212 protein-coding genes and 1 tRNA gene (1 of these 213 running past the window's edge) are annotated in these 227,564 nt (G+C 74.3%); 125 read left to right on the plus strand and 88 right to left on the minus strand.

The genetic code is table 11. The features are described 5' to 3' along the window. Window positions 1-125: 125 nt before the first annotated feature. On the minus strand, window positions 126-377 hold the full coding sequence (locus FJQ57_RS17940) for a hypothetical protein (RefSeq protein ID WP_139982992.1): 252 nt from the start codon (window positions 375-377) through the stop codon (window positions 126-128). Between the two features lie 257 nt (window positions 378-634). Between FJQ57_RS17940 and FJQ57_RS17945 the strand changes: the two genes are divergently transcribed. After that, entirely contained in the window at window positions 635-1,282 is a 648-nt protein-coding gene (locus FJQ57_RS17945) for a sulfotransferase family protein (RefSeq protein WP_139982994.1), read from the plus strand. Here the strand turns inward: FJQ57_RS17945 and FJQ57_RS17950 are convergent. Further along, window positions 1,275-1,625, minus strand: coding sequence for a hypothetical protein (locus FJQ57_RS17950; protein WP_139982996.1), 351 nt, complete (start codon window positions 1,623-1,625; stop codon window positions 1,275-1,277). The genes FJQ57_RS17945 and FJQ57_RS17950 overlap by 8 nt on opposite strands. An 86-nt stretch (window positions 1,626-1,711) precedes the next feature. Here FJQ57_RS17950 and FJQ57_RS17955 point away from each other — a divergent pair, with 86 nt between their 5' ends. Continuing rightward, complete coding sequence (locus FJQ57_RS17955) at window positions 1,712-1,897, plus strand: hypothetical protein (RefSeq protein WP_139982998.1); 186 nt, start codon at window positions 1,712-1,714, stop codon at window positions 1,895-1,897. 6 nt (window positions 1,898-1,903) lie between these two features. Here FJQ57_RS17955 and FJQ57_RS17960 read toward each other — a convergent pair whose 3' ends face one another. Continuing rightward, complete coding sequence (locus FJQ57_RS17960) at window positions 1,904-2,821, minus strand: SDR family NAD(P)-dependent oxidoreductase (protein ID WP_211349108.1); 918 nt, start codon at window positions 2,819-2,821, stop codon at window positions 1,904-1,906. 94 nt (window positions 2,822-2,915) lie between these two features. Between FJQ57_RS17960 and FJQ57_RS17965 the strand changes: the two genes are divergently transcribed. From FJQ57_RS17965 to FJQ57_RS17975, 3 genes are all read left to right on the plus strand, one after another. Then, window positions 2,916-3,656 carry a class I SAM-dependent methyltransferase gene (locus tag FJQ57_RS17965; RefSeq protein WP_211349110.1) on the plus strand — a complete coding sequence of 247 codons (741 nt, stop codon included), beginning with the start codon at window positions 2,916-2,918 and terminating at the stop codon, window positions 3,654-3,656. A gap of 168 nt (window positions 3,657-3,824) precedes the next feature. Then, window positions 3,825-4,298, plus strand: coding sequence for a P-loop nucleotide/nucleoside kinase family protein (locus FJQ57_RS17970; protein WP_211349112.1), 474 nt, complete (start codon window positions 3,825-3,827; stop codon window positions 4,296-4,298). A gap of 40 nt (window positions 4,299-4,338) precedes the next feature. Then, on the plus strand, window positions 4,339-5,325 hold the full coding sequence (locus FJQ57_RS17975) for a GNAT family N-acetyltransferase (protein WP_139983000.1): 987 nt from the start codon (window positions 4,339-4,341) through the stop codon (window positions 5,323-5,325). Here the strand turns inward: FJQ57_RS17975 and FJQ57_RS17980 are convergent. Genes FJQ57_RS17980 through FJQ57_RS17995 form a run of 4 tightly spaced genes read right to left on the minus strand, consistent with a single transcriptional unit; the run spans window position 5,322 to window position 8,825 of the window. Then, on the minus strand, window positions 5,322-6,407 hold the full coding sequence (locus FJQ57_RS17980; protein WP_139983002.1) for an NAD(P)H-dependent flavin oxidoreductase: 1,086 nt from the start codon (window positions 6,405-6,407) through the stop codon (window positions 5,322-5,324). The two genes, FJQ57_RS17975 and FJQ57_RS17980, sit on opposite strands and share 4 nt — an antisense overlap. Further along, the gene (locus FJQ57_RS17985; protein ID WP_139983004.1) at window positions 6,404-7,159 is read right to left on the minus strand and encodes a CoA-transferase subunit beta; all 756 of its coding nucleotides are present in this window, start codon (window positions 7,157-7,159) and stop codon (window positions 6,404-6,406) included. Before FJQ57_RS17985 ends, FJQ57_RS17980 begins: the two co-directional genes overlap by 4 nt. Further along, entirely contained in the window at window positions 7,159-8,046 is an 888-nt protein-coding gene (locus FJQ57_RS17990) for a CoA transferase subunit A (RefSeq protein ID WP_139983006.1), read from the minus strand. The genes FJQ57_RS17985 and FJQ57_RS17990 overlap by 1 nt, the downstream gene beginning before the upstream one ends. Beyond that, a complete protein-coding gene (locus FJQ57_RS17995) occupies window positions 8,043-8,825 on the minus strand; it encodes an enoyl-CoA hydratase family protein (RefSeq protein ID WP_139983008.1) in 783 nt (260 codons plus the stop codon). The genes FJQ57_RS17990 and FJQ57_RS17995 overlap by 4 nt, the downstream gene beginning before the upstream one ends. Window positions 8,826-8,881: 56 nt before the next feature. Between FJQ57_RS17995 and FJQ57_RS18000 the strand changes: the two genes are divergently transcribed. The 3 genes from FJQ57_RS18000 (at window position 8,882) to FJQ57_RS18010 (ending at window position 11,176) form a co-directional block, all read left to right on the plus strand. Further along, window positions 8,882-9,640 (plus strand): SDR family oxidoreductase, encoded by a 759-nt coding sequence (locus tag FJQ57_RS18000; RefSeq protein ID WP_139983011.1) that lies wholly within the window; start codon window positions 8,882-8,884, stop codon window positions 9,638-9,640. An 11-nt stretch (window positions 9,641-9,651) separates the two neighbouring features. Further along, window positions 9,652-10,533, plus strand: coding sequence for an SDR family oxidoreductase (locus tag FJQ57_RS18005; RefSeq protein ID WP_139983013.1), 882 nt, complete (start codon window positions 9,652-9,654; stop codon window positions 10,531-10,533). A gap of 460 nt (window positions 10,534-10,993) precedes the next feature. Next, window positions 10,994-11,176 carry a hypothetical protein gene (locus FJQ57_RS18010; RefSeq protein ID WP_139983015.1) on the plus strand — a complete coding sequence of 61 codons (183 nt, stop codon included), beginning with the start codon at window positions 10,994-10,996 and terminating at the stop codon, window positions 11,174-11,176. On the opposite strand, the gene FJQ57_RS18015 is transcribed toward FJQ57_RS18010, so the two are convergent. Further along, the gene (locus FJQ57_RS18015) at window positions 11,173-11,499 is read right to left on the minus strand and encodes a hypothetical protein (RefSeq protein ID WP_139983017.1); all 327 of its coding nucleotides are present in this window, start codon (window positions 11,497-11,499) and stop codon (window positions 11,173-11,175) included. The genes FJQ57_RS18010 and FJQ57_RS18015 overlap by 4 nt on opposite strands. 17 nt (window positions 11,500-11,516) lie before the next feature. After that, window positions 11,517-12,680, minus strand: coding sequence for a steroid 3-ketoacyl-CoA thiolase (locus FJQ57_RS18020; protein WP_139983019.1), 1,164 nt, complete (start codon window positions 12,678-12,680; stop codon window positions 11,517-11,519). Between the two features lie 120 nt (window positions 12,681-12,800). On the opposite strand from FJQ57_RS18020, the gene FJQ57_RS18025 reads away from it, so the two are divergent. The 3 genes from FJQ57_RS18025 (at window position 12,801) to FJQ57_RS23815 (ending at window position 16,191) form a co-directional block, all read left to right on the plus strand. Beyond that, window positions 12,801-14,045, plus strand: a complete 1,245-nt coding sequence (locus FJQ57_RS18025) for a cytochrome P450 (protein ID WP_139983021.1) — start codon at window positions 12,801-12,803, stop codon at window positions 14,043-14,045. 12 nt (window positions 14,046-14,057) lie between these two features. Next, window positions 14,058-15,314 carry a cytochrome P450 gene (locus tag FJQ57_RS18030; RefSeq protein ID WP_246081890.1) on the plus strand — a complete coding sequence of 419 codons (1,257 nt, stop codon included), beginning with the start codon at window positions 14,058-14,060 and terminating at the stop codon, window positions 15,312-15,314. Between the two features lie 535 nt (window positions 15,315-15,849). After that, window positions 15,850-16,191, plus strand: coding sequence for an HNH endonuclease (locus FJQ57_RS23815; RefSeq protein WP_425465433.1), 342 nt, complete (start codon window positions 15,850-15,852; stop codon window positions 16,189-16,191). Here FJQ57_RS23815 and map read toward each other — a convergent pair. Continuing rightward, window positions 16,151-16,918 (minus strand): type I methionyl aminopeptidase, encoded by a 768-nt coding sequence (gene map / locus FJQ57_RS18040; RefSeq protein WP_139983025.1) that lies wholly within the window; start codon window positions 16,916-16,918, stop codon window positions 16,151-16,153. The two genes, FJQ57_RS23815 and map, sit on opposite strands and share 41 nt — an antisense overlap. An 86-nt stretch (window positions 16,919-17,004) precedes the next feature. Here map and FJQ57_RS18045 point away from each other — a divergent pair, with 86 nt between their 5' ends. Together FJQ57_RS18045 and FJQ57_RS18050 are read left to right on the plus strand one after the other, a co-directional pair. Next, the gene (locus FJQ57_RS18045) at window positions 17,005-17,607 is read left to right on the plus strand and encodes an ATP-dependent Clp protease proteolytic subunit (protein ID WP_139983027.1); all 603 of its coding nucleotides are present in this window, start codon (window positions 17,005-17,007) and stop codon (window positions 17,605-17,607) included. Continuing rightward, complete coding sequence (locus FJQ57_RS18050) at window positions 17,604-18,200, plus strand: ClpP family protease (protein WP_139983029.1); 597 nt, start codon at window positions 17,604-17,606, stop codon at window positions 18,198-18,200. Before FJQ57_RS18045 ends, FJQ57_RS18050 begins: the two co-directional genes overlap by 4 nt. A gap of 10 nt (window positions 18,201-18,210) precedes the next feature. Here the strand turns inward: FJQ57_RS18050 and FJQ57_RS18055 are convergent, their stop codons facing one another. After that, window positions 18,211-18,486 (minus strand): hypothetical protein, encoded by a 276-nt coding sequence (locus tag FJQ57_RS18055; protein WP_139983031.1) that lies wholly within the window; start codon window positions 18,484-18,486, stop codon window positions 18,211-18,213. On the opposite strand from FJQ57_RS18055, the gene FJQ57_RS18060 reads away from it, so the two are divergent. Continuing rightward, window positions 18,485-19,264 carry a maleylpyruvate isomerase family mycothiol-dependent enzyme gene (locus tag FJQ57_RS18060; RefSeq protein ID WP_139983033.1) on the plus strand — a complete coding sequence of 260 codons (780 nt, stop codon included), beginning with the start codon at window positions 18,485-18,487 and terminating at the stop codon, window positions 19,262-19,264. The genes FJQ57_RS18055 and FJQ57_RS18060 overlap by 2 nt on opposite strands. Before the next feature lie 17 nt (window positions 19,265-19,281). On the opposite strand, the gene FJQ57_RS18065 is transcribed toward FJQ57_RS18060, so the two are convergent. Next, complete coding sequence (locus tag FJQ57_RS18065; protein WP_139983035.1) at window positions 19,282-19,584, minus strand: helix-turn-helix domain-containing protein; 303 nt, start codon at window positions 19,582-19,584, stop codon at window positions 19,282-19,284. A 66-nt stretch (window positions 19,585-19,650) separates the two neighbouring features. After that, entirely contained in the window at window positions 19,651-20,415 is a 765-nt protein-coding gene (locus FJQ57_RS18070; RefSeq protein ID WP_139983037.1) for a hypothetical protein, read from the minus strand. A 79-nt stretch (window positions 20,416-20,494) separates the two neighbouring features. On the opposite strand from FJQ57_RS18070, the gene FJQ57_RS18075 reads away from it, so the two are divergent. Next, entirely contained in the window at window positions 20,495-20,881 is a 387-nt protein-coding gene (locus FJQ57_RS18075) for a VOC family protein (protein WP_139983039.1), read from the plus strand. Here FJQ57_RS18075 and FJQ57_RS18080 read toward each other — a convergent pair. After that, entirely contained in the window at window positions 20,872-21,810 is a 939-nt protein-coding gene (locus FJQ57_RS18080; RefSeq protein ID WP_139983041.1) for an SDR family oxidoreductase, read from the minus strand. The genes FJQ57_RS18075 and FJQ57_RS18080 overlap by 10 nt on opposite strands. A gap of 162 nt (window positions 21,811-21,972) precedes the next feature. Here FJQ57_RS18080 and FJQ57_RS18085 point away from each other — a divergent pair, with 162 nt between their 5' ends. After that, window positions 21,973-22,677, plus strand: a complete 705-nt coding sequence (locus tag FJQ57_RS18085) for a LysR family transcriptional regulator (RefSeq protein ID WP_211349114.1) — start codon at window positions 21,973-21,975, stop codon at window positions 22,675-22,677. After that, window positions 22,674-22,841, plus strand: a complete 168-nt coding sequence (locus FJQ57_RS23075; RefSeq protein ID WP_211349116.1) for a hypothetical protein — start codon at window positions 22,674-22,676, stop codon at window positions 22,839-22,841. The genes FJQ57_RS18085 and FJQ57_RS23075 overlap by 4 nt, the downstream gene beginning before the upstream one ends. Before the next feature lie 13 nt (window positions 22,842-22,854). Here FJQ57_RS23075 and FJQ57_RS18090 read toward each other — a convergent pair whose 3' ends face one another. Genes FJQ57_RS18090 through FJQ57_RS18100 form a run of 3 tightly spaced genes read right to left on the minus strand, consistent with a single transcriptional unit; the run spans window position 22,855 to window position 26,071 of the window. Further along, on the minus strand, window positions 22,855-24,018 hold the full coding sequence (locus FJQ57_RS18090) for a thiolase domain-containing protein (protein WP_139983043.1): 1,164 nt from the start codon (window positions 24,016-24,018) through the stop codon (window positions 22,855-22,857). Next, on the minus strand, window positions 24,018-25,082 hold the full coding sequence (locus FJQ57_RS18095; RefSeq protein WP_139983045.1) for a thiolase domain-containing protein: 1,065 nt from the start codon (window positions 25,080-25,082) through the stop codon (window positions 24,018-24,020). Before FJQ57_RS18095 ends, FJQ57_RS18090 begins: the two co-directional genes overlap by 1 nt. Beyond that, window positions 25,082-26,071 (minus strand): Zn-ribbon domain-containing OB-fold protein, encoded by a 990-nt coding sequence (locus tag FJQ57_RS18100; protein WP_139983047.1) that lies wholly within the window; start codon window positions 26,069-26,071, stop codon window positions 25,082-25,084. Before FJQ57_RS18100 ends, FJQ57_RS18095 begins: the two co-directional genes overlap by 1 nt. Before the next feature lie 57 nt (window positions 26,072-26,128). Between FJQ57_RS18100 and FJQ57_RS18105 the strand changes: the two genes are divergently transcribed. Then, entirely contained in the window at window positions 26,129-27,172 is a 1,044-nt protein-coding gene (locus tag FJQ57_RS18105) for an LLM class F420-dependent oxidoreductase (RefSeq protein WP_139983049.1), read from the plus strand. A gap of 85 nt (window positions 27,173-27,257) precedes the next feature. Further along, a complete protein-coding gene (locus FJQ57_RS18110) occupies window positions 27,258-27,623 on the plus strand; it encodes a YciI family protein (RefSeq protein ID WP_211349118.1) in 366 nt (121 codons plus the stop codon). 69 nt (window positions 27,624-27,692) lie between these two features. Here FJQ57_RS18110 and budC read toward each other — a convergent pair whose 3' ends face one another. The 4 genes from budC to FJQ57_RS18130 all read right to left on the minus strand — a co-directional run bounded on the left by budC (window position 27,693) and on the right by FJQ57_RS18130 (window position 30,894). Further along, window positions 27,693-28,463: a meso-2,3-butanediol dehydrogenase gene (gene budC, locus FJQ57_RS18115; protein ID WP_139983051.1), complete on the minus strand. Its 771-nt coding sequence runs from the start codon at window positions 28,461-28,463 to the stop codon at window positions 27,693-27,695. A 51-nt stretch (window positions 28,464-28,514) separates the two neighbouring features. Continuing rightward, window positions 28,515-29,675 (minus strand): hypothetical protein, encoded by a 1,161-nt coding sequence (locus FJQ57_RS18120; protein ID WP_139983053.1) that lies wholly within the window; start codon window positions 29,673-29,675, stop codon window positions 28,515-28,517. A gap of 25 nt (window positions 29,676-29,700) precedes the next feature. Continuing rightward, a complete protein-coding gene (yidC, locus tag FJQ57_RS18125; protein ID WP_139983055.1) occupies window positions 29,701-30,504 on the minus strand; it encodes a membrane protein insertase YidC in 804 nt (267 codons plus the stop codon). An 87-nt stretch (window positions 30,505-30,591) separates the two neighbouring features. After that, entirely contained in the window at window positions 30,592-30,894 is a 303-nt protein-coding gene (locus FJQ57_RS18130) for a hypothetical protein (RefSeq protein ID WP_139983057.1), read from the minus strand. Window positions 30,895-30,968: 74 nt separating this feature from the next. Here FJQ57_RS18130 and fadD8 point away from each other — a divergent pair, with 74 nt between their 5' ends. Beyond that, window positions 30,969-32,582, plus strand: a complete 1,614-nt coding sequence (gene fadD8 / locus FJQ57_RS18135; protein WP_139983059.1) for a fatty-acid--CoA ligase FadD8 — start codon at window positions 30,969-30,971, stop codon at window positions 32,580-32,582. Between the two features lie 15 nt (window positions 32,583-32,597). On the opposite strand, the gene FJQ57_RS18140 is transcribed toward fadD8, so the two are convergent. The 3 genes from FJQ57_RS18140 to FJQ57_RS18150 are packed head-to-tail and all read right to left on the minus strand — an operon-like array spanning window position 32,598 to window position 34,795. Next, window positions 32,598-33,308, minus strand: coding sequence for a hypothetical protein (locus FJQ57_RS18140; RefSeq protein ID WP_139983061.1), 711 nt, complete (start codon window positions 33,306-33,308; stop codon window positions 32,598-32,600). A 29-nt stretch (window positions 33,309-33,337) separates the two neighbouring features. Beyond that, window positions 33,338-33,937 carry a hypothetical protein gene (locus tag FJQ57_RS18145; protein WP_139983063.1) on the minus strand — a complete coding sequence of 200 codons (600 nt, stop codon included), beginning with the start codon at window positions 33,935-33,937 and terminating at the stop codon, window positions 33,338-33,340. A gap of 36 nt (window positions 33,938-33,973) precedes the next feature. Continuing rightward, entirely contained in the window at window positions 33,974-34,795 is an 822-nt protein-coding gene (locus FJQ57_RS18150) for a crotonase/enoyl-CoA hydratase family protein (RefSeq protein ID WP_139983065.1), read from the minus strand. 46 nt (window positions 34,796-34,841) lie between these two features. Here FJQ57_RS18150 and FJQ57_RS18155 point away from each other — a divergent pair, with 46 nt between their 5' ends. From FJQ57_RS18155 to FJQ57_RS18165, 3 genes are all read left to right on the plus strand, one after another. Continuing rightward, window positions 34,842-36,500, plus strand: a complete 1,659-nt coding sequence (locus FJQ57_RS18155; protein ID WP_139983067.1) for an acyl-CoA synthetase — start codon at window positions 34,842-34,844, stop codon at window positions 36,498-36,500. Next, window positions 36,500-37,606, plus strand: coding sequence for an NAD(P)H-dependent flavin oxidoreductase (locus tag FJQ57_RS18160; RefSeq protein WP_139983069.1), 1,107 nt, complete (start codon window positions 36,500-36,502; stop codon window positions 37,604-37,606). The genes FJQ57_RS18155 and FJQ57_RS18160 overlap by 1 nt, the downstream gene beginning before the upstream one ends. 145 nt (window positions 37,607-37,751) lie before the next feature. Further along, a complete protein-coding gene (locus FJQ57_RS18165; RefSeq protein ID WP_139983071.1) occupies window positions 37,752-41,063 on the plus strand; it encodes an Ig-like domain repeat protein in 3,312 nt (1,103 codons plus the stop codon). 78 nt (window positions 41,064-41,141) lie between these two features. Here the strand turns inward: FJQ57_RS18165 and FJQ57_RS18170 are convergent, their stop codons facing one another. Further along, on the minus strand, window positions 41,142-43,445 hold the full coding sequence (locus tag FJQ57_RS18170; RefSeq protein WP_281284287.1) for a catalase: 2,304 nt from the start codon (window positions 43,443-43,445) through the stop codon (window positions 41,142-41,144). A 173-nt stretch (window positions 43,446-43,618) separates the two neighbouring features. Between FJQ57_RS18170 and FJQ57_RS23660 the strand changes: the two genes are divergently transcribed. The 4 genes from FJQ57_RS23660 to FJQ57_RS18190 all read left to right on the plus strand — a co-directional run bounded on the left by FJQ57_RS23660 (window position 43,619) and on the right by FJQ57_RS18190 (window position 48,470). After that, window positions 43,619-44,557, plus strand: a complete 939-nt coding sequence (locus tag FJQ57_RS23660; RefSeq protein WP_139983075.1) for a helix-turn-helix domain-containing protein — start codon at window positions 43,619-43,621, stop codon at window positions 44,555-44,557. Window positions 44,558-44,704: 147 nt separating this feature from the next. Further along, window positions 44,705-46,504 carry an FAD-dependent oxidoreductase gene (locus FJQ57_RS18180; RefSeq protein WP_139983077.1) on the plus strand — a complete coding sequence of 600 codons (1,800 nt, stop codon included), beginning with the start codon at window positions 44,705-44,707 and terminating at the stop codon, window positions 46,502-46,504. Then, window positions 46,501-47,562 (plus strand): maleylacetate reductase, encoded by a 1,062-nt coding sequence (locus FJQ57_RS18185; protein WP_139983079.1) that lies wholly within the window; start codon window positions 46,501-46,503, stop codon window positions 47,560-47,562. The genes FJQ57_RS18180 and FJQ57_RS18185 overlap by 4 nt, the downstream gene beginning before the upstream one ends. Next, on the plus strand, window positions 47,559-48,470 hold the full coding sequence (locus tag FJQ57_RS18190; RefSeq protein WP_139983081.1) for a dioxygenase family protein: 912 nt from the start codon (window positions 47,559-47,561) through the stop codon (window positions 48,468-48,470). Before FJQ57_RS18185 ends, FJQ57_RS18190 begins: the two co-directional genes overlap by 4 nt. On the opposite strand, the gene FJQ57_RS18195 is transcribed toward FJQ57_RS18190, so the two are convergent. The 4 genes from FJQ57_RS18195 to FJQ57_RS18210 form a co-directional block, all read right to left on the minus strand. Next, the gene (locus FJQ57_RS18195) at window positions 48,467-48,655 is read right to left on the minus strand and encodes a hypothetical protein (protein ID WP_139983083.1); all 189 of its coding nucleotides are present in this window, start codon (window positions 48,653-48,655) and stop codon (window positions 48,467-48,469) included. The genes FJQ57_RS18190 and FJQ57_RS18195 overlap by 4 nt on opposite strands. Window positions 48,656-48,695: 40 nt before the next feature. Next, window positions 48,696-49,016, minus strand: a complete 321-nt coding sequence (locus FJQ57_RS18200) for a hypothetical protein (RefSeq protein WP_139983085.1) — start codon at window positions 49,014-49,016, stop codon at window positions 48,696-48,698. A gap of 94 nt (window positions 49,017-49,110) precedes the next feature. After that, on the minus strand, window positions 49,111-49,458 hold the full coding sequence (locus FJQ57_RS18205; protein WP_139983087.1) for a DUF2200 domain-containing protein: 348 nt from the start codon (window positions 49,456-49,458) through the stop codon (window positions 49,111-49,113). A 4-nt stretch (window positions 49,459-49,462) separates the two neighbouring features. Then, complete coding sequence (locus tag FJQ57_RS18210; protein WP_139983089.1) at window positions 49,463-50,290, minus strand: alpha/beta fold hydrolase; 828 nt, start codon at window positions 50,288-50,290, stop codon at window positions 49,463-49,465. Window positions 50,291-50,324: 34 nt separating this feature from the next. On the opposite strand from FJQ57_RS18210, the gene FJQ57_RS18215 reads away from it, so the two are divergent. Together FJQ57_RS18215 and FJQ57_RS18220 are read left to right on the plus strand one after the other, a co-directional pair. After that, on the plus strand, window positions 50,325-50,990 hold the full coding sequence (locus FJQ57_RS18215) for an SDR family oxidoreductase (protein WP_139983091.1): 666 nt from the start codon (window positions 50,325-50,327) through the stop codon (window positions 50,988-50,990). Between the two features lie 44 nt (window positions 50,991-51,034). Beyond that, window positions 51,035-52,063 carry a hypothetical protein gene (locus tag FJQ57_RS18220; RefSeq protein ID WP_139983093.1) on the plus strand — a complete coding sequence of 343 codons (1,029 nt, stop codon included), beginning with the start codon at window positions 51,035-51,037 and terminating at the stop codon, window positions 52,061-52,063. A 10-nt stretch (window positions 52,064-52,073) separates the two neighbouring features. Here the strand turns inward: FJQ57_RS18220 and FJQ57_RS18225 are convergent, their stop codons facing one another. Next, window positions 52,074-53,150: an acyl-CoA dehydrogenase family protein gene (locus tag FJQ57_RS18225; protein ID WP_139983095.1), complete on the minus strand. Its 1,077-nt coding sequence runs from the start codon at window positions 53,148-53,150 to the stop codon at window positions 52,074-52,076. Between the two features lie 11 nt (window positions 53,151-53,161). Next, on the minus strand, window positions 53,162-54,358 hold the full coding sequence (locus FJQ57_RS18230) for an acyl-CoA dehydrogenase family protein (RefSeq protein ID WP_139983097.1): 1,197 nt from the start codon (window positions 54,356-54,358) through the stop codon (window positions 53,162-53,164). Window positions 54,359-54,403: 45 nt separating this feature from the next. On the opposite strand from FJQ57_RS18230, the gene FJQ57_RS18235 reads away from it, so the two are divergent. Genes FJQ57_RS18235 through FJQ57_RS18245 form a run of 3 tightly spaced genes read left to right on the plus strand, consistent with a single transcriptional unit; the run spans window position 54,404 to window position 56,984 of the window. After that, complete coding sequence (locus FJQ57_RS18235) at window positions 54,404-55,600, plus strand: 3-ketosteroid-9-alpha-monooxygenase, oxygenase component (RefSeq protein ID WP_139983099.1); 1,197 nt, start codon at window positions 54,404-54,406, stop codon at window positions 55,598-55,600. Then, window positions 55,600-55,899: a hypothetical protein gene (locus FJQ57_RS18240; protein WP_139983101.1), complete on the plus strand. Its 300-nt coding sequence runs from the start codon at window positions 55,600-55,602 to the stop codon at window positions 55,897-55,899. Before FJQ57_RS18235 ends, FJQ57_RS18240 begins: the two co-directional genes overlap by 1 nt. Window positions 55,900-55,904: 5 nt before the next feature. Further along, entirely contained in the window at window positions 55,905-56,984 is a 1,080-nt protein-coding gene (locus FJQ57_RS18245) for a ferredoxin--NADP reductase (protein WP_139983102.1), read from the plus strand. Between the two features lie 28 nt (window positions 56,985-57,012). Here FJQ57_RS18245 and FJQ57_RS18250 read toward each other — a convergent pair whose 3' ends face one another. Further along, a complete protein-coding gene (locus FJQ57_RS18250; protein WP_246081891.1) occupies window positions 57,013-57,723 on the minus strand; it encodes an MBL fold metallo-hydrolase in 711 nt (236 codons plus the stop codon). Beyond that, complete coding sequence (locus FJQ57_RS18255; protein WP_139983104.1) at window positions 57,717-58,418, minus strand: maleylpyruvate isomerase family mycothiol-dependent enzyme; 702 nt, start codon at window positions 58,416-58,418, stop codon at window positions 57,717-57,719. Before FJQ57_RS18255 ends, FJQ57_RS18250 begins: the two co-directional genes overlap by 7 nt. 92 nt (window positions 58,419-58,510) lie before the next feature. Here FJQ57_RS18255 and uvrA point away from each other — a divergent pair, with 92 nt between their 5' ends. From uvrA to FJQ57_RS18270, 3 genes are all read left to right on the plus strand, one after another. Next, window positions 58,511-61,522: an excinuclease ABC subunit UvrA gene (uvrA, locus tag FJQ57_RS18260; protein WP_139983106.1), complete on the plus strand. Its 3,012-nt coding sequence runs from the start codon at window positions 58,511-58,513 to the stop codon at window positions 61,520-61,522. Between the two features lie 127 nt (window positions 61,523-61,649). Next, the gene (locus FJQ57_RS18265) at window positions 61,650-62,147 is read left to right on the plus strand and encodes a Rieske (2Fe-2S) protein (RefSeq protein WP_139983108.1); all 498 of its coding nucleotides are present in this window, start codon (window positions 61,650-61,652) and stop codon (window positions 62,145-62,147) included. Beyond that, on the plus strand, window positions 62,144-62,557 hold the full coding sequence (locus tag FJQ57_RS18270; RefSeq protein ID WP_139983110.1) for a Rieske (2Fe-2S) protein: 414 nt from the start codon (window positions 62,144-62,146) through the stop codon (window positions 62,555-62,557). Before FJQ57_RS18265 ends, FJQ57_RS18270 begins: the two co-directional genes overlap by 4 nt. 10 nt (window positions 62,558-62,567) lie before the next feature. Here the strand turns inward: FJQ57_RS18270 and FJQ57_RS18275 are convergent, their stop codons facing one another. Together FJQ57_RS18275 and FJQ57_RS18280 are read right to left on the minus strand one after the other, a co-directional pair. After that, complete coding sequence (locus tag FJQ57_RS18275) at window positions 62,568-63,920, minus strand: metallophosphoesterase family protein (protein ID WP_139983112.1); 1,353 nt, start codon at window positions 63,918-63,920, stop codon at window positions 62,568-62,570. 39 nt (window positions 63,921-63,959) lie between these two features. Next, on the minus strand, window positions 63,960-65,291 hold the full coding sequence (locus tag FJQ57_RS18280; protein WP_211349120.1) for a tetratricopeptide repeat protein: 1,332 nt from the start codon (window positions 65,289-65,291) through the stop codon (window positions 63,960-63,962). Window positions 65,292-65,373: 82 nt separating this feature from the next. Here FJQ57_RS18280 and uvrC point away from each other — a divergent pair, with 82 nt between their 5' ends. The 11 genes from uvrC to FJQ57_RS22675 all read left to right on the plus strand — a co-directional run bounded on the left by uvrC (window position 65,374) and on the right by FJQ57_RS22675 (window position 74,787). Beyond that, window positions 65,374-67,365: an excinuclease ABC subunit UvrC gene (uvrC, locus tag FJQ57_RS18285; protein ID WP_139983114.1), complete on the plus strand. Its 1,992-nt coding sequence runs from the start codon at window positions 65,374-65,376 to the stop codon at window positions 67,363-67,365. After that, on the plus strand, window positions 67,362-68,252 hold the full coding sequence (rapZ, locus tag FJQ57_RS18290) for an RNase adapter RapZ (protein WP_139983116.1): 891 nt from the start codon (window positions 67,362-67,364) through the stop codon (window positions 68,250-68,252). The genes uvrC and rapZ overlap by 4 nt, the downstream gene beginning before the upstream one ends. Further along, on the plus strand, window positions 68,249-69,226 hold the full coding sequence (locus FJQ57_RS18295) for a gluconeogenesis factor YvcK family protein (protein WP_139983118.1): 978 nt from the start codon (window positions 68,249-68,251) through the stop codon (window positions 69,224-69,226). Before rapZ ends, FJQ57_RS18295 begins: the two co-directional genes overlap by 4 nt. Window positions 69,227-69,257: 31 nt before the next feature. Continuing rightward, a complete protein-coding gene (whiA, locus tag FJQ57_RS18300) occupies window positions 69,258-70,244 on the plus strand; it encodes a DNA-binding protein WhiA (RefSeq protein ID WP_139983120.1) in 987 nt (328 codons plus the stop codon). 152 nt (window positions 70,245-70,396) lie between these two features. After that, window positions 70,397-70,633, plus strand: a complete 237-nt coding sequence (locus tag FJQ57_RS18305; protein ID WP_139983122.1) for a hypothetical protein — start codon at window positions 70,397-70,399, stop codon at window positions 70,631-70,633. A 115-nt stretch (window positions 70,634-70,748) separates the two neighbouring features. Next, on the plus strand, window positions 70,749-71,744 hold the full coding sequence (gene gap / locus FJQ57_RS18310; protein ID WP_139983124.1) for a type I glyceraldehyde-3-phosphate dehydrogenase: 996 nt from the start codon (window positions 70,749-70,751) through the stop codon (window positions 71,742-71,744). A 1-nt stretch (window position 71,745) separates the two neighbouring features. Continuing rightward, complete coding sequence (locus tag FJQ57_RS18315) at window positions 71,746-72,945, plus strand: phosphoglycerate kinase (protein WP_139983126.1); 1,200 nt, start codon at window positions 71,746-71,748, stop codon at window positions 72,943-72,945. 3 nt (window positions 72,946-72,948) lie between these two features. Further along, window positions 72,949-73,761, plus strand: coding sequence for a triose-phosphate isomerase (gene tpiA / locus FJQ57_RS18320; protein WP_246081892.1), 813 nt, complete (start codon window positions 72,949-72,951; stop codon window positions 73,759-73,761). 82 nt (window positions 73,762-73,843) lie between these two features. Further along, a complete protein-coding gene (gene secG, locus FJQ57_RS18325) occupies window positions 73,844-74,080 on the plus strand; it encodes a preprotein translocase subunit SecG (protein WP_281284288.1) in 237 nt (78 codons plus the stop codon). A gap of 60 nt (window positions 74,081-74,140) precedes the next feature. Further along, the gene (locus tag FJQ57_RS18330) at window positions 74,141-74,500 is read left to right on the plus strand and encodes an RNA polymerase-binding protein RbpA (protein WP_139983128.1); all 360 of its coding nucleotides are present in this window, start codon (window positions 74,141-74,143) and stop codon (window positions 74,498-74,500) included. Between the two features lie 125 nt (window positions 74,501-74,625). Then, on the plus strand, window positions 74,626-74,787 hold the full coding sequence (locus FJQ57_RS22675) for a hypothetical protein (RefSeq protein ID WP_170219496.1): 162 nt from the start codon (window positions 74,626-74,628) through the stop codon (window positions 74,785-74,787). Between the two features lie 22 nt (window positions 74,788-74,809). Here FJQ57_RS22675 and pgl read toward each other — a convergent pair whose 3' ends face one another. Genes pgl through tkt form a run of 4 tightly spaced genes read right to left on the minus strand, consistent with a single transcriptional unit; the run spans window position 74,810 to window position 80,467 of the window. After that, entirely contained in the window at window positions 74,810-75,535 is a 726-nt protein-coding gene (pgl, locus tag FJQ57_RS18335; RefSeq protein WP_139983130.1) for a 6-phosphogluconolactonase, read from the minus strand. Continuing rightward, window positions 75,532-77,208 (minus strand): glucose-6-phosphate isomerase, encoded by a 1,677-nt coding sequence (gene pgi / locus FJQ57_RS18340; protein ID WP_139983132.1) that lies wholly within the window; start codon window positions 77,206-77,208, stop codon window positions 75,532-75,534. The genes pgl and pgi overlap by 4 nt, the downstream gene beginning before the upstream one ends. Continuing rightward, window positions 77,205-78,311 carry a transaldolase gene (tal, locus tag FJQ57_RS18345; RefSeq protein WP_139983134.1) on the minus strand — a complete coding sequence of 369 codons (1,107 nt, stop codon included), beginning with the start codon at window positions 78,309-78,311 and terminating at the stop codon, window positions 77,205-77,207. Before tal ends, pgi begins: the two co-directional genes overlap by 4 nt. Before the next feature lie 53 nt (window positions 78,312-78,364). Beyond that, window positions 78,365-80,467 (minus strand): transketolase, encoded by a 2,103-nt coding sequence (gene tkt / locus FJQ57_RS18350; protein WP_211349122.1) that lies wholly within the window; start codon window positions 80,465-80,467, stop codon window positions 78,365-78,367. 127 nt (window positions 80,468-80,594) lie between these two features. On the opposite strand from tkt, the gene FJQ57_RS18355 reads away from it, so the two are divergent. Then, window positions 80,595-81,542 carry a heme o synthase gene (locus FJQ57_RS18355; RefSeq protein ID WP_139983137.1) on the plus strand — a complete coding sequence of 316 codons (948 nt, stop codon included), beginning with the start codon at window positions 80,595-80,597 and terminating at the stop codon, window positions 81,540-81,542. Window positions 81,543-81,896: 354 nt separating this feature from the next. Here the strand turns inward: FJQ57_RS18355 and FJQ57_RS18360 are convergent, their stop codons facing one another. From FJQ57_RS18360 to FJQ57_RS18375, 4 genes are all read right to left on the minus strand, one after another. After that, on the minus strand, window positions 81,897-83,510 hold the full coding sequence (locus FJQ57_RS18360) for a cation:proton antiporter domain-containing protein (RefSeq protein ID WP_139983139.1): 1,614 nt from the start codon (window positions 83,508-83,510) through the stop codon (window positions 81,897-81,899). 36 nt (window positions 83,511-83,546) lie between these two features. Beyond that, window positions 83,547-84,467 carry a COX15/CtaA family protein gene (locus FJQ57_RS18365; protein WP_246081893.1) on the minus strand — a complete coding sequence of 307 codons (921 nt, stop codon included), beginning with the start codon at window positions 84,465-84,467 and terminating at the stop codon, window positions 83,547-83,549. A gap of 666 nt (window positions 84,468-85,133) precedes the next feature. Continuing rightward, a complete protein-coding gene (locus tag FJQ57_RS18370) occupies window positions 85,134-85,886 on the minus strand; it encodes an ABC transporter permease (RefSeq protein WP_139983141.1) in 753 nt (250 codons plus the stop codon). Further along, on the minus strand, window positions 85,883-86,842 hold the full coding sequence (locus FJQ57_RS18375) for an ABC transporter ATP-binding protein (RefSeq protein ID WP_246081894.1): 960 nt from the start codon (window positions 86,840-86,842) through the stop codon (window positions 85,883-85,885). The genes FJQ57_RS18370 and FJQ57_RS18375 overlap by 4 nt, the downstream gene beginning before the upstream one ends. An 85-nt stretch (window positions 86,843-86,927) precedes the next feature. Here FJQ57_RS18375 and FJQ57_RS18380 point away from each other — a divergent pair, with 85 nt between their 5' ends. The 15 genes from FJQ57_RS18380 (at window position 86,928) to FJQ57_RS18450 (ending at window position 99,090) form a co-directional block, all read left to right on the plus strand. Beyond that, a complete protein-coding gene (locus FJQ57_RS18380; RefSeq protein WP_211349124.1) occupies window positions 86,928-87,290 on the plus strand; it encodes a hypothetical protein in 363 nt (120 codons plus the stop codon). Further along, the gene (locus tag FJQ57_RS18385; protein ID WP_246081895.1) at window positions 87,287-87,721 is read left to right on the plus strand and encodes a hypothetical protein; all 435 of its coding nucleotides are present in this window, start codon (window positions 87,287-87,289) and stop codon (window positions 87,719-87,721) included. Before FJQ57_RS18380 ends, FJQ57_RS18385 begins: the two co-directional genes overlap by 4 nt. A 78-nt stretch (window positions 87,722-87,799) precedes the next feature. Continuing rightward, window positions 87,800-88,474: a helix-turn-helix transcriptional regulator gene (locus tag FJQ57_RS18390; protein ID WP_246081896.1), complete on the plus strand. Its 675-nt coding sequence runs from the start codon at window positions 87,800-87,802 to the stop codon at window positions 88,472-88,474. Beyond that, a complete protein-coding gene (gene sufB / locus FJQ57_RS18395) occupies window positions 88,471-89,889 on the plus strand; it encodes a Fe-S cluster assembly protein SufB (RefSeq protein ID WP_139983147.1) in 1,419 nt (472 codons plus the stop codon). The genes FJQ57_RS18390 and sufB overlap by 4 nt, the downstream gene beginning before the upstream one ends. A 100-nt stretch (window positions 89,890-89,989) precedes the next feature. Beyond that, entirely contained in the window at window positions 89,990-91,213 is a 1,224-nt protein-coding gene (gene sufD / locus FJQ57_RS18400; RefSeq protein WP_139983149.1) for a Fe-S cluster assembly protein SufD, read from the plus strand. Between the two features lies 1 nt (window position 91,214). Further along, window positions 91,215-91,550, plus strand: coding sequence for a non-heme iron oxygenase ferredoxin subunit (locus FJQ57_RS18405; protein ID WP_139983152.1), 336 nt, complete (start codon window positions 91,215-91,217; stop codon window positions 91,548-91,550). Continuing rightward, a complete protein-coding gene (gene sufC, locus FJQ57_RS18410) occupies window positions 91,547-92,311 on the plus strand; it encodes a Fe-S cluster assembly ATPase SufC (protein WP_139983153.1) in 765 nt (254 codons plus the stop codon). The genes FJQ57_RS18405 and sufC overlap by 4 nt, the downstream gene beginning before the upstream one ends. Before the next feature lies 1 nt (window position 92,312). Further along, on the plus strand, window positions 92,313-93,602 hold the full coding sequence (locus FJQ57_RS18415) for a cysteine desulfurase (RefSeq protein WP_139983155.1): 1,290 nt from the start codon (window positions 92,313-92,315) through the stop codon (window positions 93,600-93,602). Window positions 93,603-93,606: 4 nt separating this feature from the next. Beyond that, window positions 93,607-94,053, plus strand: coding sequence for a Fe-S cluster assembly sulfur transfer protein SufU (gene sufU / locus FJQ57_RS18420; RefSeq protein WP_139983157.1), 447 nt, complete (start codon window positions 93,607-93,609; stop codon window positions 94,051-94,053). Continuing rightward, window positions 94,050-94,436 (plus strand): metal-sulfur cluster assembly factor, encoded by a 387-nt coding sequence (locus tag FJQ57_RS18425; RefSeq protein WP_139983159.1) that lies wholly within the window; start codon window positions 94,050-94,052, stop codon window positions 94,434-94,436. The genes sufU and FJQ57_RS18425 overlap by 4 nt, the downstream gene beginning before the upstream one ends. Before the next feature lie 186 nt (window positions 94,437-94,622). After that, the gene (locus tag FJQ57_RS18430) at window positions 94,623-96,383 is read left to right on the plus strand and encodes a sulfatase-like hydrolase/transferase (RefSeq protein WP_139983161.1); all 1,761 of its coding nucleotides are present in this window, start codon (window positions 94,623-94,625) and stop codon (window positions 96,381-96,383) included. A gap of 28 nt (window positions 96,384-96,411) precedes the next feature. Next, window positions 96,412-97,449 carry a GNAT family N-acetyltransferase gene (locus tag FJQ57_RS18435; RefSeq protein WP_139983163.1) on the plus strand — a complete coding sequence of 346 codons (1,038 nt, stop codon included), beginning with the start codon at window positions 96,412-96,414 and terminating at the stop codon, window positions 97,447-97,449. Next, window positions 97,446-98,054, plus strand: a complete 609-nt coding sequence (locus tag FJQ57_RS18440) for an acVLRF1 family peptidyl-tRNA hydrolase (RefSeq protein ID WP_139983165.1) — start codon at window positions 97,446-97,448, stop codon at window positions 98,052-98,054. Before FJQ57_RS18435 ends, FJQ57_RS18440 begins: the two co-directional genes overlap by 4 nt. Beyond that, window positions 98,051-98,587 carry a GNAT family N-acetyltransferase gene (locus tag FJQ57_RS18445; protein WP_139983167.1) on the plus strand — a complete coding sequence of 179 codons (537 nt, stop codon included), beginning with the start codon at window positions 98,051-98,053 and terminating at the stop codon, window positions 98,585-98,587. Before FJQ57_RS18440 ends, FJQ57_RS18445 begins: the two co-directional genes overlap by 4 nt. Continuing rightward, on the plus strand, window positions 98,584-99,090 hold the full coding sequence (locus FJQ57_RS18450; RefSeq protein ID WP_139983169.1) for a metallophosphoesterase family protein: 507 nt from the start codon (window positions 98,584-98,586) through the stop codon (window positions 99,088-99,090). The genes FJQ57_RS18445 and FJQ57_RS18450 overlap by 4 nt, the downstream gene beginning before the upstream one ends. 38 nt (window positions 99,091-99,128) lie before the next feature. Here FJQ57_RS18450 and FJQ57_RS18455 read toward each other — a convergent pair whose 3' ends face one another. The 6 genes from FJQ57_RS18455 to FJQ57_RS18480 all read right to left on the minus strand — a co-directional run bounded on the left by FJQ57_RS18455 (window position 99,129) and on the right by FJQ57_RS18480 (window position 120,150). Beyond that, on the minus strand, window positions 99,129-105,323 hold the full coding sequence (locus FJQ57_RS18455) for a hypothetical protein (protein WP_139983171.1): 6,195 nt from the start codon (window positions 105,321-105,323) through the stop codon (window positions 99,129-99,131). Next, on the minus strand, window positions 105,320-111,529 hold the full coding sequence (locus tag FJQ57_RS18460) for a carboxypeptidase regulatory-like domain-containing protein (RefSeq protein ID WP_139983173.1): 6,210 nt from the start codon (window positions 111,527-111,529) through the stop codon (window positions 105,320-105,322). Before FJQ57_RS18460 ends, FJQ57_RS18455 begins: the two co-directional genes overlap by 4 nt. Further along, window positions 111,522-114,242 (minus strand): carboxypeptidase regulatory-like domain-containing protein, encoded by a 2,721-nt coding sequence (locus FJQ57_RS18465; protein WP_139983175.1) that lies wholly within the window; start codon window positions 114,240-114,242, stop codon window positions 111,522-111,524. Before FJQ57_RS18465 ends, FJQ57_RS18460 begins: the two co-directional genes overlap by 8 nt. A 1-nt stretch (window position 114,243) precedes the next feature. Beyond that, on the minus strand, window positions 114,244-116,577 hold the full coding sequence (locus FJQ57_RS23665; RefSeq protein WP_139983177.1) for a carboxypeptidase regulatory-like domain-containing protein: 2,334 nt from the start codon (window positions 116,575-116,577) through the stop codon (window positions 114,244-114,246). A 182-nt stretch (window positions 116,578-116,759) separates the two neighbouring features. Continuing rightward, entirely contained in the window at window positions 116,760-118,454 is a 1,695-nt protein-coding gene (locus FJQ57_RS18475; protein ID WP_139983179.1) for an ATP-binding protein, read from the minus strand. A 4-nt stretch (window positions 118,455-118,458) separates the two neighbouring features. Continuing rightward, window positions 118,459-120,150, minus strand: coding sequence for an eCIS core domain-containing protein (locus tag FJQ57_RS18480; protein WP_139983181.1), 1,692 nt, complete (start codon window positions 120,148-120,150; stop codon window positions 118,459-118,461). 49 nt (window positions 120,151-120,199) lie between these two features. On the opposite strand from FJQ57_RS18480, the gene FJQ57_RS18485 reads away from it, so the two are divergent. From FJQ57_RS18485 to FJQ57_RS18495, 3 genes are read left to right on the plus strand one after another with little or no spacing between them, the layout of a single operon-like run. After that, window positions 120,200-120,820, plus strand: a complete 621-nt coding sequence (locus FJQ57_RS18485) for a Pvc16 family protein (protein WP_139983184.1) — start codon at window positions 120,200-120,202, stop codon at window positions 120,818-120,820. A 5-nt stretch (window positions 120,821-120,825) separates the two neighbouring features. Continuing rightward, window positions 120,826-121,323: a septum formation family protein gene (locus FJQ57_RS18490; RefSeq protein WP_170219498.1), complete on the plus strand. Its 498-nt coding sequence runs from the start codon at window positions 120,826-120,828 to the stop codon at window positions 121,321-121,323. 48 nt (window positions 121,324-121,371) lie between these two features. Next, window positions 121,372-121,761, plus strand: coding sequence for a DUF4280 domain-containing protein (locus tag FJQ57_RS18495; RefSeq protein ID WP_139983188.1), 390 nt, complete (start codon window positions 121,372-121,374; stop codon window positions 121,759-121,761). Between the two features lie 13 nt (window positions 121,762-121,774). Here FJQ57_RS18495 and FJQ57_RS18500 read toward each other — a convergent pair whose 3' ends face one another. Continuing rightward, a complete protein-coding gene (locus FJQ57_RS18500; protein ID WP_170219499.1) occupies window positions 121,775-122,872 on the minus strand; it encodes a helix-turn-helix domain-containing protein in 1,098 nt (365 codons plus the stop codon). 205 nt (window positions 122,873-123,077) lie between these two features. On the opposite strand from FJQ57_RS18500, the gene FJQ57_RS18505 reads away from it, so the two are divergent. The 12 genes from FJQ57_RS18505 to FJQ57_RS18555 are packed head-to-tail and all read left to right on the plus strand — an operon-like array spanning window position 123,078 to window position 136,245. Then, a complete protein-coding gene (locus tag FJQ57_RS18505; RefSeq protein WP_139983192.1) occupies window positions 123,078-124,652 on the plus strand; it encodes a phage tail sheath family protein in 1,575 nt (524 codons plus the stop codon). Window positions 124,653-124,708: 56 nt separating this feature from the next. Beyond that, window positions 124,709-125,188: a phage tail protein gene (locus tag FJQ57_RS18510; RefSeq protein ID WP_139983195.1), complete on the plus strand. Its 480-nt coding sequence runs from the start codon at window positions 124,709-124,711 to the stop codon at window positions 125,186-125,188. Continuing rightward, the gene (locus FJQ57_RS18515; protein ID WP_139983197.1) at window positions 125,185-125,700 is read left to right on the plus strand and encodes a hypothetical protein; all 516 of its coding nucleotides are present in this window, start codon (window positions 125,185-125,187) and stop codon (window positions 125,698-125,700) included. Before FJQ57_RS18510 ends, FJQ57_RS18515 begins: the two co-directional genes overlap by 4 nt. A gap of 5 nt (window positions 125,701-125,705) precedes the next feature. After that, a complete protein-coding gene (locus FJQ57_RS22680; RefSeq protein WP_170219495.1) occupies window positions 125,706-125,882 on the plus strand; it encodes a DUF6760 family protein in 177 nt (58 codons plus the stop codon). Then, complete coding sequence (locus FJQ57_RS18520) at window positions 125,872-126,366, plus strand: phage tail protein (RefSeq protein WP_139983199.1); 495 nt, start codon at window positions 125,872-125,874, stop codon at window positions 126,364-126,366. Before FJQ57_RS22680 ends, FJQ57_RS18520 begins: the two co-directional genes overlap by 11 nt. A gap of 19 nt (window positions 126,367-126,385) precedes the next feature. After that, a complete protein-coding gene (locus FJQ57_RS18525) occupies window positions 126,386-130,198 on the plus strand; it encodes a hypothetical protein (protein ID WP_139983201.1) in 3,813 nt (1,270 codons plus the stop codon). Window position 130,199: 1 nt separating this feature from the next. Further along, entirely contained in the window at window positions 130,200-130,856 is a 657-nt protein-coding gene (locus FJQ57_RS18530) for a CIS tube protein (RefSeq protein ID WP_139983203.1), read from the plus strand. Further along, window positions 130,856-132,616, plus strand: a complete 1,761-nt coding sequence (locus FJQ57_RS18535) for a phage baseplate assembly protein V (RefSeq protein ID WP_139983205.1) — start codon at window positions 130,856-130,858, stop codon at window positions 132,614-132,616. Before FJQ57_RS18530 ends, FJQ57_RS18535 begins: the two co-directional genes overlap by 1 nt. Beyond that, complete coding sequence (locus tag FJQ57_RS18540; RefSeq protein WP_139983207.1) at window positions 132,616-133,041, plus strand: GPW/gp25 family protein; 426 nt, start codon at window positions 132,616-132,618, stop codon at window positions 133,039-133,041. Before FJQ57_RS18535 ends, FJQ57_RS18540 begins: the two co-directional genes overlap by 1 nt. A 10-nt stretch (window positions 133,042-133,051) precedes the next feature. After that, window positions 133,052-135,007, plus strand: coding sequence for a putative baseplate assembly protein (locus FJQ57_RS18545; RefSeq protein ID WP_139983209.1), 1,956 nt, complete (start codon window positions 133,052-133,054; stop codon window positions 135,005-135,007). Further along, window positions 135,004-135,588, plus strand: a complete 585-nt coding sequence (locus tag FJQ57_RS18550; RefSeq protein ID WP_139983211.1) for a phage tail protein — start codon at window positions 135,004-135,006, stop codon at window positions 135,586-135,588. The genes FJQ57_RS18545 and FJQ57_RS18550 overlap by 4 nt, the downstream gene beginning before the upstream one ends. A 30-nt stretch (window positions 135,589-135,618) precedes the next feature. Next, window positions 135,619-136,245 (plus strand): hypothetical protein, encoded by a 627-nt coding sequence (locus tag FJQ57_RS18555; protein ID WP_139983213.1) that lies wholly within the window; start codon window positions 135,619-135,621, stop codon window positions 136,243-136,245. Between the two features lie 21 nt (window positions 136,246-136,266). Here FJQ57_RS18555 and FJQ57_RS23670 read toward each other — a convergent pair whose 3' ends face one another. Then, window positions 136,267-137,595, minus strand: coding sequence for a lytic transglycosylase domain-containing protein (locus FJQ57_RS23670; protein WP_425465432.1), 1,329 nt, complete (start codon window positions 137,593-137,595; stop codon window positions 136,267-136,269). Between the two features lie 187 nt (window positions 137,596-137,782). Here FJQ57_RS23670 and FJQ57_RS18565 point away from each other — a divergent pair, with 187 nt between their 5' ends. After that, entirely contained in the window at window positions 137,783-138,709 is a 927-nt protein-coding gene (locus FJQ57_RS18565; RefSeq protein ID WP_139983217.1) for a phosphotransferase, read from the plus strand. A gap of 16 nt (window positions 138,710-138,725) precedes the next feature. Here FJQ57_RS18565 and ypfJ read toward each other — a convergent pair whose 3' ends face one another. Further along, window positions 138,726-139,685 (minus strand): KPN_02809 family neutral zinc metallopeptidase, encoded by a 960-nt coding sequence (ypfJ, locus tag FJQ57_RS18570; RefSeq protein WP_139983219.1) that lies wholly within the window; start codon window positions 139,683-139,685, stop codon window positions 138,726-138,728. Window positions 139,686-139,706: 21 nt separating this feature from the next. On the opposite strand from ypfJ, the gene FJQ57_RS18575 reads away from it, so the two are divergent. Next, window positions 139,707-141,305 carry an ABC-F family ATP-binding cassette domain-containing protein gene (locus FJQ57_RS18575; protein WP_139983221.1) on the plus strand — a complete coding sequence of 533 codons (1,599 nt, stop codon included), beginning with the start codon at window positions 139,707-139,709 and terminating at the stop codon, window positions 141,303-141,305. A gap of 3 nt (window positions 141,306-141,308) precedes the next feature. Here the strand turns inward: FJQ57_RS18575 and FJQ57_RS18580 are convergent, their stop codons facing one another. Genes FJQ57_RS18580 through FJQ57_RS18595 form a run of 4 tightly spaced genes read right to left on the minus strand, consistent with a single transcriptional unit; the run spans window position 141,309 to window position 147,639 of the window. Then, window positions 141,309-142,241 carry a hypothetical protein gene (locus FJQ57_RS18580; protein ID WP_139983223.1) on the minus strand — a complete coding sequence of 311 codons (933 nt, stop codon included), beginning with the start codon at window positions 142,239-142,241 and terminating at the stop codon, window positions 141,309-141,311. Between the two features lies 1 nt (window position 142,242). After that, entirely contained in the window at window positions 142,243-144,690 is a 2,448-nt protein-coding gene (locus FJQ57_RS18585) for an AAA family ATPase (protein ID WP_139983225.1), read from the minus strand. Window position 144,691: 1 nt separating this feature from the next. Further along, window positions 144,692-145,852: an exonuclease SbcCD subunit D gene (locus FJQ57_RS18590; protein ID WP_139983227.1), complete on the minus strand. Its 1,161-nt coding sequence runs from the start codon at window positions 145,850-145,852 to the stop codon at window positions 144,692-144,694. Window positions 145,853-145,884: 32 nt separating this feature from the next. Beyond that, on the minus strand, window positions 145,885-147,639 hold the full coding sequence (locus tag FJQ57_RS18595) for an ATP-binding protein (RefSeq protein ID WP_139983229.1): 1,755 nt from the start codon (window positions 147,637-147,639) through the stop codon (window positions 145,885-145,887). 95 nt (window positions 147,640-147,734) lie between these two features. Between FJQ57_RS18595 and FJQ57_RS18600 the strand changes: the two genes are divergently transcribed. Together FJQ57_RS18600 and FJQ57_RS18605 are read left to right on the plus strand one after the other, a co-directional pair. After that, on the plus strand, window positions 147,735-148,535 hold the full coding sequence (locus FJQ57_RS18600; protein WP_139983231.1) for an enoyl-CoA hydratase/isomerase family protein: 801 nt from the start codon (window positions 147,735-147,737) through the stop codon (window positions 148,533-148,535). Between the two features lie 26 nt (window positions 148,536-148,561). Continuing rightward, window positions 148,562-150,439 (plus strand): ABC transporter ATP-binding protein, encoded by a 1,878-nt coding sequence (locus tag FJQ57_RS18605; RefSeq protein ID WP_139983233.1) that lies wholly within the window; start codon window positions 148,562-148,564, stop codon window positions 150,437-150,439. Between the two features lie 60 nt (window positions 150,440-150,499). Here the strand turns inward: FJQ57_RS18605 and FJQ57_RS18610 are convergent, their stop codons facing one another. Next, window positions 150,500-151,348 (minus strand): SURF1 family cytochrome oxidase biogenesis protein, encoded by an 849-nt coding sequence (locus FJQ57_RS18610; RefSeq protein WP_139983235.1) that lies wholly within the window; start codon window positions 151,346-151,348, stop codon window positions 150,500-150,502. A gap of 248 nt (window positions 151,349-151,596) precedes the next feature. On the opposite strand from FJQ57_RS18610, the gene FJQ57_RS18615 reads away from it, so the two are divergent. Both FJQ57_RS18615 and moaA read left to right on the plus strand, forming a co-directional pair. Beyond that, the gene (locus tag FJQ57_RS18615; RefSeq protein WP_139983237.1) at window positions 151,597-153,528 is read left to right on the plus strand and encodes an alkaline phosphatase family protein; all 1,932 of its coding nucleotides are present in this window, start codon (window positions 151,597-151,599) and stop codon (window positions 153,526-153,528) included. Window positions 153,529-153,608: 80 nt separating this feature from the next. Next, on the plus strand, window positions 153,609-154,601 hold the full coding sequence (gene moaA / locus FJQ57_RS18620; protein ID WP_139983239.1) for a GTP 3',8-cyclase MoaA: 993 nt from the start codon (window positions 153,609-153,611) through the stop codon (window positions 154,599-154,601). Window positions 154,602-154,616: 15 nt separating this feature from the next. Here moaA and FJQ57_RS18625 read toward each other — a convergent pair whose 3' ends face one another. Then, on the minus strand, window positions 154,617-154,859 hold the full coding sequence (locus FJQ57_RS18625) for an acetone carboxylase (RefSeq protein ID WP_139983241.1): 243 nt from the start codon (window positions 154,857-154,859) through the stop codon (window positions 154,617-154,619). Continuing rightward, a complete protein-coding gene (locus FJQ57_RS18630) occupies window positions 154,856-155,182 on the minus strand; it encodes a DUF3099 domain-containing protein (RefSeq protein WP_139983243.1) in 327 nt (108 codons plus the stop codon). The genes FJQ57_RS18625 and FJQ57_RS18630 overlap by 4 nt, the downstream gene beginning before the upstream one ends. 130 nt (window positions 155,183-155,312) lie before the next feature. Here FJQ57_RS18630 and FJQ57_RS18635 point away from each other — a divergent pair, with 130 nt between their 5' ends. From FJQ57_RS18635 to FJQ57_RS18660, 6 genes are all read left to right on the plus strand, one after another. After that, on the plus strand, window positions 155,313-155,528 hold the full coding sequence (locus tag FJQ57_RS18635) for a dodecin (RefSeq protein WP_139983245.1): 216 nt from the start codon (window positions 155,313-155,315) through the stop codon (window positions 155,526-155,528). 34 nt (window positions 155,529-155,562) lie between these two features. After that, window positions 155,563-156,303: a beta-ketoacyl-ACP reductase gene (locus FJQ57_RS18640; RefSeq protein ID WP_139983247.1), complete on the plus strand. Its 741-nt coding sequence runs from the start codon at window positions 155,563-155,565 to the stop codon at window positions 156,301-156,303. A gap of 50 nt (window positions 156,304-156,353) precedes the next feature. Continuing rightward, window positions 156,354-157,133: an enoyl-ACP reductase FabI gene (gene fabI, locus FJQ57_RS18645; protein ID WP_139983249.1), complete on the plus strand. Its 780-nt coding sequence runs from the start codon at window positions 156,354-156,356 to the stop codon at window positions 157,131-157,133. Between the two features lie 70 nt (window positions 157,134-157,203). Beyond that, window positions 157,204-158,922, plus strand: a complete 1,719-nt coding sequence (locus tag FJQ57_RS18650; RefSeq protein ID WP_139983251.1) for a Mur ligase family protein — start codon at window positions 157,204-157,206, stop codon at window positions 158,920-158,922. A 16-nt stretch (window positions 158,923-158,938) separates the two neighbouring features. Beyond that, window positions 158,939-159,892 (plus strand): SDR family NAD(P)-dependent oxidoreductase, encoded by a 954-nt coding sequence (locus tag FJQ57_RS18655; protein WP_139983253.1) that lies wholly within the window; start codon window positions 158,939-158,941, stop codon window positions 159,890-159,892. Between the two features lie 66 nt (window positions 159,893-159,958). Continuing rightward, window positions 159,959-161,569: an alkaline phosphatase D family protein gene (locus FJQ57_RS18660; RefSeq protein ID WP_170219500.1), complete on the plus strand. Its 1,611-nt coding sequence runs from the start codon at window positions 159,959-159,961 to the stop codon at window positions 161,567-161,569. Here the strand turns inward: FJQ57_RS18660 and FJQ57_RS18665 are convergent. From FJQ57_RS18665 to FJQ57_RS18680, 4 genes are all read right to left on the minus strand, one after another. Next, window positions 161,550-162,272: a YwaF family protein gene (locus FJQ57_RS18665; protein ID WP_139983255.1), complete on the minus strand. Its 723-nt coding sequence runs from the start codon at window positions 162,270-162,272 to the stop codon at window positions 161,550-161,552. The two genes, FJQ57_RS18660 and FJQ57_RS18665, sit on opposite strands and share 20 nt — an antisense overlap. 67 nt (window positions 162,273-162,339) lie before the next feature. Then, window positions 162,340-162,705, minus strand: coding sequence for a cupin domain-containing protein (locus FJQ57_RS18670; protein ID WP_139983257.1), 366 nt, complete (start codon window positions 162,703-162,705; stop codon window positions 162,340-162,342). Further along, window positions 162,702-165,488, minus strand: a complete 2,787-nt coding sequence (gene cphA / locus FJQ57_RS18675) for a cyanophycin synthetase (RefSeq protein WP_139983259.1) — start codon at window positions 165,486-165,488, stop codon at window positions 162,702-162,704. Before cphA ends, FJQ57_RS18670 begins: the two co-directional genes overlap by 4 nt. After that, window positions 165,485-166,456 carry a cyanophycinase gene (locus tag FJQ57_RS18680; protein WP_139983261.1) on the minus strand — a complete coding sequence of 324 codons (972 nt, stop codon included), beginning with the start codon at window positions 166,454-166,456 and terminating at the stop codon, window positions 165,485-165,487. The genes cphA and FJQ57_RS18680 overlap by 4 nt, the downstream gene beginning before the upstream one ends. Window positions 166,457-166,532: 76 nt before the next feature. On the opposite strand from FJQ57_RS18680, the gene FJQ57_RS18685 reads away from it, so the two are divergent. Genes FJQ57_RS18685 through FJQ57_RS18700 form a run of 4 tightly spaced genes read left to right on the plus strand, consistent with a single transcriptional unit; the run spans window position 166,533 to window position 170,649 of the window. Beyond that, the gene (locus FJQ57_RS18685) at window positions 166,533-167,060 is read left to right on the plus strand and encodes a SixA phosphatase family protein (protein ID WP_139983263.1); all 528 of its coding nucleotides are present in this window, start codon (window positions 166,533-166,535) and stop codon (window positions 167,058-167,060) included. A gap of 42 nt (window positions 167,061-167,102) precedes the next feature. Next, the gene (locus FJQ57_RS18690) at window positions 167,103-169,211 is read left to right on the plus strand and encodes an alkaline phosphatase family protein (protein WP_139983265.1); all 2,109 of its coding nucleotides are present in this window, start codon (window positions 167,103-167,105) and stop codon (window positions 169,209-169,211) included. Beyond that, entirely contained in the window at window positions 169,208-170,053 is an 846-nt protein-coding gene (locus FJQ57_RS18695; protein ID WP_139983267.1) for an MBL fold metallo-hydrolase, read from the plus strand. The genes FJQ57_RS18690 and FJQ57_RS18695 overlap by 4 nt, the downstream gene beginning before the upstream one ends. Then, on the plus strand, window positions 170,050-170,649 hold the full coding sequence (locus tag FJQ57_RS18700; protein WP_139983269.1) for a DedA family protein: 600 nt from the start codon (window positions 170,050-170,052) through the stop codon (window positions 170,647-170,649). The genes FJQ57_RS18695 and FJQ57_RS18700 overlap by 4 nt, the downstream gene beginning before the upstream one ends. On the opposite strand, the gene serB is transcribed toward FJQ57_RS18700, so the two are convergent. Together serB and FJQ57_RS22690 are read right to left on the minus strand one after the other, a co-directional pair. Beyond that, complete coding sequence (gene serB / locus FJQ57_RS18705) at window positions 170,618-171,844, minus strand: phosphoserine phosphatase SerB (RefSeq protein ID WP_139983271.1); 1,227 nt, start codon at window positions 171,842-171,844, stop codon at window positions 170,618-170,620. The genes FJQ57_RS18700 and serB overlap by 32 nt on opposite strands. 30 nt (window positions 171,845-171,874) lie before the next feature. Next, the gene (locus FJQ57_RS22690) at window positions 171,875-172,027 is read right to left on the minus strand and encodes a hypothetical protein (RefSeq protein ID WP_170219501.1); all 153 of its coding nucleotides are present in this window, start codon (window positions 172,025-172,027) and stop codon (window positions 171,875-171,877) included. A 74-nt stretch (window positions 172,028-172,101) separates the two neighbouring features. Here FJQ57_RS22690 and lon point away from each other — a divergent pair, with 74 nt between their 5' ends. After that, window positions 172,102-174,423, plus strand: a complete 2,322-nt coding sequence (gene lon, locus FJQ57_RS18710; RefSeq protein WP_139983273.1) for an endopeptidase La — start codon at window positions 172,102-172,104, stop codon at window positions 174,421-174,423. Between the two features lie 11 nt (window positions 174,424-174,434). On the opposite strand, the gene FJQ57_RS18715 is transcribed toward lon, so the two are convergent. Further along, complete coding sequence (locus FJQ57_RS18715) at window positions 174,435-174,995, minus strand: AMIN-like domain-containing (lipo)protein (protein ID WP_139983275.1); 561 nt, start codon at window positions 174,993-174,995, stop codon at window positions 174,435-174,437. 52 nt (window positions 174,996-175,047) lie between these two features. On the opposite strand from FJQ57_RS18715, the gene FJQ57_RS18720 reads away from it, so the two are divergent. Continuing rightward, on the plus strand, window positions 175,048-175,644 hold the full coding sequence (locus FJQ57_RS18720) for a hypothetical protein (RefSeq protein ID WP_139983277.1): 597 nt from the start codon (window positions 175,048-175,050) through the stop codon (window positions 175,642-175,644). A gap of 142 nt (window positions 175,645-175,786) precedes the next feature. On the opposite strand, the gene FJQ57_RS18725 is transcribed toward FJQ57_RS18720, so the two are convergent. After that, a complete protein-coding gene (locus tag FJQ57_RS18725) occupies window positions 175,787-176,515 on the minus strand; it encodes a hypothetical protein (RefSeq protein WP_139983279.1) in 729 nt (242 codons plus the stop codon). A gap of 69 nt (window positions 176,516-176,584) precedes the next feature. Here FJQ57_RS18725 and FJQ57_RS18730 point away from each other — a divergent pair, with 69 nt between their 5' ends. The 4 genes from FJQ57_RS18730 to FJQ57_RS18745 are packed head-to-tail and all read left to right on the plus strand — an operon-like array spanning window position 176,585 to window position 179,864. After that, window positions 176,585-177,382, plus strand: coding sequence for an ABC transporter ATP-binding protein (locus tag FJQ57_RS18730; RefSeq protein WP_139983281.1), 798 nt, complete (start codon window positions 176,585-176,587; stop codon window positions 177,380-177,382). A 50-nt stretch (window positions 177,383-177,432) separates the two neighbouring features. Next, the gene (locus FJQ57_RS18735) at window positions 177,433-177,921 is read left to right on the plus strand and encodes an NfeD family protein (RefSeq protein WP_139983283.1); all 489 of its coding nucleotides are present in this window, start codon (window positions 177,433-177,435) and stop codon (window positions 177,919-177,921) included. 27 nt (window positions 177,922-177,948) lie between these two features. Continuing rightward, window positions 177,949-179,106, plus strand: a complete 1,158-nt coding sequence (locus tag FJQ57_RS18740; RefSeq protein ID WP_139983285.1) for an SPFH domain-containing protein — start codon at window positions 177,949-177,951, stop codon at window positions 179,104-179,106. Further along, a complete protein-coding gene (locus FJQ57_RS18745; RefSeq protein WP_139983287.1) occupies window positions 179,103-179,864 on the plus strand; it encodes a sulfite exporter TauE/SafE family protein in 762 nt (253 codons plus the stop codon). The genes FJQ57_RS18740 and FJQ57_RS18745 overlap by 4 nt, the downstream gene beginning before the upstream one ends. A gap of 46 nt (window positions 179,865-179,910) precedes the next feature. On the opposite strand, the gene FJQ57_RS18750 is transcribed toward FJQ57_RS18745, so the two are convergent. The 3 genes from FJQ57_RS18750 to FJQ57_RS18760 are packed head-to-tail and all read right to left on the minus strand — an operon-like array spanning window position 179,911 to window position 181,667. Further along, on the minus strand, window positions 179,911-180,282 hold the full coding sequence (locus FJQ57_RS18750) for a hypothetical protein (RefSeq protein WP_139983289.1): 372 nt from the start codon (window positions 180,280-180,282) through the stop codon (window positions 179,911-179,913). Window positions 180,283-180,292: 10 nt separating this feature from the next. After that, the gene (locus FJQ57_RS18755) at window positions 180,293-180,973 is read right to left on the minus strand and encodes a hypothetical protein (RefSeq protein WP_139983291.1); all 681 of its coding nucleotides are present in this window, start codon (window positions 180,971-180,973) and stop codon (window positions 180,293-180,295) included. A gap of 46 nt (window positions 180,974-181,019) precedes the next feature. Continuing rightward, window positions 181,020-181,667: a hypothetical protein gene (locus FJQ57_RS18760; RefSeq protein WP_139983293.1), complete on the minus strand. Its 648-nt coding sequence runs from the start codon at window positions 181,665-181,667 to the stop codon at window positions 181,020-181,022. Window positions 181,668-181,729: 62 nt separating this feature from the next. On the opposite strand from FJQ57_RS18760, the gene FJQ57_RS18765 reads away from it, so the two are divergent. Then, on the plus strand, window positions 181,730-182,389 hold the full coding sequence (locus FJQ57_RS18765; protein WP_139983295.1) for a nitroreductase family protein: 660 nt from the start codon (window positions 181,730-181,732) through the stop codon (window positions 182,387-182,389). Between the two features lie 167 nt (window positions 182,390-182,556). After that, window positions 182,557-183,234, plus strand: coding sequence for a phosphotransferase (locus FJQ57_RS23675; RefSeq protein ID WP_211349128.1), 678 nt, complete (start codon window positions 182,557-182,559; stop codon window positions 183,232-183,234). On the opposite strand, the gene FJQ57_RS18775 is transcribed toward FJQ57_RS23675, so the two are convergent. Then, window positions 183,221-184,207, minus strand: coding sequence for an alpha/beta hydrolase (locus FJQ57_RS18775; protein ID WP_139983298.1), 987 nt, complete (start codon window positions 184,205-184,207; stop codon window positions 183,221-183,223). The two genes, FJQ57_RS23675 and FJQ57_RS18775, sit on opposite strands and share 14 nt — an antisense overlap. Before the next feature lie 55 nt (window positions 184,208-184,262). Here FJQ57_RS18775 and FJQ57_RS18780 point away from each other — a divergent pair, with 55 nt between their 5' ends. Both FJQ57_RS18780 and FJQ57_RS18785 read left to right on the plus strand, forming a co-directional pair. Further along, a complete protein-coding gene (locus FJQ57_RS18780; RefSeq protein ID WP_170219502.1) occupies window positions 184,263-185,363 on the plus strand; it encodes a PP2C family protein-serine/threonine phosphatase in 1,101 nt (366 codons plus the stop codon). Between the two features lie 40 nt (window positions 185,364-185,403). Beyond that, window positions 185,404-186,186, plus strand: coding sequence for a carbonic anhydrase family protein (locus tag FJQ57_RS18785; RefSeq protein ID WP_170219503.1), 783 nt, complete (start codon window positions 185,404-185,406; stop codon window positions 186,184-186,186). A gap of 34 nt (window positions 186,187-186,220) precedes the next feature. On the opposite strand, the gene FJQ57_RS18790 is transcribed toward FJQ57_RS18785, so the two are convergent. After that, complete coding sequence (locus FJQ57_RS18790; protein WP_170219504.1) at window positions 186,221-187,549, minus strand: bifunctional PIG-L family deacetylase/class I SAM-dependent methyltransferase; 1,329 nt, start codon at window positions 187,547-187,549, stop codon at window positions 186,221-186,223. Next, the gene (locus FJQ57_RS18795; protein ID WP_211349130.1) at window positions 187,546-188,649 is read right to left on the minus strand and encodes an acyl-CoA dehydrogenase family protein; all 1,104 of its coding nucleotides are present in this window, start codon (window positions 188,647-188,649) and stop codon (window positions 187,546-187,548) included. The genes FJQ57_RS18790 and FJQ57_RS18795 overlap by 4 nt, the downstream gene beginning before the upstream one ends. A 92-nt stretch (window positions 188,650-188,741) precedes the next feature. Between FJQ57_RS18795 and FJQ57_RS18800 the strand changes: the two genes are divergently transcribed. Then, the gene (locus tag FJQ57_RS18800) at window positions 188,742-189,464 is read left to right on the plus strand and encodes a glycosyltransferase family 2 protein (protein ID WP_170219505.1); all 723 of its coding nucleotides are present in this window, start codon (window positions 188,742-188,744) and stop codon (window positions 189,462-189,464) included. Here the strand turns inward: FJQ57_RS18800 and FJQ57_RS18805 are convergent. After that, window positions 189,416-190,123 (minus strand): DUF2238 domain-containing protein, encoded by a 708-nt coding sequence (locus tag FJQ57_RS18805; protein ID WP_211349132.1) that lies wholly within the window; start codon window positions 190,121-190,123, stop codon window positions 189,416-189,418. The genes FJQ57_RS18800 and FJQ57_RS18805 overlap by 49 nt on opposite strands. Before the next feature lie 100 nt (window positions 190,124-190,223). Further along, a complete protein-coding gene (locus FJQ57_RS18810) occupies window positions 190,224-190,748 on the minus strand; it encodes a YbhB/YbcL family Raf kinase inhibitor-like protein (protein ID WP_139983308.1) in 525 nt (174 codons plus the stop codon). Window positions 190,749-190,775: 27 nt separating this feature from the next. On the opposite strand from FJQ57_RS18810, the gene cobA reads away from it, so the two are divergent. Next, on the plus strand, window positions 190,776-192,038 hold the full coding sequence (gene cobA / locus FJQ57_RS18815) for a uroporphyrinogen-III C-methyltransferase (RefSeq protein ID WP_246081898.1): 1,263 nt from the start codon (window positions 190,776-190,778) through the stop codon (window positions 192,036-192,038). Continuing rightward, on the plus strand, window positions 192,031-192,867 hold the full coding sequence (locus tag FJQ57_RS18820; RefSeq protein ID WP_139983310.1) for a TrmH family RNA methyltransferase: 837 nt from the start codon (window positions 192,031-192,033) through the stop codon (window positions 192,865-192,867). Before cobA ends, FJQ57_RS18820 begins: the two co-directional genes overlap by 8 nt. 357 nt (window positions 192,868-193,224) lie before the next feature. Here FJQ57_RS18820 and def read toward each other — a convergent pair whose 3' ends face one another. Continuing rightward, a complete protein-coding gene (def, locus tag FJQ57_RS18825) occupies window positions 193,225-193,830 on the minus strand; it encodes a peptide deformylase (RefSeq protein WP_170219506.1) in 606 nt (201 codons plus the stop codon). 94 nt (window positions 193,831-193,924) lie between these two features. On the opposite strand from def, the gene FJQ57_RS18830 reads away from it, so the two are divergent. Further along, window positions 193,925-195,289 carry an acyl-CoA dehydrogenase family protein gene (locus tag FJQ57_RS18830; protein WP_139983313.1) on the plus strand — a complete coding sequence of 455 codons (1,365 nt, stop codon included), beginning with the start codon at window positions 193,925-193,927 and terminating at the stop codon, window positions 195,287-195,289. Beyond that, on the plus strand, window positions 195,289-196,509 hold the full coding sequence (locus FJQ57_RS18835; RefSeq protein WP_139983315.1) for an acyl-CoA dehydrogenase family protein: 1,221 nt from the start codon (window positions 195,289-195,291) through the stop codon (window positions 196,507-196,509). The genes FJQ57_RS18830 and FJQ57_RS18835 overlap by 1 nt, the downstream gene beginning before the upstream one ends. Before the next feature lie 46 nt (window positions 196,510-196,555). Here FJQ57_RS18835 and FJQ57_RS18840 read toward each other — a convergent pair whose 3' ends face one another. Together FJQ57_RS18840 and FJQ57_RS23080 are read right to left on the minus strand one after the other, a co-directional pair. Further along, a complete protein-coding gene (locus tag FJQ57_RS18840) occupies window positions 196,556-197,374 on the minus strand; it encodes an SCO6745 family protein (RefSeq protein WP_139983317.1) in 819 nt (272 codons plus the stop codon). Window positions 197,375-197,462: 88 nt separating this feature from the next. Continuing rightward, on the minus strand, window positions 197,463-198,254 hold the full coding sequence (locus FJQ57_RS23080; RefSeq protein ID WP_211349134.1) for a hypothetical protein: 792 nt from the start codon (window positions 198,252-198,254) through the stop codon (window positions 197,463-197,465). Between the two features lie 115 nt (window positions 198,255-198,369). On the opposite strand from FJQ57_RS23080, the gene FJQ57_RS18850 reads away from it, so the two are divergent. Then, the gene (locus FJQ57_RS18850; protein WP_246081899.1) at window positions 198,370-199,686 is read left to right on the plus strand and encodes a DUF2252 domain-containing protein; all 1,317 of its coding nucleotides are present in this window, start codon (window positions 198,370-198,372) and stop codon (window positions 199,684-199,686) included. Here the strand turns inward: FJQ57_RS18850 and galK are convergent. Further along, entirely contained in the window at window positions 199,676-200,770 is a 1,095-nt protein-coding gene (gene galK / locus FJQ57_RS18855; protein ID WP_139983319.1) for a galactokinase, read from the minus strand. The genes FJQ57_RS18850 and galK overlap by 11 nt on opposite strands. 24 nt (window positions 200,771-200,794) lie before the next feature. Between galK and FJQ57_RS18860 the strand changes: the two genes are divergently transcribed. Next, window positions 200,795-202,228: a GuaB1 family IMP dehydrogenase-related protein gene (locus FJQ57_RS18860; RefSeq protein WP_139983623.1), complete on the plus strand. Its 1,434-nt coding sequence runs from the start codon at window positions 200,795-200,797 to the stop codon at window positions 202,226-202,228. Window positions 202,229-202,238: 10 nt separating this feature from the next. Here FJQ57_RS18860 and FJQ57_RS18865 read toward each other — a convergent pair whose 3' ends face one another. Beyond that, complete coding sequence (locus FJQ57_RS18865; RefSeq protein WP_139983321.1) at window positions 202,239-202,826, minus strand: LysR substrate-binding domain-containing protein; 588 nt, start codon at window positions 202,824-202,826, stop codon at window positions 202,239-202,241. Between the two features lie 34 nt (window positions 202,827-202,860). Here FJQ57_RS18865 and FJQ57_RS18870 point away from each other — a divergent pair, with 34 nt between their 5' ends. Next, on the plus strand, window positions 202,861-203,838 hold the full coding sequence (locus FJQ57_RS18870) for an NAD(P)H-binding protein (RefSeq protein WP_139983323.1): 978 nt from the start codon (window positions 202,861-202,863) through the stop codon (window positions 203,836-203,838). Window positions 203,839-203,956: 118 nt separating this feature from the next. Then, complete coding sequence (locus FJQ57_RS18875; protein WP_170219507.1) at window positions 203,957-205,348, plus strand: helix-turn-helix domain-containing protein; 1,392 nt, start codon at window positions 203,957-203,959, stop codon at window positions 205,346-205,348. Window positions 205,349-205,352: 4 nt separating this feature from the next. Here FJQ57_RS18875 and FJQ57_RS23680 read toward each other — a convergent pair whose 3' ends face one another. The 4 genes from FJQ57_RS23680 to FJQ57_RS18890 form a co-directional block, all read right to left on the minus strand. Beyond that, a complete protein-coding gene (locus FJQ57_RS23680; RefSeq protein WP_281284292.1) occupies window positions 205,353-205,484 on the minus strand; it encodes a hypothetical protein in 132 nt (43 codons plus the stop codon). A 417-nt stretch (window positions 205,485-205,901) separates the two neighbouring features. Continuing rightward, on the minus strand, window positions 205,902-208,103 hold the full coding sequence (gene katG, locus FJQ57_RS18880; RefSeq protein ID WP_139983625.1) for a catalase/peroxidase HPI: 2,202 nt from the start codon (window positions 208,101-208,103) through the stop codon (window positions 205,902-205,904). 114 nt (window positions 208,104-208,217) lie between these two features. Then, window positions 208,218-208,643, minus strand: a complete 426-nt coding sequence (locus FJQ57_RS18885) for a Fur family transcriptional regulator (RefSeq protein WP_139983327.1) — start codon at window positions 208,641-208,643, stop codon at window positions 208,218-208,220. Between the two features lie 117 nt (window positions 208,644-208,760). Continuing rightward, a tRNA-Leu gene (locus FJQ57_RS18890) sits at window positions 208,761-208,846 on the minus strand. A gap of 80 nt (window positions 208,847-208,926) precedes the next feature. Between FJQ57_RS18890 and FJQ57_RS18895 the strand changes: the two genes are divergently transcribed. Then, the gene (locus tag FJQ57_RS18895) at window positions 208,927-210,270 is read left to right on the plus strand and encodes a M20/M25/M40 family metallo-hydrolase (RefSeq protein WP_139983329.1); all 1,344 of its coding nucleotides are present in this window, start codon (window positions 208,927-208,929) and stop codon (window positions 210,268-210,270) included. 21 nt (window positions 210,271-210,291) lie between these two features. Here the strand turns inward: FJQ57_RS18895 and FJQ57_RS18900 are convergent, their stop codons facing one another. Continuing rightward, a complete protein-coding gene (locus FJQ57_RS18900; RefSeq protein WP_246081900.1) occupies window positions 210,292-210,510 on the minus strand; it encodes a DUF5703 family protein in 219 nt (72 codons plus the stop codon). Next, window positions 210,511-211,461 carry an aldo/keto reductase gene (locus tag FJQ57_RS18905; protein WP_139983331.1) on the minus strand — a complete coding sequence of 317 codons (951 nt, stop codon included), beginning with the start codon at window positions 211,459-211,461 and terminating at the stop codon, window positions 210,511-210,513. Window positions 211,462-211,534: 73 nt separating this feature from the next. On the opposite strand from FJQ57_RS18905, the gene FJQ57_RS18910 reads away from it, so the two are divergent. Next, a complete protein-coding gene (locus FJQ57_RS18910) occupies window positions 211,535-212,359 on the plus strand; it encodes an undecaprenyl-diphosphate phosphatase (protein WP_139983333.1) in 825 nt (274 codons plus the stop codon). 16 nt (window positions 212,360-212,375) lie between these two features. On the opposite strand, the gene corA is transcribed toward FJQ57_RS18910, so the two are convergent. Then, on the minus strand, window positions 212,376-213,356 hold the full coding sequence (corA, locus tag FJQ57_RS18915) for a magnesium/cobalt transporter CorA (RefSeq protein WP_139983335.1): 981 nt from the start codon (window positions 213,354-213,356) through the stop codon (window positions 212,376-212,378). Window positions 213,357-213,410: 54 nt separating this feature from the next. Here corA and FJQ57_RS18920 point away from each other — a divergent pair, with 54 nt between their 5' ends. The 6 genes from FJQ57_RS18920 (at window position 213,411) to FJQ57_RS18945 (ending at window position 218,531) form a co-directional block, all read left to right on the plus strand. Then, a complete protein-coding gene (locus FJQ57_RS18920; protein ID WP_139983337.1) occupies window positions 213,411-214,160 on the plus strand; it encodes a histidine phosphatase family protein in 750 nt (249 codons plus the stop codon). A gap of 10 nt (window positions 214,161-214,170) precedes the next feature. Continuing rightward, window positions 214,171-214,752, plus strand: a complete 582-nt coding sequence (locus tag FJQ57_RS18925; RefSeq protein WP_139983339.1) for a DUF3090 domain-containing protein — start codon at window positions 214,171-214,173, stop codon at window positions 214,750-214,752. A 10-nt stretch (window positions 214,753-214,762) separates the two neighbouring features. Continuing rightward, entirely contained in the window at window positions 214,763-215,539 is a 777-nt protein-coding gene (locus FJQ57_RS18930) for an SCO1664 family protein (protein ID WP_281284294.1), read from the plus strand. 761 nt (window positions 215,540-216,300) lie between these two features. Continuing rightward, window positions 216,301-217,542 carry a cysteine--1-D-myo-inosityl 2-amino-2-deoxy-alpha-D-glucopyranoside ligase gene (gene mshC / locus FJQ57_RS18935; protein WP_139983341.1) on the plus strand — a complete coding sequence of 414 codons (1,242 nt, stop codon included), beginning with the start codon at window positions 216,301-216,303 and terminating at the stop codon, window positions 217,540-217,542. A 128-nt stretch (window positions 217,543-217,670) separates the two neighbouring features. Next, complete coding sequence (locus tag FJQ57_RS18940) at window positions 217,671-218,087, plus strand: hypothetical protein (protein WP_170219509.1); 417 nt, start codon at window positions 217,671-217,673, stop codon at window positions 218,085-218,087. A 33-nt stretch (window positions 218,088-218,120) separates the two neighbouring features. Beyond that, the gene (locus tag FJQ57_RS18945; RefSeq protein ID WP_170219510.1) at window positions 218,121-218,531 is read left to right on the plus strand and encodes a VOC family protein; all 411 of its coding nucleotides are present in this window, start codon (window positions 218,121-218,123) and stop codon (window positions 218,529-218,531) included. A gap of 21 nt (window positions 218,532-218,552) precedes the next feature. Here FJQ57_RS18945 and FJQ57_RS18950 read toward each other — a convergent pair whose 3' ends face one another. Next, window positions 218,553-219,458 carry a PAC2 family protein gene (locus FJQ57_RS18950; RefSeq protein ID WP_139983346.1) on the minus strand — a complete coding sequence of 302 codons (906 nt, stop codon included), beginning with the start codon at window positions 219,456-219,458 and terminating at the stop codon, window positions 218,553-218,555. Between the two features lie 147 nt (window positions 219,459-219,605). Here FJQ57_RS18950 and metH point away from each other — a divergent pair, with 147 nt between their 5' ends. The 5 genes from metH to FJQ57_RS18975 form a co-directional block, all read left to right on the plus strand. Next, entirely contained in the window at window positions 219,606-223,331 is a 3,726-nt protein-coding gene (metH, locus tag FJQ57_RS18955) for a methionine synthase (protein WP_211349137.1), read from the plus strand. Window positions 223,332-223,333: 2 nt separating this feature from the next. After that, the gene (locus tag FJQ57_RS18960) at window positions 223,334-224,104 is read left to right on the plus strand and encodes an HAD family hydrolase (protein WP_246081901.1); all 771 of its coding nucleotides are present in this window, start codon (window positions 223,334-223,336) and stop codon (window positions 224,102-224,104) included. A gap of 216 nt (window positions 224,105-224,320) precedes the next feature. Next, window positions 224,321-225,955: an ABC transporter substrate-binding protein gene (locus tag FJQ57_RS18965; RefSeq protein ID WP_246081902.1), complete on the plus strand. Its 1,635-nt coding sequence runs from the start codon at window positions 224,321-224,323 to the stop codon at window positions 225,953-225,955. A gap of 46 nt (window positions 225,956-226,001) precedes the next feature. Beyond that, entirely contained in the window at window positions 226,002-227,012 is a 1,011-nt protein-coding gene (locus tag FJQ57_RS18970) for an ABC transporter permease (protein WP_139983350.1), read from the plus strand. After that, window positions 227,009-227,564, plus strand: the 5' portion of a protein-coding gene (locus FJQ57_RS18975) for an ABC transporter permease (protein ID WP_139983352.1). It continues 407 nt past the right edge of the window; only the first 556 of its 963 coding nucleotides appear in the window; its start codon is at window positions 227,009-227,011; its stop codon lies beyond the right edge, outside the window. The genes FJQ57_RS18970 and FJQ57_RS18975 overlap by 4 nt, the downstream gene beginning before the upstream one ends.

The following is a 227,564-nucleotide window of genomic DNA, read 5'->3' on the forward strand; positions in this document are numbered from 1 at the left end:
CAGCCAAGGCAAGAACCCCCGCGAGATCCGACGCTGCCTCAAGCGCTACATCGCCCGAGACCTCTACCGAACCCTCGAAGCCGGCGACACCCAAACACCCCTTGACCAGACATAGGAGCGTCCACCTAGCCGGGCGCGGCCAGCCAGACCGGGCTGGTGCAGGGCGACGCCGCGTGCGGGTGGCGGATCGCGGTTGACCGTCCGTCCCGGTCGGCCGCGTCGGCCAGCCGGCCGGTGCGGGCGAAGTCACCCGGCGTGGTGCCCGCGACCTGCTGGTACGCCGGCGGCAGCAGCCCGGCCAGCACCTCGCCCAGCACGCTGTCGGACAGCGTCGCGTGGTCGGTCAGCGCGGCGGCGTCGAGCCCGGCGCTGCGCATCGAGGCGAACACCAGCGCGGGGGCGGCGTGGTGGCGCGGTGAACCGTACCGGGGACGATCGCGCCCGCCGACGGGCCGAGGCCGCCGGCCAGCAGCAGGCCCGGCCCGGCGGCGGCGACCGCGCGCCGCGAGAGCCCCGGCGGCGGCTCCGGGTGGGTGTGGCCGCTCGTGTGGTCATGGCGTGGACGTGGACGTCGCACACGCCTCCCGTCGCACCACGTCCGGGCGACGCGTGGTGGGCTCCTAGGCTGTCGGCCGTGATCATCGCGCCGACGCACGGGTTCGTGCTGCTCGCGGTGCCGAAGGTCGCGAGCACCTCCCTCGACGCCGCCCTCGGCCACCTGCACGAGCCGCCGCCGGGCCGACCGCCGCACAAGCACCAGAACCTGCTCGGCTTCCACCGCCACACCGCCCCGCGGATCGAGGCGGCCGGGCACCCGCGGTCGTCGTACGAGGTGGTGGCGCTGTTCCGCGACCCGGTCGCCTGGCTGGAGTCGTGGTGGCGCTACCGGCAGCGCCCGCTCGTGCGCGAGGAGCGCAGCACGGGTGACCTGGCGTTCGCCGAGTTCGTGCGGCTCTTCCTCGACGACAAGGACGCGACCGGGATCAAGGGCCGGCCGGCTCGGTTCATCGCCGGCGAAGCCGCGTCGGGGGCGCGGCTCGACCGGCTCTTCGCGGTCGACCGGCCCGAGGTGTGGACCGCGTGGTTCTCCGAGCGGGTCGGGGCGCCGGTCGAGGTGCCGCGCCGCAACGCCTCCACCGCGCGCCGCGCCGAGCCGCTGCCCGACGACCTGGCCGTGGAGCTGCGGGCGTGGTTCGCGCCCGAGTACGCCGTGCTGGCCGAGCTGGAGCCCACGGGCGAGTGGCAGCCGCCGGTCGGCTACCGCCCGCCCGGCCTCAGCTGAGCAGGAAGTACAGGCCGACCACCGTCGGCGTGAACCCCGCCAGCAGCCACGGGCTGGCCATCGACCGCCGGTGGATGGCGAACGCGGCTGCGATGGCGACGACGCCGAACGCGCCGCCGAGGACGCTCAGGCCGATCTGCGAGACCCGCTCGGAGTCGTCGATGAAGAACGACGCCAGCACGAGGCCGATCGAGAGGTGGAAGATCGTGGTGCCGACCAGGACCGACAGCACGGTGCGCTGCACGCGCTCCAGGCGGGCGATGTCCTCCGGCGACGCCGCCGTGCGGGGCCGGTCGGGGTCGATGAGGTGCTTGGCGCGTCGGGGGGTCGGCTCGGGGGCCATGCCCCCAGCCTAGGAGCCGCCCCCTCGACACCTGGCCGCCACCCGAGGGCCGCTGCCGGTCCACCTGGGACGGGCAGGCTGTCGGGGTGCACGAGACCCTGACCTACCTGCGCCTGACGCGGATGCTCGACGAGGTCGAGCGGAGCCACCCCGAGGTGTCGGGCCCGCTGCGCCTGACCCTGCTGCGCGCCCACCGCGAGGGCGAGGTCGCCTGGCTCGACGAGGCGCGGTTCGTCGAGGTGCTCGACGACCTGGTGCGCCACAGCGCCTGAGCGACCTCAGCCGAGGTCGAAGCGGACGCCCGTCCATTCCTCGGTGCGCTCCCACAGCGCCGCGGCCAGCCGCTCGTCGCGGGCGTGGGGGCTCAACCGGGCGTGCCCGAGCCGGCCCCTCACCTCCCGCAGCTGCGTCGGCCCGACGTACGACGCCGCCTCGGCCCACGTGGCCGCCCAGAGCGTCGGGTTGGCGCCGGCCGCGGCCGACTGCGTGAGCAGGCGGGTCACCAGCGGGGCGACCTGGCGCACGAGCGGGAGCCCGCCGAGCCCGTCGCGGGAGGTGACCAGCCCGGTCGAGGCGACCCCGGGGTGGCAGGCGGTGACGGTCAGCGGCAGGCCCGCGGCGGTGGCTCGACGGTGCAGCTCGCGGGCGAGGAGCAGGTTGGCCAGCTTGGAGTTGCCGTAGGCCTGGGAAGGGCTGTAGCCGGCCCTCGGGTTGCCCTCGAGGACGGTGGCGTCGCCCTGGTGGTGGGCGATGGAGGAGACGACCACGACGCGCGGCGCGTCCGCCTCGAGGAGCCGGGGGAGCAGCTGGGCGGTCAGGGCGGCGTGCCCGAGGTGGTTGGTGCCGAGCTGCAGCTCGAACCCGTCGGCGGTCTCGCGGTAGCGCGGTGGGGTCATGACACCGGCGTTGGCCACGAGCGTGTCCAGCGGCCCGGACCAGTCCTCGGCGAACGCGCGCACCGAGGCCAGCGAGGCCAGGTCGAGCTCGGCGACCTCGACCCCGCCGGGCAGCTTCGCCTGTGCCTGGCGGGCCTTGTCGAGGTCGCGACAGGCGATGGTCACCGCGGCACCGTGGTCGGCGAACGCCTTCGCGGCGTGGAAGCCGATGCCGGAGTTGCCGCCCGTGACGACGATGCGTCGGCCGGAGAGGTCGGGCAGGTCGGAGGGGCCGAAGCCGGCGAGGTCAGGTGTGCTCACCGCGCCATCCTGGCCGCCCGCCGGCGAGGCGGGCCCACCCGTCCGGGCTCGCTCCCGGCTCGCTCTGTGGCCGGTCACCCGCCAGGATCCTCCCGTGAGCGAGATCGACGTGACCGAGGTGTTCCGCCGCGCCCACCAGGGCCTCCCGCGCGAAGCCCCCGGTTCCCGCGGCACGACCGAGCTCCTGCTGCGCTTGGCCGGCGACCTCCCCGGTGAGCCCGACGTGCTCGACCTGGGCTGCGGCACCGGGCCGGCGGCCGTCCCCCTGGCCGAGCTGACGGGCGGGCGGGTCACGGGCGTCGACCTCCACGCCGGCTTCCTCGACGACCTGCGCCGCCGCGCCGAGGCCGCCGGGGTCGGCGACCGCGTCACCGCCCTGCCCGCGTCGATCGACGACCTCCCCCTGCCCGACGCCTGCGCCGACCTGGTGTGGGCCGAGGGGTCGGCGTACGTGGTCGGGTTCGACGCCGCCCTCACCGGCTGGCGCCGCCTGCTCCGACCCGGCGGGGTGCTCGTGCTGACCGAGGCGGAGTGGCTCGTGCCCGACCCGTCGCCCGGGGCGCGGGCGTTCTGGGACCCGGGCTACCCGGCGATGCGCACCACCGCCGGCAACATCGCGGCCGCCGAGCGGCTCGGATGGACGGTTCGCGCCACCTACGTCCTGCCCGACTCCGACTGGGCGGAGTACTACGACCCGCTCCGGGCTCGCCTCGAGGAGCTGCGGGCCGCCGGCGTGCCGGACGGCCTCGTCGACCAGGTGGGCGAGGAGATCGGGGTGCGGGAGTGGCACGGCGCCGAGTACGGCTACACCGGCTACGTCCTGCGGCCCCGCTGAGGCGCATCGCGACGGAGAGCGACGTACGACGACGTGCAGGATCGGCCGCGGCAGGCCCGGCCCCCCGTCGTGGCGCGGGTGTCGCGACTGCGACCGGCGAACCTGTACGTCCTTGTCCGGGGCCGGTCTACCGTGCCCCATGCTCGTGCGCATGGGATGGAACGCCGCGTGAGCCGGGTGGTCTTCATGTGCGGTCCCTCGGGGGCCGGCAAGTCGACGTACGCCAAGCGCCTGGAGGAGGCCGGGATGGTCCGCCTGACCTTCGACGCCGAGCTGTGGCGTCGCGGGGTGACCGAGGTGCCGCCGCCGGCCGAGGTGCGGGCCGAGGTCGACGCCGAGCTGCGCGAGCAGCTGCTGGCGCACGTCGCGGCCGGTCGCGACGTCGTGCTCGACTTCTCGTTCTGGTCGCGGGCCATGCGTGACGACTGGCGCGCCCTGCTCCGCCCCACCGGTGTGGTGCCCGAGACGATCTACCTCGCGACCCACCGCGAGACCGTGCTCCGCCGGCTGCGCGACCGCCGCGGCGCCCACGCCGACGACGCGGTGGTCGACGAGGCGCTCGCCGAGGGCTACGTCGACCACTTCGAGCCGCCGACGGAGGACGAGGGGCCGCTGGCCGTCGTCAGGCCCGACGAGCGATAACCGGTGGCGCGGGCGCGCGACGCCGCAGCATCCTCGGCACGTGGACATCAGGCCCTTCTCGCCCGACGAGGTCGACGACCTCCGCGCCTTCGTCGAGCTGACCAACGCCTCCGAGGCCTCGGTGGCGCCGTGGGCCCGGACGGTGACCCTGCGCGAGGCGGCGGGCCGCTACCGCCACGGCTGGGACGGCGAGCCGGCGACGCCGTACCTCGCGGTGCTGGACGGTGAGGTCGTGGCCGCGGGCACCGTGTCGACGAGCGAGCGCGACAACCTCCACCTGGCCTGGCTGGGTGTCGACGTACGACCTGACCTGCGCCGCCGCGGCCTCGGGTCCGAGGTGCTGGCCCGGCTCGAGGCCGACGCCCGCGCGCTCGGTCGCACCTCGCTCGGGCTGGGGTGCTGGGACGTGCCGGGGCTGGAGGACTTCGCCCTGGCCCACGGCTACGAGCGGAGGTCCACCGACGTCAACCGCCGCCAGCTCCTGCCCGAGGTCGACCCCACCGTGGTCGACGCGCTTCACGATGATGCGCTGCTCGACGCGGCCGACTACGAGCTCGTGCGCCGACGGGGCCGCACCCCCGAGGCCGAGCTCGACGCCCTCGCGGTGATGACCGCGGCCATCAACGACGCCCCGACCGGCGACCTCGACATCGAGGACGAGGTCTTCGACGCCGACCGCGTGCGCGCCTACGAGCACGCCCACGAGCAGCGCGGCATCGACCTCTACCGCGTCGTCGCCCGCCTCCGGCGCACCGGCGAGCTGGCCGGGCAGACGGTCGTCGGCGTCGACCGCGAGCGCCCGCACCTGGGCGACCAGCACGACACCTCGGTCGTCGCCGCCCACCGCGGCCACCGCCTGGGCACGCTGCTCAAGACCGACATGCTCCGCTGGCTGCGCGGCGCCGAGCCGCAGCTGGCCGAGATCGACACCTGGAACGCCGAGTCCAACGGCTTCATGATCGGCGTCAACGAGCAGCTCGGCTATCGCGTCATGGGCCGCAGCATGGATCTGCAGAAGTCCGTCTAGCCCACGACGTACGACGACCCGCGCCGCAGCTCGTCGGCGGCGACGGTCACCACCCGGTCGAGCAGCTCCTCGCACGTCGGCAGGTCGTCGATGACGCCGACGACCTGGCCGGAGGCGAGCACGCCGGTCGACGCGTCGCCGTCGACCAGGCCGGCCTTGAGCATGACCGGGGTGTTGGCGGCCAGCGCCATCTGCGACAGCGAGCGGCCCTGCGCCTTGCGCATGCTGCGGCCGTCCTTGGCCAGCTGGACCCACGACATCCCCGAGCCACGCTTGAAGTCGACCGTACGACGCACGGTCGGCCCCAGCCGGCGCGCGGCCGAGGTGCCCTCGAGGGACTCGACGAGGTCGGTGCGCAGCATCCGGTGCGGCATGCCGTCGACCTTGGCCGTGACCACGGTGCCGGTCAGGTCGGTGGCCAGGTAGCGCTCCTTGACCGCCTGCGGCACCGCGGAGTCCTGGGTGAGGAGGAAGCGGGTGCCCATGCCGATGCCGGCGGCGCCGTACGACAGGGCGGCGGCGAGCCCGCGCCCGTCGAAGAACCCGCCCGCAGCGATCACCGGGATGTCGCTGCCCGCGTCGCGCAGGGCGTCGAGCACCGACGGCAGGAGCAGGGTGGTCGGCACGGGGCCGGTGTGGCCGCCGCCCTCGCCGCCCTGCACCATCACCGCGTCAGCGCCCCACGAGGCGACCTTGACCGCGTGCTTGCCGGCGCCGATCGACGGCATGACGACGATGCCGGCCTCCTTGAGCACCGCGATCAGCTCGGGCTTGGGGGCGAGGGCGAACGAGGCGACCTTGACGTCGTGGTCGACCAGCAGCCGGCAGCGGTCGGCGGCGTCGCCGGCGTCGGCGCGCATGTTGACGCCGAACGGCCGGTCGGTGCGGCTCTTGACCTCGACGATCGCCCGCTCGAGCTCGGCGAAGGACATCGTGGCCGAGGCCAGGATGCCGAGCCCGCCGGCCTCGGCGGTGCCGGAGACCAGGCGCGGCCCGGAGACCCAGCCCATGCCGGTCTGCACGACCGGGTGGCGGACGCCGACCAGGTCGGTGAACGGGGTGCGGATCAGCTGCTCGATCACGACGGCGGGACCTCCTTGAAGCGGATGCCCCTCGGATCGAGCACCTCGGTGATGACGACCAGCTCCTCGGTCGTCGGCTCACGTGTCGTCGGCACGTCGGCGAGGTCGCCCAGGTCGAACCCTGTCGCCTCCTGCACCTCGGCCACGGTGGTGCCGGGGTGCACCGAGCGCAGCCGCACCGTCCGGTCCGGACCACCGACGTCGAGGACGGCCAGGTCGGTGACGATCCGGTGGATGTCGTTGAACCGCGCCGCCGCGGGCCCGGCCTCGGCCGCCCGCCGTGGGCCGACACCGGAGACGATGTCGACCGCCTCGACGAACACGCGGGGGGAGTGGCGCGGCACCCAGTAGGACGTGCGGTTGTTGACCGTGTTGCCGGGGGCGCCCCGCGAGCCGAGCAGCTGCAGCCTCGGACGGTCGAAGGGCCCGATGGCGGAGATGTTCTGGTTGCCGTGGCGGTCGACCTGGGTCGCGCCCATCATCACGTGGCGGGTGCCGTGCGCGACGACGTCGAAGACCCGGCGGAAGGGGATCCACCCCTCGACCACGTCCCCCTGCGCGAACAGCGGCGGCACGCCGGCCAGGAACACCGACTCCCCGTCGCTGATCACCAGGTCGGGGTTGGAGGTCAGCTTGGCCAGCCGCACCCCGAGCATCGGCATCGTGCCCATGGGGCTGGCGAAGACCTCACCGTCGTCCGCGAAGGCGTCGGCCACCGCCGCCGCGCACACGTCGGCCCGTGTCGGCTCCATCAGGACTCCTCCCCGTACGCCGCCACCGCGGCCTGGTAGGCCGCCTCGTCGCCGGCGAGGAACCGGTCGTGGAAGGCCTGCCACTCCTCGTCGCTGCCGCCGGCCGCAGCGGCGTAGGCCTTCTGGAACCTCTCGTCGCGGGCGTAGTCGGGCCGGCAGTCGGTGAAGTGCGCCCCGTGCGGCGTCTCGACGACCCCGGTGACCAGCATCCGGCTCAGCAGCAGCCGCTGCACCGGGGTGTCGACGGTCAGGCCGGCGGTGTCGACGACCTGCTCGACCGAGAGGTAGGTGCGCTCGGCGGCCATCGCGAAGAGGTCGTCGAAGTACGGGTCGGGCCCGAGGTAGGTCGCGTTGCCGTGCGCATCAGCACGGTTGAGGTGGACCAGGGCCACGTCGAGCCTGAGGGCCGGCACGGCGACGAGCTCCTCGTGCCCGAACCCCTCGTCGTACGGCGAGGTGACGGTCTCGATCCAGGGCTGGTTGACCAGCACGTCGGAGCCCAGCCCGGCCCGCACCGGCAGGAACGGCAGCCGCTGGGCCGCCGCCCGCAGCCCGGTCTGGAACATGCCCTCGTCGAGCTCCACGACCTCGGGGATCGTGCCCTGCTGCCGGGCCCGCTGGAAGTTGGGCTCCAGCGGCACCGTGTCGAGGGAGACGAAGGCGTAGACCAGCCGGCGGATCTTGCCGGCCCGGGCCAGCAGGCCGACGTCGGCGCCGCCCCAGGACACGATGGTCAGGTCCGTCAGGTCCGAGCGGTAGATCGCGCGGACCAGGGCCATCGGCTTGCGCCGCGGGCCCCAGCCGCCGATGCCGATGGTCATGCCGTCCTCGAGGGAGGCCACGACGTCCTCGATGGTCGTCTGCTTGTCGCGGGGCCCCTTGCTCACGTGCTCGCCTTCCCGCCGGACTCGGCCGTCCCCGCGCTCTGCTTGCCCACGAACCGGTCACGCAGCTCGTCGCTCACGCCCATGAGGTTGAGCTCCATCGTGAAGCCCTGCTCGAAGCGGTAGCTCTTGTTGACGTCGACCGGGTCGATGCCGTTGAGGCACTCCTTGGCCGCGCGGATGACCCGGGTGTCCTGGGCCGCGATGTCGGTCGCGACCCGCAGCGCCGCGGCGTCGAGCTCGTCCCGCGGCACCACCTCGAGCACCGAGCCGAACTGCACCAGGTCGGCCGCCTGGATGGTGCGGGAGGTGAAGTACAGGGTGCGCATCATGTGCTGCGGCACCAGCCGCGCCATGTGGGTGGCGGCGCCGAGCGCGCCCTGCTTGACCTCCGGCACGCCGAAGTAGGCGTCGTCGCTGGCCACCACGCAGTCGGCGTTGCCGGCCAGGCCGACGCCGCCACCGACGCAGAAGCCGTGGACCGCCGCCACCACCGGCACGGCGCACTCGTAGACCGCCTTGAACGCCGCGAAGCACCCGCGGTTGGCGCCGAGCAGCGCATCGAACCCGGTGGTGTGCTGCATCTCCTTGATGTCGACGCCCGCGTTGAAGCCGCGCCCCTCGGCCCGCAGCACCACCACGTGGGTGTCGCGGTCGGCCGAGGCCTCGTCGAGGGCCGCCGCGACGTCGTACCAGCCCTGGACGGTGAGGGCGTTGACCGGCGGCGCGTCCATCGTGACCACGCGGACGTGGTCGTCGCGCAGCTGTGAGGTGATCGTCATCGGGCTCCTGTCGGCGCGGTCTCGGAACCAAGCAAGTGCTTGGTAGGGTAGCAGCCATGCCCCTCGCCCTCGACCTGTCCGGTCGCGTCGTCCTGGTCACCGGGGGCGCCAAGGGCATCGGTCGGGGCGTCACCGAGGCCTTCCTCGCGGCCGGCGCGACCGTGGTGACCTGCGCCCGGTCCGACGCCCCGACGGTCGACGGCGCGGAGCACCGGGTCTGCGACGTGCGCGACCCAGCGGCGGTCGCCGCGCTCGTCGACGGCGTGGTCGCCGCGCACGGCCGGCTCGACGTGCTGGTCAACAACGCCGGGGGAGCACCCGCGGTCGAGGCGGCCACCGCCTCGCCCCGGCTGCACGAGAAGGTCGTCGGCCTCAACCTCCTCGCGCCCCTCGCCCTGTCCCAGGCCGCCAACGCGGTCATGCAGGGCCAGGACGGCGGCGGCGCGATCGTCAACGTCTCCTCCATCGCCGCCCACCGACCCGCCCCCACCATCGCCGCGTACGCCGCCGCCAAGGCCGGCCTCGACTCCCTGACCCGCTCGCTGGCCATGGAGTGGGGCCCGCGGGTGCGGGTCAACGCGATCGACGTCGGGCTGTGTCGGACGGAGCACACCGACGACCACTACGGCGGCGACGACCGGGTCGCGGCCATCGAGCGCACCATCCCGCTCGGCCGGATGGCCCGGCCGGTCGAGGTCGGCAACGTCGCGGTCTTCCTGGCCAGCGACCTGGCGTCGTACGTCTCGGGGGCGCGGGTCTCCTGCGACGGCGGCGGCGAGCCGCCCGTCTTCCTGCACATCGACCGAACCGACTGAGAGGTGTCCCCGTGTCTCGACTTCTGGAGGGTCGCGTCGCGATCGTCACCGGCGCGGGCCGCGGCATCGGCCGCGCGCACGCGCTCGAGCTCGCCCGCCACGGCGCCCAGGTCGTGGTCAACGACTTCGGCGTCTCGCTGGCCGGCGAGGGCACGGGGGAGAGCCCGGCCGAGGAGGTCGTGGCCGAGATCGTCGCCGCGGGCGGCGAGGCCGTGGCCAACGGCGCCGACGTGGCCGACTTCGCCGACGCCGAGGCGATGGTGCGCCAGGCCATCGAGACGTTCGGCGGCCTCGACGTGCTGGTCAACAACGCCGGCTTCGTGCGCGACCGGATGCTCGTCAACACCAGCGAGGAGGAGTGGGACGCCGTCGTGCGCGTGCACCTCAAGGGACACTTCGCCCCGCTGCGGCACGCCGGCGCCTGGTGGCGCGGGGAGGCCAAGGCCGGCCGCCAGCGCGCCGCCCGCGTGGTCAACACCTCCTCCGGCGCCGGCCTGCAGGGCTCGGTCGGCCAGGCGACGTACTCCGCGGCCAAGGCCGGCATCGCGGGCCTCACCCTGGTCGCGGCGCAGGAGATGGGTCGGTACGGCGTCACGGTCAACGCCATCGCCCCGGTCGCCCGCACCCGGATGACCGAGGGCGCGTTCGACACCTCCGCCATGGCCGTGCCCGAGGACAACTCACCGGTCGTGGCCTGGCTGGCCTCGGAGGAGTCGGGCGACGTCACCGGCCGCGTCATCGAGGTCGACGGCAGCACCATCACCGTCGAGAACGGCTGGACCCACGGCCCCTCGCGCGACGCCGGCGCCCGCTGGGAGGCCGCCGCGGTCGGTCCCGCGCTGCGCCAGCTGCTGGCCGAGGCGCCGACGCCGGAGCCCGTGTACGGCGCCTGAGGTGCGCACGCGGGCAGGAAGCCTGGCGTCGCCGCACTGCCGCTGGGGAGACTGCGCGCCGTGACCGAGCAGCCCGCCCTCCGCACACCCGCGCCGGACGACCACCCCACCTGGTGGGAACGGCCCTTCGTGTGGGCCGCTGCGGCCTGGATGGCCGTGGTGGAGGTCGTGCGTGCCGTCGGGCGGGGGCTGGGCCGCGTGCTCGGTCCCGCCGGCGCGGTGGCTCGGTCGGGTGCTGGGTGCGCCCGTCCGGTGGTGCGGCGGGCCCCCGAGGCCGCCGGCCGCGTCGCCCGCCGGGTCGTCCTGCGTCCGCTCGCCTGTCCTGGCGGGTCGTCTTGGCGCCGTTCCGCTGGGTCGGTCGCGGCTTGGTCGCGCTGCTGGAGCGGGCCGGGTCCGCGCTGGCCCGCGTGGTCACGGCGCCGTTCCGGGTGCTGGGTCGGGGCTGGCCCGGATCGGCAGGTTGGCCGTCGACCTGCTCCGCCGCTGGACGCGGTGGCTCACGACCCAGGTGCGGCGCGCCGGTGCCGCCGTACGCCGGGCGGGCGAGCGGCTGACCGCGCCGGTGCGCCGCGCACGGGAGCGGTGGCGCGGCCGGATGGCCCGGGTCCGCTGGCCCGGACGCCGTCGGTCCGGTGACCGCTAGGACGCCTGCTGGACCAGCACAGCGGCCAGCAGGGTGCCGCAGACCAGGGTGGTGACCACGATGGCGGTCCACTGGGTGCGCCGGACGGCGCGGGCGATGACGACGCCGAGCACCAGCACGAAGCCCCCGGCGCCGGACGCAGCGGCGAGCGAGCGCAGGCCCGGGTCGGCGTCGGTGGTGGCGCCGGCCAGGATGCACAGGGCGGACAGCACGACCGCGACCCGGATCGCCACGTGGCGACCGAGGTCCTCCCCGACGTACCGGGCCAGGTCGCGCCCGTCGGCGTCGTCGGGGATCTGGTCGGGGTCCAGGCGGCCGGTCACGCGCCCAGGCTAGGTCGTCACAGCCTCTCGATGACGGTGCCGGTGGCCATGGCGCCGCCGGCGCACATCGAGATGAGCGCGGTGGAGGCGTCGCGGCGCTCGAGCTCGTGCAGGGCGGTGGTGATGAGCCGGACGCCGGTGGCGCCGACGGGGTGGCCCAAGGCGATGGCGCCGCCGTTGACGTTGACCTTGTCGAGGTCGACGCGGTGCTCGCCGGCCCACGACAGCACGACGCTGGCGAAGGCCTCGTTGACCTCGAAGAGGTCGAAGTCGGAGATGGCCATGCCGGTGCGGTCGAGGATGCGCTGGGTGGCCTGGACGGGGCCGTCGAGGTGGAACCAGGGATCGGAGCCGACCAGGCACTGGTTGACGATGCGGGCCTTCGGGGTCAGGCCGAGGGCGCGGGCTTTGTCCGCGTCCATGATGAGCACCGCGGCGGCGCCGTCGGAGATCTGCGACGACGTGCCGGCGGTGTGCAATCCGTCGGGGAGGACGCTGCGCAGCTGGGCCAGGCCCTCCAGCGTGGTCTCGCGCAGGCCCTGGTCGGTGTCGACCGCCCTGACCTCGGTGCCCACGGTGCCGTCGGCGTCGCGCTGGGGCGCCTCGACGGTGAAGACCTCGCGCTTGAAGCGTCCCTCGTCGACCGCCACCCGGGCCTTGTGCTGCGAGGCCAGCCCGAACGCCTCGAGGTCGGCACGGGAGAACCCGCGGTGCCGGGCGATCCGGTCGGCCGCCTCGAACTGGTTTGGCATGTCGATGGTCCAGTCGTCCGGCCGCGGGTCGCCGAGGCCCGCGGGGACGTTGCCGCCCAGCGGCACGCGCGACATCGACTCCACGCCGCAGGCCACGCCGACGTCGATGGTGCCGGCGGCGACCATGTCGTGCACGAGGTGGGCCGACTGCTGGCCCGAGCCGCACTGGGCGTCGACGACGGTCCCCCCGGTGTGCTGGGGGAGCCCGGCGTGGAGCCAGGCGCGGCGCACGGTGCCGTTGGACTGCTCGCCGGCCTGGGTCACGATGCCGCCGACGACCTGCTCGACCAGCTCGGGGTCGATGCCGGAGCGGGTCAGCACCTCGCGCTGGGCCAGGCCGAGGAGCACGGCGGGGTGGAGGCCGGAGAGCCAGCCGCCGCGCTTGCCCAGGGGCGTGCGGACGGCCTCGACGATGACGGGGGAGCCCATGACAACAAACTAGAACGTGTTCTCGTCGAGCGGCAAGGCGCGCTCACGAAACCCTTTCGTGAAAGTTGGACACTGTGTAGCCTCGGCCGGACCTAGAACGCGTTCCACCCGGAGGACCCTGTGACGACGACCGCCCTGCCCGCCGGGTTCGACCCGACCGACCCCGACGTGATGCGCGTGCGCTTCCCGCACGAGCAGATGCGCGAGCTGCGCCGGTCCAGCCCGGTCTCCTTCGTCGAGCAGCCGGAGGACGCGCGCGCCGGGTTCCCCGACCACGCCGGCTACTGGGCGGTGTCCCGGCACGCCGACGTCGCCGCCATTTCCAAGAACCAGACCGACTTCTCCACCAACGAGAGCGGCGTCATCATCCGCTTCGCGCCCGGGATGACCAAGGAGGAGCGCGAGCAGACCGGGTTCCTGCTCATCAACCACGACGCGCCCGACCACACCGCGCTGCGCCAGATCGTCTCCCGCGCCTTCACCCCGCGTGCCATCGGCCGCCTGCACGAGAGCCTCGAGGCCCGCGCCCGGAGCATCGTGGCCGAGGTGGTGGAGAAGTCGCGCGCCGACGGCCAGGTCGACTTCGTCGAGCACGTGGCGGCCGAGCTGCCGCTGCAGGCCATCGCCGACCTGCTCGGCGTACCGCAGGCCGACCGCGGCAAGCTCTTCGACTGGTCCAACCAGATGATGAGCTACGACGACCCCGAGGTCGAGGGCGACCAGATGACTGCCTTCATGGAGATCCTCGCCTACTCGATGGCCCTCGCCGACGAGCGCCGTCGGGAGCCGCAGGACGACATCATCACCAAGCTCGTCACCGCCGACGTCGACGGGCGGGGCCTGACCGACGACGAGTTCGGGTTCTTCATGATCCTGCTCGCCGTGGCCGGCAACGAGACCACGCGCAACGCCATCACCTGGGGCATGCACGCCTTCACCCAGAACCCCGACCAGTGGGAGCTGTTCAAGCGCGACCGCCCCGCCACCGCGGCCGACGAGATCATCCGCTGGGCCACCCCGGTCACCGTCTTCCAGCGCACCGCCCGGCGCGACGTCGTCGTCGGCGGCACGCCGGTCGCCGCGGGGGAGCGCGTCGGGCTGTTCTACGCCAGCGCCAACTTCGACGAGCACGTCTTCGCCGACCCCTACACCTTCGACGTCACCCGCAGCCCCAACCCGCACCAGGCCTTCGGCGGCCGCGGCGCGCACTACTGCATCGGGGCCAACCTGGCCCGCCTCGAGGTCGACCTCGTGTTCAAGGCACTGGCCGACCTCGCCCCCGACGTCGCCCTGCGCTCCGAGCCGCGCCGCCTGCGCAGTGGCTGGCTCAACGGCGTCCGCGACATGCACGTGACCCTGCACTGACGAGGAGCCCCCGTGACCAGCACCCTGCCCGACGGCCAGACCGTCCTCCCCGAGGGCTTCGACCTGACCGACCCGTTCCTCATCGAGGAGCGCATCCCGCACGACGAGCTCGCCGCGCTGCGTCGAGCGGCGCCGGTGCACTGGGTGCCCCAGGCGCCCGGCACGTACGACGGCATGGCGGCCGAGTCCGGCGCCGGCTACTGGGCGGTGACGCGGCACGAGGACGTCCTGGCCATCTCGAAGAACAGCCGCGACTGGTCGACCGAGGTCAACGGGGCGATCATCCGCTTCTCCGAGGGCATGACTCGCGAGCAGGTCGAGCTGCAGCGCACGATCCTCATCAACCAGGACCCGCCCCACCACACCGCGCACCGCGCGATCATCAGCCGCGGCTTCACCCCGCGCGCGATCCACGCCCTCGAGGAGGTCATGCAGCTGCGGGCGCGCACGATCGTGGCCGAGGCGGTGGCCAAGGGGGAGGGCGACTTCGTCGGCGACATCGCCGCCGAGCTGCCGCTGCAGGCCATCGCCGAGCTCATCGGCATCCCGCAGGAGGACCGCCTGCGGATCTTCGACTGGTCCAACCAGATGCTGGCCTCCGACGACCCCGAGATCGTCGGGACCCCGGAGATCGCGGCGGCGGAGATCCTCGGGTACGCCATGGAGCTCGCCGCCGACCGCAAGGCCAACCCGCGCGACGACATCGTCACCAAGCTGGTCAACGCCGACCGCGACGGCCGCGGGCTCACCGACGACGAGTTCGGGTTCTTCGTCATCCTGCTGGCGGTGGCCGGCAACGAGACCACCCGCAACGCCATCACCCACGGCATGGATGCGTTCTTCGACAACCCCGACCAGTGGGACCTGTGGGTGCGCGAGCGTCCCGCCGAGATGGTCGACGAGGTCGTCCGCTGGGCCACCCCGGTGACGGTCTTCCAGCGCACCGCGCTGCGCGACGTCGAGGTCGGCGGGGTGACGGTGCGGCAGGGGCAGCGGGTCGCGCTGTTCTACGCCTCGGCCAACCACGACGACGCCGTGTTCACCGAGCCCTTCCGCTTCGACGTCACCCGCTCGCCCAACCCCCAGGTCGGCTTCGGCGGCAACGGCGCCCACTACTGCGTCGGCGCCAACCTGGCCCGCCAGGAGATCCGGCTCATCTTCACCGAGCTCGCCGAGCAGTGCCCCGGCATCACCAAGCTCGCCCCGCCCCGCCGGCTCCGGCACGCGTGGGTCAACGGCATCAAGGAGCTCCGGGTCCGCTACGCCTGAGGCAGGTGCGCCAGGTCTCGACCTGCTCGTCGGCGTGAGGGTGGCGCGGCGCCGCCGGCGTCAGCGCGCCCTCCCGGCGCCCTCGGCGCGTGCGCTGCCGCGGTGTCACCGGCGTGGCGGGGCACGCCGGACAGCGCCAAGGATCCGTGCCGGGATCCGGCACGAACCCTCGGCACTGTCGCTGGCGCAGCAACGGGGTCGATCGGTTGACCATGCATCAACGGATGGACCCCGCTGTCGTGCCTCTAGTCGACCGCATGCGGGGCCGACACCTGGGTGTGCACCTTCTCGGCGACGTTGATCTGGCAGCGCGCGAGCCGCGTCCGAGCAGACCACGGGCGCGATCGAGGTCGACGTGGGGGCCATCCTGAGCGACATGGCCGGAGCGGTCGCGGCAAGCCCCCTCCTGCCCTGGCTGGTCACCGGTCTGGCCGTGATCACGGTCCTCCGGGCGCCGATGCTGGGCCGCGGCGCCGGTCTCCTCCCACGCCGCGACCCCTGGCGCCTCTTCCGTGGCCAGGCTCGTCAACTGGTCATGGATCGCGCCGGAGGCCGGTGCGAGGAGTCGCTCCTCCTGGCCTGGGGCCGTTGCTCGCGACCGGCGCAGGAGGCCGACCACGTCTGTCCGTGGTCACGCGGGGGCGCCACGATGCCGAGCAACGGCCAAGCCCTGTGCCGCCGGTGCAACCGCACGAAGTCGGACACCCGGCCCGCCTGGTGGTGTGTCATCGGGCTGGAGCGCCGGCGCCGGCACTACTTCCCGGCCGGCTCGGACGTGCGTGTCCGGGGCGCGCTCGATCCGGTGGACCGGGCGGTCCACCGGGCAGCTGTCGGCGTCAGTCGCGGGCGGTCAGCACCAACGGCCCGTCGGCCGTGATGGCGACGGTGTGCTCCATGTGGGCGCCGCGGGAGCCGTCCTTGCTGCGCAGGGTCCAGCCGTCGTCGTCGGTGTAGATCTCGTCGGTGGTGTGCATGAACCACGGCTCGATCGCGATCACGAGGCCGGCCTTGAGCTTGAACCCGCGGCCGGGGCGGCCGTCGTTGGAGACGTGGGGGTCGCCGTGCATGGTGCGGCCGACGCCGTGGCCACCGAACTGCAGGTTGACACCGAGGCCGGCGGCGCGGGCGACGGAGCCGATGGCGTGGGAGATGTCGCCCATGCGGTTGCCGGGGCGGGCCTCGGCGATGCCGGCCTCGAGGGCACGTCCGGTGGTCTCGATGAGGTCGAGGTCCTCCTGGCGGGCGTTGCCGACGACGACCGAGAGGGCGGAGTCGCTGACCCAGCCGTCGACGGAGGCCGCGAAGTCGACCGAGAGCAGGTCGCCGTCCTGCAGCACGTAGTCGAAGGGCAGGCCGTGGAGCACCGCGTCGTTGACCGAGGTGCACAGCACCTTGCCGAACGGGGAGGCTCCGAAGGAGGGGTGGTAGTCGATGTAGCAGGACTCGGCGCCCTGGTCGCGGATCATCTGGTGGGCGAGCTCGTCGAGCTCGAGCAGGTTGACGCCGACGTCGGCCTTCTCGGCCAGCGCCGAGATCACCGAGCCCACGAAGCGTCCGGCGGGGCGCATCTGCTCGATCTGCGCGGGAGTCCTGAGCTCGATCACCTCCTCAGGCTATCCATCCGCTCGCAGCGGATCCGCCTCGGGCGGAATCGCTCGCCCCGGCGCGCGACGGCGCGCAGGCTCGAGGCATGACGGGCAACAGCGATCCCACCGCCAGCGCGGCCGACCGGCTGCTCCACCAGCGCATCATCGTCCTCGGCCAGCAGGTCGACGACGAGGTCGCCCACCGCATCTGCGCCGAGCTGCTGCTGCTCTCGGCCGAGGACCCGCACCGCGACATCAGCCTCTACATCAACAGTCCCGGCGGCTCGGTCAGCGCCGGGCTCGCGATCTACGACACGATGCGGCTCGTCCCCAACGACGTCGCGACCCTGGCCATGGGGCTCGCGGCGAGCATGGGGCAGTTCCTGCTCACCGCCGGCACGCCCGGCAAGCGCCACGCCCTGCCCCACAGCCGGGTCCTGCTGCACCAGGGCTCGGCCGGCATCGGTGGCACCGCGGTCGACATCGAGATCCAGGCCGAGAACCTGGCGCACATGAAGGACGTGATGATGCGCATCACGGCCGAGCACACCGGTCAGCCGGTCGAGAAGGTCGAGCGGGACGCGCTGCGCGACCGGTGGTTCACCGCGGAGGAGGCGCGCGACTACGGGTTCGTCGACCACGTGCTCACCGAGGTCGCCTCGGTCGCGCCGTCGCGCCAGGGCTTCGCCTTCGGGGCGACCGCATGAGCCAGTACACGATCCCCAGCGTCGTCGAGCGCACCTCGCGCGGCGAGCGGGCGGTCGACGTCTTCAGCCGCCTGCTCACCGACCGCATCGTCTACCTCGGCACCCCCGTCGACGACGGCGTCGCCAACGTCGTGATCGCCCAGCTGCTCCACCTCGAGTCCGACGCCCCGGACATCCCGATCAGCCTCTACCTCAACTCACCCGGCGGCGACGTCACCGCGGTGCTGGCCGTCTACGACACGCTGCAGTTCGTCCGCTGCGAGGTCGCGACCACGTGCGTCGGCCAGGTGGGCTCGTCGGCCGCCCTCCTCCTCGCCGCCGGTACGCCGGGCCGCCGGACGCTGCTGCCGCACGCGCGGGTGGTCCTCGACCAGCCGGCGGGTGGGGGACAGGGCACGCTGCCCGACCTCGCGCTGCAGGCCAAGGAGATCGTGCGCCAGCGCGCCGAGATGGAGTCCCTGCTCAGCCGGCACACCGGGGTGCCGGTCGAGCGGCTGCGGGCCGACACCGACCGCGACCTGGTGCTGACGGCCCCGGCCGCCGTCGCCTACGGCCTCGCCGACGCCGTCCTGGGGAGCCGCAAGCCGTCGTGACCGGCCGGCCCTAGCGGCAGGGAGCGCCCCCGGCCGCGACCACCGCGAGCCGGTCGCCGCCGGCCGGGCAGGTGCGGCCGGGGACGTCCCCCTCGCCTGTCGCCGGCCGCGCGGCCACCAGCAGCCCCGCGACGACGACCGCGACGAACGCCGCCACCACCACCGCGGCGAGCGCGACGGACGGGACCGGTCGCGTCGACAGCACGAGGGGGGACACGGTCGTCACGACGGGGTCATCGGCGTGCTCGCGGGGCGACTTGAGGGCCACGTGCCAGGATCGGGCCATGACCCTCCTCGACCGTGTCATCGGCTCGCTGCGGCACCACCACGACCTGCTGGCCGAGCTCGTCGGCACCCTCGACGAGCAGGCGCTCGCCGCGCCCAGCGGCTCGACGGAGTGGCAGGTCCACGACGTGCTCAGCCACCTCGGCAGCGGCGCGGAGATCATGCTGGGGCCGGTCGCCGCCGCGGCCGCGCACACCGAGCCGGAGCCTGCGGCCAACGAGGCGGTCTGGGAGCGGTGGAACGCCACCGATCCCGCCGGCCAGGCCACGGCGTTCGTCGAGCACGACGCCCGGCTGGTCGAGGCGTTGGAGGGCCTCGACGGCGAGCAGCGGGAGACGCTGCCGGTCGACCTCGGGTCCCTGCCCGCCCCCGTGCCGCTCGTGGTCGCGGCGGGCATGCGGCTCAACGAGGTCGCCCTGCACACCTGGGACGTCCTGGTCGCCTTCGAGCCCGGCGCGCCGCTCGACGCCGACGCCGCCGAGGTGCTGCTCGAGCTCTACACCGGGCCGCTGTCGATGCTGCTGCACTGGGGCGGCAAGGCCGACCGGCTCGAGGAGCGCACCGTGGTCGCCCTCGAGGGCCACGGGCTCGCCATCGACGAGGACGTCAGCCTCGTGGCCGAGCCGCCGGTCGCTCCCACGGCGACGTTCACCGGTCCGGTCGAGGCCGCGGTGCGGCTCTTCGGCGGGCGGCTGCCGGCGGCGTACACGCCCGAGGAGGTCGCGGTGCACGGCAACGTGACGCTCGAGCAGCTGCGCGACGTCTTCCCGGGTTACTAGCCCCCGCCTCGACCGGCTCAGGCGGCGAGCGCGAGCGGACCGGCCGGGCGGCCCGCCAGGCGTCGCGTCGCGCGTGCGGTGAGGTCGACGAGCCGCAGCCCGAGCGCCCCGTGCACCGCACCGAGCACCTCCGAGCTGGGCTCCTTGAGACCCCGCTCGACCTCGGAGAGGTACTGCACCGAGACACCCGCCTCCCCGGCCACGTCGGCCAGGGTGCGCTCCTGGCGGGTGCGCTCCTCGCGCAGCTCGCGCCCGACGACCTCGCGCCACAGCGGCTCCGGCTCGGGCTGCCGGCCCGGGAACGCGACGACCTCACCCATGCCCGGACCGTACGCCGCCCGGCCCGGTCGCGCCCAGGGTCGTTCGCGACCGGCGAACGGGCGGTCTCAGCGCACCGAGACGACGGTGCTGCTGCTCGACTCGGCGCGGGTCGCGTCGAAGGCCACCGCGTCGAGGGCCTGGCGCGGGAAGAGCCCGACCTCGACCACGACCGTGGCGATCCGGTCGGGCTCCACCTCGACGGGCAGGTCAGCGTCGTCGGCCAACGGTCCGGCGTACTCGCCGTCGACCACCGCGGCGACCATGTCGTCGTCGACGGTGGCCAGCCCGTCGCCATCGTTGCGGAAGGACAGGCGGACCGTGCAGCGCCGGTCGTACGGGTCGTCGTCGGCGGCGGAGCAGGTGACGTCCTCGACCCGGAAGGCGAGGTCGGCATCCTCGTCGGTGACCCACTCCCGCACCGAGCCGCTCGGCTCCGGCGGTTCGGCGTTGCCGGTGGCGTCCTCGAGGAACGACAGCAGGCCGCGGCCGGCGGCGACGGTGATGACGAGGGCGAGGACCACGGCGACCAGCCCGGCCGCGACGCCGAGGCCGAGGGCCACCGCGCCCGTCCCGTACCGGCTCCGGTGGCCCAGGGCGACCAGGCCGAGGACCACGGCCACCAGGCCGAGCACCATCGAGAGCACGTTGACGAAGGGGATCCAGCACAGCAGCAGCGCCAGCACCCCGAGCCCGAGCGAGACCCAGGCCAGGGCGTTGGTCGGCGCACCGGTCGGCGCGCCGGTCGGGTGGCCGGTCGGGTAGCCGGTCGGGCCGGGAGGTCGGGGCGGGCCCGGCGGGGAGGGCGGGTAGGACGGGCCGGGTGCGCTCACCGGGGTGTCCTGCCCGGTGCGGTCGCCGCCCAACCCCGACCGGTGACCGACCCGGGGCAAACGGACTAGCGTCGCCCCGGTGAGGGAGAGCGACCGCTGGCGGCGCCGCGACTGGTGGGGCGTGGTGGTCGAGGCGCCCGACCACCGTGCGGTCGGCCGGTTCTACGCGGCCCTGCGCGGGTGGTCGGTGTGGCGCGAGACCGAGGAGGAGTGCGTGCTCGACCTCGGCGAGGGCGTGGCCTACCTGTCGGTGCACCGGGCCGACGCGTCGTACGAGCCCCCGGTGTGGCCGGCCGAGCCGGGGCGGCCGCGGATGATGCTGCACCTCGACCTCGAGGTCGACGACCTCGAGGCCGAGGTGGCCCGGGCGGTCGGGCTCGGCGCCCGGCTGGCCGAGCACCAGCCGCAGGACGACGTCCGGGTGCTGCTCGACCCGGCCGGCCACCCGTTCTGCCTCTACACCTGACCGGCGACCTGACCGGCGACAGCGGCCTCGGTGTAGACGCCCGCGGCGATGTCCTCCAGCAGCGTCGGGCCGCTGGGCGACCAGCCCAGCAGCTCCCGGGTCCGCTCGGAGGAGGCGGGGTTGTCCACGACCGCGAACCCGCCGAGCCAGCCGAAGTGGTCCATCGCGTCGGCGGGGTCGATCGACGTCGTCGGCAGGCCGAGGGCCTCGCCGATCGCGGCCGCGATGTCCCCGGTCGCGACGCCGCCCTCGGCCACGCCGTGCCACCGGGTGCCGGCCGGCGCCGACTCCAGCGCCAGCCGGTAGAGGCGGGCGGCGTCGAGGCGGTGCACGGCCGGCCAGACGTTGCGGCCGTCGCCGACGTGTGCCGACACGCCGCGCTCGCGCGCGACCCGCACCAGGGTGGGCACGAACCCGTGGCCGTCGCCCCGGCCGTGCACCGACGGCGAGAGCCGGACCAGCGCGGAGCGAACGCCCCGGTCGGCCAGGGCCAGGGTGAGCTCCTCGGAGGGGCCGCGGGCGGCGCCGGCGAAGGTCGAGGTGTCGACCGCGTGGTCCTCGGTGAGGGGACCGGGGGCGCCAGCGCCGACCGCGGTGCCCGAGGTGGTGACCAGGCCCCGGCCGCTGCCGGCCAGGGCGTCGCCGAGGGCCTGCACGACGGCCAGGTCGGCACGGCCGTTGTCGTGGATGCTGCTCATGTCGTCGTGGTTGAAGGCGAGGTGGGCCACGGCGTCGGCGTCGCCGATGCCGTCGACCACGGACGCGGGGTCGGCGAGGTCGCCGCGGTGGACGGTCGCCCCGGCCCGCTCCAGCGCGGCCGCTGCGGCGTCGGACCGGGCCAGGCCGGTGACGGAGTGGCCCGCCTCGAGCAGCTCGCGGACGAGGGCGGAACCGATGAACCCGGATGCTCCGGTGATGTAGGTCTTCATGTCCTCGACGCTAGGTGGAGATGCCCTCCGGTTTCCAAGACCTGTTCTGCGTCGGTCCATGCCGTCCAGGCATCAGGCCAGGTCAGAGGTCAGGTCAGGCCAGGTCAGGCCAGGTCAGGTCAGGCCAAGGTCAGTCGGGTGCGGGCGGACTACGGTGGTGGGGTGCCCGACCTCGACCTGCGCCTCGTCCGCTACTTCGTCGCGGTCGCCGAGCACGGCCACTTCGGCCGGGCGGCGGAGGCGCTGCACGTCGCGCAGCCCTCGCTCAGCCGCCAGGTGCGGCGCCTGGAGGAGCTCGTGGGGGCCCGGCTGCTCGAGCGCACGCCCCACGGCAGCGACCTCACCCCCGCCGGGCGGGTCATGCTCGACCGCGCCCGGGTCGTGCTGGCCGCGGCCGACGCGGCCGTGGCCGAGACCCGTGCCGCCGCCGCGCCCCACCGCGTGGTGGTCGGCTGGGCCGGCGACCTCACGGTGACCGACGTGGTGCGCCGGCTGCGGCTCGCCCGGCCCGAGGCCGAGGTCGCCACCCACCACGTGCGCTGGGACGAGGTCCGCGAGGCGCTGCTCGACCGCCGCGCCGACGTCGTGGTCGGCCGCGGGCCGGTCGAGGCCGACGGCCTCGACGTCACCGTGCTCGGCCACCAGGGCCGGGTGCTCGTCGTGCGCCGCGACCACCGGCTGGCCGGCCGTGCCCAGGTCGCCCTGGCCGACCTCGCCGACGAGCCGCTGGTGCGCACGCCGCACCCGCTGCGCGACGCCTTCTGGCGGGTCGACCCCCGACCCGACGGCCGCCGGGCGCGGGCCCGCTGGCCGAGCTGCCCGAGGACAAGTTCGAGTTCGTCGCCTCCGGTGAGGCGGTCACGATGATGCCCGACCCGGGCCCCGGCGCGCGGGTGCCGCGCGACCTCGTGGCGGTGCCGGTCACCGACGTCGAGCCCGTGCCGATCGTCGTGGTGACCCGGGCGGGGGAGACGAGCCCGCTCGTCGCGGTCTTCGTGGCCCTCGCCCAGGACGTCCTCGCCGCGGCCTGAGCCACGCCGGTCCTCAGCCGGTCGGCTTCTCCGACCCGACGACCCACATCGCGAAGAACTGCGACCCGCCGCCGTAGGCGTGGCCCAGTGCCCGTCGCGCCCCGTCGACCTGGTGCTCCCCGGCCCGGCCGCGCACCTGCAGCGCGGCCTCGCCGAAGCGGAGCATGCCGGAGGCGCCGATCGGGTTGGACGAGAGCACGCCGCCGGAGCAGTTGACCGGGATGCGGCCGTCCATCGCGGTCTCACCGGCCTCGGTGAGCTTCCAGCCCTCTCCCTCGGCGGCGAAGCCGAGCGACTCCAGCCACATCGGCTCGAACCACGAGAACGGCACGTAGATCTCCGCCGCGTCGATCTCGTCGATGGGCGAGGTGATGCCCGCCTGCTTCCACAGGTACGCCGCCGCGTCGCGCGAGGCCTGCGGGTTGACCTGGTCGCGCTCGGCGGCCGTGGTGGCCTCCGAGCGCATCACGGTGCCGTGGATCCAGGCCGGGTCGGCCGAGCGGGCGGCGACGTCCTCGGCCGCGATGACCAGGGCGCAGGCGCCGTCGGAGGAGGGGCAGGTCTCGTCGTACCGGATGGGGTCCCACAGCATCTGCGAGGCCAGCACCGACTCCACGGTGGTGCCCTCGTTGTGCAGGTGGGCGTAGGGGTTCTTCAGGGCGTTGGTGCGGTCCTTGGCGGCCACGACCGCCCCGATGTGGGTCGGGGCGCCGGAGCGGCGGATGTAGGAGCGCACGTGCGGGGCGAAGTAGCCGCCGGCGCCGGCGTGCACCGGCATGTTGAACGGCACGGGCACCGAGAGCGCCCACATCGCATTGGACTCCGACTGCTTCTCGTAGGCCACCGTGAGCACGGTCTGGTGCACCCCGGCCTGCACGAGCGAGGAGGCCACGATCGCGGTCGACCCGCCCACCGAGCCCGCGGTGTGCACCCGCAGCAGCGGCTTGCCGGCCGCGCCGAGCGCCTCGGCGAGGAACAGCTCGGGCATCATCACGCCCTCGAACAGGTCCGGCGCCTTGCCCACGACGATCGCGTCGACCTCGTCGAGCGTCAGCCCGGCGTCCTCGAGCGCGCGGTCCATCGCCTCGCGGCACAACCCGGCCATCGAGACGTCGTCGCGCCTGGCGCGGTGGTGGGTCTGGCCGACGCCGATCACCGCGGCGGGTGTCTTGGCCATCAGTTGCCGCCTTCCGGGGTGGACGAGAGCGTGCAGACGAGGTTCTGCTGCAGGGCCGGGCCCGAGGTCGCGTGGGCGAGCGTCTTCGCCGCCTCGCCCGACCAGATCCGCGACGCGGCCTCGCCGACCCGGATGCCACCGGCGGAGAACATCGGGTTGGACACCAGTGCCCCGCCCGAGGGGTTGACCCGTACGTCGTCGGCCAGGCCGAGCTCGCGGCGCAGCACGAGCTCCTGGTGGCTGAAGGGGGCGTGCAGCTCGGCCACCTCGACGCCGCCGAGGTCGAGCGCGGCGCCCGAGCGCTGGGTGCTGGGGGAGCGGGTCAGGTCGCGCACGCCCAGGCCGATCGGGTCGACGTGGTGGCTGAGGCCGGTCAGCCAGGCCGGGGTCTCGCGCACCTCGCGGGCGCGGTCGCCGGCGGCCAGCACGAGTGCGGCCGCCCCGTCGGTGACGGGCGCGCAGTCGTGCTTGCGCAGGGGGTCGGCGTACACCGGTCGGTCGAGGAGCGCCTCGACCGACGAGCCGCCCTGCCGCACGGCGTACTCGTTCTTCTCGGCGTCGGTCAGCGAGCGGTGCGCGACCTCGGCCATGGCGCGCTCGTCCCACAGGCCGGCGTCGATGCCGGCCCGGGCCTGCAGGCCGGCGAGCGACACGGTGTCGGGCCAGATCGGCGTCATCGTGTAGGGCTCGAGCTGCAGCGCGAGCGTGCGGCGCAGCACGCCGGCCGAGCTCTTGCCGAAGGCGTAGACCAGCGCGGTGTCGACCTCGCCGGTCTGGATCTTCACCCAGGCCTCGTACATCGCCCAGGCCAGGTCCATCTCGACGTGTGACTCGTTGACCGGCGGGATGACGCCGATCGCGTCGACGGCCTGGACGAACGAGAACGACCGCCCGGCGAGGTAGTCGCTCGACCCCGAGCACCAGAAGCCGACGTCGCGCCGGGTCCACCCGGTCTGCTCGTAGCACTCGGCGAACAACGGCACGAGCAGCTCGACGCAGGTCGGAGACCCGTCGAAGTCCTTCATCTGTCGCTGGGCGAAGCCCACGACGGCGACGTCGCGCATCAGAGGTGGTTCCTGTAGGTCTCGTAGTCGGCGTCGGGCTCGCCCGTGGGCGCGAAGTGGCTGATGTTCTCGATGGTCGTGCCCCACTCCTCGCGGGGCTTCCAGACCGCCTTGACCCGCATGCCCATGTGCACGTCCTCGGCCGGGCAGTCGAGGATCAGGTGCAGGAAGGCGATGTCGGCGCCGTCGAGCAGCACGTACGCCGAGACGTACGGCGGCGTGATGCGCTGGCCGAGGAACGGCACGTTGACGATGCAGAACGTCGTCACGGTGCCGGTCTCCGACAGCTCGACCTCGTCGGTCGTCGGCGTCCCGTCGGCCGGGCAGGCGCTGCGCGGCGGCACGTAGACCTTGCCGCAGTGCGGGCACCGCTGGCCGACGATCCGCCCCTCGGCGATCGCGCGGTAGAACGCCGACTCCTCCGGGCTGGCGGCGTACACGTAGTCGAGCGAGACGGGCGTGACGACCCCCGTCACCGGCCCGTCGACCGTGGTCGCGGAAGGCGCGCCGGCGCCTGTTGCGAGACCACCCGAACCGGCCTCGACCGGCTCGAAGCACGCGATGTCGGTGATGGCCCCGACCCGCTCGGCGGCCCAGCGCACCCGCACCCGCATGCCGGTGCTGGCCTCGTCGGGCGAGGCGACGTCGAGCGCGTGCAGCAGCGGCACGTCGGCGCCGTCGAGGGTGACCAGCGCCCAGGCGAACGGTCGGTCCAGCGGTTGCGCCTTGACCGGCTCGGGCACCCACACCCACGACGTGACGGTGCCCTCGGGCCCGACCTCGACGTACGGGTCGCCACCGTCGCCACCCGTGGCCCGGTGGGTCACGGGGTCGAACTCGGGCGGCGGCACCACGACGCGGCCGTCGGAGGTGCGGGCGCCGACGACGACGCCGTCGCGCAGGCCGGTCAGGAACCGGCCGATGACCGGGCCCGTGGACCGCGTGTAGTCGAAGGCGACGGTGACCGGCGCCGAGAGCGTGCGGGACATGCGCCCGAAACTAGAACACGTTCTATCTTCGGGGCAAGGACTCCCTAGGGTGTCGCCATGAAACTAGGACTGCAGCTGGGGTACTGGGGCGCACAGCCGCCCGCCAACGCCGAGGAGCTCGTCACCGCGGCGGAGGAGTCGGGCTTCGACGCCGTCTTCACCGCCGAGGCGTGGGGCTCCGACGCCTTCACGCCGCTGGCCTGGTGGGGCCGCTCCACCTCGCGGGTGCGCCTGGGCACCTCGATCGTGCAGATGTCGGGACGCACCCCCACCTCGATCGCCATGCACGTGCTGACCCTCGACCACCTCAGCGGCGGCCGGTTCGTGCTCGGCATGGGCGTCTCCGGCCCGCAGGTCGTCGAGGGCTGGTACGGCCAGCCCTTCGCCAAGCCGCTCGCCCGCACCCGCGAGGTCGTCGACGTCGTGCGGCAGGTGCTGGCCCGGGAGGCGCCGGTGACCAACGACGGCCCCCACTACCCCCTCCCGTACGCCGGCCCCGGCTCGGTCGGCCTCGGCAAGCCCCTCAAGCCGATCGTCCACCCGCTGCGCGCGGACGTGCCGATCTGGCTCGGCGCCGAGGGCCCCAAGAACGTCGCCCAGACCGCCGAGATCGCCGACGGCTGGATCCCGATCTTCTACACGCCCAAGTCGGCCGACATGTACCAGCCGTGGCTCGACGAGGGCTTCGCGCGGCCGGGCGCCCGGCGTGCCCGGGACGACTTCGAGATCGCCGCCACCTGCCACCTGCAGGTCTGCGAGACCCCCGAGGTCAAGCGGATGGTCCTCGACGCCCTCAAGCCGTCGGTCTCGCTCTACATGGGCGGCATGGGCGCCAAGGAGGCCAACTTCCACAACCAGGTCTTCGTGCGGATGGGCTACGAGGAGCTGGCGGCGAAGGTGCAGGAGCTCTACCTCGACGGTCGCAAGGACGAGGCCACCGCGCTCGTGCCCGACGAGCTCGTCGAGGACCTCCACATCGTCGGCGACGCCGCCGAGGTCACCGACAAGGTCGCGGCCTGGGAGGAGACCGGCGTCACCACGCTGCTGCTGTCCTTCCGCGACGGCGACGAGCTGAGGCGCGTCGCCGAGCTGCTGGCCTGAGCGACCCGGACCGGGCTGTCGATCCGGCGGCTCCTCGCGCGTCATCGCGTCGAGGTGCCCGCCGGGGCCCAGCAGAGGAGACGAGATGAGCGACCAGCGCGAGTGGATGGTGCTGTTCCCGGCCGACCGCGAGGACGCCTGGGCTGCGGCGAGCGAGGACGAGCGGCAGGTGACCCACGACGCCGACGGCGAGTTCGTGCGCCTGCTCGGCGAGCGCGGCGGCCGGGTGGTCGGCGGGGCGGAGCTCGCCCCCGCCGACCAGGCGCGCGTCGTACGACGGGGTGGGGGTGGGCCGCTGGTCACCCAGGGGCCGTACGCCGAGTCGGTCGAGCAGCTCTCGGGCTTCTACCTCGTGCGCATCGACGACGAGTCCGCCCTGCTGGAGGCCGTGGTCGCACTGCTGGCCGGCCACCCGGCGGTGGAGGTGCGTCCGGTGGTCTCCGACGACTGACTCGACGCCTGACCCGACGACTGACCCGACGACTGACCCGGCGACCGACCGACGCCGGGCCCGGGCGCCTCAGTGCGCCTGGCCGGTGCTGGCCGAGGTGCCGCCGTCGACGGCCAGGAACGCCCCGGTCACGTACGCCGCGTCGGGGCTGGCCAGCCACAGCACGGCCGGGGCGATGTCCTCGGGCTGGCCGATCCGGCCCAGGGCCACCCGGTCGACCGCCTTGGCCAGCGTCTCGGGGTCGGCGGCGGCGTCGGCGGTCACGGGCGTCTCGGTCATCGCCGGCACCACCGCGTTGAGGCGCACGCCGCGGGCGCCGTAGTCGAGGGCGAGCGACTGGACGAAGTTCATGATCGCGGCCTTGGTGGCGTTGTAGGCGGACTGCTGCCAGTCGCCGCGCAGGCCGGAGACCGACCCGACGACGACCAGGTTGCCGCCGCTGCGCTCGAGCTCGGGCAGGGTGTGCCGGGCGACGTGCACGAACCCGTCGATGTTCACCGAGCGGATCGAGCGCCACCCGTCGAGGTCGAGCTCGTCGAACTCCCCGGAGGTGTAGGCCGCGGCGTTGTTGACCACGATGTCGAGCCCGCCGAAGCGCTCGAGGGTGGCGCGCACCAGGTCGCGCACCTGGTCGTCGTCGCTCACGTCGGTCTCGACCGCGAGGCCCTGCTCGGTGGGGTGGCCGGCCAGGGTCTCGTCGAGCGCGTCGCGCCGTCGTCCGGCGACGACGACCCGGGCGCCGTTGTCGAGGAAGGCCCGGGCGATGGCGCGCCCGATGCCCGACCCGCCCCCGGTCACGAGCACGGTGCGGTCGGCGACGTCGTAGGTGTTGGCAGTCATGCCTCGACCCTGCCCGCTCCTGGTGCAGGACCGTCCCGACCGAAGGGGTGGTCAGTGCTGCCCGGAGCGCCAGAACCACCAGGTGGACACGGCGTTGAACGCCGCGAACGCGGCCATCGCCCACAGCAGCCACTCGGGCACGAACCGGAGGTCGACCGACAGCACCAGGGCCACGATGGCCGCGGCGAGCAGGAGGTTGGTCGCCACCTGCCGGACGATCGTGCGACGGGGCTGGGCCCGCAGGCGGCGCTCCGCCTCGGTCTCGGGCGCGGGCGTGCGCACGTGCTCCCACGCCAGCCGGTGAGCGGTGCCGTCCCCGATCCGTACCGGCAGGCTCGGCCCGCCGCGCACGCCCGTCCCACCGTGCTCGGCGAGGCCGGCGACCACCGGCGGGAGCCACAGGAGGCGCGCGACGGTGGCCAGGAAGTCGTCGCCGGACCCCCGCTGTGCCTCCTGCAACCGAGGGCGTAGGCCGGGCTCGAAGCCCGCGGGCCAGTCGTCGGGATCGTCGTGCGCCACGGTCCCCTCGAGGGCACCGAGGACGGCGTCCGCGGCGGAGCCCGGCGGCACGTCGAGGACGCGCGTCAGGGGTGGCGCCCAGGTGACCTCCAGGACGTCGGCGCCCGGGGCGGGCGCGACCTGCACCGAGCGCAGGTCGCCGGCCCGGCCCACGCTGGCCACGGGGTGCTGGCGGGCCGGGAACGCCAGCGGGGCGTCCGGTGCCGAGGCGCCGTCGTCCCAGGCGACGACGGCCCAGCCGTCCACCAGCCAGGCGCTGGCGTGCGCGCCCAGCTCGGCCGCCGTCATCCGCGCGAGGAGCAGGTCGTCGTCGCGCCACGCGGAGACCACGGTCGACCGGGGGGAGCGAGCGACGCCGGCGAGGACACGTTCCTCGTCGAGGAGGTCGCCGTGCTGGTCGACCACGACGTCGGCGACCTGGACGACCGCGCCCACCCGGTGGGCCAGGCCGAGGACCACCTCGCCGAGCTGTGGACCCGGGTGGACGGTGCCGTCGGGATCCACGGCCAGGACCTGCGCATCGTGCAGGGCGAGGCGCACGACCACGGCGCCGAGCACGCCGATGCGCTCACCGCCGAGCGTCGCGCCGCACAGGCGGCGCGAGCCCAAGTGCTCGACCACGGCGTCGCGGCGCAGCGGCTCGTCCCGGTCGGCGTCGGGCAGCGGCAGCAGCACCAGGTCGACGTCGTCCACCGCGCCATCGTCGCTCAACCGGACCTCAGACCGGTGTCGGCACCCCGCGTCGGGCCGCGGCGGGGGTGCCGGGCGTGGGGAAGAAGCGCCAGATGACCCAGGTCTGTCCGAAGGTCCACAGCGCGCCGCACACCCAGTACCAGAGCAGCGCGACCGGGACGACGCCGCCGGCGAGGAGCATGCCGCCGGCGGAGACGAAGGGGACGAGCCGCTGCGCCTGTGCCATCTGCTCGGGCACGTCGGTCGAGGTGTTGTCGGCGACGAGGAGCCGCTGGGTGGTGAAGCCCAGCAGCGCCGCGGCGCCGGCCAGCCCGACGACGACGAGCAGGTGGGTGGTGCCGGCGCCGAGGTAGCCGTGGTCGGTGAGCCCGACCCCGGCGAACGTCGCCCGCGCGAGGTCCGCCACCTGGGCGCCGTCCAGCGCGCCGGTGGCCTTCCCGGCGGCTGCGTCGCGCAGCAGGTGGTAGAGCCCGATCCAGATCGGCAGCTGCAGCAGGAGCGGGAGGCAGCCGAGGCGGGAGACGCCGTGCTCGGCGGAGATCTCGCGCCGGGCCTCCATCTGCGCCCTGATGGCCTCGGCGTCGGTGCGGCCCTTGTACTTCTCCGAGAGGGCCTTGAGGTGGGGCCGCGCGCGAGCGGCGGCGTGGGCGTTGCGGACGGTGTGGGCGGTGATCGGCAGCAGCGCGCCGCGCACCACGACGGTGACGGCGGCGATGGACAGGCACCAGGTCAGGCCAGAAGCGGGGTCGGCGCCCAGGGCCTCCAGGCCGGAGTGGACGCCGGCGACGACACCGGCGAGCGCGAGACGGACGGGTTCGAGCAGGGACATGCGGGGGCTCCAGGGCTCCGGTTGTGGGAGGGACGGCTTCTGCCACCGGTCGACCGTGGACCCCGGGGGGGCGCGGTCGCGGCGGCGTCAGGCGCGTCCGGGAGCCCGCGGGCGCAGCGGGTGGTGGACCGGGTCGGTCGCACGGGTCGTGAGCACCAGCGGCACCGGGCGCCGGGCGGCGACCCCGCCGGCGGGACCGCGGACCGCGAGCAGGACCCGCTCGTGGGTCGAGGCGACGAGCGCGGCCACGGCGACCGCGAGCAGGGTGCCCGCGATGGTGGTGGTGCCGTCGACGCCGGCCGACAGCGTGGGCAGCAGGAAGGACAGCGCCCCGGCGAGGAGGCCGAGCAGCGTCGTGCGCACGCGCGCGACGGCCGGCTCCTCGATCACACCGAGATGGTACGACGTGGCCGCGCGGGACACCGCCCGTGACAAGAACTGAAACACGTTCTAGTCTCGCCGCCATGCCCGACCAGCCCGGCCAGCCCGTCGCGTCCGACCTGCGCACCCCGGTCCACAACGGCAACCTGATGGTCGCCGCCCTCAAGCGCCACCGCGACAAGCCGGTCATGCACCTCGGCGACGTCACGCTGACCGGACGCGAGACCGAGCAGCGCATCAGCCAGTACGTCCAGGCCTTCGAGTCCCTCGGCGCCGGCGCCGGCACGGCGGGCGCGCTGCTCGCGCTCAACCGGCCGGAGGTGCTCTTCGTCATCGGGGCCGGCCAGACCCAGGGCTACCGGCGCACCTCCCTGCACCCGCTGGGCAGCGCCGACGACCACGCCTACGTCATCAACGACGCCGGCATCACCACCTTGACCATCGACCCCTACTTCGTCGACCGGGCCCTCGCGCTGCTGGACAAGTGCCCGGGCCTGACCGACGTGCTCACCATCGGCCCCGTCCCGCCCGAGCTCGAGGGTCGGGCCACCGACCTGGTCGCGACGGCCGCCGGGTTCGAGCCGCGGCCGCTGACCGCCGCGACCCTGCCGCCCGACCACGTCGTCTCGATCACCTACACCGGCGGCACGACCGGCAGGCCCAAGGGCGTCATCGGCACCGCCCAGGCGATGTCCACGATGACCCAGGTGATGCTGAGCGAGTGGGAGTGGCCCGAGGAGCCGCGGTTCCTCATGTGCACGCCGCTCTCGCACGCCGGCGCCGCCTTCTTCACCCCGACCGTCATCAAGGGCGGCTCCCTCGTCGTCCTCGCCCGCTTCGACCCCGCCGAGGTGCTGCGCACCATCGAGGAGCAGCGCATCACCGCCACGATGCTGGTGCCGTCGATGCTCTACGCCCTGATGGACCACCCCGACAGCCACACCCGCGACCTGTCGAGCCTGCAGACCGTGTACTACGGCGCCTCGGCCATCAACCCGGTGCGGCTCAAGGAGGCCCTCGACCGCTTCGGGCCGATCTTCGCCCAGTACTACGGGCAGTCCGAGGCCCCCATGGCCATCACCTACCTGTCGACCAAGGACCACGTCGGCGGTGGCGACGCCCGGCTGGCCTCGTGCGGCCGGCCCTCGGCGTTCATCCGGACCGCGCTGCTCGGCGAGGACGGTCGGCCGGTTCCGGTGGGGGAGCCCGGCGAGATCTGCGTGTCCGGCCCGCTGCTCTCCGGCGGCTACTGGCAGCTGCCCGAGGAGACCGCCGAGACCTACCGTGCCGACGGCTGGATGCACACCGGCGACGTGGCCCGCGAGGACGAGGACGGGTTCTGGTACATCGTCGACCGGACCAAGGACATGATCGTCACCGGCGGGTTCAACGTCTTCCCGCGCGAGGTCGAGGACGTCGTCGCCGAGCACCCGGCGATCGCCCAGGTCGGCGTCATCGGCACCCCGCACGAGAAGTTCGGCGAGGCCGTCACCGCGGTCGTCGTGCTGCGCGAGGGCCACGAGCTCACCGAGACCGTCGTGGCCGAGATCCAGGACATGGTCAAGGAGCGCAAGGGGTCGGTCCAGGCGCCCAAGCAGGTCATCGCCACGCCGGCGCTCCCGCTCACCGGCCTCGGCAAGCCCGACAAGAAGGCGCTGCGGGCGCAGTACTGGACCGGCGAGCGCGCCGTCGGCTGATCCGCCGCCAGCCCGTCAGGTCACGGGGCGCCGACCGAGCCGGGTCCAGGCGTGCTCGGGCACCCGGTCGAGGATCGCGCCCATGAAGCCGAGCACGGCGTCGATCTCGCCCGGGCCGTGGGACCCCGCCCGGAAGGTCACCAGCGAGTCGCCTTCCAGCCGCCAGGCCCGTCCCTGGTAGGCCGCCAACATCATCCGCATGTCGAGGTGGAGCAGGTCGTGGGCCAGCTCCGGGCTGTGGGTGCGCACGTGGAAGCGCTGGTCGAACACCGGGTCGCCGGTGCGGAACGGGTTGCCGAAGGCGCCGCGGAAGAACCGCCCGAGCGCGCCCTGCGGCGCCACCTGCACCATCGGCACCGGGGGCAGGTCACCGAGGTGCACGCACAGGACCGAGAAGTCGTGCCGGTCGTCGCCGCTGTCCTGGCCGCCGCTGGTCCAGTAGCGGTAGTCGAACGCCACGAACGCCCGCCCGGCGTGCCAGCCCTCGACCACGTTGCTCGCCGAGCGGCGGTGGCCGCGGCCGAACGGGTCGCCGCGGAAGCGGCTCTCCAGCCCGGTGCCGACGGGCGACCAGCGCCACTCCCGCTTGGCGGCGTACGACGCCAGCGACTCCTGGCGCTCCCGGGCCCGGCGCTGCTGGTGGACCACCAGCCACACGGCGAGCCCGATGAAGGCCGCCGGGACGGCCAGGAACAGCAGGACCAGCACCACGGGGACGACGTCCATGCCCGCAACCTGCCCGGTCGGGGCCGAGGTCAGTCCAGGTCGTCCCACACGTCGTCGACGACGTCCTCGACCCGGTCGCGGTCGCCGAAGGTGGCCTGGGCGCGGACCGTGAGCGTGCCGGAGCGGCGCTGGCACTGCACGGTGTCGGGCGCGGCCTGGTCGGGCTGGTAGTCGGTGCCGGCCCGCGGCGGGTTGTTGCGCTGCAGCAGGCACTCGACGCCGTCGTCGGCGACCCGCTCGACCGGGGGCAGGGCGAGCCCCGCCCGATCGGGGTCGACGAAGCCGCCCGGCGGCAGCAGCGGCCCGGCGTCGGCCGCCACCGCGAAGACCGTCACGCTCTCGGCGGACTCGCGGTCGACGTACACCCGGGTCACCGCCGCAGCGCCGTCGAAGGCCTCGGAGAGGCTCTCGCCCACGGTGCGGGCCTCGGCGCGTCGGGTCGCGAGGAGGTCCTCCTGCCCGCTGGTGCCGAGGAAGGCCTCGGAGTCGACCGCGAGGAGGTCGTCGACCTGCGGCGGCAGGGACAGCTCGTCCTCGCCGACCGTGCGCACGAGCTGCAGCAGACCGATCGCGGCGGCGACGACCACGACGGAGGCGATGATGCCGATCCAGGCGTTGCGGGAGAGCACGGGCGACAATCTCTCACGCCCTGCGGTGGGGCCGGCTCAGCGACCCTGGAAGTGCGGGGCACGCTTCTCGGCGAAGGCGCGCGGGCCCTCCTTGGCGTCCTCGGAGGCGAAGACCGCCGCGCCGACGCGGGCGTCGTCGCGCCAGCAGTCGTCCTCGTGCCTGCCCTCGGAGTCGCGGATGGTGCGCAGGATGGCCTGGACGGCCAGCGGGCCGTTGCGGGCGATCATCGAGGCCAGCTCGTGCGCCTTGGCCAGCGCCTGGCCGTCGGGGACGACGTGCCCGACGAGCCCGATCTCCTTGGCCTCGGGCGCCAGCACGTGACGTCCGGTGAGGAGCAGGTCGGCGGCGACGGTGTAGGGGATCTGGCGGGGGAGCCGGACCGCGGAGCCGCCCATCGGGTAGAGCGACCAGCGGGCCTCGGAGATGCCGAACTTCGCCGACTCGCCCGCGACGCGGACGTCGGTGCCCTGGAGGATCTCGGTGCCGCCGGCGATGGCCGGGCCCTCGACGGCGGCGACCAGTGGCTTGGTCAGCCGGAACCCCTTGAGCAGGCCCTTGATGACCGACGGGTCGTACTCGCCGGACTCGAAGCTCGCCGACGGAGGCCGCCTCGCCATCGACTTGAGGTCGGCGCCGGCGCAGAAGTAGCCCCCGGCGCCGGTGAGGATGCAGGCGCGGACGTCGTCGTCGCCGTTCACCCGGTCCCAGGCGTCGGACATGATCTCGAGCATCTCGCCGGACAGCGCGTTGCGGGCGTGGGGGCGGTTCATGGTGACCACCAGCGTGTGGTCGACGAGCTCGACGAGGGCGTGGGGAGCGTCGGTGACGGCACCGTCGGGGGCGGCCTGCTGGGTCATGTACGCGACGCTAGCGAAAAACTGGAACGTGTTCTAGTCTCGCGCCGTGGCCCTGAACCTCGCAGACCTCTTCGAGCACGCCGTGGACGCCGTGCCGGACAACCCGGCCGTCAAGGTCGGGTCGCGCACGGCGACGTACGCCGACCTGGAGCGCGACGCCAACCGCCTGGCCCACCACCTGCAGCAGCAGGGCATCGGGGCCGGCGACCACGTCGCGGTCTACGCCAAGAACAGCATCGAGCACGTCGTCGCCGTGCTGGCCGTGCTGAAGATCCGTGCGGTGAGCATCAACGTCAACTACCGCTACGTCGAGGGCGAGCTCGACTACCTCTTCGACAACGCCGACGTCGTCGGCCTGGTCTTCGAGCGCACCTACGCCCCGCTGGTCGCCGCCACCGCGCCCAAGCACGCCCGGCTCCAGACGTTCGTGGCCATCCCCGACGCCACCGCGCCCGACGACGCCTCCGACATCTCCGCCTTCGGCGGGGTGCCCTACGACGAGGCGGTCGCCGAGCAGAGCGACGCCCGTGACTTCGGCGAGCGCAGCCCCGACGACCTCCACATCATCTACACCGGCGGCACGACCGGCTTCCCCAAGGGCGTCATGTGGCGCCACGAGGACTTCTGGCGGGTGCTCGGTGGCGGCATCGACTTCTACACCGGCGTCGAGCTGGAGGAGCTCGACCAGTCGCGCCAGGCCCTCGAGCCGCGCCTGGTCACCTTCCCGATGAGCCCGCTCATGCACGGCGGCGCCCAGGCCAGCCTGCTCATGCACCTCTTCGCCGGCCACCTGACGATCCTCGAGCCCAAGTTCGACCCGGCCACGGTCTGGCAGGTCGTCGAGCGCGAGAAGGTGCAGCTCCTCTTCATGACCGGCGACGCCATGGCCCGCCCCCTCATCGAGGAGTACGAGTCCCGGCTCGGCACCGACGCGGCGTACGACGCCTCGAGCCTGTTCGTCATCAGCAGCAGCGCCGCGATCTTCAGCCCGCCGGTCAAGGAGCGCTGGATGGCGGCCTTCCCCCACGGGATCTTCTCCGACTCCGTGGGTGCCTCGGAGACCGGCTTCCAGGGCATGGGCATGCAGGACCCCGCCCACATCTCGACCGACGGGCCGGTCGTCGGCCTCGGCCCCAGCAGCGTCGTGCTCGGCGACGACGACCGGCCGCTCGACCTGGCGACCAACGTGGGCGCCGTCGGCCGGCTCGGCCGCGGCGGCTCGGTGCCGGTCGGCTACTACAAGGACCCCGAGAAGTCGGCCCGCACGTTCCTCGAGGTGGACGGCACGCGCTACTCCGTGCCCGGGGACTTCGCCCGCATCGAGGAGGACGGCAAGGTCACCCTCCTCGGCCGCGGCTCCAACTGCGTCAACACCGGCGGGGAGAAGGTCTTCCCGGAGGAGGTCGAGATGGCCATCAAGGCCCACCCGGCCGTCTACGACTGCCTCGTCGTCGGCCTGCCCGACGAGAAGTACGGCCAGTCCGTCGCCGCCGTGGTCCAGCCCCGTGAGGGCCAGGCCGTCGAGCTGGAGGAGCTGCGCGCCTTCCTGCGCACCTCGCTGTCCGGCTACAAGCTGCCCCGGCACCTGACCCTGGTGCCGGAGATCCCGCGCAACGCCACCGGCAAGGCGCAGTACCCCAAGGCCAAGGAGATGGCGCTGTCCTCCTGGGCGCCCGCCGCGGCGACCGCGGGGGTGACCGCCTGATGCGCACCCCGATCTGCGACGAGCTCGGCATCGAGCACCCCGTCTTCGCCTTCACGCCCTCCGAGCACGTCGCCGCCGCGGTCTCGCGGGCCGGCGGCCTCGGCGTGCTCGGCTGCGTCCGCTTCAACGACCCCGACGAGCTCGAGCGGGTCCTGACCTGGCTCGACGACAACACCGACGGCAAGCCGTACGGCGTCGACATCGTCATGCCGATGAAGGTGCCGACCGAGGGCACCTCGACCGACCTGTCGGCGTACATCCCCGACGGGCACCGGCACTTCGTCGACGAGACGCTGCTCAAGCTCGGCGTGCCGCCGCTGCCCGAGGGCGAGGGCCGCGACGGCGTGCTCGGCTGGCTGCACTCGGTGGCTCGCTCCCACCTCGACGTCGCGCTGCAGCACCGTCCGGTCTTCATCGCCAACGCGCTCGGCTCGCCGCCGGTCGACGTCATCGAGAAGTGCCACGAGCACGGCATCAAGGTCGGCGCACTCGCCGGCGCGGCCAAGCACGCCCTGAGCCACGTGGCCAACGGCGTCGACGTGATCATCGCCCAGGGCTACGAGGCCGGCGGGCACACCGGTGAGGTCGCCTCGATGGTGCTCACCCCCGACGTCGTCGACGCCGTCGGTCCCGACGTGCCCGTGCTCGGCGCGGGCGGCATCGGCTCGGGCCGGCAGGTCGCCGCCTCGCTGGCCCTCGGCGCGGCCGGGGTGTGGACCGGGTCGATCTGGCTCGGCACCGAGGAGTACCGCCAGATGGGCGCCACCAACAGCGACGCCTGGGAGACCGCCTTCACCCGCGCCACCTCCTCCGACACCGTGCGCACGCGGGTCTACACCGGCAAGCCCGCGCGCCTGCTCAAGACGAGGTGGACCGAGGCCTGGGCCGAGGACGGCGCCCCGGCCCCGCTGCCCATGCCGCTGCAGAACCTCCTCGTCGCCGACGCCCACAACCGCATCTCCGCCGCCAACGACCCCGACGTCATCTCGATGCCCGTCGGCCAGGTCGTCGGCCGCATGAACGAGGTCCGCCCCGTCGCGGAGGTGATGGCCTCGCTCGTCTCGGAGCTCGAGGAGACCGTCCGCCGCCTGGAGAAGCTCGTCTGACCGGTCGGCCGTGACCGGGGTGCGCTGCCGGGGCTAGACCACTGGGCGCAGTTTCGACGACTGTGGCGCAAAAGTCCGTCGACCGGACGCCGGATGCCCCACTCTTCTGCGTGACCACCGTCACTCACGCGAAGGGGCGTCCGACGTGTCTCCAGCTCTCCTCCTGTCCACCCCGACCCTGAGCCGCGGGCGACGCCTCGTCGCCGGCGTGCTCGCGGTCGCCCTCGGCGCGGGCGCCTCGGCTGCGGCCGCGGCGCCGTCGTACGCCGGCGAGCCGACCGCAGCGGTGGGCCAGCGCGCCGCCGCCGGCTCGGTCATCGAGGCCGAGGACGGCGTCCTGACCGGCGTCACCCGCCAGACCGAGCACGCGGGCTACACCGGCACCGGGTTCGTCGGTGGCTTCGGCGCGACCGGCCAGGGCGTCGCGGTGACGGCCGCGGTGCCCGCCGCCGGGACCTACGACCTGTTCGTCCGCTACGCCAACGGCGGCCCCAACCGGACGCTGACCCTCACGGTCAACGGCGCGCCCCGCCAGGTGACCCTCCCGGGCTCGGGCGCGTGGAACAGCTACGGCGTGGTCTGGGCCTCCGTCGACCTCGCGGCCGGCGCCAACACGCTCGACCTGACCCGGACCGCGGCCGACAGCGGACAGCTCAACGTCGACAGCTTCCGCGTGGCGCCGCGGGTCGGCACCCGGTACGAGGCCGAGGACGCGGCACTGAGCGGCGGTGCGGCGCTGGCCTCCGACCACGCCGGCTTCACCGGCACCGGGTTCGTCGGCGGCATCCAGGCCGCCGGCGCGACCGCCGCCTTCACCGTGACCGCGACCGAGGCCGGCAACCATCCGGCGACGCTGCGCTACGGCGCCGGGCCCAACCCGTTCAACGGCCCGAAGCGGGTCACCATCGACGTCAACGGTGCTCAGCAGTCGGTCTTCCTGCCGGGCTTCTCCTCGTGGAAGACCTGGGGCGACTACGCGCTCGACCTGCCGCTCGTCGCCGGGACCAACCAGGTCTCCGTCCGCTACCAGCCCGGCGACGACGGCAACGTCAACCTCGACCACCTCGACGTCGGGCAGCCCGCACCCCCGGTCTGCGACAACGTCGTCGAGCCGGACGACACCTTCGCGGGCACCTCGCTCGACCGGTGCCGCTGGACCACCGTCCTGAACGACGACCCCGCCGCCCGCCGCGTCGCCGACGGCGTCCTCGCGATCGACGCCCTGCCCGGTGACCTGAGCGGGGGCGTGACCAACGCCCGCAACGTCGTCCTCCAGCCCGCGCCCGCGGGTGGCCGCTGGATGGCCGAGACCGACGTCTCCCTCGACGGGACCGACGACTACCTCCAGGGCGGCCTCGTCCTGTGGGGCAACGCCGCCAACTTCGGCAAGGTGACGGTGATCCGCACCCCGGCCGACGGCTGGAAGGTCGAGCTCGGCCGCGTCACCGCCGGCACCCTCGCCTACACCGGCTCGGCCACCCTGCCCGCGGGCGCCCAGACCGACGTGCGGCTGCGGCTGTGGGTCGCCGACGGCCGGCTGCGCGCGGCGTACTCCCTCGACCAGGGCACCAGCTGGACCGTCGTCGGAGCCGGGTACGCCGTCGACGGCATCTCCGACCCGCTCGTCGGTGTCGCGGCGTTCAACGGCACCGGCGGCGAGACGGCCCGGTTCGGCTCCTTCGCCCTCGGCGAGCCGGTGCTGGTGGCTCCCGCCGTCGACGTCACGCCCGCCTCGGCGGCCACCGGGCAGACGACGACCGTGACGGTCGCGGTCACCGGCCCCGGGGCCACGCCCACGGGCGAGGTGACCCTGCGCGACGGGTCCGATGTCGTCGGCACCGCGGCCCTGGCCGACGGGGCCACGACCTTCACCGTCGGCCCGTACGCCGCCGCCGGGGAGCGCACCCTGACGGCGTCGTACGCCGGGGACACCGCGTTCGCCGCCGCCTCCGGCACCGGCGCCCTGACCGTCACCGCGGCCCCCGTCGCCTCGACCACCACGGTCGTCGCCGACCCCGGCTCGATCGAGACCGGTCGCACCTCGACGGTCCGCGTGACGGTGGCGGCCGCGGGCAGCACGCCCACCGGTGAGGTCACCCTGCGCGACGGCGACCAGGTCGTCGGCTCGAGCTCGCTGTCCGGCGGGGTGGCGACCTTCCAGGTCGGCCCGTACGCCACCGTGGGCACGCGCACGCTGACCGCGACGTACGCCGGCAGCGGCGCGGTCACCGGCAGCACGGGCACCGGCTCGCTCGTCGTGACCCCGGCCCCGGTCGCCTCGACCACGACGGTCGCGGCCTCGCCGGGCTCGGTCCGGACGGGCCAGGCCTCGACGGTCACGGTCACCGTGTCCGCCCAGGGCACGACGCCCGCTGGTGAGGTCACGCTGCGCGACGGCGACCAGCTCGTCGGCACGGCCCCGCTGACCGCGGGCACCGCCACCTTCCAGGTCGGCCCGTACGCCGCCGCCGGCACCCGCACCCTCACCGCGACCTACGCGGGCAGCGGCTCGGTGACCGGCAGCACCGGCAGCGGCACCCTGACCGTGACCCCGGCGCCGCTGGCCTCGACCACCACGGTGACGGTGGACCCCGGTTCGGTCACCGTCGGCCAGGGCGCGACCCTCGCGATCACCGTCGCCGCCCCGGGGACCACGCCCGGCGGCCGCGTCACCGTGCGCGAGGGCGAGCGCGAGCTCGGCACCGTCGACCTGGTCGACGGGGCCGCGACCCTCGAGGTCGGCGTGTCGACGGCCGAGGGCACGCGCACCTTCACCGCGACCTACCTCGGCAGTGCCACGGTCGACGGGAGCAGCGGCACCGTCGTCCTGACCGTCACGCCCGCGCCGGTCGCACCGGTCGCCTCGACCGTCGCGGTGGCCGGGCCGGCCAGCGTCGAGACGGGCCGGACGGCCTCGATGAGGGTCACCGTCACCGCCGACGGCGCGACGCCCTCGGGCCGGGTCGACCTCACCGACGGCGTCACCACCTGGGCCGGTGACCTCGTCGACGGCACGGCCGTCGTCCCGGTCGGCCCCTGGGCCACGGCCGGCACGCGCACCCTCACCGCGTCGTACGCCGGGGACGCCCGCGTCCTGGCGGGCACGGGCAGCACCACGCTCGCCGTCCGCGCGGTCGTCGTCCCGCCCGCGCCGAAGCCGGCCGTCCGGGTCGTCGGCGGCAAGGTCGACGCCGCTGCCAAGCGCCGCACGGGCACGGTCCGGATGGCCTGCACCCCGGCCGGCGCGGTGTGCCGCGGCACGGTCGTCCTGCGGGCAGGCGGCACGGTGCTCGGCCGTGGCACCTTCGCCGTCGCCGGTGGTCGGACCGTCGCGGTCCGCGTGACCCTCAACGGCCGGGCCCGGCGGGCCCTGGCCGCCCAGCCGCGGACCCGGGCCCGGCTGACCGTCGTCATGGCCGGCCGCGGTTCGGTCGCCCGGGTCACCCTGGTGCGCTGAGACCCGGCGGCCTCGGCCGCACCCGCGCACCTGCGCACCCGCCACCGGCCGCCCACGATCGGGGGCGGCCGGTGGTGGTCAGGCGCCGGCGACGGCGGGGGAGGGAGTGAACCGGTCCCACACGCGGTGGGCGCCGAGCAGCCCCTGGACCGCGGTGAAGACCTCGGCCGGGTCGTCCCCGGTGACGACCCCAGCGGCGCCGACGTCGACGCCCGAGGCGACCACGGCGTCGGTGCCGGCACCCCAGGCCCCGATCGCCTTGCCGTGCCGGAAGGCCTCCTGCACCAGCAGCGCCACCCGGGGGTCCAGGCCCGGTGCGCCGGTGCCACCGGCCTTGGCCTCGCGCGCGACGAGGGCGTCGGGCGCGGGTGCGGGGCTGCCGGCCAGCAGCACGGCGTCGAGCTCGACCGAGCGTCCGGCGGCGAAGGTGCGCTGGACCGGCTGCCCGTCGACCTCGCCCCCGCGGGCCGCGACGACGACGGGGACCATCCCCGCGGCATCGACGGTGCGTCGCAGGGACCGCAGGCCCTCGAGGCTCGCGGGGTCGTCGACGTCGACGACGATCCCGACCATGCGGCCGTCGGCGGGCCAGGTGCCGCCGACCTGCGACAGGGCGGGGCTGGGCACGGCGTCGACCAGCTCCACGGTCGGCCCCGGCGCCGGCAGGCCGAGCCCGGTCGCCACCTCCTGGCACAGGACCGGGTCGATGTTGGCCAGCGCGCGCAGCTGGCGCTCCTTGACCGCCTGCTCCCACACCTTGCTCAGCTCGAAGGTGTAGGCCGCCACGATGTGCTCGCGCTCGACCGGGGTCATGCTCAGCCAGAACAGGCGCGCCTGGCTGAAGTGGTCGTCGTACGACGCCGGGTTGGCGCGCACCTTCGTCGCCGCGGTGACCGTGACCGGCGCGTCGACGAACGCCCCCTGGTCGGCGCCGGCGAAGAACGGGCACCCGCCGTCGAGCGTGTTGGGCTTGTAGGGCGCGACGCCGCCGTGCACCGCCTGCTGGCCGTAGCCGTCGCGGAGCATGTCGTTGACCGGGGCGTGCGGGCGGTTGATGGGCAGCTGGTTCCAGTTGGGCCCGCCGAGGCGCGTGATCTGGGTGTCGGTGTAGGAGAAGTGACGGGCCGCCAGCAACGGGTCGTCGGTGACGTCGATGCCGGGCACGAGGTGGGCGGTGTGGAAGGCGACCTGCTCGGTCTCGGCGAAGTAGTTGGTGACGTTGCGGTCCAGGGTCATCCGGCCGACGGGCTGCACCGGCGCCAGCTCCTCCGGCACCAGCTTGGTGGGGTCCAGCAGGTCGATGCCCTCGAAGACCTGCTCGGCGTTGTCCTCGAAGACCTGGATGCCGAGCTCCCACTCGGGGAACGCGCCGGCCTCGATCGCGTCGGCGAGGTCGCGTCGGTGGAAGTCGGGGTCGATCCCGTTCAGCAGCTGCGCCTCCTCCCACACCAGCGAGTGCACTCCCAGCACGGGCTTCCAGTGGAACTTGACCAGCGACGTGCCACCGTCGGCGTCGATGAGGCGCCACGTGTGGACGCCGAAGCCCTCCATCATCCGGTAGGAGCGCGCGATGCCGCGGTCGCTCATGTTCCACATGGTGTGGTGCTGGGCCTCGGTGTGCAGCGACACGAAGTCCCAGAACGTGTCGTGGGCGCTCTGGGCCTGCGGGATCTCGCGGTCGGGGTGGGGCTTGCCGGCGTGGATGACGTCGGGGAACTTGATGCCGTCCTGGATGAAGAAGACCGGGATGTTGTTGCCCACGAGGTCCCAGTTGCCCTCGTCGGTGTAGAACTTCACCGCGAAGCCGCGGGTGTCGCGCACGGTGTCGGCCGAGCCCCGCGAGCCCAGCACGGTGGAGAAGCGCACGAAGACCGGCGTCTCCTGGCCCTCGGCGAACACCCCGGCCCGGCAGACCGAGGACGCGGTCCCGTAGGACACGAAGCGGCCGTGGGCCGCGGCACCGCGCGCGTGCACGACCCGCTCCGGGATCCGCTCGTGGTCGAAGTGGCTGACCTTCTCCCGCAGGTGGTGGTCGGCGAGCAGCGTCGGTCCGCGGGGCCCGGCCTTCAGCGAGTGGTCGGTGTCGGCCAGCCGGACGCCGCCCGCGGTCGTCAGGTGCGCGCCGCGCTGGGCGAAGTCCGTCGGCTCCGCGGCCAGTGGCTCCCCGGTCGGGGTCAGCGGCGTGGGGGTGCCCTGGTCGGGCTTGGGCGGCAGCGGCTCGCGCGGCTCGGTCGGCTCCTCCAGCGGCGTGGGCTCCGGCCCGGGGACGCCCGGCGGTTGCGGGTCGAGGAGCTCCTGCGCCTTGTCGACGGTGCGGTCCACGACGTCCTCGACGGAGTCCTTGATGCTCCGGGCGACGTCGGTGGGCTTGGGTGGGGTCACGTGCTTCTCCCTGGTCGGGGAACGGATGGCCACTCTTCCGGTGCCCACGCCCCTGTGCGTCGCCCTCATCACTACGGGCGAGGCGCGGGCTAGGCTCCGGTCATGACCGCACCGTCGACCGCCGGTCGCGCTCCGGCGCGGTGGCGCGGCGCCGCTGCGACCCGGTCGACGAGATGACGCCGGTCTCCTTCTCGACGGTCGGGCTGCCCGACGACCGCCGCGTCGAGCTGTGGGAGACGCACAACGCCGACGCCCTCATCGGCCTGCGCTGCCGCACCCTCGACGGCAGCGCGCTGGAGGCGACCGAGCTCAACGTGCAGCTGCGGCAGGTCCACCTGGCCCGCGTCACGGGCACCTCCCACGCCGTCGAGCGCGACCGGGCGATGGCCCTGCGCCGCCCGACCGAGTCGGTGGCGCTGTTCTTCAGCCTGGCCGGCGAGGCGTTCTTCTACCACGACGACGGCGTCCGGGTGCTCCAGCCGGGCCAGCTGCTCGTCTGCGACGCCGACCGGCCGTTCATGCGCGGCTTCTCGCGCGGCCTGGAGGAGCTGGTGCTCAAGGTCCCGCGCGAGGTGTACGCCGCCCGCACCGGCACGCAGGTCCCCGACCGGCCCCAGGTGGTCGACTTCTCCGCGCGCGCCAACACCCACGCGCACACGCTGGCCCGCGAGGTCGACCGCGCAGTCCGGGCCGAGGCACCGGTGCCGGTGGACGAGGAGACGGTGCTCGAGCTGGTCGCCGCCCTGGCCGGCCCGGCCGGGCGCGCCGACCTGGCGGCCGCCCACCGCAGCGCCGCCCAGGCCTACGTCGACCGCCACCTCGCCGACCCGCGCCTCTCCGCCGCCCAGGTCGCCGCGGCCGTCGGGCTGAGCACCCGCCACCTCTCCCGGGTCCTCGCCGAGGGCGGCACGACGTTCCCGCAGCACGTGCTGGCCCGTCGGCTCGAGGCCGCCCACGCGCTGCTCCAGCAGCCCACCGCCGCCCGGCTCACGGTCGCCGAGGTCGCCCACCGCTGCGGCTTCGCCTCGGCCGCCCACTTCTCCGGCGCGTTCGCCGCCCGCTACGGCGAGCGCGCGAGCGACGTACGACGACGGGCGGCGGCGACCCGGTAGCCGACCGCAGGAGCCGGGCCGTGCTGCGTCGGTCGGCCATCGCTGCTCGTTCCGGCCGAGACCGCCGTCACACCGTCGACGCAGTCGCCCGCCCGATCGAGACTGGCGGCGAGCGCCGGCGCCGGGCCGGCGGAGGAGGGGGACCCGATGCCCGCGTTCGACGACGGCCAGCAGGAGACCGAGCTCCCGACGACGGCGACCATCGAGACCGACGTGCTCGTGGTCGGCTCCGGGCCGGCGGGCTCCGCGGCGGCGCTGCTCCTGTCGACCCTCGGGATCGACAACGTGATGATCACCAAGTACCGCTGGACCGCCAACACCCCGCGCGCCCACATCACCAACCAGCGAGCCATGGAGGTCTTCCGCGACCTGGGCATCGAGGAGCAGGTGCTGGCCGACGCGACGCCGCACGAGCTGGTCGGCGACACCGTGTTCTGCACCTCGATCGCCGGGGAGGAGATCGGGCGCATCCGCACCTGGGGCACCCGGCCCGACCGCGAGGGTGACTACCGGCTGGCCTCGCCGTGCCTGGTCGTCGACATCCCGCAGACCTACCTCGAGCCGATCCTGGTCCGCAACGCCACCGCCCGGGGCACCCAGGCGCGATTCTCCACCGAGTACCTCTCGCACGTCCAGGACGCCGACGGCGTCGACGTGCGGGTGCTCGACCGGCTGACCGGCCAGGAGCACACGATCCGCGCGAAGTACCTCATCGGCGCCGACGGGGCGCGCTCGAAGGTCGCGGCCGACATCGGGCTGCCCTACGAAGGCCGGATGGACATCGCCGGATCGATGAACATCACGTTCAAGGCCGACATCAGTGCCTGGTGCGACCACCGGCCCTCGGTCCTCTACTGGGTCGTGCAGCCGGGCTCCGACGTCGGCGGCATCGGCGCCGGCCTGGTGCGGATGATCCGGCCCTGGGACGAGTGGCTCATCGTGTGGGGCTACGACCTCGAGGACGAGCCGCCGGTGGTCGACGAGGCCGCCGCGACGCAGATCGTGCGCAACCTGCTCGGCATGCCCCACCTCGACGTCGAGATCACGGGCACCTCGCTGTGGGGCAACAACGAGATGTACGCGACCCACCTGCAGCAGGGCCGCGTCTTCTGCGCCGGCGACGCCGTGCACCGCCACCCGCCCAGCAACGGCCTGGGCTCCAACACCTCGGTCCAGGACTCCTACAACCTGGCCTGGAAGCTGGCCGCCGTGCTGCGGGGCCAGGCCGACCCGTCGCTGCTGGAGACCTACTCCGAGGAGCGCGCCCCGGTCGCCCGCCAGGTCGTCACGCGGGCCAACAAGTCCAGCCGCGAGTTCGTCGACCTCTTCGTCGCCCTCGGGGTCACGGAGGCCCGGACCGAGGCCGAGATGGTCGAGCGGATCGAGGAGCGCAAGGCCAGCACGCCGGAGGGCGCGGCCAAGCGCGCGGCGCTGGTGAAGGCGATGGAGCTGAAGAACTACGAGTTCAACGCCCACGGCGTCGAGCTCGGCCAGTTCTACGAGTCGGCCGCCGTCGTCCCCGACAGCACCGGCGCGGGCCGGCCGGAGCCCACCCGCGACCCCGAGCTGTACTACACGCCGTCCACCGTGCCGGGCTCCCACCTGCCCCACGCGTGGGTCGGCGACCACACGAAGCGGCTCGCGATGATGGACCTGGCGCCGTACGACCGGTTCACGGTCATCACCGGGATCACCGGCGAGGCGTGGGCCGCGGCCGCGGAGGAGGTGGGCGCCGAGCTCGGCGTGCCGGTCGAGACCGTCGTCATCGGCCCCGGGCGCGAGGTCACCGACCTCTACTACGACTGGGCCAAGCTGCGTGAGGTCGACGAGAGCGGGGCGCTGCTGGTCCGCCCCGACAAGCACGTCGCCTGGCGCGCCCCCACGCTGGCCGAGGACCCCCGGACCGCGCTGCGCGACGCGCTCACCCAGGTGCTGGGCCGCGCATGAGCCTGCGCTTCGTCCACGAGACCCTGCCGCAGCGCGTCCGCTTCGCGAGCGGCGCCGCGGCGGAGGCGCTGGCCGCCGAGGTGGCCGGGACGGGCGCGCAGCGGGTGATGGTCGTCGCCGCCGGGGCCGAGTCCGACCTGGCCGGCCGCATCACCGACGGGCTGCCGGTCGCGCTCCGCCACGACGAGGTCGTCATGCACGTCCCGGTCGCGGTGGCCGAGCGGGCCCGGGCCGCCGCCCGCGAGCACGACGTCGACCTCGTGGTCAGCGTCGGCGGCGGCTCGACGACCGGGCTGGCCAAGGCCGTCGCCCTCGAGACCGGCCTGCCCATCGTCGCCGTGCCCACGACGTACGCCGGCTCGGAGGCGACCGACGTGTGGGGGCTGACCGAGGGCTCGACGAAGACCACGGGCGTCGACGCACGGGTGCTCCCGCGCTGCGTGGTGTACGACGCCACGCTCACCCTCTCGCTGCCCGTCGACCTCAGCGTGGCCTCGGGCCTCAACGCCCTCGCGCACTGCGTGGACTCGATGTGGGCACCGCGCACCGACCCCGTCGACCAGGCGCTGGCCACCGAGGGGATCCGCGCCCTGGCCGCCGGGCTGCCGCGGGTCGTGGACGACCCCGGCGGGCTGGAGGGCCGCGAGCAGGTGCTCTACGGCGCCTACCTGTCGGCGATCGCCTTCGCCTCGGCGGGGTCCGGCCTGCACCACAAGACCTGCCACGTGCTGGGTGGTCGCTACGACCTCCCGCACGCGCCCACCCACGCCGTGGTGCTGCCGCACGTGCTCGCCCTCAACGCCCCCGGCGCCCCCGAGGCCGACGCCCGGATCGCCGCCGCCCTCGGCAGCGAGACCGGGCTCGCCGGGCTCTGGGACCTCGGGCGCCGCCTTGACGCACCCCGGGCGCTGCGCGACCTCGGCCTCGGGGAGGACCAGGTGCCCGACGCGGCGGCGGCCGTGCTGCCGGTCGTCCCCGAGGGCAACCCGGTCCCGGTCACCATGGACGACCTCACCCGCCTGCTGCACGACGCCTGGGAAGGAGCCGAGCCCCGATGAGCCCAGCCCCCGACGACCGACCCGAGGTCCCGCCCGAGCAGGCAGCGCGCGAGGAGGAGCTGGTCGACCGCGTCGTCGAGTCCTTCGCCGGCGCCGAGGACGAGCGGCTGCGCACGGTGCTGTCCTCGCTCGTGCGCCACCTGCACGGCTTCCTGCGCGAGGTCCGGCCGACCGAGGACGAGTGGAAGCAGGGCATCGACTTCCTCACCGCCGTCGGCCACACGACCGACGCGCAGCGCCAGGAGTTCATCCTGCTCTCCGACACCCTCGGCGCGTCGATGCAGACCGTCGCCATCAACAACGAGGCGTACGCCGACGCCACCGAGGCCACGGTCTTCGGCCCCTTCTTCGTCGAGGACGCCCCCGAGGTCGAGCTGGGAGGCGACGTCGCGGGCGGCGCGCCCGGTCAGCCCTGCTGGGTCGAGGGCACGGTGCGCGACACCGGGGGTCGGCCGGTCCCGGGTGCGCGGATCGAGGTCTGGGAGGCCGACGAGGACGGCTTCTACGACGTCCAGCACGGCGACGGGCGGACCGCCGGGCGCGGTTGGCTGGCGGCCGGCCCCGAGGGCGAGTTCCGCTTCTGGGCGGTCACGCCCACGCCGTACCCCATCCCGCACGACGGCCCGGTCGGCCGGATGCTCGCCGCGACGGGCCGCTCGCCGATGCGCGCCTCCCACCTGCACTTCATGGTCACCGCACCCGGGCTGCGCACGCTCGTCACCCACATCTTCGTGCGCGGCGACGAGCTGCTCGACCGCGACAGCGTCTTTGGCGTCAAGGAGTCACTGGTGAAGGACTTCGTCGCCCACAGCGCCGACGAGACCCCACCCGACGGCCGCGACCTCGACGACCGCGACTGGTCGAGCGTGCGCTTCGACGTCGTGCTCGCGCCGGGGGAGCCGACCTAGGGCAGGCGGGGCACCTCGCGGTCGCGGTGGGAGCCGTCGACGACGTACCACCAGGCCCAGGTCAGCGGGAACGGGACGCCGGCCACGAGCGCCGCCGGCCACGGCAGGCCGCGGGCGTGGGCGCCGACCGCGGTCAGCACGACCAGCGGCGCGGCCAGCAGGAGGAGCAGGTGTCCGACCGTCACGGATGAAGGGTCGCGGCGCGTGGCGCGGCGGTCCAGGGCGTCAGCCCGCGAGGGCGCCCTCCGACACCGCCCAGACCAGCAACGCCAGCAGGCACACCACGGCACCCGACGCGGTCCCGACCAGCAACCCCGCGCCGTACCGCCGCCGTTGGTCGGCCTGCGCCGCGGTCACCAGCACGAGGACCGCCGGCGGCACCACGGTCGCGAGCAGGAACAGGCGGCGGGAGCCGGTCTCGGCCGCGACCACGGCCACGACGGACGCGCCGACCCCGACCAGGGAGGCGACCCGCACCCCGTGCCGGAAGCCGTGGTCGCGCGAGGACCTCTCCGGTCGCTGCTCGTGGAGGGTGACCTGCTGCACGCGTCGGACGGTAGTCGGCTGGGCTGGCGACCGCGCGCTGTCGCGACCACCAGGCCGGGCATCCACCGGTGCCCCGGTCATCGACAGGTCTGGTTCACGTGCTCGAGCGCAGCACCGTGGCCATGGGTCGGCCCTTCGCGAGCTCGTCGACGAGCTTGTCGAGGTAGCGGACCTGCCGCATCAGCGGGTCCTCGACCTCCTGCACCTTCACCCCGCAGACCGACCCGGTGATGAGGCCGACGTCCGGGTTGAGGGTCGCGCCGGCGAAGAAGTCGGCGAACGTCGTCCCGTCGGCCAGGTGCCGGGCGAGCGCGGCGTCGTCGTACCCGGTGAGCCAACGGATGACCTCGTCGACCTCGGCCCGGGTGCGCCCCTTGCGCTCCGCCTTGGCGACGTAGTGCGGGTAGACCGAGGCGACGGGGGTGGCGGAGATCCGGTGCACGGACTCAGTCTGTCGCCCGGTCGCCCGCAGCGCCCAGGAAGACCCGCAGCGCGGAGACGAAGGCCTCGGGCTGCTCGGAGTGCACCCAGTGCCCGGCGCCCTTGATCGTCACCTGCGTGGTCCGCGGGAAGAGCCGACGCATGGCCGGCCCGTGCTCCTCGCGCACGTACGGCGACCGCTCGCCCGCCATCCACAGCACCGGGTGGTCGAAGGTCAGGTCACCGACGTCCTGGCCGGGCCAGCCGGCGATGCGGGGCAGCTCGCGGCGCAGGAGGGCGAGGTCGGCCTGCCAGCGCCAGCCGCCGCCCTCGGCGGAGGGCCTGGAACGCAGGTTCTGCAGGAGGAACCCGCGCACGCGGTCGTCGGGGATCGGGTCGGTGAGCAGCCGGTCGGCGTCGGCGCGCCGCTCGACGAGGCCGAGGTCGAGGCCGGCGAGGCTGTCGAGCAGGTGCACGAACTCGCCCTCGCCCTCGCTGGGGGCGGGGGAGATGTCGACGACCACGAGGCGACGCACGAGGTCGGGGTGGCGCAGCGCCAGCACCATGGCGACCTTGCCGCCCATGGAGTGGCCCACCAGGTGGGTCGGTCCGTCGGCGCACCAACCCGCGCGCAGCACCTCGGCCACGGCGTCGGCGACCTCGACGTAGTCCACCGACCCGGTCCAGGCCGAGCGGCCGTGGTTGGGCAGGTCGACCAGCAGCGACCGCAGCCCGGGCTCGAGGGCCTTGGCGACCTGGGTGAAGTTGCGTCCCTGCCCGAACAGGCCGTGCAGCAGGACCACCCGCTCACCGGTCGTCCCGACCTCGGTCGTGTGCAGCTCCACCGGGTTCACCCGGGCGACGCTAGCGGGCCGCTACGGTCGGCGCGTGAGCACACCGACCGGCAGCGCCCTCGTCGCCGGAGCCGGCCCCGGGGTCAGCGGCTCCCTCGCTCGCCTGCTCGCCGCCGACGGCCACCCCGTCGGCCTGCTCGGGGTCGACCACGAGCAGGTCGAGGCGCTCGCCACCGAGCTGCGCGGCACCGGCGCGGCCGTCGCGACGGCGTACGCCGACCTCACCGACGTCGACGCCGCGACCACCGCCGTGCGCCACCTCGCCGACGAGCTCGGCGGTCCGGTCGACGTGCTGCACTTCAACCCCAGCGCGTTCCGCGAGGAGGACCCGCTCGAGCTCACCGTGCCCGAGCTGCTGAAGGACGTCGCCCTCGGGGTCGGCGCGCTGCTGACCGTGGTCCAGGCCGCCCGCCCCCACCTGCGTGCCGGCAGCCGGGTGACGGTGACCGGCAGCATGGCCGCCGACGAGCCGTGGCACCGCGCCGCCTCGCTGGGCGTCCAGAAGGCCGGTGTCCGCAACCTCGTGCACAGCCTCGACGCCACGCTGCGCGACGACGGCATCCGCGCGGTCTCGGTGACGGTCCGCGGCACCCTGGCCCCGGAGGGCGCCTTCACGCCCGACCGCGTCGCCGCCGCCCTGCACGCGGCCCTGCGTCGCGACGAGGCCGACTGGACGACCGAGGTCCCGTACGCCGGCTGAGCCACCGGCGTTTCCCGCCGCGGCACCCGCGGAACGCTGTCCGCGTGTCGATGCACTCCGACCCCACCGTCGCCGGCCGTCTGGGCTTCCCACCGCCCCCGCCGCCGTACGGCGCCCCGCCCGGCTCGACCGGCTCGCCCGGCTCGACCGGCCTGGGCGTCGCGGGCACCCTCGGGCGCACCGTCCCGGTCATGCTCCCGATGGCGGCCCTCCCGTGGTTGGCGTTCCGCGTCGACGTCGTCGTGGGTGTGGTGGTCTGCCTCCTCGGCGCCGTGCTGTACGCCGGGGCGGCGTGGGCGTTGCTGCGGGTGCTCGGCGTCGACCGTGCCGGTCTCGTCGGCCCGATCGCGACGGTGCTCGCCGGCGTGGCGCAGCTGTCCTGGGCGGTCACGTCCCTGTTCCTCGTGCTCGGGCTCGACGCAGGACGCACTGACGAGGCCGCGGTCGGGGCAAACGCTCTGGGCCTGCTGGCCGCGACGGCCCTGGGCGCCACCATCGCCGTCCTGCTCCTGCACGTCGGTCGAGGTGTGCCGTGGCCACTCCCGGTCGCGCTGCTCGTGCTGGTGCTGGCCGTCCCGATCGGGTCGGGCGTCCTGGCCGCCGTCGTCGACGAGCGCGCCGACGACCGGGCCCTGCGAGCGGACCTCGAGGCGTCGGGCCAGCCGTACCTGCTGCCCGACCTCGACGGGCTCGAGCCGACCTACGTCAGCTCTGACCGGGCGCTGCAGGCGACCGCCGGCCTGCAGCCGCAGATCCAGATCTCCTACGCCCGCACCGGGGTCGAGGGCTACGAGCCGCCCGCTGCCTACGTGACGATCCGCGACCTGCCCGCGGGCTCGTTGTGCGAGGAGCTGACCGTGCTGCCCGACGAGCCCTGCACCGAGAGCGACGGCGTGGCCGCCCTCGACGACGGCTTCCGCCCGCAGGTCGCGGTCGACCACGGCGACGCGATGCTGGTCGTCGAGCCCGGGTTCGGCGACGACGAGCTCACCCTCGCCGAGCTGCAGGAGCTGGCCCCGGCGCTGCGCAACGCGCCCGAGGTCGACGTCGAGACGCTGCTCGACGTCGACTGACGCGCACGCCTCAGGCGGGCTCGGTGGCCAGCGCGCGGCCCACGGCGAGGGCCTGCTCGGTCGCGCCGCCGTACAGCATCTCGAAGCGCTTGGCGGTGGTGAAGTAGCGGTGCGCCTCGCCGTCGAGGTCGATGCCGACGCCGCCGTGCACGTGCACGGCGGTGTGGGCGAGCCGGTGGCCCGCGTCGGCGGCCCACAGCTTGGCCGTGGCCACCTCGACCTCGGCGGGCAGGCCCTCGGCCAGGCGCCACACGGCCTGCCACAGCGTCAGCTGCTGGGCCAGGACGTCGATGAACCCGTCGGCCAACCGCTGCCGCACGGCCTGGAAGGTGCCGATCGGTCGCCCGAACTGCTCCCGCTCCGAGGCGTACGACGCCGTGAGCCGCAGCGCGCCCTCGGTGACCCCGAGCTGCTCGGCGGCCGCGGCCACCACGAGCAGCTGGGCCAGCCGGCCCGCGGCCTCGGGTCCGCCGAGGCGCGCCGCCGGCGCCGCCTCGAGGTCGAGGCGGACCACCCGGTCGCGGTCGCTGCTGTGGCCCTCGGTGCGGGTGACCCCGTCGGCGGACCCGTCGAGCAGGAACACGGCGGGGGACCCGTCGTCGTCGGTGGCGGTGACCAGGTGGGCCCCCGCGACGGCGCCGGCGCGCACCAGCACCTTGGCCCCGGTCAGCCGCCCGTCGCGGGCGACGACCGCCGGCCGGGCGGGCAGGTGGGAGCGCTCCTCCGCGACGGCCGCGGAGACCACGGTGCGGCCGTCGAGCCAGCGCGAGCGCTGCTCGTCGGAGCCCAGCTCGGCCAGCAGCAGCGTGGCCGGGCCGTGGACGGCCAGCGGGACGGGCGCGAGCACCCGGCCGACCTCGACGAGCACCCGGGTCAGCTCGACCAGGCCGAGCCCGGCGCCGCCGTGGGCCTCCGGGAGGTGGAGCGAGAGCAGCCCGCTGTCGGCGAGCTCGCCCCACAGCTCGGCGTCGTGGCGGGAGCCGGTGGCCTCGACGGCCTTCTGGCGCTCCAGCGTGCAGCGGTCGCGGAGGATCTCCGCAGCCAGCGCCGCGGCCTCGTCCTGCTCGGCGGTGAAGGTGAAGTCCATCGTGGTGGTCCTCAGGCTCGCTTCTCGAGGGGCAGGCCGAGGCCCACGTAGCCGATGATGTCGCGCTGGATCTCGTTGGTGCCGCCGCCGAAGGTCATCACCAACGAGGAGCGGAACATCCGCTCCAGTCGCCCGGCCAGCGCCGCGCCGGAGGAGTCGGCGGTGAGCGTCGACATCGGGCCCACCACCTCCTGGAGCGTGCGGTAGACCTCGGTGTTGAGCTCCGAGCCGTAGATCTTGATGGCCGAGGCCTCGGCGGGGGAGAGGTCGACGCCCGCGTCGGCGTCGGCGGCCAGCTTCCAGTTGAGCAGGCTCAGCGCCTCGACCCGGGCGTGGGCCCGGCCGAGCGCGACCTGCACCCACTCGGTGTCGATGACCCGCTGGCCGTCGGGGTTCTTGGTCTGCTGGGCCCACTCGCGCACGAGCTGAAGGGAGTGGACGGTCGGCGCGGCGGAGGTGAGCGAGACCCGCTCGTGGTTGAGCTGGTTGGTCATCAGCGGCCAGCCGCCGTCGACCTCGCCGACCACGTTGGCCGCCGGCACCCGCACGTCGGAGTAGTAGGTGGCGCTCGTGCCGACACCGGCCACCGTGTGCACCGGGGTCCAGGACACGCCGGGGGCGTCGGCCGGCACCAGGATCATCGACAGGCCCCGGTGCTTGCGCTGCTCGGGCTCGTGACCGGTGCGGCAGGCCAGCCAGATCCAGTCGGCGTACTGGATGAGGGAGGTCCACATCTTCTGGCCGTTGATGACCCACTCGTCGCCCTCGAGGACCGCCCTGGTCTGCAGCGAGGCCAGGTCAGTGCCCGAGCCGGGCTCGGAGTAGCCGATCGAGAAGTGCAGGTCGCCGGCCAGGATCTTGGGCAGGAAGTAGTCCTTCTGCTCCTGGGTCCCGTAGCGCATGATCGTCGGGCCGACGGTGTTGAGCGTCAGGTAGGGGATCGGGACGCCGGCCACCGCGGCCGCGTCGGTGAAGATCAGCTGCTCGACCATCGAGCGCGCCTGCCCGCCGTACTCGGTGGGCCAGCCGATGCCCAGCCACCCGTCGCGGCCGACCTGGCGGATGACGTCCTTGTAGACCCCCGCCTCCCCGAACTCACCGGTCGCCGAGGACAGCCCGGCGCGGACCTCGGGGGTGACCAGGCGACCGAAGTAGTCGGCCAGCTCGGCCCGCAGGGCGTGGTGCTCGGGGGAGAGGGCGAGGTGCATGGCGCCAGACTAGAACGTGTTCTCGTTTTGGGCTAGCCTCGCCCCATGAGCAGCGTGCGCACCCTCGACCAGGGCACCGCGCCGGAGCGCTACGCGCGCGGCTGGCACTGCCTCGGCCTCGCCGAGTCCTTCCGCGACGGCAAGCCCCACCGCGTCCCGGGCTTCGGCGGCCAGATGGTCGTGTGGGCCGACACCCGGGGCGAGCTGCAGGTGCTCGACGGCTACTGCCGCCACATGGGCGGCGACCTGACCCAGGGCACGGTCAAGGGCGACGAGATCGCCTGCCCCTTCCACGACTGGCGCTGGGGCGGCGACGGCCGCTGCAATCAGATCCCCTACGCCCGCCGGGTGCCGCTGCGCGCCCGCACCCAGCGCTACGAGACCGCGGTCGTCAACGACCAGCTGCTCGTGTGGCACGACTCCGAGGGCTCGCCCGCCGACCGCTCGGTCCTGCCGCCCCAGCTGCCCGGCCTGGCCGAGGGCGAGTACACGAGCTGGGTCTGGCACTCCGAGCACATCGAGGGCTCCCACTGCCGCGAGCTCATCGACAACGTCGTCGACATGGCGCACTTCTACTACGTGCACTTCGCGTTCCCGACGAGCTTCCGCAACGTCTTCGAGGGCCACGTCGCCACCCAGTTCATGGAGTCCAAGGGCCGACCCGACAAGACCGAGGGGTACGGCGACGCCGAGCTGTTCCTGAAGTCCGAGGCGACCTACTTCGGGCCGTCGTACATGGTCAACTGGCTCGACACCGACTACAAGGGCTTCACCACCGAGGTCGTCCTCATCAACTGCCACGTCCCGACCGGGCCGGACTCGTTCCTGCTGCAGTACGGCATCACGGTCAAGAAGCCCGAGGGCATGGACGACGCGACCGCCGACTTCATCGCCGGCAAGTACGCCGAGATGTTCGGCTCCGGCTTCCTGCAGGACGTGCACATCTGGAAGAACAAGGTGCCGGTGCAGAACCCGCTCCTGTGCGAGGAGGACGGCCCCGTCTACCAGCTGCGCCGCTGGTACGAGCAGTTCTACGTCGACGTCGCCGACGTGCAGCCGGAGATGGTCGACCGGTTCGAGTTCGAGGTCGACACGACCAAGGCCAACGAGTTCTGGCAGGACGAGGTCGCCGAGAACCTCCGGGTCAAGGCCCAGGAGGAGGCACAGCAGGACGCCGCCGCCGAGGCCGCCGACGAGGCCGCCGACGAGGGCGCCGACAGCGCGCTGATGTCGGGCACCTGATGGCCTCGTTCGTCCCGACCAGCCCGGACACCCTCGAGGACCAGCGGCTCTACACCACGGCCCGGCTGGTGCAGGTCGCGTGCCTCGACTGCCTGGCCCGCGTGGGCGTGAAGAAGAACAGCGACCACCACACCTCGGTGCAGTGGAGCGCCGAGGCGCGGGCCCAGTGCCCGGAGATGGCGCGCCGCGACGGCTCCGACGGCCGGGCCGTCCACCCCGCCTGCCCGCGGCTGGCCACGAGCATCGAGTCCGCGGCCCGGGAGGGCCGCATCCCCATCGGCGCCGAGGACGGATACTGAGCGCCGTGACGCAGTCCCACGAGCTCGAGGTCGTCGACGTCGTCGAGGAGACGGCTGACGCCCACTCGATCACCTTCCGGGTGCCCGCGGGCGCCGAGGCGGAGTTCTCCTACAAGCCCGGCCAGTTCCTCACCGTGGCCGTGCCGAGCGACCGCGACGGCCTGGCCGCCCGCTGCTACTCCCTGTGCAGCAGCCCGACCGACGAGTCCGGCACGCTCACCATCACGGTCAAGCGCACCGCCGACGGCTACGCCTCCAACTGGATGTGCGACCAGGTCCGGCCCGGGTCGCGCGTGCGGGTCCTGCCGCCCTCGGGCATCTTCACCCCGGCCTCCCTCGACGCCGACCTGCTGCTCCTGGCCGGCGGCAGCGGCGTCACGCCGGTCATGTCCATCCTCCGCACCGCGCTCGCCCGCGGCACCGGGCGCGTGGTCGTGCTCTACGCCAACCGCGACGAGCGGTCGGTCATCTTCGCCGCCGAGCTCGCCCGGCTCGCCGCGGAGCACCCCGAGCGCCTGCAGGTCGTGCACTGGCTGGAGTCGGTGCAGGGGCTGCCCACCCAGGAGCAGCTGCGGGCCTTCGCGGCCGACCGGGCGTCGTACGACGCGTTCGTGTGCGGGCCGGCGCCCTTCATGAAGCTCGCGGTCGCGGCGCTCAAGGATCTCGGCTTCCCGCGCGAGCGGCGGCACCAGGAGAAGTTCGTCTCGCTCGGCGGCAACCCGTTCGGCGACGTCCCCGGCCTGACGTCGCCCGGCGAGCAGGTCGACGACCAGGTCGAGGTCGCCGACGACGAGCCCGTCGTCGCCGGGCCGGTGCGGCTCGAGGTCGAGCTCGACGGGAAGACGCACGCCTTCGACGACTGGGACCCGCGCACCCGGATGCTCGACTTCCTCGAGGCCAAGGGCGTCAAGGCGCCCTGGTCCTGCCGCGCCGGCGAGTGCTCCGCCTGCGCGATCCGGCTCGTCGAGGGCGAGGTCAGGATGGCCCACAACGACGTGCTCGACGACGAGGACCTCGCCGACGGCATCCGGCTGGGCTGCCAGTCGACCCCGGTCACCGACGTCGTGCGGGGCAGCTACTCCTGAGTCGAGGGGTCGTCCGGCCCGCCGCGACTCACCAGCCGCGCTCGCGCCACTCCGGCACGTGCGGCCGCTCGGCGCCCAGGGTCGAGTCGCCGCCGTGGCCGGGGTAGAACCAGGTGGTGTCCGGCAGGCGCTCGAACACCTTGGTCTCGACCTCGTCGAGGAGCTGGCGGAACAGCGCCTCCTTGTCGTCGCCGAAGGTGCCGCCGACGCCGCCCGGGAACAGGCAGTCGCCGGTGAACAGGTGCGGGTGGCCGTCGGGGTCGTCGTACAGCAGCACGATGGAGCCGGGCGTGTGGCCGGCGACCGGGATGACCTCGAGCGAGGTGGAGCCGACGGCGATCGTGTCGCCGGCGGTGACCCGGCGGGTCACCTCGACCCCCGTCTGCTCGGTGATGGCGTCGGCGTCGGGCTCGCCCGCGACCACGGCGGCCTGGGTGGCGCCGACGACCTCGGCCAGCGCTCGGTGGTGGTCCCAGTGCTGGTGGGTGGTCACGACCGTCTTGAGGCCGCGGGCCACCATCGGGAGCAGCGTCGCGGGCTCGGCGGCGGCGTCGACGAGCACCTGGTCGCCGGTCTCCCGGCAGCGCAGCAGGTAGCAGTTGTTGTGCATCTGCGGGTCGACCGCCACCTTGGTGATGGTCAGGTGCGTCAGCTCCCGCACGTCGGGCTCGCCGCCGACCGCCACGTCCCCGGTGTACCCGCCGTCGTCCCCGCCCGTGCCCGCCGCTGTGGTCACCACGCCTCGATCCCCGGCAGCTCGCCGTCGCTCGTCAGTCCCTCGCCCGTGCCGCGGCCCGAGAGCCACCACCCGAGGGAGGCGGCCGTCCCGGTGACGGTGGGCGCTCCCGGCCCACCCTGCCAGGTCGTCCCGGCCGGGTCGTCGGTCGCCCGCAGCGTGGCCCGCACCCGCGGGGCGAGCCGGTGCACCAGGTCGAGGGCGAAGGGGAGCGGCCAGTCCGCGGCGGCGTAGCCGGCGTCGAGGTCGGCGTGGTGCACCTCGACCTCGCCCAGTCGCATCCGGGCGACCTCGCCCACCGCGAAGGTGCGGTCGCTGCCCGGCGTGCGCTCGGCCGTCCGGGCCTCCACCGCCGCCCGGTCGCGCACCGGGAGGCCGGCCACGACGGCGAAGGACGCCTCGAGCGCGGCGCCGCCGGCCCGCAGCCGGACCGCCGCGGCGGGTCCGCCCTCGCCGGCCAGCGCCGCGACGTCGCCGTCGCGTGCCTCCTGGCTGGGGTACATCGGCACCGCCTCGCCCGCGGCCGCCCCGGCGACGACGGCGGCCAGCGCCTCGGCGTTGAGCGCGAGGTGCGCGACGACGTGGGCGCGCGACCACCCGGGCAGCAGCGACGGTCCCGCCCAGGCGGCGTCGTCGAGGCCGTCGACGGTGGTGAGGAGCCGCCCGGTGGCGGTCTCGAGGGCGCCGGTGAGGTCCACGTCACCATCCTGGACCGCCCGCGGGGGTGGCCCAACCCCTCGGGGTGGCCGTCGAGACCAGGGTTGTCGGTGGCGGCACCTACCCTGGCCAGGTGGCCGACCAGCTCATCATCCGCGGCGCTCGCGAGCACAACCTCAAGGACGTCTCGCTCGACCTGCCCCGCGACGCGCTCATCGTCTTCACCGGCCTGTCCGGGTCCGGCAAGTCGTCGCTGGCGTTCGACACGATCTTCGCCGAGGGCCAGCGCCGCTACGTCGAGTCGCTCTCGGCCTACGCCCGCCAGTTCCTGGGCCAGATGGACAAGCCCGACGTCGACTTCATCGAGGGCCTGAGCCCCGCGGTCTCGATCGACCAGAAGTCCACGTCCAAGAACCCGCGCTCGACCGTCGGCACCATCACCGAGGTCTACGACTACCTCCGCCTGCTCTTCGCCCGCGCCGGCCGCCCGCACTGCCCGACCTGCGGCGCCCCGATCGAGCGCCAGACGCCGCAGCAGATCGTCGACCGCATCCTCTCCCTCGAGGAGGGCGCCCGCTTCCAGGTCCTCGCGCCGGTCATCCGCGGCCGCAAGGGGGAGTACGTCGAGCTCTTCCGCCAGCTCCAGACCCAGGGCTTCTCCCGGGCCCGGGTCGACGGCGAGACCCACACGCTCGACGACCTCGCGCAGAAGCAGCCCGCCCTCGACAAGCAGCGCAAGCACACCATCGAGGTCGTCGTCGACCGGCTCGCGGTCAAGGAGTCCTCCAAGCGCCGGCTGACCGACTCGGTCGAGACCGCGCTCAACCTCGCCGGCGGCCTGGTCGTCTTCGACTTCGTCGACCGCGAGGCCCGCGACGCCGAGCGCGAGCTGAAGTTCAGCGAGAAGATGTCGTGCCCCAACGACCACCCGATCGACACCGACGACCTCGAGCCGCGCTCGTTCTCCTTCAACTCCCCGTTCGGTGCCTGCCCGGCCTGCACCGGCCTCGGCACCAAGATGGAGGTCGACCCCGAGCTGGTCATCCCCGACCCGTCGGCCACCCTGGCCGAGGGAGCGGTGCAGCCGTGGGACAACGTCAGCGTGGGGGAGTACTTCCAGAAGCTCCTCGGCGCCCTGGGCCAGACCATCGGCTTCGACCTCGACACGCCGTGGGAGGACCTCACCGCCGCGGCCCGCACCTCGATCCTCGACGGCCACGCCAGCAAGATCCACGTCGTCACCCGCAACCGCTACGGCCGCGAGCGCTCCTACGACACCAAGTTCGAGGGCGTCCGCCCCTACATCGAGCGCCGCCACCGCGAGGCCGACTCCGACACGAGCCGCGAGCGCTTCGAGGGCTACATGCGCGAGGTGCCCTGCCCCACCTGCAAGGGCAGCCGGCTCAAGCCCGTCTCGATGGCCGTGCTGCTCGGCGGACGCAACATCGCCGAGATCTGCGCGCTGCCGATCAACGAGACCGCGGCCTTCCTCGACGGCCTCGAGCTGAGCGCCCGCGAGCGCCAGATCGGCGAGCGGGTGCTCAAGGAGATCCAGGAGCGGCTGCGCTTCCTCCTCGACGTCGGCCTCGACTACCTCTCCCTCGACCGTCCCTCGGGGTCCCTCTCGGGCGGCGAGGCGCAGCGCATCCGGCTGGCCACCCAGATCGGCGCCGGCCTGGTCGGCGTCCTCTACGTCCTCGACGAGCCGTCCATCGGGCTGCACCAGCGCGACAACCAGCGCCTCATCGAGACGCTGGTCCGCCTCAAGGACCTCGGCAACACCCTCATCGTGGTCGAGCACGACGAGGACACGATCAAGGTCGCCGACTGGGTCGTCGACATCGGGCCGGGCGCCGGCGAGCACGGCGGCCAGGTCGTCCACTCCGGTCCGGTCGACGCCCTGCTGGCCCACCGCGACTCGATGACCGGCCAGTACCTCTCGGGTCGCCGCGAGATCCCCGTGCCCGAGGTGCGCCGTCCGCGCACCGTCGGCCGCGAGCTGCGGGTCCACGGGGCCAAGGAGCACAACCTCACCAACGTCGACGTCTCGTTCCCGCTCGGGCTGTTCGTCGCCGTCACCGGAGTCTCCGGGTCCGGCAAGTCGACGCTGGTCAACGACATCCTCTACACCTCGCTGGCCAAGCAGATCTACCACGCCCGCGCCGTCCCCGGCCGGCACCAGAAGATCACCGGCCTCGAGCACGTCGACAAGGTCATCCACGTCGACCAGTCGCCGATCGGGCGCACCCCGCGCTCCAACCCGGCCACCTACACCGGCGTCTTCGACCACATCCGCAAGCTCTTCGCCTCCACGCCGGAGGCCAAGATGCGCGGCTACCTCCAGGGCCGGTTCTCGTTCAACGTCAAGGGCGGCCGCTGCGAGGCGTGCGCCGGCGACGGCACGATCAAGATCGAGATGAACTTCCTGCCCGACGTCTACGTCCCGTGCGAGGTCTGCCACGGCGCCCGCTACAACCGCGAGACGCTCGAGGTGCACTACAAGGGCAAGACCATCGCCGAGGTCCTCGACATGCCGATCGAGGAGGCCGTGGAGTTCTTCGCCGCCGTCCCCGCGATCGCGCGGCACATGAAGACGCTCGTCGAGGTAGGCCTCGGCTACGTCCGCCTCGGCCAGCCCGCGACCACGCTGTCCGGCGGCGAGGCGCAGCGCGTCAAGCTCTCCGCCGAGCTGCAGAAGCGCTCGACCGGTCGCACGGTCTACGTCCTGGACGAGCCCACCACCGGCCTGCACTTCGAGGACATCCGCAAGCTGCTCCTCGTCCTCGGGCGCCTCGTCGACGCCGGCAACACGGTGCTCGTCATCGAGCACAACCTCGACGTCATCAAGACCGCCGACTGGCTGGTCGACATGGGTCCCGAGGGCGGTTCGCGCGGAGGCGCCGTGGTCGCCGAGGGCACCCCCGAGCAGGTCGCCGACCACGCCGGGAGCTACACCGGGCAGTTCCTCAAGCCGCTGCTCGAGGGCAAGGAGGCCGTCCAGCCCAAGCGGCGCCGTCCCGCCTCCGACGCCCCCGTCGGCCGCCCGGCCCCCGCAGCCAAGGCGACCGCCAAGAAGCCGGCCAAGAAGGCCGCCGCCAAGAAGACCACCTCGCGTCGTCGTACGACGGCGAGGCCGGCGGGCTGACAGCCCGTCGACGGGCCGTTCTCACCGTTCTCTCACCCGGGCGTCCTACGGTCATCTCGTTCCACCTTCAACGACCTGCCCGTCCCGCCGACCCGACCCCTGTCCGACGCCGCCCGCAGGAGCCCGCATGAGCCCGTCCCGCCCCCTGTCCCTCTCCCGGCGCCGCGCGCTGGTCGGTGCCGGAGGCCTCGGCCTCGGGCTCCCGGTGCTCGCCGCGTGCGGTGACGACGCCACCACGACCGCGTCCGACCCCGCCACGTCGGCCGCCCCCTCGAGCCCGACCTCCTCGGCTGCGGCCGCCCCGGAGCCCGCCCCGACGTCGTCGGCGGCGAGCGGCACCACCGGGGTCGTGTCCACCGCCGACGTCCCGGTCGGCGGCGGCGTGGTGCTGGCCGACGACCAGGTGGTCGTCACCCAGCCCGCGGAGGGCGAGATCAAGGTCTTCAGCTCCACCTGCACCCACACCGGGTGCCCGGTCTCCGAGGTCGCCGACGGGGCCATCGTCTGCCCCTGCCACGGCAGCCGCTTCGACATCGCCACCGGCGAGGTCCTCCAGGGCCCGGCTTCCAGCGCCCTGCCCGCGACCGACTTCACCGTCGACGGTGACCAGGTGGTGCTCTCGTGAGCGCCCGTGACCTGCGCACCTCGCGCCGCATCGTGTTCCAGGGCCTCGGCGCGCTCGGCGTCGCGGCCGCCCTCGCGGGCTGCGGTGGCGGTGACAGCGGCTCCGGCGGCGGGGGAGCGGCGTCCGAGTCGGGCGCGGTGCTCGCCTCGACGTCGGAGGTCCCGGTCGGGGGCGGCCTGGTGGTCGACAACGTCGTCATCACCCAGCCCACGGAGGGAGAGTTCACGGCGTTCTCGGCCGCCTGCACCCACCAGGGCACCACGGTCGAGGCCAGTGCCGACGGCATCGTGTGCCCCAACCACGGCAGCACGTTCTCCGTCGAGGACGGCTCGGCCACCCAGGGCCCGGCCACCGCCGCCCTTGCGGCCTTCGAGATCGAGGTCCGCGACGGTCAGGTCCGCGTGGCCTGACCGCGGCGGGTCAGACCCACTCCGGGGCGAGCCGCCCGCGGTAGGCCCACGGGTCGTCGCCCTGGTCGTAGCGCCCCAGCTTGCCGGTCCGCTGCAGCACCCGGCGGTCGCGGAGCACCAGGCGGCCGCGCCGCCGCGGCACGGGGTCGTACTCGACGACCGAGCGCTGGGCCTTCTCCGGGTCGGTGCACCACAGGCCCCGCTCCCGGCTGGCTCGGAGCACCGTCATCTCGTAGAGGTCGAGCGCGACGGTGCGGTCGGGGTACACCTGGCCGACCAGGTAGTTGAACGCGTAGCGGAAGACTGCGCCGTGGCTGACCTGCACCGTCCCGCGGCGGTGCGGCTGCTGCGCGGTCGCGTCGTGCACCTCGCCGCACAGGTAGAGGTCGACGCCCTCGGCGTCCATCACGCGGTAGAACGACGAGCGCACGCCCTCGGGGACCTTGAGACGTCCGGTGGCGTGGAAGCGGGTCGGGCGGATGATCGGCACGTGGCCCTGGACCACGACCACCCGCCCCTGCCGCTTGGCCTGGCGCACCGTGCGGCGCAGCCACGTCAGCTGGGGGCCGAAGACGCCGAGACGGACCCCTTCGCGGTGCAGGTGGAAGACGTCGACCGTCACCACCCGCAGCATCGGCCCGAGGTCGACGGCGTACGCCGTGCCGGCGGCCGCCCCGGGGGGCCGGTCGGTGTACCGGGGGCGCCCGGCGGCGTCGAGGGTGAAGTGGTCGGCCCACGTGCGCTTGGCGTGCGGCACCAGGTGGAAGCGGTTGTCGGGCCGGCCCTCCTCCTTGCCCCGCAGGACGACCCCGCCCGGTGACCACCGCTCGTTGACGTCGCCGAGGGTGCGGTCGTCGAGGATCTCGTGGTCGCCGAGCGCCGGCAGCAGCTGCAGGCCACGGCTGCGGAACATCTCGGCGTAGTGCCCGTAGTAGACGTCGCCGGCCGCCGTGATCGCGCTGCGGCACTGCGCGAGGGTGGCCAGGTCGACGGTCTGGCCGACCGGGCCGAAGAGCTCGCGACCCGTCGGGTCGAGGTTCCAGCGACCCTCCACCAGGTCGCCGGCGACCAGCACGGCCCGGGGCCGGTGCCGGGCGACCGCGCCGAGGCAGGTGTCGACGGCGCGGCGCCAGGAGTCGTTGAGGCTGTTGGCCCCGTCGTCCCACCGGGGCGTGGAACTCAGGTCGCCCACGTCGCCGTTGAAGAGGTCAGGGGTCGAGACGAAGGTGACCGACGGCGCCTCGCGGCGGCCCGCCGGGTCGCCGCTGCGGTCCTCGACGACCGCGGGGTCGTCCCCGGCCCGGCAGGCGGCCACGGCGAACGGCGCCACGCCGGCCAGGACGGCTCCGCGCCGTGAGTACATCGTGTGTTCTTCCGTCCGAGGGGGTGCTGCGCGGCGATGCTAGCCGCGACCGGCCGACGCCGTCTCGAGAAGGGCGTCCGCCGCGTGGGCCGCCTCGGTGCGACATCGGGCCCGCCAGGCGGCGTCGCGTGCCGACGGCCGTCGGTCCAGGCGACGGTCGAGGAGGTCGCGGGCCTCGTCCCACCGGTCGGCACGGAGCAGGGCCGCCACCCGGATCTCCTCGACCAGCTCGCGCTGGGCGTCCGAGCCGCCCACCCGGCGGACCGAGCCGGCCAGCCGGGCGAGCTCGTCGGCCGCGGTCGAGGCCCGGCCCCGGTGCAGCTCCCCGAGGGCCCGGGCCAGCGGGGCGACGACCTCGCGCTGGGTGGGGTGACCGTGCGCGGTGGCCCAGGTGGCCAGGGACGCGAGCCCGGGACCGTCGCCGAGGGCGAGGAGGGTCGCGGCCGCGTGCATCCCGAGGAACGGCGTCGCGGGCCGCACGAGCACGTCGCGCCCGACCGCGACCGCCACCCGGTCGAGCCCGGGCACGTCCTCGGCCCCGGGGGTCAGGGCCCACCGCAGGAGCAGCGAGCCGGTGTCGACCAGCGCCCGGCAGCCGGTCGCGAGCTCGGGCCGCAGCTGGGCGTCGTACCGCCGCCGGACCGCGCCGAGGTCGCCGGTCGACAGCTCGTGGAGCGCGGCGTGCCAGGAGAAGTGGCTGAGGCTCTCCATGGCTGCGCCCTCGCCGGTGACCCAGCCGTCCATCCACCGCAGGCCGGCGGCGTGGTCGCCGGTCTCGTAGTGCACGTGGGCCCGCGCGTGGGCGGAGTGCCCGGCGTCGGGCTGCTCGGCCAGCGAGGCGCAGGCCAGGTCCAGGGCCTCGTCGAAGCGGCCCTGCTCCTGCCGGGTGAACGCGAGCAGCCCGGCGTACCACCAGTCGTCGCCGTACGCCGGCGCCGCGGCCTCGACGATGGCCCACGCCTCCTGGGGCACCTCGGTGACGCCGGCGAAGGCGATGGTCGGCACCGCCGCCGAGAGCAGCAGCGCGTCGACCGGGAAGCGGGCCAGGTGGTCGACGACCGGGCGGGAGTCGCCCCGCAGGTGGGCCAGCACGGCGGCGACGTGGCTGCGCTCGCGCTCGGTGCCCCGGTCGGCCCAGCGCTCGGCGTCGCGCATGCGGGAGACCACGTCGACCTCGACGCACAGGTCGTGGCCGACCAGGGCGAGCGCGGCGTGGCCGAGCGCGAAGGTCGGGTCGAGCACGATCGAGGCTGCGAACGCGCCGGCCGAGCCGGAGCGCAGGCAGAGCAGGTCGTCGAGGCCGCGGCAGTAGGCGGCCGCCGCCTCCGGGCCCGTGGTGAGGGCCAGTCCGTAGCGGTCGCGGGGGAGCATTGAAGTAGAGTAAACCCATCGACAATAGGAGCGCGAACGCCGCGCCGACCGGACTGTCCGTGGTGGCTCGTATCGTGGCGACGTGCCTGCCGCCCGCTCCTCCCGCACCAGCCGCGGGCCGCTGTCCTACCGGCCCGAGCCGGGCTCGATCCCGACCCAGCCCGGCGTCTACCGCTTCCGCGACAGCCGCGACCGGGTGATCTACGTCGGCAAGGCCAAGAACCTCCGGGCCCGCCTGTCGTCGTACTTCCAGGACGTCGCCAACCTCCACCAGCGCACGGCCACGATGGTCACCACCGCCGCCCGCGTGGAGTGGACGGTCGTCAACACCGAGGTCGAGGCGCTCCAGCTGGAGTACTCCTGGATCAAGGAGTTCGACCCGCGCTTCAACGTCAAGTACCGCGACGACAAGTCCTACCCGTGGCTCGCGGTCACCGTGGGCGAGGAGTTCCCGCGGGTGATGGTCGGGCGGGGGGCCAAGCGCAAGGGCACCCGCTACTTCGGCCCCTACAGCCACGCCTGGGCGATCCGCGAGACCGTCGACATCCTGCTGCGCGTCTTCCCGATGCGCTCGTGCAGCAACGGCGTGTTCAAGCGGTCGCAGCAGATCGGTCGCGCCTGCCTGCTGGGCTACATCGGCAAGTGCGCGGCCCCCTGCGTCGGCAACGTCAGCGCCGAGGAGCACCGCGAGATCGTCGACGACTTCTGCGACTTCATGGCCGGCCAGACCCGGCCCTTCATCAAGCGCATCGAGCGCGAGATGTACGCCGCCTCCGACGCCATGGAGTTCGAGAGGGCCGCGCGGCTGCGCGACGACCTCGGCGCGATGCAGCGCGCCCTGGAGAAGCAGGCGGTGGTGCTCGGCGACGGTGCGGACGCCGACGTCATCGCGCTCGCCGAGGACCCGCTCGAGGTCGCGGTCCAGATCTTCTACGTCCGCGGGGGCCGCATCCGCGGCCAGCGCGGCTGGGTGGCCGACCGGGTCACCGACGGCACCACCGCCGACCTCGTCGAGGACTTCCTGCTCCAGCTGTACGCCGGCGACGGCGACGCCGTGCCGCGCGAGATCCTCGTGCCCGAGCTGCCGCCCGACGTCGCCACCTTCGAGGCGCTGCTGGGCGACCTCAAGGGCGCCAAGGTCCAGATCCGGGTGCCCCAGCGCGGCGACAAGAAGACGCTCCAGGAGACGGTCGCCACCAACGCCAAGCAGGCCCTGGTCCTGCACAAGACCAAGCGCGCGAGCGACCTCACCACCCGCAACCGCGCGCTCGAGGAGATCCGTGAGGCCCTCGACCTCGACGAGGCCCCGCTGCGCATCGAGTGCTACGACGTGGCCCACCTGCAGGGCACCGAGGTCGTGGCCTCGATGGTCGTCTTCGAGGACGGCCTGGCCCGCAAGGGCGAGTACCGCCGCTTCGTCATCAAGGGCCCTGACCGGCAGAACGACGTCGCCTCGATGCACGAGGTCATCACCCGTCGCTTCCGCCGGCTGCTCGACGAGCAGGCGCGCTCGGAGACCCGCGAGACCGACACCGGCCCGATGCTCGTCGACCCCGAGACCGGACGACCGCGCAAGTTCGCCTACGCCCCCGGGCTGGTCGTGGTCGACGGCGGCCAGCCGCAGGTCGCGGCCGCCCAGCGCGCCCTCGACGAGCTCGGCATCGACGACGTGCCGGTGTGCGGCCTGGCCAAGCGGCTCGAGGAGGTCTGGGTGCCCGGCGAGGAGGACCCGGTGATCCTCGCCCGCTCCTCCGAGAGCCTCTACCTGCTGCAGCGGATCCGTGACGAGGCCCACCGGTTCGCCAACACCCACCACGCCGGGCGGCGGTCCAAGACGATGGTCGACAGCCTGCTCGACGACGTGCCCGGCCTCGGCGAGGTGCGCCGCAAGACGCTGCTCAAGCACTTCGGGTCGCTCAAGAAGCTGCGCGAGGCCGACGTCGACGACATCGCCCAGGTGCCCGGCATCGGCCCGCGCACGGCCGAGGCCATCAAGGCCGCGGTCGAGCAGGCCGCGGCGAGCCGCAAGACTGTCTCCGTGAACACCGCCACCGGCGAGGTCGAGGAGTCGTGACCGCCGCCCCGCCCGACGAGCGCGGCGAGCTCGTCGTGGTCACCGGCATGACCGGCGCCGGCCGCAGCACCGCGGCCAAGGAGCTCGAGGACCTCGGCTACTTCGTGGTCGACAACCTCCCGCCCTCGCTGCTGCCCGACGTCGAGCGCCTCGTCGACGAGAGCCACGGCCCGCGGCGCAGCATCGCCGTGGTCGTCGACGTCCGCTCGGGGTCGTTCTTCGCCGGGCTGCGCGGCCACCTCGCCGAGCGTGCGACGCCCGACGCGGGGGGCCGCCGGGCCACCCTGCTGTTCCTCGACGCCGCCGACGACGTGCTGGTGCGTCGCCAGGAGGCCGCCCGCCGTCCCCACCCGCTCCAGGCGTCCGGCCGCCTGCTCGACGGCCTGACCCGCGAGCGGCGGGTGCTGGCCGACCTGCGGGCCGAGGCCGACCTGCTCATCGACACCTCGACCCTCAACGTCCACCAGCTCACCGGCCGCATCGCCGAGGCCTTCGGCACGCCCGAGACCACGGCCCTCAAGGTGGTGGTGATCAGCTTCGGGTTCAAGCACGGCATCCCGATCGACGCCGACTTCGTCGCCGACATGCGCTTCCTGCCCAACCCGCACTGGGTGCCCGAGCTGCGTCCGCGCACCGGGCGCGACCCCGAGGTCAGCGCCTACGTCCTGTCCCAGCCGGGTGCGGCGGAGTTCCTCGACGCCTACGTGCCGGTCCTCACCGGCGTCGCCGAGGGTTACCTGCGCCAGAACAAGCGCTTCATGCGCGTCGCCGTGGGCTGCACGGGCGGCAAGCACCGCAGCGTCGCCATGACCGAGGAGATCGCGGCCCGGCTGCGCGCCGCCGGGCACGAGGCCAAGGCCGTCCACCGCGACCTGGGGCGCGAGTGAGCTCGGCCCGCGCGCAGGCGGCGGTGGCCCTCGGCGGCGGTCACGGCCTGCACGCCTCCCTGTCCGCGCTGCGGCTGCTGGTCGACGACCTGACCGTCGACGACCTGACCGCGATCGTCACCGTGGCCGACAACGGCGGCAGCTCGGGCCGGCTGCGCGGCGAGTTCGGCGTGCTCCCGCCGGGCGACCTCCGCATGGCCCTGGCCGCCCTGTGCGGCTCCGACACCTGGGGCGACACCTGGGCCCGGGTGCTGCAGCACCGGTTCGAGGGCAACGGCGAGATGCGCGGGCACGTCGTCGGCAACCTCCTCATCGTCGGCCTGTGGGAGCTGCTCGGCGACCACGTCGACGCCCTCGACTGGGTCGGTCGGCTGCTCGGCGCCAAGGGGCGGGTGCTGCCCATGGCCCTGACCCCGATGGACATCCGCGCCGAGGTGCGCGGGCTCGATCCCGCCGACCCCGACGCCCTCACCACCGTCCGCGGCCAGGTCGAGGTCGCCACCACCGAGGGCGTCATCACCGCCCTCGACCTCGAGCCGCCCGACCCCGAGGTCAGCCCGGTCGTGCTCGAGAAGGTCGCCGAGGCCGACTGGGCCTTCATCGGCCCGGGCTCGTGGTTCTCCTCCGTCATCCCGCACCTGCGCGTGTCGGCGCTGCGCGAGGCACTGGTCGCGACCGACGCCCGGGTCGTCGTGGTGCTCAACCTCGAGGAGCAGGCGGGGGAGACCCCCGGGTTCGGCCCGGCCGACCACCTCGCCGTCCTGTTCGAGCACGCCCCCGGCCTGCGGGTGCACGCGGTCCTCGCCGACACCGGGCTCACCGACGAGCAGGCCGCCGAGCTGCGTCGTACGGCGGCGGGCGCGGGCGCCCAGCTGGTGCTCGACGACGTCGCGCGTGACGACGGCACGGCCCGGCACGACCCCGACAAGCTCGCCGCGGCCTACGCCCGGATCATGACCGGGCCGGACGCCTGACGTCATTGACCACCGTGGGAGGATCGCCCGCATGGCGATGACGGCGCAAGTCAAGGCGGAGCTCGCCGGCACGCAGATCACCAAGACCTGCTGCCGCAAGGCCGAGGTCGCCACGACGCTCCGCTTCGCGGGGGGCCTGCACATCGTCAGCGGCAAGATCGTCGTCGAGGCCGAGCTCGACACCGGCGCCGCCGCCCGCCGGCTGCGCCGCGACATCGACGAGGTCTACGGCCACAAGTCCGACGTCGTGATGGTCCAGGGCAACGGCATCCGCAAGGGCAGCCGCTACATCGTCCGCGTCGTCAAGGACGGCGAGTCGCTGGCCCGCCAGACCGGCCTGCTCGACCAGCGCGGCCGGCCCGTGCGCGGGCTCCCGCCCGCGGTGGTCGCCGGCGGTGGCTGCGACGCGGTGGCCGCCTGGCGCGGGGCCTTCCTGGCCCACGGCTCGCTCACCGAGCCCGGCCGGTCCTCCTCGCTCGAGGTCACCTGCCCCGGCCCCGAGGCCGCGCTCGCGCTCGTCGGCGTGGCCCGACGCCTCGGCATCCAGGCCAAGGCCCGCGAGGTGCGCGGCGTGGACCGCGTCGTGATCCGCGACGGCGACCTGATCGGCCAGCTCCTGACCCGGCTCGGCGCCCACGAGTCGCTGATGGCCTGGGAGGAGCGCCGGATGCGCCGCGAGGTCCGGGCCACCGCCAACCGGCTCGCCAACTTCGACGACGCCAACCTCCGCCGCTCCGCCCGGGCCGCGGTCGCCGCGGGCGCGCGCGTCGAGCGGGCGATGGAGATCCTCGGCGAGGAGGTGCCCGACCACCTCAAGATGGCCGGCTCCCTGCGCCTGGAGCACAAGCAGGCCTCGCTCGAGGAGCTCGGCCAGCTGCACGAGCCCCAGCTCACCAAGGACGCCATCGCGGGCCGCATCCGTCGCCTCCTCGCGATGGCCGACAAGCGGGCCGAGGAGCTCGGCGTCCCCGACACCGAGGCCTCGCTCACGCCCGAGATGCTCGCCGAGGACGACTGAGCGAGCCCACCGCGGACCGGTCCCCACGGTCCTCGGCCCGAAGGTCACCCGGCTCACGCTGGACCCCGCGAGCCGAGTCCTGGACCGTCCACGCCGCGCCTGGACGGCCCCGCCGGGCATGGCCGAGCCCCATCCGGGGCAGAGGGACGGTCATGACCACCACCGCCCCCCGTCTCCGGTCCGGCCTCGTCGTCGGCGCCCTGCTCCTCTCCGGCCTCGCCACCGGCTGTTCCGACGACGACTTCGAGGCCGAGTGCAAGAAGCTCGGCGGCACGGTCCAGACCGATCGCGACAAGACCACCAAGCGCGTCAACGGCAAGACCAAGACGTCCTACAAGACCGACAAGGACTGCGTCGACGACGAGGGCAACGAGATCCTCGACGACTGAGGCGGGACCCGCTCCCCGGTTACCGGCACGTACCTCGGGACGCCCGTACGGCGCCGGGGGGCCACGCCAGTAGGGTCGTGGACGACGCACCCACGAGCCTCAGGAGCAGATCGCAGTGACCGTTCGCGTAGGGATCAACGGCTTCGGCCGGATCGGCCGCAACTTCTTCCGGGCCGTCCGCGCCTCGGGTCTCGACATCGAGATCGTCGGCGTGAACGACCTCACCGACAACGCCTCGCTGGCGCACCTGCTCAAGTTCGACTCGATCCTGGGTCGCCTCGACGCCGACGTGTCGTCCACCGACGAGGCCATCGTGGTCGGCGACCAGCAGATCCGCGCCTTCGCCGAGCGCGACCCCGCCGCCCTCGGCTGGGCCGACCTCGGTGTCGACGTCGTCGTCGAGTCCACCGGCTTCTTCACCGACGCGACCAAGGCCAGGGCCCACGTCGACGCCGGCGCCAAGAAGGTCATCATCTCCGCGCCCGCCTCCAACGAGGACATCACCGTGGTGATGGGCGTCAACCACACCGACTACGACCCGGCGGCGCACACGGTCATCTCCAACGCCTCGTGCACCACCAACTGCCTGGCCCCCATGGCCAAGGCGCTCAACGACGACCTCGGCATCGTCAAGGGCCTGATGACCACGGTCCACGCCTACACCGCCGACCAGAACCTCCAGGACAACATCCACAAGGACCCGCGTCGCGCCCGCGCCGCCGCCCTCAACGTGGTGCCCACCTCGACCGGGGCCGCCAAGGCCATCGGCCTGGTGCTCCCGGAGATGAAGGGCAAGCTCGACGGCTACGCCCTGCGCGTCCCGGTGCCCACCGGCTCGGCCACCGACCTCACCTTCGAGGCCGGCCGCGAGACCTCGGTCGAGGAGGTCAACGCGATCGTGGAGAAGGCCGCCGACGGCCGCTTCCTGCGCTACTCCACCGACCCGATCGTCTCCAGCGACATCGTCACCGACCCGGCCTCGTGCATCTTCGACGCGCCGCTGACCAAGGTCATCGGCAACCAGGTCAAGGTCGTCGGCTGGTACGACAACGAGTGGGGCTACTCCAACCGCCTCGCCGACCTGATCGACTACATCGGCACCTCGCTCTGACGTGGGGGACTACTCCTCCCTGGGCGACGTGGCGGGCAAGCGGGTCCTGGTCCGCAGCGACCTGAACGTGCCGCTCGACGGCGACCGCATCACCGACGACGGGCGCATCCGCGCCTCGGTGCCGACCATCCGCGCCCTGGCCGACGCCGGGGCGCGGGTGGTCGTCGCGGCCCACCTCGGCCGCCCGAAGGGCGCCCCCGAGGACCGCTACTCGCTGCGCCCCGTCGCCGCTCGCCTCGGTGAGCTGCTCGGCTCCGAGGTCGCGTTCGCCACCGACACCGTCGGCGAGTCCGCTCGCGCGACCGTCGACGGGCTGGCCGACGGCCAGGTCGCGGTGCTGGAGAACGTCCGGTTCAACCCGGGCGAGACCAGCAAGGACGAGGCCGAGCGCGGCGCGTTCGCGGACGAGCTGGCGACCCTCGCCGACGCGTTCGTCTCCGACGGGTTCGGCGTCGTGCACCGCAAGCAGGCCAGCGTGTACGACGTCGCGCAGCGCCTCCCGCACGCGATGGGCGGCCTGGTCGCGACCGAGATCGACGTCCTGCGGCGACTGACGGTCGAGCCCGAGCGGCCCTACGTGGTCGTGCTGGGCGGGTCGAAGGTCTCCGACAAGCTCGGCGTCATCGACAACCTGCTCGGCAAGGCCGACAAGCTGCTCGTCGGCGGCGGCATGGTCTTCACCTTCCTCAAGGCCCAGGGCCACGAGGTCGGCAAGAGCCTGCTCGAGGAGGACCAGCTCGACACCTGCCGCGACTACCTGCGGCGCGCCGAGGAGTCCGGCGTGCAGATCCTGCTGCCGGGCGACGTCGTGGTCGACACGGAGTTCCCCTCCGGTGACCGCACGCCCGAGCCTGTCGTGGTCCCGGCCGAGCAGATCCCCGCCGACGCGCTGGGCCTCGACATCGGCCCGGCCTCGGCTGCCGACTTCGCGGCCGCGCTGGCCGACGCCCGCACGGTGTTCTGGAACGGCCCGATGGGCGTCTTCGAGGTCGCGCAGTTCTCCGACGGCACCCGCGCCGTGGCCCAGGCGCTGACCGAGGTCGACGGCCTCTCCGTCGTCGGCGGCGGCGACTCCGCCGCGGCGGTCCGCGCCCTCGGCTTCGACGAGGACGCGTTCGGACACATCTCCACCGGCGGTGGCGCCTCCCTCGAGTACCTCGAGGGCAAGGAGCTCCCCGGCATCACGGTCCTGGAGGGCTGAGGCATGGCGGCGGCATCGAGCAAGGCCGGCGGGCGCGTCCCGCTCATGGCAGGCAACTGGAAGATGAACCTCAACCACCAGGAAGCGGTGGTGCTGGTCCAGAAGCTGGCCTGGACGCTCAGCGACAAGAAGCACGACTTCGCCCGCGTCGAGGTCGTCGTGGTCCCGCCCTTCACCGACCTGCGGTCGGTGCAGACGCTGGTCGACGGCGACCGGCTGTCCATCCGGTACGGCGCCCAGGACGTCTCCGTGCACGAGTCGGGCGCCTACACCGGTGAGGTGTCGGCCGCGATGCTGGCCAAGCTCGGCTGCTCCTACGTCGTCGTGGGCCACTCCGAGCGCCGTCAGCACCACGCCGAGACCGACGAGGTCGTCAACGCCAAGGCGCACGCGGCCCTCGCGGCCGGCATGACGCCGATCGTGTGCGTGGGGGAGGGCCTCGAGGTCCGCCAGGCCGGGGAGCACGTGCCCCACACCATGGCGCAGGTCGCGGGCTCCCTCGCCGGCTTCTCCGCCGAGCAGGTGGCCGGGCTCGTCGTCGCCTACGAGCCCGTCTGGGCCATCGGCACCGGCGAGGTCGCCACCCCGGAGGACGCCCAGGAGGTCTGCCAGGCCATCCGTGGCCAGGTGGCCGAGGCACACGGCGAGGCCGCCGCGGCCGGCGTACGGGTCCTCTACGGCGGCTCGGTGAAGTCCTCCAACGTCGCCGGCATCATGGCGCAGGCCGACGTGGACGGCGCGCTGGTCGGTGGCGCGAGCCTGCAGGTCGACGAGTTCGGTGGCATCTGCCGCTACCTCGACCTGCCGTCGGTGTGACCTCGGCGCCCGCCCGGGATCGACACCCCCGCCGGTGTGCCCGATCGCCCTTTGTCGTCGGTCCTGACGTAGGATCCCCGACGTGAACGCGGACCTGATCCTCACCGTCATCCTCCTGCTGGCCAGCGCCCTGATGATCCTGCTGGTGCTCCTCCACAAGGGACGCGGTGGCGGTCTGAGCGACATGTTCGGCGGCGGTGTGTCGAGCTCGCTCGGCGGGTCGTCGGTGGCCGAGCGCAACCTCGACCGGTTCACGATCGGCACCGGCATGGTCTGGTTCGCCTGCGTCATCGCGCTGGGGCTGCTCAAGGCCTACTGAGGCCACGGCAGCACGTCCCCGCGCACACCCCCATAACCAAGAGAACACAGGAGCAACCCCATGGCTGGTGGAGGAAACGCCATCCGCGGCAGTCGAGTCGGCGCCGGTCCGATGGGCGAGGCCGAGCGCGGCGAGGCCGCGCCCCGGCAGGCCGTCACCTACTTCTGCTCGCACGAGCACCGTTCGGTCGTGACCTTCTCGGTCGAGGCCACCGTCCCGGAGTCGTGGGACTGCCCCAAGTGCGGCCTCCCGGCCTCGCTCGACTCCGACAACCCGCCGCCGGCGCCGAAGATCGAGCCCTACAAGACCCACCTGGCCTACGTGAAGGAGCGCCGCTCCGACGCCGAGGCCGAGGTCATCCTCGACGAGGCCATCCAGCTGCTCCGCAGCCGCCGCAAGTCGGGCGAGGTCATCTTCTGACCTCGTGCTGACGGGGCCGGACCCCAGCGACACGCCGACGGCGCCGTGACCCCCCGGGGTCACGGCGCCGTCGTGCTGTGCTAACTTGATCGAGTCAGTGCAGATTGAGCAGGAAGGCTCGGGCCATGGCCACCCATCGCTCCCTCCGTCCCGTCGACGTCGCGACGGGCGTCATCAGCGGCGGCCTCGCGGCCGCGTTCCTCACCCTGGCCGTCGTGGCGGCCGTCCCGGACCAGCCGACCACCACGGTCGACGTCATCGGCTCCGCGGCCCCTGCGGGCCGCTAGCCGCCGGGTCGGGCTCCCGGTCTCAGCCAGGGAGCTGCGAGGCGGATCCGGCGTCGAGCCACCAGACGGTCTCGGCGCCGCCCCGCACGCCGCGGGCCGGCGTCTCGTCGACGGTGCCCGTCACTGCCAGTGCGCGGGCGACCGCCTCGGCCTTGCCCTCGCCCGACGCCAGGAACCACACCGCGTCGGCCCGGTTGAGGCGGGCCAGGGTCAGGCTGACCCGCTCGGGCGGGGGCTTGGGGGAGTCGGTCACCGCGACCGCGTCGGCGTCGCCGACCTCCAGCGCGGGGTGGCCGGGGAAGAGCGAGGCGACGTGGCCGTCGGGCCCGACGCCCAGCATCAGCACGTCGAACGACCCGCTGCCGTGGGAGCGCAGCGTGTCGGCGTACGACGACGCGGCCTCCTCGACGGAGCCGGCGTCGTCGGTGGACGGCACGGTGTGCACCTGCGTGGCGCCGACGGCGTCGAGGAACGCCGCCCGCGCCTGGCCGACGTTGCGGTCGGGGGAGTCGGCGGCCACGAACCGCTCGTCGCCGAACCACAGCACGACGCGGGTCCAGTCGACCCCCGAGGCGGGGGAGAGCCGGGCGACCTCGCGGTGGACGGCGTCGGCGATGGTGCCGCCGGTCAGGGCGACCTGGGGTTCGCGGCCGTCGGCCTGCAGGGCCACCAACCTGGCCAGGAGGGCGGCCGCGATCGCCGACGCGAGGCTCTCGGCGTCGTCGTGGCGGCGCGTCTCGGGCGTCACCGGCGGTGCTCCCGGTAGTAGGCGACCAGCGCGCGGGTCGAGGGGTCCTGCTCGGCCGCCGCGGCCTCGTCGCCGGCGACGACCGGCCCGAGCTGCTGGGCCAGCTGCTTGCCGAGCTCGACGCCCCACTGGTCGAAGCTGTCGATGCCCCACACCACGCCCTGGGTGAAGGTGATGTGCTCGTAGAGCGCGACCAGCTGGCCGAGCACCGACGGCGTCAGCGCGGGCGCCATGATCGAGGCCGTCGGTCGGTTGCCGGTGAAGGTGCGGGCCGCGACGAGGGCCTCGTCGGTGGTGCCTTCCTCGCGGACCTCCTCGGGCGTCTTGCCGAAGGCCAGGGCCCGGGTCTGGGCGAAGAAGTTGGCCAGGAACAGCTCGTGCACGTCCTGCTGCTTGCCGTCGACCTCGTCGGTCAGCTCGTAGGAGGGCTGGGCGAAGGCGATGAAGTCGGCCGGGATGACCCGGGTGCCCTGGTGGATGAGCTGGTAGAACGCGTGCTGCCCGTTGGTCCCGGGCTCGCCCCAGAACACCTCGCCCGTGCCGGCGGTCACCGGGCTGCCGTCCCAGCGCACGCCCTTGCCGTTGGACTCCATCGTCAGCTGCTGCAGGTAGGCCGGGAAGCGGTGCAGGAGCTGGGCGTACGGGAGCACGGCGTGGGTCTGGGCGCCGAGGAAGTCGGCGTACCAGACGTTGAGCAGGCCCATCAGCACCGGCACGTTGCGCTCGAGCGGCGTCGTGCGCAGGTGCTCGTCGACGGCGTGCATGCCGGCCAGGAGCTCGGCGAAGCGCTCGGGGCCGATGGCCACGACGAGCGAGGTGCCGATGGCCGAGTCGAGGCTGTAGCGGCCCCCGACCCAGTCCCAGAACCCGAAGGCGTTGTCGGGGTCGATGCCGAAGTCGGCCACCTTGTCGAGGGCGGTCGACACGGCGACGAAGTGACGGCGCACGGCGTCGTCGCGGTCGGTCCCCTCCGGCAGCCGGTCGAGCAACCAGGCCTTGGCGAGCCGGGCGTTGGTCAGCGTCTCCAGCGTCCCGAAGGTCTTGCTGGAGACGATGAACAGCGTGGTGCCGGGGTCGAGGTCGGCCAGCGTCGTGGCCGTGTCGGTGGGGTCGATGTTGCTGATGAACCGGCACTCGAGCCCGGGCTGGCGGTAGGGCGCAAGCGCCTCGTAGGCCATCACCGGACCGAGGTCGGACCCGCCGATCCCGATGTTGACCACCGTGCGGATGCGCTCGCCGGTGACGCCGGTCCACGCGCCGCTGCGGACCTGCTCGGCGAAGGCGTAGACCCGGCGCAGGACGTCGTGCACGTCGGCGACGACGTCCTGCCCGTCGACGGTCAGGGACGCGTCGGCGGGCAGCCTCAGCGCGGTGTGGAGGACGGCGCGGTCCTCGGTGGCGTTGACGTGGTCGCCGCGGAGCATGGCGTCACGGCGCTCCTCCACGCCGACCTGCCGGGCCAGGTCGAGCAGCGCCGCCAGCACGTCGCCGTCGACGAGGCCCTTGGACAGGTCGACGTGGAGGTCGGCGACGTCGTGGGTGAACCGCTCGACCCGCTCGGGGTCCGCGGCGAACCAGCCGCGCAGGTCGGGGCTGAACCCGTCGGCCAGGTCGCGGAGCCGCGCCCAGGCCGAGGTGGTCGTCGCGTCCACGGGGGCCTGGGCGTTGCTCACTGCGCGGCCTTCTCCATCTGGCCCTCGACGGTCTCGACGAGCTCGGTCCACGACTTCTTGAACTTGTCGACGCCCTCGTGCTCGAGCGCGACCAGGACGTCCTCGAAGTCGATGCCGACCTCACCGAGCTGCTCGAGCAGTGCCCGGGCCTCGTCGGCCTTGCCGGTGACCTGGTCACCGGTGACCTCGCCGTGGTCGGCGACCGCCTCGAGGGTCTTCTCCGGCATCGTGTTGACGGTGTCGGCGACGACGAGGTCGGTGACGTACATGGTGTCGGAGTAGTCGGGGTTCTTGACGCCGGTGGAGGCCCACAGCGGCCGCTGGGCGTTGGCGCCGGCCTGGGCCAGCTGCTGCCACCGGTCGCTGGCCACGACCTCCTGGAACGCGCCGTAGGCGACCCGGGCGTTGGCCACGGCGGCCTGGCCGCGCAGCCCGAGGGCCTCGTCGGTGCCGAGGGCCTCGAGCCGCTTGTCGATCTCGGAGTCGACGCGGGAGACGAAGAACGAGGCGACCGAGCGGATCTTGGACAGGTCGAGGCCGGCGTCACGGGCCTGCTCGAGCCCGGTGAGGTAGGCGTCCATGACCTCGCGGTAGCGCGCCTCGCCGAAGATCAGCGTCACGTTGACGCTGATGCCCTGGGCGGTGACGGCCGTGATGGCCGGGAGGCCCTCCTTGGTCGCGGGGATCTTGATCAACGCGTTGGGCTTGTCGACCGCGGCCCACAGGGCCTGGGCCGAGGCGATGGTGCCCTCGGTGTCGTTGGCCAGGTCGGGCTCGACCTCGATCGAGACGCGGCCGTCGTCGGCGGTCGACTCGGCCACCGGGGCGAGCACGTCGCAGGCGTTGCGGACGTCCTCGGTGGTGAGCTCGAAGATCACCTTGTCGACCGCGGCGCCGTCGGCGACGAGCCCACGGACCTGGTCGTCGTACCGCTCGCCGTTGGCGATGGCCGAGGCGAAGATGGTCGGGTTGGTGGTGACGCCGACGACGTGCTTGTCCTTCACGAGCTCGGCGAGGTTGCCGGTCTCGATGCGCTCACGGGACAGGTCGTCGAGCCAGATGCTCACGCCGGCGTCGGCCAGCTGCTTGAGTCGGTCGGTCATGGGGGTCCTCCGTCAGGGGGTCGGTGGGGCGTCGGTCGGCTGCGCCGGGTGGCTCAGCCGGTGGTGACGCGGATGCTGTCGCGAGCGGCGTCGGCCACGGCCTGGGCCGTCACGCCGTACTCGGTGTAGATGCGGGCGTAGTCGGCCGACTGGCCGTAGCGGTCGATCGAGATGATCCGGCCGTGGTCGCCGACCAGCTCGCGCCAGCCCTGCTTGACGCCGGCCTCGACCGAGACGCGCGCCTTGACGGTGCCGGGGAGCACGGTCTCGCGGTAGGCCTCGTCCTGCTCCTCGAACCACTCCAGGCACGGCAGCGAGACCACCCGGGCCGCGATGCCGTCGGCGGCGAGCAGCTCGCGCGCCTCGACGGCGAGCTGCACCTCCGAGCCGGTGCCGATGAGGATGACGTCGGGGTCGCCGCTCTCGGCATCGAGCAGCACGTAGCCGCCGCGGGCCGTGCCCTCGGCCGAGGCGAAGCCGTCAGCGTCTCGCGGGAAGACCGGCACGTTCTGGCGGGACAGCGCAAGCGCTGCGGGGCGGTCGGTGTGGCCGAGGATCGTGCGCCAGGCCACGGCGACCTCGTTGGCGTCGGCGGGTCGGACGACGTCGAGGCCCGGCATGGCGCGCAGCGCCGCGAGGTGCTCGATCGGCTGGTGGGTCGGGCCGTCCTCGCCGAGCCCGATGGAGTCGTGGGTCCACACGTAGGTGGTCGGCAGCTTGCTCAGCGCCGCTACCCGGACGGCGCCACGCATGTAGTCGGAGAAGGTGAGGAAGGTACCCCCGAAGACGCGCGTCAGCTTGTCGGCCGCGATGCCGTTCATGATCGCGCCCATGCCGTGCTCGCGGATGCCGAAGTGCAGCACGCGGCCCCGGTAGGGGTCGGCCTTCCACTCGTCGGTGCCGCCCGCCTCGGGCAGGAACGACGGGGCGTCCTCGATGGTCGTGTTGTTGGAGCCGGCCAGGTCGGCCGAGCCGCCCCAGAGCTCCGGCAGCAGGCCGGCGAGGGCGTTGATGACCTTGCCGGAGGCCGCGCGCGTGGCCACGCCCTTGGCGTCGGCGTCCCAGGTCGGCAGGGCGTCGCTGACGCCCTCGGGCAGCTCGCGGCGCTTGAGCCGGTGCAGCAGCTGCTCGGACTCGGGGTGCTCGGCGGCCCACGCGGCGTACCGCTGGTCCCACTCCTTGCCCCACGCGGCGCCGCGCTCGCGCAGCGACCGGGTGTGCTCGAGCACGTCGGCCGGCACCTCGAAGGTGGTGGTGGGGTCCCAGCCGAGGACCTCCTTGGTGGCCGCGACCTCGTCGGCACCCAGCGCGCTGCCGTGGGCCTTCTCGGTGCCCTGGGCGTTGGGGGCGGGCCAGGCGATCACGGTGTCGAGCACGACGAGCGACGGCTGGTCGGTGACCTCGCGGGCCGCGGCGATGGCGGCGTGCAGGGCCGGGACGTCCTCGCGGTACTCGGTGCCGCCCTGGGTCCAGTCGACGGTCTGCACGTGCCAGCCGTAGGCCTCGTAGCGGGCCGCGACGTCCTCGGTGAAGGCGATGTCGGTGTTGCCCTCGATCGAGATGCGGTTGCGGTCGTAGACGACGGTGAGGTTGCCCAGCTGCTGGGTGCCGGCGATGGAGCTGGCCTCGCCGCTCACGCCCTCCTGCAGGTCGCCGTCGGAGCACAGGGCGTAGACGTGGTGGTCGAAGACGCCCTCGCCGCCCGGCGCGTCGGGCTCGAGCATGCCGTGGATGCGGCGGCCCGACATGGCCATGCCGACCGCGTTGGCCACGCCCTGGCCCAGCGGCCCGGTCGTGACCTCGACGCCGGCGGTGTGGCCGAGCTCGGGGTGGCCGGGCGTCTTGGAGCCCCAGGTGCGCAGCGCCTTGAGGTCCTCGAGCTCCAGGCCGAAGCCGCCGAGGTAGAGCTGGGTGTAGAGCGTGATGCTGGAGTGGCCGCACGAGAGCACGAACCGGTCGCGGGCGAGCCACTCCGGGTCGGCCGGGTCGTGGCGCATGACCTTCTGGAAGAGCAGGTAGGCGACCGGGGCGAGGCTCATGGCGGTGCCGGGGTGGCCGTTGCCCACCTTCTGCACGGCGTCCATCGCCAGCACTCGTGCGGTGTCCACCGCCTTCGCGTCCAGGTCGGTCCAGTCGAGTGCGGGGGTGGTGCTCACGGATCTCCTCAGCGTGCGGACGGGACGTCCTTCGGGTGGTGCCGAGCCTACTCACGCCGCGGAGTAGACTCGCACCACCTCGGTGGGCGTGACACCCACCCCGCCCGCCTAGCCCCAGAGGACCTTCGTGACCTACGTCGGCGAGTCTCGACCGGCCGTGCAGACCCCCGGTCCGCAGCCCGGCCAGGCGACCCTCAAGGACGTGGTGGCGGCCTACGTCGGGCTGACCAAGCCCCGCGTCATCGAGCTGCTGCTGCTGACCACCGTGCCCGTCATGTTCTTCGCCGAGCGCGGCGTGCCCGCCCTCGGCCTGGTCCTGGCCACGGTCGTCGGTGGCGCCCTGTCGGCCGGGTCGGCCTCGGCGTACAACTGCGTCTACGACCGCGACATCGACGAGCAGATGCGTCGCACCCGGCGTCGCGCGCTCCCGCGCCACGTCGTCACCCCCGGTGCGGCCCTGGTCTTCGCCACAGTGCTCGCCGCGGTCTCCACCGTGGTGCTCTGGACGTGGGTCAACCCGCTGTCCGCCGCCCTGTCGCTCGGCGCCAACGCGTTCTACGTCCTCGGCTACACCATGGTGCTCAAGCGCCGCACCACGCAGAACATCGTCTGGGGCGGCCTCGCCGGCTGCTTCCCGGCCCTGATCGGCTGGACCGCGGTCACCGGCGAGCTGTCGTGGGTGCCGGTCGTGCTCTTCATGGTCGTCTTCTTCTGGACCCCGCCCCACACCTGGGCCCTGGCCCTGCGCTACCGCGAGGACTACGCCAACGTCGACGTCCCGATGCTGCCGGTCGTGCGGCCCGCCCGGGAGGTCGGCAGGCAGATCGTCGCCTACAGCTGGGTGATGGTCGCCACCTCGCTGCTGCTCTGGCCCGTCGCCGGCACCGGCTACGTCTACCCGGTCGTCGCCTCGGTGCTCGGCGCGGTGTTCCTCGTCCAGGCCCACCAGATGTGGCGCCGCGCCCGCGGCACCGAGGACCTCAGCATCATCCAGCCGATGCGGCTGTTCCACCACAGCAACCTCTACCTGTCGCTGCTGTTCGTGGCCGTGGCGCTGGACCCGCTGCTGTTCTGAGTCCGCCCCGGTCGGACAGCGGGCTGGGGGGTGGGTCGGGTGGCCGCGCGCGTGGCAGGCCGCGTCTCGGCGTCAAGGACGCCTGCGGCGCCGCTGCGCGGCCGCCTCGCGGTCCTTGACCCGGAGCCTCGTGCGGCCCGCCGGACTGCGCGCTGTCGGCGACGCCTCGTGCCCCGTGCCCGGCGCGGGCGGAGCCCGTGCCGTTGAGCGCGCCGTCAGTCGATCGGGCGAGGCTCCGGGTCAAGGACGACCGAAGGTCGCCGCGCAGCGGCGCGAGCGCAGCGAGCGTCCTCGACGCGGAGACCCGATCGACTACGCGCGCGGCCGCCCACACCAACCACGGAGTACAGCGACTCACTCCCCGTGCTCGTCGGGGTCGGGCAGGGCCTGGGAGTCGACGAGCCCGGCCTGGACCACGGCACGGTCGGCGAGCTCGGCACCGGCGCCCTCGTAGATCTGCAGGCCGCTGCTGGCGCCGGAGGAGAGGGCCTCGGCGAGGTCGTCGTCGAACTGGGTGGCCACCGCGATGCTGCCGTCGAAGGCGCGGCCACGCAGGCGCTCGAGGGTGGCGAGGTTGTTGTGGTGCAGCGGCATGCACAGCAGCACCAGGCCGACGTGGTGGAGCTCGAGCTCCGACCACAGCTCGGGGTCGGTGGCGTCGTGCTCGACGACGTCGACGCCGGTGGCCTGCAGCTCCTCGACCCGGTCGCGGGAGGTCTCGAGGCCGAGGGTGCGCAGACCGTACTCGCCGGAGAGCCGCAGGTACGCCGCGTGGCCGACCCGGCCCATGCCGAGGACGACGGCCTGCGCGTCACCGAGGTCGAGCGGCCGGTCCTCGGGGTGCAGCCGGTCGAGCGACGGGTCGGGCAGCAGGCGCTCGAGGGCGCGAGTGAGGCGCTCGGGCTGCTGCCCGGCCAGGGAGGCGAGCACGAAGCTGCCTGCCACGGCGGTGCCGATGACGGTGGTCCAGCCGGGGTCGAGCAGGCCGGCTGGGGCCGCCACGACCACGATGAGGCCGAACTCGGAGTAGTTGGTCAGCGCGGTGCCCGTGAGGACCGCCGTACGCCGCCGCAGCCGGGTCAGGCGGAACAGCACGAAGAAGCCGAGGGCCTGCAGCGGCAGCAGCGCCACCAGGATCGCGGCGACGAGCAGCTCTCCCGGCGTCGGCAGGCCGGCCAGGCCGATGGAGATGAAGAACCCGACGAGCAGCAGGTCCTTGACGGTGAAGAGGCTCTTGGCCAGCTCCGCGGCCCGCGGCTGGCCGGCCAGCGCGACGCCGAGGAGCAGGGCGCCGAGGTCGCCCTTGACGTGCACGGCGTCGAACAGCGCGTAGCCCGGCACGAGCGCGAGCACGACGCCGAACAGGGGCAGCAGCTCGTCGTGGCCGAGGGTGTCCAGGAGCCGTCGGAGCAGGGGCACGGCCGGCAGCAGGAGCAGCAGCAGCACGGCCCAGGGGCTGGGGACCTTGCCCTCGACGACGGCCAGGAAGACGACGGCCGCGAGGTCCTGCAGCACGAGGATGCCGATGGCGACGCGGCCGCTGAGCGAGCGCGTGGCGCCGCGGTCCTCGAGCACCTTGACGACGTACACGGTGCTGGAGAAGGAGAGCGCGAAGCCGATGAGCAGCCAGGTCTCCAGGCCGCCGTCGGCCGCCAGCGCCACCCCGGCGAGCCCGAGCAGGCCCAGCACGGCGGCGGTGAGCAGCGTGCTGCCGGCCAGGTGGGCCCCGGCGGTGACCCAGACCTCCCGGTTGACCAGGGAGCGCAGGTCGATCTTGAGCCCCACCCCGAAGAGCAGCACCGTCACGCCCAGGTCGGCGGCCGTCCCGAGCGCCGGCACCGCCTCGACCCCGAGGGCGGCGAGGACGAAGCCGCCGGCCAGGAAGCCCAGCAGCGGGGGCAGCCGGACGGCGGCGGCGACCAGGCCGCCCACGAGGGCGGCGATCAGGATGGCGGTGGTGTCGTCCATGGGTCCTTCCGGTGGGGGCCGGGCGAACCCCGGAGGCTAGTCCACCAGCACCTCGTCGCGACGCGCCTCGGCCCACGGCGGCGCCTCGCCCGGCCGGCTGGGAGCGGGCAGGACCACGTCGAGGACGGCCCACGTCATGGCCGCCGCGGTCAGGGCGGCGCCGAGCAGGTGGAAGCCGACCAGGATCTCGGGCAGGTCCGTGAAGTACTGGACGAAGCCGATGGCGCCCTGCCCGAGCTGCACGCCGAGCAGGACCGCGACGGCGCGCGAGTGCGTGCGGGTGGCGAGCAGCAGCCCGATGGTGAGGCCGACGAAGAGGAACACCGCGTCGGCGTGCAGCTGGCTGACCTGGACGGGGTCGAGGCCGTTGCGCTCGGTCTGCGCGTCGCCCGCGTGCGGGCCGGCGCCGGTCACGACGGTGCCGAGGTAGAGCACGACCCACCCGGCGGCGAAGACCAGCCAGGCCAGGGTCGGCACCCGGCCGGTGGTCCAGCGCGCGACGCCGGGCCCGTCGTCGCCCGGGTCGTCGAGCCGGCGCAGCAGCAGGACGGCGGTGGCGACCATGACCATCGAGAGCATCAGGTGCAGGGCCACCAGCCAGGAGTTCAGGTCGGTCAGCACCGTGATGCCGCCGATGATCGCCTGGGCCGGCACGCCGAAGGCGAGCCAGAACGCCAGGACCCGCAACCGGCGCCGCCCCGTCTGCCAGGCGGCGATGAAGGTCGCGACCGCGACGGCGACGAGCACGAAGGTGAGCATCCGGTTGCCGAACTCGATCGCCCCGTGCAGCCCCAGCTCGCCGTGCGGGCGGAACGACTCGTCGGTGCACCGGGGCCAGGTCGGGCAGCCGAGACCCGAGCCGGTGAGGCGGACGGCGCCGCCGGTCACCACGATGCCGATGTTGGCGACGAGGCTCGCCCAGGCCAGCGGGCGCATCCAGCGGGACAGGTCGATCACCCCTCCAGTGTCCCAGGCGGTCGGTCGTCGGCGGGCACCAGCGGTCCGCGGGGGTGAGTCCGCCCACACGCAAGGCCCAGCAGGGGCCGGTCTACGGTGACCGGCGTGCGGCCGCGGTCGAGGTCGAGGTGCCCGTCAACCGGGTCGGCCGCATCGACCTCCACGCCATCGACCCGAGCGGGCGCCGCCTGGTCACCTCGCGGCCACCGTTCCTCGACGGCACCATCACCCCGGAGACGATCGTGTCGGGCCGGACCCGGTTCGTCGCTGTCGCCCACTCCTCCACCGACCGCCGCACCTACACCGTGGAGACCCGGTTCACCCGCCTGCGCAGCCTGACCTGGCTCGGCAAGCCGCTGAGCCAGCTCGGCGGGCCCGTCACGCTGGGGCCACGCCAGCGCCGGGGTCTCGCTGCTGCTCGCACCACCGAAGGGGGGCGCCTGCATCCGGATCCAGGTGCAGGAGCTCGTGCGTGGCCGGTGGGTCCGCCGCCAGGGTCGGCCGTGCGTCCGCACCGACCGCCAGGGTCGGGCCGACACCACGGTGCACTCCCGTCCGGGGACGCACATCCGCGTCACGGGGCAGTGGGCGGGTGATTCCTACAGCGACGGGGATGCGTCGTGGTGGTCGGAGTTCGTCTTCCCCCGCCGCCGGTAGCCGTCGCGCTCACTCCCAGCGGAAGGTGCGGGCCGTGGCGCTCGCGCCGACGACCGTCCACGCCGCCAGCACGACCAGGTCGCGGACGGGGAACGCGGCGTCGCCGAGCGCGGCCCGCATCGCCTCGCCGAGGGCGCCCGAGGGCAGCCAGGAGACGACGTCGCCGAAGGAGCCGTACGCCGTGGCGGGCAGCACCACGGCGCCGCCGGCCATCAGCAGCAGGTAGACCAGGTTGGCCGCCGCCAACGTGGCCTCGGCGCGCAGCGAGCCCGCGACCAGCAGCCCGAGGGAGGCGAAGGCCGCGGTGCCGAGCACCACGGTGGCCAGGGCGCCGAGGACGTCGACCGAGGGGTCCCAGCCGAGCCCGAGGGCGACGGCCGAGATGACCACGACCTGCACCAGCTCGACGGCCAGCAGGGCCAGGACCTTGCCGCCCAGCAGCCCGGTGCGCGACAGCGGGGAGGCGCCGAGGCGCTTGAGGACGCCGTACCTCCGCTCGAAGCCCGTCGCGATGGCCAGGGCGGTGAACGAGGTCGACATGATCGCCAGCGCGAGGACGCCCGGCGCGAACGTGTCGACGCCGTAGGACAGGTCGACGCGCTCGGCCCCCTGGACACCGCCGACGAGCACGATGACCGGGATGACCACGGCCAGCAGCAGCTGCTCGCCGTTGCGCAGCATCAGCCGCGTCTCCATCGACGCCTGCGCCAGGACCTGGCGGACGACGGGCGCAGCACCCGGGGCGGGCGCGAAGGTGCTCACGATGACTCCAGGTCGGCGTGGTCGGCGTGGTCGGCGTGGTCGGTCAGCTCGAGGAACACGTCCTCGAGGTTGCGCTGGCCCAGGGTCAGCGACTCGGGCAGCACGCCCTGCTCCTCGCACCACCGCGAGACCTTGCCGAGCGTGGAGGCGTCGGCGGGGCCGGTGACCAGCAGGCTGACCGCATCGAGCTGGGTGACCTCGGTGCCGGGCCCGAGGCTGGCGGCGAGGTGGTCGGGGGCGCCGGGCGGGAAGGGCTCGGTCACGACGAGGCGGATGGTCGCCACGGACCCGCCGCGGGTGAGCTCGAGCGGGCTGCCGGACCCGACGAGGCGGCCCCGGTCGATGATGTGGACGGTGTCGGCGAGGCGCTCGGCCTCGTCCATGTAGTGCGTGGTCAGCACGACGGTGACCCCGTCGGTGCGCAGCTCCTCGAGCAGCGCCCACACCTCGCGCCGTACGGCGGGGTCGAGGCCGGCGGTGGGCTCGTCGACGAAGACCAGCTCGGGCCGACCGACCACCGCCATGGCGAGCCCCAGCCGCTGCTGCTGGCCGCCGGAGAGCCGGCGGTAGGTCGTGCGGCCGCAGTCGCCCAGGCCGAGGCGCTCGACGAGGACGTCGACGTCGACCGGGTGGGCGTGGAGGCGGGCCACGTGGCGCAGCATCTCGACGGCGCGCACGCCGCTCCAGGCGCCGCCGCTCTGCAGCATGACGCCGATGCGGGGGAGGAGCTGGGAGCGCTGGCGCACGGGGTCGAGGCCGAGGACCCGCACCGAGCCCTGCTGGGGCTTGCGGTAGCCCTCGCAGGTCTCGAGGGTCGTGGTCTTGCCGGCGCCGTTGGGGCCGAGCACCGCGGTGATGGAGTGGGCGGCCACCGTGAGGCTCAACCCGTCGACGGCCAGCTTGTCGGCGTACCGCATCACCAGGCCGTCGACGACGACGGCGGGCTGCTCGGTCACGTCCCGAGTGTAGGGATGCAGAGCGGACGATCCGGCCGTCGGCCCCACCCGGACGAGGGGGACGGCGGCTCCTACGATGGCCGTCGTGACCGACTGGCTGACCTGGACCGTGGTCGGGGTCGGCCTCGTCGCCCTCGTCGTGGTGGCCGTCGCGCTCGTCCGCGACCAGGAGCCGCAGGACCGCACCTTCGCGCTGCTCGCGGGCTACGAGCTGGTCGTGCTGGTGCAGCTGGTCGTGGGGTGCGTGCTGCTGGCGCGCACCGACCGCGACGTCGAGGGCGTGCTGTTCGTCAGCTACCTCGTCGGCAACTGCTTCGCGCTCCCGGTCGGCGTCTTCTGGTCGCTGGCCGAGCGCACCCGGTGGGGCACCGCCGTGCTCGGTGTCGCCGTGCTGACGGTGGTGGCGCTGCAGCTGCGGCTGGAGACGATCTGGGGTGGCGGCGCGTGAGCGGGGCGCCGGAGGTGCGCACCGGGCTGTCGTCCGGGCCGGGCCGGGTGCTGGTCTTCGGCTACGGGCTGTTCGCGGTCGCGGCCACCGGCCGGTCACTGGTCCAGCTCGGCGCCGACCCCGGACGGGCGCCGTTCGCCTACTCCCTCTCCGTGGTCGCCGCCGTGCTCTACCTCGTCGCCACGACGTGCCTGCTCGCGGGCAGCCGCCGGGCCTGGACGATCGCCCTGGCCGCCTGCTCGGTCGAGCTGGTCGGCGTGCTCTCGATCGGCACGCTGTCCTACGTCGAGACGCAGTGGTTCCCCGACCGCACCGTCTGGTCCCACTTCGGGCAGGGCTACGGCTACCTGCCCCTGGTGCTGCCCGTCCTCGGCCTCGCCTGGCTGCGGGCGACCCGGCCCGGCGCCCACGGGGGTAGCCCGGGTCACTAAGGGTGGCCTTGCTTGAACGGCCCGATCCAATATCGGCACACTGGTGTTGTGGAATTCACCGGGACGCACGGATCGGACGTGACGACGCGCCAGCGCGTCGCCCGCTCGATCCTCGTCAACGGCCCCTCCACCGCCGCGGCCCTCGCCGAGCGGCTCGACCTCACGCCGGCCGCCGTACGCCGCCACCTCGACCAGCTGCAGGCCGACGGGCAGGTCGTGGCGCGTGACCCGCGCCGCTCGGGCAGCCGCGGCCGCGGTCGCCCGGCCAAGGAGTTCGCGCTCACCGAGGCCGGACGCGACGGCTTCGACCAGCAGTACGACGACCTCGCGGCCGACGCGCTCCGGTTCGTCGCCGAGACCGCCGGCGACGGCGCGGTGCGGGAATTCGCACGGCGGCGCGCGGCGTTCATCGAGGAGAAGTTCGGCGCGGTCGCCGAGGCCCACCCCGACCTCCGGCCCGCCGAGGTGCTGGCGCGGGTGTTCTCCGGCGAGGGCTACGCCGCCAGCGTGCGCGACCTGCCCGTGGGGGAGCAGCTGTGCCAGCAGCACTGCCCGGTCTCCCACGTGGCCCACGAGTTCCCCCAGCTGTGCGAGGAGGAGACCGCGGCCATCAGCCGCGTGCTCGGCCGCCACGTGCAGCGCCTGGCGACCATCGCCCACGGCGACGGCGTCTGCACCACCTGCATCCCCGACGTACCCGGCACGACCGCTACGACCGGCACGACAACCACGAAGGAGACGGTCACCTCATGACCTCGATCGAGGACCTCAACCCCGAGCTCAAGGGCATCGGCCGGTACGACTTCGGCTGGGCCGACAACGACGTCGCCGGCGCCACCGCCAAGCGGGGTCTCAACGAGGACGTCGTGCGCGACATCTCCTCGAAGAAGTCCGAGCCGCAGTGGATGCTCGACCTGCGCCTCAAGGGCCTCAAGCTGTTCGGCCGCAAGCCCATGCCGACCTGGGGCTCCGACCTCGGCGGCATCGACTTCGACAACATCAAGTACTTCGTGCGCTCCTCGGAGAAGCAGGCGGCCACCTGGGACGACCTGCCCGAGGACATCAAGAACACCTACGACAAGCTCGGCATCCCGGAGGCGGAGAAGCAGCGCCTCGTCTCGGGCGTCGCCGCCCAGTACGAGTCCGAGGTCGTCTACCACTCGATCCGCGAGGACCTCGAGGCCCAGGGCGTGCTGTTCCTCGACACCGACACCGCGCTGAAGGAGCAGCCCGAACTGTTCCAGGAGTACTTCGGCACGGTGATCCCGGTGGGCGACAACAAGTTCGCCGCGCTCAACACCGCGGTGTGGTCGGGCGGCTCGTTCATCTACGTGCCGAAGGGCGTGCACGTCGACATCCCGCTGCAGGCCTACTTCCGCATCAACACCGAGAACATGGGCCAGTTCGAGCGGACGCTGATCATCGTCGACGAGGACGCCTACGTGCACTACGTCGAGGGCTGCACGGCGCCGATCTACTCCTCCGACTCGCTGCACTCCGCGGTCGTGGAGATCATCGTCAAGAAGGGCGGCCGCTGCCGCTACACGACCATCCAGAACTGGTCCAACAACGTCTACAACCTCGTCACCAAGCGGGCCACCTGCGAGGCCGGTGCGACGATGGAGTGGGTCGACGGCAACATCGGCTCCAAGGTGACGATGAAGTACCCGGCCGTCTACCTCATGGGCGAGCACGCCAAGGGCGAGACGCTGTCCATCGCCTTCGCCGGCGAGGGCCAGCACCAGGACGCCGGCGCCAAGATGGTGCACGCCGCGCCGCACACCTCCTCCTCGATCCTGTCCAAGTCGGTGGCCCGGGGCGGTGGCCGGACGTCCTACCGCGGCCTGATCCAGGTCAACGAGGGCGCCCACGGCTCCAAGTCCAACGTGCTGTGCGACGCGCTGCTGGTCGACCAGATCAGCCGGTCCGACACCTACCCCTACGTCGACATCCGCGAGGACGACGTCTCGATGGGTCACGAGGCCTCGGTCTCCAAGGTCTCCGACGACCAGCTCTTCTACCTCATGTCCCGCGGCATGGAGGAGGACGAGGCCATGGCGATGATCGTGCGCGGCTTCGTCGAGCCGATCGCCAAGGAGCTCCCCATGGAGTACGCCCTCGAGCTCAACCGGCTGATCGAGCTCCAGATGGAGGGTGCGGTCGGCTGAGCCGGCGCTGCCGAGCCGACCCCACGGTGGTCGAGGGAGGCGCCCCGGCGCCTACCTCGAGACCGCACGACGTACGAACCGACGCTAGGAAGACACGAACGTGACCGTGACCGATGCTGCCCGCGAGAGCGTGGAGTCCGCGCTCGAGCAGTCCTCGACGCCGAGCTTCTCGCACCTCAACCCGCCGCCGTCCTACGACCTGGGCGACCACCCGGCCCCGACCGGCCGCGAGGAGATCTGGCGGTTCACCCCGCTCAAGCGCCTGCGCGGCCTGCTCGACGGTGAGGCGTCCGAGACCCAGCTGACCTGGGACGCGAGCCTGCCCGAGGGCCTGCAGCTGCAGGAGATCAGCAAGGACGAGGCCCGCGAGCTCGGGGAGCTGGCCCCCAACGACCGGCCCTCGGCGCTCGCGGTCGACCGTGCGGTCCGCACGGTGCTGCTCGACGTGCCGGCCGAGCGTGAGCTCGACGAGCCCGTCGTGCTCCGACTGTCGGGCGAGTCGGTCGACGACCTCGTCTACGGCCACCTCGTGCTGCGGGTCGGTGCGTTCGCGAAGGTCACCGTCGTCCTCGAGCACACCGGCTCGGCCCGGTACGCCGCGACCACCTCGGTGCTCGTCGGCGACGGCGCCCAGGTCGACGTGGTCTCGCTGCAGGACTGGGACGACGACGCCGTCCACCTCGGCCGCGACGCCATCCGGGTCGGCCGCGACGCCCGGGTCAAGCACACCTCGATCAGCTTCGGCGGCGACGTCGTGCGGATGCACGCCAACGTCGAGTACGCCGCCCCCGGCGGCGAGGCCGAGCTGCTCGGCCTCTACTTCGCCGACGCCGGGCAGCACCTGGAGCACCGGCTCTTCGCCGACCACAACCAGCCCCGCACCAAGAGCAACGTCGTCTACAAGGGCGCCCTGCAGGGGCAGGGCGCCCACACCGTGTGGATCGGCAACGTGCTGATCCGCAAGGTCGCCGAGGGCATCGAGACCTACGAGGAGAACCGCAACCTCGTGCTCACCGACGGCTGCCAGGCCGACTCGGTGCCCAACCTGGAGATCGAGACCGGCGAGATCGAGGGGGCCGGGCACGCCTCGGCCACCGCCCGCTTCGACGACGAGCAGCTGTTCTACCTGCGCTCGCGCGGCGTCAGCGACGAGGAGGCCCGCCGCCTGGTGCTGCACGGCTTCTTCCAGGACCTGATCCGCAAGGTCGGCGTCCCCTCGCTGGAGGAGCGGCTGACCCGCACCGTCGAGGCCGAGCTGGCCAAGAACGTCCGCGCCGGGCTCGAGCCCGTCGGCACGGGCGGCACGCCGGGCGGGACCGCCTGAGATGGCCTTCGAGCGTGCGTGCGCGCCCGATGACGTCCCCACCGACGAGGGCCTCGCGGTCACCGTCGGGGCGTACGACGTCGCGGTCGCCCGTGACGGCGAGGAGTTCTTCGCCGTCCAGGACCTGTGCAGCCACGCGCAGGTCTCCCTGAGCGAGGGCGAGGTGGCCGACTGCTCCATCGAGTGCTGGCTGCACGGCTCCCGCTTCGACCTGCGCACCGGCAAGCCGACCGGCCTGCCCGCCACCGAGCCGGTGGCGACCTTCCCGGTGGAGGTCCGTGAGGACGGCCTCTACGTCGACACCACCACCACCCTGAACGGAGTCACCCCAGCATGAGCACCCTGGAGATCAAGGACCTGCAGGTCCAGGTCGCGACCGAGGACGGCCCCAAGGAGATCCTCAAGGGCGTCACCCTGACGATCGCCGACGGCGAGACTCACGCGATCATGGGCCCCAACGGCTCGGGCAAGTCGACCCTGGCCTACTCGATCGCCGGCCACCCGAAGTACGAGATCACCGGCGGCACGGTGACCCTCGACGGCGAGGACGTGCTGGCCATGTCGGTCGACGAGCGGGCGCGGGCCGGGCTGTTCCTGGCCATGCAGTACCCCGTCGAGGTGCCCGGCGTCTCGGTGGCCAACTTCCTGCGCACGGCCAAGACGGCCATCGACGGCGAGGCCCCCAAGCTGCGCACCTGGGTCAAGGACGTCAACAAGGCCCTGGGCGACCTCGACCTCGACCCGACGTTCTCGCAGCGCTCGGTCAACGAGGGCTTCTCGGGTGGCGAGAAGAAGCGCCACGAGATCGCCCAGCTCGAGCTGCTCGACCCCAAGGTCGCGATCCTCGACGAGACCGACTCCGGCCTCGACATCGATGCGCTCAAGGTCGTCTCCGAGGGCGTCAACCGCTTCCGCGGCCGCGAGGGCAAGGGCGTCCTGCTCATCACGCACTACACCCGCATCCTGCGCTACATCCAGCCCGACCGGGTCCACGTCTTCGTGGCCGGCAAGGTCGCCGAGTCCGGCGGCCCCGAGCTGGCCGAGGAGCTGGAGGCCAACGGCTACGAGCGGTTCCTGGGCGAGAAGGCGACGGCCTGAGATGACCGCGCCGTCCCAGCTGACCCTCGAGGGCCTGCTGCCCCAGCTCGAGGTGGTCCGCAAGGACTTCCCGATCCTCGAGCGGTCGGTGGCGGGCGGCCTGCCGCTGGTCTACCTCGACAGCGCCAACACCTCGCAGAAGCCGCAGTGCGTCATCGACGCCATGGTCGACCACCTCGAGCGGCACAACGCCAACATCGCCCGGGCGATGCACACCCTCGGGGCCGAGGCCACCGAGGCGTTCGAGGGCGGGCGCGACAAGGTCGCCGCGTTCCTCGGTGCCCCCAGCCGCGACGAGGTCATCTTCACCAAGAACGCCTCCGAGGCGCTCAACCTGGTCGCGAGCACGCTCGCCTTCCGCGGTCCGCGGCAGGTCGGGGAGGGCGACGAGGTCGTCATCACCGAGATGGAGCACCACTCCAACATCGTGCCGTGGCAGATGCTCACCGAGCGGACCGGCGCCACGCTGCGGTGGTTCGGCCTGACCGACGACGGCCGGCTCGACCTGTCCGACATCGACGAGCTCATCACCGAGCGGACCAAGGTCGTCTCCTTCACCTGGGTCTCCAACATGCTCGGCACGATCAACCCGGTCGCCGAGCTGACCCGGCGGGCCCACGAGGTCGGCGCGATCGTCGTCGTCGACGCCTCCCAGGCCGCGCCGCAGCTGCCGATCGACCTGCAGGCCATGGCGCCGGAGGAGCGGCCCGACGCGGTCGTCTTCACCGGCCACAAGGTCGTCGGGCCCACCGGCATCGGCGTGCTGTGGGGCTCGCGGGCGCTGCTGGAGGAGCTGCCGCCGTTCCTCGGCGGCGGGGAGATGATCGAGACCGTGCGCATGGAGCGCTCGACGTACGCGCCGATCCCGCACAAGTTCGAGGCCGGCACCCCGCCGATCGCCGAGGCGGTCGGGCTGGGCGCGGCGGTCGACTACCTGCGCGACCTCGGCCTCGACGACGTACGCCGCCACGAGCACGCCCTCACCGCCTACGCCCTCGACGGCCTGGCCACCGTGCCCGGCCTGACGGTCCTCGGCCCGCTCGACGCCGAGGGTCGCGGCGGGGCGATCTCCTTCGAGATCGACGGCGTGCACCCGCACGACGTGGCCCAGGTGCTCGACGCGCGCGGCATCGCGGTGCGCGCCGGCCACCACTGCGCCAAGCCGGCCCACGCCCGCTTCGGCGTGCAGAGCTCGACCCGGATGTCGTCATACCTGTACACGACGCCGGCCGAGATCGACGCGCTGGTCGAGGGGCTGCACTACACCCGTTCCTACTTCAAGCTGGACTGAGGCGATGAACGACCTCGACGCGCTCTACCAGGAGATCATCCTGGACCACTACAAGAACCCCCACCACGCGGGTCTGCGCGACCCGTTCGAGGCGGAGGTGCACCACGTCAACCCGACCTGCGGCGACGAGGTGACCCTGCGCGTCCACGTCGCCGACGGCACCGTGGCCGACGTGTCCTACGACGCCGTGGGCTGCTCGATCTCGCAGGCCTCGGCCTCGGTCCTCACCGACCTGGTCATCGGCAAGCCGGTCGAGGAGGCCATGGCCGTGCACGAGACCTTCCTCGCCCTCATGCAGGGCAAGGGCCAGGTCGAGCCCGACGAGGACGTGCTCGAGGACGGCATCGCGTTCGCCGGTGTCGCCAAGTTCCCCGCGCGCGTGAAGTGCGCTCTTCTGTCGTGGATGGCCTGGAAGGACGCCACGACCCAGTCACTGGAGGCCCAGTCATGACCGACACCGCACCCGACCACGCTGACCTGCCCGAGGTCCCCGAGGCCACCGGCGGAGCCGGTGGCGGCACCGCCACCGTGTCCGTCGACGACGTCACCGAGGCGATGAAGGACGTCGTCGACCCCGAGCTCGGCATCAACGTCGTCGACCTCGGCCTCGTCTACGACGTGCACCTCGACGCCGGCTCCAACTGCGTCCTCGACATGACGCTCACCTCGGCGGCCTGCCCGCTGACCGACGTCATCCAGGACCAGACCAACGCCGCGCTCGAGGGCCTCGTCAACGACGTCGCCATCAACTGGGTCTGGATGCCGCCGTGGGGCCCGGACAAGATCACCGAGGACGGCCGCGAGCAGCTCCGCGCCCTTGGCTTCAACGTCTGAGGCGTGAGGCTGCGGGGCACGAGCAGCCTCACGACCCGACGAGGTCGAGGGAGCCCCGCGGCTGAGCCGGCGAAGCCGCGACGGCGGCTCGAGACCTCCCGAGCCGCGCTGCTGGCCGGGCCTGGTCTCGACGACCAGCGGCCCGCACCCTAACTCGACTGACTCACTCGTGTTACGGTCCGCCGCATGTCTCGGACCCCCTCCCTCGCCGCCACCGCGGTCCTCGCCCTCGCGGCCACCACTCTCACCGCCACCACGGCCGGAGCGACGCAGCCGCTCGAGCGCGCGTCCACCGCGCAGGCCACGACACAGGCCGGCCCGCGGGCGCCGCACGCACCCCGGCCGAACGTCGTCTTCGTGCTCGCCGACGACCTCGGCTGGTCCGACCTCAGCACCGGCCGCACCAACGGCGACCACGGCAACGGTTTCGTCGAGACCCCGGGCGTCGACCGGCTCGCCGAGGAGGGCACGACCTTCGAGAACGCCTACGCCTCCTTCAACTGCGCGCCGACCCGGATGGCGCTGCAGACCGGCCGCTGGGCCGCCCGGCCCGACAACAACGTCTTCGCCGTCACCGACCTCAACCGCGCCGGCGACGACACGCTGCTGGTGGGCCCGGCCCAGGGCCGCGAGGACGGGCGGGAGGTCCTCCTCCCCGAGACCGTGACCGTCGCCGAGACGCTGCAGGACGCCGGCTACCGCACCGGCTACGTCGGCAAGTTCCACGTCGGCCGGTCGCCCGAGGAGATCGTCACCGAGCACGGCTTCGACGTGAACTACGGCGGCAGCTCCGCCGGCCACGCCAGCCAGTACTTCGCCAGCGACGGGACCTTCAACGACTCCGTCGCGCCGTCGCTCGACCCGTACGCCGCCGACTACACCCAGGAGTACGTCGACACCGAGCTCAAGCCCTGGGCGACGGGCGTCGACGACGCGGCGCTCGACGCCCTCGTCGGCACCGACAAGCACGTCTCCGACGCGCTGGCCGACGCCACGGTCGACTTCGTCGACGACAGCGCGGCCGCGCAGGCGCCGTTCTTCGCCTTCGTCAGCACCTACGCCGTGCACAGCCCGGTCGGCGACCGGCAGGCGCGCGCGGACCTGCTGGCCAAGTACCGCGCCAAGGCCGCCGGGCTGCCCGCCGGGTCGGTGCGGCCGGGGTACGCCGCCCTGGCCGAGGGCTTCGACCAGTCGGTCGCCCGGATCGTCGACCACCTCGAGACCACGCCGGACCCCCGCAACCCCGGCCACCCGCTCGCGGACAACACGGTCGTCGTCGTGACCTCCGACAACGGCGGTCGGACCGACCTCGGTGCCGACAACGGACCGCTGCGGGGCCAGAAGGGCGAGCTCACCGAGGGCGGCGTCCGCGTGCCGTGGATCGTGTGGAGCGACGCCGAGCGGCTCGTGCGCGGCGGCAGCACCCAGCGCTCGCCGATCGGCAGCACCGACCTCTACCCGACGCTGGCCGGGTGGGCCGAGGCCCGGCTGCCCCGTGGCGTCCCGTTCGACGGCGTCGACCTCGGCCGGGCGATCGCGCGGGGCCAGAGGGTCGACCGGCCGGTGTTCCAGCACGTGCCCGGCTACCTCGTGGACAGCGGCCGCGACCAGCGACCGGAGTCGACGGTGCGCTCGGGCCGGTGGAAGCTCGCCTACACCTACGAGGACCAGATCTGGCGCCTCCACGACCTCGAGGCCGACCCCGGCGAGCAGGTCGACCTCGCCGACCAGCGGCCGGCGGTCGTCGCCGACCTCGGGCGCGAGCTGGTGCGCTGGCTCGACCGCACCGACGCACCCCTGGCCACCCTGCGCGACGGTCGCGCACCACTGACGCTGACGGTGCGCGGCCTGACCTACGCCGACGACCACGTGACCCGGCACCCCCGCCCCGAGACCGTGACCGTGCAGCCGGGCCAGGAGGTGCCGCTGGTCCTCGCGCGAGGCTGAGCCGGCCGGGATCTGGCAGGGTGGGCGGGTGATCGAGGTGCGCCCGTACGAGCCGGACGACCTGCCGGTGCTGTGGGCGATGGCCCGGCTGCCCGACGCGGGTGAGACCGCCGACCCGTCGGTGCCCCTGCCCCTGCCGGCCCGTCGTACGCCGCCGAGCGGGCCGCCCGAGCTGGTCGACCCGGCCCGGGCGGTGCTGGCCGCGGGTGGCACCGCGCTGGTGGCGACCCGCGAGGGCCACGTGGTCGGGTTCGGCGGGCTGCGGGCCGTGCGTGACCGACCCCGGCTGGGACGGCTCGTGCGGATCCGGGTCCACCCGGCCGTGCGCCGGGTCGGCGCGGGCCGGGCGCTGATGGCCGCCCTCGAGTCGGCCGCGCGGCGGCAGGGGTTGACCGACCTCGTGCTCGACGTGGGTGACCACCAGCCGGAGGCGCTGGGGTTCTACCGCGCGCTCGGCTGGTCCGAGAGCTGGCGCGAGTCGAGCACCGAGTGGCACTGGCAGACCGTCTGGTTCCACCGCTCCCTCGAGCGCGACCACCTGACGGTCGAGGTGCGGCCGTGCGCCGACGACGCCGAGGCCGCGGCCGCCGACCGGGCGGTGCCCTCGCCGAGCGGCGCGCACCGTCGGCGGTGGGAGGAGCAGCGCGACGGCGGGGCGACCTACCTGCTGGCCTGGGACGGCCCCGACGTCGTGGGCCACGTCGTGCTCCGCGACCGCAGTGCCCACCCCGCCGTGCGCCGTGAGCTGGGGGAGCACCCGGAGGTCGACTCCCTGGCGGTGGCCGAGCGGGCCCGCCGCCGCGGCGTCGGGACGGCGCTGCTCGGCGCGGCCGCCGGGCGGGCCCAGCAGGCGGGGGCCACGACCCTGGGGCTGGCCGTCGAGCCCGACGACCAGGTGGTGACCTTGGTGCGACGGCTCGGCTGGTCGCTGCGACCGGGTCTCGCGCCCGTCGTCGACTGGACCTGGACCGACCACCGCGGCGTCGAGCACGAGGAGCGCGACCGCCTCGGCTACTGGACCCTCGACCTCCCCGGCGCCCGCGGCCGCTCGGCCGCATCGACGTGACCCAGGTCCTCGTCCCCACCGCCCGCTGGGCGCGCTGGGTGGAGAACTTCGAGCGCAGCCACGGCCCCGCGTCGTACGACGTGCGCGACGGCGCGCTGCACGGCGTCGCCGACGACGGGTCGACGGTGGTGGCCCGGCTGCCGCTCGGGGCGTCGTACGACGGGCCGGCGGAGCCGACCGCGTTCGTGGCGGCCGCGGGGGTGCCCGACGACTGGGGCGTGCTGCTGGTGCGCAAGGGCGGGTTCGCGATGGCCCGGCTCGCCGGCACCGCGCTCGGGGAGTCGAAGACCGGGCAGCGGCACGTGCAGGGCCGCACCAAGGCGGGCGGGCAGTCGCAGCAGCGCTTCGCCCGGCGTCGTGACAACCAGGCCCGCCAGGCCTACGAGGCGGCCGCCGACCACGCCGCCCGCATCCTCGGCGGGCTGCGGGGCCCGCTGGTGACCGGCGGCGACCACGGTGCGGTCGAGGAGGTGCTCGAGGACCCGCGGCTGCGCGGCGTGGTCCGGGTCGAGCCGTGGCTCGCGGTGCCCGACCCGCGCCGCTCGGTGCTCGAGGGCGCGGTCGCCGACGCCCAGGCCCTGGTCGTCGAGGTGGTCAACGCGTGACCGCCCTCCCGACCCGGCTCGACCTCCGGCCGATGGCGGCCGACGACGTCGACGAGCTGTTCGCGATCTTCTCCCAGGCGGCGATGTGGGCCTACGACCCGCCGGCCGTGCACCGCGCCCGGGAGCAGACGGCCGACTACGTCCGTCGCGCGGCGGCCCGCTGGGACACCGACGGCCTGAGCTACTGGACGGCCCGGCTGCGGGCGACCGGGGAGGTCGTGGGCTCGGGTGGCGCCCAGCGGCACGCCCCCGGCCACTGGAACCTCAACTACCGGGTGGCGCCGGCCCACCAGGGACGCGGGTTGGCGGGCGAGGTGCTGGCGGCCGCGCTCGACGCGGCGGCCGCCCACGACGCCGACGCCCCCTGCATCGCGTTCATCGACCTCGGCAACCCCGCCTCGTGGCGGGTGGCGCGGCGTGGTGGCCTGGCCGACCAGGGCCTGCGCCGGGGCTCGGTCGACGGCGTGGTCCGCCACGCGTGGGCCGACCGCCCGCTCGACGACGCGACGTACCCACCGGTGGAGGGCGCGTGACCCGGCTGCTGGTCCTCGCCGACACGCACCTGCCGAAGCGCGCCCGGGACCTCCCGGCCCCGGTCTGGGAGGCCGTCGATGCCGCCGACGTGGTGGTGCACGCCGGCGACTGGGTCGACGAGGAGACCCTCGACCGGTTGGACGCCCGGTCACGCCGGCTGCTGGCCTGCTGGGGCAACAACGACGGCCCCGGCCTCCGGGCCCGGCTTCCCGAGGTGGCCCGGGCGACCGTCGGCGGGGTGCGCTTCGCCGTGGTGCACGAGACCGGCGGCAAGCACGGGCGCGAGGCGCGCTGCGAGGCGGCGTACCCCGACGTCGACGTGCTGGTCTTCGGGCACAGCCACATCCCCTGGGACACCACGACCCCGCGGGGGCTGCGGCTGCTCAACCCCGGCTCGCCGACCGACCGCCGGCAGCAGCCCCACTGCACCTACCTGACCCTCACCGCCGCCGACGGCACGATCAGCGACGTCGAGCTGCACCGGCTCCCGCCCCGTCGTTGAGACCGGGCACGGACCCGACCGCGGCAGCGGGGCCGGGGTCAGCCGCGGACGAGGCCGACGCGCTGCACGGTCGACCCGGTGCGCACCCCGACCTCGGTGGACGGACGCCAGCGCGCGGGCAGGCGGTAGAGGGCGTACCAGGTGTACTGGCCGTCGCGCAGGCGCAGCGGCACCATCGTGGCGACCGACCGCCACGGCTTCCCGGGGCTGCGGACGACGAGCTGGGGCCGGCGGCGGGCGCCGGTCGTGATCGTCTCCACCCGCAGCCGCTGGCCGGGCCGGACGACGAAGCGGCCGGCAGAGTCGCGGGCGGCGCCGACGACGTACTCCTGCAGCTCGCGGTAGGTCACGGTGCGCGTGGCCACGTTGCCGGCGACGTCGACGGCGCGGACGGTGGCGCGGCGGGTGACGCGGTCGACGCGGGTTGTCTGCACGGTGCACGACGCGAGGCCCGACGTCGCGTCGGTGGCGACGCACAGCGGGCTGCGGGAGGGCCCGGCGTACACCGCGCCCTGGGCGACCCCCTGGACGACCAGCACCGGCGGGGTGGCGTCGATGCGGACCGTGGGCGTGCGCACGGTGACGGCACCACCGTCCTCGGCCAGCACCCGCACGGAGCCCGACTGCTGCGCGCCGTCGCCGCTGACGACCACGCTGGCCGGGCACGGGGTGACCAGGTGCGCGGTGGTCTCGGTGCAGGTGAGCGGGAACGACACCGGACCCCGCTGCCACTCGGTCGGGGCGGCGCCGCCGACCGTGGCCTGCGGGGCGTCGCGCACCGTGGTGGTGGCGGTGGCGGCGAGGTCGGTCGTGCCGGAGTACGTCGCGGTGAGGGTCAGCCGCTGCTCGGGCCGGAAGTCGAGGACGGTCCGGGTCGCGACGAGCCGGTCGCCGACGACGGCGGTCTCCTCCGGGACGTCCTCGCCGGCGTAGCCGTACTCGCGCGCCTTGAAGGTGACGGTGCCCAGCGTGCCGGGCGTGGTGGCGTAGCCGGAGGGCAGCGGCAGGCTCGCCGTCAGCGTGACCTCGCCGCTCGCGGTGCCGCTCACCGACAGCACCAGGGCGGGGTCGCCCTTGGCGACGACCAGTGTGCGGGCCGGGGAGGTCGAGCAGGACCAGACGCGGGGGCCGGCGTCGGGACCGCACGGGTCGGTCCCGGCCGGGACGGGGTCCGCGACCGGGTCGATGGTGACCGCGGCCCGGAGGGTGCGGGTGACGCCGGTCGTCGAGCCCGGCGGGCGCCAGGTCGTGGTCACCGGGAGGCTGGTGGCGCCGGCGGGCATCGTGAACCGCTCGGCCGCGACCGTGGTGCTCGTCTGCGAGGCCCCGCCCGTGGTGGGCTGGGCGGTGGCGGTGAACGTCACCGTGCCGCTCAGCGGCGGGGCCTGGTCGACGGTGCGCGGGACGGCCGCCACGGGCGGGGCGGTGACGGTGGCCGTGAGCACCTGCGGCGTGCCCACCTCGCCCGCGCCCGGGTCGAGCAGGGTCACCGTGGTCGGTCGGACGCGCACCGGGACGACCGCCTCGACCGGGTCGACGTCGTCGTACACGGGGTGGTCGGGCGCCACGGTGAAGGTGACGTGGCACTCCCCGGAGACCAGGGTCGTCACGGTGCCCGTCGCCGAGACCGTGCAGATGGACGGGGTGGTCGAGGCGACGGCCGCGTCGAGGCCGGCCGAGCTCGTCAGCGCCGGCGTCCACCGGCTGCCGACGGGGAGCTGGGCCGGGGTGACCGGGGCGGCGTCGAGGGTCTGGCGCCGCTTGTCGACCGAGAGCCGCAGGTTGCGGGCCGCGCTCGGTTCGTACTGGTCGGAGGACGGCGTGAAGGTGCCGCTGAGGACGTACTCGCCCGCGAGGTCGGCCTGCGCCGTCACGGTCGTGAGCATCGAGGTGACGGTCACGGGCCAGGTCACGGCGTCCGCCGGGGCGTCGCCGACCCGGGCCAGCGTGAGCCGGACCGTGCCGGTGACGGCGACGGGCGTCGTGGTGCCGGGCGTGCTGCCCGTGCCCGCCCCCGAGGACTCGACCCGGATCGTGAACGGCTCCCGCACGTCGACCCGGTCGGGCCCCACGAGGGTGAGCGCGGTCGGGCGCAGGGCCACCTGGAACTCGCGCGAGACCTCGTCGGCGGCCTTCCAGTCGCCACCCGGGGAGGCGGGGGCGTTGACGGTGACCGTGCAGGTGCCGGGGCGCAGCAGCCGGACCTTGCCGTCGCTGCCGACCGCGCACCGGGCGGGGCTCGTGTCGGCGGTGACGGCCAGCACCGGGCGGGCCCCGGACGGCCCGCCGACCAGCCCCGGGGCCGGGTCCCAGGTGTCGCCGACGTACGACGCGTCCGAGGGCGGCGCGGGGGCGAGGGTGACCCGCTGGGTGCCCGGGAGCACGCTGAGCGTGCGGGTGAGGCTGGAGCCGGCGACCTCGTCGGCGGGGAGCGTGGGCACGAAGGCGACCCGCGTCGGGAGGGTGCCGGTGCGGTCGGGCACCAGGGCGAAGTCGGCGCTGGTGACCGGCGCGCCGGCCTCGTCCTCGGGCACCGAGATCGTGATGCCGCTGTCGGTGGTGAGGGTGAACCGGCCCGGCACCGGGCGCCCGCTGGCGGTGGTGCTGCGCACCGAGATCAGGTGCTCCTCGCCGACCACCGGCTGGGCGACGGTCTGGGCCGCGAGCGAGACCTGGGACGTGGTGCCCGCGACGGTGACCGTGACCGGGTCGCTCGGGGGGGAGGCGTCGTGGTCGGCGTCGGCGCCCTGGCGGAGGGTGAAGGTGCACGCGCCGTCGTGGTCGAAGGTGATCACCTGGGCGGCGTCGGGCCCGCCGACCGAGCAGACGTCCACGGACCCGGTGGCGACGGTGGCCAGCACGGGGGCCGACGACCCGCCGCCCACGGCTCGCACGGACCAGGTGTCGAGCACCGCGGCCGTGGCGGGCGGGTCGACGGCGCTCACGACCTGCGGGGCCGGGGCGACGGTGAAGCGGCCGTCGGAGCTCGGCGCCTGGACGGCGTACGCCGCGGCCGGGCTCGCGGTGAAGGTGGGCACGACGCGGTAGGTGCCGGCCCGGGTCGGCTCGAAGGCCAGCGACCGCGTGCTGCCGGTCCACGTGGTGTCGGCCTCGTCGTCGCTGCCGGCGGCGGGCGTGACCCGCTCCCAGTCCCCGGGATCGGCGCCGGTGCCGCGGACGAGGCGGTCCACCGCGAGGTGGCCGCTGCCCGGGACGAGCCCGGCGAAGACGGTGTCGCGCGCGGTCGCCGAGACCAGGGTCGCGCGGCCCACGGTCGCGGACGTGGGGGTGACCAGGCGCAGCCGGAGGGGCAGGGCCTGGACGGAGAAGGTGATGGTCCGCACCGGCGACGCGGCCTGCTGGCCGGTCACGGCCTCGCGACGGGCGTCGACCACGCAGGTGCCCGGGGTGTCGAACCGCACCGCGGCGCCCCTGACCGAGCAGTGCACGGCCTGGTCGGGACCGGGCCGGGCGGTGAGGGTGAGCGCGCCGGTGCCGGTGCCCGTGAACTCCGGCTCGAAGGTCCGGGTGGCCCAGGCGGTCGCCGGCTTGGTGGTGTCGTCGAAGAGCAGCGTCTGTGGCGCGGGCTGCGCGGTGACCGACTGCTCCGAGGCGGGCTCGGGCGGGGTGATCGCGTCGTACTTCTGCGGGTTGGTGGGCCGGTAGGTGACCACGACCCGCTGGGTGCCGGCCGCCGCGACCGTGTAGGTCGCCGTGGCGGTGCCGGCCTCGTCGTTGCTGGCGAGCACCGGGGCGGGCGCGTCGGGCAGGGAGAGGGTGACGGTGCCCGGCGCCGGCGTGCCCCGCTCGCGGCCGGGGGAGTCGTCGACCACCGCGACGCGGACCACGACCTGCTCGTTCCAGAAGAACGGCGACGGCGCGGTGCTGACGACCACCTTGACCGGCCGCCTGGCCGAGGAGAGCGGGACGGTCACCGGCGTCGCGTCGAGGAAGTTGCCGTTGCCGGCCTGGCGGAGCGTCACCGTGCAGGTGCCGGCCCGCTCGAGCGTGACGCGCACGGGCTGGCCGGCGACGGGGGCGGCGACCGAGCAGGGGGCCCCGCCGGGCACCGAGCCGGTCACCGGGTTGCCCGAGCCGCCGCCGGTGGCGTGCAGCTCGAGGACGTCGCCGACGCTGCCGGAGCCGGGGTCGGTCGGGTCGGTCGTGATGGTCTGCGGCGCCGGGGTGACGGTGACCGTCGCCGTGCCCTCGTCCTCCTCGTACACCCGCTGCTCGGCGGTGGTGGGCACGAAGTGGGCGGTCAGCGTGGTCGTCGGCACGACCGGCAGCGACGTCAGCGTCGTGGTCGCGACCCCGTCGGTGAAGGTCAGGGTCCGCGGCGTGGCGAGGATGCCCGGGGCGCTCAGCGTGCCGGTGCCGTCGAGCAGGCGCACGGTGGCGCGGTCGTCGCGGACCCGCACGGTGAGGGCCAGGGACGCGCCGTACACCGTCGAGGTGGTGGCCGGGCTGACGGTGACGGTCACCGGTCGCAGAGCCACCGCGATCGGACCGGTCTGGACCGAGACCGTGTCGTAGCGGTCGGTACCGGCCATGGTGGCGGTCACCGTGCAGGCGCCCTGGCCGACGAAGGCGACGGTGCTGCCGGTGGCCGTGCACACAGCGGTGTCGGAGGTCGTGTAGACGACCGGGCCGGCGGCGGCGTCGGTGACCACCGTGGGCGTCCACGTCTCCCCGGCGTACGCCGTGGTGGGCGGCGCCTGCGCGCCGGTGCCCCACGCCAGGGCACGGGTGAGCTTGTGGACGGTGACCTCGAGGGTGGCCGGGACGGCCGCTGCGTAGCCGCCACCCCCGGGGTGGGCGGCCTGGAGCCGGCAGGGGCCGGCGGCGACGTAGGTGACCGTGGTGGTGCCGGTGGCCACGGTGCAGGTCGCGGGGGTGAGGGAGGTGAGGACGGGCTTGCGGGCCGTGCCGTCGGCCTCGGTGGCCGGGGTGACGGTCGCCGCAGCGGTCCAGGTGCCGTCGATGACCGCCCGCGGGGGCGTGCCGAAGGCGACGGTCTGCGGCAGGTCGTCGATGGTGACCTCGGTGGTCGAGGTCGTGGTGGTGTAGGCGCTGGTGGGCGTGGGGGTGATGGTCGCGGTGACCGCGAGCCGGCCGGCGGCGGCGGAGCTGATCGTCCGGGTGGCGACGCCGTCGACCCACGTGACGTCCTCGGGGCCGGACGTGCCCGGGGTGGCCCGCTCGTCGCCGAGCAGGATCGTGCCCGCGCCCGCGACCTTGGCGGCCGGGGCGGTGCCGCCCGAGGTGTCGGTCGCGGTCACCGTGACCGTCACGGTGTCGCGGAAGCGGTGCGGGTCGCTCAGCGTGACCGCGAGGGCGACGGTGCGGGCCGCGACGGTGAACGTCACCGCGGCGCTGGTGCCGGACGCCGACTCCTCGGCGACGCCCGCGACCGTCGCGGTGGCCGTGCACGACCCGGTGGCGCGCAGCTCGATGGCGGCGCCGCCGGTGGTGGGGCGGCACACGCCGGGGGTGCTGGTCGCGTAGGTCGCGGTGCCGCCGGAGTCGGAGGTGACCGCCGGGGTCGCCGGCACTCCCACGACGGCGCCGGTGGGCGCGGTCATGGTCACGGTCTGGGCCTTCAGGCCGGGGGTGACCCCCACGTCGTCGGTGGCCCGGACGAAGACGGGGCCCTCGGCCACCGTCGCCGTGACCGTGCACAGGCGGGCCTTGAGGTAGGTGACGGTCGTGCCGGACACGCTGCAGGCCGCGGGGTCGGTCGGGACGAGCGTGACGGCGTCGGTGCCGATCGCCCCCGTCGTGGCGGTCACCACGGGCGTCCAGGTGCCGCCGACGACGGCGGCGGTGGTCGGGGCCGCGACCTCGATCGTGCGGGCGGCGCGGACGACGTCGTAGGCGCGGGTGGCGGTGCCCTCGGTGTTGCCTCCGGTGCCCGGCACCGTGACGGTCACCGAGCACGACCCGACGGTGTTCAGGCGCACCCGCTTGCCGTCGGCCGTCGGCTCGCAGACCGTCGCCGGGGTCGAGGTGAAGCGGGCCGAGGACGGGGCGGCCGTGGTGACCGGCGGGGTGCGCGTGGTGCCGGCCACGAACGGCCCGCCCGCGGCGGCGTCGAGCTCGTCGAGGGTGACGGGTTGCGGGGTGGCCGCGTCGGCGGCCAGGGCCGTGGGGACGACTCCGACCGACAGGAGTCCCACGACGACCGCCCACGCGAGGGCCCCGGCGAGCCGGGCGCGCGACCGGGCGGTCACGGGCCGGCCGGGTCGGTCGAGGTGCCGGTGCCGCCGTCCGGGGCGACCGGGTCGGGCGCGGGCGCGGGCGGATCCGCCGGGGCCGCCGGGGCCGCCGGGGCCGCCGGCGCAGCCGGGGCGTCGGGGTCGGGCTGGAGCACGACCGGGGCGGCCGGTCCCGGCGCGGAGACGGTGACGACCTGGGTGGCCGGGCCCCGGGCCCACGTGCCCTCGATGATCCAGGACCCGCGCGGCAGGTCGAAGGTGGCGGTGCCGGAGCCGGTCACCACCTTCGAGGAGACGGCGGGCACGGGGTGGCGCTGGCCCGGACCGGGGGTGACCGTGACGGTGGCGCGCTCGGTGGCCGCGAGCCCGCTGACGCTGACCGGCACCGAGGCGGTGCGCTCGACGGCGGTGGGAGCGAAGGTGCCGCCCGGAAGCTGGCCGGTGGCCGGGGTGACCACCCACCAGGGGGCGTCGGCGGCCGAGAGCACGGGCGTCACCGTCCAGGTGCCCGGCTCGACCCAGATGGAGCCGCCGTAGGCGTCGGGCACGGTGATGTCGGGTCGGCCGGCCCGCTGCACCAGCAGCGAGACGGGGCTCGGCTGCAGCGGCGCGCCCGGCGTGGTGGTGAACCGGTAGGCGAGCTCGGTGGCCGAGCTGGTCCAGTCGAGGGTGATGTCGCCGGAGCCGGTGCGCGGCACCTCCAGCGACCCGCTCGGGCAGCTGAGGAGCGGGTCGCCGGCGCCGGGTGCGCCGGTGCTGACCTGCACGGTGGGGCCGGTGAGCGGGCCGTAGTGGCGGGGGGCCTGGACGACCTGGGCGTCCCAGCAGCCCCAGCGCAGCTGGGGGACGACGGCGGTGACCTGGCCCGCGACGCCGGAGAAGGGCACCGTCTGGGCGCTGCCCGGCGTCGACCCGACCGGGACGAGGCGGAGCGTGCTGCCGCGGACGTCGTCCCCGGCCACCGGGGCGGTGATGGTCGCGGTGACCTTGCGGGAGGCCGGGACCAGCGACAGGTCTCGGGTGACCTCGCCGCCGGTGCCCAGGGAGAGCGTCGTGCGCGCGACCGCGCCGTAGCCGTCGGCGGCGACGTCGACGTAGTAGCTGCCGTTGGGGACGCCGTCGAGCCGGTAGCGTCCGCGCGCGTCGGTGGTGGTGGTGAGGTCGGTGCGCGACCCCGACTTCGCGGGGCCGTCGGCGGGGCACAGGTCGGTGCCGGTCGTGGTGCAGGTGAGGGTGACCCGCACGTTGGGCACGAGCAGGCCGGTGCCGGTCTCGGAGGCCACGCCCTTGAGCGCGCCGGTCACCCGGGTCACCACGACGCGGGCGCCGGTGCCGGTGGAGCCGGGCGCGACGTACACGCTCTGGGCGGTGGAGGTGACCAGGTCGGTGCCGGAGACCTTGATCCACCAGTAGCCGGGGACGAGGTCACGGATCGTGTAGGCCGTCGCCGGCGCGGTCGGCGCGGTGAGGGGGATGCCGGAGGTGTCGGCGGGGTCGCGCAGCAGGGTCACCGTGGCGCCCCGGATCGGGTTGTAGCCGTCGGTCACCTCGACCGACAGGTCGGTCGGGACGGCGAACTGGTCGACGTCGGCCCGGGTCACCGCGCGCGGGGCGACGTCGACCACGGTGCCGGCCATCGCGCCGGTCGGTGCGGCCGGGTCGGCCTCGGGGCTGCGGAGGCGGAAGCCGACGGCTGTGGGGGCCGTGAGCAGCCAGGTGCCGTCCTGCAGGCCCGGGGTCTCGACGGTGCCGCTGAGGGTGAAGCGCCCGTCGGCGTCGGTGACGGAGGAGAACGCCGGGGTCTCGGCGACCGCGGTGCACCAGGTCGTGCCGTCGGTGCCGTCGGCGGTGGCCGTGCACTTCCGGGCGGTGACCCGGCGTCCGACCAGCTTGTCGAAGTGCTGCACGGTCTGGCCCTGCTTGTCGTAGACCGCGCGCAGGGTGCCACGGACCAGGCCCAGCGGGGTCAGGGTCAGGGTGCAGTCCACGGTGTCGCCCGGGTCGACCGAGATGCGCCGGGAACCTGTCGGGCCGCACGACAGCGCGGCGTCGCCGACCGCCGCGGGCGGGAGGGTCGTCGTCGCCGAGACGTGGCCGGGGGCCTTCACGCCGAGCACGTACGCCGTCGGGCTGCCGGCGACGACGTCGGTGAGGTCGACCGTGCCGTCGGCACCCGTGGTGCCGGTGACGTGGTCGCGGGAGGCGCCCGGACCGGCGGTGGTGCTCGGGGTGACCCGGGCGCCGGCGACCGCGATCGGGTCGCTGGGGTCGCCGCCCACGACCGTCAGGTGCACCGTCGCGAGGTGGGGCAGGTCGAAGGCGCCGTCGGTCCCGCACGTCGCTGCGCCGAGGTCGCAGGTCACGGTGCGGGTGACCGGGGCGTAGCCCTCGGCGGCCACCGTCACGCGGTAGGTCCCGGGCACCGCCGCCGTGCCGGCCCGGACGGCCGTGTCACCGTCGTAGCGGCCCGCGTCCTGCCACCGCAGCCGGGACGAGCCGTCGGCGGCCGTGGTGATGCCCGCGGTCACCTCGCGGCCCGTGGGGTCGGTGACCTGCACGCTCACCGTGGCGGGGTCGAGCGTGGCGGTCGGCACGGCCCGGACCGGCAGCGTGGCGGGCACGAGCGCCGGGAAGAGCTCGACGTCGTTGACGACGCCGGGCTGCAGGGTCCGGCGGCGCACCGTGCGGGTCTCCCAGCCGGCCGCCGAGACCGTGACGCTCTGCATGGCCGTGGTGGCGAACGACGTCGGGGCGCGGCTGCCCGCGGCCCACGAGCGGCAGGTGGTGGAGGTCGGCTCGGACATGATCCGCGAGCCGATGCCCCAGCAGCCGTCGGTGGTGGAGGTGAGCTCGACGGTGTCGGTGCTGGTGGCCTTGCCGGCGTCGTCGAAGCCGGTGGCGCCGACGAGCACCACCTGTGCGCCCGGGACGGGCCGGTCGACGCCGCGCACCGCGCCCACGACCCGCCCGACGAGGGCCGTGACGGGCTCGGTCAGCGGCAGGCGACGCTGCACGGTGGTGTTGGTGCTGGTCGTGACCGCCGCCTGGCCGCCGTTGACACCGCTGACGCCGCGCACGGTGTAGGTGCCGGTGGGCAGGCCGGTGATCGTGACGCGGCCGTCCTCGCCGGAGGTGCCGATCGTGGCGGTCGGCGGCTCCGGCGAGAGGACGGGCTTGACGCCCTCGGCCGGCACGAGCACGTCGTCGTCGGTGCTGCCGGCCGGGCCGGCGGCGGGGCGCAGCACGGTGAGCACCGCCCGGCCCAGGCGCTGGAGCGCGACGGGGTACGGCTGGGTGCCGCGGCGCAGGTCGAGCACGGCCGGGCCCGACGGCGCGACGTACTGCTTGTCGACCGGGACGACGGTGACGGTGTAGGCGCCCTCGAGCGGCACCTCGACGCGGTAGTCGGCGGTCCCGTCGGTCAGTGCCGCGCACCAGGTGCGCCGGCCGGTCTCGAGACCCTGGTTGGCGTGGCCGCCCGCGGTGCAGGCGTCGGCGTCGTCGGCGGGGCCGTCGGGGTCGCCGCCCGCGACGGGCCGGCCGTCCTCGATGGCCTTGCGGCACTCCTCGACGGAGTGGTCGGCGCGGGCTGTGCTGGTGGACTCCACCCAGATGCAGGTGTCGGGCAGCGGGTCGGTGTTGGGGGCGCCGTCGGTGTCGGCCAGCGAGAGCCGTCCGACCAGCGCGGGCACCGGGACCATCTCGGCCACCGGGGCGGTGGTGACCCGACCCTCGGCGACCTCCACCGGTACCGAGGTGGTGACGTAGCCGGGCGAGGAGACCTTGACGGTGTACAGGCCGGCGCGCAGGCCGCCGGTCGGCGGGAGCGAGTAGCCGCCGTCGGCGGGGAAGTCGTCGGTCCACGTGACGGGCACCTCGGTGCCGCCCGGGCCGGGCACCGTGGTCGTCAGGGTGGCCCGCAGGCAGTCGTCCTGGCAGGTCAGCGGGGTCACCGGGTCGGTGGAGGCCGCGGACCCCGACACGGTGGCGGTCGACGGCTGCCCGCCGCCGATCCGCGGGACGAGGGAGACGGTGGTCGAGCCCGAGGCCGGGCCCGGCTGCACCCGGACGGTGCGGGTCCAGGCGTCGTAGCCGAAGTAGTCGGCCGAGAGCGTGTAGACGCCGGGCGCGACGCCGTGGAAGCCGAACGTGCTCCGGCCGCCCTCCTCGGGCGTCGAGGAGGTCGTCTTGTAGGTGTGGTCGTTGTTGGCCAGCGTCAGTCCGGTGGCGGCGAGGACGGTGTCGCCGGCCCCGGCCCGGGCCGATCCCCGGCGTACGGCACGGGCCGAGCCGGCCTCGGTCTGGCCGCCGACGGAGCCGACGACCGAGCCGGTCGAGGTGGACAGCGTGACCGCGCGCAGGTCCTCCGTCGCCTGGCCGCGGCGGAGGTCGAGGGTGCGGCTGACGGGCTGGTAGCCGTCGGCGGTCAGGGTCACGGTGTAGCGGCCGGGGGCACGCACCCCGGGCACGAAGAAGCGTCCGGGGCTGCCGTCGGTCAGCGACGTCGCGGTGTGCACGGTGTCGGACCCGTCGGAGACCGAGACCTCGACACCGCCGAGGCCCTGGGGCTGCCCGTCGTCGCCCATGACCACGGCGCGGCCCTTGACCAGCGCGACGCCCGCCGCGAGCTCGAGGTCGGCGCGGCCCTGCCCGCTGGCCGCGAGGTCGACGGTGGCCGCCTCGGTGCTCATGTCGTGGGCGGTGGCGCTGACGACGTAGGTGCTGGGCGTGGACAGGCCCGTGACCCGCCAGGTGCCGGTCTCGCCGCGACCGCCGGGCGAGGTGCTGCTCGTCGTGATCGAGGTGGTGCCGTCGCTGATGGTCACGCTCGCGCCGCCGTACGGCGCCCCGTCGGGTCCGCGGACGGTGCCGGAGAGCACGCCCTCGCCCGGGGCGAGGGAGACCTCGAGGGGCTCCTTGGCCGCCTCGGAGGCGCTGTCGACGACGAACCGCTGGGTCTGGTAGCCCGCCTTGGCGAAGGTGAGCAGGTAGTAGCCGGGGGCGGTGACGCCGGCGAAGGACCACGCGCCGTCGGCGGCGGTCTGCTCGCTCTGCGCCGAGCGCGCCTCGGAGGGGGCGACGGCGGTGAAGGCGGCGGGACGCAGGCCGTCGGAGTCGAGCGCGTCGGGGTCGACGCCGACGCCACGCCCGACCATCTCCTCGTCGACGAGGGAGCGGGGGTCGAGGGTGACGGTCACACCGTCGGGTGCGGACCCGAGCACGGTGCCGGCGAGCTGGACGCCGTCGTCGGAGCCCGCGCCGGCACCACCGTCGCCCGCCGCGCCCCCGTCGGCACCCCCGTCGGAGCCACCGTCGGAGCCACCGTCGGAGCCACCGTCGGCGCCCGCGCCGCCGTCGGCCGCGCCGCCGTCGGCTCCTGCGCCGCCGTCGGCCTGGGCGGCCTGCTCCTGCGACGACTGCCGCACGCGCTCGCTCAGCTGGGGGACCAGCACGAGCACCGCGGCGATCCACACCACGACGACCGCGGCGATGGCGACGAGCTTGAGCCCGGCCGGACCGACGACGGTGCGCTGGGTCAGCGCGCCCTCGGCGACCCGGGAGGTCGACTGGGAGTGCGCGGTGACGTCGAAGGGGTGGCGGTGGCCGTAGCCGACCAGTCGGGGCCGGCGGACCGAGGCCTTGGCGCGCACCCGCACCTCGCCGTCGGGCGGGACCTGGACCGACGTGCGGCCGAGGCGGACCCGTCCGTTGCCGGGGTCGCGGGCCACCAGGCGCACGTCGGCGGTGCCGCCGCCGCTGTTGCGGACCACGACGGTGAAGCGGCGCCCGGAGACCGCGGTCAGCTCCTGCGGCTCGAGGCTGACGTCGACGCGGGCACGGGGGTTGACCACGAGCGTGGTCTCGGCGAGGCCGGTGGCCTGCTCGTCGGCGGGGGAGCGCCCGGTCGCCGGGTCGACGGCCTGTGCGGCGACGGCCAGCGGGTAGCCCGCGGGCAAGGTGCCGGCGGGCGGGGCGAGGGTGAGCACCACGTCGGCGTGCTCGCCGGGGGCCAGCACGCCGGTGCGCACCGGCGCCGACAGCCAGGCCGGGTCGACCCCGACCGCGGCGACGGCGAGCACCCGGGGGCCCGTGGAGCGGTTGACGACGCGGACGGCGAGCTCGGCCGTCGCCCCCGCGGCCACCTTGGTCGTCGGCGCGACCGCGACCGCGGGGCGGCGGTCGGGACCGGTGGTGCCGGCGGGTCCTCGCTGGTCAGCCACTGGACACCTCGAGCTCGACGGACTTGGTCTGGCTGCGGTCGACGGTGAACGTCGTCGAGGCGCGCGCCGCGCCACCCGCCGTACGGCGGACGACGGCGACGTAGGACTGCGGGGCGTCGACGTCGGTGAAGGAGAAGACGCCGCCCGCCTTGGTGGTGGTCGTGCGGTAGGGCGTGCCGGGGTACTCCGAGGACCGGTACAGCTGCACGACCCACCCGGTGCCGGCGCCCCGCACGACCCCGTCGACCGCGGCCGGCTGGTCGAGCACCAGGTCGCGCGAGAGGTCGTCGTCGCCGGCGACCACGGTGACGGTCTGGGAGACGGGCGTGGTGCCGTTGCGGCTGGTCTGCAGGGTGTAGGTGCCGGGCGGGACGGAGTCGAAGCGGTAGGCGCCGACGCTGCCGGCGGGCACCGAGGCCGACACGACGCTGAACGTCGCCTCGTTGGAGACCAGGCGCACCTCGGTCTCGCCCACCCGCTCCTTGGGTGCGTTGCGCGCCGGGCCGGTGCGCTGGCTGACGACGCCGGCGATGGTCGCCGAGGACCGGCTCAGGTCGACCGCGACCCGGCCCCGGTCGTCGACCACCCCGCCCTCGCCGGTCACGACGCCGTCGCCGGAGACGGTGACGGCGACCGTCTGCGGCGCGAGGTCGTCGCGGCTGAAGGTGATCGTGTAGGAGCCCGGGACGGGCAGGCCGGTGACCTTCCAGGAGCCACGCGCGGTGCCGTCGGCGTCGGCACCGTCCTCGCCGTCGTCGGGGACGGAGGTGGCGGTCTGCACGGTCTGGGTGCCGTCGGTGACGGTGACGATCACGCCCGCCGCCGTGCTGGCCAGGCTCGAGCCGGGGTCGCGCAGGCCGACGGACCCGGTCAGCGAGCCCGACGACCGGTCGAGCACGACGTCGACGCCGTCGAGGGCCTGGCCGTCGCCGAGGCCGATGGTGAGCGTCTGGGAGGCGTAGCCGTCGAGGGAGACGACCAGGGTGAAGCTGGCCGGGGTGGGGAGCCCGCGCACGGCGAACGCGCCCGCCTCGTCGCCGGTCAGCGACATCGTGGTCACCGAGGTCTGGCCGGCGCTCGCGGTGACCGTGGCGCCCTCGAGCGGCTGGCCCGCCGAGGCCACGGTGCCGGTGATGACGCCGTCGCCCTGGCGCAGGGTGATCTCCACGTCGTCGCGGTCCTCGCCGGCGGTGACGTCGATGCGCTGGGTCGAGGTGGCGTAGCCGGGCTTCTCGACGATGAGGTCGTAGACGCTGGGGGAGGGCACGTCGGTCAGCTCGAAGGTGCCGTCGGAGCCGATCGGCACCGACTTGACCGTCGCGCCCTGCGCGGCGACCGCGGCGGGCGACGGCGCGCCGACGGACCCGACCGTCTGGGCCGGCGGGGTGCCGCTCGGGCCGGCCGCACCGCCGAGGAGGTCGAGCGGCCGCTTGAGGGTCAGGGTGGCGTTGGAGACGTCGAGGCCGGCGACGGTGCCGGAGACCGTGGCCGGGACGCCGCCGAGGGTGACGTCGAGGCCCTCGCGGCGCGCGCCGGACTCGAGGGTGACGGCCTCGGCGTCGGCGGCGTCGACGGCCTGCGGGAACCACAGCTGCACGAAGCCGGCGCCGCGGAAGCTGACCTTGTAGTCGCCGGCGGGCAGGTCGCCGACGCCCCACGTGCCGTCGTCGGCCGTGGCCGCGGTCAGCAGCGGGGCCTCGGTGTCGTCGGCGGCGAACACGCTGACCTCGACGCCCGCCACGGGGGCGCCGGAGGTCAGCAGCGAGACCGCGCCGGCCATGCCGGAGGTGCCACCGGCCTGGCGGGCGCCGCTGGCGGCCGCCACCTGGAGGGCGAGGTCGCGGTCCTCGGCCGACTGGGTGACCAGGCGGGACAGGGCGACGGTGATGACGATCGCGAAGACGGTGACCGCGACGAGCAGGCCCACCAGCCCGATCGGCCCGCGGGAGAGCGCCGCCCGCTGCACGAAGGTGGCCTGGGCGTGCGGGGTGACGTCGTCACCGACCCGGGCCCGCGGCGTCGAGCGCCGGGCCATCTTCACCTGCAGGCGGTCGGCCGGGTCGGCCGGCGCGTCGGCGGCCGGCGCCGCGGGCTGGGCCGAGGCACGGTCGAGCGCAGCCGACTGGGTCGGGTCGAGCACGAACAGCTCGAGCGGGCGGACGACGGGGTTGCCGGTGAAGGGGCGGCGAGCGCTCGCCCGCACGTCGACCATCGCGTGCTCACCGGGGGAGAGCGTGACCGTCGGCGGGGTGAAGACGAAGTGGACGCGGTCCTCGGGGTCCTGGCCGTGCAGGCGCCCGTCGAGCACGGTGTTGCCGTCGTTGGCGACGACCACGCTGAGCCGGGCCCGCCGGCCCGCGGTGACGGCCATCGGGTCGCAGCGCACCAGGACCGCCGGCCGCTCGGGCACCGAGAGGACGACGTCCTCGACGACGCTCTCGTGGGGCGGGGTCAGCTCGCGCACCTGGACGCTCACGCGGCGCTCGCCGGCCGACATGCCGAGCGGCACCTCCACGGTGACGAGCACCGTGCGGGACTCCCCGGGGAACAGCGAGACCTCGGCGTCGTCCATGGAGACCCAGGAGGGGTCGGCGCCCAGCACGCGCACGGCGTAGCCGCCGATGACGTCGCCGGTGTTGCTGATGGTCACCGCGATCGGCTGGGCGAGGCCCGGCACGAGGTCGAAGTGCCGGGGGGAGACGTCGACGTGCACCTCAGCCCCCCGGTCCGAGCTCGAGGACGGTGTCGGAGGTGACGCCCGGGACCACGGTCACGATCGCGGTGCGCTGCGCGAGCCCGTCGGCCCGGGCCGTGACGCTGTAGGTGCCCGGCGGCAGGTCGGCGACCTCGAAGCCGCCGGCCCCGCCGAGGCTGCCCGGACCGCCGGTGGTGGCGCTCCAGCTGCCCGAGCCGTTGGTGATCGTCACGACCGCGCCCTGCACGGCCGAGCCGTTCTGGCGGCGTACGACGCCCGCGACGCTGCCCAGCTTGGTGTCGAGCTGCACGGTCAGCTCCGGCGGCTGGCCGGAGGCCTCGAGCCGCACGGGCACGGTGGTCGGGGCGTAGCCCTCGGCGGTGAAGGTGAGGGTGTAGTCGCCCGGCGCGGCCAGCCCGTTGAGGCTGAAGCTGCCGACCTCGCCGGCGGTGAGCGTCGTGGTGGTCGGCACCGCGACGGGGGTGCCGTCGGTGCCGGTGGTGGTCTGCGCTCCGCCGACCGTCAGGGTCGCCCCGCCGACGCCGGTGCCGTCGGGGGCGAGGAGCCGCCCGCTGAGGCTCCCGGTGCCCTTGGACATCTCCACCGCGACGCTCGTGTCGCTCTCGCCGGCCTCGAGGTCGACGATCTCGGTGGTCGAGCCGTAGCCCTCGGCGCCGAAGGTGAGCACGTAGGTGCCCGGCGTCGGCAGGTCGCCGAGGGTGAACGCGCCGACGGAGCCGACGGTCGGGGTGATCACCGAGACCGCCTGCCCGTTGACCGTGGTGCTGATGGTGACGCCGCCGACGGCGTTGCCCAGCGTGTCGCGCACCGTGCCGCCGATGACCCCGGAGTCGGAGCTCGGCACCACGCTGGGCTGGCTGCGCTGCTCGCCGCCGTTGACGGTCGTCGTGAGCGTCTTGGTCTCGTAGCCCTCGGCGCTGAAGCTGAGCTCGTACGTCGCCGGGGCCGGCAGGTCGGCCAGGGTGTAGGATCCCGAGGCGTCGGTGACGTCGGTCGCCACGACACCGACGCTGCTCGGCACGTCGAGGGCGCGGGCGGTGACGGTAGTGGGCACGTCGGCGAGCGCGGAGCCCTCGTCCACCGTGCCGGAGATCGAGGCGGGCTTGCCCGCGACGGTGACGGTGGCGGCGTCGGTCGTGCCGCCGGGGGCCACGGACACGCGCTCGGCGGCGCCGCGGCCCTTGGCGAAGCGGTACCAGACCTTGGTGAACCCGTCGGCGGCGTACTCGAGGCGGTAGTCGGTGGGGAACAGCCCGGCGAGGGTGTAGGTGCCGTCGGCCTGGGTGGCGGCGGAGCTGACCAGCACGGGGCCGTCCTTGCCGTCGCGGTAGGCCTTGACCAGGATCCGCCCGACCGGGGCGCCGTTGCTGCTGGCCACCACGGTGCCCGAGACGGTGCCGCCGACGCCCGGCGGGACGATGCCGGTCTTGGCCAGCGTGCCCGGAGGGGAGCCGCCGTCGGCGACCTGGCGGTAGTCGGTGACGAACATCGTGGGGACCGCGGTCTTGGTCACCGGGTCGCCGGCGAAGACCTGCGTCAGCCCGAGCAGGAACACCGAGGCCCACAGCCCGACGATACCGAGCAGGATGAGCGCCGTGAGCAGCCCGCGGCTGACCATCGGACGCTGCCGCAGGACCAGCGAGGTCTGGGCGGTCAGGTCGGGGGCGCGCTCGGTCTCGGTGTCGCCGTCGGCCGCCGCGAGGGTCTCGGCCTCGAGCTCGGTCATCGCCGGGATCGAGTGCGTGCGGCTGGCGGTCAGGTCGACGGTGGCGGTGCGGTCGACCTCGGCCCCGGTGACCATGCGCGGGCCCTTGAGGGCGGCGATGACGGGGGTGCGCGCACCGGGCTGGACGCGCAGGCTGCGGGGGTTGAAGCGGACCGTGCTGCGGCCGTCCTCGAGCGAGGCCGACAGGGTGACGTCGAGCGCAGTGTTGCCGGGGTTCTCGACCTCGAGGAGGAACCGGCCGGCGCGGCGCGAGCGGATCGTGCGGGGGGTGCGGTGCAGGCGCACGGCCGGGTGGGCCGAGACCGACAGGTCGAGGTCGAGGTGCTGGGTCGGGGCGCCCGTGCCGTGGGAGACCGCCTCGACGGTGATCGGGTGGCTGCCGGCGCGCAGCGTGCCGGGCACGGCGATGCTCAGCCGGATCCGCCCGGTAGCGCCGGGGAAGAGCGGGAGCAGCTGGGGCTCGACCACCACGGTGGCCTCGGGCAGGCCCAGCACGTGGGCCGAGACGCCGTCGATCAGCTCACCGGTGTTGACGACGTCGACGTCGACGTCGACGGTGCTGCCCGGCTCGACCTGCAGGACCCGGTGCTCGGTGGCTAGACGCACGCGCTCACCGTCCGTCGCCGGGGTGCACGGGAGCGACCGCGGCGGGCGGAGCTGCCGGTGACCGAGCCGTGCACGAACTACCTGCCCTGGTGGTGACGGATGTCTGGACCACCGAACCCTAGGGTCGCCGGCGGCCGTCCGTGGGCGAATGCCGGAACTGTTCACCGGCCCACCCGGATTCTTTACCTTCGGGGGTGTGGTGCCTGGGGGAACACCGCGCCGAGCCAGGTCCCGAACTGGGCGTCCTGCGGTCGCCGGCCGAGCTTGGTCATCTCCGTCGAGACCGCCCGCAGCAGGTCGACCATGTCGATGCCCGCGACCGGCGCCGAGGCCTCCGGGTCCTCGGCGCGGGCCGCCGCGGTGAAGGCGGCCGTGAGCGCGGCGTTGCGGATCGAGCCGCCGGTCAGGTCGAACTGCTCGGCCACGAACCCGAGGTCGAGGTCGAGGCGCGGCGCCCGGCCCAGGGCCCGGTCCCAGATGCGCTCGCGCTCCTCGGCACTCGGCACGGGGAAGTGCACGGTGACGTGGATGCGGCGCAGGAAGGCCTGGTCGATGTTGCCCTGGAAGTTGGACGTCAGGACGACCACGCCGTCGTACGTCTCGAGGCGCTGGAGGAGGTAGGAGACCTCCATGTTGGCGTAGCGGTCCTTGGAGTCCTCGACCTTGGAGCGGCTGCCGAACAGCGAGTCGGCCTCGTCGAAGAGCAGCAGGTAGTTGCCGGTGTGGGCGGCGGAGAAGATCTCCTCGAGGTTCTTCTCCGTCTCACCGATGTACTTGCTCACCAGGGCCGAGAGGTCGACGCGGAACATGTCCATGCCCAGCTCGTGGGCGATGACCTCGGCGCTGGTCGTCTTGCCCGTGCCCGAGGGCCCCGAGAACAGCGCGACGACGCCGGGGGAGGGGTAGAGCGAGAGACCCCAGTCGTCGTGGACGCGGCTGCGCTGGCGGTAGCGGTCGATGAGTGCGCGGAGCTGACGTTCCTGGCTCTCGGGGAGGACCAGGTCGTCCCAGCCCACCTTCGGCACGATGCGGGTCGCGTGCTTGAGGAGGGTGCCGGTGGTGACGCGACGCAGTCTGGCCTCGGCGCCCTGCACGTTGTCCGCTACGGAGGCGACTGCGCGCAGCTGCGAGGCGGTCGGAACCCGCGCAGGCACCGGGGCTTCGGGAAAGACCGCACGCCACTCCGCCGACGCGACCTCCGCCGGCTCGGCGGCCAGCTCGATGTACGGGCGTCGGGGGAGCGCGCCGACGTCGAGCGGGCGTTCGGAGAGGAGGCCCCACGCGAGGTGGTCGGCCCGCTCGACCCAGTGACGGGTTGCCGGGTCGGGGGTGGCGGGCACGTCGAGCACGACACCCACCCCGAGCACGGTGGCTTGGCGCACGAGCACGCGCCACGAGCGATCGTCTGCCGGCGGCCGGGTGATCAGGAACGCCGTCGGTGCGAGGGCCGCGAGGGCGCGCTGCTGGCGCCGGACGGCGTCCGAGCCGTGGACGAGCACGAGGTCGGCCGTCCCGATCGTGTCGGGCGGCAGTGCGACCAGCTCGGTGCCGAGGGACAGCTCGGGATCCAACGAGAGGTCGTCACGCAGCGCCCAGGCCACGCGCCGCGGCACCGTCACCTGGGTGTGCCGGAACGTGTTGGCCGCGACGAGCTCGACCAGGCCGGCCGAGCGGAGCCTGGCGTCGTCGGCGAGGACGTCGACCGCTTCCGGACCGAGCTCGCGCTCGACATCCGCGAGGGTCAGGAGCACGTCGCGGTCCGACTCCTGGTCCCAGGCGGCGCAGAGGGCGAGGACGCGCTGCTCGAGCGGAGTGAGGCCTGCCGACGCTGCGACGGCGTCGAACGGCGAGTCGGTGTCGGCCGGGGCGTCCGTCACGGCCTCAGTTGGTCTTCAACCACTTCGCCCGCTCCTTGAGCATCGCGTAGTAGTCCTCGGGCGAGGCCCCGTCGAGCACCGCCGCCTCGCGGCTGGCCGCCTTGATGGACTTCTTCACAGAACGCGCCTTCTTGCCCGACGAGCCCAGCGAGAAGCGGGTGGCCGAGAACGTCTTGATGATCGTCTTCCTGCCCTCGACCAAGCCGCGCTCCAAGGCCTCGGCCATCATCTCCTTTCGCCAGCCGCCGTCGGCCTCGGCCCAGGCCATGGCCCCCTTGTCCCCACCGCGGGCCTCCAGCCCGATCAGTAGTCGCCTGGCGCACTGGCTGGCTGTCTGGCCGAGCTCGCTGGACTTGAGCTCGCTGAGGTAGCGCTCGAAGTCCTGGGCGCTCTTGCCGCCCTTGAAGTTTTCGCTGACGTCGCGGTCGACGTTGTCGATGACCGTGATCGCCGTCGACCAGGGATCGTAGATCCAGTTGCCGATGTTGCCTCCGAGCACGCGGTCGGCGTTACCCAGGAAGAGGTCGATCGCGGTGAGCCGGCCCAGGCCCTCCATGTGCTTGTAGTCACTGAGGAGGGCGCGGAACCTGTTCTCCTGGGGCTTCATCTGGTCAGGGTCGGCCGACTTCGCGGTCTTGATCCCGGTGTCGGCTCCCGCGTAGTTCTGGGCCACCAAGTTCGACCCGTCGCCAATGTTGTTCTGGTGGTAGAACTGAGCGACCTCGATGTCGGAGAATTCGTCGAGCGATGCGTCCGCAGGTCGGCCGAGGGCCATGTTGACCTGGTCACGTCCGCCGTTGTCGGCCCGCATCTCCGCGCCCAGCTTGGCCCAGGCCTTCTTGTCGAGCTTGCCACCGCCCTTGGACAGGATCAGGCTCGATACCTTCTGCGCCTCCTCGGCGCTCAGCTTGCGTTGGCGGACGGACTTGACCCCGCCCATGCCTTCGAGAGCGACGCCGGACAGGTTGGCCAGTCCGGTCTCCTTGTTCTCGTCCTTGATGACGAGACGGTCACCGGAAGTGTCGTCGAGGAAGAAGACGGCCTGGCCGGAGCCGACCACACCGACGCTCTTGGTCTTGTCGAACTCCAGCTTGCCCCCGAACGCCCACCGGTGCAGCCGCCTCGCGCCTCCCCCCTGCTGCTGGGTGTGCGCGATCTCGTGCGCCAGCACCTTCTCGCCGGCCGGGGTGTCGGGCCTGAACTCACCGGCACCGAAGAAGATGTCCTTGCCGGTGGTGAAGGCACGGGCCGAGACCGAGCGGTTGAGGGTGGCCGCCTCGCCGTCGGTGTGCACGCGGACGTCGGCCAGCGACCGGCCGAAGCCCGACTCCATGCGCTGGCGCACGCCGTCGGGCAGGGCCGACCCGCTGCCGCGCCTGGCCTCGATGCGCGAGGTCAGACCGTCGGAGATCTCGCCGCCGGCGTACCCGACCTCGGGGGCGCCGGAGGTGCTGGGGGCGGCCGTGCGGGCGATGCCGTGGCAGCCGTCGTGCACGTGCGTCTCGCCGGCCTCGCCGCCCTGCAGGCGGGAGATGACCTGGTCGGCGACGCGGTCGGCCTCGACCTCGGCACGGTCGTCGGCGGCACCGACGACCAGGGGCGCCGCGGTGCGGCGCACGGGAGCAGGGGTGCTGGCGTGCTCGACCTCGAGGTCGCCGTCAGCCGACTGGTGGTGCGCGTAGGCACGTCGGGACATGGGGGGAGGCTAGGTCCGATCCGGGCGCACGTCACGCGTTTCGGCCACGATGCGCCGGTGGGCGTGCAAAACTCCCGGCGTGTTCATCGCGAACGTCGACGCTGGTCTAGAGCGGATGGTGCGTGAGCGCCTGCCGCTCCCCGAGGACATCGGCGACGTCGTCTTCGACGCCCCCACCTCGACGTGGTCGGCGCAGCTGTCGCGGATCACCGTCAGCATGTTCCTGTACGACGTGCGCCGCAGCACCCAGCCGTCGCGCTCGGCGACCGTGCGGGTCGACGGCGACGGACGGGGCCTGCGCCGGCGGCCGCAGCCGATGGTCGAGCTCGCCTACCTGGTCAGCGCCTGGGCGGGCAGCCCGCGCGACGAGCACCAGCTCCTCGGCGACCTGGTCAGCATGGTCAGCGGCACCGACACGGTCCCGCCGGAGATGTTCGTGACCGCGCCGACGACCTCGGTGACCCTCGCGACCGGCGACGACCGCAACCTGGGGCGCGAGCTGTGGAGCGGCATCGGCGGCGGCCTCAAGGCCTCGGTCAGCCTCGTCGCGACCGTCGGGGCCGACGCCTTCGACTGGCAGGAGCAGGCGCCGCCGGTCGAGCGCATCGCGGCCATGGCCGACCGGATGACCCCCGACGACCCGCGGCGCCTCGGCGCCGGGGGTCGGTGACCCCGGTGGCGACGACGGTCCTGCGACGTCGGGTGGCCGCGGTGGCGGTGGTGGTCGGGCTCGTCCCGTCCCTCGGTGGCTGTGGCCTGTTCGGCGGTGACGACGGCGAGGAGGGCGTGCAGAGCATCGAGCCCGGCCAGTGCTTCCAGGTGCCGTCGGAGGTCAAGGAGCAGCTCGCCGACCTCGACGAGGTGCCGTGCGACGAGCCCCACGACCGGGAGGCGTTCGCGGTCATCGGCTACGAGCCGCCCGACGACGAGACCGACGCCGACGTCTTCCCCGGCGACGACACGCTCACCAGGTACGCCGACGGGCGGTGCGCGTCGGCCTTCGGCGACTACACCGGCACGCCGTACCTCGACTCCGACCTGTACTTCACCTACCTGCTGCCCTCGCCCCGCTCGTGGCAGTCCGGCGACCGCGACGTCGTCTGCTTCGCCTTCGACCCCGGGCGGCGCCTCGACCGCTCGGTGCGCGACCCCGACGCCGACGCCGAGTCCTGACCGACCGGCACCCAGACCCGCACCCAGACCCGTACCGAGGGAGAGACCGTGCCCAACCCCGTCGTCACCGGAGCCATGGCCATGTGCAGCTTCGGGATCGCGCCCTCGACCCTGAACTTCCTGCCGACCTCGCGCGTGATGATCGAGGGACGCCCCGTCGGCACGATCCCCGACATCGCACCCGGCCTGAACGTGCCCCCGTTCGGGATGTGCACGAGCCTGTCCAACCCCCAGGTCGCGGCCGCGACCACCGCGGCGCTGGGCGTGCTGACGCCGATGCCCTGCGTGCCCGTCATCGCGGGTCCGTGGAAGCCGGGCACGCCCCGCACGACCGCCGGGGGCAAGCCGGTGCTCGCCGCCGGCTCCACCTGCAACTGCGCCTGGGGCGGCGTCGTGAGCATCACCATGCCGGGCGCGATGCGCACCCAGGTCAACTGACGGGTCCGGGTCCTCAGCCGGCCCGTCGGGCCAGCGGCCGACGCCACGCCGGGTCGGCCCAGGCGAACCCGCCGGGCACCACCAGGTCGCCCGCGACGAGACGGCGCAGCGCGGTCGCGAGCTCCGGCGCGCAGCCGCCCGCTCCCCGGCCCACGGGCCCGACCTCGGCGAGGCGCAGCAGCAGCTCAACGGTGCGCAGCCACTGCTCGGAGCCCTCGACGTGGCGCACGACCGCCCAGGGGTGCGCCCGTCGCCAGGCCTGCAGCTCCGGCAGGTCGGCGACGTCGGGCCGGTCGCCGACCAGGGCGAGCTGGTGGTGGCGGTCGGGGTGGCGGGCCGGGAGCCGTGCGTCGAGCACCCGTCGTACGGCGTCCGCCGCGGTCGGGCGGTGGCGTCCGGGCCGGCGCTCGGCCGCGGCGCGCAGCGCGGCGTAGGCCCGTAGCGGGCCGTGACCGGCCTCGGCGACCGGGTCGCCCGCCACGAGGCCGGCAGGCGCGTGGTGGCGGGTGCCGCGGGTGCTGCCGGCCGGGACGGTGGACACGGCGACCAGACGCAGGTCGCGGGCGACCACGACGCCGACGACGTCGGAGACGTGGGCGACCAGGGCGGGGGAGGTCGCGAAGCGGAAGGTGCCCAGGCCGTGCGGGCGCACGCCGTGCGCCTCCCAGGCCCGCGCGACGGTGCTGTGGCCGACGCCGAGGTGGGCGCCGAGGCTGCGGGCGCTCCAGTGGGTCAGGCCCAGGGCGCGCGGGGGAGGCACGACCGTGGCCGCGGCGATGGCGGCGTCGTCGACGGGGCGCGCCGGCGGGCGCACACGGTCGACGAGACCGGCGAGCCCCTCGAGGTCGTAGCGCCGGGACCACGTGTGCACGGTCTGCCGGCTCACGCCCAGCGCCCCGGCCACCTGCGCCGGCCCGAAGCCCTGGCCGGCGAGCAGCACGGCCCGCGCGCGCAGGCCGAGCGCCGACGGCGTGGCCGCCCAGGCGGAGAGCTGGGGCACGTCACCGGGCCGGGGGCGCGCCCGACCGCCGCGCCGGTGGGCCGCCGCCGGCAGGGCACCGAGGCCCCACGCGTCGGACAGCGACGGGTCCGGGGCCGAGAAGTCCCTCACGCCTGCAGTCTGCCCGCTCGGACGTCCCTCGGGGTGGGAAACGTCAAGACGTCCTGGGACGAGACCCTGGTCAATCGGGACCAATGCCGACAAAGGCCCTCCGGGGGACCCCGCCCAGGTAAACGATCTCCTCGCCTGCTGGTCATGCCTGACCAGACCACTGCCGGTCATCCCGACCGGCCGTCCCATCGTGAGCGGAGACACCATGCCCACCTACACCGCACCGGGTGTGTACGTCGAAGAGGTCCCCTCCTCGCAGAAGATCCTCTCGGCCGCACCCACCGCCGTGGCTGCGTTCGTCGGCTTCACCGAGCTGGCCCCCACCGACGACCCCAACGACCCCCAAGGCCTGGCTCCGCGCCTGGTCACCAGCTGGACCCAGTTCGAGAGCCTGTACGGCGGCTTCGCGCCCGGCTGCATGCTCCCGCTGTCGGTCTACGGCTACTTCGCCAACGGCGGCTCGATCGCCTACATCTGCCGCGTCCCCAACACCGAGCCGGCCGGCGAGCCCTCGCGCCTGGCGCTGCCCGCCGCCGACCGCGCCCTCGGCCTGCCGGTCGCCGTGACCAGCATCGAGCCCGACGCCGCGATCACCGTCGCCATCACCACCGACGACCCGGGCGACAGCGACGACGACGGCCCCTCGACGTTCACCATGACCATCCTCGAGGGCGGCGACCCGGTCGAGACCTTCTCCGGCCTCGGCTTCGCCAAGGGCGAGAACAACGTCGCCACCAAGGTCAACGCCACCTCGACCAAGGTCAAGGTCGAGCTCGACCTCGCCGAGGACGCCGACGTGGAGAACCAGCTCGAGCTGGTCAAGCCCGGCTTCTACGACCTCGAGAAGGCCGCCCCGGTCGCCGTGCCCGTCAACGGCCGCAAGTTCGCCGGCTCCGAGTCCGCCCGCGCCGGCATCGGCGGCCTGGCCGTGGCCGAGGACGTCACCATGGTCGTCGTCCCCGACCTCGTCACCGCCGCCACCAGCGAGGACGGCAGCATCGACCTCGGCCTGTGGAAGGCCGTCCAGACCGCCCTGATCTCCCACTGCGAGCAGAACGGCAACCGGATGGCGGTCCTCGACGCGCCTCCCGGCATGAACCCCCAGCAGATCAAGGAGTGGCGCAGCGAGGTCGCGATGTACGACTCCGCGTACGCCGCGCTGTACTACCCCTGGATCAAGGTCGAGAACCCGATCGGCACCAACGGCGACAGCGAGATCCTGATGCCGCCGTCCGGCCACATCGCCGGCGTGTGGGCCCGCACCGACGACACCCGCGGCGTGTGGAAGGCCCCGGCCAACGACACCATGCGCGGCGTCCTCGACATCGAGCGCGCGGTCACCCAGAACGAGCAGTCCCTGCTCAACCCGATCGGCATCAACTGCATCCGCCCGTTCGGCACCCGCGGCATCCGCATCTGGGGTGCGCGCACCCTGGCCTCGGACACCGACTGGAGCTACATCAACGTCCGTCGTCTGTTCAACATGGTCGAGTCGACCATCCTCGAGGGCACCCAGTACGCCGTCTTCGAGCCCAACGACATGGCGCTGTGGGAGGGCGTGAACCGGACCGTCAGCGGCTTCCTGCGCGGCCTGTGGACCGCCGGCGCGCTGTCCGGCCTGTCGGCCGACGAGGCGTTCTACGTCAAGTGCGACGCCGAGACCAACCCGCCGGAGTCGGTCGACGCGGGCATGCTCGTCGTCGAGGTCGGCATCGCGCCGGTCAAGCCCGCCGAGTTCGTCGTGTTCCGCATCAGCCAGAAGAAGCAGGTCGCCGGCTGACCGCCGGAGTCCACTCCCACGCCACCCACCCGTAGACACAGGAAGCAGAGCAGAGCATGCCCAACGAGGCCCTCATCTCGACCGACCCGATCGTCGCCCAGAACTTCTACCTGGAGATCGCCGGCGAGAACATCATCCTGACCGGCGTGTCCGGTCTCGACGTCGAGGCCGACGTCGTCTCCATCCAGCAGGTCGGCAAGACCGGCCGCTCGGAGATGGTCAAGACCCGCGGCAACATCAACAAGGCCGCCGACATCACGATCACCCGGATGGCCCCCATGGACGCCATGTCGGACCCGATCTGGAAGTGGTTCAAGGACATCCGCGACAAGGGCATGGGCGGCACCGCCCGCACCGCCACCCGCAAGGACGGCTCCATCGTCCTGTACGACGGCGCCTACGCCGAGGTCGGCCGCTTCAACTTCTCCAAGGGCTGGCCCAGCAAGATCGCGACCGACGCGGTCAGCACCGACTCCAACGAGGCCGTGAAGGAGACCATCACCCTGGTCATCGAGCGCCTCGACAGGATCAAGTGAGCAGTCTCCGCACCTCGTACGAGTTCACGTTGCCGCGCGGCTACGTGGACGACGACGGCGGCCTCCACCGCAAGGGCACCATGCGGCTCGCAACGGCGCGGGACGAGCTCGCGCCGTTGCGGGACCCCACGGTGCAGGGCCCCGACGACCCCCGGTTGACCATCCTCGTCCTGACGAGGGTGGTCACCGGTCTCGGCACGCTCGACCAGGTCAACTCCCACGTCATCGAGGGCCTCTTCGCCGTCGACCTCGCGTTCCTGCAGGACTTCTACGGGGTCATCAACTTCGGCAACCAGGAGGAGTTCGAGGCCCTCATCGCCGCCCAGGAGGCCACCACGCTGGTGGGCTCCCCGGCGGCCCGGCCCGCGGCGCCCAGCGCGCCCGAGCCGGGGGCCGAGGACGGTGCGCCCGACCAGGGCGGGGACGCCGACGACGCCGGCGACACGGTCGACGACGGTCCCGGCTCCTCGCGGCCGGGCGTGACCGGGCGGGTCTCCTACGGCGCCGGCTGACGGCGATGATGCGTTACCCGAGCGACGCCCTGTGGCAGGAGATCGCCTACCTGGCCTACCACCTGCACTGGCCGCTCGACGAGCTGCTCGACCTCGAGCACATGGACCGGGTCCGGATGGTCCGGGCCGTGGTCTCCCTGAACGAACGAGCCTGGCAGGTGGTCCGTGAGCATGGCCAGTAACAGCGGCGGCGCCGGGGGTGAGTCCGTCGAGCTCCTCGGCGGCGACGTCCCCACCGCCAACCGGTTCCTCTTCGAGCTCGACGGCGTCGAGATCGGCGTCTTCCGCGAGCTGCACGGGCTGCAGGTCACGGTGGCGGTGGAGGAGGTCCGCGAGGGCGGGCAGAACAGCTTCCACCACCGGGTGCCCGGCCGGATGAGCTGGCCCAACCTCGTCTTCAAGCGCGGTGTCACCTCCGGCAACGCCCTGTTCGACTGGCTCTCCAAGAGCTCGGGCGAGGGGTTCGCCACGTCCGGCAACAAGCTGGTCCGCTCCACGGGCGCCGTCACGGCGCTCGACCACCAGGGCACCCGGCTGCGAGCCTGGGAGCTGATCGACGTCTTCCCCGTACGGTGGAAGGGGCCGGACTTCTCCGTCGACAGCCAGGACGCGCTGGAGGAGGAGCTCGAGATCGCCCACCACGGGTTCCGCGCGCAGGACAAGTGAGCACCGAGGCCTACCGACGATGAGCGAGACCAGCGGGCACGACCGCCCCGACCGTCCCGAGCGCCCCGAGCCGTGGCTCGGGGCGACGGTCGTGCGTCGGCTCCGCAAGCCCGGCCCGCCCCTGGGCCGACCCCTCCCGACGCGGGTGGGGTCGATCGCCTCCGCGGTCTCGCGCTTCGCGGCCTCGACGTCACGCCCGGTCGACATCCGCCGCGCCCTGGCCGGTCCCGAGCCGGCCGTGCGCCCGCCGCGGTGGTGGACCGGACCCGAGGAGGTCGACGAGGCGCCCGCCGCGGCCCCGACGTCGACGGCCCGCGCGGCCGCCCCGGCCCCGCTGCGCCGTGCGGCCGTCCCGTGGCTGGCGCCGTCGCGGCCCGTGTCCACCGACGCGCTGCCCGAGCGCAAGCTGCCCCGGGCCGCGCGGTCCGTCCCGCACGAGGACACCTACACACCCGGCGGCATCCTCGGCGGCCTGACCGCCGAGGTCGTGCCCGTACGTCGCCACACCGAGGTGCAGGCCGCGGGCCCGATGCTCAACGCCACCGACCACGCCCGGCTCCGCGCCGCGCAGCGGGTCGCGCCGCTGCCGGTCGAGCCCGCCCCCGTCGTACGCCGCGCGGTGCCGTCGGCACCCGCCCCGGCACCCATCCCGGCACCCATCCCGGCACCCATCCCGGCACCCGCCGCGACACCCGCCCCGGCGTCCGCGTCGCCCGGCCCGTCGACGGCCGTGCCGCCTGCCCCGACCGCTTCCGCGCCCGCGCCGACGACCGGATCGGACGCCGGTCGTGCGGACGCCGTCCGCCGCACCCCGGACCCGGCCGGCCCGGCCTCGTCCGGCCCGACGCCCTCGAGCGCGTCGGGCAGCGCCGCCACGGCGCCTGGCCCGGCGATGCCCCGCAGCGGCCCCTCCGGCGGCTCCGACGACGGACCCGGGGGCCCCGGGGGCCCCGGCCCCTCGGGCGGCGGGGGTGGCGGGGGAGTCCGGGGCTCGTCCGGCCCCGGTCCCGCACCCCGCGGACCCGGCGCCCCGGGGGCACAGGCCCCGTCGTCCGCGGCGATGCCCACGGCTCCTCCGGCAGCCGACGGTCCCACGCCCGCCGGTCGGGCGACCGAGGTCCGCCGCACGCCCGCCGGCCCGGGGGGCGCCGCCGCTCCGAGCGCGGCCCCGGCTGCCCCGATCGCCAGGTCCGGCTCGTCGACGAGCACCGCCTCGGCCCCGAACGCGACCGCTCTCGCGTCCGCACCCGCCGCGGCCCCCGCCGGCGCACCCCCCGCGGCCGCCCCGCCCCGGGCCGGGTGGCGCCTGGGTGGCCAGCCGGTCGGGTCGCGGCTCGTGGCCCGGCGGCTCGCCCTCGGCGCCCGCCCGGGTGCGACCCCGCGCGCGGTGGCGCCGCTGCGCCGCGAGGCCGATGCCGCCCTGTCCGGCAGCGTCCGGGCCTCGGCCCCGGTCGCGGCGGCCGGGCCGTCCCTGATCGCCGCCTCGGCCCCGGCCTCGAGCCCCGCGCTCGCGGCGCGCGCCGGGGCCTCGCGGCGCGACGCCTGGTCGGCGTCCAGCGTCGTGATGCGCCAGGCCGGCCGGACCGCGGGCCTGCCGCTGACCCGCACGCCGGTGACCACGACGACCACCCCGACGGCCACCACGACGGCCACCCCGGCGGCCGCCACGCCCGCCCCCGTCGCGCGCACCTCGGCGTCCACCACGCCCACGACACCCACGACCCCGGTCGCGCCGGTGGCCCGCACGGCCGCTGCGAGTGCCGCTCCCGCCGGGTCCGGAGGCGTCGCCGCCCCGGTCCGGACCGCGCCGAGCGGGGCGACCCCCACCCCGACGTCTCCGTCGTCGACGCCGGGCGTGGGCGGGTCCGCCCGCCCGGCGGCGTCCGGATCGGCGACCCCGCTGGCCCCCGAGCTCCGCGGCACCGACGCCGCGCCCGGGGCGGCCGTCGGCACCACCTCGACCCGGCCCGCACCCGGAGCCGTGCCCGAGGCTGCCGCGACCCCACTGCGCCGGGCCCTCGCCCCCGGGTCCGGCCCGGGTCCCGCGGCCAACCCGTCGGCTGCGCCGTCCACCCCGCACCTTCCGTCCAGTGCGGCTCGGGGCGGCGTCGCCGCCCGGCCCGGGGCCGACCTGGCCCCCGCTGCGCCGCGCCGGCTGCGCCGCGTCTTCGGCGGTGACGAGCAGCTCCGCCCGGCCACCGACCCCACCCGGCTCACGGTCGGCACCGGCGGCGTCACCGCCGTGCCGGCACGCCGCGCAGGCGACACCCCCTCCCGCGGGGCGGTGGCCGGTCCGGCCGCGCTGCGCCGCACCCCGGCCGCCTCGGCGCCGTCCGCCGCCTCGTCGGCAGCCCCGACGACCGCCCCCACCCCGCCCGCCCGGCCGGCTGAGGCATGGGCGCCCGGCACCCCGGCCGCCCCGGGCGCCCCGACAGCGAACCCAGACGCCCCGACCCCGGCCGCCCCGGGCGCGGCGAGCACGCCCCTGCGCCGCACGCCGGCCACGGGCCTCACCAGCCCCACCAGCCCCAGCACGGGCGTCCCGGGCGCCCCGGCGTCGCTCCAGACCCCGGCGGCCGCCCTCCACACCACCGGCCCCGCGTCCGCGCCGCCGGTCGAGGTCGTGCCCGTCGTCGGCCCCCGGATCAGCCGCGTGGTCGGCCCGATCGGCGCGGTCTCCGCGGCCGCCCACCCGATGCCCGAGCTGTACTCGGTGCGTCGCGCACCGGTCCACGGCCTCGAGTCCGGCCGGTCGCTCGCCTCGGCGCTCGCGGCGCCGGAGGAGATCCGTCCCGCCACCAGCGGCGCTGTCGCGTCCGTCGGGGCCGGGGTGCGCAGCGCATCCGCCGCCCGGTCCCGCACCGGCACGAGCAGCACGACCGGCGCGAGCGGCCCGAGCGGCCCGACCGGCACGACCGGCACGGCCGTCCCGGGCGCTGGCCGCCGCGGTGACACCTCGACCGTCCTCCGCTGGGCCCGCCCTGGCGGACCCGTCCGACGCCTCGCCACGACGACCCCGGCCGCGGTGCCCGCCCCGGGCGCTCCGGCCGCCGGGTCCACCCCGGGCCCCGCCCTCGGGGGCCTCGTCACCGCCGGCCCCGCGGGCTCGGCCGCCCGCACCGGGGCCCTGGTGCGCGCCGGCGGGACAGCAGGCGTCCCGGCCCTGCGCTCTGGTCCGGCCGGCGGCCCGCCCGTGCCCGACGTGGCCCGTCCCGGTGGCCGGTCGCCTGTGCCCGGCGGTCCCTCGGTCGCCGACCAGGTCGCGGCCGGCAGCCTGCGCCGGATGACGGTCGCCCCGCCCAGGGTCAGCATCGCCCCCCGCAGCACCGCGACCACGGGAGCCGGCGGCGCCCCGCCCGTGCCCGCCGTCGCCCGCACCACCACGCCCGCGACCCCGGCCGCTGCGCCCGCGGGCGGGTCGCTCGTCGCGGCCACCGCCCACCTCTTCGCCGACGCCGCGGGGTCCGCCCCGGCGTCCGGCGGTTCCACCTCGGCCGCGGCCGGCGTCGTACGCCGCCTGCTCGCCGAGCAGCCCGGCGGTCTGCCGGCACGTCACAGCGAGCTCCCGGGAGGGACCATGGACCCCGCAGCGCACTGGTCGGCCGACCCGCCGGGGAGTGGCGCCATCGTGCGCCGGCTGGCCACCGCACCCGACGATGTCCCCTCCACCTGGGAGCCCGCCACCGCCGCGGGCGGCGAGCCCGCCACGGGCGTGGTCCTGCCGGGCGAGGCCATGGACGCCCTCGTCGACGCCGTCGTCGCGCGGATCGAGGAGCGGGTCATCGACGAGCTCGAGCGGCGCGGTCGGCGCCAGGACTGGGGAGTGATCTGAGATGGCGGAGCTGGAGAAGGCGTTCCTCGAGATCGAGGACGGGGCGCGGGTGCCGTGCCTCTACAACCCCGAGACGCTGAGCGTCGGGCGCAGCAACAACTGGGTGTCCAACCCGATGCCTGGCAAGGGCGTCTCGCAGCTGCGGTACGCCGGCGCGAGCTCGGGCTGGATGCGGCTCGACCTGTTCTTCGACACCACCTCCGACGGCACGGCCGTGACGACCCACACCGGCAAGATCCTGGCCCTGATGGACGTCGACCCCGACCTGCCCGGCAGCGACGAGGCCAGCAACAACGTCCGGCCGCCGACGGTCACCTTCCACTGGGGCGACCTGCACTCGTTCAAGGCGGTCGTGCAGGACCTGCGGCTCACCTTCACCTACTTCTCCTCCAGCGGGGTGCCGCTGCGCGCCCGGATGGCGCTGGAGCTGCGCCAGTACGAGGAGTCCCACGCCTTCGGTCCCCAGAACCCGACCTCCGGCACGCCCAAGCCGCACCGCACCCACCGGGTCCTGCCCGGCGAGACCCTCGACCGCATCAGCGCGCGCTACTACGGCGACAGCACGCGGTGGCGGATGCTGGCCGACGCCAACGGCCTGGAGGACCCGCTCGCGGTCCGCCCCGGCACGGTGATCGACGTGCCGCGGCTGGAGGGCTGATGCCGCCACCGCTCGCCCCGGTCGTCGAGGTCAACGGCCGACCGCTGACGGCCCGCACCAACGACGCCCTGACCTCGTTGCGGATCGACCTCGGGCTCGGTCTGCCCGGCCGGGCCGTGCTGCGGTTCGTCGACACCGGCTACGAGATGGCGACCTCGGCCCTGTTCCCGATCGCCGCCGACGTCGAGGTCAGGGCCGGCGGCACGACGCTGCTGTCGGGCGAGGTGACCGCCATCGCGCTCGAGCAGGGTGACCGTCCCGCGCCCGAGCTCGTCGTCACCGTCGACGACCGGGCCTGCCGGCTCGGGCGCGGCACCCAGAACAAGGCCTTCACCAACCACAGCCACAGCGACCTCGTCTCCAAGATGGCCAGCGCCGCCGGGCTCAGCCTCGGTGGGCAGGACGCCAGCGTGCTGCCGAAGACCCAGCTGCCCTACGTCCTCCAGGCCGGCACCCACCTGGCCATGCTGCAGGAGATCTGCGCGCGGGCCGGGCTGGTCTGGTGGGTGCAGGGCAAGCAGCTCAAGATCGCCGCCGCCGGGGCGGGGTCCGGTACGGCGACGCTGCGCCTCGGCACCCCCGACCTGACCTCGTTCTCGGTCCGCGCGACGGCGACCGGTCCGGAGAAGGTCGAGGTCCGTGGGTGGAACCCCGACCAGCAGGCCGCCATCACCGGCACCTACGAGACCAAGCGGACCAAGGAGTCGGAGTTCGTGGCCTCCGCGGCCGGCCGCAAGGCCGCGACCGGCGTGACGACTGCGGTCGCCCTCGCCGCCGACCGGCCCCTGGACGCCGCGGAGGCCGACACCCTCGCCAAGGCCCGGTTCGCCGAGGCGGCCTCGGCGTCCGTCGTGGCCACCGGCACCGGCGTGGTCGCACCCGCGCTCACCCTGACCACGGCTGTGACGGTCGACAACGCGGGTCCCGCGTCCGGCACCTACCGGCTCAGCCGGATCGAGCACACCTACAACCGTTCCGGGTTCACGACCCGCTTCACCGCCGGTCCGGTGCGTCCGTCCGGCCTGGTCGACCTGCTGGGCGGCTCGCGCCCGAGCGCCGGTCTCGACGTACCGGGCGTGCACCCCGCCGTCGTCAGCGACGTCAAGGACCCCGACAACAAGGGGCGGGTCAAGGTCACCTGGAAGGTCGTCGACGACCTGGTGGAGTCGGCGTGGGGCCGGATCGTCACCCTGGGGGCGGGCAAGTCGCGCGGCATGGTCCTGTTCCCCGAGGTCGGCGACGAGGTGCTGGTGGCCTTCGAGCACGGGGACTCACGCCGCCCGGTCGTCCTCGGCGGCCTCTACTCCACCAAGAACACGCTGCCGAGCGCCGACACCCTCGACCAGGACAAGGTGAAGTTCCGCCGCATCACCTCCCGGCTCGGGCACGTCGTCGAGCTGGCCGACGGGACCTCGCCCGCCGAGCAGCACGTCCTGATCACCCTGGAGGGCAAGAAGGACAAGATCCGGCTCGGCAAGGACCAGGTCGACGTCGTCTCCGACGGCACCCCCATCAAGCTGACCAACGGCCAGGCCTCGATCACCCTGGCCAAGAACGGCGACGTGACGATCGAGGGCAACAACATCGAGCTCAAGGCCAAGTCCGAGATCAAGCTGACGGCCACCAGCAAGGTGACCGTCAAGGGCAACGCCGGCGTCGCCGTCCAGGGCGCGCAGGTGCAGGTCAAGGCCGACGGCGTCGGCTCGGTCGAGGCCAGCGGGCCGCTGACCCTCAAGGGCGCGACGGTGGCGATCAACTGATGACCGAGACCTCCCTGACCAGCGACGACGGGTCCTTCGTCGGCCGCGGCCTCGGCTGGCCGCTCGGCGTCGACCAGACCGGCGCCCTCCGGCTCTCCGACGGCGTCCCCGAGCTCGACCGCTCGATCGAGCTGGTGCTGATGACGGCGCCGGGGGAGCGGCTCATGCGCCCGCAGTTCGGCTGCCGCATCTGGGACCTGCTCTTCGAGCCGGTGACGCCCAACCTGCTCGGCCTGATCAACGAGGCGGTCCGCTCCGCCCTGGCCCAGTGGGAGCCGCGCATCGTCGTCGACGAGGTCGTCAGCCGCCCCGACGACGACCAGTCGGCGCTGGTGCAGATCCACGTCGGCTACCGGGTCCGCGCCACCAACGACCGGCGCAACCTGGTCTACCCCTTCTACGTCATCCCGCACGACGCCGAGTAGGACGCGAGCCATGCCCCTTCCCACCCCCGCCCTCGACGACCGGACGTTCCAGGACATCGTCGACGAGGCCAAGCGGATGATCCCGCGGTTCTGCCCCGAGTGGACCAACCACAACGTCTCCGACCCCGGCGTCGCGCTGATCGAGCTGTTCGCGTGGATGAGCGAGATGGTCCTGTACCGGGTCAACCAGGTGCCGGAGCGGCTCTACACGCACTTCCTCAACATGGTCGGCATCCAGCCGTTCCCGCCGTCGGTCGCCTCGACCAACCTCACGTTCTGGCTCTCCGCGGTGCTCGAGGCCCCGGTCGTCGTGCCGTCGGGCACCGAGGTCATGACGGTCGCCGGCGCCAGCGCGGGCCGCGAGGACCCGGTCGTGTTCAGCACGGTCACCGACCTCGTCATCGCCCCGCCGGTCCTGGAGACGGCCAAGGTGACCACGGTGCTCGAGGGCCGCGTCGAGGACGTGTGGGACGACCTGCGGTTCAGCACCGAGGGGGCCCGCACCTTCGCCTCGTCCACGATGACCGCGGGCGACACCTTCTGCCTCGGGTTCGCCGACTCCCTGGCCGGCATGGTGCTGCGCCTGTCGGTGACGGCCGAGGCCGAGGGCATCGGCGTCGACCCCCGCAACCCGCCCATCGCCTGGGAGGTCTGGAACGGCGAGGGCTGGATCGCCGCCGACGTCTACGAGGACACCACCGGCGGCCTCAACCGCGCCGGCGAGATCGTCCTGCTCGTGCCCGTCGAGCACCAGCCGCTCAGCATCGGCAACCGCACGGCCCACTGGCTGCGGGCCCGGCTGCTGCCCACCGCCAGCGGTCGGCCGACGTACCAGGCCTCGCCGCGGCTGCAGCGCGTCGAGGTCTCCGCGCTCGGCGGCACCGTGCCGGCCGAGCACGCCGAGACGGCCGAGGCCGAGCAGCTCGGCCGCAGCGAGGGCGCGCCGGCCCAGAAGTTCGCCGTCGCCCACGCCCCGGTGCTGCCGCGCCGCGAGGGCGAGACCGTGCGCGTCGTCGACGGCGAGCACGTGCACGAGTGGACCGAGGTCGCCGACTTCTCCGGCTCCGACCACCGCGACCGGCACTACGTGTGGGACAGCTCGACGGGCGAGGTCGTCTTCGGGCCGAGCGTGCGCTACCCCGACGGCTCGGTGCGCCAGCACGGCGCGATCCCGCGCGACGGCGCGTTCGTCGAGGTCACCGGCTACCGCCACGGCGGCGGCTCGCGCGGCAACGTCGGCGCCCGCACCCTGACCCTGCTGCGATCGACCGTCCCCTTCGTCAGCGGCGTGACCAACCTGCGCGCCGCGACCGGCGGCGTGGACGCCGAGACCGTCGCCGAGGCCAAGGTGCGCGGCCCGCTCGCGCTGCGCACCGGCCAGCGCGCGGTCACCGCGGGTGACTACGAGCGCCTCACGCTCGAGGCCTCGCCCCAGGTCGCCCGCGCCCGGTGCCGCTCGGCCCGACGCGGCAACGGCACCGTGCAGCTGCTCGTCGTGCCGCAGGTGCGCGGCGACGTCGGCGGCCACGGCATCGACGACTTCGCCATCTCCGACTCCCTCATGCGCACGATCTCCGACCACCTCGACCGCCACCGCGTCGTCGGCACGTCGGCGGAGGTGACCACGCCCTTCTACCAGGGCGTGTCCGTCGTCGCGCTCGTCCACGGCGCCCCCGGCCGCCCGCAGGGCCTGGTCAAGCAGCGGGCCGTCGACGCCCTCAACCGCTTCATCAACCCCCTCACCGGCGGGCCCGACAGCGCGGGCTGGCCCTTCGACGCCGATCTCAACGTCGCCGGCATCACCCAGCTGCTCGAGTCGGTCGAGGGCGTCGAGCGGGTCGAGGAGGCGCTGCTGTTCGAGTACGACCTGCGCACCGGTCGCCGCCTCGGCGCGGCCAAGGACGTCGTGCGCCTCGACCGCCAGTCGCTGTTCCTCTCCGCCGCCCACCAGGTGGTCGTGCGATGAGCTCGCTGGTCCGCTCCGCGCGCCTGCCGGCCCGGCCGGCACGGCGCGCGCGCCCCGACGACTGGATGCTGCGCCAGCTGCCGGTGCAGATGCTGGCCCACGACTTCTTCGTCCGCTTCGTCTCGATCTTCCAGGAGCTCGGGTCCTCGCTGCTCGACGACGCCGACAACGTCGACCACGCCGTCGACCTCACCGTCGCGCCGGAGAGCTCGATCGCCTGGCTGGGCTCGTGGATCGGGGTGGAGAAGCTCGACAACTCCATGCCGGCCGAGCTGCGACGCCGTATCGTGGCGACCGCTGCGCAGACGCTGGCCACACGCGGCACGGTCCAGGGGCTCCGCGCCTACCTCGAGCTCCTCAGCGGCGGTGCCGCCGAGGTCGAGGACGGCGGCGGGGTGTGGCGGGCGGGGGAGGTCCCGGCCGACACGGCCTGGGTCCGGATGCACGTGGCCTCGACGGGTGCGGTGCCGGAGGACGCGTTCGTGGACATGGTCCGCGACGAGGTCCCGGCCCACGTCCGGGCGCAGCTGTGGGTCGCCGACCGCGTGGTCTGGGACTCCGAGCACGACGACGAGTGGTGAGCACGACGTGAGCTGGAAGGTGGGTGCTCGGTGAGCAGGCACGTGCGGTCCCCCGAGGACCTCTCGCAGGGTCCGTGGGACGCGGAGGGCTCCGACGCGCACGCGGACGAGACGACCTCCTGGTCGGCGTCGCAGGACCCGTCGACCGACCGCGACGCCCACGCGCCCGCCGACGAGCCGACCGGGCCGACCGGGCCCACCACGTCGCCGTCGTACGCCGGCACCGGCCGCGAGGTGACCTGCCCCGAGTGCGGGACGGTGGCCCGGGTGGCGGTCAACCGCCGGGAGTCGCACGACTTCTGCGCGACCTGCGACTTCCCGCTGTTCTGGACCCCCGACCAGGTCGTCCGCGGCGACGAGGAGGGGGCCGGGGCGGCGGCGCTGCGGCGGCTGCCCGGCACCGCCGGGCGCACCACCGTGGGATCCCTCCCGTGCCCGCACTGCTCCGAGGTCAACCCGGTCTCCGGCGTGCTGTGCCTGCGGTGCGGGGGCGACCTGCACCCGGTCGCCCCGCCCCCGCCGGTCGTGGTCGCGCCGACCCCGCCGCCCGCGCCCGAGCCGCAGCCCGAGCCGACCCGCACTCCCGTGTGGTGGTGGGTGCTCGGCGGCGTGACGCTGCTGCTGCTCGTCGTGGTGCTCGTGGTCCTGCTGGGCTGAGGCCGGCGTGCCCCGGTGGTGCTAGGGGACGTCGGGGGAGGCGCCGGAGCTCGGCGTGACGTGCGGAGGCTCGACGGGCGACTCCGGCGCGGGGGTCGGCTCGTCGACGGGAGGCTCCTCGGCCGCGAGGCACCGGTCCCAGACGTCGTCGGCGTCGAGCGGGTCGTCGACGTGCCCGGCGGCGGTGCAGGCCAGCTCGCCATCGGTCGGGCCGGACGGGCCTGTCGGTCCGGACGGGCCCGTCGGGTCGGTCGGGTCGGGTCCGGTCGGGTCCGTGGGATCGGTCGGGTGCGTGGGCGCCGTCGGGCCCGTCGGGCCGGGGCCGGGGGTCCAGGGGGTGCTCGGTCCGGTGGTCACGGGGGAGCCGGGGACGACCGGTCCCAGGAGCGGCGGGGTGCCGCTGCCCTGGGGGGTCTCGACGACGAAGGACACCGTGCCGGCGCCGGCGACCAGGCCCGTCCCGCCGGCACCGGGGCCGCCGACCGGGACGCCGGGCACCGGTGGACCGACGGGCGGGGGCGGCGCGGCCTGGACGACCGTGGCGGTGCCGGCCGGGTCGCCCGTGCCGGCAGCGCCGTCGCCCGCGGCGAGGTAGTCGGCCATCACGGCCAGCACCTGGTCGACGTAGGCCTGGCTGTGGTTGTAGCGGAAGACCGCGGCCCGCAGGCCGGCGTCGGTGCCGAGGTCGTCGGAGCCGGAGCAGAGGTAGACCGCGGCGGCGAGGGCCGCGTCGTCGATGTCCTGGGGGTCGCGGGCGCCGTCGCCGTCGGCGTCGACCCCGACGGCCGCCCACGTGGACGGGATGAACTGCATCGGGCCGACGGCCCGGTCCCACGCGGTGTCGCCGTCGAGGTCGCCGGCGTCGGTGTCGCGGATCGCCGCCGTGCCGCTGGACCCGTCGAGGCGGATGCCCAGGATGGACGGCGTCGCCCGTCCGTCGGCGTCGAGCGCACCCCCGGCGTACCGGCCGTGGTCGGACTCGATGCGGCCCAGCGCGGCCACGGCCTGCCAGGCCAGGTGGCAGCCGGGGTCGGCTGCGTTGATGACGGCCTCGGCCCGCTGGTAGGCGGCCAGGGCGCGGGCGGGGACGTCGACGGTCGTGGTCGCCCCCGTGACCACCGGGAGGACGCCGTCGGTCGCGACGACGCCGCCCGGCGACGGGGTGACGCTGACGGGGGCGTCGAAGCCCTCGGCCGGGACGGTCAGGGTGGCGGCGATGCCGGGGGCGGGGGTGGCCGGAGCGGCCGTGGCGGTGGTGGCCGGGGCACCGGCGGCGTGCACGCACCAGGCGGTCGAGAGGAGCGCGAGCGGGACGCCGGTCAGGCCACGTCGCAGCGCGCTCGACAACACAGGCTCCCGGGGGTGGGGCGCCTCCCGACGACGCCGACGCTCGATCAAACCAGCCTTCGGGGTGTGCCGTCCGCCGTTTGGCCGAACTGGCCGGAGCCGCGTGCTGCCGCCCCGCCCGGCAGGACACGAGGGACCGTCGCGCGTCGGGTGCCGCCCGGAGGCGCGCGGCGTGTGTAGCGTCCGTGCCATGCGCCCACCGACCTGGGAGCCCGACCCGGGGTGGCACGCCCTGCCCGCGGGCAGCGGGGCCTCGACGGTGGGGGTGTGGCGCACGGCGTACGGCGACCAGCCGGTCGTCGTCAAGCGGCTCGCGGCCCCGGAGCCGCACGACCCGGCCGAGCTGTCCGACCCGCGCCACGCGGCCTACTGGCGGCGCGAGGCCGACGTGCTCGAGACGCGGGTCGTGGCCGGCGCGCCGGGGCTCCGCTCGGTCGAGGCCGCGGTCGAGGAGGACGACGCCGGCATCACGATCACGCGCGAGTGGGTCGAGGACGCCGCCACGAGCGGGCTGTTCGTGGCCGTCTCGCTCGGCCGCTTCGCTGGGGCGGAGCTGCCGCGACCCCGGTTCCTGGTGCGCGAGCAGCTGCGCCAGCGCCTCGCCCGCACCGAGCACCGGGCCGGGGGCTGGCCCACGCTGGCCCGCACCACCGCGGCCGACGTCGCCGACCACCTGTGGTCACGCCGCGAGGAGTTCTGCGAGCTGCTCGACGGCCTGCCCCAGGTGCCGCAGCACGGCGACCCCTCCCACCGCAACGTCCCGGGCCGGGCGGGCGACGACGCCGTCGCGATCGACTGGGCGACCCTCGGACTGGGCCCGGTGGGGGGCGATCTCGGCTACTTCGCGCTGGGTGCGCGCGAGGAGCTCGAGCCCCTGCTCGACGCCTACCTCGTTGGCCTCGGCGAGCGCCACGACGTGGCCACGACCGACGAGGTCCTGCTGGGAGCACGGGTCACCGCCGTCTTCACCGCGTTCGGCCGCGCCGAGTGGGCCCTGGCCCGCGTCGCGACGGGCGAGGGGGCGCTGGCCGGCAAGTACCGCCACCCCGCCGTGGCGCCGTACCTCCGGGCGCTGCAACGCATCGCCCCGCACGTCGAGGCCCTGCTCGGCTGGTAGGTCGCCCCCGAGCGGGTCAGACCGACGCAGCGCCGAAGGTGTCGCACGCCTCCATCGAGCCCTGCTCGTAGCCGGTGCGGAACCACCGCTGGCGCTGCTCGGCCGAGCCGTGCGTCCACGACTCCTGGTCGACCTGGCCGGTGGTCTTCTGCTGGATGCGGTCGTCACCGACCGCGGCCGCGGCGTCGAGCGCGAGCCGGATGTCGTCGTCGGTGAGCTCGGCGAGCAGGACGTTGCCGTCGGCGTCCTCGGTCGTGGTGGCCACCCGCGCCCACATGCCCGCGAAGCAGTCGGCCTGCAGCTCCAGCCGTACGCCGGAGCTCTGCGGACCGCGGTCGCCGCGGACCTGGCCGATGGTGCCGATCAGGTTGGAGACGTGGTGGCCGTACTCGTGGGCGAGGACGTAGGGCTCGACGAACCCGCCGTCGGGCCCGCCGAGCTGGCGCTCGAGCACCTCGTCGAAGAACCCCGAGTCGAGGTAGATGCGCCGGTCCGACGGGCAGTAGAAGGGGCCGACGGCCGAGGACGCCTCGCCGCAGCTCGTCGCGACCGACCCGGTGAACGTGACGATCATGTCGGCGGGCCGGAAGTCGGGGCCGAGGGTGTCGGACCAGAAGTCGCGCAGCGAGTTCTCCACCGCGACGCGTGCACAGTCGGCCGAGCGGTTGGCGTCCTCGCCGGTGCGGCAGGAGGTGTAGCGCTCGGAGTCGTTGAGCCGGCTCGCGTCGAGCGTGCTGCCGCCGAGGCCGCCTCCGCCGCCGAGGCCGCCACCCCCGCCGCCGGAGCCGCTGAAGAGCTGGATCGCCACGAAGACGACCACGATGATGACGCCGACGACCCCGCCGCCGCCCGCGACCCCGCCGGGGATCGGGATCCGACCGCCCCCGCCGCCGAGGCCGCCTCCGAGCCCGCCGCCGCCACGTCCGGCGTCGCCGACCCGGCTGCTGTCGAGCCGGGCCTTGGGGTTGAAACGCATGCTGACACACTAGGGGCCGCCATGATCACCGCCCACCAGCTCGAGGTCCGCGTCGGTGCCCGGCTCCTCATGAGCGACGTCAGCTTCCGGGTCGCGGCCGGCGACAAGGTCGGCCTCGTCGGTCGCAACGGCGCCGGCAAGACCACCCTCACCAAGATCCTCGCCGGGGACAACCAGCCTGCCTCCGGGTCCGTCACCCGCACCGGCGAGGTCGGCTACCTGCCGCAGGACCCCCGCACCGGCGACCCCGAGGTCCTGGCCCGCGAGCGGATCCTGTCCGCGCGCGGCCTCGACGACGTCGTGCGCCGGATGCGGGAGGCCGAGGAGCAGATGGGCTCCGACGACCCGGCCGTGCGCGAGAGGGCCATGCGCCGCTACGCGCGGGCCGACGACGAGATGCACTCCGCCGGCGGGTACGCCGCGGAGTCCGAGGCCGCCACCATCGCGGCGTCGCTCGGCATCGAGGAGCGCATCCTGCACCAGCCCCTGAAGACCCTGTCCGGCGGCCAGCGCCGCCGGGTCGAGCTGGCCCGCATCCTGTTCTCGGACGCCGAGGTGCTCATCCTCGACGAGCCGACCAACCACCTCGACGCCGACTCGATCGTGTGGCTGCGCGACTTCCTCAAGGCCCACCGCGGCGGGTTCATCGTGATCAGCCACGACAACGGGCTGCTGGAGCAGACCGTCAACAAGGTCTTCCACCTCGACGCCAACCGCGAGGTCATCGACGTCTACAACATGGGGTGGCGGCGCTACCTCGAGCAGCGCGAGACCGACGAGAAGCGCCGCAAGCGCGAGCGGATGAACGCCGAGAACAAGGCCAAGACGCTCACCGACCAGGCCAACAAGATGCGGGCCAAGGCCACCAAGGCCCAGGCCGCGCAGTCGATGCTCAAGCGGGCCGAGAAGCTGATGGCGGGCGTGGAGTCCGAGCGGGCGGCCGACAAGGTGGCCAAGATCGCCTTCCCCAAGCCGGCGGCGTGCGGCAAGACCCCGCTCACCGCGGCCGAGCTGTCGAAGTCCTACGGCTCGCTGGAGGTGTTCACCGACGTCGACCTGGCCATCGACCGGGGCTCGCGCGTGGTGATCCTGGGCCTCAACGGCGCCGGCAAGACCACGCTGCTGCGCATCCTCGGCGGCGTCGACCAGCCCGACACCGGCACCGTCGTGCCCGGCCACGGCCTGAAGCTCGGCTACTACGCCCAGGAGCACGAGACGCTCGACACCAAGCGCACCGTGCTGGAGAACATGCAGTCCGCCGCGCCCCAGCTCACCGACACCGAGGCGCGCTCGGTGCTCGGCTCCTTCCTCTTCTCCGGCGACGACGCGGCCAAGCCGGCCGGGGTGCTCTCCGGCGGGGAGAAGACCCGGCTGGCCCTGGCCTCGCTGGTCGTGTCCAGCGCCAACGTGCTCCTGCTCGACGAGCCCACCAACAACCTCGACCCGGCCTCCCGCGAGGAGGTCCTCGCGGCCATCCGCTCCTACGAGGGCGCGATCGTGCTCGTCACCCACGACGAGGGCGCGGTGCGCGCGCTCGAGCCCGACCGCGTGCTGCTGCTGCCCGACGGCGACGAGGACCTCTGGAACGAGGGGTACGCCGACCTGGTCTCGCTGGCCTGAGGCTTAGGCCACCCGGGCCGCGGCCACGGTGATGGCGCGGTGCAGCTTGACCGCGTCTCCGAGCCGGTGCCGCAGCGTGCGCTCCAGCCCGCCGACCGGCACCAGGTTGGCCGGGGCGCGCGGGTCCTTGTGGGGCAGCGAGGCCAGGGGCGGCAGCACCCGGCACGAGACGCCGGCCAGGGCCACGGCCTCGCCGCGGGAGAGCGTGTCGGCCACCTCGCAGCGCACGATGCCGGCCCACGGCATCGTCGAGGACGTCGGCAGCCGGAGGTACCAGGCGTGCCGCGTCCAGGAGGTGCCGATGGTGAAGACCGGCGTGCGCTCGCAGGGTCCCAGGGCGGCCACCACGGCGTTGCGGGCGTCGTCGAGGTAGGTCGCGTGGTGTGCCTTGACGTAGCCCATGGCCCGGGGGAGCGCGGTGCGGCCGCGCAGGGGCCCGTCGACCACGAGGAGGTCGTCGTCGACCCGGGCGGCGTCGGCCACGGCGACCTCCAGCGACGTCATCCGCTGCTGCAGGGCCAGGCGGAGCGCGTCGTCGTCGCCCCCGGCGGCGTGGGCGACCCGGTAGGTGCCGAGCGGCGTCACCAGGTCGCGGGCCGCGCCGAGCGCGGTGAACAGCGTGCGCTCGACCCGCTGCGCCACGACCCGGGCGGAGCCGTCGAGACGCACGACCCCGGCGGCGTGGCTCGCGGCCAGGCCGGGCTGGGGCACCGGGTCGTCGTCGAGCCCGAACCAGAGGCGGGCGTCGACGCGGCGTACGCCGTCGACGAGGAGCACCTGGGTGGGCTCCCAGCCCTCGCGGTCGGCCGGCAGCGGTCGCCACTGGTCGGCCGGGACCTCGAGGTCGAGGGTGACGCGGGCCGAGACGTCGTCGGGCTCGCCGCCGGCGCCCGGGGTGCCGTAGCCCGGGTCCCAGGGGTCGACCGCGACCCGCACCTCAGGCCCCCACCGGGGTGACGGTGGACGAGGACCCCTCCCGGGCGACCTGGAAGCGGGTCGGGATGCGCTCGGCCAGGGCCGCGACGTGGGTGATGACCCCCACGGTGCGCCCGCCCCCGCCGGCGAGGGCCTCGAGCGTGCCGGCGACGACGTCGAGGGTGGAGGGGTCGAGGGTGCCGAAGCCCTCGTCGAGCAGGATCGTGTCGAGCCGCCCGGCGCCCGAGGCCGAGAGCGAGGCGACCTGCGTGGACAGGGCCAGCGCCAGGGCGAGGGACGCCTGGAAGGTCTCGCCGCCGGACAGGGTGGTGACCGGTCGGGTGCTCCCGGCGTCGTTGTGGTCGACGACCAGCAGCTCCTGCTCGTCGTCGGTGGTGATCTCGAACTGCCCGCCCGAGAGCTCGAGCAGCGTCCGCGAGGCCTCGGCGACCAGGCCGGTCAGGGCCTCCTCGACGATCCAGCGCTCGAAGTGGGTGGCGTCGAGGAGCTGGCCGAGGGTCTTGTGGACGCGCTCGCTCTCGAGCGAGGCGGCCACCTGGGCGCGCAGGTCGGCGGCCTCGGCGACACGCTCGCGCAACCGGTCGGCCCGGGCCCCGGCGGCGGTCACCGCCGAGCCGACCGCGGTGCTCACCGCGACCTCGGTCAGCGGGCTGGGCGCGGGCACCCCCGCCGCGGACAGGGCGTCGCGCACCGCGTCGCGGCGCGTCTCGGCCTCGGTGGCGCGTCGGCGCTGCTCCTCGCGCAGCGCCGCGACCTGCGCGTCGACCTCGTCGCGGCGCGCCGCGGCCCACGCCGTGACAGCCGTCCAGTCGGCGGCGTGGTCGCCGGTCGTCGGTGGCGGGTCCTCGGCCGCGACGGCCTGCCGGGCATCGTGGAGGGCGGCGCCGGCCGCGGTCCAGCGCTCGCCGGACGCGGCCAGGGCCTGCTCGGCCCGCCGCTGGTCGCCGACCGCGGCGCGCAGCTCCTGCCGCGCCGTCGCCGCGGCCGCCGCGGCGTCGACGGCCGCGCGGTGCCGGGCCTGGGCGGTGGCGAGGTCGTCGCGGCCCTCGAGCGCGCCGGTCATCTCGGCCTGGCGGCCCTCGAGGTCGTGCAGGCGCCCCTCGAGCCGGGCCACCTCGCCCGCGGTCGTGGTCGCCTCCGCGGAGGTGCGGCGTTCCGCGGCGACGGCCGCGGCCAGCGCGGCCTCCGCCTCGGCGATGCCCGCGTGCGCGGGCCGGTCGGGCACGACGGCGACGTCCTGCAGGCAGACCGGGCAGGCCTCCCCGGCCTCCAGGTGCCGGGCCAGGTCGTCGGCGGCGTGGGCGGTGCGGACGGCGTCGAGGTCGGCGCGGGCTCGCGCCGTGGTCGCGGCGGCCAGCTCGGCCGCGGTCGCGGCGGTCGCGGCCGACTCGCGGCTGACGGCGAGGTCGGCCGCGCAGGCGTCGCGCTGGGCGCGCTGGTCGGCGAGTGCGGTGTGGGCCTGGACGAGTCCGGCCCAGTCGCGGGGGTCACCCGCCTCCTCCGCGGCCGCGTCGGCGCTCTCGGCCGCGGCCTGCGCGCGCCCGAGCCGGTCGCGGGCGGTGGCCACCGCGGCCTCGGACGCGGACCGCTCGCTCCCGAGCTCGGCGAGCCCGGGCGGGGCGGCCACGGCCCGCAGCCGGGCCGAGCGCCGCTGGAGGTCGGCCACGGCGTCGTCGGCGTCGGCCAGCGCACGGGTGGCGCCGGTCCACGGCTCGACCAGCGCGGCCAGGTCGTCGCGCAGCCCGGCGAGCCGGTCGGCCTCGAGCTGGGCCTCGGCCACCGCCTCGTCGGTGGCGTCGGCCAGCCGCTCCAGCTGCCCGTCGAGGGTGCGTCGCCGGACGACCTCGTCGCTGGCGATCCGGCGGGCCGCGGTGGCGACCCGGTCGTAGACCCCGAGGCCCAGCAGGTTGACCAGGAGGTCCTGGCGCTGCCGGCGCGGGGCGCCCAGGAACTTGGCGAAGTCACCCTGCGGCAGCACGACGCACTGCACGAAGTGGTCCCAGGTGAGGCCGAGCAGCTCGACCACGCCGGAGCGGACCGCGGCCGGCCCGTTGGCCAGCTCCTCGGCCTCCTGGTCGAGGAGGTCGGCCAGGCTGCCCCCGAGGTCGGCGCCGTCGGCGAGCCGGACCAGCCGGACCTGCTTGGTGCCCACCTGGCCGCGGGCGTTGCGCACGACGACCCGCAGGGCGGCGTACGTGCGGCCGCCGCTGCGGAAGGTCAGGCACACCGAGCCGCGGGTGGTCGACGGCGCGAGGGCGAGGTGGATCTGCCGCTCGTCGCGCCACCGCGGCGCCGTGCCGTACAGGGCGAAGCAGAGGGCGTCGATGATGGTCGACTTGCCGGAGCCGGTGGGGCCGACGAGCGCGAAGTACTCGGCGTCGGACAGGTCGAGGGTCTGGGCGGCCCGGAACGTGCCGAAGCCCTCGAGGTCGAGGCGGAGGGGTTGCACCTCAGGCTCCCGTCTGGGCGTCGTGGAGCTCGGCGAAGCGACGGCCGAGGACCTCGGCGTCGGCCCGCTCGAGGCTGGCGAGGTAGTCGCCGAACAGCTCGACCGGGCTGCGCCCGGCCAGCCGGTCGGTGGCGGGGCCGCCGGCAGCCGCGACCAGCTCGGGGTCGATGCGGACCTCGAGCGCACCGGGCAGGAGGTCGCGCACGTCGTCGGCCAGGCCGGTGCGCGGCTGCTCGCGGACGACGACCCGCAGCCAGTCGCGCGGGTCGGTGTGCGGTGCGAGCGCCTCGAGGTCGGTGAGCGTGCCGGCCACCGTGCGCAGCGTCCGTCCGCCGGTGAGCGGGACGTCGCGGGTGACCGCCGGCGTCTCGGCCGTGACGTCGACGACGACGACGCCCGGCGTGTTGTCGACCTCGCCGAAGTCGACCTGCAGCGGAGCACCGCTGTAGTGCAGGGGCACCGGCCCGGGCACCACCTGGCGGCGGTGCAGGTGGCCGAGGGCGCCGTAGTGCAGGTGGGGCGGGAAGACGGTCGCGGGCACCGAGTAGTCGAACAGGTGGGTGTCGCGCTCGCCGCCGCCCTTCGTGCCGCCGACGAGGGTGGCGTGGGTCATCAGCAGGTTGACCGCACCCGGGCGGTCGAACCCGTCGCAGAGCACCTGGACCATGCGGGCGACGTTGTCGGCGTAGTCGCGGTTGACCTCGGCCTGCGTGCGCGTCATCGCCTGCACCGCACTGACCGCGCTCCGGGGCGAGACCCAGGGGAGCACGGCCAGCCGGGCCGTCTCGCCGGCGCGCGTGGTGATCTCGACCTGCCCGCCGTCGGCGGGGCCCACCGGCAGGCCGACGACGGTGATCCCGAGCTCGGCCAGCAGGGGCCGGAAGACGTCGAGCTGGCGCGGGTTGTCGTGGTTGCCGGCCTGGACGACGACCCTGCGGCCGTCGGCGTTGAGCTGCATCAGCGTCTGCATGACCAGCTGCTGCGCGGCGGGCGTGGGCGCGGCGGTGTCGAACACGTCACCGGCGACGAGGACGAGGTCGACGTCCTCCTCGTGCGCGGTGCGGACGAGGTCGCGGAGCACCGGGCGGTGCTCCTCCTCGAGGCGGGGGCGGCCCTTGAGGACCTTGCCGACGTGCCAGTCGGCGGTGTGCAGGATGCGCACGGGGCTCCAGGTGTCTCGGTGGGGCGGTCGGCTCAGAAGGGGGCGGGGTCGTCGCCGCGGTCGGGTGTGAAGCGGGCGAACGGGTCGGCGGCGACCTTGCTCGCCTGCACCCCGGTGGGCGCCTCGGGCGGGGCGCCGGCCTCGGCAGCCCGGGTGGCCCAGGCCGGGAAGGGGAAGCCGACGGCCAGCGGCACGGGCAGGTCGGGCTGGCTGACGAACATCGAGCCCGGCTTGGCCAGGAGCGCCCGCTGGCGCTGGGACGGCGGGAGGTAGCCGTACTCGGGGCGGCCGGCCTCGGCCGGGTCGAGCCGGCCGGCGACCCGGATCGCGCAGTTGGACACGATGCGGCGCTCGACCTCGGAGGCGGTCTGCTGCGCCCCGACGAGCACGACGCCGAGCGAGCGGCCGCGCTCGGCCACGTCGAGGAGGATCTCCTTGATCGGGTGCGACCCCTCGCGCGGGGCGTACTTGTTGAGCTCGTCGAGGACGATGAAGGTCAGCGGGTCGGCGGTGCCGCTGGCCTCCTTGTCGCGCAGCTGGCGGCGCAGGGTGGTGCCCACGACGAACCGCTGCGCCCGGTCGGGCAGGGAGTGGATGTCGACCACGGTGACCTGGGCCTGCGAGGTCGAGACCGGCACCCGGTCGCGCAGGTCGAGGTCGCCCCGGACGAGCGGCCCGAGGGCCCGCACCGAGGAGTGCAGCCGGCGCAGGAAGGCGTTGACCGACCCCAGGGCCGTCGCGCCGGGGGTCCACCCGCTGCGGGTCGCGTCGTCGGTGAGCTCGGCGTCGAGCAGCCGCACGAGGTCCTCCCAGGTGCGGACGGTGTGGCCCGCGACCTGGACGGCGCCGGTGTCGCCGATGGGCACGGCCTCGCGCTTGAGGCGGGCGGCGACCTGCCCGATGAGCAGGGTGTACTGCGCCCGGTCGTCCTCGGCGTCGGCGAAGCAGAACGGCAGCATCTCGTCGCGGCAGAACTCCGCCAGCGTCCAGAACATCGAGGTCACGGCCCCGCCCTGGCGGCCGGTCACCGCGGGCGTGCCCGAGGGGTCGCCGGGCCGGGGCGGGGCGAAGACGTGCACGGACCGGAACGGGGTGGCGGGCAGCCCGAGCAGGGCGTAGTCGGCCTCGGCCTCGGGCGTGAGCCGGGTGTTGGGGTAGTCGAGGTAGAGCAGGTCCTCGCCCTTGACGCAGTAGACCATCGCCTTGGTGTTGGCGGCCTTGGCCCCGAGCACGCCGGAGGTGAAGACCGAGTGCAGCAGGAACAGGGCGTAGCTGGTCTTGGTGGCCACCCCGGAGATGCCGGAGATCGACACGTGGGCGCCCTTGGTGCCGTCGACGAAGTCGAAGTTGGCGAAGACCGGGCGGCCGTCGCGGCCGGTGCCGATGGGCAGCTGCCGCTCCATGGCGTCGAAGTGGAGCGCCGCGTCGCGCTCGCCGGCCTCGGCCCGGCGTACGGCGGCGCCCGGCGTGGGCGGGACGTACAGCTCGGGCTCGACCCGGGTCACGGTGACCTCGGCCTGCTCGACGACCTCGGCCGGGAGGGTGCCGTCGGCGATCAGGTGGACGTCGGAGGCGAAGGTCGCGCCCTCGTGGCGGGCCTCGACCTGGGTGACGATGCCCGAGGTGACGACCCGGCCGCGACCGGGCACGTCGCGCTCGGTGACGACGACGTCGTCGAGCTGCAGCCACTGCTCGGGCAGCAGGGCCGTCCAGAAGGTCAGCGGCGAGGCCGGCTGGGTGCCCAGCACCCGGCCGACGGGGTCGCGGGTCACGTCGTCGGTCGTCACGGGGCCGACCCTAGGACGGACGGCCGACACATCCGCGCCCCCGGCCCGGCCGACCACCCCGAGGGTTGTCCCCGCCCGTCCCTACACTCCGGACCATGCCGCCGACGCCCGACCAGCTCGCCGCCGCTCGCCTCCGCTACGAGGTCGACGGGGTGGTCGCGACGATCACCCTCGACAAGCCCGAGGCCCGCAACGCCCAGACCCCGACCATGTGGCGCACCCTCGCGGCCATCGGCGAGGAGCTCCCGGACGAGGTCCGTGTCGTCGTCCTGCGCGGGGCCGGCGCGACGTTCAGTGCCGGGCTCGACCGCACCCTGCTGGCGCCCGGCGGCGGAGACGGGCAGGAGAGCGTGGCCGAGCTGCTCGCCGCCTCCGACGAGGTGGTCTCCGAGACCATCGACGCCTACCAGCGCGGCTTCACCTGGCTGCGCGACCCGCGGTTCGTCTCCATCGCCGTCGTCCACGGCTACGCCATCGGTGCCGGGTTCCAGCTGGCCCTGTCCTGCGACCTGGTGCTGGCCGCCGACGACGCCTACTTCTGCATGAAGGAGGCCGCGCTCGGGCTGGTCCCCGACCTCACGGGAACAAAACCGCTGGTCGAGGCGGTTGGCTACCCGAGGGCGCTGGAGATCTGCGCCACGGCCCGCAACGTGGGTGCCGAGGAGGCGGTGCGCATCGGCTTCGCGCTCGACGCCGTCCCGGTCGACGCGCTCGACGCCCGGCTGGCCGACCTCGTCTCTGCCCTCACCGCCCCCATGGCCGGCGCCGTCCGCGAGACCAAGGCGCTCGTCGCCAGCGCGGCCGCCGCCGACCTCGACACCCAGCGCCGGCTCGAGCGCGAGGCCCAGACCCGCCGGTTCCGCGAGCTCGCCGCCCTGCTGGGGGCCGCCACCTAGAGCCAGACCCACAGAGGAGGACGCCGATGTCGTCCATGTCACCCAACGCGGCCGCCTGGCGCAGCCTGCGCACCGACCGCAGCGTGGTCGACCGGCGCGTCTCGCGCCAGACCGTCCGCCGCGTCGTCGGCTTCGCCCGACCCCACCGGCGGCTCATCACCGGCTTCCTCGCCGTCACGGTCGTCGACGCCTCGATGGTCGTCGTCACCCCGCTGCTGGTGCAGCGCATCGTCGATGACGGCATCGCGGCCAAGGACGCCGGCGTCGTGGCCACCTTCGCCTCGCTGATGGCCGTCGCGGCCCTGGTCAGCGCGCTCCTCGCCGTGCTCAGTGGGTGGCTGTCCTCGCGCATCGGCGAGGGACTGATCTACGACCTCCGCACCCGTGTCTTCGCCCACGTGCAGCGCCAGTCGCTCGCGTTCTTCACCCGCACGCAGACCGGAGCGCTGGTCTCCCGGCTCAACAACGACGTCGTCGGCGCCCAGCGCGCCTTCACCAGCACCCTCGGCAGCACCGTGTCCAACGGCATCGCCGTGGTCGTGGTCGGCATCGCGATGCTCGCGCTGAGCTGGCAGGTGACCCTGCTGTGCCTGCTCATGTTCCCGGTGCTCTTCCTCGTCTCGCGCTGGGTCGGCTCGCGCCTGGCGGGCCTGACCCGCCAGCAGATGGACGGCAACGCCGACCTCGGCAACGCCATGACCGAGCGCTTCAACGTCGGCGGCGCGATGCTGCTCAAGCTCTTCGGTCGCCGCCCCGAGGAGGACGCGCTCTTCGCCACCAAGGCCGCCGTGGTCCGCGACCTCGGCGTGCGCATCTCGCTCATCACCCGCGTCTTCGGGGCGACGATGACGCTCGTGCCGGCCCTGGCCACCGCCCTGGTGTACGGCGTCGGGGGCTGGCTCGCCATCCAGGGCGAGCTCACCGTCGGCACCCTGCTCGCCCTGGCCACGCTGCTGCTGCGGCTCCTCGGGCCGCTGCAGGGCCTGTCCAACGTGCGCGTCGACATCATGACCGCCCTGGTGAGCTTCGAGCGCGTCTTCGAGGTGCTCGACCTGCCGTCGTTGGTGCGCCAGAAGCACGGCGCGGTCGTGCTGCCCCGCACCGCGGGGCGCCTGGAGCTCGAGCACGTCTCGTTCACCTACCCCGGCGCCGAGGAGGTCTCGCTGGGCTCGCTGGAAAAGGTCGCCCGCAACGAGTCCCGCGAGCGCCGCCAGGTCCTCACCGACGTCGGCTTCGTGGCCGAGCCCGGCCAGATGGTCGCCCTCGTGGGCCCCTCCGGCGCCGGCAAGACCACCATCACCCACCTCGTCGCCCGCCTCTACGACGCCGACGAGGGCGCGGTCCGTGTGGGCGGCGTCGACGTCCGCGACGTCACCCTCGACTCCCTCGAGGACGTCGTCGGCTACGTCACCCAGGACGCCCACATGTTCCACGACACCATCGGCGCCAACCTGCGCTACGCCCGGCCGGAGGCCACCGACGACCAGGTCTGGGACGCCCTCGACGCGGCCCAGGTGGGTGACCTCGTCCGAGCCCTGCCCGACGGCCTGGCCACCGTCGTCGGCGACCGCGGCTACCGGCTCTCCGGCGGCGAGCGCCAGCGTCTCGCGATCGCCCGGCTGCTGCTGAAGTCCCCCTCGATCGTCGTCCTCGACGAGGCGACGGCCCACCTCGACTCCGAGTCCGAGGCGGCCGTGCAGCGGGCGCTCGACGCCGCGCTCGAGGGGCGCACCTCGCTCGTCATCGCCCACCGGCTCTCGACGGTGCGCAACGCCGACCAGATCCTGGTGCTCGAGGGCGGCCGCATCGTGCAGCACGGCACGCACGACGAGCTGCTGGCCCGCGGCGGGCTGTACGCCGAGCTCTACCGCACCCAGTTCCTGCACGACGCCGGCGCGGCCTGAGCCCGCCGGCCCCTGGCTGCCGGCCCCCGGCCGCCGCTGACGGGACTGCCGGCCGGCCCGTCAGCGTCGCTGGTACTCCGCCGGCACGTTGGTCCGGCGCTCGCGCTTGGGCTTCGGGCCCGCGGGGGGCCGGGGGCCGGAGGGCCCGCGGCCGCCCCGGTGCGGCCGCTCGCCCCGGGGGCCGCGCTTGCGCTCGTCGTAGGCCAGGTAGCCGAACCCGAAGACGGCCAGCACGCCGAAGAACCACCACTGCAGGCCGTAGAAGAAGTGCGGGCCGTTGTCGAGCTCGGGCAGCTCCTGCGGGGCGAGGTCGGGCACGGGCTCGCCGTTCTCGCTGATCGCGTCGACGAACCCGCCGAAGACCGGCCGGTCGATGGCGCGCCCGATCTGCTCGGAGGAGATGGCGCGCGTGTAGAGGTCGGGGGTCACCTCCGTGCTGTCCCCGGTGCCGTCGACCCGCACCCACCCCACCACCGTCACCTCGCCGGCCGGGGCCGGGGGCACGTCGGTGGTGTCGGGGGAGCGGTCGGCGATGGCCCAGAACCCGCGGTCGACGACCAGGGCGGTGCCGTCGTCGGTGACCAGCGGGACGACCACGGCGACGCCGGGCTGGCCGTCGTCGTCGCTGCGGTAGCGCACGATCACCGTCTTGGCGGCGTCGTAGGTGCCGGTCGCCTCGACGCGCCGCCACTCGTCGTCGGGGTCGGCGTCGCGGCCGGGGGAGAGGACCTGCTCGACCGGGGTGACCGGGCGGGCCTCGTTGGTCTCGGTGACGCGGTTGTCGGACCTGCGCTCGTCAAGGCGGCCGAACTGCCACTCCCCGAGCCACCAGGCGAAGGCCGAGAGCAGGACCACGACCACCCCGAACGTGACCCAGCGTCGACTGAGCAGGAAACGGTAGGACCCCACGCCTCCAGGTTATCGACCGCCGGGTGGGCCTGAGCGGGTGCCGCCGACCGGTCCTCGGCGTGTCCTCACGGCGGGTGGGTCCACCCCGCCGTACGGTCGAGAGTTCGGTCGAGCCTGGCCGAGCCTGGCCCCGGACCGGGGTCGTGGGCTTAGGATGCCGGAGCACCATCCGACACTTTGGTCACACCCGTCGCAGAGAGGCGCCGCCCGCGACCGCGGGGGCGCCCTCGCCGCCTGGAGGTACGACGATGCTCCCCCGCTCCGGCTCCCGCCGCGCGCCCCGCGCCCTGGCGACGCTCACCGCCCTCGTGACCGCCCTCGGCCTCGCCGCCGGCCCAGGCGCCGAGGCCGCCCCGGCCCCGACGCGCGGGGCGGGTGCGGTGGCCTCGGCCTCCGTCGCACCGGCGGGGGCGACCGGGGTCGCCGAGGCCCGCAAGCGGAAGAAGCGGCCGGCGGCGCAGCCGCTCGGCCCGACGGTCTTCCAGATCGCCTCGTTCAACCTGCTGGGCTCCGGTCACACCGACAAGAACGGTCCGCGCAAGGGCTTCGCCAACTCGCCGCAGCGGCTGACCCTGACCAAGCGGGTCGTCGACCAGGAGGGCCTGGACCTCATCGGCTTCCAGGAGATGCACGACAAGCAGATCGACATGTGGCAGAAGCGCCACGGCCGCTGGTGGGGCCTCTTTCCGGGGCGCCAGGTGCGCTACCCGGCCGGCCACAACTCGATCACGTGGCGCAAGACGATGTTCGACCTCGTCAAGGCCAAGACCCTCGACATGCCCTACTTCAAGGGCGAGACGTACAAGATGCCGTACGTGCTGCTGCGGCACCGCAAGACCAAGCAGCTGCTGTGGGTGTCCAACGTGCACCTGCCGGCCAACACCGTGGGCAACGCGCAGCGCTACCGCGACGAGGGCATCCGCCGCCAGGCCGCGCTGGTCAAGCGCCTGCGCAAGCACCGGCCCAGCGTGCCGGTCTACCTCACCGGCGACATGAACGACCGGGCCAAGTTCTTCTGCCCGATGCTGGCCCAGGCGCCGCTGCAGGCGGCCAACGGCGGCTCGGTCGTGGGCAGCACCTGCACCCCGCCCTCGCCGATGGACGTCGACTGGCTGCTCAGCACGTCCGGGTCCACCTTCAGCGCCTTCCACGCCCGCGACGACGCGATCGTCGACGCGGCCAGCGACCACCCCTTCATCATCGCCAACGCGACCATCCCCTCGCTCCAGGCCCGGCGCTCGCCGGTCCGCCAGGTCGTCGTCGTCGCGGTCGACGGGCTGCGGTCCTCGGCCATCGACCCGTCGTCGGCCCTGCCGTGGTTCGGCTACCTGCGCAGCCGCGGAACGTCGACCCTCAACGCCCGCACGACCCCCGAGCGCAGCCTGCCGCTGCCCAACCTGACCAGCATCCTCACCGGCCGACCGGTGAGCACCACGATCGGTGGCCACGGGGTCGCCACCGACGTCGACTCCGGCGGCACGGTCCACCAGGCGGCCGGCCGCTACGTCTCCAGCATGTTCGACATGGCGCACAACAACGGCTACCGCACCGGGTTCTACTCCGCCGAGGCGCGCAGTCGGGTGCTCGCGCGCACCTGGACCGAGGCCGGCGGTCTCGACCCGTACGGCGTCGACAACGGCACCAACAAGCTCACCTACGTCGGCGCCGGTGCCGACGACGCCTCCTCGACGGCCGCCCTGGTCCGCGACCTGGGCGGGTCGCTGCCGCCGGCGGTGTCCGTGCTGGAGCTCGGTGCGCCGGAGGAGGCGGGCCTGGCCCACGGGTTCGAGAGCCCGGAGTACGCCGCCGCCGTCCGCTCCACCGACACACGGATCGGCGCCGTCATCCAGACCACCACGCGCGCGGCGGCGCTCGAGGGGCGCACCCTCGTGGTCGTCGTCGGCACCTCCGGCGGCGAGGGCCGGTCCAACGCCACCCCGACCCGCTACGCCCAGTTCCGGGTCCCGTTCCTGGCCGTCGGCCCCGGCGTCGCCGAGGGCAAGGGCCTCTACGCCCTCAACCCCGCCTGGCGGGACCCCAAGAGCACCCAGGGCACCTACACCAACGGGTCGGTGCAGGTCGGGTCGGTGGCCAACCTCGTGCTGGGCGCCCTGCGCCTCCCGGCCCTGCCCGGCAGCAGCATCAACCCGGCCCAGAACCTGTCGGTGTGGAAGCCCTGACCGGCTCGATCGTCGCGCCGCACGGCCGGTCCGGCTCCCGGACCAGCCGCGGGCCAGCCACCGCTCCGTAGACTGGAGCGGTGCAGCCCCTCCAGGACAGCTACGGCCGTGTCGCGACCGACCTCCGGGTCTCGCTGACCGACAAGTGCAACCTGCGCTGCACCTACTGCATGCCCGCCGAGGGCCTCGACTGGATGCCGACCTCGCAGCAGCTCACCGACGACGAGGTCGTCCGGCTGATCGGGGTCGCGGTCGGCCACCTCGGCGTGCGCGAGGTCCGGTTCACCGGCGGTGAGCCGCTCGTGCGCCGTGGCCTGGTCGACATCGTGGCCCGCACGACGGCGCTCGACCCGACGGTCGAGACCTCGCTGACCACCAACGGCCTCGGTCTCGCGCGCACGGCGGGCGCCCTGGCCGGAGCCGGCCTGCACCGCGTCAACGTGAGCCTCGACTCGGTGCGCCGCGACACGTTCACCGCGCTCACGCGCCGCGACCGCCTCGACGACGTCGTCGCCGGGCTCGCTGCGGCGGCCGAGGCCGGCCTGGGCCCGGTCAAGGTCAACGCCGTGCTGATGCGCGGAGTCAACGACGAGCAGGCGGCCGAGCTGCTCGGCTGGTGCCTCGAGCGCGGCTACGAGCTGCGCTTCATCGAGCAGATGCCCCTCGACGCCGAGCACCGCTGGACCCGCGACGACATGGTGACCGCCGAGGAGATCCTCGCCTCACTCGAGGCGTCGTACGTGCTGACCCCGGCCGAGGAGCCGCGGGGGAGCGCGCCCGCCGAGCGGTTCCTCGTCGACGGGGGCCCGGCGACCGTCGGTGTCATCGCCTCGGTCACCCGGCCGTTCTGCGGTGACTGCGACCGCGTGCGGTTGACCGCCGACGGCCAGGTGCGCACCTGCCTGTTCGCGCGTGAGGAGTCCGACCTCCGGGGCGCCCTGCGGGCCGGGGCGAGCGACGAGGAGCTCGCCGAGCGCTGGGTGGTGGCGATGCGGGGCAAGGCGGCCGGCCACGGCATCGACGACCCGACCTTCCTGCAGCCGGCGCGCCCGATGTCGGCCATCGGCGGCTGAACCGCCGAGAGCGGCTCAGCCCGTCCCGGTGGGCCCGGCGACGTGCGGCACGACGTCGCGCAGGAACTGCCGCGCCCCCAGGAACTGGGAGAGGGACTCGCGGTGCACGTCGCAGGCGAGCCAGGTCTTGCGGCGCTCGGGCGTGTGCAGCCGGGGGTTGTTCCACAGCAGCTGCCACGCCGCAGGCGCGTGGCAGCCCTTGGCCGAGCAGGTGTCGGGCTCGCGCTCTGCGGGTCCGTCGGGGAACGGCCCGGTCACAGCTGGCGGCGCCGGCCCTCGCCGGACTCCAGCTCGGGGCGGCTGAAGTCACCCTCGCGCAGCCGGAAGCCGTCGGACAGGTTGGCGGCCGCGTTGGCCGCGACGACCGCGATGTAGGGCAGGATCAGGGCCCCGGCGATGAGGATCGGCCAGAGCCAGTCGATGCCGGCCATCGAGGCGAGGATCGCCCCGACGAAGCAGATCGTGCGCAGGCTCATCGAGAGCAGGTAGCGCTTCTGCCGCTGCCGGATGTCGGCCGCGCGGCTCTCGGACGCCGTCGTGATGCGGACGACGTCGTCGTCGGTCGCCTTCGTCCTGGCCATGCTCCGAGCCTACGTCGCGGGGTCCGGGCACCAGGTACACCCGAGGGTGACCCTCGTGACCCTCGTGACACCGCGCACCGCCTCGCGCGCGCCGCGCCCGGCGGCACCCGGCACGCCCTAGGGTGCGGCCATGAGCAACCGCACCTACCGCCTCACCGAGATCGTCGGCACCTCGCCCGACAGCGTCGAGCAGGCCATCAGCAACGGCGTCGAGCGGGCCGGCAAGACCCTGCGCCACCTCGACTGGTTCGAGGTCACCCAGATCCGCGGCCAGATCAAGGACGGCCAGGTCGAGCACTACCAGGTCGGGCTCAAGCTCGGGTTCCGCCTCGAGGACGACGAGTAGGTCTACCTCACGGTAATCACTAGCGTCGCGGAGCGTGAGCGAGAGCCCCCAGCAGCCCCAGCCCGAGACGCAGCCCCGTGTCGTCCTGGTCACCGGCGGCAACCGCGGCATCGGCCGCGCCATCGCCGAGGCGTTCCTCGCCCAGGGCGACAAGGTCGCGGTCACCACGCGCAGCGGCGGGGCGCCCGAGGGTGCGCTCGACGTGACGTGCGACGTCACCGACCCGGCGGCGGTCGACGCGGCCTTCGCGACGGTCGAGGCCGAGCTCGGCCCGGTCGAGGTGCTGGTGGCCAACGCCGGCATCACCGCCGACACGCTGGTGCTGCGCATGTCCGACGACGACTGGTCGCGCGTCATCGACACCAACCTCACCGGCAGCTTCCGGCTGGCCAAGCGTGCGGCCAAGGGCATGCTGCGGCTGCGGCGCGGCCGGATCATCTTCATCTCCTCCGTCGTCGGCCTCCTCGGCTCCCCGGGCCAGGTCAACTACGCCGCGTCCAAGGCCGGCCTGGTGGGCATGGCGCGCTCCCTGGCCCGCGAGCTCGGGTCGCGCTCGATCACGGCCAACGTGGTCGCCCCGGGGTACGTCGACACCGACATGACCGCGGTGCTGACCGACGACCAGAAGGCCGCGATCCGCACCCAGGTCCCGCTCGGCCGGTACGCCGACCCGGCCGAGGTCGCCTCGGCGGTGACCTGGCTCGCGGGCGACGGCGCCGGCTACGTCACCGGGGCCGTGATCCCGGTCGACGGCGGCCTCGGCATGGGCCACTGACCCCTCCTCGCAGCCGCAACCCCAGCACCGAACCCGACGGAAGGACCGACATGGGCATCCTCGACGGCAAGACGATCCTGGTGGCGGGCGTGACGATGGACTCCTCCATCGGCTTCGCGACCGCCCGGGTGGCGCAGGAGCAGGGCGCCACCGTGCTCATCTCCAACTTCGGCCGGGCGCTCGGCATCACCCGCCGCATCGCCAAGCGGCTGCCGACCGAGCCGCCGGTCCTCGAGCTCGACGTCACCGACCAGGCCCACCTCGACGGGCTGGCCGACCAGGTGCGCGAGCACCTCGGTCCCGACGCCCGACTCGACGGCGTCGTCCACTCCATCGCCTACGGCAACCCCGAGACGCTGCTCGGCGGCAAGTTCCTCACCGGCCCGTGGGACGACGTCGCGCAGGCCGTCCAGGTCTCGGCGTACTCGCTGAAGTCGCTGGCCATGGCCGCCCGCCCGCTGCTGGGCGAGGGGTCCTCGGTCGTCGGCCTCACCTTCGACGCCACCACGGCCTGGCCGGTCTACGACTGGATGGGCGTGGCCAAGGCTGCCCTCGAGTCGACCTCGCGCTACCTCGCCCGCGACCTCGGTCCCGACGGCATCCGGGTCAACCTGGTCTCCGCGGGTCCGCTGAAGACGTTGGCGGCCAAGGCGATCCCCGGCTTCGAGGACCTCGAGGCGCTGTGGGAGACCAAGTCGCCGCTCGGCTGGGACAACGCCGACCACGAGCCGACCGCCAAGGCCGTCGTCGCCCTGCTCTCGGACTTCTTCCCGGCCACGACCGGCGAGATCGTGCACGTCGACGGCGGCTTCCACGCGATGGGCGCCTGAGCGCCGCCCGCGCCACGCCACCCGGTCGACCCTCGGGGGCGACCGCGACCCCACTCGGTAGCGTGCGGGCGTGCCTTCCTCGCCGCCACCGACTGCCGCGCCGACGTCGCTGATCGAGCTCCGGGTCCTCGAGGGGCCCAACCTGTACTTCCCGCGGGCCGCGATCAAGGTGACCCTCGACATCAGCGGGCTGAGCGGCGCCTCGGAGGCCACGGCGGCTCGCTTCGCCGACCGGATCGGCCTGCGCAACGCGCGGCCGGGGGAGCCGGGCACGGGGTTCCGGCAGCGGTTCGCGCTGCGCGCCGTCGGACGTCTCCTGCGGGCTGTGGCGCACGAGTCGGGGACCATGCGGCTGGCCGTGCGGGTGCGGCCGACCGCCGACCGGCACACGATCGTCGTGGCCTTCCCGTGGCGGCACCGCACCCGCGCCCAGGAGCTGGGCCGGGCCATCGCCGACGTGCTGGACGCCGTCCCGGGCGCCGACATCGACGAGGCCGTCGGCCGGGCCGCGCGGCGGGTCGCCGCGGCGGAGGCAGGGCCCGGGCCGACGACGATCAAGCCGGACGTCCCGGTCGTCGCGGTGACCGGCACCAACGGCAAGACGACGACCTCGCGGATGGTCGCCCACATCGGCCGCTGCCACGGCCGGTTGGTCGGCTGGTCCAACACCGACGGCATCTACATCGACGGCGAGCTCGTCGAGGCCGGTGACTACTCGGGGCCGAGCGGGGCCGGCCGGGTGCTGGCGCACCCGCAGGTGCAGCTCGCGGTCACCGAGACCGCCCGCGGCGGCATCCTGCTCAAGGGCATCGGCCTGGTCCGCAACGACGTCTCGGTCGTCACCAACGTCACCGCCGACCACCTCGGCCTGCACGGCATCGACACCGTCGACCAGCTCGCCGAGGTCAAGTCGGTCGTCGCCCAGATCACCCGCCGCTCCGGCTGGTCGGTGCTCAACGCCGACGACCCGCGCGTCTACGCCATGCGCCACGTCATCCGGGCCCGGCCGTGGGTGTTCTCGCGCGACGTCGACTCGCCCGGCGTCCGCGAGGTCCTCTCCGACGGCGGCCGGGCCACCGTCGTCATCGACGGCTGGGTCGCGGTGCTGCGACCCAACGCCGACCCCGACCCGCTCGTCGAGCTGGTCGACGTGCCGATGACCCTGGCCGGGCTGTCGCGCTTCAACGTCGAGAACACCCTCGCCGCCACCTCGGCCGCGCTGGCCGTCGGCATCCCGCGGGCCACGGTCGTCGAGGGCCTGCGCAGCTTCCTGCCCGACGCCGAGCACAACCCGGGCCGGATGAACTTCTTCTCCATGCCCGGGGGGGTCTCGGTCGTGATGGACCTCGCCCACAACGAGGCCGGCCTGGAGGCGATGGTCGAGATCATGAACGGCGTCCGCGCGCCCGGGCAGCGGGTGCTGCTCGGCCTCGGGGTCGTCGGCGACCGCACCGACGAGCTCATCGAGAAGCTCGGCGAGATCGCCGCCCGCGACAGCGACGTCGTCGCCATCGGCCACAAGGAGCGCTACCTGCGCGGGCGCACGACCGAGGAGCTGGAGGCGCTGATGCGCGCCGGCGCCGAGCGGGTCGGGGTGACCGGCGTGCCGGCGTACCCCACCGAGGTCGCGGCGCTCTCCGCGCTCGTCGGCCAGGCCCTGCCCGGCGACGTCGTCGGGCTGATGTGCCACGCCGAGCGCCAGGAGTGCTACGACTGGATCGCCGCCCACGGCGGCACCGCCGACACCACCGCCACCCTCGCCGCGAAGGTCCGCGCAGCCGGCGGCTGACGGGGCACCGGGGCCCATGGACCCCGCAGACCGCACGCCCGTCCTGCTCGTCACCGGCGCCTCGAGCGGCATCGGCCTGGCCACCTGCCTGCTGGCCGCCAGCCGCGGCTGGCACGTGGTGCTCGCGGCCCGCGGACCGGCGTCCTTGCAGGTGGCGGCCACCGAGTGCGACGCCGCCGGGGCGGCGTCGACCCTGGTGGTGCCGACCGACGTGGGGGACGACGCGGCCGTCGAGGCGCTGGTCGCCGCCACGCTGGACCGGCACGGCCGGATCGACGCGGTGGTCAGCAGCGCCGGCGTGGTCGCCTACGGCCGCACCGAGGAGGTGCCGGTCGACGTCTTCGACGGCGTCCTGCGCACCAACCTGCACGGCTCGGTCAACCTGGCCCGGCACGTCGTGCCCGTCCTGCGCCGCCAGGACCACGGCACCCTGGTGCTGGTCGGCTCGGTGGTCGGGCACCTCACGGTGCCGTCGATGTCGCCGTACGTGCTGAGCAAGTGGGGCGTGCGCTGCCTCGTCGGGCAGCTGCGCGCTGAGAACCGCGACCGGCCCGGCGTCGGCATCGCGTACGCCGCGCCCGGCGGGGTCGACACCCCGATCTACCGGCAGGCCGCCAACTGGGCAGGGTTCGCGGGACGACCGCCCCCGCCGGTGAGCAGCGCGGAGCGGGCGGCGCGCCAGGTGCTCGACCGGGTCGCCCGGCCCCGGCGGCGGGCGCAGCTGACCTGGGCCAACGACGTCGTGCGCTTCGGTCACCAGTACCTGCCCCGGGTCTACGAGCGGATCATCGAGACGTCGTTCGCCATCGGCGCCACCGACCTGGCCCGCCCGGTGCCCCCGACCGACGGCAACGTGCTGCACCCGCGCGAGGAGGGCAACACCCTCGACGGCCGGCACGGCAGTGCCCTGCGTGACCTCGTGGCCAACGCCCGCGTCGTCGCGCGCACCGGCCGGCGCCCGCGTTCCTGAGCCGAGGCCACCCCACGTTCACCTGGGCGTCGACGGCCGGTCCGGCGCTGCTGGCACGGTCGCGGGGTGACCTCGGACCACGCCTCCCGACCTGACCGCCTCGACCGCCCCGACCGGCTCGACCGCCGCGGCCTGCTGCGAGCCTCCGCCCTGTCGGGCCTCGCGGTCGGCGCCGCCGCCCTGCACGCGCCCGCGCCGGCGTTCGCGAGCGCCCCGGCGTTCGTGCGGGCCGGCCGGCCGCTGCTCACCCACGGCGTGCAGTCCGGCGACGTCCGCGACGGCCGGGCCGTGCTGTGGAGCCGCGCCGACCGGCCCTCGCGCCTGGTGGCCGAGATCTCGCGCGACCCGTCGTTCCGCCGCTCCCGCACGGTGCGCGGGCCGGTCGTGACGCCGACGACCGACCTGACCGGTGAGATCGCGCTGACCGGGCTGCCGGACGGCACCGACCTGCACTACCGCATCACGGCCGTCGACCTCGACGACCGGCGCCGGACCAGCCGCCCGGTGACCGGTCGGCTCCGCACCGCGCCGGGCCGCCACGACGACGTCCGGTTCCTCTGGTCCGGCGACATCGCCGGGCAGGGCTGGGGCGTCAACCCCGACCTCGGCGGGTTCCGGATCGCCGACGCGATGCGCGCCCGGCACGCCGACTTCTTCCTCTGCAGCGGCGACAACGTGTACGCCGACGGGCCGGTCGTGGCCTCGGTGGCGCTGCCCGACGGCTCGACGTGGCGCAACGTCGTCACGCCCGAGAAGGCCAAGGTCGCCGAGACCCTGGAGGAGTTCCGCGGCCAGTACCGCTACAACCTGCTGGCCGACAACTGGCGGGCCTTCCTGGCCGAGACCTCCCAGGTGGTGCAGTGGGACGACCACGAGGTCACCAACAACTGGTACCCCGGTGAGCTGCTCGACGACGCCCGCTACACCGAGAAGCGCGTCGACGTGCTCGCCCAGCGGGCCCGGCGGGCCTTCCACGACTACCTGCCGGTCGCCGACATCTCGCCCGACGCCGAGGGCCGGGTCTACCGCGTCATCCACTACGGTCCCCACCTCGACCTGTTCGTGCTCGACATGCGCACCCACAAGGACGCCAACACCGCCGGCCGCGAGACCGCGCGCGACGGCGGCGTGCTCGGCACCCGGCAGACCCGCTGGCTGCTCGACGAGCTCGGCCGGTCGCGGGCGACCTGGAAGGTCATCGCGGCCGACCTCCCGCTGGGGCTCGTCGTGCCCGACGGGTCCTCGGCCCAGGAGGGCCTGGCCCAGGGCGACCCCGGCGCACCGCTCGGGCGCGAGCTCGACATCGCCGACGTGCTGACCGGGCTGCAGCGCCTCGGCATCCGCAACCACGTCTGGCTCACCGCCGACGTCCACTACACCGCCGCCCACCACTACTCGCCGGACCGGGCGGCGCACCAGGACTTCGACCCGTTCTGGGAGTTCGTCTCCGGGCCGCTCAACGCCGGTGCCTTCGGCCCCAACGCGCTCGACGGCACGTTCGGGCCGCGCGCCGACTTCGTGGCCGCGCCCCCGACGGCCAACACCTCGCCGGCCGACGGCTTCCAGTTCTTCGGCGAGGTGGAGGTCGACGCCGCCAGCCGCGAGCTCACGGTCACGCTGCGCGACGTCGACGGTGCCGCGATCTACCGCCGCACCCTCAGCCCGCACCGACGCTAGGTCGGCCGGTCGCCGGATCGGCGGTGGCGGGCTCCTCCTGGGCCCGCACCCGCTCCCACGGCCACGTCATCAACGCCCACACCGTCGCCAGGACGACGACCGACGCGACGACGTACCAGGGCCACGGGCCGAGCAGGTCGAGGGCCGAGCCCCCGGTCGGCTTGCGCTGCAGGTAGCCGTAGTTGGTGCCCGCGACCGCGTTGAAGCCGTACGCCGCCGCGGCCCACGCCAGGGTCACTGCGACGGTGGACCGGTAGTCCTCCCAGCGCGGCCGGACCCGGGCGCCCCAGACCAAGAACACCGCCGCCCAGACCACGACGAGGTGGATGAACCAGTAGGCGAAGAACCGCACGTCGGGGAACGCCTCGCCCAGCGAGGGCGTCAGGACCGACTGCGTGGTCAGCACCAGGCCCCAGAAGTAGGTCAGGGCCACGGCGTACCGGTGGTGGGTCCACAGCGCGACCGCGGCCGCCACCCAGGCCAGGTCGCTCAGGTTCACCGGCAGCGAGACCCCGAGCTCGAAGTGGAACGCGACGTCGTGGACCTGCGTCGGCACGTGCACCACCGGGATCGCGACGGCGAGGGCTCGGCTCCACCGCCGGTCGCCCCGCCGCCGCTCCGCCCGTCCGAGCAGCCAGGCGGTGGGCAGGCCGACCACGAAGACGGCCAGCACCACCAGGTGCGACGTGCCCCAGGGCTCCATGGCGCCACCCTGCCCCGCGGACCGGGCGCGACGCCTGAGCACCGGGACTCAGGTCCCCTCGGCTCCCTCAGGTGTCGCCGGGGTCCACCACGTGCCCGGGCAGGCCGACGTCGAGGTCGCCCTCGACGACCATCGCCACGAGCCCGCCGGTGGTCCGGGTGTCGTGGGGCTCGCCGGCCTCCCACACGGCGGCGCGACCGGGACCGATCTCGTGCCCGACGCCGTCGGCCCCGGAGACCACGGCATCGCCCTCGAGGACGACGAGCAGCTGCCCGCCGGCCGCGGGGTGCCGGCCGATCCGGCCCCGCGGGCCCAGGCGCACCATCACCAGGTGCGTCTCCGCCCCGACCGCGAACGCCCCGATCGAGAACCCACGGCTGCCGTGGGCCTCGACCGGGCGGTGCGGCACCGAGCCGAGGTCGAGGAGCCTCACTCCGCCGCTGGGGGAGCGGTCGTGGGGGCCACGAGGTCGGGGTCGGCGCCGGGCGCCTCGTCGGTGGCCCCCGACCCGGCCTGGGCGACCGAGGACCAGTTCTCCAGCTCGGTCATCACCGCGGCGTGCTTGTCGACGCAGATCACCACGAGGTCGCCCCGGTTGGCCCGGGACATCGCGTGGTGGACCGCCTCGATCTCGTCGTGCACCTCCTCGACCTGCTTGCACCGGGCCCCGTCGGCCATGGACGTGCGGACGCCCTCGGTGACCAGGGCGGCGACCTCGCCGGGCTGCCGCCCGCGGGGGTGGGCGTCCTCGCGGACGATGACCACGTCGAAGTGGCGGGCCGCGATCTCGCCCAGCTCGCGCATGTCCTGGTCGCGGCGGTCACCGGCGGTGGCGATCACCCCGATGCGGGAGGGCCGCGCCAGCTCGTGGGAGGACTCGAGCGAGTCGCCCACCCGGTCGACGAAGTCGCCGAGCATCTTCATCCCGGGCGCGTTGTGGCAGTAGTCGACGATGACGTTGACGCCGTTGACGTCGACCTCGTTGAGCCGGCCGGGCGCGAGGTAGTAGTTGGTGGAGAAGGTGCGCAGGCCCTGCCGGATGTCGTGCAGGGGAGCGCCCGCGGCGAAGGCGGCGGCCGCGGCGGCCAGCGCGTTCTGGACGTTCATCCGGGCCCGGCCGTTGAAGGTCGCGGGCAGCAGGTGGGTCCAGGCCAGCTGCATCTCGCGCGAGCCGTGCTTGACCACGATCATCTCGCCGCGCTCGCTGGGGTTGAGCACCAGCGCCTTGCCGCCGCGGCGGCAGTGCGCGTCGATCATGTCGCGCACCTCCGAGCCCGGCTCCTCCATGGAGAACCACACGACCTGGCCCGAGCAGCGGCGGCGCATCTCGCGCACCAGCGGGTCGTCGGCGTTGAGCACCGCGTGGCCGTCGCGCGGCACCGCCTCGACGAGGACGGCCTTGACGTCGGCGAGCTGCTCGACGGTGTCGATGCCGCGCAGGCCGAGGTGGTCGGGCTGCACGTTGAGCACGACCGCGACGTCGTTGCGTTCGTAGCCCAGGCCCTCGCGCAGGATGCCGCCGCGGGCGACCTCGAAGACGGCGAAGTCGACGCGGGGGTTCTGCAGCACCATCCGGGCCGACCGCGGCCCGGAGGCGTCGGCGCGGATCAGGAGCCGCTCGTCGATGACCACGCCGTCGGTCGAGGTCATGCCGACCTTGCGGCCCATGCCCTTGAAGACGTGGCTGATCATCCGCGAGGTGGTCGTCTTGCCGTTGGTGCCGGTCACGGCCACGATCGGGATGCGCGAGGTCGCCCCCGGCGGGAAGAGCATGTCGACGACCGGCTTGGCGATGAACTGCGGCTCGCCGATCGTCGGGTGGGTGTGCATCCGGAAGCCCGGGGCGGCGTTGACCTCGCAGATCGCGCCGCCGGTCTCGCGCACGGGCTGGGTGATGTCGGGGCAGATGAAGTCGATGCCGGCGATGTCGAGACCGACCATCTGGGCGGCCTCCTCGGCGATGTCGATGTTCTCCGGGTGGGCCTCGAAGGTGCGGTCGATCGAGATGCCACCGGTCGACATGTTGCCGGTCAGGGCCAGCTTGACCTGCGTGCCCTCGGGGGGCACGTCGGTCATGGCGAAGCCCTGCTCCTCCACCAGCCGTACGGCGGCGTCGTCGACCTTGATGCGGGTGAGCACCTTCTCGTGGCCGACGCCGCGGCGCGGGTCGGCGTTGGCGGTGTCGACGAGCTGCTCGACGGTGGAGATGCCGTCGCCGGTGACCGAGGCGGGCACCCGCTCGGCGATGGCAGCGACCCGGCCGTCGATGATCAGGCAGCGGTAGTCCTTGCCGACGATCTGCTGCTCGACCAGCACGACGCCGCGACGCGACTCGGCCCGGGCCGCCTCGAACGCGACCCGCACGTCCTCCTCGGACTCGTTGTCGAGGATCACCCCGCGGCCGTGGTTGCCGTCGAGGGGCTTGAGCACCACGGGGTAGCCGATGCGCTCGGCGGCCCGCACGGCCGCCTCGACGGTGCGCATCATCTCCTGCTTGGGCACCGGCAGGCCGGCCGCGCTCAGCAGCGAGGTGGTGAGGTCCTTGTCGGAGGCGATGTCGACGGCGATGGCGCTGGTGTTGCTGGTCATCGTGGCGCGGATGCGCTTGGCGTGGACGCCCTGGCCGAGCTGGACCAGGGAGTACTGGTTGAGCCGGATCCACGGGATGTCGCGCGAGACGGCCTCGTCGAGGATGGCCTGGGTCGACGGCCCGAACGCCGAGCGCTGGGCCCGCTTGATGAACGCCTCGAGCTCGGCCTCCCAGTCGAACTCGGGGTCGGCCTCGACGAGGTGGTTGACCAGGCGGACCGCGAGCCGGCCCGCGGCCAGACCGACGTTCTCGTCGGCGTACCCGAAGATGACGTTGTAGACGCCCTTGCGGCCCTTGACGCCGCGGGTCTTGCCGCGCCGGATGTCGTGGCCGACGACCTGCTGCAGCGCGAGGGCGCAGTGCTCGGCGACGTGTCCGAGCCAGGTGCCCTCGTGCAGCCGCTCGGCGAACCCGCCGCGCTTGCCGCGCGAGCAGGAGTGCTCGCGCAGGCCGGGCAGCATCTCCAGCAGCGTGTCGGTGAACCCGGGGATCGTGTTGGTCGGGAACTCCTCGAGCCGGCCGAGGTCGACGACCAGGTGGATGGCCTTCTCGTAGGACCACACGTTGGCGCCGCGGTAGACGCGGGTCTCGATGATCGTGAGGTCGGGCGTGGGGCGCTCGCTCATGGGGTGGGGTCCTTCCTGCCGCGGGTGCGGGCTAGTCGGCGGCGCAGCGAGCCGGGGTCGGCATCGGCCGCGGCGATGTCACGGGCCAGCTGGCGCAGGTCTCGTCCGGCCTCGGCGAGGTCGGCGGCCGTCTCGGCCGCGACCACGGGGTCGACCTCCGGGGCGTGGGTGACCAGGGTCCGGGCGGTGAGGTCGAAGGCCGAGCCGGCCGGCAGCACGTGCAGCACCACGCCGCTGGCCAGGATGGCCGAGGACCGCTTGGCCTCGTAGGCGTTGGTGGTGATGCGGGCCGGGTCCATGACGGTGACCGCGCCCCGGCCGATGACCCGGGCCACCTCGTGGCCGCGCTCGTCGCGCTCGACCACCGCCGCGGTGTCCTCGTCGACGCCGATGCCGAGCAGCTGGGGCGACTGGGCGACGATCATCAGCAGCCGGCCGTAGCGGTTGCGCTGGTCGAAGTGCTGGTCGACCACGCTCGAGCCGAGCAGCCCCAGCCCGGCCGCGACCTGGGTCATCCGCTGCTTGGGCGTCGAGCCGGGGCCGCCGAAGGCGACCATGTGGCTGGACTGGATGCTGGCCCCGGCCGAGGTGCCGCCGACCACCACACCGCGGTCTCGGGCGGCGACGACCTCGTCGCCGAGCGGTGTGCCGCACACGAGGGCGGAGAGCTTGAGCTGGTTGCCGCCGGTCATGAAGATGCCGGTGGCGCCGCGCAGCCGCTCGACCAGCGCCGGGTCGTGCGCGTCGTCGCGGCTCTCCGGACGCACGGCCACGACGTCGGCGGCGCCCTCGCGACGGAAGAGGGCGTCGTACACCTCGACGACCTCGGGGCCCAGCGAGGAGGCGGTCGGGACGACGGCGATGCGGGCCTCGGGCCCGCCGGCCGCGGCGACGAACTCCTTGAGGATCGTCCGCTTGCGCAGCTTGTCCTCCGCGCCGCCGATGATCATGAGGGGACCGGGAGGCATGCGGACACCCTAGTGAGGCGCCGCACCCGCCGCCGGGCACCCTTCCGGGGGCGCCGCGAGGTCTACGCTTCGGCCCATGACGGCAGGGCAGGCGGGCGCGCGGACGCTGGTCGTGATGCGGCACGCCAAGGCGGAGCCCGACGGGCCGAGCGACTTCGAGCGGGCCCTGGCCCAGCGGGGCCACGGCGACGCGGTGGCGGCCGGGGCCTGGCTGGCCGAGAGCGGTGTCGAGCCGGAGCACGCGCTCGTCTCCGCCGCCCTGCGCACCCGCCAGACCTGGGAGCACGTGTGCCGGGGGGCGGGCTGGTCCCTCGAGCCCGAGCTCGACCGCGGCCTGTACGCCGCGGGCGTGGACACCGCGATCGACCTGCTGCGCCTGCTCGACGACGACGTGACCACCGCGGTCGTGGTGGGCCACAACCCGACGATGCACTCCCTCGCCACCACCCTCGACGACGCCGGCGGCGACACCCGCGCCAGCACCGAGACCGCCATCGGCGGCTTCCCGACGAGCGCGACCGTGGTGCTGGCCGTCCCCGGCTCCTGGAGCGACCTCGGCCCGGGCGGGGCCAGCGTGGTCGCCTACCACGTCGGGCGCGGCTGACCCCGGCGAGACCTGTCGGCGACGTCTCCTAGAGTCCGACCCGTGGGGTCAGGCGGGTCGCTCGGTCGGCGGTCGGAGCTCGCGGGACGCGAGGTCCGACGCTTCCGGCCGTCCTGGCGCTGGTTGCGCGGGGTGGCCCGGTCGGCCGCCGTGTCGGCGCTGGCGCTGACCCTCACGTTCTGGCTGGTGCCGGGCGAGCAGGTGCCCGGCGGCGACGTGCTGTCGGTCGTCAGCCTGGCCCTCGTCGTGCTCGGCCTCGGTGCCCTCCTCCGCCCGCTGCTGGTGCGGTTCGTCGTGGTCACGGGCGTCTGGGGGCTGCTGGTCACCGGGTTCCTGGCCCAGTCGTTGGTGCTGGGCCTGGCCCTGGCCGCGGTGCCCTCGATCCAGCCCATCGACTTCCCCGAGATCGTGCTCGCCGCCTGGCTGGTCGCGGTCCTCGCCGCGGTCATCAACTGGGTCGTCGACGCCTCGGGCGAGGAGGTCCACCTGGCCCAGGTGATGGGCCGCACGGTCAGCACCGCCCGCCGCACCGACGTCACCGGTCCCGGCCTGCTCGTGGTGCAGCTCGACGGCGTCAGCGAGCCGCTGCTGCGCCAGGCCGCGGCCGCCGGGTCCGTGCCGTTCCTGACCAGCCTGCTGCGCTCGGGCAGCCACCGCCTGCGTGAGTGGCACACCGGCCTGCCCTCGACCACCCCGGCCGGCCAGGCCGTGCTGCTGCACGGCGACGAGCGAGCAGTCCCGGCGTTCCGCTGGTACGACAAGGAGCAGGGCAAGGTCGTCCAGTGCAGCCGCCCGGTCGACGCCGGCGACGTCGAGCGCGGCTTCACCACCGGCCGCGGGCTGCTGGCCGACGACGGCGCCAGCGTGGCCAACCTCTTCTCCGGCGACGCGCCGTTCCGGGCCCTGACCATGAGCCACGCGCGGCTGCCCGGTTCCGAGCCCGGCGCCGCGGCGTACGCCGCCTCGCGCAGCGGCTTCGTGCGCTCGATGGTGCTCTTCGTCGGCCAGGTGGCCACCGAGTGGTACCAGGGGCGCCGCCAGCGCTACCGCGACGTCGTGCCGCGGGTGCGCCGCGGCCGCACCTTCGTGCTGCTGCGCGGGCTGACCACCGTGCTGCTCAAGGACCTCAGCGTCGCCATCGTCGCCGACCGGATGGCGCGCGGCACGCCGGTGGTCTTCGTCGACTTCCTCGACTACGACGAGGTCGCGCACCACGCGGGCCCGACCCGCCCCGAGTCGGTGCGCACGCTGGAGAGCCTCGACCGGGTGCTGCGGTTCTTCGCCGAGGTCTCGCAGGAGGTCGGCCGCGACTACGAGCTGGTCGTGCTCTCCGACCACGGCCAGACCCAGGGGAGCACCTACCTCCAGCTCGCCGGTCGCACCCTGGCCGACGACGTCGACGCGATCGTCGACGGCGACGTCGACGGCCCCGGCGGCTCGCCCGAGGTGCTCGGACCGGCCAACATGCTCCGCACCCACGGCGGCCGCCCGGCCGAGCTGGTCCGGCGGCCGCTGCACCGGGTCGTCGGTGCGTCCGAGGCTGCCACCGACCCCGCCAAGCCGCGCTGCGACGTCCAGGTCGTCGCCGGGGGCAGCATCGCCCACCTCTACCTCCCCGACCACCCCGGTCGCCTGGTCCGCGAGCAGGTCGAGGCCGCCGCCCCCGGGCTCGTCGAGGGCCTCCGGCTCCTGCCGTACGTCGGCCTGGTGGCCACCCGGCGCGCCGACGGGTGCCTGGTGGTCGAGGGCGGGTCGGGTCGGGTCGTTCTCGAGCGGCGCACGGGCGGGCCGGTGGTCGTGGAGGCGTCCGGCGAGGATCCGACGGCCGTCTACGGCCCGACCGCCGTGGCCGACCTGCTCGACCTCGACCGGCGCGACCACGTGGGCGACGTCGTGGCACTGGGGCGCTACGACCCCGGCCTGCACGAGGTGGCCGCCTTCGAGGAGCTCGTGGGGTCCCACGGCGGGCTCGGGGGCGACCAGACGCGCGCGCTCTTCGTGCACCCGGCCGACTGGGCGGTGCCCGACCGGCCGCTGGCGGGCATCGACGTGCACCGCCTGCTGGTCGACCGGCTGCTCCAGCAGGGCCTGCGCCGGCCCGAGACCGACGCCCCTTCCCCCGAGCCGTCGCCGGCGGGGGTCGGGTCGTGACGGGCGGTGCGGCACCCGCGGTCACCTGGTGGGGCCACTCGTCGATGACCCTCGAGCTGGGCACGGCACGCGTGGTCACCGACCCGCTGCTCACCGCCCGGCTCTTCCACCTGCGCCGGGCCCTGCCCGAGCCGGCCGACCGGGCGACCGAGGCCGACCTCCTGCTCGTCTCCCACCTGCACCACGACCACCTGCACGTGCCGTCGCTGCGCCGGTTCGACGCCGCCGTGCCGCTGGTGGTGCCCCGTGGGGCGCCGGCGCGGGTGCGCGGGCTGGTCGGCCGCGAGGTCGTGGAGGTCGAGCCCGGCGAGACCGTCGAGCTGGCCGGCGTACGGGTGGAGGTGCTGGCCGCCACCCACGACGGATCCCGCGACAAGCTGCGTGGCCGCGACGGCGCGCCCCCCGCGCTCGGCTTCCGCATCGACGACGGCACCACCTCGGTCTGGTACCCCGGCGACACCGGTGTGCGGGCCGACTTCGCCGACGTCGCGCCCGTCGACCTGGCCGCCGTGCCCATCGGTGGCTGGGGCCCGACGCTGGGGGAGGAGCACCTCGACCCCGAGCAGGCCGCCGACGCCGTGCGGGCCGTCGGAGCCAGGTGGGCCCTGGCCGTGCACTACGGCACCTACTGGCCGATGGGCCTGCGGCGGCTCCACCCCGCCAACCACCGGCGGCTCTTCGTCACGCCGCCGCAGCGCTTCCACCGCGCCCTGGCCGAGCGGTGCCCGCGGGCCACGGCGCTGACGCCGGCGGCGGGGGAGCGCCTGGTGCTGGGCGGTCCTGGCGGTCCTGGCGGTCCTGGCGGCCCTGGCGGTCCTGGCGGCCTCGCGGGCGACGCGTGAACGCCGACCTCGGGCTCGCCGGGCTCGCGGCCCTGTTCGGCGTCGTCGCCTTCGGGGCCGTCGTGCCCGTCGTGCCGACCGGGGCGGCCGTGAGCGCCGCGGCCGTGCTGGCTCGCGCGGAGCAGCCGTGGGAGCTGGTGCTGGTCGTCCTCGTCGGCGGTGCCGGGGCGTGGGTCGGTGACGTCATCACCTACGCCGTGCTGCGGCTCGCCGGACGTCCGCTGGCCCAGCGGATCGGCTGGCTCGGCGCCGACGACCCCGACGGCGCCCTGCAGCACCTGCGGGCCCGGCTCGAGGCCGACGAGGTGCGCTCCTTGCTGCTCTCGCGGCTGGTGCCGGGCGGGCGGGTGCCGGTGCTGCTGGCCGCGGCGCTCGGCGGCTACCCGGTGGCCCGGTTCGCCTCGGCCGACGTCGCGGCGGCGCTGCTGTGGGCGGGCGTCTACGCGACGGTCGGCATCGTCGGCGACGCGCTGATCCCCGACCCCATGGTCGCCCTCGTCGTGGTGGTGGTCGCGGCCGTGGTCCTCGGGCTGGTCGTGCCGCGGCTGGGGCGGCTGGTGCGGGTCAGGCGCGCGCGACCGGAGGGGACGGGGTGACGATGCCCGCCTCGGCGTCGGCGGCCTCGATCTCCTCGCGGGAGATCCCGAGCAGGTAGAGCACCGTGTCGAGGTAGGGCACGTTGACCGCCGTGTCGGCGGCTTGCTGCACGACCGGGCGGGCGTTGTAGGCCACCCCGAGGCCGGCGGCGCCCAGCATGTCGAGGTCGTTGGCGCCGTCGCCGATGGCCACGGTGGCCTCGAGGGGCACGCCCGCGGCGGCGGCGAACTCGCGCAGGGCGGTCGCCTTGCCGGCCCGGTCGACCACCGCGCCGACGATCTCGCCCGTGATCCGCCCGTCGACGACCTCGAGCTCGTTGGCCCGGGCGAAGTCGATGCCGAGGTCGGCCGCCAGCCGGTCGGTGACCTGGGTGAACCCGCCACTGACGATGGCGAACCGGTAGCCGAGCCGCCGGAGGGTCCGGACCATCGTGCGGGCACCCGGCGTGACCACGATGTCGTCGTACACCGCGTCGAGGGCGGAGGCGTCGAGACCCGCGAGCAGCCGCACGCGCCGCCGCAGCGACTCCTCGAAGTCGATCTCGCCCCGCATCGCCTCCTCGGTGACGCGGGCGACCTCCTCCTCGTGCCCGGCGTGGGCGGCGAGCATCTCGATGACCTCGCCCTGGATGAGCGTGCTGTCGACGTCCATCACGATCAGCCGGCTCCCGCGGCGCAGCAGGGTCGCCGGCTGCACGGCGACGTCGACGCCCTGGGCGGCCGCCTCGCCGGCCAGCAGCGCGCGGAGCAGGTCGGGGTCGGCGCCGGAGACGTGCAGGTCGATGGCGGTGACGGGGTAGCGCGCCATCCGCTCGATGCGGTCGATGTTGCCGCCGGTGTCGGCGATGCGGCCGGCGATCGCGGCCATCTGGGTCGCCTTGAGCGGGCTGCCGATCACGGACACGTGCACGCGGCCGGCGGCGCGGGACCGGTTGTCACCGGTGCCCCGTTCGAGCTCGACCGTCATCCCCAGCTCGGCCGCGGTGCGCTCGACCGCGGCGGCGACCTTCTTCAGGTCGCGAGGGGCGGTGACCAGCACGCCCAGGATCAGGCGGCGCCGCAGGATGATCTGCTCGACGTCGAGCACCTCGACCCCGACCTGGCTCAGGGCTGCGAAGACCGACGACGTGACGCCGGGACGGTCGTGGCCGGTGAGGGTCACCAGCAGGGTGTCGGGAGGCGCCGGCGTGCTCATCGGGCCCGAGGCTATCGGCGCGCGCGGGGTTCAGGGCATCGAGGTGCTGCTGGACGCCGACCCGCTGCGGAAGATCGAACGGCGGCGGTGGCGCTGGGGCCGGAGCCCGGCCAGCAGCAGCAGGCCGACCAGCAGGACGAAGACGACGCCGACGGCGAGGGCGATGACGACGAGGGGGTGCATGCCCCCCTACGTACCCGGATTCCGCTCAGGACGAACACCGGAACACCTGTTCGGGCCGCGGCCGTTGTGCCGGCATGACCCGATCCGTCCCCCTGCTCCTCGTCTCCGACCTGGTCGTCCTGCCCGGCATGGTGGTGCCGGTCGAGCTGGACGACGCCACCCGTGCCGCCATCGACGCCGCCGGCGCCGGCAGCGACGGCACGCTCCTGCTCGCACCCCGGCTCGAGGACCGCTACGCGTCGTACGGCGTGCTGGCGACCGTCGAGCGCACCGGCCGCCTGCAGTCCGGCGCCCCGGCCGCGGTGCTGCGCGCCGGTGGCCGCGCCCGCATCGGCAGCGGCACCACCGGGCCCGGCGCCGCCCTGTGGGTCGACGTCGACCCGGTCGAGGAGCGGCCGGTCACCGACCGGGTGCGCGAGATGGCCGACGACTACCGGCGCCTCGTCGTCGCCCTGCTCCAGCGCCGCGAGGCCTGGCAGGTCGTCGACACCGTCCAGCGGATGACCGACCCCTCGGTCCTCACCGACGCGGCCGGGTGGGCGTCCTACCTCTCCGACGAGCGCAAGCGCGAGCTGCTCGAGACCCCCGACGTGGAGGACCGGCTCACCCTGCTCCTGGAGTGGACCCGCGAGCACCTGGCCGAGGTCGAGCTGACCGACAAGATCGGCGAGGACGTCCGCGACGGCATGGAGAAGCAGCAGCGCGAGTACCTCCTGCGCCAGCAGCTCGCCGCGATCCGCAAGGAGCTCGGCGAGGGCGAGCCCGAGGGCTCCGAGGACTACCGCGCCCGCGTCGAGGCCCACGAGGGCCTGCCGCCTGCGGTCCGCGAGGCCGCGCTGCGGGAGGTCGACAAGCTCGAGCGCTCGAGCGAGCAGAACCCCGAGACCGGGTGGATCCGCACCTGGCTCGACACCGTCCTCGACCTGCCGTGGGGCGCCACCACCGACGACACGACCGACGTGGTCGCCGCGCGGGCCGTGCTCGACGCCGACCACCACGGCCTCGAGGAGGTGAAGGACCGCATCGTCGAGCACCTCGCCGTCCGCGCCCGGCGGGCCGAGCGCGGCCTGCAGGTGGTCGGCGGCCGCGGCTCCGGCGCCGTGCTGCTGCTGGCCGGGCCTCCCGGCGTCGGCAAGACCTCGCTCGGCGAGTCCGTCGCCCGGGCCCTGGGCCGCTCCTTCGTCCGCGTGGCCCTCGGCGGCGTGCGGGACGAGGCCGAGGTGCGCGGCCACCGGCGCACGTACGTCGGCGCGCTGCCGGGCCGGATCGTCCGCGCCGTCAAGGAGGCCGGCTCCATGAACCCGGTCGTGCTGCTCGACGAGGTCGACAAGGTCGGCACCGACCACCGCGGCGACCCGGCCGCGGCGCTGCTCGAGGTGCTCGACCCGGCGCAGAACCACACGTTCCGCGACCACTACCTCGAGCTCGACCTCGACCTGTCCGACGTGCTGTTCATCGCCACCGCCAACGTGGTCGAGCAGATCCCCGCGGCCCTGCTGGACCGCATGGAGCTCATCACCGTCGACGGCTACACCGAGGACGACAAGGTCGCCATCGCCCGCGACTTCCTGCTGCTCCGCCAGCTCGAGCGCGCCGCGCTCACCGAGGCCGAGGTGACCGTCACCGACGCGGCCCTGCAGGAGCTGGCCGCCCACCACACCCGCGAGGCCGGCGTGCGCCAGCTGGAGCGGCTGCTGGCCAAGGCGCTGCGCAAGGCCGCGACCCGGCTGGCCACCGGTGAGGAGCAGGTGTCGATCGACGCCGGGGACCTGCACGCCCTGGTCGGGCGCCCGCGCTTCCTGCCCGAGTCGGCCGAGCGGACGGCGGTGCCGGGCGTCTCGACCGGGCTCGCGGTGACCGGCCTCGGGGGCGACGTGCTGTTCATCGAGGCCACCGCCCACGACGGCCCGGCCGAGCTCACCACCACCGGGCAGCTCGGCGAGGTGATGAGGGAGTCGGCGCGCATCGCGCTCACCTACGTCCGGTCGCACGCGGCCGAGCTCGGGGTCGACCCGGCGGTGCTCGACCGCTCGATCCACCTGCACGTGCCCGCGGGCGCGGTGCCCAAGGACGGCCCCTCGGCCGGGATCACCATGGTCACCGCGCTCACGTCGCTGGCCACCGGCCGCCCCGTCCGCAGCGAGGTCGGCATGACCGGCGAGGTCACGCTCAACGGCCGCGTGCTGCCCATCGGCGGCCTCAAGCAGAAGCTGCTGGCCGCCCAGCGCGCCGGCCTCACCGAGGTCTTCGTGCCGCTGCGCAACGAGGCCGACCTGGAGGACGTGCCGGCCGAGGTGCTCGACGCCGTGACCGTCCACGTCGTCGGCGACGTGCTCGACGTCGTGCGCGGTGCGCTCGAGCCCGCGGCGGCCGGGGGCGCGGCCGTCGCCGCCTGAGGCCGGTCGTCTCAGGCGGGGTCGTCCACCTCGACGACGAGGCGGGTCGGGTCGGTCCGGGTGCTCACCCGGTAGGACGCCGGCCCGCCCTCGAGGCCGACCAGCACCTGGGTGACCCCCTCGAACGTCCCGGCGACGTACGACGCCGCGACGGCCCCGCCCGTGCTGGTGGGGAGGCGGGCTGGGCCGTCGTAGTAGCCCGGCGCCGGCCACGTGGTGTCCGAGGCGTACACGTCGAGGGTCGCCCCGCCCCCGAGGTCGGGGGTCTCCCCGCTCCCGTCGACGACCGGCCGGTCGACGTACCGCGCCTGCCAGCCGGGCGTCCCCGTGCCGTCGAAGGTGATCACCACCCGGTCGCTCCCGTCGCCCTCGACGACGTCGACGTCGGTCAGCACGAGCCCGCCCGGACCGTCCGGCGCACCCGTCTGCGGCGCGGTCGAGGGTGCGCCCGGTGGCGTGGGGCCGGGTCGCCCGGCGGCGCCGCTCGGTCCGCACCCGGCCGCCAGGGCCAGGGCGAGGGCGGTGACAGCGGCGGCGGCGGTGGCGGTGGCGGCGTGGCGTGGGGTCCTCATGCAGGGGAGACGCGCGCCGGCGCCCGGAGGTTGACGTCCCTAGGGTGGGCGGGTGGTGGCCGAGGGGTGGGTGCGGCGGACGCCGGCCGACGCGGCCGCGCTGCTGGCCGGCTACCCGGGCCTGTGGTGGATGGCCGGCGGGTGGGCGCTGCAGGCCTTCACCGGGGTGGCCCGCGAGCACGACGACTGCGACCCGTGCGTGCTGCGGTCGGACCTCCCGCTGCTCCGGGCCCACCTGTCGGGACGCCTCGAGGTGTGGGCGGCGACCGACGGCGTGCTGACGCCGCTCGGGACCGACGACGACCTCCCGGCCGGCTGCGGCCAGGTCTGGCTGCGCCCCTCGGCGGCCGAGCCGTGGGAGCACGACGTGCTGCTCTCACCGGGCACCCGCGAGGAGTGGGTCTACAAGCGCGACCCGTCGCTGCGGATGCCCATGGCCGAGGCGCTGTGGCAGCGCGACGGCGTCCGCTACCTCCAGCCCGAGGTCCAGCTGCTCCACAAGGCGAAGGGCCTGCGGCCGAAGGACCAGGCCGACCTCGACGCCACCCTGCCCCACCTCGACGACCGCCGGCGACGCTGGCTGGCCGCCGCGCTCGACCGCACCTTGCCCGGGCACCCCTGGATCCCCGCCCTCCGACCGCGACCGTGAGGTCGGGCTCGCCGAGCCGCTGGGGACGGCGTGCGGCCCGGGGGTGCGTCCTCCGGGCTGGCTGCGCCGGCGACCCGTTCGCATGACGTCCCCGCCAGCCGGCACACGCCCGCACGCGCCCGCCTCCGCGGCCGCCGCCCGGTCAGTCGGGCCACACCTCGGGCGAGGTCGCCGCGACGAGGGCTCGACGCCCGGCCCGCGCGAGCGGGGCGAGCGCCTGCCGGCGGTGCTCGATCTCCGAGAGGGACACGGCGCCGCCGTCGTCCTCCAGCGCCAGGTCGGCGATGCCCATGGCCTGCAGGCCGCGGGCGGCGAGGTCGACGCAGCGCGGCGGCACGCCCGGGGGAGCCGGGACCGACGGCCGGTGCCGCAGGTTCATCAGCCGGTCGGCCACCTCGGGGCGCCAGCGGGCGACGTCGAGCGCAGCGAGCCGCTCGGCCGAGTCGAGGAGCACCGAGCGCAGCTCGCGGTCGGCCTCGCCGACGTCGGGCAGCTGGCGGCGGCGGGCGGGCAGCGGCGTCCACTCGACCGTCGGCCCGACGCGCGTGGGCACGAGGCCGGCGTCGGCGCCGACGGCGACCACGGCCTCGCCGGCGTCGAGGGCGGCGGAGTTGAGGGCCGGCGGCCCGCCGAGCCCGACCAGGTCGCCCTCGACGGGGAACGCCGCGCCGAACGACGTCGCGCCCGCGGCCCGCAGCGAGGCCAGCGTCGTCACCAGCCCGTCGTCGGGCCCGAGGACGAGGTGGGCGACGTCGTCGCCGAGCACCCCGTCGAGCATGTCGTCGGGGCCGACGTGCCCGCGCACCCACGAGGTCGCCCACCACGCCAGCCGAGCCGAGACAGGCAGCGCAACGAGGTCGTCGGACGGCACGGAACCGACGCTAGGCCATGGGTCAGGGCCTCGGTCCGGCCACCCCGGGCACGGCATAGGGTGGCCGGCATGGCTGCCGTCCTCGAGCTCGCCGACGTCACGGTCCGGCGCGGTGACGCCACCCTGCTCGACCGCGTCACCTGGGTCGTCCGCGAGGGCGAGCGCTGGGTCGTCCTCGGTCCCAACGGCGCCGGCAAGACCACGCTGCTGCAGATCGCCTCGGCCCAGATGTTCCCGACCTCGGGGCTGGCCGGCGTCCTCGGTGAGCTGCTCGGCACGGTCGACGTCTTCGAGCTGCGCCCCCGCATCGGCCTGACGAGCGCGGCCCTCGCCGAGCGGCTGCCCCGCCAGGAGAAGGTCCGCGACGTCGTCATCTCGGCGGCGTACGGCGTGCTGGGCCGGTGGCGCGAGGAGTACGTCGAGGACGACGTGGTGCGCGCCGACGCGTTGATGCGCGAGATCGGGGTGCTGCCGCTGGCCGACCGCACCTTCGGCACCCTCAGCGAGGGCGAGCGCAAGCGGGTGCAGGTCGCCCGGGCCTTGATGACCGACCCCGAGATGCTCCTGCTCGACGAGCCGGCCGCCGGCCTCGACCTCGGCGGACGTGAGGACCTCGTCTCGACCCTGTCCACGCTGGCCTACGACCCCGACGCCCCGGCCACGGTGCTCGTGTCGCACCACGTCGAGGAGATCCCGCCGGGGTTCACCCACGCGCTGCTGCTGCGGCAGGGCTCGATCGTCGCGGCCGGCACGCTGGAGGAGGTGCTCACCGAGCGCGCGCTGTCGGCGACGTTCGGCATGCCGCTCGTGCTCGAGCACGTCGACGGCCGGTACGCCGCGCGCCGCGACGTCCGCCGCCGCCGCTGAGGTCCGCGCGCTCGGTCGGGGCTGTCGGTGGCCGCGGCTAGGCTCGCGCCATGGACTGGCTCAGCGACCACCTGTGGAGCATCTGGCTCACGGTCGCGGTCGTCCTCGGCGTCGCCGAGCTGATGAGCCTCGACCTGGTGCTGGCCATGCTGGCCGTCGGCGCGGTCGCCGGGGGCGTGGCGGCCCTGGCCGGGGCGCCGATCGTCCTGCAGCTGCTGCTCGCCGGCGGCGCGTCGGTCGCCATGCTCGCCCTCGTCCGGCCCGGCGTCGTGCGCCGCCTGCACACCGGTCCCGAGCTGCGGCTTGGCCACGGCAAGCTGGTCGGCCGCCGCGCCGTGGTCACCGCCGCGATGGACGGCGTGACGACCGGGCGCATCCGGGTCGACGGCGACGTGTGGTCGGCGGTGCCCTACGACGACACGCTCGAGATCGCCGAGGGCCAGACGGTCGAGATCTTCGAGATCAAGGGCGCCACGGCGTACGTCCACCCCGTCGCGGGCACAGGCCCGGGACAGCTCGGGTCCGGCTCGGTCGGCTGAGGCCGGCGTCAAGGAGGAGGAGAGACCATGGATGGAGCATCGGTCCTGCTGATCGTGCTCGCGGTGCTGCTGGTGTTCGTGGCGGTGCTGCTGGCCAAGACGATCCGCATCGTGCCGCAGGCGCGGGCGGGTGTCGTCGAGCGCTTCGGCAAGTACAAGACGACCCTCGACGCCGGCCTCAACACGGTGGTGCCGTTCGTCGACAAGGTCCGCTACACGATCGACCTGCGCGAGCAGGTCGTCAGCTTCCCGCCGCAGCCGGTGATCACCGAGGACAACCTCGTCGTCTCCATCGACACCGTCATCTACTTCCAGGTCACCGACCCGGTCGCGGCGACCTACGAGATCGCCAACTACATCCAGGCCATCGAGCAGCTCACGATGACCACGCTGCGCAACATCGTCGGCGGCATGGACCTCGAGGAGACGCTCACCAGCCGCGACTCCATCAACACCGGACTGCGCGGGGTGCTCGACGAGGCCACCGGCAAGTGGGGCATCCGGGTCAACCGGGTCGAGCTCAAGGGCATCGACCCGCCGCCGTCGATCAAGGACTCGATGGAGAAGCAGATGCGCGCCGACCGCGACAAGCGCGCGCAGATCCTCACCGCCGAGGGTGGCCGGCAGTCGGCCATCCTCACCGCCGAGGGCCAGAAGCAGTCGGCCATCCTCACCGCGGAGGGCGAGCGCGAGTCGCAGATCCTGCGCGCCCAGGCCGATCGGGAGTCTGCGATCCTGCGCGCCCAGGGCGAGGGCCAGGCCATCCAGACGGTCTTCCAGGCCATCCACGACGGGCGGCCGGACCAGTCGCTGCTGGCCTACCAGTACCTCCAGATGATGCCGAAGATCGCCGAGGGCGACGCCAACAAGGTCTGGATCGTGCCCAGCGAGATCGGCAAGGCCCTCGAGGGCCTCGGCTCGACCATGAGCCAGATCGGCGGCATCCCCACCGAGACCGAGGGCCCGCGCGAGCGCGTCGACCTCGGCCCGGGCGTGACGCCCGAGGCCCTGACGAAGCGCACCGAGACCTCGGCCGACGACGCCGTGCGTGCCGCGATCGCCGAGGCCGAGGACGCCGCCCACCCGGGCCGCCCCGACGCCTCGACGGCCCCGCTCGCCACCGATCCCGCGATCGACCCGACCAACGTGCCACCGGAGCCCCCCGGGCACAATCAGGGCGAGTGAGCCCGCTCGAGTCCCTCCTCGTCGTCCTCGCGGGCGTCGCCGCCGGCACGATCAACACCGTTGTGGGATCCGGCACCCTCATCACCTTCCCGACCCTGCTCACCTTCGGCGTGCCGCCGGTGACGGCCAACGTGTCCAACAACATCGGTCTCGTGCCCGGGTCGGTGGCGGGCGCGCTCGGCTACCGCGAGGAGCTCCGCGGCCAGCGGTCGCGCGTCCTGCGCCTCGCCTCGGCCTCGATCCTCGGCGCCGCCGCGGGTGCCGTGCTCCTGCTCGTGCTGCCCGAGGGGGCCTTCGCGGCCATCGTGCCGGCACTGATCCTGCTCGGCCTGGTGCTGGTCGTGGTCCAGCCACGACTCTCGGAGCGGGTGCGCCGGCGGGCCGAGGGGCGCGAGGCCGCCCCGGCCGACGCCTGGTGGGTCTGGCCGGCGGTGCTCCTGTGCGGGGTGTACGGCGGCTACTTCGGTGCCGCCCAGGGGGTGCTGCTCATGGGCGTGCTCGGGATCGGCGTCGCCCAGTCGCTGCAGCACAGCAACGCGGTCAAGAACGTCCTGGCGGCCTTCGTCAACGGCGTCGCCGGCCTCATCTTCGCCGTCGTCGCCGACGTCGACTGGCGCGTCGTCGCGCTCATCGGTGCGGGGTCGGTCGTGGGCGGGCTGCTCGGCGCCCGCGTCGGCCGCCGTCTGCCGCCCACCGGGCTGCGCGCGGCCATCGTGGTCGTCGGCGTCGTCGCCCTCGTGGTCCTGCTGACCACCTGATCGACGCCGACCCGTCGTCGTCCACGACGGGCCGGCCGTGCGTCGGTCAGGCGACCTCGAGGGCGACGCCGCGCTTGCGGACGCGCAGGCCCAGCAGGCCCGAGACCACCGCGCCGGCCGCGACGCCGACGAGGGCGTAGCCGGGGTTGGCCGGCAGCTCGTCGTCCTGCACGCCGGCGTACGCCGTGGCGGCGTCGGCGCCGTCGACCGCGACGCCGATGAGGACGAGCGTGCGCTGGGCCGAGCCGGAGGTCAGGAGGGTGGCGGCGCCGAGGGCGACCTCGCGGGTGCCGAACCAGCGGGTCAGCAGCGGGTGGCTGGAGGGGATGCCCATGGTGCGGCCGACGAGCTCGGGCCGGGCGAGGGAGGCGACGCCGACCGCGATGCGGCCGAGTGCCAGTCCGGTGACAGGGTTCATGCCGGGCAACCTAGCGCCCGGGGGCGCCGCGCGGTGCGCGGACCCGCGGGCCGACCGGGTCGCCGAAGACGCCGACCTCGGTGCCACCCGAGCGGGGCTCCCACCGGTCCCACGACGAGTCGGTGCGGTCCGGCACCAGGACCTGCAGGGATCCACCGACGCGCACCCACCGTGGCGAGCCGACGCAGCGTCGGGGCAGCGTCACCCGGACCAGCCCCGTGCCGGGCCGCACGACGGCGGCGGCGCCCGCGCAGCGGCCTGCCTCGGAGAAGAACGCGTAGGTGCCGCACTCGCCGGCGGGCGGGAGGCGTCGGGCCTGCCGGGTGACCGTCACGACGGGCCTGCGGCCCGAGGCCCCGCTGGCGACGTCGGCGTCCCAGACGCCTGCGGGAGTGGCGACGACGAAGCTGGCGACCGTGCGGCGCACGCCCGGCAGCCCGGTCGCGCGCATGGTGAGCAGGAGCTCGTCGCGCGTGTGCTGCACCGACAGGCGCCGCAGGTCCCCGCCGGACGCCGGGGACTCGGTGGACGTGCCGCAGGGCTCCGGCTCGGGGTCGTACGTCGTGGTGACGGCGTCGCCGCCCGGGTCGCTCCCGGTCCAGGAGGCGGCCAGGGCGGGGGCCGCCGTCGCGAGCACCACGAGCACGGTGGCAGGGGCGAGGAGGCGGCGGACGCGCCGGGCCGAGGTCACGGGCACCAGTGTGGGTCCCGCGGCGGGGTCCTGCAGGCGAACCGGCTCAGCCGGGCGGACCGGCCGGAGCGAGGACCCGCGGGCCGAGCGTCGGGCGGGCCACGTCGCCGGCCGACTGGCCGTAGGGGCCGACGTCGACGGACCCGCCGACCCGCACCCACGCCGGGTCGTCGAGGCACGACCGGGCTACGACGGCGGTGACCCGGCCCCGCTCGACGTCGACCGTGCCCGTCGGCGCCGGGCAGACCGGCACCTCGCCCACGTCGAGGTAGGACACGCAGTGCCCGTCCGACGGGCCCGCGGGCGCCTGCCGGCGCACCTGGCGGGGAGGCGACATCTCGGCCAGGCCCGCCCACGTCGTCCCCTCCGTGCTGTCCACGTGCACCGACCAGCGGCGGCCGGGTGTCCGGAGCGTGAAGGACGCCGAGGTGGTGGTGCGGTGGCGGAGGCCGGCGACGTCCATCACGAGCCGCACCGTGCCGCTCCGGTGGCGGGCCTCGAGCTGCTCGATCGAGACCTCGGGGACCAGCCACTGGAAGACCGAGGTGGTGCAGGAGGGGCTGGTGGGCCCGGTCGCGGGCCCGTCCCGGCCGCCCGTCGCCCGGGAGAAGGCGACGCCCCAGGCCCCGGTCACCGCGAGCAGCCCCACCAGCACCAGCACGACGAACCGGCGCACGGGCTGCTGCGATGACACCGCCCCAGTCTCGCGACCGAGGCCGGGTCGTGCAGCCGGATCCCCTCAGTAGCGTGAGCCCCATGGAGCTCTACGACGTCATGCGCACGACCCCGGCGACCCGCGAGTTCACCGACGACCCGGTCGACGACGAGACGCTGCGGCGAATCCTCGACCACGCGCGGTTCGCCCCCAGCGGCGGCAACCGGCAGGGCGCCCACGTGGTCGTCGTCCGCGAGCAGGCGACCCGCCAGGCCCTGGTCGAGCTCTACCCCAGCGCGGTCAAGCGGTACGTCGCCCAGGTCAAGGCCGGCGAGGCCCCGTGGAACAGCGTCCACCCGCCCGGGCCGTCGCCCGAGGAGATCGAGGCCACCGAGGTGCCCGACCGGTTCACCGGTCCGGTCCTGGAGGCGCCGGTGGTGCTGGTGTTCTTCGTCGACCTCTCGGTCGTCGCCTCGATGGACCAGGACCTCGACCGCGTCGGCGTCATCAGCGGCGGCTCGGTCTACCCGCTCGTGTGGAACGTCCTGCTCGCCGCCCGCAACGAGGGCCTCGGCGGCACCATCACGACCATGGCGGTGGTCGAGGAGGCGAAGGTCAAGGAGCTCTTCGGCGTGCCCGACACCTACGCCGTGGCCGCTGTGGTGCCGCTCGGCCGCCCGGTCAAGGTGCTGACCAAGCTCAAGCGCCAGCCAATCGAGGAGTTCGTCACCCGCGAGCGGTACGACGGCCCCGCGCTGTGACGCCGGTGCCGATGCCGTGACCGGGCCCGACGTGGCCTGGGTCGCCGACGCGGCGGGGTCGCCGGTCGTGGGCTCGCGCCCGCTGGCCGGGGGTGGACATCGTCCATCACCGCCCTGGCCCACGCCGACGGGCGGGAGACCGTGCTCCGGGTCGTCGACCGCGAGCCGTGGGCGACCCACCGCGAGGCGCTGACGACCCGCGAGCACGTCACGCAGCGCTTCCTCGCCGCGACCCCGGTGCCCGCGCCCGGGACCGTCGGCCTCGATGCCGCGGCCGGGCGCCACCTGATGACCTTCGTGGCGGGCCGCGTCGACCCGACCCGCACCGACGCCGGCTCGCCGCGTGGGCTCGCGGCGGTGCTCGCCACCATCCACGACCAGCGGCCCGCCGGCCCGCCGCGCACCTACGAGTCGTGGGCGTGGGAGGCCAAGCACGTCGTGCCCGACTGGGCCACCGAGCCCGGCGTGTGGCGGGCCGCGTCGACCTGCTGCGTGCCGGACCGCCGGCGTACGAGCCGACCTTCCTGCGCCGCGACCTCCGGCCGCCCAACGTGCTGTGGACGGCCGAGGGGGTCAGCGGGGTCGTCGACTGGGTCGAGACCTCGACCGGTCCGGCCTGGCTCGACGTGGCGCACTGCGCGACGAGCCTGGCGCAGGTCGGGGGCGACGCCGCGGGGCTCGCGGCCGACTGCACCGCGCTCACCGGTCGACCCCGGGAGCCCTGGTGGGAGGTCATGGACGTCGTCGGGCTGCTGCCTCCACCGGGCAGGACGGCCATGGTCCGCGACCCGGTCGAGCGGTTCCGCCTGGAGCGTCGGCTCGCGGACTCGCTCAGCCGGTGCTGACCCGCGGCCCGTCGACGTACGCCGTCACCCACCGGTCGAGCTCGGCGTAGACGATCGCGCGCGCCGGCGCCCGCGAGAGCACCACGTCGTGGCGGGCCCCGTCGACGGCGACGTAGGTGACGTGCGGGCCGACCGAGGTGGCCCACCGCCGGATGTGCGGCACGTCGAGGACGACGTCGTGGGTGTGCACGTCGTCGTCCATCTCCGCCGGTCGCACGGTGGCCGCCGAGGACAGCACCAGCGTCGGGGCGAGCACGGTGAGGCCGGCGTGCAGCTCGGCGTGGCCCGCCCGGATCGCGCGCAGCCAGCCCAGCCGGACCGGGAACGAGGTCAGCGGCTTCCAGGTCAGGTCGAAGTCCCACTCGCCGTCGTGCTCGCGGTGCAGGCTGCGGCCGTACAGGCCGGTGACCTCGCGGCTGATCTCGCGCATGGGGTGCCGGGCGCCGAGCCGGTCGAGCGCCGCGCCCGCGGGGGCCGAGCGCAGCCAGGGGGCGCCCTGCAGGTCGAACCACGGCGAGTTCAGCACCAGGCCGCCCAGGCCCGACGGCTGCCGGTGGTGGGCCCACAGCGGCGCGGTCAGGCCACCGGTCGAGTGCGCGGAGAGCACGACCGCGGCCGGGCCGTCGTGGCCGTCGCGCTGCGTGATGCGCCACCAGGCGAGGTCGAGCTCGGCGAAGTAGGTGTGCAGGTCCGCGACGTAGGTCGCGGTCTGGTGCGGGCGCAGCGAGCGGCCGTACTTGCGCAGGTCGAGGGCGTAGAAGTCGTAGCCCCGCTCGAGCCACCACGCGGCGTACTCGGTGTGGAAGAAGTAGTCGGCGAACCCGTGCACGTGGAGCACCGCCCGCCCGGTGGGGCGCTCGACGCGGCGCGAGACCAGGGTCGCCACGACGGGGCCCTCGTCGTCGGGCGGGAGCCCGATGGTCTCCGCGAGCCAGGGCTCGCCCAGGACGTCGACGGACTGCTCGACACGCACGGCGAGGATCCTGCCACCCCGCCCCCGGAGCCACGGGCCCCACTACGGTGCGGGGGTGACGAGGCTGCGACGGGTGGTGCACGACGCCGTCGAGACGTGGCGCTCCGGCACCCAGCGCAGCCAGCAGCGCGTGCTCGGCGTGCTCGCGGTGGGCGTCGTGCTGTCGATGGTCGTGAGCCTGGCCGACTACGACCTCTTCCCGATCGCCGGCTTCTTCATCTGGCTGCTGCTCGGGCTGCTGCTGCTGCGCTTCCGCGAGCAGGTGCTCCTGGCCGGGCTGGTGCTGGTCGCGGGCGCCATCTCCCGGCTCGACCAGGGTGACGTCGTCGGGGGCCGGGTCTCGGGCGTGGTCCTGCTGCTGCTGGCGTGCGCACTGGTGGTCTTCGCCTCCAGCCGCCAGCGCAGCGGCCTGCCCGGGCCGTTGAGCTCGGCCCTGCTCGCCGACCTGCGCGACCGCCTCAACGCCCAGGGCCGCGTGCCGCCGCTGCCGGAGCCGTGGAGCTGCGAGACGGCGATGGTGGCCGCCCACGGCGTCGGGTACGCCGGCGACTTCATGGTGGCCGACCTCGACACCGAGGAGGGCCTGCTCGACCTCGTGCTCGTCGACGTGGTCGGCAAGGGCGTCAAGGCCGCCCCGTCGGCCCTGCTGCTGGCCGGGGCGCTCGGGGGCGTGGTCGGCACCCTGCGCGGCCGGGCGCTCTTCGACGCCGCCAACGACTTCCTGCTCAAGCAGGACGAGCGCTACTCCGAGGAGACGTTCGCGACGGCGGTCCACGTCAGCGTCGAGCTGGCGACCGGGCGCTACACGATCCTCAGCGCGGGCCACCCGCCGGCGCTGCGGTGGGAGCCCGACCCGGGGGAGTGGGTCGTCGACAACGCGCGCGGCCTCGCCCTCGGCGTGATGGCCCACCCCGAGCTCGAGGCCAGCACGGGTGTCCTCGGCCCCGGCCAGGCGCTCCTCTTCTACACCGACGGCGTCGTCGAGGCGCCCGGCACCGACATCGGCGACGGCATCGCCTGGCTGCAGGGCGTCGCCGCGACGGCGTACACGCGCGGGCGCCTCGGCGCGGCACGGCGCATCATCCGGTCCGTGCCCCGCGGCGACGACGACCGCGCGGTGCTGGTCCTCAGCCGGGCGGTCGGCCGCGGGGAGTAGCGTCCGGGTAGTTGATCTCGACAACTTCCCAGGAGTGCTCGTGCCCGTCGACCGTCGTTCCCTGCTCGGACTGCCCCTCGCCGCCGCCGGGGCCACCGCCGTGGCCCGTCTCGCCACCGACCCCGCGCTCGGGGCCGTCGCCCCGGGGGCGGCGCGCCCGGCTCGGCAGAGCCCCATCGACATCCGTCCCGACCGCGTGCGCCGCGTGGCCGGCCTCCCGCCGCTGGAGGTCCACTACGCCCGCAGCGCGGCCGTCTCGGTCCGCTACGTCTCCAAGGACGACCCGGCCGGCGGCGGCTGCCAGGCCCGGGGCGACCAGGAGACCGAGGAGGTCGACGTCGAGGAGGGTGCCGGGCACGTGACGCTCGCCGGCCACCGCTGGGACCTGCTGCAGCTCCACTTCCACACCCGCTCCGAGCACACCGTCGACGGGCGGCACTTCCCGCTCGAGCTGCACCTGGTCCACCAGGACGCGGCCGAGCGGCGCCTGGTCATCGGCGTGCTGCTGCGCCCGGGACGGCGCAGCGAGCTCGACCGCATCCTGGTCCGGCTGCCGCAGGAGTGCGGGCAGGCGGTCGAGGTGCCCGACCTCGACCTCGCCTCGCTGGTGCCCCGCCGCCCGCGCACCCTGCGCTACCGGGGCTCGCTGACCACCGACCCCTACACCGAGGGCGTCCGGTGGTTCCTCACCGTGCCGCGCACGACCTCGCGCGCCGGCATCGACGCCTTCCGCAGCCTGTTCCCCGACGGAGACTCCCGGCCGACCCAGCCGCTCGCCGGCCGTCGGGTCGTCGCCGACCCGGGGTGGCACGCCCGGCGCTGAGGCCGCCGGGGGCGGCGACCCGGCCGGCGCGGCCTCAGGCGTGCGGGTCGGGCAGCTGGGAGGGGTCGGCCAGGACGAGCAGCTCGACGTCGCGGTCGGCGTACTCGGCGACGACCGGGGGCAGGCCGGGGCCGCGCAGCCGGGCGTGCACCGCCGGCCCGTCGAGCGGCCAGCCCACCACCTCGTGCCGCCAGTGGCACAGCACCACGACGCCGTCGGGGGCCAGCGAGCTCGAGATCCGCTCGGCCAGGTCGTCCAGGCCGGCGGGCGAGAGGAAGTAGCCGACCTCGCTCAGCACGACCAGGTCGGCCGACCCCGACGCGACGTCGCGCGGCCAGTCCTGCGGCACCGCGGCCCGACGCACGTCGGCGCCGGGCAGACGCCCACGGGCGGCGGCCACCGCGGTCGGGCTGGCGTCGAGCGCGACCAGGCGGTCGCAGCGGGGGAGCAGGTCGGCGGCGAGCGCGCCGGTCGAGCACCCGACCTCGACCGCGAGCCGGAAGCGCTCGCGCGGCAGCGCCGCCAGCACCAGGTCGCGCTTGCGGCGCTCGTACCACCGCCGGTCGACGCCCCAGGGATCGGCCGAGGCGGCGTGCAGCTCGTCGAGCGCGTCGTCACCGGTGGGTCCCGCCCAGAACACCTCGTACGACGCCGTGAAGTGCGCGAGGAAGCCGGGCCGCAGCAGCACCTCGTCGCCGGGCGCGGGCGAGAGGGGCGCGACCTGCGTGCGGTGGCGCTCGATCGCGGTCCGCTTGGCCGCGACCTCGGTCCCGTCGAGGGCGAGGACCCGGCCGGTCGACCACGGCGCGTCGGCCGGGTCGGCCCAGTGCCGGGCCCAGACGGGGTACTCCAGCAGCGCCGCCCCGGTCCGCGCCGCCGCGGTGGCGGCCGCGCGGCCGACCGCCTCGTGGTCGGGGTGGCCGTCGCCGCGCCACGGCGCGACCAGCAGCGTGGCGCGCCCGTCGCCCACCAGGTCGACGACGGAGTCGAGCAGGGCGTCCTCGTGCTCGGGGACCGCGCCGTCGGGCAGGCCGAGGACGCGCGGGGTCGCACCCGGTGCGAGCACCTCGACGGCGTCGGCCAGCTCGGTCTCCCGCAGCGCGGCCAGCCGCTCACGGGGGTGGGTCGGCGAGCGCGGGTGGCTGGCCTCGCCGCGGGTCGCGACCACCACCTGCACCTCGAGCCCGAGGCGGTGCGCACGGGCGACGAGGCCACCGGCGCCGAGGGTCTCGTCGTCGGGGTGGGCCGCGAGGACCACCACCCGGCGCACCCGGTCGAGCGCGACCCCGGGCAGGTCGCGGCGGTCGACCTCGCCGCGCCAGGCGGTCTCGGGGGTGCCGTCGGCGTCGGGGGAGAAGGTCACCACGGGAGCGGTCCGTCGGGCTGGTCGAGCAGCAGGCCGCCCGCCGCGGCGTGGTCGCGCCGGGCGTGGTGCTGGCGCAGGTAGAGCACGAGGTCGGCGACGCGGTCGGCGTGCTCGGGCTCCTGGCTCAGCGGGCCGGGTCCGAGCGCGTGGCCGACCTCGGTCAGCACGGTCTCGGCGGCGCCGGCCACCACGTTGCGCACGCGCGCGGCCAGCAGCGCCGTCCCGCCCCGGTCCGCGGCGGGGCCGCCGCGGTCGGCGACCTCGGCCGCCTCGCGCAGCACCGCGCGGGCGCCGGCGAGCGCGGTGTCGACGGCACCGAGGTGGGCCAGGGCGACCTGGTCGGGCGCTCGCCGCTCGGCCGCCTGCCGCAGCCGCCGGGCGAGGCCGACCGCGCCGCCGTACCAGACGGCGGCGACCCCGATGCCGCCCCAGGCGAAGCCGGGCCGGTCGAGGTACCACCCGGGTCCGCCCACCGGGCGGGCCGGGACGTCGTCGAGGAGCACGGCTGTGGAGGTGATCTCGCGCAGCCCGTGGGGCGCCCAGACGGCGTCCTCGACGGTGACGCCGCGGTCGCGCAGGTCGATCTCGAACAGGCCGCGCCGGGCGGGCTCGACCCAGGCCGTGACGAGCGCGTGGGAGGCGACCGTGGCCAGCGAGCACCACGGCTTGCGTCCCGTCAGGCTCCACCCCGCGCCGGCGGACTCGGCCCGGGTGGCCTCGAGCCGCGGGGGCGGCCCCTCGGCGGCGTACACGCCCCACGTGGGGCCGGCCGCGATCCTCGCGTCGTCGGCACCGAGCTCCCCCAGGATGGCCACGGCGTCGAGGTGGGGCTCGACGGCCCGGGCGACGGTGAGGTCGTGCGCACCCACCGTGGCCAGCACCTCCCACCGCAGCCGGGTCGCGCCGCCCGCGGGGTCGGGCAGCCAGGTGCCGAGGTCGACGGCCCAGCCGAGCGCGGCGGCGACGTCCACCGTGCGGCGGCCGTCGGTGCCGGTGGCGACGAGTCCGCGGACGTCGTCGCAGACCCCGGCGAGCCGCTCGTCGGCGGGGGAGCCCGGGTCGAGGAGCACGGGGGCCCCGCCTGTGCTGGTGGTCACGCGCCGGCCTCCCGGTCTCGCGATCGTCGGCCCGCGCGTCCGCCCGGGCCACGTCCACCCTGACAGGTCGGCGGCCCGCTAGGTTCGTCGACGTGTCCGACGACGTCGCGGCCGTCCACGTCGTCGTCCCGGCCCACGACGAGGCGCTGCTCCTCCCGGTCTGCCTGGGAGCCCTCGACGCGGCCGTGGTGCACCTGCGCTCGGCCCGGCCCGACCTGGCGGTGCGCCTGACCGTGGTGCTCGACGCCTGCTCCGACGACAGCGCGCAGGTCTGCGCCGCGCACGGCGTCGACGTCGTCGTGCTGGGTGCGGGCAACGTCAGCCTGGCGCGGGCGGCCGGCGTCGACCGGGCCCGGGCGCTCGCCGCCGCGGTGGGTCTCGCGCCGGAGCGCACCTGGATCGCGTGGACCGACGCCGACTCGGTGGTGCCGGTCGGCTGGCTGCTCGACCAGGTCGAGGTGGCCGACGGCCCGACCGGGGCCGACGTGGTCCTCGGCCGCGTCGTGCCCGACCCCACCGCCCCACCGGCGGTCCTGGACCAGTGGCACGCCCACCACGCCGACGGCCGCGTCGGCGTGCACGGGGCCCACCTCGGCTTCCGCCTGTCGTCGTACGACGCCGTGGGCGGGCTGGGCGCGCTGGCCGAGCGCGAGGACCTCGACCTCGTGCGCCGCCTCCTCGCCGACGGGGCCCGCTACGGCGCCGCCCGCACCCCGGTGCTGACCTCCTCGCGGCTCCAGGGGCGCACCCCCGGCGGCTTCGCTGGCTACCTGGCGGGCCTGGCGACCGACGGCGTCGACGAGCCCGCCGGCTGAGCGGGCCGCGCGGTCGAGGCTCGCCGGCCCCGTGACGCCACGGCGAGGCCGGCCACCAGGGCGCCGAGCGTGCCCAGGGCCATGTCGGCCAGCGTGTCCTCGTACGCCGTGGCCAGCTCGGTGCCGTGCCGGATGAAGGTGAACCACTCGCCGAGCTCCCAGGCCAGCGCCAGCAGCGCCCCCAGCCCGGTCACCAGCAGCGCCAGCACCCACCGCGGGCGGACCGACGGGGCGAGCAGCAGGCCGATCCCGCCGAGCAGGAAGACCCAGTTGACGAGGTGGTTGGCGTCGTCCCACCAGCCGACGGTGTCGTAGAGGTCGAGGCTGTTGCCGGTGACGTCGACGAGGAAGCCGAGCATGACCAGCGTGAAGGCCCCGTAGGGCGGCGTGTCGCTCGGACCGCCCGACCGCCGGCGCCGCCGGTGCACCAGCCACCAGCCGGCCGGCACGACCAGCATCAGCACAGGGTAGGCGACCAGCCGGGCCCCGAACGCCTTGTCGGCGAACCGGTCGATGCCCGGCACGTACTCCGCCACGAGCAGCTGCGCCTCGGTGGCCAGCAGCACCAGCGACGGCACCCACCAGGGGCAGCGACGACGCGGCCGGGCGGCCGCGGGCGCGGTCGTCGTACGACGGTCGGGGGCGGTCTGCGTGGTCATGCACCCACCCTCGTCGCGCGGGGCCTGACGCGGATCGGCCGCAGTACTCAGGTGGTGGCTGAGTACTGCGGCCGGCCGAGCTGGTCGCGACGAGCGAGGATCAGTGCTGGTAGGTGCCGTGGAGGATCGCGCGGGCGGCGGTCTTGAAGACCAGGTTGAACGAGACGACCGCGGGCGAGGCGTCGGCGTCGACGCCGAGCGAGGGCTCGGTGACGGCGTGGACGACGAAGTAGTAGCGGTGGACCTGGTCGCCCTGCGGCGGCGCCGCGCCCATGAAGCCCTTGCTGCCGCCGTCGTTGCGGCAGTGGAACGCGCTGCCGGGCAGGTCGGCGCCCTCGGCCCCGGCCCCGGTGTCGAGGGAGGTCACGTCGGCGGGCAGGTCGACCAGCACCCAGTGCCAGAAGCCGCTCGGGGTCGGCGCGTCGGGGTCGAAGCAGGTGACGGTGTAGCTCTGCGCACCCTCGACGGGCTCCCAGGACAGCTGGGGCGAGGTGTTGCCGGCGTCGGCGACCTGGTCGTCCTTGATCGGCTGTCCGTCGGTCACGTCGGTGCTCGTCACGGAGAACGACGGGACGGCCGGCAGCAGGGTGTAGGGGTCCGGTGAAACGGGGCGGTCGAGATCCATGACAGCAACGTACGGGAGGATGCCTGGGTGCAGGACGCCCACAAGGAGAGCCAGATCTACGCGACCGGGCTGCGGCTCGGCGGACGCCGGGTGGTGGTCGTCGGGGGTGGTCACGTGGCCCAGCGGCGCGTGCCCGCCCTGCTGGCGGCCGGTGCGCGGGTGGTCGTGGTCGCGCCGGCGGTGACCCCGGCCATCGAGGGCCTGGTGACCGCGGGCGAGGTCGAGTGGCACGAGCGCGGCTTCGAGCCGGCCGACCTCGACGACACCTGGTACGCCGTCGCGGCGACCGACGACGCCGCGGTCAACGAGGCCGTGGGCGCGGCGGCGGAGGAGCGTCGCGTGTTCTGCGTCCGCTCCGACGACGCCGACCGCGCGAGCGCCTGGACGCCCGCCGTCGGCACGGCGGCGGGGGTGACGGTGGCCGTCCACGGCGACCGCGACCCCCGGCGCTCGGTCGCCGTGCGCGACCAGGTGCTCGACGGCCTGCGCACCGGCACCATCTCCTCGACCCGCCACCGGGTGCAGACCCCCGGCGTCACGCTGGTCGGCGGCGGGCCGGGCGACCCCCAGCTCATCTCCCTGGCCGGTCGCCGGGCCCTGATGGAGGCCGACGTCGTGGTCGCCGACCGCCTCGCGCCGCGCGAGCTGCTGGGCGAGCTGCCCAGCGACGTCGAGCTGGTCGACGTGGCCAAGCTGCCGCGCGGCCGCTCCGCGCAGCAGGAGGAGATCAACCGCATCATCGTCGAGCGGGCGCAGGCCGGCCTGCGGGTCGTGCGCTTCAAGGGCGGCGACAACTTCGTCTTCGGCCGCGGCTACGAGGAGGTCCTGGCCTGCCGCGCGGCCGGCGTCGCCGTCGACGTCGTGCCGGGCCTCTCGAGCCCGCTCGCCGTCCCGGCGATCGCCGGGATCCCCGTCACCCACCGCGGCATCGCCCACGAGATGACCATCGTCTCCGGCCACCTCGCGCCCGGGCACCCCGGCTCCCTCGTCGACTGGGACGCCCTGGCTCGGCTCCGCGGCACCCTCCTGCTGATGATGGCCGTCGAGCACGGCCCCCAGATCGCCTCCGCCCTCGTCGCCGGCGGCCGCCCCGCCGGGACCCCGGTCGCGGTCGTGTGCGACGGCACCATGGCCACCCAGCGCACGGTGCTCTCCACCCTGGGCGAGCTGGAGCACGACCTTGCGGCCGAGGGCGTCAAGCCGCCCGCGATCATCGTCGTGGGCGACGTCGTCGCGGTCGCCCACCCTGCGCACTACCCCGAGCGCGCCGCGGTCGCGGCCGATGCCTGAGGTCGCTGTCCCCACGGTCGGGGTCACCGACCCCGACGACCCCCGGCTGGCCGACTACCGCGACCTGCGCGACGTCACCCTGCGGCGCAGCCTCGAGGTCGAGCACGGCCTGTTCCTCGCCGAGGGCGAGAAGGTCGTGCGCCGGGCGTGGGAGGCCGGCTTCCGTCCCCGCTCCTTCCTCATGTCCGCCCGCTGGGTCGACGGGCTGGCCGACGTGCTGGCGCCCGCCGCCGCGCTCGGGGCGCCGTGCTTCGTCGTACCGGAGGAGGTGGTGGAGGCCGTGACCGGCTTCCAGGTCCACCGCGGCGCGCTGGCGTCGTACGAGCGGCGGGCGCTGCCGCCGGTGGCCGAGGTGCTCGCGGGCGCGCGGTCGGTGGTGGTGCTCGAGGACCTCGTCGACCACACCAACGTCGGCGCCGTCCTGCGCTCCGCCGCCGCGCTCGGCCTGGACGCCGCCCTGCTCGCGCCCCGCTGCGCCGACCCGCTCTACCGCCGCGCGGTCAAGGTCGGCATGGGTGCGGTCTTCGCCCTGCCCTGGACCCGGGTGCCCGACTGGCGCACGGCCCTGCCCGACCTGTCCACGGCCGGGTTCACCACCGTCGCCCTCACCCTGGCCGAGGACTCCGTGCCCCTCGACGAGGCCGTCGCGGGCCGGGAGAAGGTCGCCCTCGTGCTCGGCTCCGAGGGGCACGGCCTCTCGGCGGCCTGGGAGCGCGCGGCCGACGTCCGCGCCACCATCCCCATGGCCCGCGGCCCCGAGGTCGGCGTCGACTCCCTCAACGTCGCCGCCGCGGCCGCCGTCGCCTGCTGGGTCACCGCCCGCCGCTGACGGAGCCCGCGGCGTGGTCTCGAGACGCGACTCCGTCCCTCCTCGACCACCGTGTGGTCCGGGACCACGCGGCCTGCGCGTGGTGGATCTGGCCCCCACGGTGGTCGAGGAAGGCCGCCTGGCGGCCTGTCTCGAGACCACGCGACCGCAGCCGTCGGGAGGCCTTGGGACGGGACGCCCGGCCCTCCTCGACCACCGTGTGGTCCGGGACGACGCGGCCTGCGCGTGGTCGATCTGGCCCCCACGGTGGTCGAGGAAGGCCGCCTGGCGGCCTGTCTCGAGACCACGCGACCGCAGCCGTCGGGAGGCCTTGGGACGGGACGTCCGGCCCTCCTCGACCACCGTCCGGTGGGACGCTCAGTCGGCCGCGGGCTCCTCGCCCACGGGCCAGTCGGCGGGGTAGTCCTCGGCGAGGGAGTCGTGCTGCTTCTGCAGCTTCTTGCGCGCCTTGGCCGAGACCCGGTCGCCGAAGACGGTGCCGTTGGTGTGGTCGGTCTCGTGCTGCAGGCAGCGGGCGAGCAGCCCGGTGCCCTCGAAGTGCACCGGCTCGCCGTCCAGCCCGGTGCCGTCGACGGCGGCCCGGTCGGGCCGGGCGCAGTCGACGAACGCGCCGGGCAGTGACAGGCAGCCCTCGTCGGACTCCTCCAGGCGCCGGTCCTTGCCCTCGGGCAGGGTGAGCACCGGGTTGCACACGACGCCGACGGTCCGCACGCCGTCCTCGTCGGGGCAGTCGAAGACGAACAGCGCCACGTCCTCGCCGACCTGGCAGCCGGCGAGGCCGACCCCGTCGGCGGCGTACATCGTGGCCACCATGTCGGCGGCGAGCGTCCGCAGCGCGTCGTCGTACGCCGTCACCTGCTGCTGCGGGCGGTGCATGACCGGGGTGCCCCAGCGGGTGATCGGCCGGACCGATCCGCCCTCGGGCAGGGGACCGTGGGGTGCGCGGACCTCGTCGCTGGGCATGCGCCGCATCCTAGGGAGGGCGCCGCCGGCCACGGTGACGCCCCTCACCGAGGTTGCTGTAGCGCACTGTGTAACTCCGAGTTACATTTGGGTCATGTCCCTCATCCCAAGCCTCAAGCCCGGGGGCCGGCACGGCGTCCCGAGCTCGGAGTCGCGTGACCCGATCGGCTACCTCGTCGCGGGTCTGAACAAGCTCGCCCAGAGCGACCTGCTCGACCGGGTCGGTCTGCGCAAGCCCGCCGAGCAGGCCGTCTTCACCGTCACCCGCGACGGGTTCAAGACCCTCACCACCGCCAGCCGCACGTTCGCCAGGGCGGGGTCGAAGGGCACGGCGGGCACCCGCCCGTCCGCCGCACCGCGGACCGGCGTCTTCGACCTCACCCCGTCCGAGGACGAGCAGATGCTCGTCGACGTCGTGACCGAGTACGCCGAGGAGGTCGTCCGCCCGGCCGCCGTCGAGGCCGACGAGACCTGCGAGGCGCCCGAGTCGGTCCTCAAGGCCAGCCTGGAGATCGGCCTGCCGATCCTGGGCGTGCCGGAGGCGCTCGGCGGGATCTCCGAGGAGCGCTCGGCGATGGCCGGCACGCTCGTGGCCGAGGCACTGGCCAAGGGCGACATGGGGCTGGCCGTCGCCACGCTCGCCTCCGGGTCGGTCGCGACCGCGCTCGGCCTGTGGGGCACCGACGCCCAGCAGCAGACCTACCTGCCGGCGTTCACCGGTGACGACGTGCCGGCCGCGGCGCTCGCGCTCGTCGAGCCGACCGTGCTGTTCGACGTGCTCAACCCGGCGACCACGGCCCGTCGCACCGCCGACGGCTTCGTGCTCGACGGCGTGAAGTCGGCCGTCGCCCGCGGGGACAAGGCCGAGCTGTTCGTCGTCGGCGCCGAGCTCGAGGGCAAGCCGGTGCTCTTCCTCGTCGAGTCCGGCGTCGCCGGGCTGTCGGTCGAGGGCGACCCGTCGATGGGCGTCCGCGCCGCCGGCCTGACCAGGCTCACCCTCGACGGCGTCACCGTCCCCGCCGACGCGGTGCTCGGCGAGTCCGACGGGTCGACCTACACCGAGGCCGTCCGGCTCTCGCGCCTGGCCTGGTGCGCCCTGGCCGTCGGCACCGCGCAAGCCGTGCTCGACTACGTCACGCCCTACGTCAAGGAGCGCGAGGCGTTCGGCGAGCCGATCGCGCACCGGCAGTCGGTGGCGTTCATGGTCGCCAACATCGCGATCGAGCTGCAGGCCATGCGCCTGCTCACCTACAAGGCCGCCTCCCGCGCGGCCGCCGGCAAGGACTTCTCCCGCGAGGTCGCGCTGGCCCGCAAGGCGTGCACCGACAAGGGCATGCAGATCGGCCTCGACGGCGTCCAGCTGCTCGGCGGCCACGGCTACGTCAAGGAGCACCCGGTCGAGCGGTGGTACCGCGACCTGCGTGCCATCGGCATCATGGAAGGGACGGTGCTGGTCTGATGGCCATCAACCTCGAGGACCCCAAGAAGTTCCGCCCGCTCGTGGGGCAGGCCCACCAGGTCGCGATGAACATGCTGCGGCCCATCTCGCGCAAGTACGACCGCGCCGAGCACGCCTACCCCAAGGAGCTCGACATGCTCGCGGCGATGATCGACGGGCTGTCCGACTCCGGTGCGTCCGAGGGCGCCGGCGCGGCCGGCGTACGCCGCGACGAGAAGCCGTCCGAGCAGGGCGCGGGCACCAAGAACGGCGCCAACCTCGCCTCGGTCATGTCGATCACCGAGATGTGCTGGGGCGACGTCGGCCTGCTGCTCTCGATGCCGCGCCAGGGCCTCGGCAACTCCGCCATCGCCTCGGTGGCCGACGAGGAGCAGCTGAAGAAGTTCGACGGCGTGTGGGCCGGCATGGCCATCACCGAGCCCGGCACCGGGTCCGACTCGGCCAACATCAAGACCACCGCGGTCCTCGACGGCGACGAGTACGTCATCAACGGGGAGAAGATCTACGTCACCTCCGGTGACCGGGCCGACCACATCGTGGTCTGGGCGACCCTCGACCGCGACCTCGGTCGCGCGGCGATCAAGTCCTTCGTGGTGGCCAAGGGCACGCCGGGCATGCGCGTCGACCGGCTCGAGCACAAGCTCGGCATCCGGGCCTCCGACACCGCGACGATCATCTTCGAGAACTGCCGCGTGCCGAAGGAGAACCTGCTCGGCTCGCCCGAGGTCGACGTCAAGCAGGGCTTCGCGGGCGCCATGGCGACCTTCGACAACACCCGCCCGCTGGTCGCCGCGATGGCCGTCGGCTGCGCCCGCGCCGCCCTCGACCTGACCCGCGGCCTGCTGGCCGAGGCCGGCACCACCGTCGACTACGACCGCCCGGCGATCGTGCAGTCGGCGGCCGCGGCCAAGTTCCTGCAGATGGAGTCCGACTGGGAGGGCGCCTACCTCCTGATGCTCCAGGCCGCCTGGATGGCCGACAACCGCCAGCCCAACTCGCTCGAGGCCTCGATGGCCAAGGCCAAGGCCGGCCGCGTCGGCTCCGACATCACGCTCTCGTGCGTCGAGCTCGCGGGCTCGATCGGCTACAGCGAGGCCGAGCTGCTCGAGAAGTGGTCGCGCGACTCCAAGATCCTCGACATCTTCGAGGGCACCCAGCAGATCCAGCAGCTGATCGTCGCCCGCCGCATCCTGGGTCTCTCCAGCGCCGAGCTCAAGTAGCCCCACCCGCACCACCCCTCGTTGACCCGTCGTGATCCACGGCGGGTCAGCGTGCTCGGTCCACGGCCGCGGCGATCGGGGGCAGCAGGCCGAGCAGCTCGGCGCGCTCGGCCCCGGTGAGCACGGCGTACGGCGGGCAGGCGAGCTCGTCGGTCAAGCGCTCCACGCGCTCCCGCAGCGCCCGGCCGGCATCGGTGAGCCCCTCGTCCTCGTCGAGCACCCCGCGCTCGCGGAGTCCGCCGATGACGGCGTCGAGGTACCTCGCCGGCAGGTGGTGCACGCGCCCGAAGGTGCGCGGTGCGGTGCCCTCGCCGGCCGCCCACAGCACGTGCGCCTCGGTGCCGCCGACCCCGCAGGTCAGCAGCGCCGCCACGTGCCCGTCGCCGCGGTGCTCGCGCAGCAGGTCGGCCGCGTGCCACAGCCGCTCGACGGGCTCCGCCGGCACGGGTACGCCGCGCAGCCCGGCGTACAGGGGGCGTCCGGCGACCGGCGCCCCGGTGGCCGCGCGCACCAGCAGGTCGGCCGCACGGACGGTCGAGGGCGTGGTCGCCCGGTCCCCGAGCGCGGACCGCAGCACCCCGACGCAGCCCGCGACCCGGGCCTGCCGGGCCGCCTCGGGGGCGACCCGGTCCCACACCTGCGGGACGTGCCGGGCCACCTCACCGGGCGCGAAACTGTAGAAGATGGCGTCGACGACCTCGGCGGGCGGCCGGCCGAGCGGCGCGGCGCGGGCGGCGAAGTAGCCGTCCCAGTAGCTGCTGAGCCCCAGCGCGACGAGGCCGTCGTGGGCGCCCTCGTGGCGGTAGGGGATGAGGCCGATCGGCTCCACGAGGTCGTGGAACCGTCGTGCGGTGCGGGCGTCCATGCTCCTCCGACCCTGCTCGTGGCCCGGAATGAGCGCTGACCCGTCGTGAGGTCACGACGGGTCAGCGGGAGGGTGGCGCCGGCAGGGCTCAGGAGGGGCTGGGCGGGCGGTCACCGTCGACGTCGCCCGAGGCCTCGGGGGGCTTCGGCGGCAGGGTGCCGGACGGCGTGTCGCCGCCCTGTGCGCCGGCCTCGGCGCCGGCGTCCTCCGGGGCGTCGGTCGCGGCGGGCGGGGTCTCGGTCTCCGCGGCCGACTCCTCCAGGTCGTGGCCGGCGACCGGGGCGATGTCGGCCGGGGTCACCTCGACCTTCTCGTCCTCGGCGGCCTTGTCGATCTCCGTGACCGGAGCCGGCTCCGGGGTCGCGGCAGCCTTCTTCGCGGGGGCGGACTTCTTGGTCGGGGCCTTCTTGGCCGCAGGCGCCTTCTTCGCCGGGGCCGGGGCGGCCGGGTCCGGGGTGGCAGCCTTCTTGGCCGCCGGCGCCTTCTTCGCCGGGGCCGGGGCGGCCGGGTCCGGGGTGGCAGCCTTCTTGGCCGCCGGCGCCTTCTTCGCCGGGGCCGGGGCGGCCGGGTCCGGGGTGGCAGCCTTCTTCGCGGCGGGCGCCTTCTTGGCCGGCGCCTTCGAGGCGGGCTCCTTCTTCGCGGGGGCGCCCGTGCCGGCGCCGGGGTTGACCGGCCCCTTGGCCGGCGGCTTCTGCACCGGGGCCTTCCTCGCGGCGGGCTTCGGCGAGGGTGCCGGGGGAGCCTTGACGTCGGTGGGCGGGGGCGCGGGGCGCTCGGACTTGCCGTGGCCGGGCAGCACGTGGCCGACGGCACCGACCGCCTTGCCGGCCGCGCGCAGCGGGAGACGGACCACGGAGCTCACGGTCTTCAGGAGGGGCATGGCCCCAGAGTGGCACCCCCGCCGCCGCTGGTCAGCGCCCTGTCGGGTGGACGGACGGCGGTTGTGACCGGCGCCACGCCGTTTCGGGTGGCCGGGGCCGTGGCAGCGTGACCCCGTGGCCGACTCCCGCACCGAGACCATCGTCTCCGTCCTCGCCGACGCGTTCGCCCCGCTGATGGAGGCCGACCCCGTCGCCTTCCGGGCCAAGTACCGCAAGATGGCGCGCGACCCGCACGCCTTCTACCGCGGCTCGGCCTGCTTGTTCTTCCACGACCTCGTCCGCGAGCGCGCCGACGACGACACCTTCGCCACCGGCGCCGCGGGCCGCATCTGGGTCCACGGCGACCTCCACGTCGAGAACTTCGGCACCTACCTCAACGCCGACGGCCGGTTCGTCTTCGACGTCAACGACTTCGACGAGGCCTACCTCGGGCGCTTCACCTGGGACCTCCAGCGCTTCGCCGCCTCCCTGGCCCTCATGGGCTGGCAGAAGGCGCTCCCGGTGGCCGACGTCGAGTCGCTGACCGCCACCTACCTGCGCTCCTACCTCGAGCAGGTGCGGGCGTACGCCGCCGACGCCACCGACGACTTCGCGCTCACCCTGGGCAACACCGAGGGCCCGATCCAGGACGCACTGGTCGAGGCGCGGGCGCAGCGGCGGGCCGACCTGCTCGACGCCAACACCCGGGTCGTCGACGGGGTCCGTCGGTTCCGCGACCACAGCAGCGTCCGGCGCCTCGACGACGCCGAGCGCGAGCGCGTCGAGGTCGCCTACGAGCGCTACCTCGACACGATCCCCGAGCACCGCCGCTCCGAGCGGCCGCTGTTCTACGACCTGCGCGACGTCGTCGGCAAGTCGGGCTTCGGCATCGGCAGCGCCGGCCTGCCGGCGTACAACCTGCTGATCGAGGGCTACAGCCAGGCGCTCGACAACGACGTGCTGCTGTCGATGAAGCAGGCCAACGTGCCCGCCATCAGCCGGTTCGTCGACACCGCCGACGTCGAGCAGTACTTCGAGCACGAGGGCCACCGCACCGTGGTCAGCCAGCGGTCGCTGCAGGTGCACACCGACCCGCTGCTCGGCTACAGCGACATCGACGGCACCGGGTTCCTGGTGGCCGAGGTGTCGCCGTACGAGGTCGACCTGGACTGGTCGGGCCTGACCGAGCCCTCGCAGATGGGGCAGGTCGTCGGGCTGCTGGGCCGGGCGACGGCGAAGATCCACTGCGCCTCCGACGAGGACAGCGAGGAGGACCTCGTCGACTTCCAGGTCGAGGACGCCATCGTCGGGGCCGTCGGCGGCCGCGAGGACGAGCTGGTGCGCTGGGTGACCGACTTCGGCGCGTCGTACGCCGAGCAGGTGCGTCGCGACCACGGCCTGTTCGTCGAGGCGTTCCGCGACGGGTCGGTCGGGGTGACCGCTACGGCGTGAGGCCGGCTCCGGCCGACGGCGTGCCGTCGAGGTGGCCGGGGGCGCGGTGCCCGGCGGCCACGAACGCGGCGTCGACGGCTCGGCGGCAGGCCTCGGCGCGCTCGGCGGGCACGAGCGCGATCGCGGAGCCGCCGAAGCCCCCGCCGGTCATCCGGGCGCCGAGCGCGCCCGCCTCGAGCGCGGTGGTCACCACGAGGTCGAGCTCGGCGCAGGAGACCTCGAAGTCGTCGCGCAGCGAGACGTGGGAGGCGGTGAGCAGCGTGCCGACGCGCGGCCAGTCGTCGGCGGCGAGCGCCTCGACGGTGGCGAGGACCCGCTCGTTCTCGGTGACGACGTGCCGGGCGCGGCGGCGCAGCACGTCGTCGTCGAGGCGCTCGACCTCCTCGAGGGTCGCCGGGCGGAGCGAGGGGTGGTGGAGCAGGCGGGCTGCCTCCTCGCACTGCTCGCGGCGGGTGCCGTAGCCGCCGTCGGTCAGCTCGTGCGAGACGCGGGTGTCGACGACCAGCAGCTCGAGCCCGGCCGCACGCGGGTCGACGTCCACCGGCTCGACCGAGCCGGTCTCGAAGTCGAGCAGCAGGGCCCGGCCCTCCTCGGCCAGCAGGACCGCGGTCTGGTCGAGGCCGCCCGTGGGCGCCCCGACGACCTCGGTCTCGGCCCGGCGGCAGGCCGCGACCAGCTCGCGGCGGCGCTCGGCGTCGAGGGGCAGGTCGAGCGCACCCGCCACGGCGACCGCCACGACCGCCTCCAGCGACGCCGAGCTCGACAGCCCGGCCCCGAGCGGCACGTCGGTCCCGAGCGCGATGTCGAGGGCGGGGACCTCCCAGCCCGCCTGCTCGAGCGCCCACAGCACGCCGGCGGCGTACGCCGCCCAGCCGCGCACCGCGCCGGGCGCGGCGTCGGCGGGCGTGCCCTCCCACGGCTCGGGCTGCTGCGCGCTGGTGATCCGCGACGCCCGGCCGTCGCGCCGGGTGACCCGCGCGACGGTGGCCGCGGGGATCGCCACCGGCAGGCACAGCCCGGCGTTGTAGTCGGTGTGCTCCCCGATGAGGTTGACGCGTCCGGGCGCCCGTGCGGTCAGGTCCACCCCGAGAGCCTAGAGTTGGTGCACGTGCAGCTCCTCGGCGAGACCCCCGCGCACGACCTCACCTACGACGACGTCTTCATGGTGCCGCGCCACAGCACGGTCACCAGCCGGTACGACGTCGACCTGACGACGTCCGACGGCACCGGCGCGACCCTGCCGATCGTCGTGGCCAACATGACCGCCATCGCCGGCAAGCGGATGGCCGAGACGGTCGCCCGCCGCGGCGGCCTGGTGGTCGTGCCCCAGGACATCCCGGCCGCCGTCGTGGCCGAGGTGGTGGCCTCGGTGAAGTCACGCCACCTCGTCTTCGACACCCCGATCACCCTGCGGCCGGACCAGACGGTCGCCGAGGCGCTCGCGCTCATCCCCAAGCGGGCCCACGGTGCGGCCGTGGTGGTCGACGACGGTCGCCCGGTCGGGGTCGTCGCCGAGCGCGACTGCCGCGAGGTCGACCGGTTCGCCCAGGTCGGCGCCGTGATGCGTGAGCCGGCCGTCGTGGTCGGTGACGACGCCGACGCCCGGGAGGTCTTCGACCGGCTCGACGCCGCCCGGGCCGGCCTGGCCGTCGCGGTCGACGTCTCCGGCGGGCTGGTGGGGGTGCTCACCCGCACCGGCGCGCTGCGCGCGACCCTCTACACGCCCGCCACCGACGCCCACGGCGGCCTGCGCGTGGCCGCTGCGGTCGGCGTCAACGGCCGGGTCGCCGAGACCGCCCGCGAGCTGCTCGACGCGGGCGTCGACTGCCTCGTCGTCGACACCGCCCACGGCCACCAGGACCGGATGCTCGAGGCGCTGCGCGCCGTGCGTGCGCTCGACCCGCAGGTCCCGGTCGCGGCCGGCAACGTCGTCTCGGCCGAGGGCACCCGCGACCTGGTCGAGGCCGGGGCCGACATCATCAAGGTCGGGGTGGGCCCGGGTGCGATGTGCACGACCCGGATGATGACCGGCGTCGGCCGACCCCAGTTCTCCGCCGTGCGGGAGTGCGCGGACGCCGCGCGCGGGCTCGGTGCCCACGTGTGGGCCGACGGCGGGGTGCGCCACCCCCGCGACGTCGCCCTCGCCCTGGCCGCGGGCGCCTCGTCGGTCATGGTCGGGTCGTGGTTCGCCGGTACGCACGAGTCGCCGGGTGACCTCGAGCACGACGCCGACGGCCGGGCCTACAAGGTCTCCTTCGGCATGGCCTCCGCGCGCGCGGTCGCCTCGCGCACGGCGGGGGAGTCGGCCTACGACCGGGCCCGCAAGGGCCTGTACGAGGAAGGCATCTCCTCCTCGCGCATGTACCTCGACCCCGCGCGCCCCGGTGTCGAGGACCTCATCGACCAGATCTGCTCCGGCCTCCGCTCGGCCTGCACCTACGCCGGCGCCTCGACCCTCGAGGAGCTGCACGAGCGGGCGCTCGTCGGCGTCCAGTCGGCCGCCGGGTTCCACGAGGGACGTCCGCTCTCGACCAGCTGGTAGGTCGCGGCCGTCAGCGGGAGGAGCGCGCGGTCCGTCCCTTGGTGATGCCGACGAAGGCCTGCGTCCGGTCGTCGTCGCGCTCGACCTGCCACACCAGGGCGATGGTCGTCGGCTCCAGGTCGACGACGGGGCGGGTGACGACGTCCTTGCGCGCGTGCAGGCGGGCCACCGACATCGGCACGATCGCCACACCGGTGCCGGCGGCCACGGTCTCCACGGCCTCGCCGGCCGACATCGGCGGCCAGGCCAGCTGGTCGACCCGGGGCGCCCAGCCCGACGGGTGGGGGAGGACGAGCTGCTCCTCGGCCAGGTCGTCGAGCGAGACGCCGTCGTCGCCGGCCGCCGCCACCAGGTGGTCGCGCCCGGCCACCACGACCGGCACCTCGTCGTACAGGCGGACGGCGTGGAGCGCGGGGGGACCGGAGCGGTCGACGGGCAGGCGCACGATGGCCATGTCGACCTCGCCCGCCCGGACCCCGTCGGCCTGCTCGGCCTCCTCGACGGGCAGCAGCTCCAGCGGCTCCGTGGTGCGCTCGCGCCAGGCCCGGGCCCACTTGTCGGGCGTCGCCCCGGTCACGAAGGCCACCCGGAAGGTCATGGGACGAGCCTAGGCGCTGGCGTAGGTTCGCAGCGTGCGCGTGCTCGTCACCGGTGCGACCGGCTACGTCGGCTCCCGGCTCGTGCCCGCCCTCCTCCGGGCCGGCCACGACGTGGTGGCCGCGGCCCGCGACCCCCAGCGGCTCGACGGGTTCGCCTGGGGTGACCAGGTCGAGCGGGTCTACCTCGACGTCGAGGACACCGTCTCGGTCCACCTCGCCGTGCGCCGGGCCGACGCGGTCGTCTACCTCGTGCACTCGATGGGGGCGGGGGAGTTCGTCAAGCGCGACCGCGAGGGCGCCGAGAGCGTGGTCGCCGCGTGCTCCTACGCCGGCACCGACCGCGTCGTCTACCTCTCGGGCCTGGTGCCCGACGAACCGCGTGACCGGCTCTCCGACCACCTGTCCTCCCGCCTCGACGTCGAGGAGGTGCTGCTGGAGGGTCCGACGCCGGCCACGGTGCTGCGCGCCTCGATGGTCATCGGGGGCGGCTCGATGTCCTTCGAGGTGCTCCGACGCGTGAGCGAGCGCCTCCCGGTGGCCACGATCCCGCGGTGGATGGACAGCCGGATCCAGCCCGTGGCGGTGGAGGACGTCGTCCGGCTGCTGGTCGCGGCCCTGGAGGGCGAGCCGCGCAACCGCGCCTACGACGTCGGCGGCGACGAGGTGCTGACCTACCGCGAGCTGATCGCCCGCTTCACCGAGATCGCGGGCCTGCACCGCCCGCAGGTGCCGATCCCCGTGGCGCCCGCCCCGCTGGTCGGCGAGGCCGTCGGGCTGCTGACCGGGGTGCCCCGCGCGACGGTCAAGGCGCTGGTCAAGAGCCTGACGCACGACATGGTCTGCCTCGAGGACGACGTCCGCCGTGACCTCGATCCGGGGACGCCGTACCTGTCCCTCGACGAGGCCGTGCGGCGGTCGCTGGCCGGCGACACCGCCGCCACCTCGATCGACGGCGACGTGCAGGGCCAGGCGGCCAGCGACCCCGCCTGGGTGGGCTCCACCCTGGCCTGACCACCCGGTTCGACACGAACCGGACAGGTGTTCGCCCCGTGCCTGGAAGCAAATTCTTCACAAGTTGTGCATACGTGAAGTCACATTCGGGCACACTGCCCGGGTGGAGCCCTCAACCGTGCCTGCCCAGGTCACGCCCGACCTGCGTGTCCGGGCCAAGAACATCGACGCCGAGCTCGTTGGCTCGCGCATCCGCCTCGCCCGCCAGCGTGCCGGCCTGACCCAGGGGGAGGCCGCCGGTGACTTCATGTCCACGGCCTACATCTCCCGCATCGAGGCCGGCCAGCGCCGGGCCAGCGCCGAGCTGCTCGTGGCCCTGGCCAACCGGCTGGGCTGTGATCCCGAGGAGCTCCTCGCCCCCGACGACGACGTGCTCGCCCGCGAGCACGAGGCGCGGCTGACCCTCGAGCTCGACTACGCCGAGCTCGAGCTGCGCACGGGGGCCGCGGACGCGGCCCTCCCGCGCGTCGAGGCCGTGCTCGACGACGAGGAGATCACGCCGCCGCTGGAGGCCAAGGCCCGGCTCCTCCACGCCCAGGCGCTGGAGATGACCGGCGACCTGGCGGCCGCAGTGGCGGAGCTCGAGGCCCTGCTGACCGAGACCGCGGACGCCCTCGGGCGCATCCGGCTCCTGATCGCCCTGAGCCGCTGCTACCGGGAGCAGGGCGACTTCGTCCGGGCCTGCGAGATCGGCGAGCGCGCCGGGGTGCTGGTCGACGCAGCCGACCTCGCGGGCAGCACCGAGGGGGTGCAGCTGGCAGTCACGGTCGCGGCTGCCTACTTCGAGCGGGGGGACACCCACCACGCGCTGAGCCTGTGCGAGCGGGCGGTCGCGAGCGCCGAGCGGCTCGAGTCGCCCCAGGCGCGCGCGTCGGCCTACTGGAACAGCAGCATCGTGCTGCAGGGCCAGGGCAACATCGCCGACGCCCTGCCGCTGGCCCAGCGCGCCGTCGCCCTGCTCGAGCAGACCCAGGACGCGCGCAGCATGGCTCGTCTGCGCAACCAGCTCGGTCTCATCCAGCTCTCCACAGACCCGCCTGAGCTCGACGGAGCGCTGCTCAACCTCGAGCGCGCCCGGGTCGAGATGGAGGCGTCCGAGACCAGCCCGCTCGACCGCGGTCGCAACCAGGTCGGACGCGCTCGGTGCCGCTTGCTCATCGGCGACGCCGAGGAGGCCGAGCGGCTCGCCGAGGACTGCTTCGAGCGGATGCGTGAGTCGCACCTGCTCGTCGCGGCCGAGGCCCTGGTCGTGCTGGGCCAGGTGGCGGCTGCTCGTGACGACGTGGTGACGGCCGTCTCGCACCTGCGCCGCGCCCTGGTGGTGATGGGCGGGGTCGGAGCCGAGCGCGAAGCGGCCCAGCTCTGGTTCGAGCTGGCCAACCTGCTGCAGGACCACGGCGCGGTCGAGGAGGCCATCGAGGCGTTCCGTCGGGCCGGCGCATCGACCGGCTTGACCCACTCCACCATCCCGCAGGCGCGGGCGGCGCAGCGATCGAGCAGCAACCGCTAGCTGGTCAGCAGCACCAGGTGTTGCCACCGACGCGGGCGTTGGTGGGAGCCGCCTCCGAACCGGGCGCCGCGAGAGTGCCCCCCAGGACGACAGAAGCGAGGAGCGACGAGACGAGGAGGGCGCGGATCTTCGACATGATTGTCTCCTTGTGAGCGACGACACCACTGGCCGGTGCGTCCGAGGCAAGGAACATTGTGGCAAATTCAGGTGGCAAATGTCTTGGGAAAGTCCAACGATCCCAGACATTTCCTGTACTTGACCACCCCTGTGCCTCTGAACGACTGTCTTAGCGCCTCATCAGTCACATCAGTCACACGCGTCACGCCCCGCCCAGGCGCTTGGCTATGCGCCGATCTAGACCAGCGGCCTCGGCCCAGCGGGCCGGCGGGCACCTCTGCACCTCGCAGCCGCGCGTGGCTCACCCCTCTGGACCCACTCCGCGGCGTTCGTTCCTCAGCGCCCCTGCGGACGCACGACGGCCCTCCCCGAGGATCGGGGAGGGCCGCGCGGTGGAGCGGGTGGGGCCGGCCGGCTGGCGGCCGGGCCCGAGGGATCAGGCCATGTCGTACCGGTCGAGGTCCATGACCTTGGTCCAGGCCTTGACGAAGTCGCGCACGAACTTCTCGCCCGCGTCGGAGGAGGCGTAGACCTCGGCCACGGCGCGCAGCTCGGAGTTGGACCCGAAGACCAGGTCGGCGCGGCTGCCGGTCCACTTCTCCTGGCCGGTGGCGACGTCGGTGGCGGTGAAGCCGTCCTCGTCACCCTCGACGCCGTGCCACTCGATGCCCATGTCGAGCAGGTTGACGAAGAAGTCGTTGCTCAGCGTGCCGACGCGGTCGGTGAGGACGCCCTTGGGGTTGTCGCCGGTGTTGGCACCGAGGACGCGGAGGCCGCCGACCAGGACGGTCATCTCCGGAGCGGTGAGGCCGAGCAGGTTGGCCCGGTCGACGAGGCGGTACTCCGCCGGCAGGCGTCCCTCCTTGCCGAGGACGTTGCGGAAGCCGTCGGAGGTCGGCTCGAGGAAGCTGAACGAGTGGACGTCGGTCTGCTCCTGCGTGGCGTCGGTGCGGCCGGGCGTGAAGGGCACCGAGATCGACACGCCACCGTCGGCGGCGGCCTTCTCCACCGCCGCGACGCCGCCGAGGACGACGAGGTCGGCGTAGGAGACCTGCTTGCCGCCCTGCGCCGAGGCGTTGAACTCGGCCTGCACGCCCTCCAGCGCGGTCGTGACCCGGGCGACGACGTCGGGGTCGTTGACCGCCCAGCCGCGCTGCGGCTCCAGGCGCAGCCGGCCGCCGTTGGCGCCGCCGCGCTTGTCGCTCACGCGGTGGGACGACGCCGCGGCCCACGCCGCCTTGACCAGGTCGGAGACGCCCAGGCCGGTGGCCAGGATCTTCTCCTTCAGCTCGGCGATGTCGGCGTCGTCGACGACCGGGTGGTCCAGGGCCGGCACCGGGTCCTGCCAGAGCAGCTCCTCCTCGGGCACCCAGGCGCCGAGGTAGCGCTGCTTGGGGCCCATGTCGCGGTGGGTGAGCTTGTACCAGGCGCGGGCGAAGACATCGGCGAAGTACGCCTCGTCCTCCTTGAACTTCAGGCAGATCTCGCGGTAGATCGGGTCCTCGCGGAGCGCGATGTCCGAGACCAGCATGGTGGGCCGCCGGTTCATCTCACCCGTCTCCGGGTCGGGGATGGTGTTGGCGGCCTCGTCGCCCACGGCCTGGAACTGCCAGGCGCCGGCAGGGCTCTTGGTGAGCTCCCACTCGTAGTTGAAGAGGTTGTTGAGGTAGTCCATGCTCCAGCGGACCGGCGTGGAGGTCCAGGTGACCTCGAGGCCGCTGGTGATGGTGTCGCGGCCCTTGCCGGAGCCGAAGCCCTGCTTCCAGCCCAGGCCCTGCTGCTCGATCGAGGCGCCCTCGGGCTCGGGCCCGACGTACTGCTCGGGGTCGGCCGCGCCGTGGGTCTTGCCGAAGGTGTGGCCGCCGGCGATGAGGGCCGCGGTCTCCTCGTCGTTCATCGCCATCCGGCCGAAGGTCTCGCGGATGTCGCGGGCAGAAGCCAGCGGGTCGGGGTTGGCGTTGGGGCCCTCGGGGTTGACGTAGATCAGGCCCATCTGGACGGCGCCGAGCGGCTTCTCCAGCTCGCGGTCACCGGTGTAGCGGTCGTCGCCGAGCCACTCCCGCTCGGGACCCCAGTAGACGTCCTCGTCAGGCTCCCAGACGTCGGCGCGGCCGCCGGCGAAGCCGAAGGTCTTGAACCCCATGGTCTCCAGCGCGCGGTTGCCGGTGAAGATCATCAGGTCGGCCCAGGAGACCTTGGCGCCCCACTTCTGCTTGACCGGCCACAGCAGGCGGCGGGCCTTGTCGAGGTTGCCGTTGTCGGGCCAGCTGTTGAGCGGGGCGAAGCGCTGCATGCCCGCGCCCGCACCGCCGCGGCCGTCGAAGGTGCGGTAGGTGCCGGCGCTGTGCCAGGCCATCCGCACGAAGAACCCGCCGTAGTGGCCGAAGTCGGCCGGCCACCAGTCCTGGGAGTCGGTCATGACGGCGTCGACGTCGCGGGCCAGCTCGTCGAGGTCGACGGACTCGAACGCGGCCTGGTAGTCGAACTCCTCGCCCATCGGGTCGGAGACGCCCGTGTGCTTGCGCAGGATGCGGAGGTTGAGCTGGTCGGGCCACCAGTCGGTGTTGTCGGCGCTCTCGGTGGGGTGCCCCATCCGGCCGGCGTGGACCGGGCAGCCGCCGGCCTCCTCGGTGTTCATGTCTGCTTCGACGGTCTCGTGGTCGTGCTGGGACACGAGGGAGTCCTTCCGTTGGGTTGGGTGGGACGTGCGGTCAGGCGTGGGGGAAGTCGGTGGGGAAGTCGGTGGGGAAGGTCAGGAGGGGGCAGGGGTGCAGGCGGCGCAGGTGCCCCAGAAGATGACCTCGGCCTCCTCGACCGTGAAGCCCTGGTCGTCGGAGGCAGTCAGGCAGGGCGTGTGCCCCACGGCGCAGTCGACGTCGGCGACGGCACCGCAGCCACGGCAGACCACGTGGTGGTGGTTGTCGCCGACGCGGGTCTCGTAGCGCGCGACCGAGCCGGCCGGCTGGATGCGGCGGACGAGGCCGGCCTCGGTGAGGGCCCGTAGGACGTCGTACACCGCCTGGTGGGAGACGTCGCCGATGTCGGCGCGGACCGCGGCGATGACGGCGTCGGTCTCGGCGTGCGGACGACGGCGCAGGGCGTCGAGCACTGCGAGCCGGGGTCGGGTGACCCGCAGGCCGGCTCCGCGCAGCAGCTGCTCCGGGACGTCGGTGGCCATGGGTCCGACCTTGCCGCGTCTTCTTGAACGAGTCAAGAACAGGGGCCGAGGTGTCTGGAAAGACGAGAAGGCCCCGGGGGACCCGGGGCCTTCTGGTCGGCCTGGCCGGCCGATGTGTGTCCGAGGGGGGACTTGAACCCCCACGCCCTAATACGGGCACTAGCACCTCAAGCTAGCGCGTCTGCCAATTCCGCCACCCGGACGAGTGCGGTCAGAACCATAGCGGAGCAGCGCCGTCGGGACCGCATCGGGGGTGCTCCCGGCGGGTGCCAGGATGGAGGGCATGGACGAGGCCCAGGACACCACCACGACCGCGCAGTCCTACGACCCGGCCGGCGAGGTCGTCGAGCTGTGCCGCGACCTGATCCGGATCGACACCAGCAACTACGGCGAGCCCGACGGCACGGGCGGCCCGGGGGAGCGCAAGGCCGCCGAGCACGTGGCCGCGCTGCTCGACGAGGTCGGCATCGAGGCCCGCCTGCACGAGACCACCCCCGGGCGCACCTCGGTCGTCGCCCACTGGGGCGGCGACGGGTCGCGCGAGGACAAGCTGCTCCTGCACGGCCACCTCGACGTGGTCCCCGCAGCCGCCGAGGACTGGCAGGTGCACCCGTTCAGCGGCGAGGTGCAGGACGGCTACGTCTGGGGCCGCGGCGCGGTCGACATGAAGGACTTCGACGCCATGCTGCTCTCGGTCGTGCGGGCGCGGCAACGGGCCGGCGCGGTGCCCTCGCGGCCGACGGTGCTCTGCTTCACCGCCGACGAGGAGGCGGGTGGCCACCACGGCGCCGAGCAGCTGGTCGAGCAGCACCGCGACGAGCTCGAGGGCTGCACCGACGCCGTCGGCGAGGTCGGCGGGTTCTCCACCACGGTGCGCGGCCGACGCCTCTACCTGGTCGAGGCGGCCGAGAAGGGCATGGCCTGGATGCGGCTGACCGCTCGCGGCACCGCCGGGCACGGCTCGATGATCAACCCCGACAACGCCGTCAGCCGCCTGGCCGGGGCCGTCGCCCGCATCGGCGCCCACGAGTGGCCGGTGCGGCTCACGCCGGCGATGGAGGTGCTGCTGGCCACGGTGGCCGACCTGGCCGGCACCGAGGCCACGCCGGAGAACGCCCCGGCGCTGGTGGAGGAGTTCGGCGGCGCCGCCCGGATGCTCGGCGCCGTCATCCGCAACACCGCCAACCCGACCCAGCTCGGCGCGGGCTACAAGGTCAACGTCGTGCCCACCGAGGCCACCGCGCACGTCGACGGCCGCTTCCTGCCCGGGTACGAGGACGAGTTCTTCGACACCCTGCGCGAGCTGTGCGGCGACGGCGTCGAGTGGGACTACCTGTCCCACCAGCAGCCCTGGGAGACGGCGTACGACGGCGACCTGGTCGACGCGATGACCCGGTCGCTGCTCGCCGAGGACCCCGAGGCCCTCGTGGCGCCGTACACGATGAGCGGCGGCACCGACGCCAAGCACTTCCGCAAGCTCGGCATGCGGTCCTACGGCTTCGCGCCCCTGCGGCTGCCCGCCGACCTGGACTTCACCGCGCTCTTCCACGGGGTCGACGAGCGGGTGCCCGTCGACGCGCTCGAGTTCGGTGCCCGGGTCTTCGACCGCTTCCTGGGCGACCTCTGAGCCAGGGGCGTCGCGCCGGCGTCAGGCGGTGCGGACGGCGCGGATGATCTTGCGCCGCAGCACGACGCGTCGCTTGCCGTCGGCACCGATGCGCACCCGGTCGAGCTCCCAGCCGCCGTGCTCGGCCCGCTCGACGAGCAGCTTGGTCACCACGTTGCGCGAGAAGTCGCGGGCGTAGGTGACGGTGTCGAACTCCCACTCCACGCCGGGGCGGGGCGGGCGTCGGTCCACACGGGGCATTCAGAGACCTCCGGAGACGTCGTCGAGGGCTTGGACCAGCTCGGGCGGCAGCTGCTTGTCGTCGAGGTCGAGCGAGCCGCGCAGCTGCTGGGCGGTGCGGGCACCGACGACGGGGGCGGTCACGCCCGGCCGGTCGCGCACCCAGACCAGCGCGACCTCGAGCGGGGACCAGCCGAGGCCGTCGGCGGCGCGGGCGACGGCCTCGACGACCCGCGAGGAGGCGTCGTCGAGGTAGGCGCCGACGAAGCCGGAGAAGACGGGCGAGGCTCCCCGGGAGTCCGACGGGGTGCCGCCGCGGTACTTGCCGGTGAGCACGCCACGGCCCAGCGGCGACCAGGGGAGCACGCCGAGCCCGAGGGCGGCCGCGGCCGGGAGCACCTCGTGCTCGACCTGCCGGTTGAGCAGGGAGTACTCCACCTGGGTGGAGGCGATCGGCACCCGGCCCGGGACGGCGCGCTGCCAGGTGGCGGCCTGGGCGGTCTGCCAGCCCGTGTAGTTGCTGATGCCGACGTACGACGCCCGGCCGGAGGTCACGGCCAGGTCGAGCGCGCTGAGGGTCTCCTCGATCGGGGCCCGGTCGGACCACACGTGCACCTGCCACAGGTCGACGTGGTCGACCCCGAGCCGGCGGAGCGACGCGTCGAGAGTGGTCAGCAGGTGGCCGCGGGAGGTGTCGGTGACCCGTTCGCCCGTGCGACGCGAGATGCCGGCCTTGGTGGCGAGCACGACCTCGTCGCGCGCGACCACGTCGCCGAGGAACGAGCCGATGAGGCGCTCGGAGTCGCCGTCGGTGTAGCCCGCGGCCGTGTCGAGCAGGGTGCCGCCCGCCTCGGCAAACGCGATCAGCTGGTCGCGGGCCTCGTGCTCGTCGGTGTCGCGGCCCCAGGTCATCGTGCCCAGCCCCAGGCGGGAGACCCGCAGCCCGGTCGAGCCCAGGGAGCGCTGCTGCATGACCTCCAACCTAGTCGACGGGCGTCGGCGTGGATGCGGGGGCGCGCGGGCGCGGGCACTAGCCTCCGTCGTCGTGGTGGAGCTGCTGCAGGCCGTCGTGCTGGGTGTCATCCAGGGTCTGACGGAGTTCCTGCCGATCTCGAGCAGCGCCCACCTGCGGATCTACCCCGAGGTGTTCGGCTGGGGCGATCCGGGCGCGGCGTTCACCGCCGTGATCCAGATCGGCACCGAGCTGGCCGTGCTCCTCTACTTCCGCAAGGACATCTGGCGGATCGCCACCACCTGGCTCCGCTCGCTGGTCAAGCCCGAGCTGCGCGGGCACCTCGACGCCCGGATGGGCTGGTTCATCATCATCGGCTCCCTGCCGATCGTCGTGCTCGGCATCGCGCTCAAGGACGTCATCGAGCGCGACTTCCGCAACCTGTGGGTCATCGCGACCGCACTCGTGGTCATGGGCATCGTGCTGGGGCTGGCCGACCGGTTCGGCCGCAAGGACAAGCAGATCGCGCAGATCACCCTGCGCGACGCGGTGCTGATGGGCGGTGCCCAGGCGCTGGCGCTCCTGCCCGGCGTCTCCCGGTCCGGCGCCACGCTGTCCATGGGCCGCGCGCTCGGCTACGACCGCGAGGCGGCCACCCGCTACGCCTTCCTGCTCGCCATCCCCGCCGTCGTCGGGGCCGGGTTGTTCGAGCTCAAGGAGATCCCCGGCGGCGACAACCCCTACGGCTGGGCGCCGACCATCGTCGGCACCGTCGTCTCCTTCGTCGTCGGGTACGCCGCGATCGCCTGGCTCCTGCGCTACGTCTCCACCCGCTCCTACACGCCGTTCGTGCTCTACCGGGTCGCCCTCGGCCTGGCCACGATGGCCCTGCTCGCCACGGGCGTCCTGGTCGCCTGACCCGGCCGCACCCCGGCTACAGCCAGCCGGACCGCTTGAAGAACCAGTACAGGCCCAGGCTCACCAGCACCATCAGGCCCACGGCGTACGGGTAGCCGTAGGTCCAGTGCAGCTCGGGCATCTTGTCGAAGTTCATGCCGTAGACCCCGGCGATCAGCGTCGGCACCACGACCAGCGCGGCGCCGGCGGAGATCTTGCGCATGTCGTCGTTCTGCTGGACCGAGATCGAGGCGAGGTGGGCGTCGAAGGCGCTGGAGAGCAGGCCGTCGAGGGTGTCGACGATCTCGGCGGCCTGGGCGAGGTGGTCGACCACGTCGCGGAAGAACGGCGCCGCCTCCGCCTCCACACCCGCCACGAGCCCGGAGGCGAACCGGCGCATCGGCTCCCGCAGCGGCAGCACCGCCCGGCGCACCTCCGCGATCTCGCGCTTGAGCGTGTAGATGCGGGCCGAGTCGCGGGTGCGCTGCTGGGAGAACACCGACTCCTCGACCTCGTCGACGTCCTCCTGGAGGAACTGGACGACCTCGGTGTAGCCGTCGACCACGGTGTCGCACACGGCGTACACCACCGACGACGGGCCGTGGGTCAGCACGTGCTCGGCGTCCTCGAGGAAGCGGCGGGTCTTCTCCAGCCGCGCCCCGCGGCCGTGCCGGACCGAGACCACGAAGTCGGGGCCGACGAACAGGTTGATCTCGCCGGTCTCCACCTGGTCGTCCTCGTCGACGTACCAGAGCGTCTTGAGCACGAGGAACAAGCTGTCGTCGTACAGGTCGAGCTTGGGGCGCTGGTGGGCCTTGACCGCGTCCTCGACCGCCAGCTTGTGCAGGCCGAACGCCTCGGCGACCTCGCCCAGCTCCGTCTCGCTCGGCTGGTAGAGCCCGATCCACACGAACCCGTCGTGCTCGCGCGCCGACGCGCGCAGCGCGGCGTAGTCGTGGTGGGCGCAGTCGAGCGGCACCCTCGACCCGCCCCGGTACACGGCGCTGTCCACGATCACGGGCGTCACCGTAGTCCCCGCGACGGCGCGGACCGGCCGTCTACAGTCCACGACATGGCAACGGTGATCCTCGTGCGGCACGGTCGCACGACGGCCAACGCGTCGGGCACGCTCGCCGGGCGGCTGCCCGGCGTCCGGCTCGACGAGGTCGGGGCCGAGCAGGCGCGGCGCACGGGGGAGCGGCTGGCGGTCGTGCCGCTGGCCGCCGTGGTCAGCAGCCCGCTCGAGCGGTGCAAGCAGACCTCCCGGGCCCTGCTGGCCGCCCGCGAGACCACGGCCGCGGCCGACGGGTCCGACCTCGCGCTGGTCACCGAGAAGGGCATCTCGGAGTGCGACTACGGCGAGTGGCAGGGGCGCCTGCTCAAGGACCTCGCCAAGGAGCCGCTCTGGCGCACCGTGCAGACCCAGCCCTCGGCCGCCGCCTTCCCGGGTGGGGAGTCGCTGCCGGCGATGCAGTCGCGGGCCGTGACCGCCGTACGCCGGCACGACGCGGCGCTGGAGGCCGCCCACGGCCCGGGCGCGGTGTGGGTGGCGGTCAGCCACGGCGACATCATCAAGTCGGTGCTGGCCGACGCGCTCGGCATGCACCTCGACCTCTTCCAGCGCATCAACGTCGACCCGGCCTCGGTCTCGATCGTGCGCTACACCGAGTCCCGGCCCTACGTGCTCGCCACCAACACCCACGCCGGCGACCTCTCCTGGCTCCGGCCGCCGCCCCCGAAGAAGGGGCGCCGCCGCTCGACCAAGACCCCGGCCGCCGACGCACCCGTCGGGGGTGGCGCGGGCCCGACGGCACGGTCCTAGGGTGGTCGACATGCCGATCGTCCACTCCTTCGACCCCCCGGAGCGGTTCGTCGCCGGCACCGTGGGCGAGCCCGGTGCCCGCACGTTCTTCCTCCAGGCCCGCACCGGTCCTCGCGTGACCTCCGTGGCCCTGGAGAAGCAGCAGGTCGCTGCGCTGGCCGAGCGGGTCGACGAGCTGCTCGACGAGGTCATGGCGACCCAGACCTCCGGCGTCGTGCCGGCGGTCGCCCCGCTGGGCATGGAGGACACCAACCCCCTCGAGCAACCGATCGAGGAGGAGTTCCGCGCCGGCACCATGACCCTGTCGTGGGACCCCGACGACGAGCGCGTGGTCATCGAGGTCTTCCCGTTCACCGAGGCCGCCGTCGTCTCGCCCGAGCAGGTCGACGAGGACTTCGAGGAGCCCGAGCCCGACGAGGTGCTCCTCGTGCGCCTCACCCCCGCCGCGGCCCGCTCGTTCGTCCAGCGCGCCGAGCAGGTCTTGGAGGCCGGGCGCCCCAGCTGCCCGTTCTGCGGCAACCCGATCGACCCCGACGGCCACCTGTGCGTCCGCGCCAACGGCTTCCGCCGGCGCGACCCCGAGGCCCCGTGAGGTCGCCTGCGTGACCGGCCCGACCTCCGGCGCTCTGCCCGATGCCACCGGGCTCGAGCTGCGCGGGCGCATCATGCCCGCCTCCAACGCCACCTTCCTCGGCGAGCTCGACGGCACCAGCGTCGTCTACAAGCCGGTCCGTGGCGAGCGTCCGCTCTGGGACTTCCCCGACGGCACCCTGGCCGACCGCGAGGTCGCGGCCCACGCCGTCTCCGAGGCCATCGGCTGGGACGTCGTCCCACGCACCTGGCTCGCCGAGGGCCCCCACGGCCCCGGGATGGTCCAGGAGTGGCAGGAGCCCGACCCTGACCAGGAGGCGGTGACGCTCGTCCGCACCGGCACCGTGCCCGAGGGCATGCTCTCGGTCTTCGACGGCCTCGACGACCAGGACCGCGACGTCACGCTGGTCCACGAGGACTCCGCCCCGCTGCGCCGCATGGCCGTCTTCGACGTCATCACCAACAACGCCGACCGCAAGGGCGGCCACGTGCTCTCGATGGCCGACGGCCACCGGTACGGCGTCGACCACGGCCTGACCTTCCACCACGAGCCCAAGCTGCGCACCGTCCTGTGGGGCTGGCACGGCTACCCGCTCGAGGACGAGCACGTCGCCGGCGTCGAGCGGGTCCTGGCCGCCCTCGCCGGCGACCTCGGCGCGACCCTCTCCCACCACCTCACCGACCTCGAGGTCGACGCCTTCGCCCGGCGCTGCCGGCGGCTGCTCGAGCGCGGCGTCATGCCCGTGCCGCGGGGCGAGTGGCCGATGATCCCCTGGCCGCCGTTCTGAGTCGACTGGTCGCTTCCGGTTCGGCACCCGCGGCCGCGCGCGGCTTTTCTGGATCGCTGCCGCCGGTCTGGCCACCGCGCCGCGTCCCGCGGGCGGCCTCCCTCCAGCTCCGTGCGCCGTGTGGCCCGGTCTGACCTGGGCCCGGGCGCCTGCGCCCCGCTCGGTCGGTCGCGGACCGGTGGCGCCGCGCCGCCCCCACGCGCCGCCTTCGTAGGGCTGCCGCCGGGCTTGGTGGTTGGTGTGGGCGGCCGCGCGCGTAGTCGATCGGGTCTCCGCGTCAAGGACGTCGCTTCGCTCTGCCGCTGCGCGGCGACCTTCGGTCGTCCTTGACCCGGAGCCTCGCCCGATCGACTGACGGCGCGCTTGCCGGCACGGGCTCCGCCCGCGCCGCCGCTGGCGCGGCCGCCCCATCCGTCACACCAGTGTCACTCCTGACGCCGATCTCCCACTTCTGGCGGGGAACTACCGACCAGGAGTGGGAGATCCCCGCCAGGAGTGGTGCGGGCGGGTCACGTGTGAGGTGTGGGGCGGGTGGCCGCGCCAGCGGCGGCGCGCCGGGCACGGGACACGAGGCGTCGCCGACAGCGCGCAGGTCGGCGGGCCGCGCGAGGCTCGGGGTCAAGGACCGCGAAGCGGCCGCGCAGCGGCGCCGCAGGCGTCCTTGACGCCGAGACGCGGCCTGCCACGCGCGCGGCCACCCGCCCCACCCGCGGCCACCAGCCACCTCAGCAGCCGGCGACGACCCTCACTAGGCTGCGCCCATGCGTTCCTGGTCGGCCCCCGAGGTCCCCGCCCTGCCCGTCACGGGCCCGGAGGTCTCGCTCCACGACACCGCCACCGGCGGGCGCGTCACCATCACGCCGAAGGACGGCCCGGCGCGGCTCTACGTCTGCGGCATCACGCCGTACGACGCGACCCACCTGGGCCACGCGGCGACGTACGTCGGGTTCGACCTGCTCAACCGGGCGTGGCGCAGCGCGGGGCACGAGGTCCGCTACGTCCAGAACGTCACCGACGTCGACGACCCGCTGCTGGAGCGGGCGGCGAAGGTCAAGGTCGACTGGGTCGAGCTGGCCGAGCGCGAGACCGAGCTGTTCCGCCAGGACATGCAGGCACTGCGGGTGCTGCCGCCCGACCACTACGCCGGCGCGGTCGAGTCGATCCCGCTGGTGGTCGAGATGATCCAGGCGCTCGAGGCCGCGGGCGCGGTCTACTCCGTCGACGGCGACCTCTACCAGTCGGCGACCGCCGACCCGGCGTTCGGCGAGGAGTCCGGCTACGACCGGGAGACCATGCTGCGGCTGTTCGGCGAGCGTGGGGGAGACCCCGACCGCGCCGGCAAGCGCGACCCGCTCGACCCCGTCGTGTGGCTCGCCGAGCGCCCCGGCGAGCCGTCGTGGCCGAGCCCGTTCGGGCCGGGACGCCCCGGCTGGCACGTCGAGTGCGCGGCCATCGCCCGCGAACACCTGGGCGCCGCCTTCGAGGTCCAGGGCGGCGGCAGCGACCTGGTGTTCCCGCACCACGAGATGTGCGCCGGCCACGCCCAGGTCGTCGAGCCCGGTGCCCGGTTCGCGCAGGTCTACAGCCACGCCGGGATGGTCGGCTACGACGGCGAGAAGATGTCGAAGTCGCGCGGCAACCTCGTCTTCGTCTCCGCCCTGCGCAACAGCGACATCGACCCCATGGCCATCCGGCTCGCCCTGCTGCGCCACCACTTCCGGGCCGACTGGGAGTGGACCGACGCCGAGCTCTTCGACGCCGTCGACGAGCTCGGCCGCTGGCGGCGCGCCGTCGCGCTCGGCGCCGGCGCCCCGGCCGCGCCGGTGGTCACCGAGGTGCTCGCGGCGCTCGCCGACGACCTCGACGCGCCGCGCGCCGTCGCGGCCGTCACCGCGTGGGTCGACGCCACCCTCGGCACCGACGGCCTCGCCGACACCTCCGACCCCGACGCCGCGACCGCGGTGCTCGCGGTCGTCGACGCCGCTCTCGGCGTCCTGCTCTGAACGGCGCCCACGCGCGGCGGCTCGACCGCCTCGCCCACCGGTACGGCGCCTCGCTCGACGTCCACCGGGCGCGGGAGCGGGTCTCGGCCTACACCTACGGCAACATCCTGGTGCTCGGCGCGCTCGCCGTGACGAGCGCCGAGGACGTCGAGGACGGGCGCGCCGTGCTGGTGGTGCTCGGCACGACCGTGACCACCTTCCTGGCCCACGTGGTCGCGCACGCGGTCGGTGGCGCCATCGACGCCGACCCCGACCAGCCCCGCCCGCGGGCGCAGCGCCGCGCCGACCTGCGCGACGCCGTCCCGATCCTGTCCTCGGGGAGCCTGCCCACCCTGGTGCTGCTGCTGGCCTGGCTCCTCGCGCTCGACCCCGCCGTCGCCCTGCCGCTCGCCGGCGCCGCGGTGGTGGTGCGGCTCGCCGGGATGGGGGTGCTGGTCGCCCGGCTGGAGGGACGGGCGCCCTCGCCGCGGTCGTGGTGGGCGGGGGTGGTGCTGGCCGTGGCCAGCAGCGTCATCGTCGTCCTCAAGGTCGTCCTGACGCACTGACCCACGGCCCGGCCCTGGGCGATGATGGGCGGCATGACCGACGAACCCAACGCCGTCCGCCCCAAGCTCGTCGTGGGCCGTGCCGCCGACGCCCTCACCTGGTACGCCGACGTGCTGGGCGCCGAGGTGGGCCCGGTCTTCGGACACGACGGGACAGTCGTCTTCGCCACCCTCGACGTGCTCGGGACGCGGCTGACGCTCAAGGACGCCGACGGTGCGGACCCGGCGCCCACGCCCGGGCCGATCCTCGACGTCGTCCACGACGACCCCGATGCCCTGGCCCGGGCGACGCTCGACCGCGGGGCCACCGTGGTCCACCCGATGTCCGACCGGCCGTGGGGAGGCCGGTGGGGCCGGGTGCGCGACCCGTTCGGGGTGCAGTGGCTCCTCGCCACCCCGGACGACGCGACGCCGGAGGAGGTGCGGGCCGCGATGGGCGGCTGACGACGCCCGAGCCTCCGTGGGTCAGCCCCCGGCGACCGGCCCCTGACCGCTGCCGGGACCGCTGCCCGGACCGCTGCCGGGGCCGTCGTCGTCGCGCCGCTTGAGGTAGCGCTCGAACTCCCGCGCGATGGCCTCGCCCGAGGCCTCCGGGAGCTCGGCGGTGTCGCGCGACTCCTCCAGCGAGCGGACGTAGTCGGCGACGTCCTCGTCCTCCTCGGCCAGCTCGTCGACCCCGCGCTCCCACGCCCGGGCGTCCTCGGCCAGCTCGCCGAGCGGGATCGAGACCTCCAGCAGGTCCTCGAGCTGGCCGACCAGGGCCAGGGTGGCCTTGGGGCACGGGGGCTGCGCGACGTAGTGCGGCACGGCCGCCCAGTAGGACACCGCCGGGATGTCGAGGCGCGCGCAGGCGTCCTGGAAGACCCCGACGATGCCGGTCGGACCCTCGTACGTCGACGGCTCGAGCTTCAGCCGGTCGACGAGCTCGGGCTCGGTCGCGGTGCCGGAGACCGGGATCGGCCGGGTGTGCGGGGTGTCGGCGAGCAGTGCGCCGAAGGTGACGACGAGCTCGCCGCCGAGCTCGTCGCAGGCGGCGAGGATCTCGGCGCAGAACTGCCGCCACCGCATGTTGGGCTCGATGCCCCGCACCAGGATGACGTCGCGGTCGAGGTCGGGCGGGGAGGCCACCGCGATCCGCGTGGTGGGCCAGGTGATGCGCCGGTGGCCGTCGTCACCGGTCGAGACCAGCGGCCGGTTGACCTGGAAGTCGTAGAAGTCCTCCGGGTCCAGGGTCCCCACGACCCGGGCGCCCCAGACCTCGATGAGGTGGTCGACGACCGACGAGGCCGCGTCGGCGGCGTCGTTCCAACCCTCGAACGCCGCGATCACCAGCGGGTCCACCAGGTCGGGGGTCTCCTCCATCTCGATCATCCGGGAAGCCTATCCAGGGCCGGTGCGTTGTCCCGGTGGCGACCGCCCTCGCGATTACCGCAGCCCCCGTGGCGGGTGCCACGATCTGAGAACCCTGTCCGCGTGGTGGAAGGCCGTTCCTACGCTGGCAGACCGAGGAGGAGACCCGTGCCTGACCTGCGTCCCGACGCCACCGACGAGCTCACCGCGCTCCTGCGCGAGCGGATCGTCGTCCTCGACGGCGCCATGGGCACCGCCATCCAGCGCGACCGGCCCTCGGAGGAGGGCTACCGCGGCGAGCGGTTCGCCGACTGGCCGAGCGACCTCCAAGGCAACAACGACCTGCTCACGCTGACCCAGCCCGACATCATCGCGGGCATCCACCGCGAGTACCTCGAGGCCGGCGCCGACGTCATCGAGACCAACACGTTCAACGCCAACGCGATCTCGCTGGCCGACTACGGCATGCAGGACCTGGCCTACGAGCTCAACCACGAGGCCGCCCGGCTCGCCCGTCGGGTGGCCGACGAGGTCGCGGCCGAGACCGGTCGCCCGCGGTACGTCGGCGGCGCGCTCGGTCCCACCACCCGGACCGCGAGCATCAGCCCCGACGTCAACGACCCGGGCGCGCGCAACGTGACCTGGGACGACCTCGTGCCGGCGTACCTCGAGGCGGCCCGCGGGCTGGTCGACGGTGGTGCCGACCTCATCTTCATCGAGACGATCTTCGACACCCTCAACGCCAAGGCGGCGATCTTCGCCGTCGACACCCTCTTCGAGGAGCACGGCCGGCGGTGGCCGGTCATCATCTCCGGCACCATCACCGACGCCTCGGGCCGCACCCTCTCGGGCCAGGTCACCGAGGCCTTCTGGGACTCCGTGCGCCACGCCCGGCCGCTGGCCATCGGCCTCAACTGCGCGCTCGGGGCCAAGGAGATGCGGCCCTACATCGCCGAGATCAGCCGCATCGCCGACACGTTCGTGTCCTGCTACCCCAACGCCGGCCTGCCCAACGCCTTCGGTGAGTACGACGAGGAGCCCGACGAGACCGCCGCGATGGTGGCCGAGTTCGCCGAGGCGGGGTTCATCAACCTCGCGGGCGGCTGCTGCGGCACCACGCCCGACCACATCGCCTCGATCGCGGGTGCGGTGGCCGACAAGCCCCGCCGCGAGGTGCCGGCCGCCGACCCGGCCTTGCGCCTCTCGGGCCTCGAGCCGTTCACCATCGACGCCAACAGCCTGTTCGTCAACGTCGGCGAGCGCACCAACATCACCGGCTCGGCGAAGTTCCGCAAGCTGATCAAGGACGGCGACTACGACACCGCCCTGTCGGTGGCCGCCCAGCAGGTCGAGAACGGCGCGCAGGTCATCGACGTCAACATGGACGAGGGCATGATCGACGGCGTCGCGGCCATGGACCGCTTCACCAAGCTCATCGCCAGCGAGCCCGACATCAGCCGCGTCCCGGTGATGGTCGACTCCTCCAAGTGGGAGGTCATCGAGGCCGGCCTGAAGAACGTGCAGGGCAAGGCCATCGTCAACTCGATCTCCATGAAGGAGGGCGAGGAGCCGTTCCGCGAGCAGGCCCGCCTGGTCAAGAAGTACGGCGCCGCCGCGGTCGTCATGGCCTTCGACGAGGAGGGCCAGGCCGACAGCTACGAGCGCCGCATCGCCATCTGCGAGCGCGCCTACCGGATCCTGGTCGACGAGGTCGGCTTCCCGGCCGAGGACATCATCTTCGACCCCAACGTCTTCGCCGTGGCCACCGGCATCGAGGAGCACGCCAACTACGGCGTCGACTTCATCGAGGCGACGCGCTGGATCAAGCAGCACCTGCCGGGGGCCAAGGTCTCCGGCGGCATCTCCAACGTCTCCTTCTCCTTCCGCGGCAACAACCCGGTGCGCGAGGCGATCCACGCGGTCTTCCTCTTCCACGCCATCGAGGCCGGCCTCGACATGGGCATCGTCAACGCCGGCGCCCTGGTCGTCTACGACCAGGTCGAGCCCGAGCTGCGCGAGCGCATCGAGGACGTCATCCTCAACCGCCGCCCCGACGCCGCCGAGCGGCTGCTGGAGATCGCGGAGGCACACAACAAGGTGGGCGAGGAGGCCGAGGCCACCGCCGAGGAGTGGCGCAGCCTGCCCGTGGGCGAGCGCATCACCCACGCGCTGGTGAAGGGTCTCGACGCCCACGTCGAGGCCGACACCGAGGAGCTCCGCCAGGAGATCGCCGACCGCGGCGGCCGGCCCATCGAGGTCATCGAGGGCCCGCTGATGAGCGGCATGGACGTCGTCGGCGACCTGTTCGGCGCCGGCAAGATGTTCCTCCCGCAGGTGGTGAAGTCGGCGCGCGTGATGAAGAAGGCGGTCGCCTACCTCATCCCGTACATCGAGCAGGAGAAGCTCGACAACCCCGCCCTGGCCACGGCGAAGGAGACCAACGGCACGATCGTCATGGCCACGGTCAAGGGCGACGTGCACGACATCGGCAAGAACATCGTCGGCGTCGTGCTGCAGTGCAACAACTTCGAGGTCATCGACCTCGGCGTCATGGTGCCGGCGCAGAAGATCCTCGACACCGCCGCCGAGGTCGACGCCGACGTCATCGGCCTGTCCGGGCTCATCACGCCCTCGCTGGACGAGATGGTCAACCTGGCCTCCGAGATGCAGCGCCAAGGCCTCGAGATCCCGCTGCTCATCGGCGGTGCCACCACCTCGCGCGCCCACACCGCCGTCAAGGTCGACCCCCGGTACGACGGCCCCGTGGTCTGGGTCAAGGACGCCTCCCGCTCGGTGCCCACCGTCGCCGCGCTGCTGCACGAGACCCGCCGCGAGACGCTGCTGGCCGACGTCCGCACCGACTACGACGCCCTGCGCGCCCGCCACGCCGGCAAGGGCGACCGCAAGCTGGTGACGTTCGAGAAGGCCAAGGCCGACGCCACGCCGATCGACTGGACCGGCTACGTCCCGCCGGTGCCGCAGCAGCCGGGCGTGCACCAGCTGGAGGACTACGACCTCGCCGAGCTGCGCGACTACATCGACTGGCAGCCCTTCTTCAACGCCTGGGAGATGAAGGGCAAGTTCCCCGACATCCTCAACAGCCCCACCCACGGCGACGCCGCCCGCAAGCTGTACGACGACGCCCAGGAGATGCTCGACCAGGTCATCGCCGAGAAGTGGCTGACCGCCAAGGGCGTCTACGGCTTCCTGCCCGCCGAGGGCAAGGGTGACGACACCCTCGTCTTCACCGACGAGAGCCGCACCGAGGTCCGCGCGACCCTGCACCACCTGCGCCAGCAGGGCGACCACCGCCAGGGCGTGGCCCACAAGTCCCTGGCTGACTTCGTCGCCCCGCGCGAGAGCGGCCTGGCCGACCACGTCGGTGGCTTCGCCGTCACCGCCGGCATCGGCCTGCCCGAGCGGGTGCAGGCGTTCAAGGACGCCCACGACGACTACAACGCGATCCTGCTCGAGTCGCTCGCCGACCGGCTTGCCGAGGCCTTCGCCGAGCGGCTGCACCAGCGGGTGCGCACGGAGTTCTGGGGCCACGTGCCCGACGAGCACCTGTCCAGTGCCGACCTGATCGCCGAGAAGTACGACGGCATCCGGCCCGCCCCGGGCTACCCCGCCTGCCCCGACCACACCGAGAAGCTCACCTTGTGGGAGCTCCTGGACGTCGAGGCCGCCACCGGCATCACGCTGACCGAGTCGATGGCCATGTGGCCCGGCGCCTCGGTCTCGGGCTGGTACTTCAGCCACCCGCAGTCGCAGTACTTCGTCGTCGGCCGCCTCGGTCGCGACCAGGTCGCCGACTACGCCGAGCGCAAGGGCTGGACGGTCGCCGAGGCCGAGAGGTGGCTCTCGCCCAACCTCGGCTACGAGCCGGAGGACTGAGCGTGGCGGACCCCGTCGACCACACGGTGGTCGAGGCGGGCGGCCACGTCCGTCCCGGTGCCACGCGCCCGGCCGAGCACACGGTGGTCGAGGAGGGCGGCCACGCCCGTCTCGAGACCACGCGCCCGGCCGCGGTCCTGTGGGACATGGACGGCACCCTCGTCGACACCGAGCCCTACTGGATCGAGACCGAGTACGCCCTGGCCGAGCGGTACGGCGGCCACTGGGACGACGAGCTCGCCCTGCAGCTCGTCGGCAACGACCTGCTCGAGTCGGGCGCCTTCATCCGCGACCACATGCCGCTGCCGCTGGAGCCGATCGAGATCGTCGAGCTGCTCCTCGACGGCGTCGTGGAGAAGGTCCAGCGGTCGGTGCCGTGGCGCCCCGGTGCCCGAGAGCTGCTCGCTGCGCTGCGGGCCGAGGGCGTGCCCTGCGCGCTCGTGACGATGTCGTGGGAACGCTTCGTCGCCCCGATCCTCGAGGTGCTCCCCCCGGGCTCCTTCCAGGTCGTCGTCACCGGTGACCAGGTCAGCCGCGGCAAGCCCGACCCGGAGCCCTACCTCGCCGCCGCCCGCCAGCTCGGTGTCGACCCGGCCGAGTGCCTGGCGATCGAGGACAGCGGCACGGGCAGCCGCTCCGCCGAGGCCGCCGGGTGCACGGTGCTCGTCGTGCCCCACCACGTCCCGGTGGAGCCGGGGGAGCGGCGGGTCTTCGCCGAGACCCTGGTCGACGTCGCCCCGGCCGACCTGGCGTCGTACCTGCTGCCGGCCTGAGGCCCGCCCGTCCGGAGGATCTGCGGGCGCAGCTCGCGACGGTCGCCGGATCGACGGCGGTTCGTTACCGAAGCGAGACACGTTGCGGCCCGGTGGCCGTAGCCCCCTCGCGCCGCCCGACAGTAGGGTGCCCGGGACTCAGCCGGGCCCGGGCCCGGCACCCCCGAGGCAAGAAGGTGAAAAGTGCGTCTGAACCATCGACCGCTGCGTAGCGGGTTGGCCCTGGTCGCGGCCGCCACCCTGGTCCTGGCCGGCTGCGCGAGCAGCGACCGCGACGGTGAGGGCGGCTCCGGCGGGGGCAGCGAGGGCGGCGGCGCCACGGGCGGCGACTTCGTGTTCGCCGGCTCGGCCGAGCCGGTCACCTTCGACCCGTTCTTCGCCTCCGACGGCGAGAGCTTCCGCGTGGCCCGCCAGATCTTCGAGGGCCTCGTGGGCACCGAGCCCGGCACCGCCGACCCGGCGCCGCTGCTGGCCGAGGAGTACGACGTCTCCGACGACGGCCTCACCTACACCTTCACCCTGCGCGACGGCGTGACGTTCCAGGACGGCACCGACTTCGACGCCGAGGCCGTCTGCTTCAACTTCGACCGCTGGTACAACATGCCGGCCTCGGCCCAGAGCCCCGACCTCACCTACTACTACGGCGCCCTGTTCCGTGGCTTCGCCACCGGCGAGACCTCGGGCGACGCGATCTACGAGTCCTGCGAGGCCGGCGACGGCGTCGCCACCGTCAACCTGAAGTCCCCGTTCGCGGGCTTCCTGTCCGCGCTGTCCCTGCCGGCCTTCTCCATGCAGAGCCCCACGGCCCTGCAGAAGGACCAGGACGACGCCGCGGAGAACCCGCGCCAGACGACGTACTCCGCGGGTGCGCCGGTCGGCACCGGGCCCTTCACCTTCGAGTCGTTCACCCCCGGTGAGAACGTCACGCTGGTCCGCAACGACGACTACTGGGGCGACGTCGCCAAGGTCGACCGCGCGATCGTCGTGGCCATCGACGACCCGACCGCCCGCGCCGACGCGCTGCGCGCCGGTGACATCGACGGCTACGACCTGGTCGGCCCGGCCGACCTGACCGCGCTCGAGGGCGAGGGCTTCACCATCGAGAACCGGCCGGCGTTCAACGTCCTCTACCTCGGCTTCAACCAGAAGCAGAAGCCGCTCGACGACATCCGGGTCCGCCAGGCGATCGCCCACGCGATCAACCTCGACGAGGTCGTCAGCACCTCGCTGCCCGAGGGCACCGTCAAGGCCACCCAGTTCATCCCCGACGTGGTGGCGGGCTACAACCCCGACGTCACCACCTACGAGTACGACCCCGAGCGGGCCCGCCAGCTCCTCGACGAGGCCGGCGCGACCGGCGCGACGATCGAGTTCAACTACCCGACCGGCGTCTCGCGGCCCTACATGCCGGACCCGGAGGCCACCTTCAACATCCTCAGCACCCAGCTGCAGGCCGTCGGCCTGGAGATCAAGCCGACCGCCGACCAGTGGGACCCGGACTACCTCGAGAAGATCCAGGGCACGTCCGACCACGGCATCCACCTGCTCGGCTGGACCGGGGACTACAACGACACCGACAACTTCGTCGGCGTCTTCTTCGGCACCGAGCAGCCCGAGTGGGGCTTCGACAACCCCGAGCTGTTCGGCAAGCTGCGCGAGGCGCGCCAGATCCCGACCGTCGAGGAGCAGACGCCCCTGTACGAGGAGATCAACGAGGACGTCATGGAGTTCCTGCCCGGCGTCCCGCTCGCCCACCCGGTCCCCTCGCTGGCCTTCGCGCCCGGCGTCGAGGGCTACACCGCAAGCCCCGTGCAGGACGAGGTCTGGAACGCGGTGACGGTCGAGCAGTGACCCACCCCGGTCAACGACCGGCCCGGTCGGCGCGGGGCGGAGCGGCGTGATCCGCTTCGTCCTGCGCCGACTGGCGCTGATGGTCCCCGTCCTGCTCGGGCTGTCGATCCTGCTGTTCATCTGGGTGCGCAGCCTGCCCGGTGAGGGTCCGGCCCGGTCCCTGCTCGGCACCCGGGCGACGCCCGAGCGCATCGAGGCGATCAACGAGCAGTACGGCTTCAACGACCCGCTCCTCGAGCAGTACCTGCGCTACGTCGGGTCGCTGCTGCGCGGCGACTTCCTGAGCTCGATCCGCGACGGCAAGCCGGTGCTCGACACCTTCTTCGACAAGCTCCCGGTCACCGTCGAGCTGTCGTTGGCGGCGCTGCTGTTCGCGATCGTCGTCGGCATCCCGCTCGGCTACGTGGCCGCGCGCTACCAGGGGCGTGCCCCCGACACCGCCGTGGTGTCCGGCTCCCTGCTCGGCGTGGCGACCCCGGTGTTCTTCCTGGCCCTGCTGCTCAAGCTGGTGTTCGCCAACTGGCTGGGGTGGCTGCCCGCGACGTTCCGGCAGACGCCCGGCATCGACGCCACCCAGGTCACCGGGTTCGCGGTCCTCGACGGCCTGCTCACCCGCGAGTACGACGCCGCGTGGGACGCCGTGCTGCACCTCCTGCTGCCCGCGATCGCGCTCGGCACGATCCCGCTGGCCATCATCGTGCGCATCACGCGCGCCTCGGTGGCCGAGGTGCTGCAGGAGGACTACGTCCGCACCGCCGAGAGCAAGGGCCTGCGCCGCCGCACCGTCGCCCGGCGCCACGTGCTCCGCAACGCGATGCTCCCGGTCTCCACGACCATCGGGCTCCAGGTCGGACTGCTGTTCTCCGGCGCGGTGCTGACCGAGACCGTCTTCAGCTTCCAGGGCATCGGGTCCTACCTGTTCCAGGCCATCAGCCAGCGCGACTACCCGGTGCTGCAGGGCTACATCATCTTCATCGCGATCATGTACTCCCTCATCAACCTCGTCGTCGACCTCCTGTACGGCGTCATCGACCCGAGAGTGCGGGTGAGCACATGAGCATCCCGATGACCCCGGCCGGCCCGTCCGCCGGTGACGACGCGCTCGACCTCGTCGCGACGCCGGCCGACGAGCGCGGCACCAGCCTGTGGCGCGGGGCGTTCCGACGCCTGCGGCGCAACCCCTCGGCGATCATCGGCGCCGCGATCATGCTGGTCTTCGTGCTGGTGGCGATCTTCGCGCCGCTGCTGACCAGCTTCCGGCCCGGCACGGGCGAGTTCTTCGGGCAGGTCACGCCGTCCTCGGTGCCCGGCCCCAGCCAGGAGCACTGGCTGGGCCTCGACACCGGCGGGTCGGACATGTGGACCCAGCTCCTGTACGGCGCCCGGCAGTCGTTGGTCTACGGCGTCGCCTCCACGCTGGTCGGCCTCACCGCGGGCGCTGCGCTCGGGGTGCTCGCCGGGGGCTTCGGCGCCGTCGGCGGCCGCGTCGGCGGGTGGGTCGACACCGCGGTCATGCGGGTCGTCGACATCCTGCTCTCGATCCCGAGCCTGCTGCTCGCCGTCAGCATCGCGGCGATCATCACCCAGGACTCCCTGGCCATCATCATCG

It is taken from the genome of Nocardioides litoris (assembly GCF_006346315.1).
GTDB lineage: Bacteria > Actinomycetota > Actinomycetes > Propionibacteriales > Nocardioidaceae > Nocardioides > Nocardioides litoris.

Bases quoted from the DNA above. Each gene is read 5' to 3' on its own strand.
- FJQ57_RS17940 (WP_139982992.1), bottom strand. From the start codon at position 377: ATGCGCAGCGCCGGGCTCGACGCCGCCGCGCTGACCGACCACGCGACG.
- FJQ57_RS17950 (WP_139982996.1), bottom strand. From the start codon at position 1,625: ATGGCCCCCGAGCCGACCCCCCGACGCGCCAAGCACCTCATCGACCCC.
- FJQ57_RS17985 (WP_139983004.1), bottom strand. From the start codon at position 7,159: ATGGAGCCGACACGGGCCGACGTGTGCGCGGCGGCGGTGGCCGACGCC.
- FJQ57_RS17995 (WP_139983008.1), bottom strand. From the start codon at position 8,825: ATGACGATCACCTCACAGCTGCGCGACGACCACGTCCGCGTGGTCACG.
- FJQ57_RS18000 (WP_139983011.1), top strand. From the start codon at position 8,882: ATGCCCCTCGCCCTCGACCTGTCCGGTCGCGTCGTCCTGGTCACCGGG.
- FJQ57_RS18020 (WP_139983019.1), bottom strand. From the start codon at position 12,680: ATGGGCTCCCCCGTCATCGTCGAGGCCGTCCGCACGCCCCTGGGCAAG.
- FJQ57_RS23815 (WP_425465433.1), top strand. From the start codon at position 15,850: ATGGATCGCGCCGGAGGCCGGTGCGAGGAGTCGCTCCTCCTGGCCTGG.
- FJQ57_RS18045 (WP_139983027.1), top strand. From the start codon at position 17,005: ATGACGGGCAACAGCGATCCCACCGCCAGCGCGGCCGACCGGCTGCTC.
- FJQ57_RS18050 (WP_139983029.1), top strand. From the start codon at position 17,604: ATGAGCCAGTACACGATCCCCAGCGTCGTCGAGCGCACCTCGCGCGGC.
- FJQ57_RS18060 (WP_139983033.1), top strand. From the start codon at position 18,485: ATGACCCTCCTCGACCGTGTCATCGGCTCGCTGCGGCACCACCACGAC.
- FJQ57_RS18055 (WP_139983031.1), bottom strand. From the start codon at position 18,486: ATGGCCCGATCCTGGCACGTGGCCCTCAAGTCGCCCCGCGAGCACGCC.
- FJQ57_RS18065 (WP_139983035.1), bottom strand. From the start codon at position 19,584: ATGGGTGAGGTCGTCGCGTTCCCGGGCCGGCAGCCCGAGCCGGAGCCG.
- FJQ57_RS18080 (WP_139983041.1), bottom strand. From the start codon at position 21,810: ATGAAGACCTACATCACCGGAGCATCCGGGTTCATCGGTTCCGCCCTC.
- FJQ57_RS23075 (WP_211349116.1), top strand. From the start codon at position 22,674: ATGATGCCCGACCCGGGCCCCGGCGCGCGGGTGCCGCGCGACCTCGTG.
- FJQ57_RS18090 (WP_139983043.1), bottom strand. From the start codon at position 24,018: ATGGCCAAGACACCCGCCGCGGTGATCGGCGTCGGCCAGACCCACCAC.
- FJQ57_RS18095 (WP_139983045.1), bottom strand. From the start codon at position 25,082: ATGCGCGACGTCGCCGTCGTGGGCTTCGCCCAGCGACAGATGAAGGAC.
- FJQ57_RS18100 (WP_139983047.1), bottom strand. From the start codon at position 26,071: ATGTCCCGCACGCTCTCGGCGCCGGTCACCGTCGCCTTCGACTACACG.
- FJQ57_RS18105 (WP_139983049.1), top strand. From the start codon at position 26,129: ATGAAACTAGGACTGCAGCTGGGGTACTGGGGCGCACAGCCGCCCGCC.
- FJQ57_RS18110 (WP_211349118.1), top strand. From the start codon at position 27,258: ATGAGCGACCAGCGCGAGTGGATGGTGCTGTTCCCGGCCGACCGCGAG.
- budC (WP_139983051.1), bottom strand. From the start codon at position 28,463: ATGACTGCCAACACCTACGACGTCGCCGACCGCACCGTGCTCGTGACC.
- yidC (WP_139983055.1), bottom strand. From the start codon at position 30,504: ATGTCCCTGCTCGAACCCGTCCGTCTCGCGCTCGCCGGTGTCGTCGCC.
- fadD8 (WP_139983059.1), top strand. From the start codon at position 30,969: ATGCCCGACCAGCCCGGCCAGCCCGTCGCGTCCGACCTGCGCACCCCG.
- FJQ57_RS18140 (WP_139983061.1), bottom strand. From the start codon at position 33,308: ATGGACGTCGTCCCCGTGGTGCTGGTCCTGCTGTTCCTGGCCGTCCCG.
- FJQ57_RS18150 (WP_139983065.1), bottom strand. From the start codon at position 34,795: ATGACCCAGCAGGCCGCCCCCGACGGTGCCGTCACCGACGCTCCCCAC.
- FJQ57_RS18160 (WP_139983069.1), top strand. From the start codon at position 36,500: ATGCGCACCCCGATCTGCGACGAGCTCGGCATCGAGCACCCCGTCTTC.
- FJQ57_RS23660 (WP_139983075.1), top strand. From the start codon at position 43,619: ATGACGCCGGTCTCCTTCTCGACGGTCGGGCTGCCCGACGACCGCCGC.
- FJQ57_RS18180 (WP_139983077.1), top strand. From the start codon at position 44,705: ATGCCCGCGTTCGACGACGGCCAGCAGGAGACCGAGCTCCCGACGACG.
- FJQ57_RS18185 (WP_139983079.1), top strand. From the start codon at position 46,501: ATGAGCCTGCGCTTCGTCCACGAGACCCTGCCGCAGCGCGTCCGCTTC.
- FJQ57_RS18190 (WP_139983081.1), top strand. From the start codon at position 47,559: ATGAGCCCAGCCCCCGACGACCGACCCGAGGTCCCGCCCGAGCAGGCA.
- FJQ57_RS18225 (WP_139983095.1), bottom strand. From the start codon at position 53,150: ATGGACTTCACCTTCACCGCCGAGCAGGACGAGGCCGCGGCGCTGGCT.
- FJQ57_RS18230 (WP_139983097.1), bottom strand. From the start codon at position 54,358: ATGCACCTCGCCCTCTCCCCCGAGCACCACGCCCTGCGGGCCGAGCTG.
- FJQ57_RS18235 (WP_139983099.1), top strand. From the start codon at position 54,404: ATGAGCAGCGTGCGCACCCTCGACCAGGGCACCGCGCCGGAGCGCTAC.
- FJQ57_RS18240 (WP_139983101.1), top strand. From the start codon at position 55,600: ATGGCCTCGTTCGTCCCGACCAGCCCGGACACCCTCGAGGACCAGCGG.
- FJQ57_RS18265 (WP_139983108.1), top strand. From the start codon at position 61,650: ATGAGCCCGTCCCGCCCCCTGTCCCTCTCCCGGCGCCGCGCGCTGGTC.
- FJQ57_RS18275 (WP_139983112.1), bottom strand. From the start codon at position 63,920: ATGTACTCACGGCGCGGAGCCGTCCTGGCCGGCGTGGCGCCGTTCGCC.
- FJQ57_RS18280 (WP_211349120.1), bottom strand. From the start codon at position 65,291: ATGCTCCCCCGCGACCGCTACGGACTGGCCCTCACCACGGGCCCGGAG.
- whiA (WP_139983120.1), top strand. From the start codon at position 69,258: ATGGCGATGACGGCGCAAGTCAAGGCGGAGCTCGCCGGCACGCAGATC.
- FJQ57_RS18305 (WP_139983122.1), top strand. From the start codon at position 70,397: ATGACCACCACCGCCCCCCGTCTCCGGTCCGGCCTCGTCGTCGGCGCC.
- tpiA (WP_246081892.1), top strand. From the start codon at position 72,949: ATGGCGGCGGCATCGAGCAAGGCCGGCGGGCGCGTCCCGCTCATGGCA.
- FJQ57_RS18330 (WP_139983128.1), top strand. From the start codon at position 74,141: ATGGCTGGTGGAGGAAACGCCATCCGCGGCAGTCGAGTCGGCGCCGGT.
- FJQ57_RS22675 (WP_170219496.1), top strand. From the start codon at position 74,626: ATGGCCACCCATCGCTCCCTCCGTCCCGTCGACGTCGCGACGGGCGTC.
- tal (WP_139983134.1), bottom strand. From the start codon at position 78,311: ATGACCGACCGACTCAAGCAGCTGGCCGACGCCGGCGTGAGCATCTGG.
- FJQ57_RS18360 (WP_139983139.1), bottom strand. From the start codon at position 83,510: ATGGACGACACCACCGCCATCCTGATCGCCGCCCTCGTGGGCGGCCTG.
- sufB (WP_139983147.1), top strand. From the start codon at position 88,471: ATGACCTCGATCGAGGACCTCAACCCCGAGCTCAAGGGCATCGGCCGG.
- FJQ57_RS18405 (WP_139983152.1), top strand. From the start codon at position 91,215: ATGGCCTTCGAGCGTGCGTGCGCGCCCGATGACGTCCCCACCGACGAG.
- sufC (WP_139983153.1), top strand. From the start codon at position 91,547: ATGAGCACCCTGGAGATCAAGGACCTGCAGGTCCAGGTCGCGACCGAG.
- FJQ57_RS18415 (WP_139983155.1), top strand. From the start codon at position 92,313: ATGACCGCGCCGTCCCAGCTGACCCTCGAGGGCCTGCTGCCCCAGCTC.
- sufU (WP_139983157.1), top strand. From the start codon at position 93,607: ATGAACGACCTCGACGCGCTCTACCAGGAGATCATCCTGGACCACTAC.
- FJQ57_RS18425 (WP_139983159.1), top strand. From the start codon at position 94,050: ATGACCGACACCGCACCCGACCACGCTGACCTGCCCGAGGTCCCCGAG.
- FJQ57_RS18430 (WP_139983161.1), top strand. From the start codon at position 94,623: ATGTCTCGGACCCCCTCCCTCGCCGCCACCGCGGTCCTCGCCCTCGCG.
- FJQ57_RS18480 (WP_139983181.1), bottom strand. From the start codon at position 120,150: ATGTCCCGACGTGCCTACGCGCACCACCAGTCGGCTGACGGCGACCTC.
- FJQ57_RS18485 (WP_139983184.1), top strand. From the start codon at position 120,200: ATGCGCCGGTGGGCGTGCAAAACTCCCGGCGTGTTCATCGCGAACGTC.
- FJQ57_RS18505 (WP_139983192.1), top strand. From the start codon at position 123,078: ATGCCCACCTACACCGCACCGGGTGTGTACGTCGAAGAGGTCCCCTCC.
- FJQ57_RS18510 (WP_139983195.1), top strand. From the start codon at position 124,709: ATGCCCAACGAGGCCCTCATCTCGACCGACCCGATCGTCGCCCAGAAC.
- FJQ57_RS22680 (WP_170219495.1), top strand. From the start codon at position 125,706: ATGATGCGTTACCCGAGCGACGCCCTGTGGCAGGAGATCGCCTACCTG.
- FJQ57_RS18520 (WP_139983199.1), top strand. From the start codon at position 125,872: ATGGCCAGTAACAGCGGCGGCGCCGGGGGTGAGTCCGTCGAGCTCCTC.
- FJQ57_RS18525 (WP_139983201.1), top strand. From the start codon at position 126,386: ATGAGCGAGACCAGCGGGCACGACCGCCCCGACCGTCCCGAGCGCCCC.
- FJQ57_RS18530 (WP_139983203.1), top strand. From the start codon at position 130,200: ATGGCGGAGCTGGAGAAGGCGTTCCTCGAGATCGAGGACGGGGCGCGG.
- FJQ57_RS18535 (WP_139983205.1), top strand. From the start codon at position 130,856: ATGCCGCCACCGCTCGCCCCGGTCGTCGAGGTCAACGGCCGACCGCTG.
- FJQ57_RS18540 (WP_139983207.1), top strand. From the start codon at position 132,616: ATGACCGAGACCTCCCTGACCAGCGACGACGGGTCCTTCGTCGGCCGC.
- FJQ57_RS18545 (WP_139983209.1), top strand. From the start codon at position 133,052: ATGCCCCTTCCCACCCCCGCCCTCGACGACCGGACGTTCCAGGACATC.
- FJQ57_RS18550 (WP_139983211.1), top strand. From the start codon at position 135,004: ATGAGCTCGCTGGTCCGCTCCGCGCGCCTGCCGGCCCGGCCGGCACGG.
- FJQ57_RS18565 (WP_139983217.1), top strand. From the start codon at position 137,783: ATGCGCCCACCGACCTGGGAGCCCGACCCGGGGTGGCACGCCCTGCCC.
- ypfJ (WP_139983219.1), bottom strand. From the start codon at position 139,685: ATGCGTTTCAACCCCAAGGCCCGGCTCGACAGCAGCCGGGTCGGCGAC.
- FJQ57_RS18575 (WP_139983221.1), top strand. From the start codon at position 139,707: ATGATCACCGCCCACCAGCTCGAGGTCCGCGTCGGTGCCCGGCTCCTC.
- FJQ57_RS18600 (WP_139983231.1), top strand. From the start codon at position 147,735: ATGCCGCCGACGCCCGACCAGCTCGCCGCCGCTCGCCTCCGCTACGAG.
- FJQ57_RS18605 (WP_139983233.1), top strand. From the start codon at position 148,562: ATGTCGTCCATGTCACCCAACGCGGCCGCCTGGCGCAGCCTGCGCACC.
- FJQ57_RS18615 (WP_139983237.1), top strand. From the start codon at position 151,597: ATGCTCCCCCGCTCCGGCTCCCGCCGCGCGCCCCGCGCCCTGGCGACG.
- FJQ57_RS18630 (WP_139983243.1), bottom strand. From the start codon at position 155,182: ATGGCCAGGACGAAGGCGACCGACGACGACGTCGTCCGCATCACGACG.
- FJQ57_RS18635 (WP_139983245.1), top strand. From the start codon at position 155,313: ATGAGCAACCGCACCTACCGCCTCACCGAGATCGTCGGCACCTCGCCC.
- fabI (WP_139983249.1), top strand. From the start codon at position 156,354: ATGGGCATCCTCGACGGCAAGACGATCCTGGTGGCGGGCGTGACGATG.
- FJQ57_RS18655 (WP_139983253.1), top strand. From the start codon at position 158,939: ATGGACCCCGCAGACCGCACGCCCGTCCTGCTCGTCACCGGCGCCTCG.
- FJQ57_RS18665 (WP_139983255.1), bottom strand. From the start codon at position 162,272: ATGGAGCCCTGGGGCACGTCGCACCTGGTGGTGCTGGCCGTCTTCGTG.
- cphA (WP_139983259.1), bottom strand. From the start codon at position 165,488: ATGAGCGAGCGCCCCACGCCCGACCTCACGATCATCGAGACCCGCGTC.
- FJQ57_RS18680 (WP_139983261.1), bottom strand. From the start codon at position 166,456: ATGCCTCCCGGTCCCCTCATGATCATCGGCGGCGCGGAGGACAAGCTG.
- FJQ57_RS18685 (WP_139983263.1), top strand. From the start codon at position 166,533: ATGACGGCAGGGCAGGCGGGCGCGCGGACGCTGGTCGTGATGCGGCAC.
- serB (WP_139983271.1), bottom strand. From the start codon at position 171,844: ATGAGCACGCCGGCGCCTCCCGACACCCTGCTGGTGACCCTCACCGGC.
- FJQ57_RS22690 (WP_170219501.1), bottom strand. From the start codon at position 172,027: ATGCACCCCCTCGTCGTCATCGCCCTCGCCGTCGGCGTCGTCTTCGTC.
- lon (WP_139983273.1), top strand. From the start codon at position 172,102: ATGACCCGATCCGTCCCCCTGCTCCTCGTCTCCGACCTGGTCGTCCTG.
- FJQ57_RS18715 (WP_139983275.1), bottom strand. From the start codon at position 174,995: ATGAGGACCCCACGCCACGCCGCCACCGCCACCGCCGCCGCCGCTGTC.
- FJQ57_RS18730 (WP_139983281.1), top strand. From the start codon at position 176,585: ATGGCTGCCGTCCTCGAGCTCGCCGACGTCACGGTCCGGCGCGGTGAC.
- FJQ57_RS18735 (WP_139983283.1), top strand. From the start codon at position 177,433: ATGGACTGGCTCAGCGACCACCTGTGGAGCATCTGGCTCACGGTCGCG.
- FJQ57_RS18740 (WP_139983285.1), top strand. From the start codon at position 177,949: ATGGATGGAGCATCGGTCCTGCTGATCGTGCTCGCGGTGCTGCTGGTG.
- FJQ57_RS18750 (WP_139983289.1), bottom strand. From the start codon at position 180,282: ATGAACCCTGTCACCGGACTGGCACTCGGCCGCATCGCGGTCGGCGTC.
- FJQ57_RS18765 (WP_139983295.1), top strand. From the start codon at position 181,730: ATGGAGCTCTACGACGTCATGCGCACGACCCCGGCGACCCGCGAGTTC.
- FJQ57_RS18805 (WP_211349132.1), bottom strand. From the start codon at position 190,123: ATGACCACGCAGACCGCCCCCGACCGTCGTACGACGACCGCGCCCGCG.
- FJQ57_RS18810 (WP_139983308.1), bottom strand. From the start codon at position 190,748: ATGGATCTCGACCGCCCCGTTTCACCGGACCCCTACACCCTGCTGCCG.
- FJQ57_RS18820 (WP_139983310.1), top strand. From the start codon at position 192,031: ATGCCTGAGGTCGCTGTCCCCACGGTCGGGGTCACCGACCCCGACGAC.
- def (WP_170219506.1), bottom strand. From the start codon at position 193,830: ATGCCCAGCGACGAGGTCCGCGCACCCCACGGTCCCCTGCCCGAGGGC.
- FJQ57_RS18830 (WP_139983313.1), top strand. From the start codon at position 193,925: ATGTCCCTCATCCCAAGCCTCAAGCCCGGGGGCCGGCACGGCGTCCCG.
- FJQ57_RS18835 (WP_139983315.1), top strand. From the start codon at position 195,289: ATGGCCATCAACCTCGAGGACCCCAAGAAGTTCCGCCCGCTCGTGGGG.
- FJQ57_RS18840 (WP_139983317.1), bottom strand. From the start codon at position 197,374: ATGGACGCCCGCACCGCACGACGGTTCCACGACCTCGTGGAGCCGATC.
- FJQ57_RS23080 (WP_211349134.1), bottom strand. From the start codon at position 198,254: ATGCCCCTCCTGAAGACCGTGAGCTCCGTGGTCCGTCTCCCGCTGCGC.
- FJQ57_RS18865 (WP_139983321.1), bottom strand. From the start codon at position 202,826: ATGACCTTCCGGGTGGCCTTCGTGACCGGGGCGACGCCCGACAAGTGG.
- FJQ57_RS23680 (WP_281284292.1), bottom strand. From the start codon at position 205,484: ATGTCGAAGATCCGCGCCCTCCTCGTCTCGTCGCTCCTCGCTTCTGTC.
- katG (WP_139983625.1), bottom strand. From the start codon at position 208,103: ATGAACACCGAGGAGGCCGGCGGCTGCCCGGTCCACGCCGGCCGGATG.
- FJQ57_RS18885 (WP_139983327.1), bottom strand. From the start codon at position 208,643: ATGGCCACCGACGTCCCGGAGCAGCTGCTGCGCGGAGCCGGCCTGCGG.
- FJQ57_RS18895 (WP_139983329.1), top strand. From the start codon at position 208,927: ATGGACGAGGCCCAGGACACCACCACGACCGCGCAGTCCTACGACCCG.
- FJQ57_RS18900 (WP_246081900.1), bottom strand. From the start codon at position 210,510: ATGCCCCGTGTGGACCGACGCCCGCCCCGCCCCGGCGTGGAGTGGGAG.
- FJQ57_RS18905 (WP_139983331.1), bottom strand. From the start codon at position 211,461: ATGCAGCAGCGCTCCCTGGGCTCGACCGGGCTGCGGGTCTCCCGCCTG.
- FJQ57_RS18920 (WP_139983337.1), top strand. From the start codon at position 213,411: ATGGCAACGGTGATCCTCGTGCGGCACGGTCGCACGACGGCCAACGCG.
- FJQ57_RS18925 (WP_139983339.1), top strand. From the start codon at position 214,171: ATGCCGATCGTCCACTCCTTCGACCCCCCGGAGCGGTTCGTCGCCGGC.
- mshC (WP_139983341.1), top strand. From the start codon at position 216,301: ATGCGTTCCTGGTCGGCCCCCGAGGTCCCCGCCCTGCCCGTCACGGGC.
- FJQ57_RS18945 (WP_170219510.1), top strand. From the start codon at position 218,121: ATGACCGACGAACCCAACGCCGTCCGCCCCAAGCTCGTCGTGGGCCGT.
- FJQ57_RS18950 (WP_139983346.1), bottom strand. From the start codon at position 219,458: ATGATCGAGATGGAGGAGACCCCCGACCTGGTGGACCCGCTGGTGATC.